The organism is Paenibacillus sp. QJM3NY_38, from assembly GCF_056173265.1.
In genome coordinates this window covers 6,905,858-7,136,543 of the sequence record NZ_CM149665.1, presented here as the reverse complement: position 1 = coordinate 7,136,543, position 230,686 = coordinate 6,905,858, and the positions used below count along the sequence as shown (strand labels likewise).

At 51.1% G+C, this 230,686-nt stretch carries 211 protein-coding genes, 1 pseudogene and 1 other annotated feature (2 of these 213 cut by a window edge); of the genes and pseudogenes, 130 read left to right on the top strand and 82 right to left on the bottom strand.

Translation table 11 applies throughout. The annotated features are described in order from the left end of the window. Positions 1-726, top strand: partial view of an ArsA family ATPase gene (locus AC0VZ8_RS33120; RefSeq protein ID WP_475485615.1) — the 3' portion only. The gene continues 474 nt to the left of window position 1, outside the view; the window shows 726 of its 1,200 coding nt (coding positions 475-1,200); the start codon falls outside the window, past its left edge; the stop codon is at positions 724-726. 29 nt (positions 727-755) lie between these two features. Further along, positions 756-944, top strand: coding sequence for a hypothetical protein (locus AC0VZ8_RS33115; RefSeq protein WP_475485614.1), 189 nt, complete (start codon positions 756-758; stop codon positions 942-944). A 104-nt stretch (positions 945-1,048) separates the two neighbouring features. Here AC0VZ8_RS33115 and AC0VZ8_RS33110 read toward each other — a convergent pair whose 3' ends face one another. Next, on the bottom strand, positions 1,049-2,122 hold the full coding sequence (locus tag AC0VZ8_RS33110; RefSeq protein WP_071219418.1) for a hypothetical protein: 1,074 nt from the start codon (positions 2,120-2,122) through the stop codon (positions 1,049-1,051). Positions 2,123-2,434: 312 nt separating this feature from the next. Between AC0VZ8_RS33110 and AC0VZ8_RS33105 the strand changes: the two genes are divergently transcribed. From AC0VZ8_RS33105 to AC0VZ8_RS33080, 6 genes are all read left to right on the top strand, one after another. Then, positions 2,435-4,336 carry a sensor histidine kinase gene (locus AC0VZ8_RS33105; protein WP_475485613.1) on the top strand — a complete coding sequence of 634 codons (1,902 nt, stop codon included), beginning with the start codon at positions 2,435-2,437 and terminating at the stop codon, positions 4,334-4,336. Continuing rightward, a complete protein-coding gene (locus AC0VZ8_RS33100; RefSeq protein ID WP_475485612.1) occupies positions 4,333-5,883 on the top strand; it encodes a response regulator in 1,551 nt (516 codons plus the stop codon). Before AC0VZ8_RS33105 ends, AC0VZ8_RS33100 begins: the two co-directional genes overlap by 4 nt. Positions 5,884-6,426: 543 nt before the next feature. After that, positions 6,427-7,356 (top strand): ABC transporter permease, encoded by a 930-nt coding sequence (locus tag AC0VZ8_RS33095; protein ID WP_071219420.1) that lies wholly within the window; start codon positions 6,427-6,429, stop codon positions 7,354-7,356. A 21-nt stretch (positions 7,357-7,377) separates the two neighbouring features. Continuing rightward, entirely contained in the window at positions 7,378-8,325 is a 948-nt protein-coding gene (locus AC0VZ8_RS33090) for a carbohydrate ABC transporter permease (protein WP_194540187.1), read from the top strand. A gap of 115 nt (positions 8,326-8,440) precedes the next feature. Continuing rightward, a complete protein-coding gene (locus tag AC0VZ8_RS33085; RefSeq protein ID WP_071219422.1) occupies positions 8,441-9,961 on the top strand; it encodes an ABC transporter substrate-binding protein in 1,521 nt (506 codons plus the stop codon). A 133-nt stretch (positions 9,962-10,094) separates the two neighbouring features. Continuing rightward, entirely contained in the window at positions 10,095-12,875 is a 2,781-nt protein-coding gene (locus AC0VZ8_RS33080; RefSeq protein WP_475485611.1) for an endo-beta-N-acetylglucosaminidase, read from the top strand. Between the two features lie 298 nt (positions 12,876-13,173). Here AC0VZ8_RS33080 and AC0VZ8_RS33075 read toward each other — a convergent pair whose 3' ends face one another. The 4 genes from AC0VZ8_RS33075 to AC0VZ8_RS33060 form a co-directional block, all read right to left on the bottom strand. Beyond that, complete coding sequence (locus AC0VZ8_RS33075; RefSeq protein WP_475485610.1) at positions 13,174-14,679, bottom strand: alpha/beta hydrolase; 1,506 nt, start codon at positions 14,677-14,679, stop codon at positions 13,174-13,176. Between the two features lie 104 nt (positions 14,680-14,783). Next, positions 14,784-15,389, bottom strand: a complete 606-nt coding sequence (locus tag AC0VZ8_RS33070) for a response regulator transcription factor (RefSeq protein ID WP_475485609.1) — start codon at positions 15,387-15,389, stop codon at positions 14,784-14,786. Then, a complete protein-coding gene (locus AC0VZ8_RS33065) occupies positions 15,386-16,507 on the bottom strand; it encodes a sensor histidine kinase (RefSeq protein WP_475485608.1) in 1,122 nt (373 codons plus the stop codon). The genes AC0VZ8_RS33070 and AC0VZ8_RS33065 overlap by 4 nt, the downstream gene beginning before the upstream one ends. A gap of 18 nt (positions 16,508-16,525) precedes the next feature. Continuing rightward, positions 16,526-17,662 carry a DUF418 domain-containing protein gene (locus AC0VZ8_RS33060; RefSeq protein ID WP_475485607.1) on the bottom strand — a complete coding sequence of 379 codons (1,137 nt, stop codon included), beginning with the start codon at positions 17,660-17,662 and terminating at the stop codon, positions 16,526-16,528. A gap of 393 nt (positions 17,663-18,055) precedes the next feature. Here AC0VZ8_RS33060 and AC0VZ8_RS33055 point away from each other — a divergent pair, with 393 nt between their 5' ends. Beyond that, positions 18,056-20,158, top strand: coding sequence for a TerD family protein (locus AC0VZ8_RS33055; protein ID WP_475485606.1), 2,103 nt, complete (start codon positions 18,056-18,058; stop codon positions 20,156-20,158). Between the two features lie 113 nt (positions 20,159-20,271). Here AC0VZ8_RS33055 and AC0VZ8_RS33050 read toward each other — a convergent pair whose 3' ends face one another. The 4 genes and pseudogenes from AC0VZ8_RS33050 to AC0VZ8_RS33035 form a co-directional block, all read right to left on the bottom strand. After that, on the bottom strand, positions 20,272-20,829 hold the full coding sequence (locus AC0VZ8_RS33050) for a YdeI/OmpD-associated family protein (protein WP_475485605.1): 558 nt from the start codon (positions 20,827-20,829) through the stop codon (positions 20,272-20,274). 9 nt (positions 20,830-20,838) lie between these two features. Continuing rightward, on the bottom strand, positions 20,839-21,273 hold the full coding sequence (locus tag AC0VZ8_RS33045; RefSeq protein ID WP_475485604.1) for a VOC family protein: 435 nt from the start codon (positions 21,271-21,273) through the stop codon (positions 20,839-20,841). A 93-nt stretch (positions 21,274-21,366) separates the two neighbouring features. Further along, a complete protein-coding gene (locus tag AC0VZ8_RS33040) occupies positions 21,367-22,812 on the bottom strand; it encodes a DEAD/DEAH box helicase (RefSeq protein ID WP_475485603.1) in 1,446 nt (481 codons plus the stop codon). A 507-nt stretch (positions 22,813-23,319) separates the two neighbouring features. Further along, positions 23,320-23,505 (bottom strand): annotated as a pseudogene (locus AC0VZ8_RS33035) (VOC family protein); the annotation flags it as partial. A gap of 156 nt (positions 23,506-23,661) precedes the next feature. On the opposite strand from AC0VZ8_RS33035, the gene AC0VZ8_RS33030 reads away from it, so the two are divergent. Together AC0VZ8_RS33030 and AC0VZ8_RS33025 are read left to right on the top strand one after the other, a co-directional pair. Then, positions 23,662-26,349, top strand: a complete 2,688-nt coding sequence (locus AC0VZ8_RS33030; RefSeq protein ID WP_475485602.1) for an Ig-like domain-containing protein — start codon at positions 23,662-23,664, stop codon at positions 26,347-26,349. Between the two features lie 185 nt (positions 26,350-26,534). Next, a complete protein-coding gene (locus AC0VZ8_RS33025; RefSeq protein WP_475485601.1) occupies positions 26,535-27,407 on the top strand; it encodes an SMI1/KNR4 family protein in 873 nt (290 codons plus the stop codon). A 75-nt stretch (positions 27,408-27,482) separates the two neighbouring features. On the opposite strand, the gene AC0VZ8_RS33020 is transcribed toward AC0VZ8_RS33025, so the two are convergent. Continuing rightward, on the bottom strand, positions 27,483-27,836 hold the full coding sequence (locus AC0VZ8_RS33020) for a helix-turn-helix domain-containing protein (protein WP_427493440.1): 354 nt from the start codon (positions 27,834-27,836) through the stop codon (positions 27,483-27,485). A gap of 271 nt (positions 27,837-28,107) precedes the next feature. Between AC0VZ8_RS33020 and AC0VZ8_RS33015 the strand changes: the two genes are divergently transcribed. The 3 genes from AC0VZ8_RS33015 (at position 28,108) to AC0VZ8_RS33005 (ending at position 31,718) form a co-directional block, all read left to right on the top strand. After that, the gene (locus AC0VZ8_RS33015; protein ID WP_475485600.1) at positions 28,108-28,848 is read left to right on the top strand and encodes a Bax inhibitor-1/YccA family protein; all 741 of its coding nucleotides are present in this window, start codon (positions 28,108-28,110) and stop codon (positions 28,846-28,848) included. Positions 28,849-29,039: 191 nt separating this feature from the next. Next, positions 29,040-30,518 (top strand): protein adenylyltransferase SelO, encoded by a 1,479-nt coding sequence (locus AC0VZ8_RS33010; protein WP_475485599.1) that lies wholly within the window; start codon positions 29,040-29,042, stop codon positions 30,516-30,518. 210 nt (positions 30,519-30,728) lie between these two features. Continuing rightward, positions 30,729-31,718 carry a phosphotransferase gene (locus tag AC0VZ8_RS33005; protein WP_475485598.1) on the top strand — a complete coding sequence of 330 codons (990 nt, stop codon included), beginning with the start codon at positions 30,729-30,731 and terminating at the stop codon, positions 31,716-31,718. A gap of 50 nt (positions 31,719-31,768) precedes the next feature. Here the strand turns inward: AC0VZ8_RS33005 and AC0VZ8_RS33000 are convergent, their stop codons facing one another. After that, a complete protein-coding gene (locus AC0VZ8_RS33000; RefSeq protein WP_475485597.1) occupies positions 31,769-32,617 on the bottom strand; it encodes an SDR family NAD(P)-dependent oxidoreductase in 849 nt (282 codons plus the stop codon). 17 nt (positions 32,618-32,634) lie between these two features. Beyond that, entirely contained in the window at positions 32,635-33,030 is a 396-nt protein-coding gene (locus tag AC0VZ8_RS32995) for a MerR family transcriptional regulator (protein ID WP_260064596.1), read from the bottom strand. Between the two features lie 208 nt (positions 33,031-33,238). On the opposite strand from AC0VZ8_RS32995, the gene AC0VZ8_RS32990 reads away from it, so the two are divergent. Together AC0VZ8_RS32990 and AC0VZ8_RS32985 are read left to right on the top strand one after the other, a co-directional pair. After that, a complete protein-coding gene (locus AC0VZ8_RS32990) occupies positions 33,239-34,375 on the top strand; it encodes a VanZ family protein (RefSeq protein WP_475485596.1) in 1,137 nt (378 codons plus the stop codon). 128 nt (positions 34,376-34,503) lie between these two features. Further along, complete coding sequence (locus tag AC0VZ8_RS32985) at positions 34,504-35,031, top strand: DinB family protein (RefSeq protein ID WP_475485595.1); 528 nt, start codon at positions 34,504-34,506, stop codon at positions 35,029-35,031. Between the two features lie 188 nt (positions 35,032-35,219). Here the strand turns inward: AC0VZ8_RS32985 and AC0VZ8_RS32980 are convergent, their stop codons facing one another. The 4 genes from AC0VZ8_RS32980 to AC0VZ8_RS32965 all read right to left on the bottom strand — a co-directional run bounded on the left by AC0VZ8_RS32980 (position 35,220) and on the right by AC0VZ8_RS32965 (position 40,151). After that, positions 35,220-36,383 (bottom strand): glycoside hydrolase family 18 protein, encoded by a 1,164-nt coding sequence (locus AC0VZ8_RS32980; protein ID WP_475485594.1) that lies wholly within the window; start codon positions 36,381-36,383, stop codon positions 35,220-35,222. A 6-nt stretch (positions 36,384-36,389) separates the two neighbouring features. Further along, complete coding sequence (locus AC0VZ8_RS32975; protein WP_475485593.1) at positions 36,390-37,481, bottom strand: acyltransferase; 1,092 nt, start codon at positions 37,479-37,481, stop codon at positions 36,390-36,392. Between the two features lie 30 nt (positions 37,482-37,511). After that, positions 37,512-38,864: a glycosyltransferase family 2 protein gene (locus AC0VZ8_RS32970; RefSeq protein WP_475485592.1), complete on the bottom strand. Its 1,353-nt coding sequence runs from the start codon at positions 38,862-38,864 to the stop codon at positions 37,512-37,514. 399 nt (positions 38,865-39,263) lie between these two features. Continuing rightward, positions 39,264-40,151: a LysR family transcriptional regulator gene (locus tag AC0VZ8_RS32965; protein ID WP_475485591.1), complete on the bottom strand. Its 888-nt coding sequence runs from the start codon at positions 40,149-40,151 to the stop codon at positions 39,264-39,266. Positions 40,152-40,269: 118 nt separating this feature from the next. Between AC0VZ8_RS32965 and AC0VZ8_RS32960 the strand changes: the two genes are divergently transcribed. Continuing rightward, a complete protein-coding gene (locus tag AC0VZ8_RS32960) occupies positions 40,270-41,010 on the top strand; it encodes an SDR family NAD(P)-dependent oxidoreductase (RefSeq protein WP_475485590.1) in 741 nt (246 codons plus the stop codon). A gap of 167 nt (positions 41,011-41,177) precedes the next feature. On the opposite strand, the gene AC0VZ8_RS32955 is transcribed toward AC0VZ8_RS32960, so the two are convergent. Then, positions 41,178-42,092, bottom strand: coding sequence for a phosphatidate cytidylyltransferase (locus AC0VZ8_RS32955; protein ID WP_071220583.1), 915 nt, complete (start codon positions 42,090-42,092; stop codon positions 41,178-41,180). Between the two features lie 106 nt (positions 42,093-42,198). Here AC0VZ8_RS32955 and AC0VZ8_RS32950 point away from each other — a divergent pair, with 106 nt between their 5' ends. The 6 genes from AC0VZ8_RS32950 (at position 42,199) to AC0VZ8_RS32925 (ending at position 46,512) form a co-directional block, all read left to right on the top strand. Then, positions 42,199-42,735, top strand: a complete 537-nt coding sequence (locus AC0VZ8_RS32950; RefSeq protein WP_071220582.1) for a hypothetical protein — start codon at positions 42,199-42,201, stop codon at positions 42,733-42,735. A gap of 302 nt (positions 42,736-43,037) precedes the next feature. Further along, the gene (locus tag AC0VZ8_RS32945; RefSeq protein ID WP_475485589.1) at positions 43,038-43,787 is read left to right on the top strand and encodes a class I SAM-dependent methyltransferase; all 750 of its coding nucleotides are present in this window, start codon (positions 43,038-43,040) and stop codon (positions 43,785-43,787) included. 79 nt (positions 43,788-43,866) lie between these two features. Continuing rightward, positions 43,867-44,814 (top strand): helix-turn-helix transcriptional regulator, encoded by a 948-nt coding sequence (locus AC0VZ8_RS32940; protein WP_071220579.1) that lies wholly within the window; start codon positions 43,867-43,869, stop codon positions 44,812-44,814. Between the two features lie 63 nt (positions 44,815-44,877). Continuing rightward, positions 44,878-45,417, top strand: a complete 540-nt coding sequence (locus AC0VZ8_RS32935) for a DinB family protein (protein WP_475485588.1) — start codon at positions 44,878-44,880, stop codon at positions 45,415-45,417. A 14-nt stretch (positions 45,418-45,431) separates the two neighbouring features. After that, a complete protein-coding gene (locus AC0VZ8_RS32930) occupies positions 45,432-45,908 on the top strand; it encodes an EVE domain-containing protein (protein ID WP_475485587.1) in 477 nt (158 codons plus the stop codon). Between the two features lie 103 nt (positions 45,909-46,011). Next, positions 46,012-46,512 (top strand): cupin domain-containing protein, encoded by a 501-nt coding sequence (locus tag AC0VZ8_RS32925; RefSeq protein ID WP_083397623.1) that lies wholly within the window; start codon positions 46,012-46,014, stop codon positions 46,510-46,512. 130 nt (positions 46,513-46,642) lie between these two features. Here the strand turns inward: AC0VZ8_RS32925 and AC0VZ8_RS32920 are convergent, their stop codons facing one another. Next, positions 46,643-46,987, bottom strand: a complete 345-nt coding sequence (locus tag AC0VZ8_RS32920; RefSeq protein ID WP_260064610.1) for a DoxX family protein — start codon at positions 46,985-46,987, stop codon at positions 46,643-46,645. A gap of 119 nt (positions 46,988-47,106) precedes the next feature. Here AC0VZ8_RS32920 and AC0VZ8_RS32915 point away from each other — a divergent pair, with 119 nt between their 5' ends. After that, positions 47,107-47,805 (top strand): Crp/Fnr family transcriptional regulator, encoded by a 699-nt coding sequence (locus AC0VZ8_RS32915; RefSeq protein ID WP_475485586.1) that lies wholly within the window; start codon positions 47,107-47,109, stop codon positions 47,803-47,805. A gap of 119 nt (positions 47,806-47,924) precedes the next feature. Continuing rightward, positions 47,925-48,941: an SDR family oxidoreductase gene (locus AC0VZ8_RS32910; protein WP_475485585.1), complete on the top strand. Its 1,017-nt coding sequence runs from the start codon at positions 47,925-47,927 to the stop codon at positions 48,939-48,941. Between the two features lie 766 nt (positions 48,942-49,707). On the opposite strand, the gene AC0VZ8_RS32905 is transcribed toward AC0VZ8_RS32910, so the two are convergent. From AC0VZ8_RS32905 to AC0VZ8_RS32895, 3 genes are all read right to left on the bottom strand, one after another. Further along, the gene (locus tag AC0VZ8_RS32905; RefSeq protein WP_475485584.1) at positions 49,708-51,003 is read right to left on the bottom strand and encodes a polysaccharide deacetylase family protein; all 1,296 of its coding nucleotides are present in this window, start codon (positions 51,001-51,003) and stop codon (positions 49,708-49,710) included. Positions 51,004-51,041: 38 nt separating this feature from the next. Next, entirely contained in the window at positions 51,042-51,782 is a 741-nt protein-coding gene (locus tag AC0VZ8_RS32900; protein ID WP_475485583.1) for a hypothetical protein, read from the bottom strand. 154 nt (positions 51,783-51,936) lie between these two features. Next, positions 51,937-52,923 carry a glycerophosphodiester phosphodiesterase family protein gene (locus AC0VZ8_RS32895; RefSeq protein ID WP_475485582.1) on the bottom strand — a complete coding sequence of 329 codons (987 nt, stop codon included), beginning with the start codon at positions 52,921-52,923 and terminating at the stop codon, positions 51,937-51,939. A 192-nt stretch (positions 52,924-53,115) separates the two neighbouring features. Here AC0VZ8_RS32895 and AC0VZ8_RS32890 point away from each other — a divergent pair, with 192 nt between their 5' ends. Further along, a complete protein-coding gene (locus AC0VZ8_RS32890; RefSeq protein ID WP_475485581.1) occupies positions 53,116-53,811 on the top strand; it encodes an FHA domain-containing protein in 696 nt (231 codons plus the stop codon). A gap of 177 nt (positions 53,812-53,988) precedes the next feature. Then, positions 53,989-55,614 (top strand): glycoside hydrolase family 9 protein, encoded by a 1,626-nt coding sequence (locus tag AC0VZ8_RS32885; RefSeq protein WP_475485580.1) that lies wholly within the window; start codon positions 53,989-53,991, stop codon positions 55,612-55,614. A gap of 78 nt (positions 55,615-55,692) precedes the next feature. Here AC0VZ8_RS32885 and AC0VZ8_RS32880 read toward each other — a convergent pair whose 3' ends face one another. After that, complete coding sequence (locus AC0VZ8_RS32880; RefSeq protein ID WP_475485579.1) at positions 55,693-56,151, bottom strand: hypothetical protein; 459 nt, start codon at positions 56,149-56,151, stop codon at positions 55,693-55,695. 371 nt (positions 56,152-56,522) lie between these two features. Between AC0VZ8_RS32880 and AC0VZ8_RS32875 the strand changes: the two genes are divergently transcribed. From AC0VZ8_RS32875 to greA, 5 genes are all read left to right on the top strand, one after another. Then, positions 56,523-57,956, top strand: a complete 1,434-nt coding sequence (locus AC0VZ8_RS32875) for a PTS mannitol transporter subunit IIBC (RefSeq protein WP_475485578.1) — start codon at positions 56,523-56,525, stop codon at positions 57,954-57,956. 74 nt (positions 57,957-58,030) lie between these two features. Continuing rightward, positions 58,031-60,100 carry a BglG family transcription antiterminator gene (locus AC0VZ8_RS32870; RefSeq protein ID WP_475487800.1) on the top strand — a complete coding sequence of 690 codons (2,070 nt, stop codon included), beginning with the start codon at positions 58,031-58,033 and terminating at the stop codon, positions 60,098-60,100. A gap of 16 nt (positions 60,101-60,116) precedes the next feature. Then, a complete protein-coding gene (locus tag AC0VZ8_RS32865; protein ID WP_071220559.1) occupies positions 60,117-60,557 on the top strand; it encodes a PTS mannitol transporter subunit IIA in 441 nt (146 codons plus the stop codon). Then, positions 60,554-61,723: a mannitol-1-phosphate 5-dehydrogenase gene (locus AC0VZ8_RS32860; RefSeq protein ID WP_260064626.1), complete on the top strand. Its 1,170-nt coding sequence runs from the start codon at positions 60,554-60,556 to the stop codon at positions 61,721-61,723. Before AC0VZ8_RS32865 ends, AC0VZ8_RS32860 begins: the two co-directional genes overlap by 4 nt. 315 nt (positions 61,724-62,038) lie before the next feature. Next, a complete protein-coding gene (greA, locus tag AC0VZ8_RS32855) occupies positions 62,039-62,515 on the top strand; it encodes a transcription elongation factor GreA (protein ID WP_071220557.1) in 477 nt (158 codons plus the stop codon). A 121-nt stretch (positions 62,516-62,636) separates the two neighbouring features. Here greA and AC0VZ8_RS32850 read toward each other — a convergent pair whose 3' ends face one another. From AC0VZ8_RS32850 to AC0VZ8_RS32840, 3 genes are all read right to left on the bottom strand, one after another. After that, complete coding sequence (locus tag AC0VZ8_RS32850) at positions 62,637-63,842, bottom strand: MFS transporter (RefSeq protein WP_475487799.1); 1,206 nt, start codon at positions 63,840-63,842, stop codon at positions 62,637-62,639. Positions 63,843-64,128: 286 nt separating this feature from the next. Continuing rightward, positions 64,129-64,419 (bottom strand): transporter, encoded by a 291-nt coding sequence (locus AC0VZ8_RS32845; RefSeq protein ID WP_071220555.1) that lies wholly within the window; start codon positions 64,417-64,419, stop codon positions 64,129-64,131. Between the two features lie 33 nt (positions 64,420-64,452). Further along, positions 64,453-64,764, bottom strand: coding sequence for a hypothetical protein (locus AC0VZ8_RS32840; protein ID WP_071220554.1), 312 nt, complete (start codon positions 64,762-64,764; stop codon positions 64,453-64,455). Positions 64,765-64,915: 151 nt separating this feature from the next. Between AC0VZ8_RS32840 and AC0VZ8_RS32835 the strand changes: the two genes are divergently transcribed. The 5 genes from AC0VZ8_RS32835 (at position 64,916) to AC0VZ8_RS32815 (ending at position 68,262) form a co-directional block, all read left to right on the top strand. Beyond that, positions 64,916-65,272 carry a nucleotide excision repair endonuclease gene (locus AC0VZ8_RS32835; protein ID WP_071220553.1) on the top strand — a complete coding sequence of 119 codons (357 nt, stop codon included), beginning with the start codon at positions 64,916-64,918 and terminating at the stop codon, positions 65,270-65,272. A gap of 264 nt (positions 65,273-65,536) precedes the next feature. Further along, on the top strand, positions 65,537-65,866 hold the full coding sequence (locus AC0VZ8_RS32830) for an ArsR/SmtB family transcription factor (protein WP_071220552.1): 330 nt from the start codon (positions 65,537-65,539) through the stop codon (positions 65,864-65,866). Between the two features lie 29 nt (positions 65,867-65,895). Beyond that, on the top strand, positions 65,896-66,405 hold the full coding sequence (locus AC0VZ8_RS32825) for an SRPBCC domain-containing protein (RefSeq protein ID WP_071220551.1): 510 nt from the start codon (positions 65,896-65,898) through the stop codon (positions 66,403-66,405). A gap of 264 nt (positions 66,406-66,669) precedes the next feature. Then, a complete protein-coding gene (locus AC0VZ8_RS32820; RefSeq protein WP_071220550.1) occupies positions 66,670-67,731 on the top strand; it encodes an LLM class flavin-dependent oxidoreductase in 1,062 nt (353 codons plus the stop codon). Between the two features lie 96 nt (positions 67,732-67,827). Further along, positions 67,828-68,262, top strand: coding sequence for a hypothetical protein (locus AC0VZ8_RS32815; protein WP_475485577.1), 435 nt, complete (start codon positions 67,828-67,830; stop codon positions 68,260-68,262). Positions 68,263-68,278: 16 nt separating this feature from the next. On the opposite strand, the gene AC0VZ8_RS32810 is transcribed toward AC0VZ8_RS32815, so the two are convergent. The 3 genes from AC0VZ8_RS32810 to AC0VZ8_RS32800 all read right to left on the bottom strand — a co-directional run bounded on the left by AC0VZ8_RS32810 (position 68,279) and on the right by AC0VZ8_RS32800 (position 70,286). Next, positions 68,279-69,022, bottom strand: a complete 744-nt coding sequence (locus tag AC0VZ8_RS32810) for a zf-HC2 domain-containing protein (RefSeq protein ID WP_475485576.1) — start codon at positions 69,020-69,022, stop codon at positions 68,279-68,281. After that, on the bottom strand, positions 69,019-69,507 hold the full coding sequence (locus AC0VZ8_RS32805; RefSeq protein WP_475485575.1) for an RNA polymerase sigma factor: 489 nt from the start codon (positions 69,505-69,507) through the stop codon (positions 69,019-69,021). The genes AC0VZ8_RS32810 and AC0VZ8_RS32805 overlap by 4 nt, the downstream gene beginning before the upstream one ends. Before the next feature lie 80 nt (positions 69,508-69,587). Next, the gene (locus AC0VZ8_RS32800) at positions 69,588-70,286 is read right to left on the bottom strand and encodes a Crp/Fnr family transcriptional regulator (protein ID WP_475485574.1); all 699 of its coding nucleotides are present in this window, start codon (positions 70,284-70,286) and stop codon (positions 69,588-69,590) included. 101 nt (positions 70,287-70,387) lie between these two features. Between AC0VZ8_RS32800 and AC0VZ8_RS32795 the strand changes: the two genes are divergently transcribed. The 6 genes from AC0VZ8_RS32795 to AC0VZ8_RS32770 all read left to right on the top strand — a co-directional run bounded on the left by AC0VZ8_RS32795 (position 70,388) and on the right by AC0VZ8_RS32770 (position 75,348). After that, positions 70,388-71,161: an HAD-IIB family hydrolase gene (locus AC0VZ8_RS32795; RefSeq protein WP_475485573.1), complete on the top strand. Its 774-nt coding sequence runs from the start codon at positions 70,388-70,390 to the stop codon at positions 71,159-71,161. A 137-nt stretch (positions 71,162-71,298) separates the two neighbouring features. Continuing rightward, entirely contained in the window at positions 71,299-71,889 is a 591-nt protein-coding gene (locus AC0VZ8_RS32790; protein WP_260064636.1) for a TetR/AcrR family transcriptional regulator, read from the top strand. Between the two features lie 94 nt (positions 71,890-71,983). Further along, a complete protein-coding gene (locus AC0VZ8_RS32785) occupies positions 71,984-73,348 on the top strand; it encodes an MFS transporter (RefSeq protein ID WP_475485572.1) in 1,365 nt (454 codons plus the stop codon). A gap of 42 nt (positions 73,349-73,390) precedes the next feature. Next, positions 73,391-74,005 (top strand): FMN-dependent NADH-azoreductase, encoded by a 615-nt coding sequence (locus tag AC0VZ8_RS32780; protein ID WP_475485571.1) that lies wholly within the window; start codon positions 73,391-73,393, stop codon positions 74,003-74,005. A gap of 321 nt (positions 74,006-74,326) precedes the next feature. Further along, entirely contained in the window at positions 74,327-74,725 is a 399-nt protein-coding gene (locus AC0VZ8_RS32775; RefSeq protein ID WP_475485570.1) for a hypothetical protein, read from the top strand. Positions 74,726-74,862: 137 nt separating this feature from the next. Then, positions 74,863-75,348 (top strand): DinB family protein, encoded by a 486-nt coding sequence (locus AC0VZ8_RS32770; RefSeq protein ID WP_260064640.1) that lies wholly within the window; start codon positions 74,863-74,865, stop codon positions 75,346-75,348. Between the two features lie 152 nt (positions 75,349-75,500). On the opposite strand, the gene AC0VZ8_RS32765 is transcribed toward AC0VZ8_RS32770, so the two are convergent. The 4 genes from AC0VZ8_RS32765 to AC0VZ8_RS32750 form a co-directional block, all read right to left on the bottom strand. Continuing rightward, a complete protein-coding gene (locus tag AC0VZ8_RS32765; protein WP_475485569.1) occupies positions 75,501-77,450 on the bottom strand; it encodes an FtsX-like permease family protein in 1,950 nt (649 codons plus the stop codon). Continuing rightward, on the bottom strand, positions 77,440-78,201 hold the full coding sequence (locus tag AC0VZ8_RS32760) for an ABC transporter ATP-binding protein (protein ID WP_009591195.1): 762 nt from the start codon (positions 78,199-78,201) through the stop codon (positions 77,440-77,442). Before AC0VZ8_RS32760 ends, AC0VZ8_RS32765 begins: the two co-directional genes overlap by 11 nt. Before the next feature lie 99 nt (positions 78,202-78,300). Continuing rightward, a complete protein-coding gene (locus tag AC0VZ8_RS32755) occupies positions 78,301-79,305 on the bottom strand; it encodes a sensor histidine kinase (RefSeq protein ID WP_475485568.1) in 1,005 nt (334 codons plus the stop codon). Next, positions 79,302-79,991, bottom strand: a complete 690-nt coding sequence (locus tag AC0VZ8_RS32750; protein WP_194544985.1) for a response regulator transcription factor — start codon at positions 79,989-79,991, stop codon at positions 79,302-79,304. Before AC0VZ8_RS32750 ends, AC0VZ8_RS32755 begins: the two co-directional genes overlap by 4 nt. A gap of 249 nt (positions 79,992-80,240) precedes the next feature. On the opposite strand from AC0VZ8_RS32750, the gene AC0VZ8_RS32745 reads away from it, so the two are divergent. The 8 genes from AC0VZ8_RS32745 (at position 80,241) to AC0VZ8_RS32710 (ending at position 87,590) form a co-directional block, all read left to right on the top strand. Beyond that, positions 80,241-81,752 (top strand): copper amine oxidase N-terminal domain-containing protein, encoded by a 1,512-nt coding sequence (locus AC0VZ8_RS32745; RefSeq protein WP_475485567.1) that lies wholly within the window; start codon positions 80,241-80,243, stop codon positions 81,750-81,752. A gap of 264 nt (positions 81,753-82,016) precedes the next feature. Continuing rightward, on the top strand, positions 82,017-82,970 hold the full coding sequence (locus AC0VZ8_RS32740; RefSeq protein WP_475485566.1) for a DMT family transporter: 954 nt from the start codon (positions 82,017-82,019) through the stop codon (positions 82,968-82,970). 120 nt (positions 82,971-83,090) lie between these two features. Then, a complete protein-coding gene (locus AC0VZ8_RS32735; RefSeq protein ID WP_071220536.1) occupies positions 83,091-83,333 on the top strand; it encodes a helix-turn-helix domain-containing protein in 243 nt (80 codons plus the stop codon). Positions 83,334-83,337: 4 nt separating this feature from the next. Beyond that, positions 83,338-83,856, top strand: coding sequence for a peptide deformylase (def, locus tag AC0VZ8_RS32730; protein ID WP_071220535.1), 519 nt, complete (start codon positions 83,338-83,340; stop codon positions 83,854-83,856). Positions 83,857-84,087: 231 nt separating this feature from the next. Continuing rightward, positions 84,088-85,065: a ring-cleaving dioxygenase gene (locus AC0VZ8_RS32725; protein WP_071220534.1), complete on the top strand. Its 978-nt coding sequence runs from the start codon at positions 84,088-84,090 to the stop codon at positions 85,063-85,065. A 201-nt stretch (positions 85,066-85,266) separates the two neighbouring features. Then, a complete protein-coding gene (locus AC0VZ8_RS32720) occupies positions 85,267-85,755 on the top strand; it encodes a GNAT family N-acetyltransferase (protein ID WP_475485565.1) in 489 nt (162 codons plus the stop codon). Further along, positions 85,755-86,252 carry a phage tail protein gene (locus tag AC0VZ8_RS32715; RefSeq protein WP_475485564.1) on the top strand — a complete coding sequence of 166 codons (498 nt, stop codon included), beginning with the start codon at positions 85,755-85,757 and terminating at the stop codon, positions 86,250-86,252. The genes AC0VZ8_RS32720 and AC0VZ8_RS32715 overlap by 1 nt, the downstream gene beginning before the upstream one ends. Positions 86,253-86,357: 105 nt before the next feature. Then, complete coding sequence (locus AC0VZ8_RS32710; RefSeq protein WP_475485563.1) at positions 86,358-87,590, top strand: hypothetical protein; 1,233 nt, start codon at positions 86,358-86,360, stop codon at positions 87,588-87,590. 67 nt (positions 87,591-87,657) lie between these two features. On the opposite strand, the gene AC0VZ8_RS32705 is transcribed toward AC0VZ8_RS32710, so the two are convergent. Continuing rightward, positions 87,658-88,062, bottom strand: coding sequence for a YybH family protein (locus tag AC0VZ8_RS32705; protein WP_475485562.1), 405 nt, complete (start codon positions 88,060-88,062; stop codon positions 87,658-87,660). Between AC0VZ8_RS32705 and AC0VZ8_RS32700 the strand changes: the two genes are divergently transcribed. Both AC0VZ8_RS32700 and AC0VZ8_RS32695 read left to right on the top strand, forming a co-directional pair. Next, positions 88,062-88,424 carry a winged helix-turn-helix transcriptional regulator gene (locus AC0VZ8_RS32700; protein WP_475485561.1) on the top strand — a complete coding sequence of 121 codons (363 nt, stop codon included), beginning with the start codon at positions 88,062-88,064 and terminating at the stop codon, positions 88,422-88,424. The two genes, AC0VZ8_RS32705 and AC0VZ8_RS32700, sit on opposite strands and share 1 nt — an antisense overlap. A 129-nt stretch (positions 88,425-88,553) precedes the next feature. Then, a complete protein-coding gene (locus AC0VZ8_RS32695; protein WP_194540115.1) occupies positions 88,554-90,104 on the top strand; it encodes a BCCT family transporter in 1,551 nt (516 codons plus the stop codon). A gap of 196 nt (positions 90,105-90,300) precedes the next feature. On the opposite strand, the gene AC0VZ8_RS32690 is transcribed toward AC0VZ8_RS32695, so the two are convergent. From AC0VZ8_RS32690 to AC0VZ8_RS32675, 4 genes are all read right to left on the bottom strand, one after another. Continuing rightward, on the bottom strand, positions 90,301-91,311 hold the full coding sequence (locus AC0VZ8_RS32690; RefSeq protein ID WP_475485560.1) for a FecCD family ABC transporter permease: 1,011 nt from the start codon (positions 91,309-91,311) through the stop codon (positions 90,301-90,303). Next, positions 91,308-92,318 carry a FecCD family ABC transporter permease gene (locus tag AC0VZ8_RS32685; RefSeq protein WP_260064666.1) on the bottom strand — a complete coding sequence of 337 codons (1,011 nt, stop codon included), beginning with the start codon at positions 92,316-92,318 and terminating at the stop codon, positions 91,308-91,310. Before AC0VZ8_RS32685 ends, AC0VZ8_RS32690 begins: the two co-directional genes overlap by 4 nt. A 69-nt stretch (positions 92,319-92,387) precedes the next feature. Beyond that, complete coding sequence (locus AC0VZ8_RS32680; RefSeq protein ID WP_475485559.1) at positions 92,388-93,365, bottom strand: iron-hydroxamate ABC transporter substrate-binding protein; 978 nt, start codon at positions 93,363-93,365, stop codon at positions 92,388-92,390. Beyond that, positions 93,289-94,161 (bottom strand): ABC transporter ATP-binding protein, encoded by an 873-nt coding sequence (locus AC0VZ8_RS32675; RefSeq protein WP_426200493.1) that lies wholly within the window; start codon positions 94,159-94,161, stop codon positions 93,289-93,291. Before AC0VZ8_RS32675 ends, AC0VZ8_RS32680 begins: the two co-directional genes overlap by 77 nt. A gap of 324 nt (positions 94,162-94,485) precedes the next feature. Here AC0VZ8_RS32675 and AC0VZ8_RS32670 point away from each other — a divergent pair, with 324 nt between their 5' ends. After that, positions 94,486-95,535: an NAD(P)/FAD-dependent oxidoreductase gene (locus AC0VZ8_RS32670; protein ID WP_071220523.1), complete on the top strand. Its 1,050-nt coding sequence runs from the start codon at positions 94,486-94,488 to the stop codon at positions 95,533-95,535. An 81-nt stretch (positions 95,536-95,616) separates the two neighbouring features. On the opposite strand, the gene AC0VZ8_RS32665 is transcribed toward AC0VZ8_RS32670, so the two are convergent. Beyond that, positions 95,617-96,228, bottom strand: a complete 612-nt coding sequence (locus AC0VZ8_RS32665; RefSeq protein WP_475485558.1) for a TetR/AcrR family transcriptional regulator — start codon at positions 96,226-96,228, stop codon at positions 95,617-95,619. Positions 96,229-96,400: 172 nt separating this feature from the next. Between AC0VZ8_RS32665 and AC0VZ8_RS32660 the strand changes: the two genes are divergently transcribed. From AC0VZ8_RS32660 to AC0VZ8_RS32635, 6 genes are all read left to right on the top strand, one after another. Beyond that, a complete protein-coding gene (locus AC0VZ8_RS32660) occupies positions 96,401-97,579 on the top strand; it encodes a YhgE/Pip domain-containing protein (RefSeq protein WP_475485557.1) in 1,179 nt (392 codons plus the stop codon). Between the two features lie 194 nt (positions 97,580-97,773). Then, a complete protein-coding gene (locus AC0VZ8_RS32655) occupies positions 97,774-98,427 on the top strand; it encodes a response regulator (protein ID WP_475485556.1) in 654 nt (217 codons plus the stop codon). A gap of 47 nt (positions 98,428-98,474) precedes the next feature. Beyond that, positions 98,475-99,548: a sensor histidine kinase gene (locus tag AC0VZ8_RS32650; RefSeq protein WP_475487798.1), complete on the top strand. Its 1,074-nt coding sequence runs from the start codon at positions 98,475-98,477 to the stop codon at positions 99,546-99,548. Between the two features lie 210 nt (positions 99,549-99,758). Further along, complete coding sequence (locus AC0VZ8_RS32645) at positions 99,759-100,694, top strand: ABC transporter ATP-binding protein (protein ID WP_475485555.1); 936 nt, start codon at positions 99,759-99,761, stop codon at positions 100,692-100,694. A gap of 29 nt (positions 100,695-100,723) precedes the next feature. Next, positions 100,724-101,842 (top strand): ABC transporter permease, encoded by a 1,119-nt coding sequence (locus AC0VZ8_RS32640; RefSeq protein WP_475485554.1) that lies wholly within the window; start codon positions 100,724-100,726, stop codon positions 101,840-101,842. Continuing rightward, positions 101,842-102,993 carry an ABC transporter permease gene (locus AC0VZ8_RS32635; protein WP_475485553.1) on the top strand — a complete coding sequence of 384 codons (1,152 nt, stop codon included), beginning with the start codon at positions 101,842-101,844 and terminating at the stop codon, positions 102,991-102,993. The genes AC0VZ8_RS32640 and AC0VZ8_RS32635 overlap by 1 nt, the downstream gene beginning before the upstream one ends. Before the next feature lie 75 nt (positions 102,994-103,068). Here AC0VZ8_RS32635 and trpS read toward each other — a convergent pair whose 3' ends face one another. Further along, positions 103,069-104,052, bottom strand: coding sequence for a tryptophan--tRNA ligase (gene trpS / locus AC0VZ8_RS32630; protein ID WP_475485552.1), 984 nt, complete (start codon positions 104,050-104,052; stop codon positions 103,069-103,071). A 50-nt stretch (positions 104,053-104,102) separates the two neighbouring features. Further along, positions 104,103-104,380 (bottom strand) — a binding site (T-box leader). Positions 104,381-104,645: 265 nt separating this feature from the next. On the opposite strand from trpS, the gene AC0VZ8_RS32625 reads away from it, so the two are divergent. After that, positions 104,646-106,220: a sigma-70 family RNA polymerase sigma factor gene (locus AC0VZ8_RS32625; protein ID WP_475487797.1), complete on the top strand. Its 1,575-nt coding sequence runs from the start codon at positions 104,646-104,648 to the stop codon at positions 106,218-106,220. Between the two features lie 162 nt (positions 106,221-106,382). Here AC0VZ8_RS32625 and AC0VZ8_RS32620 read toward each other — a convergent pair whose 3' ends face one another. Further along, complete coding sequence (locus tag AC0VZ8_RS32620) at positions 106,383-107,147, bottom strand: SDR family oxidoreductase (RefSeq protein ID WP_475485551.1); 765 nt, start codon at positions 107,145-107,147, stop codon at positions 106,383-106,385. 200 nt (positions 107,148-107,347) lie between these two features. After that, complete coding sequence (locus tag AC0VZ8_RS32615) at positions 107,348-108,217, bottom strand: MerR family transcriptional regulator (RefSeq protein WP_071220517.1); 870 nt, start codon at positions 108,215-108,217, stop codon at positions 107,348-107,350. Positions 108,218-108,501: 284 nt separating this feature from the next. On the opposite strand from AC0VZ8_RS32615, the gene AC0VZ8_RS32610 reads away from it, so the two are divergent. Then, positions 108,502-109,308 (top strand): phosphotransferase family protein, encoded by an 807-nt coding sequence (locus AC0VZ8_RS32610; RefSeq protein ID WP_475485550.1) that lies wholly within the window; start codon positions 108,502-108,504, stop codon positions 109,306-109,308. 138 nt (positions 109,309-109,446) lie between these two features. After that, the gene (locus AC0VZ8_RS32605; protein WP_475485549.1) at positions 109,447-110,133 is read left to right on the top strand and encodes a hypothetical protein; all 687 of its coding nucleotides are present in this window, start codon (positions 109,447-109,449) and stop codon (positions 110,131-110,133) included. On the opposite strand, the gene AC0VZ8_RS32600 is transcribed toward AC0VZ8_RS32605, so the two are convergent. The 5 genes from AC0VZ8_RS32600 to AC0VZ8_RS32580 all read right to left on the bottom strand — a co-directional run bounded on the left by AC0VZ8_RS32600 (position 110,128) and on the right by AC0VZ8_RS32580 (position 115,792). Then, a complete protein-coding gene (locus AC0VZ8_RS32600; protein WP_475485548.1) occupies positions 110,128-111,216 on the bottom strand; it encodes a DUF418 domain-containing protein in 1,089 nt (362 codons plus the stop codon). The two genes, AC0VZ8_RS32605 and AC0VZ8_RS32600, sit on opposite strands and share 6 nt — an antisense overlap. Before the next feature lie 3 nt (positions 111,217-111,219). Then, a complete protein-coding gene (locus tag AC0VZ8_RS32595; RefSeq protein ID WP_475485547.1) occupies positions 111,220-113,151 on the bottom strand; it encodes an ABC transporter permease in 1,932 nt (643 codons plus the stop codon). Next, positions 113,126-113,896 carry an ABC transporter ATP-binding protein gene (locus tag AC0VZ8_RS32590; protein ID WP_071220513.1) on the bottom strand — a complete coding sequence of 257 codons (771 nt, stop codon included), beginning with the start codon at positions 113,894-113,896 and terminating at the stop codon, positions 113,126-113,128. The genes AC0VZ8_RS32595 and AC0VZ8_RS32590 overlap by 26 nt, the downstream gene beginning before the upstream one ends. A gap of 190 nt (positions 113,897-114,086) precedes the next feature. After that, positions 114,087-115,094 carry a sensor histidine kinase gene (locus AC0VZ8_RS32585; protein ID WP_475485546.1) on the bottom strand — a complete coding sequence of 336 codons (1,008 nt, stop codon included), beginning with the start codon at positions 115,092-115,094 and terminating at the stop codon, positions 114,087-114,089. Continuing rightward, the gene (locus tag AC0VZ8_RS32580) at positions 115,091-115,792 is read right to left on the bottom strand and encodes a response regulator transcription factor (protein WP_260064691.1); all 702 of its coding nucleotides are present in this window, start codon (positions 115,790-115,792) and stop codon (positions 115,091-115,093) included. Before AC0VZ8_RS32580 ends, AC0VZ8_RS32585 begins: the two co-directional genes overlap by 4 nt. 196 nt (positions 115,793-115,988) lie before the next feature. On the opposite strand from AC0VZ8_RS32580, the gene AC0VZ8_RS32575 reads away from it, so the two are divergent. Then, positions 115,989-117,404 carry a hypothetical protein gene (locus AC0VZ8_RS32575; protein WP_071220510.1) on the top strand — a complete coding sequence of 472 codons (1,416 nt, stop codon included), beginning with the start codon at positions 115,989-115,991 and terminating at the stop codon, positions 117,402-117,404. 48 nt (positions 117,405-117,452) lie between these two features. On the opposite strand, the gene AC0VZ8_RS32570 is transcribed toward AC0VZ8_RS32575, so the two are convergent. From AC0VZ8_RS32570 to AC0VZ8_RS32550, 5 genes are all read right to left on the bottom strand, one after another. Further along, positions 117,453-118,658, bottom strand: coding sequence for a Ger(x)C family spore germination protein (locus AC0VZ8_RS32570; RefSeq protein ID WP_475485545.1), 1,206 nt, complete (start codon positions 118,656-118,658; stop codon positions 117,453-117,455). Next, on the bottom strand, positions 118,655-119,764 hold the full coding sequence (locus AC0VZ8_RS32565; protein ID WP_475485544.1) for a spore germination protein: 1,110 nt from the start codon (positions 119,762-119,764) through the stop codon (positions 118,655-118,657). Before AC0VZ8_RS32565 ends, AC0VZ8_RS32570 begins: the two co-directional genes overlap by 4 nt. Positions 119,765-119,794: 30 nt before the next feature. Beyond that, complete coding sequence (locus AC0VZ8_RS32560; RefSeq protein WP_475485543.1) at positions 119,795-121,462, bottom strand: spore germination protein; 1,668 nt, start codon at positions 121,460-121,462, stop codon at positions 119,795-119,797. Between the two features lie 224 nt (positions 121,463-121,686). Then, positions 121,687-123,879, bottom strand: a complete 2,193-nt coding sequence (locus AC0VZ8_RS32555; RefSeq protein ID WP_475485542.1) for a GH92 family glycosyl hydrolase — start codon at positions 123,877-123,879, stop codon at positions 121,687-121,689. Between the two features lie 35 nt (positions 123,880-123,914). Continuing rightward, positions 123,915-125,009, bottom strand: a complete 1,095-nt coding sequence (locus tag AC0VZ8_RS32550) for a GntR family transcriptional regulator (RefSeq protein WP_071220506.1) — start codon at positions 125,007-125,009, stop codon at positions 123,915-123,917. Positions 125,010-125,375: 366 nt separating this feature from the next. On the opposite strand from AC0VZ8_RS32550, the gene AC0VZ8_RS32545 reads away from it, so the two are divergent. Beyond that, the gene (locus AC0VZ8_RS32545; protein ID WP_071220505.1) at positions 125,376-125,855 is read left to right on the top strand and encodes a MarR family winged helix-turn-helix transcriptional regulator; all 480 of its coding nucleotides are present in this window, start codon (positions 125,376-125,378) and stop codon (positions 125,853-125,855) included. A gap of 206 nt (positions 125,856-126,061) precedes the next feature. Then, positions 126,062-126,592 carry a cysteine hydrolase family protein gene (locus tag AC0VZ8_RS32540; RefSeq protein WP_475485541.1) on the top strand — a complete coding sequence of 177 codons (531 nt, stop codon included), beginning with the start codon at positions 126,062-126,064 and terminating at the stop codon, positions 126,590-126,592. Positions 126,593-126,664: 72 nt separating this feature from the next. Here AC0VZ8_RS32540 and AC0VZ8_RS32535 read toward each other — a convergent pair whose 3' ends face one another. From AC0VZ8_RS32535 to AC0VZ8_RS32525, 3 genes are all read right to left on the bottom strand, one after another. Next, on the bottom strand, positions 126,665-127,468 hold the full coding sequence (locus AC0VZ8_RS32535; RefSeq protein WP_071218694.1) for an alkaline phosphatase family protein: 804 nt from the start codon (positions 127,466-127,468) through the stop codon (positions 126,665-126,667). A 95-nt stretch (positions 127,469-127,563) separates the two neighbouring features. Beyond that, complete coding sequence (locus AC0VZ8_RS32530; RefSeq protein WP_071218695.1) at positions 127,564-128,415, bottom strand: DMT family transporter; 852 nt, start codon at positions 128,413-128,415, stop codon at positions 127,564-127,566. Next, positions 128,415-129,188 carry a DeoR/GlpR family DNA-binding transcription regulator gene (locus tag AC0VZ8_RS32525; RefSeq protein ID WP_071218696.1) on the bottom strand — a complete coding sequence of 258 codons (774 nt, stop codon included), beginning with the start codon at positions 129,186-129,188 and terminating at the stop codon, positions 128,415-128,417. The genes AC0VZ8_RS32530 and AC0VZ8_RS32525 overlap by 1 nt, the downstream gene beginning before the upstream one ends. A gap of 191 nt (positions 129,189-129,379) precedes the next feature. Between AC0VZ8_RS32525 and AC0VZ8_RS32520 the strand changes: the two genes are divergently transcribed. After that, the gene (locus AC0VZ8_RS32520) at positions 129,380-130,339 is read left to right on the top strand and encodes a metallophosphoesterase family protein (protein ID WP_475487796.1); all 960 of its coding nucleotides are present in this window, start codon (positions 129,380-129,382) and stop codon (positions 130,337-130,339) included. Positions 130,340-130,431: 92 nt separating this feature from the next. On the opposite strand, the gene AC0VZ8_RS32515 is transcribed toward AC0VZ8_RS32520, so the two are convergent. After that, positions 130,432-131,028, bottom strand: coding sequence for a TetR/AcrR family transcriptional regulator (locus AC0VZ8_RS32515; protein ID WP_071218697.1), 597 nt, complete (start codon positions 131,026-131,028; stop codon positions 130,432-130,434). Positions 131,029-131,085: 57 nt separating this feature from the next. After that, complete coding sequence (locus AC0VZ8_RS32510) at positions 131,086-132,567, bottom strand: FAD-dependent oxidoreductase (RefSeq protein ID WP_071218698.1); 1,482 nt, start codon at positions 132,565-132,567, stop codon at positions 131,086-131,088. A 307-nt stretch (positions 132,568-132,874) separates the two neighbouring features. Here AC0VZ8_RS32510 and rlmN point away from each other — a divergent pair, with 307 nt between their 5' ends. The 6 genes from rlmN (at position 132,875) to AC0VZ8_RS32480 (ending at position 138,470) form a co-directional block, all read left to right on the top strand. Next, a complete protein-coding gene (rlmN, locus tag AC0VZ8_RS32505) occupies positions 132,875-133,936 on the top strand; it encodes a dual-specificity RNA methyltransferase RlmN (protein ID WP_475485540.1) in 1,062 nt (353 codons plus the stop codon). A gap of 145 nt (positions 133,937-134,081) precedes the next feature. Next, on the top strand, positions 134,082-134,552 hold the full coding sequence (locus tag AC0VZ8_RS32500) for a DUF3052 domain-containing protein (RefSeq protein ID WP_475485539.1): 471 nt from the start codon (positions 134,082-134,084) through the stop codon (positions 134,550-134,552). A 54-nt stretch (positions 134,553-134,606) separates the two neighbouring features. Further along, a complete protein-coding gene (locus AC0VZ8_RS32495; protein ID WP_220687194.1) occupies positions 134,607-134,897 on the top strand; it encodes a DUF6509 family protein in 291 nt (96 codons plus the stop codon). A gap of 507 nt (positions 134,898-135,404) precedes the next feature. Then, a complete protein-coding gene (gene mphI / locus AC0VZ8_RS32490) occupies positions 135,405-136,331 on the top strand; it encodes a macrolide 2'-phosphotransferase MphI (RefSeq protein WP_475485538.1) in 927 nt (308 codons plus the stop codon). A gap of 323 nt (positions 136,332-136,654) precedes the next feature. Beyond that, positions 136,655-137,191 carry a GNAT family N-acetyltransferase gene (locus tag AC0VZ8_RS32485; RefSeq protein ID WP_071218703.1) on the top strand — a complete coding sequence of 179 codons (537 nt, stop codon included), beginning with the start codon at positions 136,655-136,657 and terminating at the stop codon, positions 137,189-137,191. Between the two features lie 460 nt (positions 137,192-137,651). Beyond that, positions 137,652-138,470, top strand: a complete 819-nt coding sequence (locus AC0VZ8_RS32480; protein WP_475485537.1) for a GNAT family N-acetyltransferase — start codon at positions 137,652-137,654, stop codon at positions 138,468-138,470. Between the two features lie 69 nt (positions 138,471-138,539). Here the strand turns inward: AC0VZ8_RS32480 and AC0VZ8_RS32475 are convergent, their stop codons facing one another. Beyond that, complete coding sequence (locus tag AC0VZ8_RS32475) at positions 138,540-139,430, bottom strand: LysR family transcriptional regulator (protein WP_260064707.1); 891 nt, start codon at positions 139,428-139,430, stop codon at positions 138,540-138,542. Between the two features lie 122 nt (positions 139,431-139,552). Here AC0VZ8_RS32475 and AC0VZ8_RS32470 point away from each other — a divergent pair, with 122 nt between their 5' ends. The 6 genes from AC0VZ8_RS32470 (at position 139,553) to AC0VZ8_RS32445 (ending at position 146,637) form a co-directional block, all read left to right on the top strand. Beyond that, a complete protein-coding gene (locus AC0VZ8_RS32470) occupies positions 139,553-140,629 on the top strand; it encodes a branched-chain amino acid aminotransferase (RefSeq protein WP_220687197.1) in 1,077 nt (358 codons plus the stop codon). Between the two features lie 245 nt (positions 140,630-140,874). Further along, positions 140,875-141,771, top strand: a complete 897-nt coding sequence (locus AC0VZ8_RS32465; protein ID WP_475485536.1) for a helix-turn-helix domain-containing protein — start codon at positions 140,875-140,877, stop codon at positions 141,769-141,771. A 109-nt stretch (positions 141,772-141,880) separates the two neighbouring features. Continuing rightward, positions 141,881-142,864 carry an N-acetylglucosamine kinase gene (locus AC0VZ8_RS32460; RefSeq protein WP_475485535.1) on the top strand — a complete coding sequence of 328 codons (984 nt, stop codon included), beginning with the start codon at positions 141,881-141,883 and terminating at the stop codon, positions 142,862-142,864. A gap of 65 nt (positions 142,865-142,929) precedes the next feature. Beyond that, positions 142,930-144,246 carry a 6-phospho-beta-glucosidase gene (locus AC0VZ8_RS32455; protein ID WP_475485534.1) on the top strand — a complete coding sequence of 439 codons (1,317 nt, stop codon included), beginning with the start codon at positions 142,930-142,932 and terminating at the stop codon, positions 144,244-144,246. Positions 144,247-144,488: 242 nt separating this feature from the next. Continuing rightward, the gene (locus AC0VZ8_RS32450; protein ID WP_475485533.1) at positions 144,489-145,787 is read left to right on the top strand and encodes a phytoene desaturase family protein; all 1,299 of its coding nucleotides are present in this window, start codon (positions 144,489-144,491) and stop codon (positions 145,785-145,787) included. Beyond that, entirely contained in the window at positions 145,765-146,637 is an 873-nt protein-coding gene (locus AC0VZ8_RS32445) for an RNA polymerase sigma-70 factor (protein ID WP_475485532.1), read from the top strand. Before AC0VZ8_RS32450 ends, AC0VZ8_RS32445 begins: the two co-directional genes overlap by 23 nt. Before the next feature lie 65 nt (positions 146,638-146,702). Here AC0VZ8_RS32445 and AC0VZ8_RS32440 read toward each other — a convergent pair whose 3' ends face one another. The 3 genes from AC0VZ8_RS32440 to AC0VZ8_RS32430 form a co-directional block, all read right to left on the bottom strand. Then, complete coding sequence (locus tag AC0VZ8_RS32440; RefSeq protein WP_475485531.1) at positions 146,703-147,638, bottom strand: SDR family oxidoreductase; 936 nt, start codon at positions 147,636-147,638, stop codon at positions 146,703-146,705. Beyond that, entirely contained in the window at positions 147,635-148,732 is a 1,098-nt protein-coding gene (gene uxuA, locus AC0VZ8_RS32435) for a mannonate dehydratase (protein ID WP_475485530.1), read from the bottom strand. Before uxuA ends, AC0VZ8_RS32440 begins: the two co-directional genes overlap by 4 nt. A gap of 122 nt (positions 148,733-148,854) precedes the next feature. Next, entirely contained in the window at positions 148,855-149,532 is a 678-nt protein-coding gene (locus AC0VZ8_RS32430) for a GntR family transcriptional regulator (protein ID WP_475485529.1), read from the bottom strand. 87 nt (positions 149,533-149,619) lie between these two features. Between AC0VZ8_RS32430 and uxaC the strand changes: the two genes are divergently transcribed. The 16 genes from uxaC (at position 149,620) to AC0VZ8_RS32350 (ending at position 169,411) form a co-directional block, all read left to right on the top strand. Beyond that, on the top strand, positions 149,620-151,023 hold the full coding sequence (gene uxaC / locus AC0VZ8_RS32425) for a glucuronate isomerase (RefSeq protein ID WP_475485528.1): 1,404 nt from the start codon (positions 149,620-149,622) through the stop codon (positions 151,021-151,023). Positions 151,024-151,133: 110 nt separating this feature from the next. Further along, positions 151,134-152,744 carry a response regulator gene (locus AC0VZ8_RS32420; protein ID WP_475485527.1) on the top strand — a complete coding sequence of 537 codons (1,611 nt, stop codon included), beginning with the start codon at positions 151,134-151,136 and terminating at the stop codon, positions 152,742-152,744. After that, complete coding sequence (locus AC0VZ8_RS32415) at positions 152,741-154,483, top strand: sensor histidine kinase (protein WP_475485526.1); 1,743 nt, start codon at positions 152,741-152,743, stop codon at positions 154,481-154,483. The genes AC0VZ8_RS32420 and AC0VZ8_RS32415 overlap by 4 nt, the downstream gene beginning before the upstream one ends. 233 nt (positions 154,484-154,716) lie before the next feature. After that, entirely contained in the window at positions 154,717-156,402 is a 1,686-nt protein-coding gene (locus AC0VZ8_RS32410) for an ABC transporter substrate-binding protein (RefSeq protein ID WP_071218717.1), read from the top strand. 103 nt (positions 156,403-156,505) lie between these two features. Beyond that, positions 156,506-157,546, top strand: coding sequence for an ABC transporter permease (locus AC0VZ8_RS32405; protein ID WP_475485525.1), 1,041 nt, complete (start codon positions 156,506-156,508; stop codon positions 157,544-157,546). Positions 157,547-157,598: 52 nt separating this feature from the next. Continuing rightward, on the top strand, positions 157,599-158,534 hold the full coding sequence (locus AC0VZ8_RS32400) for a carbohydrate ABC transporter permease (RefSeq protein ID WP_071218718.1): 936 nt from the start codon (positions 157,599-157,601) through the stop codon (positions 158,532-158,534). Between the two features lie 167 nt (positions 158,535-158,701). Beyond that, positions 158,702-159,718 (top strand): endo-1,4-beta-xylanase, encoded by a 1,017-nt coding sequence (locus AC0VZ8_RS32395; protein ID WP_475485524.1) that lies wholly within the window; start codon positions 158,702-158,704, stop codon positions 159,716-159,718. Positions 159,719-159,916: 198 nt separating this feature from the next. Beyond that, positions 159,917-162,004, top strand: a complete 2,088-nt coding sequence (locus tag AC0VZ8_RS32390) for an alpha-glucuronidase family glycosyl hydrolase (RefSeq protein ID WP_475485523.1) — start codon at positions 159,917-159,919, stop codon at positions 162,002-162,004. Between the two features lie 215 nt (positions 162,005-162,219). Next, positions 162,220-162,765, top strand: coding sequence for a hypothetical protein (locus tag AC0VZ8_RS32385; RefSeq protein ID WP_475485522.1), 546 nt, complete (start codon positions 162,220-162,222; stop codon positions 162,763-162,765). Between the two features lie 168 nt (positions 162,766-162,933). Beyond that, positions 162,934-163,257: a metal-sensitive transcriptional regulator gene (locus AC0VZ8_RS32380; RefSeq protein ID WP_071218722.1), complete on the top strand. Its 324-nt coding sequence runs from the start codon at positions 162,934-162,936 to the stop codon at positions 163,255-163,257. Between the two features lie 288 nt (positions 163,258-163,545). After that, the gene (locus AC0VZ8_RS32375) at positions 163,546-163,746 is read left to right on the top strand and encodes a cation transporter (protein ID WP_071218723.1); all 201 of its coding nucleotides are present in this window, start codon (positions 163,546-163,548) and stop codon (positions 163,744-163,746) included. Between the two features lie 35 nt (positions 163,747-163,781). Beyond that, on the top strand, positions 163,782-166,211 hold the full coding sequence (locus AC0VZ8_RS32370; protein ID WP_475485521.1) for a heavy metal translocating P-type ATPase: 2,430 nt from the start codon (positions 163,782-163,784) through the stop codon (positions 166,209-166,211). A gap of 87 nt (positions 166,212-166,298) precedes the next feature. Further along, complete coding sequence (locus AC0VZ8_RS32365) at positions 166,299-166,940, top strand: nitrite reductase (protein WP_475485520.1); 642 nt, start codon at positions 166,299-166,301, stop codon at positions 166,938-166,940. Between the two features lie 366 nt (positions 166,941-167,306). Continuing rightward, positions 167,307-167,771 (top strand): MarR family winged helix-turn-helix transcriptional regulator, encoded by a 465-nt coding sequence (locus tag AC0VZ8_RS32360; RefSeq protein ID WP_235612988.1) that lies wholly within the window; start codon positions 167,307-167,309, stop codon positions 167,769-167,771. 19 nt (positions 167,772-167,790) lie between these two features. Next, entirely contained in the window at positions 167,791-168,543 is a 753-nt protein-coding gene (locus AC0VZ8_RS32355) for an SDR family NAD(P)-dependent oxidoreductase (RefSeq protein WP_475485519.1), read from the top strand. 109 nt (positions 168,544-168,652) lie between these two features. Next, positions 168,653-169,411 (top strand): SDR family NAD(P)-dependent oxidoreductase, encoded by a 759-nt coding sequence (locus AC0VZ8_RS32350; protein ID WP_475485518.1) that lies wholly within the window; start codon positions 168,653-168,655, stop codon positions 169,409-169,411. 63 nt (positions 169,412-169,474) lie between these two features. Here the strand turns inward: AC0VZ8_RS32350 and AC0VZ8_RS32345 are convergent, their stop codons facing one another. The 5 genes from AC0VZ8_RS32345 to AC0VZ8_RS32325 form a co-directional block, all read right to left on the bottom strand. Further along, positions 169,475-170,512, bottom strand: coding sequence for an LLM class flavin-dependent oxidoreductase (locus AC0VZ8_RS32345; protein WP_475485517.1), 1,038 nt, complete (start codon positions 170,510-170,512; stop codon positions 169,475-169,477). A 524-nt stretch (positions 170,513-171,036) separates the two neighbouring features. Next, entirely contained in the window at positions 171,037-172,344 is a 1,308-nt protein-coding gene (gene serS / locus AC0VZ8_RS32340) for a serine--tRNA ligase (RefSeq protein ID WP_475485516.1), read from the bottom strand. A gap of 333 nt (positions 172,345-172,677) precedes the next feature. Further along, complete coding sequence (locus AC0VZ8_RS32335) at positions 172,678-173,448, bottom strand: ABC transporter permease (RefSeq protein WP_475485515.1); 771 nt, start codon at positions 173,446-173,448, stop codon at positions 172,678-172,680. A 36-nt stretch (positions 173,449-173,484) separates the two neighbouring features. Further along, a complete protein-coding gene (locus tag AC0VZ8_RS32330) occupies positions 173,485-174,195 on the bottom strand; it encodes an ABC transporter ATP-binding protein (RefSeq protein ID WP_071218732.1) in 711 nt (236 codons plus the stop codon). Positions 174,196-174,281: 86 nt separating this feature from the next. Continuing rightward, positions 174,282-174,806 carry a PadR family transcriptional regulator gene (locus AC0VZ8_RS32325; RefSeq protein WP_113057815.1) on the bottom strand — a complete coding sequence of 175 codons (525 nt, stop codon included), beginning with the start codon at positions 174,804-174,806 and terminating at the stop codon, positions 174,282-174,284. Positions 174,807-175,026: 220 nt separating this feature from the next. Between AC0VZ8_RS32325 and AC0VZ8_RS32320 the strand changes: the two genes are divergently transcribed. The 8 genes from AC0VZ8_RS32320 to AC0VZ8_RS32285 all read left to right on the top strand — a co-directional run bounded on the left by AC0VZ8_RS32320 (position 175,027) and on the right by AC0VZ8_RS32285 (position 184,018). Further along, positions 175,027-176,010 (top strand): aldo/keto reductase, encoded by a 984-nt coding sequence (locus AC0VZ8_RS32320; protein WP_220687216.1) that lies wholly within the window; start codon positions 175,027-175,029, stop codon positions 176,008-176,010. Between the two features lie 197 nt (positions 176,011-176,207). Then, the gene (locus tag AC0VZ8_RS32315) at positions 176,208-176,963 is read left to right on the top strand and encodes a threonine/serine exporter family protein (protein ID WP_475485514.1); all 756 of its coding nucleotides are present in this window, start codon (positions 176,208-176,210) and stop codon (positions 176,961-176,963) included. 23 nt (positions 176,964-176,986) lie between these two features. Then, complete coding sequence (locus AC0VZ8_RS32310; protein ID WP_475485513.1) at positions 176,987-177,469, top strand: threonine/serine exporter family protein; 483 nt, start codon at positions 176,987-176,989, stop codon at positions 177,467-177,469. 321 nt (positions 177,470-177,790) lie between these two features. Then, positions 177,791-179,557, top strand: a complete 1,767-nt coding sequence (locus AC0VZ8_RS32305; RefSeq protein ID WP_475485512.1) for a LytS/YhcK type 5TM receptor domain-containing protein — start codon at positions 177,791-177,793, stop codon at positions 179,555-179,557. Beyond that, positions 179,544-180,341: a LytR/AlgR family response regulator transcription factor gene (locus AC0VZ8_RS32300; protein ID WP_475485511.1), complete on the top strand. Its 798-nt coding sequence runs from the start codon at positions 179,544-179,546 to the stop codon at positions 180,339-180,341. The genes AC0VZ8_RS32305 and AC0VZ8_RS32300 overlap by 14 nt, the downstream gene beginning before the upstream one ends. 186 nt (positions 180,342-180,527) lie before the next feature. Further along, the gene (locus AC0VZ8_RS32295; protein ID WP_009593006.1) at positions 180,528-180,827 is read left to right on the top strand and encodes a DUF485 domain-containing protein; all 300 of its coding nucleotides are present in this window, start codon (positions 180,528-180,530) and stop codon (positions 180,825-180,827) included. A 6-nt stretch (positions 180,828-180,833) separates the two neighbouring features. Continuing rightward, positions 180,834-182,345 (top strand): solute symporter family protein, encoded by a 1,512-nt coding sequence (locus tag AC0VZ8_RS32290; RefSeq protein ID WP_071218739.1) that lies wholly within the window; start codon positions 180,834-180,836, stop codon positions 182,343-182,345. 134 nt (positions 182,346-182,479) lie between these two features. Further along, a complete protein-coding gene (locus AC0VZ8_RS32285) occupies positions 182,480-184,018 on the top strand; it encodes a solute symporter family protein (RefSeq protein WP_071218740.1) in 1,539 nt (512 codons plus the stop codon). Between the two features lie 47 nt (positions 184,019-184,065). On the opposite strand, the gene AC0VZ8_RS32280 is transcribed toward AC0VZ8_RS32285, so the two are convergent. Continuing rightward, positions 184,066-184,950: a class I SAM-dependent methyltransferase gene (locus AC0VZ8_RS32280; RefSeq protein WP_475487795.1), complete on the bottom strand. Its 885-nt coding sequence runs from the start codon at positions 184,948-184,950 to the stop codon at positions 184,066-184,068. 203 nt (positions 184,951-185,153) lie between these two features. Between AC0VZ8_RS32280 and AC0VZ8_RS32275 the strand changes: the two genes are divergently transcribed. The 4 genes from AC0VZ8_RS32275 to AC0VZ8_RS32260 all read left to right on the top strand — a co-directional run bounded on the left by AC0VZ8_RS32275 (position 185,154) and on the right by AC0VZ8_RS32260 (position 187,417). Next, positions 185,154-185,894, top strand: coding sequence for an HAD family hydrolase (locus AC0VZ8_RS32275; protein WP_475485510.1), 741 nt, complete (start codon positions 185,154-185,156; stop codon positions 185,892-185,894). A gap of 155 nt (positions 185,895-186,049) precedes the next feature. Then, complete coding sequence (locus AC0VZ8_RS32270; RefSeq protein WP_260064750.1) at positions 186,050-186,394, top strand: ArsR/SmtB family transcription factor; 345 nt, start codon at positions 186,050-186,052, stop codon at positions 186,392-186,394. A gap of 93 nt (positions 186,395-186,487) precedes the next feature. Next, on the top strand, positions 186,488-186,985 hold the full coding sequence (locus tag AC0VZ8_RS32265; protein ID WP_260064751.1) for an SRPBCC family protein: 498 nt from the start codon (positions 186,488-186,490) through the stop codon (positions 186,983-186,985). Between the two features lie 30 nt (positions 186,986-187,015). After that, entirely contained in the window at positions 187,016-187,417 is a 402-nt protein-coding gene (locus AC0VZ8_RS32260) for a VOC family protein (RefSeq protein WP_260064753.1), read from the top strand. Between the two features lie 16 nt (positions 187,418-187,433). On the opposite strand, the gene AC0VZ8_RS32255 is transcribed toward AC0VZ8_RS32260, so the two are convergent. Together AC0VZ8_RS32255 and AC0VZ8_RS32250 are read right to left on the bottom strand one after the other, a co-directional pair. Continuing rightward, positions 187,434-187,592, bottom strand: a complete 159-nt coding sequence (locus tag AC0VZ8_RS32255) for a hypothetical protein (protein WP_475485509.1) — start codon at positions 187,590-187,592, stop codon at positions 187,434-187,436. Between the two features lie 8 nt (positions 187,593-187,600). Next, on the bottom strand, positions 187,601-188,425 hold the full coding sequence (locus AC0VZ8_RS32250; RefSeq protein WP_475485508.1) for a helix-turn-helix transcriptional regulator: 825 nt from the start codon (positions 188,423-188,425) through the stop codon (positions 187,601-187,603). Between the two features lie 136 nt (positions 188,426-188,561). Here AC0VZ8_RS32250 and AC0VZ8_RS32245 point away from each other — a divergent pair, with 136 nt between their 5' ends. Then, positions 188,562-190,535 (top strand): glycoside hydrolase family 127 protein, encoded by a 1,974-nt coding sequence (locus AC0VZ8_RS32245; RefSeq protein ID WP_475485507.1) that lies wholly within the window; start codon positions 188,562-188,564, stop codon positions 190,533-190,535. A 162-nt stretch (positions 190,536-190,697) separates the two neighbouring features. Here AC0VZ8_RS32245 and AC0VZ8_RS32240 read toward each other — a convergent pair whose 3' ends face one another. Further along, positions 190,698-191,174 (bottom strand): glutathione peroxidase, encoded by a 477-nt coding sequence (locus AC0VZ8_RS32240; RefSeq protein WP_475485506.1) that lies wholly within the window; start codon positions 191,172-191,174, stop codon positions 190,698-190,700. Between the two features lie 265 nt (positions 191,175-191,439). Between AC0VZ8_RS32240 and AC0VZ8_RS32235 the strand changes: the two genes are divergently transcribed. Together AC0VZ8_RS32235 and AC0VZ8_RS32230 are read left to right on the top strand one after the other, a co-directional pair. Further along, complete coding sequence (locus tag AC0VZ8_RS32235; protein WP_475485505.1) at positions 191,440-192,360, top strand: ABC transporter permease subunit; 921 nt, start codon at positions 191,440-191,442, stop codon at positions 192,358-192,360. Positions 192,361-192,366: 6 nt separating this feature from the next. After that, the gene (locus AC0VZ8_RS32230) at positions 192,367-193,266 is read left to right on the top strand and encodes an ABC transporter permease subunit (RefSeq protein WP_475485504.1); all 900 of its coding nucleotides are present in this window, start codon (positions 192,367-192,369) and stop codon (positions 193,264-193,266) included. Between the two features lie 126 nt (positions 193,267-193,392). On the opposite strand, the gene AC0VZ8_RS32225 is transcribed toward AC0VZ8_RS32230, so the two are convergent. Both AC0VZ8_RS32225 and AC0VZ8_RS32220 read right to left on the bottom strand, forming a co-directional pair. Next, positions 193,393-194,862, bottom strand: coding sequence for an alpha-amylase (locus tag AC0VZ8_RS32225; protein ID WP_475485503.1), 1,470 nt, complete (start codon positions 194,860-194,862; stop codon positions 193,393-193,395). Between the two features lie 306 nt (positions 194,863-195,168). Further along, positions 195,169-196,212, bottom strand: coding sequence for a YeiH family protein (locus AC0VZ8_RS32220; protein WP_475485502.1), 1,044 nt, complete (start codon positions 196,210-196,212; stop codon positions 195,169-195,171). Positions 196,213-196,371: 159 nt separating this feature from the next. On the opposite strand from AC0VZ8_RS32220, the gene AC0VZ8_RS32215 reads away from it, so the two are divergent. Both AC0VZ8_RS32215 and AC0VZ8_RS32210 read left to right on the top strand, forming a co-directional pair. Next, a complete protein-coding gene (locus AC0VZ8_RS32215) occupies positions 196,372-197,268 on the top strand; it encodes a LysR family transcriptional regulator (protein ID WP_475485501.1) in 897 nt (298 codons plus the stop codon). Positions 197,269-197,431: 163 nt separating this feature from the next. Continuing rightward, on the top strand, positions 197,432-197,650 hold the full coding sequence (locus AC0VZ8_RS32210) for a DUF378 domain-containing protein (RefSeq protein ID WP_071218753.1): 219 nt from the start codon (positions 197,432-197,434) through the stop codon (positions 197,648-197,650). A gap of 461 nt (positions 197,651-198,111) precedes the next feature. Here AC0VZ8_RS32210 and AC0VZ8_RS32205 read toward each other — a convergent pair whose 3' ends face one another. Next, positions 198,112-199,146, bottom strand: coding sequence for a glycoside hydrolase family 18 protein (locus AC0VZ8_RS32205; RefSeq protein WP_475485500.1), 1,035 nt, complete (start codon positions 199,144-199,146; stop codon positions 198,112-198,114). A 423-nt stretch (positions 199,147-199,569) separates the two neighbouring features. Between AC0VZ8_RS32205 and AC0VZ8_RS32200 the strand changes: the two genes are divergently transcribed. From AC0VZ8_RS32200 to AC0VZ8_RS32165, 8 genes are all read left to right on the top strand, one after another. After that, positions 199,570-200,541 carry an ABC transporter permease gene (locus AC0VZ8_RS32200; RefSeq protein ID WP_071218755.1) on the top strand — a complete coding sequence of 324 codons (972 nt, stop codon included), beginning with the start codon at positions 199,570-199,572 and terminating at the stop codon, positions 200,539-200,541. 15 nt (positions 200,542-200,556) lie between these two features. Further along, on the top strand, positions 200,557-201,465 hold the full coding sequence (locus tag AC0VZ8_RS32195) for a carbohydrate ABC transporter permease (RefSeq protein ID WP_475485499.1): 909 nt from the start codon (positions 200,557-200,559) through the stop codon (positions 201,463-201,465). Between the two features lie 42 nt (positions 201,466-201,507). Then, positions 201,508-203,118, top strand: coding sequence for an extracellular solute-binding protein (locus tag AC0VZ8_RS32190; RefSeq protein ID WP_015737871.1), 1,611 nt, complete (start codon positions 201,508-201,510; stop codon positions 203,116-203,118). A gap of 147 nt (positions 203,119-203,265) precedes the next feature. Continuing rightward, positions 203,266-204,651 carry an alpha-L-fucosidase gene (locus AC0VZ8_RS32185; RefSeq protein WP_475485498.1) on the top strand — a complete coding sequence of 462 codons (1,386 nt, stop codon included), beginning with the start codon at positions 203,266-203,268 and terminating at the stop codon, positions 204,649-204,651. A 246-nt stretch (positions 204,652-204,897) separates the two neighbouring features. After that, the gene (locus AC0VZ8_RS32180; RefSeq protein WP_475485497.1) at positions 204,898-206,184 is read left to right on the top strand and encodes an alpha-L-fucosidase; all 1,287 of its coding nucleotides are present in this window, start codon (positions 204,898-204,900) and stop codon (positions 206,182-206,184) included. 63 nt (positions 206,185-206,247) lie between these two features. After that, the gene (locus tag AC0VZ8_RS32175) at positions 206,248-207,270 is read left to right on the top strand and encodes a carbohydrate-binding family 9-like protein (RefSeq protein ID WP_475485496.1); all 1,023 of its coding nucleotides are present in this window, start codon (positions 206,248-206,250) and stop codon (positions 207,268-207,270) included. Positions 207,271-207,278: 8 nt separating this feature from the next. Beyond that, positions 207,279-209,897: a transglutaminase domain-containing protein gene (locus AC0VZ8_RS32170; protein ID WP_475485495.1), complete on the top strand. Its 2,619-nt coding sequence runs from the start codon at positions 207,279-207,281 to the stop codon at positions 209,895-209,897. A gap of 21 nt (positions 209,898-209,918) precedes the next feature. Continuing rightward, complete coding sequence (locus AC0VZ8_RS32165; RefSeq protein ID WP_071218762.1) at positions 209,919-210,965, top strand: glycoside hydrolase family 18 protein; 1,047 nt, start codon at positions 209,919-209,921, stop codon at positions 210,963-210,965. Between the two features lie 232 nt (positions 210,966-211,197). Here AC0VZ8_RS32165 and AC0VZ8_RS32160 read toward each other — a convergent pair whose 3' ends face one another. From AC0VZ8_RS32160 to AC0VZ8_RS32135, 6 genes are all read right to left on the bottom strand, one after another. After that, positions 211,198-213,498, bottom strand: coding sequence for a helix-turn-helix domain-containing protein (locus tag AC0VZ8_RS32160; RefSeq protein WP_475485494.1), 2,301 nt, complete (start codon positions 213,496-213,498; stop codon positions 211,198-211,200). A 440-nt stretch (positions 213,499-213,938) separates the two neighbouring features. Beyond that, positions 213,939-215,516, bottom strand: a complete 1,578-nt coding sequence (locus tag AC0VZ8_RS32155) for an amidase (protein ID WP_475485493.1) — start codon at positions 215,514-215,516, stop codon at positions 213,939-213,941. 361 nt (positions 215,517-215,877) lie between these two features. After that, positions 215,878-216,651 (bottom strand): twin-arginine translocase subunit TatC, encoded by a 774-nt coding sequence (gene tatC / locus AC0VZ8_RS32150; protein WP_074961809.1) that lies wholly within the window; start codon positions 216,649-216,651, stop codon positions 215,878-215,880. Further along, the gene (gene tatA, locus AC0VZ8_RS32145; RefSeq protein ID WP_071218765.1) at positions 216,608-216,829 is read right to left on the bottom strand and encodes a twin-arginine translocase TatA/TatE family subunit; all 222 of its coding nucleotides are present in this window, start codon (positions 216,827-216,829) and stop codon (positions 216,608-216,610) included. The genes tatC and tatA overlap by 44 nt, the downstream gene beginning before the upstream one ends. Positions 216,830-216,853: 24 nt before the next feature. Further along, positions 216,854-218,479 carry a PhoX family protein gene (locus AC0VZ8_RS32140; RefSeq protein WP_475487794.1) on the bottom strand — a complete coding sequence of 542 codons (1,626 nt, stop codon included), beginning with the start codon at positions 218,477-218,479 and terminating at the stop codon, positions 216,854-216,856. 732 nt (positions 218,480-219,211) lie between these two features. After that, positions 219,212-220,063: a lipoate--protein ligase family protein gene (locus AC0VZ8_RS32135; protein WP_475485492.1), complete on the bottom strand. Its 852-nt coding sequence runs from the start codon at positions 220,061-220,063 to the stop codon at positions 219,212-219,214. 526 nt (positions 220,064-220,589) lie between these two features. Here AC0VZ8_RS32135 and cysK point away from each other — a divergent pair. Beyond that, on the top strand, positions 220,590-221,477 hold the full coding sequence (gene cysK, locus AC0VZ8_RS32130; RefSeq protein ID WP_475487793.1) for a cysteine synthase A: 888 nt from the start codon (positions 220,590-220,592) through the stop codon (positions 221,475-221,477). Positions 221,478-221,494: 17 nt separating this feature from the next. Here cysK and AC0VZ8_RS32125 read toward each other — a convergent pair whose 3' ends face one another. Beyond that, on the bottom strand, positions 221,495-222,049 hold the full coding sequence (locus AC0VZ8_RS32125) for a P-loop NTPase family protein (protein WP_475485491.1): 555 nt from the start codon (positions 222,047-222,049) through the stop codon (positions 221,495-221,497). 49 nt (positions 222,050-222,098) lie between these two features. Here AC0VZ8_RS32125 and AC0VZ8_RS32120 point away from each other — a divergent pair, with 49 nt between their 5' ends. The 5 genes from AC0VZ8_RS32120 (at position 222,099) to AC0VZ8_RS32100 (ending at position 225,087) form a co-directional block, all read left to right on the top strand. Continuing rightward, a complete protein-coding gene (locus AC0VZ8_RS32120) occupies positions 222,099-222,236 on the top strand; it encodes a CGNR zinc finger domain-containing protein (protein WP_260068666.1) in 138 nt (45 codons plus the stop codon). Positions 222,237-222,494: 258 nt separating this feature from the next. Further along, positions 222,495-222,926: a YciI family protein gene (locus AC0VZ8_RS32115; protein ID WP_220687237.1), complete on the top strand. Its 432-nt coding sequence runs from the start codon at positions 222,495-222,497 to the stop codon at positions 222,924-222,926. Further along, positions 222,926-224,188, top strand: coding sequence for an RNA polymerase sigma factor (locus AC0VZ8_RS32110; protein WP_475485490.1), 1,263 nt, complete (start codon positions 222,926-222,928; stop codon positions 224,186-224,188). The genes AC0VZ8_RS32115 and AC0VZ8_RS32110 overlap by 1 nt, the downstream gene beginning before the upstream one ends. 116 nt (positions 224,189-224,304) lie before the next feature. Further along, a complete protein-coding gene (locus AC0VZ8_RS32105) occupies positions 224,305-224,703 on the top strand; it encodes a VOC family protein (RefSeq protein WP_071218771.1) in 399 nt (132 codons plus the stop codon). Positions 224,704-224,745: 42 nt separating this feature from the next. After that, complete coding sequence (locus AC0VZ8_RS32100; protein WP_260068660.1) at positions 224,746-225,087, top strand: DUF1801 domain-containing protein; 342 nt, start codon at positions 224,746-224,748, stop codon at positions 225,085-225,087. Positions 225,088-225,178: 91 nt separating this feature from the next. On the opposite strand, the gene AC0VZ8_RS32095 is transcribed toward AC0VZ8_RS32100, so the two are convergent. Next, positions 225,179-225,310, bottom strand: coding sequence for a DUF4023 domain-containing protein (locus tag AC0VZ8_RS32095; protein ID WP_009590359.1), 132 nt, complete (start codon positions 225,308-225,310; stop codon positions 225,179-225,181). Between the two features lie 136 nt (positions 225,311-225,446). On the opposite strand from AC0VZ8_RS32095, the gene AC0VZ8_RS32090 reads away from it, so the two are divergent. Then, a complete protein-coding gene (locus AC0VZ8_RS32090; protein WP_475485489.1) occupies positions 225,447-225,917 on the top strand; it encodes a hypothetical protein in 471 nt (156 codons plus the stop codon). A gap of 133 nt (positions 225,918-226,050) precedes the next feature. Here the strand turns inward: AC0VZ8_RS32090 and AC0VZ8_RS32085 are convergent, their stop codons facing one another. Next, positions 226,051-226,356 (bottom strand): antibiotic biosynthesis monooxygenase, encoded by a 306-nt coding sequence (locus tag AC0VZ8_RS32085; RefSeq protein ID WP_475485488.1) that lies wholly within the window; start codon positions 226,354-226,356, stop codon positions 226,051-226,053. 339 nt (positions 226,357-226,695) lie between these two features. Then, complete coding sequence (locus AC0VZ8_RS32080; RefSeq protein ID WP_475485487.1) at positions 226,696-227,925, bottom strand: DUF418 domain-containing protein; 1,230 nt, start codon at positions 227,923-227,925, stop codon at positions 226,696-226,698. Between the two features lie 141 nt (positions 227,926-228,066). Between AC0VZ8_RS32080 and AC0VZ8_RS32075 the strand changes: the two genes are divergently transcribed. The 3 genes from AC0VZ8_RS32075 to AC0VZ8_RS32065 form a co-directional block, all read left to right on the top strand. Further along, a complete protein-coding gene (locus AC0VZ8_RS32075) occupies positions 228,067-228,786 on the top strand; it encodes a response regulator transcription factor (protein ID WP_071218776.1) in 720 nt (239 codons plus the stop codon). Beyond that, the gene (locus AC0VZ8_RS32070) at positions 228,783-230,555 is read left to right on the top strand and encodes a sensor histidine kinase (protein WP_475485486.1); all 1,773 of its coding nucleotides are present in this window, start codon (positions 228,783-228,785) and stop codon (positions 230,553-230,555) included. Before AC0VZ8_RS32075 ends, AC0VZ8_RS32070 begins: the two co-directional genes overlap by 4 nt. Positions 230,556-230,679: 124 nt before the next feature. Continuing rightward, positions 230,680-230,686, top strand: partial view of an MFS transporter gene (locus AC0VZ8_RS32065; protein ID WP_071218778.1) — the 5' portion only. Its footprint extends 1,238 nt past the window's final position; 7 of the gene's 1,245 nt are visible here — the first part of the coding sequence; its start codon is at positions 230,680-230,682; its stop codon lies beyond the right edge, outside the window.

Sequence of the window (230,686 nt, the reverse complement as noted above, 5' to 3'; positions counted from 1 at the left end):
GAACGCAAATTGATCAAGATCGTGCGGCCTGTGGCCAAAATTGTAAAGGATATCGATCTTCCTTCGGATGACGTGCTGGACAGTATCGAGCGGTTAGCACGCGGCTTGGAGGAAATGCAGCGGCTCGTTCTGGATCCGGAGATCACGTCGGTCAGGATCGTGCTGAACCCGGAGAAGATGGTGCTTGCTGAAGCGAAGCGCTCCTTTACCTATTTGAATCTGTTCGGGTTCAATACGGATGCCATTATTGTTAATCGGGTGCTGCCGGATGAGGCAGGGGAAGGATTCTTCGCGCATTGGCGGGACATTCAAAAGAAATACGAGGAAGAAATCGTATTGAACTTTCAGCCGCTTCCGATTCTGAAGGCGCCTATGATGCAAAAGGAAGTTATCGGACTCCCTATTCTTGAAGAATTAGCGGATATCGTTTATGGAGAGCAGGTTCCTTCTGCCATGTTGTACCGTGGCAGAACGGAGACGATCCGGGAGGAGGACGGAGACATGCTGCTGGAGCTTTCCATTCCCTTTGTCGAGAAGGCGAATCTTGATTTAACGCAGACAGGTGACGAATTAACGGTAGATGCAGGCGCCTACAAACGCAAGGTTATCCTGCCAAGAACGCTGATGGGACGCGAAGTAATAGGTGCGAAGTATGCGAAGGACCGGCTTATCATCCGATTTGGCAAACGGGAATTGACTGCACAAGGAAAGGTTGAAGATCAATGAGAAGCGCAGAGCTTAGGAGGGAACGAGTGATGGGAAATCTGCTTCGAGTGGAGCGTCTGTTGGAAAGTCTGGAGCGACATCAAACCAAGGAGCATGTAAAAAACGCGGTCAAGGAATGGCTGCTTGCATCGCGATCCGTGATCGACAGTGTCATCGACACGATCGAGGAGGAAAAAGCCCCCCCTGTAGCCCGCAAAATTAATATCTCAAAAGAGTAGCAATGATTGGATGAGATGAAGTTGCTTCAAGTATGATCGGGCGATGGCGCTCCGATTCGTGCATAACCATTAGGCCATTCCTTGTGGAATGGCCATGCTTCGGCTTACAGGTAAATCCTCCGGGCCTCCTCATTGAAAAATTTGATCACGTTCGGATACTTGGTTATATCGATCCGGTTCTGCCTCATCATCTTCTGAATAAAGATGGCATCGGTAAAGATGTTATTGATAATCGCTTCGCACCATACCGGAGTATCTTTAAAGTAATCAACCAAATCATCAATTTCATCAAACTTAAAATAAAGGATATAACAAACGTAATTCTGAAGCAGCATACGGAAGCAATGATCGCGATAGGGGTTTGAGCGATTGTCCGAGAGAAAGTCCCTCATCATACCGAATAACGTTGTTTTATTCTCGACGTTCATATGAATCATATCATCAACGTTATTGATCAGCTGTAATAGTGCGTCTAAACCTTCTTCCAAAGGCATGGTTAGCTTTGGCGATTTACCCTCCATGGACCTTAACAGCTCCAGTGTAAGATTCTTGCAGGCATGAATTTCATGCGGAGCGATGAACAATTGATCTCTATGCTTGTCGAGAATCTCGCTATAGTAATCGTGATATACAATAAAATATTGCTCCATACGGATATTGGTTTTCGTATGAACCAAATCTTGCCCGATGAATGAAAAGGCGTAGAGTGTCTCCTCGTTGACCGGGTGAGCATATAGGTAGAAAAAGAAAAAGAAGTCCCTTAATTGCTGCCTTTGTTCCTCATTTAATCCTCTGGTCTCCCCCAATTGAGCTAACTGAAAGAAACAATAGTTCTTCATGAAATCATTCATGGCATTGATCGGATTGCTCCTTACGATGGACGTTGTCTTGTTGATCGTAAATAACAGATAAAAGAGTACCAGTTCATCATAGACGTCCAAATGGTTGAAAAAAGCCGAGAGCACAGGCTTCCAGTCCGGGTTCGCAACATAATGGGGATCTCGGGGTTGCAATTCGTACGCCCACTCAACAAAGGCCACATCTTTACGTTCGATAAAGAATAATGCTGCGCCATCTTCCTCAAGAATTCCATATTCAAAGTCGTCCAATGGAACGGACGGTAATCCTCTATTGAATTTTTGATTCAGATATTCATGATATAGTAATTGAAGATTCATCCTTCATAGCCTCGGTTTCATTTATGATTTAGTTCCATATACATATTCAACATATCGAAGGGCATTCCTCTGCTATTCGATACTAAATGCGTTGTGCTGACTTGTCCCGTTCCATTCCTTCGAAGTTGAATATTCCTATGCTGCGTTCGGTTTTAAAGAACGAATGCTGTTCCTGGTTTCCATCGCAATCCGCCAATTCTATACTAGAATACGTTTATGCCGCGTTCGGTGGCATGAAGCGGAGTGCCGCATTCGTGTTCCTCGAAAGCGCGTGATTTATTTCTTTAAGCTTCATAAAGATGCAAATTTCAATTGCCGGGTTTACGGAAAGGGTGTACACTGGGTGCCGAAGTGACCATTATAGAACAGGGTGTGTTTCATATTTTCAGACTGCGCCAATTCTATTTAAATCATCTGAAGCGAAAAATGTTCAATAAAATCGTTGTGCTGTATTCGACCGTCATGATCGTGCTGTTTGCGATTGCGGCAACCCTGGTTTATCAATACCAGACGCAGCGCATACTCCGTGAGCAGACCGATGCGAATCTTAAATCCGCGCATGTTCTGAATATTTATTTAAGCCGGCAGTATGAGGGCATACAGAATATATTTCAGCAGATTTACGGAGATGCCACGCTGAGCGATGAGCTGATCTACTTTTTGAACAACGAATATGAGAGTTACCTGAAATACCGCCTGGATTTGTACACCAGGACAGGAGAACAGCGTTTGCGCTCCTTCAATACCTTGCTGAAAAATTATCTGGAGCAGGAATCAAGCGCCAGAAGCGTGTCAATCTACAGCTATCCGAACAATTTTTACATGCATATCAGCCGGACCAACCAGCAGCTGAATAATGAAGCGGGCTCCAAGAACAAGTGGGAGACCTGGTTCGCCCGCCGGGAGCAGCACAGCTGGGATACCATGCCGCAGAACGAGTCCTCGCGTTCATCCGGAGGCTCCAGTCCAAGGTCGTATTCCTATTCGAGAGAGCTGAAGGACCCGTGGACCCTGAATCGGGTGGGGATGATGAATGTGGAGTTCGACGCCCGGCAAATTTCATCCTGGCTGGAGAGCCGCGCTTCGGTCAAAGGCCGGATCCTGGTGTTGAACGCACAGGGAACCGTGATTTACGATTCGGAGGATGAATACTACGGTCAAACCTACCCCTACAATTTGGAGCAGGAGAAAGCCGGGGACTGGGTGGAGCTGGACGAACCCTCCAAGGTGAACATCTTGAATGTCGGCAATGCGGGCCTGTCGGTGGTGGGCATTGTGTCGCAATCCCTGATCGAAGAGAGCACCGAGAGTTTAAGAACCGGACTGATTCTGGTCACCCTGGTGTTTATGGCGGCCAGTTTTGCGATTACGTTTACGATCGTGCGCAAGTTCTCCAAAAAAGTGCAGCGGATCATCCGCTCGATGAACCGGATCGGCGAAGGGGATCTGTCGACGCGCATTCAGATGTCCGGCGAAGACGAGCTTCAGCAGATTTCCCGCCGGTTTAACGACATGGGCGACCGTTTGGGGCAATATATCGATAAAATGTATACCTCGGAAATCAAGCAAAAAAACGCGGAGCTGGTTGCCCTGCAATCCCAGATCAACCCCCATTTTCTATACAATACGCTTGAATCCATTCGCATGAAGGCGTACTTTGTGGGGGCAAAGGAAGTGGGGCAAATGATATACAGCTTGTCGGTCATGTTCAAGAACATGGTGAAAAAAAGCACGGTGGTTACCGTTGAAGAGGAAATGGACATGTGTTCCGTTTATCTCGATTTGTTCCGCATTCGCTATGACGGCCGGCTGGAGACGGAGATCGAGGTGGATCCGGAAATCCAAAGTGCCAGCATTATCAAGCTGCTGGTCCAGCCGATCGTGGAAAACTATATCGTTCACGGATTTCGTCCGCTGGAAGACAACAATAAAATTTCAGTCCGAGCTTATGGGGCAGGGGACCGGGTCGTGATCGTCGTATCGGACAATGGAACGGGCATTCCGGAGGAAAAGCTGACCCAAATCCGCGGCACGCTGAACAAGGTTCTCCAGTCTCCCGAAAAGGGCCATCGTTCGATCGGGCTGATGAACGTGCATGAACGAATCGTGCTGAACTACGGGAATGATTACGGAGTGACTATAAACAGTACGGAAGGACAGGGAACCGAGGTCCGCATGGAAATACCGATGCTTCGCAAGGGGGAGACGACATGAGGAAGGTATTTTTTGTTGATGACGAGCCTTTGATCGCTCAGGGCTTGGCCACCATTGTGGATTGGCAGGACTACGACCTGCATGTGTCTGGTTCGGCCAACGATGGGTTACAGGCGCTTGAGAGGTTGAAAGAAGAGCCCGTGGATCTGCTGATCACGGACATTATGATGCCCAGAATGAACGGGCTCGAGCTGATCAAGAAGGTAAAGGAAATGCATCCCTGCACCAAATTCATAGTGCTGAGCGGGTACGAAGAATTTGAATATGTGAAGGTGGGGATCACGCTCGGCATTCAGAACTACATTTTGAAGCCGATCAACATTGAGGAACTGGAAGCCACCATTAAGCATATCCGAGGCGATTGGGAGCGCGAGGAATTGAAACGGTTTCGCTCCGAGGAGGATTGGAAGATCCTCCGCAGCAATATTTTGCAGCGTTGGGTCAACGGCGACATCAAAAGCTCGGAATTAAAACAAAGAGCCGAACTTCTCGGAATTCCGCTGAATTATGTGTCTTACCAGGTTTACGTATTGCGGCTCATATCTGACGAACGCCCGGTATCCCAGCTCTATCGCTTGACCAGCCTAGCCGATGAGTATTGCCGGGCTTTCTCGGAAGAGCTTGGGGGAGATCATGAGGTGATCTGCTTCCCCGATGCGGATGACGATATCGTCGTGATGTCGGTCGCGATGACTGAACGGAGGGATGCCGCGCGGGAGGGTATGAGAAATGCCATGGTCAAGCTGAGGGAGCTGACTGGCTTGCGCATGTGGTGCTCCGAAGGAAATGCGGGATTCAATGATTTCAAAGACATTCAGGAGAGCTACAGGAAGGCGAAGAGCCACTTCAACGCCTGCCTGATTGCCGGAGATGACATGACGCTGTACAGTCCGCCTGCGGAACCGGAGACCGTTCAGGCTTCTTCGCCGTCCGCTCGCCCCGACACGTTCGCGAAGCTGCTGATCGAGGGAGACGTTCCGTCCTTGCAGGCTTATATCGAGTCCGTTCTCGGCGGTGACAGCGGGGAGCCGACGGTACCCCGGGGAACCTGCTTGAATGCGGCAGTCCAGCTGATGATCGCGGCGAAGGATATGGAGAAGAACCCCGATTACAGCGAGGTGTTTACGCCAATGCACCGGATTAATACGCTCCAGGGACTCCGAAATCATGTGTGGCGTATCGTCGAGCGCAGCCTTGCGCGCCTGGAAGAAGCGGATCAGGGCTATAGCCTGCACGTCTCGTTCCTTGTAGAGCAGGTCCAGCACCATTATCCGGAAGAGCTTTCCCTGAAGACGCTGAGCCAGCGGCTGCAGATGCATCCGAATTATTTGGGGCAGCTTTTTCAGCAGGAGGTCGGAGCAAGCTTCTCGGATTATTTGAACCAGTACCGCATCGAGAAAGCTACGCAGCTCCTTTTACATACCGATCAAAAGACGGCGGATATTGCGTTCAGCGTAGGTTATACGGACAGCTCGTACTTTTACAGGCAGTTCAAAAAGTATACGGGCGTGTCTCCAACTGAAATGAGGTCCATGTATCGGATCTAAATAAACCGTAAACCGTCTAGTGACAGGCTCAGGGCAGATAAGCTTTGGCCTGTTTTTTGCTATTTTATTGAGGTTGTTCAAAAAGTCATCTTTTGATCACGAAGGGAGTCAAGGAGTAACTCGGCATCGAATCTTGAATTCAGCCGGGCCTAAGCAAATGCTCCCGAAGCATGTTTCCTGAGAAAACATTTCAGGTGCTCACGTACCCAAAACAGCGGATGCTTTCGAAGGCGTTTTCTGTGAAAACGTTTAGCTCCGCTCCTCAGTCCCTAGCTTCATCCAACCTAAAGCGTTTTGAAAAAACGCACTTCGGAAGCATAAGCCTCGGTGCTGAAAACCTGACTTTTTGAACACGCACTTATAAGGGATTCTTTAATTTATCCATCCCGTTCTAGTATTTTTCAACTTGAGCGCGATAGCGCTTACTTGGCACAATGATAGTAGTTAGGGTGAGTGATAGAATAGCCGCATTGACATAGATCATGGGGGATCTTCTAGAACAGTCGCATCACTTGTATTTAACGGGGAAGAGGAGGAGTGCTCATGTCGGGGTTCATCAAAAAGGTTATACGCAACCGGTTTATGCTGCTGATGATACTGCCCGGAACCATCTGGTTTCTTATCTTTGCTTACTTGCCCATGTTCGGCACCGTTCTCGCGTTTAAGGACTTCCGTATAAGCCCGGACGGATTTTTTGCCAGCGTGTTCAACAGCGAATGGGTAGGGTTCAAAAACTTCGAATATCTGTTTACAACCAATGATGCCTATATCATTACGAGGAATACGATTCTGTACAACCTGGCTTTTATTATCCTGGGCCTGATCATTGCGGTCGGCTTTGCGATCATGCTAAGCGAGCTTGTCAACAAGCGGACGGCCAAGGTATATCAGACCGGCATGTTTCTGCCGCATTTTTTGTCGTGGGTTATTATCAGTTATTTTGCGTTCACCTTCTTGAGCGTAGACAAAGGGACGCTCAATCAAATCATCACTTATTTCGGGGGAGAGCCGATCAGCTGGTACGCCGAAGCTAAATATTGGCCCTTCATTCTTGTTTTTGTCGGCATCTGGAAAGGCGTGGGCTACAACAGCGTTATTTACCTGGCAGCTATTACAGGGATCGACAAGTCTTATTATGAAGCGGCTGTTATCGATGGAGCCAACAAGTGGAAGCAAACGCGGTACATTACGATTCCGCTCTTGAAGCCGCTTATGATCATACTGACCATATTGGCCATCGGGGGCATCTTCCGTTCCGATTTCGGATTGTTCTATCAGCTTCCGAAGGACTCGGGCGCGCTCTACCCGGTAACGAATGTTATCGATACCTTCGTCTACCGCGGACTGATCAATATGGGGGACATCGGAATGAGTACGGCAGCAGGCTTGTATCAATCGCTTGTAGGGCTGGTTCTGATTCTAGTCGCCAACTATATCGTTCGACGAATTGAAAAAGATCATGCGATCTTCTAATCCGAGGGAGGTGTACCGTTCATGACGCAGCTATCCACGCAAACCGCGAATCAGCCGGCAAAGCGTTCAAAGAAGAGAGACTACAACGCCATCTCCCCATTGTGGAATACGATTTTTAATATCGTGATCGGCATCTTCTCGTTCTCCTGTATCTTTCCGTTTCTATTTGTTATTATTATTTCTTTGACTGACGAACAGACGCTGGTCTTGGAAGGCTTCAGGCTGCTGCCGAGTCAGTTCAGTACGGCGGCGTACGAATATATTTTTGAAACGGGAGGCGAGCTGCTGTCCTCATTCAGCTTAACGCTTCTGGTCACGGTACTGGGGACGCTGGTGAGTCTGGCTCTGGTTACGACTTATGCCTATGCATTGTCCCGGCGAAACTTTGAATTTCGAGGCTTTTTCAGCTTCCTTGCTTTCTTTACCATGCTGTTCTCGGGCGGTATGGTGCCTGGATATATCGTGATGACCCAGTTCCTGCATCTGCAAAACACGATCTGGGCGTTGATATTTCCTTTATCCCTGAGCGCGTTCTCCATCATCGTCATGCGAACCTTTTTCCAAACGACGATTCCGGATGAAATTATCGAGTCCGCCAAAATCGATGGCGCCGGCGAGTTTCTGACCTTTATCCGAATCGTGCTGCCGGTCTCGCTGCCGGGGATTGCAACGATTGGTTTGTTCAGCTCTCTGGGTTACTGGAACGACTGGTTTAATGCCTTGCTGTATTATAACAATCCACAGGCAACGCCACCGCTGCAGTTCATGCTGATGAAGATCGAGAAGAACATGGATTTCCTGACGCAGAATGCGCAGAATATCGGTTCATTCGATGCAGCTGCCGGCCTGCCGACAGAGACGGTAAGGATGGCGATGGTCGTATTGGCGACACTGCCGATTGTTATGGCGTATCCGTTCTTCCAGCGATATTTTGTCCAGGGCCTGACGGTAGGCTCGGTCAAAGGCTAATTTCATATGGTTGTACCCGCATCGCACACTGCCGGAGAAATCCGGCTTTGATGTTTCAGGTGTGTAAGCGGTGTCAATATAGCATTAACCATTAAGTGATACAGGGGGAAAACACATGTTTAAGAAAAAGGTTTCTATACTGTCCCTTGCTCTTGTGCTTCTGCTGACGGTTGTATTGTCGGCTTGCGGCAGCAAGGAAGGAGCTAAGTCCGGCGAGCCTGCGAAGGAAGAGGCAGCCGTTCAGAGCGACGGCACGGTCGATGCTTCCAAGCTGGATCCGGTCAAACTGAAAATGTACATGATCGGGCCTAACCAGAAGGATCTTCCCGTGGTACAAGAGGAAATCAATAAATATTTGACGGAAAAAATCAATGCAACGCTCGAGATCAGTATGATCGACTGGGGCGATTACAGCCAGCGGATGCAGGTTATTACAAGCTCCGGCGAGAATTACGACATCGCCTTCACTAGCTCATGGGCGTTCGATTATCTTCCAAATGCAGCGAAGGGCGCATTTAAGCCGCTGAATGATCTGCTGGATCAATATGGAAAAGGCATTAAGGAAGCGCTGGATCCTCGTTTCTTGGAAGGAACGAAGGTGAACGGCGTGAACTATGGCATCCCGGCCAACAAGGAATTGGCACAGCAGTTTGTATGGCGTTTCAATAAGAAGTATCTGGATAAGTACAACCTGGACATTTCCAAGGTGACAACACTTGAGGATCTGGAGCCGCTTCTGAAAACGATTAAAGAGAACGAGCCTGCGGATATTACACCGCTTGCCGTACCGAAAGGCTTTAAGCCTTACTTGCCGGTCGACTTCCCGCTTGGTGATGAAATTCCGATCGGTATGTACCTTGACACCAAAGACTTTAAATTTGAGAATCTGCTGGATTCACCTGAACTGAAATCGGCTCTGACCACGATGCGCAAATATTATAAAGCGGGTTATGTGCGCGAGGACGTAGCGACGCTCGACGGCATTGATAACATCAAAACCGGTAAATGGCTCGTGGACCGCGAGATCACACAGCCATACGCGGAGCTTGGCTGGTCCAGAAACGCAGGATATGACATTGTGACAAGACCGATGCACGATCCAGTCATTTACACCAGCTCCGCTGCGGGCTCGATGATGGCGATTTCTTCTTACTCCAAAAACCCGGAGCGGGCGATGATGTTCTTGAACCTGCTGAATACGGATGAGAAACTGCGCAATATGATTCAATACGGTTTGGAAGGCACGCACTACAAGAAGCTTGAAGGGCCATACATCGAAGATATGCCTGCTATGCAGGAAAACTATGCCATGCCTGGATTTGCGCTCGGCAATATGTTCCTGACGTATCTTCATGAAGGCGAGCCTGAAGACAAGTGGGAAGCATTCGAGAAGTTTAACAGCTCGGCTGTGGTAGCTCCTACGTTCGGCTTTAACTTCGACACGGCTCCGGTAAAAACAGAGGTTGCGGCTATCACAAACGTAGCGAAGGAATTTATTCCTGCACTGTATACCGGATCCATTGATCCTGAGGAATACTTGCCAAAAGCAAAACAAAAATTCCAGGATGCCGGAATTGACAAAGTTATTGCTGAAGCTCAAAAGCAGTTTGATGAGTGGAAGGCTCAAAACAAGTAATCCATAAAAAAGTGTTTGAGGGGGTAGAAACGGCTGATCTAAAGCGGCCGTTTCTCTCTGTCATTCCTTCTTTTCGATGGAAAACGCATTCATTGTTTACCACGAAATCATTACATAAACAGGAGGTTTTCCCATGAAACGAATCAAACCGGATTATTTAACGAAAGCCCAGTGGAAACGCAGAATGACGGTATGGATGAGCACGGCAGTGCTGGCCGCGTCCCTGACGGGTTTTGCTGGAGAAGCCGAAGCGGCACAGCCTCACTCGTCATATTGGTATCCGAACACGCTGCTGGAATGGTCGCCGTCCACGGATAAGGATGCGCTATTTAATCGGGGAACGGTTAAGCTGGAGGATCAGCGTCTCCAGGGTCATAAGGTAAACAGCAATGCCAAGGAGGAAGTGAAGGTTTTATCGATCGCTTCCATGTATCCAAGCACAAGCGGAGCTCCTTCCCAAGGCTCGGAGAAATTCCATACCTATACGTTCAGTAATTGGCAGTATATTGACAAGCTGGTGATGTGGGGCGGCTCGGCAGGCGAAGGATTGATCGTTCCGCCAAGCGCCGACGTGATCGATGCGGCTCACAAGAATGGCGTACCTGTTTTTGGAACCGTTTTCTTGCCGCAAACCGAGCATGGAGGAAAAATCCAGTGGATGCATGATCTGTTAAAGCAGCGGGAGGATGGATCCTTTCCAGTTGCAGACAAACTGATTGAGGTTGCCACGTATTACGGATTTGACGGCTGGTTCATCAATCAGGAGACACAGGGCGGAACGCCTGAGGATGCCGCCAAAATGGCTGAGTTCCTAACTTATCTGCAGCAGAAAAAGGCACCGGGCATGGAAGTGATCTGGTACGATTCCATGATCAAGGAAGGACCGGTGAAGTGGCAGGGGGCTTTGACGGACAAGAACGAGATGTTCTTCCAGGCGGGAAATCAGCGCGTTTCCGACCATATGTTTATCGATTTCCGCTGGCAGTTCAAAGACGAGAAGAATGGCCAATACGATTACATTACTCCGTTCCTGAATTCCCCGGCCAAAGCGGCGGAGCTTGGCCGCAGTCCGTATGATCTATACGCCGGCATCGATGTGGAGGCGAAAGGCTACGAAGGCAAGTTCAATTGGCCGGTTGTGTTCCCGGACGGCAAGAAAGCTACGACTTCCCTCGGCATTTACCGTCCCGATTGGGCGTTCAACAGCTCCGAAACCCATGAGGAGTATATGAAAAAGGAGCAGATCTTCTGGGCGGGACCGGGCATGAATCCGGCTAATACCTCGTTGCCTGAAGGGACCGATCCGCTGGCCTGGAGAGGGATTGCGAATGATGTGGTTGCCAAAACCGTGCTCACCGATTCCGAATTTGTCACCCATTTCAATACCGGCAACGGCCATATGTTCGCGGTGGACGGCAAAGTGATGCGGAGCAGAGACTGGAGCAATCGGAGCCTGCAGGATATTTTGCCGACCTGGCGCTGGATCACAGAAACTAACGGCAAGGGTGAAGCCCTTAAGCCTGGATTTGACTTCAGCAAATCCTACTACGGAGGCAGCTCGCTTCAGGTGGCGGGTGCGGTAAGCAAAGGCTCCTCTACCCATGTCAAGCTGTATAAGGCGAATATCCCGGTAGAACCGACGACGGAAGTATCGCTCGTCTATGCGGACAATGCGAAGGACGCCAAGGTGAAGATTGGTTTGGCATTCTCCGATGCACCGGATCGGTATGAATTTTTCGAGCCTGGCAAGTGGACTGCCACGGGCGCCGATCAGGACTGGAAGCAGGGCAGCGTTAAGCTGAACAAGTATAAAGGCCGCACGATCGTGGGAATCACGCTGCAATTCGAATCTGCCGCGGATATAGCGGATTATCGGGCCAATATTGGAAAACTGGCTGTTACTCAGGTGAATGATAAGGCGAAGAAACCGCACCAGGTGACCGATCTTCAGGTCATCGATAATGATTTCCGCGACGGAATTTATGGAGATGCGCGATTGTCTTGGAAGGCACCGAAACAGGCTGAGGACGTAATGTACTACCAGGTGTACCGGGTTCATCCGGACGGCAAGTATGAGCTGATGGGCATGACGGGGAATACGGTATATTACGTGCCGGAAATGAAGCGACTGCTGAAGGAGCAGGCAACCAAGATGGTCGTGATTCCGGTGAACCGCCATTACGAACAAGGAAAAGCATCGTCGGTAAGCTTTGACTGGCCGGAATATCCGAAGCCGGTTGCAGCCTTCAAAGCGGATAAAACGCTGATCGCACCGGGAGAAACCGTACAATTCACGGATCTTTCCTCGGAAGTGACGGAGTCTTGGAGCTGGAGCTTCCCGGGCGGACAGCCAGCATCCAGCACGGAGCAGAATCCTAAAGTGACGTATCCGGAGGAAGGAACGTACGAAGTGACGCTAACCGCTACCAATAGCGTTGGCGAGGACTTGGTTCGGAAGAAGCTCATCACGGTTACACGGGAAGCGGAGAATGGCGTGGGAAACCTTGCCCTTGGCAAGGAAACATCAGCATCCAGCTTCGTGAATGAGAAGGAAGCACCTGCATTTGCGGTGGACGGCAATGCCGCTACCAAATGGTGTGCTGTTGGAGACGGGCCTCACTGGCTGACGGTGGACCTGGGAGCCGAGCATAAGCTCAGCGAATTCGTGATCAAGCATGCGGAGGCCGGAGGCGAGCCGGCCGCGTTCAATACGCGGGCATTTACCATTCAGGTAAGCTCGGACGGCAAGGAATGGAAGGATGCGGTATCGGTCAAAGACAATACGAAAGAGGTCAGCAGCCATGCCATCGAACTTACCTCCGCACGGTACGTGCGTCTTCAGATAGAGAAGGCGACGCAAGGCGGGGACACGGCTACGCGGATTTATGATTTTGAAGTACTGGGCTTGAAATAATTCGGAGAACTAGAAAGAGCGTTTCCCATAAGGGGGACGCTCTTTTTTTGGGGTTGTTGATAACGTCCGGGCTCCTCATAGCGGCCGTTAAGGCCCTAAGCCGGCGCGTATAGTCGATAAATAATGGAGTCATTTATAATGAGAATCGATTTATTAATTATTGATGAGGTATATTATGAGCGAATATACAAAAAATGGACACAGAGCGGGAGGGTGTTTGATTCTTGAACAAAAATGACCCGAAAAGATCACTTATTCCAAAGTGCCTCATGCGGGTCATTGACTCATACTTATGGATTTATTTACCTTGAAAAACCGAGCTCGGATATTTCACTTCCGGATAGTCCTCAGTGGGACCGGCCAGAAGCTTACTCTCGATTCCGCGTAAATGCTGGTTGAAAAACTCCAAAAGATAGCGATTGACGATTTCTGCGCCCCTTGCTCCATTCATGCTTCCGGTCATGCCAGTCAGTCCGATAAGCGGAGAGTACAACTGGAGATCAGTGAAGTTATAATGCCCGGCTCCTTCAATATAAACGGTCCTTCCATACCCTTGCTGCGATAAACGGTCCATCAGCTTCAGTTCCGTTTCCCGATTCGCCAGAATGGTGTCAAATTGTTCTCGCGTTAATCGGAGCTCCTTGAGCTCAGCATCCGTGGCCGGTGTTTTGCGGTACTTCGCCTGCTGCTCGTTCACATTCATAAAATCTTCGGATTCCATGAACATAAACGGTTTCTTCATGTCGTCCCGATCCTTCGTGATGAACAACGTGCCATCCATATTCACGCCGGCCTTGATTCGCGGGTTGGAATAAACGGCTTCAAAAGCTGCTGCCCCACCGAAGGAATGACCCAACATGCCGATGTTGTCTATATCCAGCATTCCTTCGAATTTGCTGGTAATGGCGCCTGAATGCAGCTTCTCTAACTGATTCACAATAAATGCTGTATCCTTGTTCCACACATCTAAAATGGCGCGGCTGTCTTCAAATAATCGCTCTTGAGACTGCTCCGTAAGGAATCCGGTCTTGCGCCCGTCCGGAAATGCAGTCATAACGGTACTGTAAGTATGATCGACTGCGAATACGATATAGCCGTGGCTGGCAAGATGTTCAGCCTGCGAGGTATGCAAAATTCTGCCGACCCCCATGCCGTGTGACAGCAGCACCACTGGATACGGATTGTCCGCGGGATGCAAATCGGCATGGATAGATGTATTGGCCTTGCTGTATTTCCAGTAGTCGAGGGCGGGAGCGGGAAGGCCCAGATATCCGGAATAAGCTTGCATATAGGCATGGAAGAGCCCTCTATCCTTAGGGAACACCGAATTTTTCTCTGCGCTCCGTCCAGATTCCAAAGCTGGGTACCATACCTGAAAGACCAGCTCTCGCTTGTCGCTCTTCTGCTCGGTAAACGATTCTTCCCGGTCGTCATCGATAAAATGGAACGTTTCTGTTCCCACACTGAACTCGCCTAAAGGCTTGGGTAAATGAAAGACCGGCAGCAATACCGATAAGGCAACCGATACGCCCAGCAAAACAATGGATAGAGCCAATATCGTGTAACGCAGCAGTTTTCCGACTTTTCTGCGTCTAAATAAGACGAAGGCGAGGAGCAAAGCGGCGACGATATAGGCCGGAATCATCTGCCACCTATAGCCCTCAAACAGCAGTTGCACGGCCAACAGTGAGCCACAAGCGACGCCGGCTATAGCCTCTGTCGTCCGGTTGATTGTGTTACGGAACAGTAAGACCATCAGCACCAAAACGCTGGATGCCACCAACACCATTTCCAATACTCGCATACGTTCTCTCCCTTGTTGCTCCAATTTCCTATTATCGTAACGGATCAAGGTTAAAACGAGCGGACGGTTCTGGTTAAAAATGGTTTAAATTTGGGTTGCGTGTTTTACAGCCACCCTTTATCTTCGGCGATCGCCACGGCCTGCTGCCGGGAATCGGCCTCCAGCTTCTGTATGGCGGAGGAGAGGTAGTTGCGAACGGTGCCTCTCGTCAGGAACAGGGCTTTGCTGATGTCGCCGGTGGTCATGCCTTCCTTGGTTAAGCGAAGCATTTCGATTTCCCGTTCGCTGAGCGGATTCTCCTCCTTCATGAAGAGCGCGGCCGCCAGATCGGTGCTCACAACCCGCTCGCCCTTCATGACCCGCCGAATGGCTTCGATCAAGAAATCGATCGGCTCATCCTTTAACAGATATCCCTCTACTTGAGTGTCCATTGCTTTTTGCAAATAACCCGGGCGCGCAAAGGTCGTAACGATCATGATTTTGCAGGGCAGACCTGCTTGTCGTATGGATTCGGCCAATTCCAGGCCGCTGATATGAGGCATCTCGATGTCGAGCAGGCACACGTCCGGCTGATGCTGCCGGATCGCGTCCCAGGCTCGCTGCCCGTCCGGCACCTCGGCAACGACCTCGATGTCATCTTCGAAATTAAGCAATGAGGCGAATGCACCGCGAAGCATTTTCTGATCTTCCGCAATAACGATTCGAATCATGAAGCGTCCTCCTTTTCATGCCGGCGAAGCGGGAGATTCAAGGATACCCTGGTGCCTCCCTCAGGCGATGGGGCGATGGCGAAAGAGCCGCCCAGCGTCTTCATCCGCTCCATGATCGACGGGATGCCGTTTCCGTCGCCGTTCCCCGCCAGCCCTACGCCGTCATCCGCGATATGGATTCCGAAGGCATGGTCCTTCGTTTCCAGTCTGATCGTGCACCGCTTGGCCCGGCTATGCTTGATAATATTGGTCATGGCTTCCCGGATGCAGAGCGCAAGCATCGTTTCTTCCACGCTGGATAACAGCGGGAGCTTCTCCGGATTCTCGATGCTCAGCGATATTCCTGCTGTATGCAGCAGCTTGGCTGAATGCTCCAGCTCGCTTGGCAGAGAGATGAACTTCATATCGGATACCAGCTCCCTCACTTGCTTCAGGGCGGTTCTGGTGGTATCCAGAATCTCGCTTAGCTCTCGCTTGGCTTGGGCAGAATCCTTATCCACCCATTTCGTTGCCAGCTCGCTCTTCATTTTGATCATCATGAGGGTCTGTCCCAAGGTATCGTGGAGATCCCTTGCGATCCGCTGCCGCTCCTCCTGCTGGATATACTTTGCGATCTGCTCGTTGGCTTCGTCCAGCTCCCCCTGCAGGCTTTTTGCTTTCTCCTTGATGTAGATGACGATGGGGTATACCGTCTGGATGATCATGAACGGAAGGTAAATGGCGTTGGACGTTTCGAGCAACGGTTCCTGACGGATAACAAACACGAGCAGGTACGATAGAGCAATGGCCCCGCTGCCGATGGCGATGTGCCCCTTCGACTTTGACCGGCCCAGCAAGTCGGCAAAAATAATCCCGAACATCAGGGTGCTCGGCCCCGTATATACCCCGAGTACGCTGACGGCGAACAAGCCCGTCAGCACGGCAGCCAGCAGCCAGCCGCCCCTGCGCCATAGTGCGATATAGAACGAAACAAGGAACAGCAGGAGCAGCAAGAGGCTGCCCCACAGTCCCAGCGCCGTATCCGAGCGAAACACCCGGTAGCATAAGAATACGGTCAGTACGACATCGATGAGCAAATAATTTTTGATCTGTTCCCTCGGGTACAACTTATAGAACATATCTAGCCCCCAATCCGGCTATTTTGATTCGAATAAGCCTACTGCCTGTTTGCGGACGGTCTCCATGGGCCCCAGCTTGAAGCCGCGAAGCCACAAGGACGCCATGCCGAGCTGAAGTGCGGAGATCAGCAGCCAGACGGCGATAATCGCGGCCGAATTCAGCTTGCCGGCAAGCCCTAAGCCCCAGCCGTAGAAGACGGCGGATGCGATGATGTTCTGAAGCACGTAGCAGCTCAGCGACATTTTTCCGACGTTTTCCAGACGGCGCCACAGCCATTCCCATTTCCCATATTGTATCATTCTCGCGATGATTGCTATATACCCCATGGACATCAGCGGGGCGAATAAATAGCGTACCGGTAAATCGAAAGCGCCGCCGGGAACAAATATGAGCAGGTTGAGCGGCACGCCGACATATATGCCCAGCTTGAATAGCCTTTTCCGCAGCCTTTTTCCGTTCTCGTCCGGGGAGAATACGCCTGAGCGCATGAAGCGAATCCCGAGCAGGAACAGAAACACGTTAGTCGGTATCACGAGGATGGCTTCCATTCGCAGCGGAAGGAAGTTCGCCAGCCGATATTGGACTTGCTCTATCCAGGTGCCTTCCTGATAAAGGGCAACAACATCGTCAAAGCTGCCCAACGATACGCTTGCGCCGCTAGCCAGCATAAGTCCCGCGAGGGCCAGAATCGTAATAGCGAAGACGCTGCCGATTACGTTCATCGTACGCGCGATGAGCCGGTCGCCGCCCTTTACGATGAAGGCTGCAATGATGGCGGTTACTCCATAACTCATTAAGATGTCATACTCCATGACCAATATAAAATGCAGCAGGCCTTCGAGGACCAGGAACAGGACGGCCCACAAATAAACGCCAGGCCACGGTTTTCCCTTGCGCTTGGCCTGCCGATACTTCATTTCCAGACCGACGCCGAACATGATGGTCAGCAGTCCGAGCAGTTTCCCGTTCACCAGGAATAAAACAATCATGCGAAGTAAGTCATTCGCTCCCCACCAACCGGAATGATCAAAGGTAGTAATGTACCTGAGGTCCCCCGCATGCGCGAAAATCCAAATATTCGTCCCGAGCGTTCCCAGGATCGCGAAGCCCCGCAAAATGTCCAGCAGGCGGATTCTGTCCTTTCGTTGTTCCATCTCCCATTCCTTCTTTCTCCTAAGTTCTCTTGTCACTATTGTAGGAACGATCCGACCGGCGCAACATTCACACCTGTAAAGAGATCCGTATGACACGTGTCATAAATGTTGGGAAAGCGAACGGTGGTCATTTTCCAAAGTCGTAATACTTTCGCCCTGTTGGCCGACTATCGGGTATGGGATGATGGGTTCATCAAAGATTTTGAGGTCATGGACTTTGAAACTTTGGCCTTCAGGCTATTGCGATCCTTCCTTCTATTTCAATTGGCGAACCTAGGGTCGCAGCTTTCCTGAAGGAGTTTTATTCAAGAGAGGAGGCGTCCAGGCTATCATATTCCTTCCTTCTATTATTCCTTTAATGACATTAGGGATATGGCTCTCCTGGACTCTTTTATGATGATGAATACCATTTATTTGCGAAGAGCGAACAAATTGATTGTAAATGAAGGGCAAGGGCCGGGGCGGCTATCGAAAGCTTATTTGGCAACGGCAATAAAAAACATCGAACATCTTGGATTTGCGTTCTCATATCCACTATTACACGCGATTCGTACCTTATCCGAGGAGCAGTTTGAAGCGTTTTATCAACCACTAATTGACGATTTAAGGGTGCTGGTAGGTGCGCATGTGAAATATGAGCCGATGTATCCTGCTTTTCCGATGCAGGTGATGGAGGAGGATGACGCGGAGCTCTATCTGAATGCCATCTATCATTACCTTACTTGGGATCTGCCTGAGTATGAGCTTGAGGAGAGACCTCCGCTGCAGGACGAAGTCAAACGGAAAGTCATTGAACTGGGGAGCAAAACGGATTTTTATGCCATGATACGTCAGCTTATCCAGGCTAAAGGCTCCATCTCCCAAACAGATAAAGAGGATATTGAGGCCGTTATCAAGTTAGCAGATGCGGATGAACTGGATGCCATTCTCCCTCCCGAGATTCCGTTCAAGGAGAATGCGGGATTCGTGGCAGCCTCATTAATGAAGCATGACAAGGGGGATGTCGAGCTGATCGGGCGTTATTTCAAAACCGCAACCGATGTCCTTCGTCTGGCGGTGGCGTGGTCAGACGGAGATGTCAGTCTGGCGGAAGCCACGCGGTTTCGCAAATTTAAGCGGCGTGAAAGACGACTGCTTCTGGGATTGCTGGAACGCTGCCATCCGATAACGGAGGATATGCTCAGATTTAAGGACCGCTGGATTCGTTTGGGCGAAATTCTGCATCCATCCGAATATAAGCATCGGTATATACGCTGCGAGGAAGCTTTTGATATTTTACGCAATCATAAGCCCTTTACCACGTATAACGGGAGTGTGGAGCTTGCTTTTCAGTACAACCAGGTCTGGAATTTGATTGATCTGTTGATGCAGCGTCCGGGGGAATTTGCCCGCAGATTGGATCAGTTATTGCGATCCACCGAACATACGGAGTATGTTGTACTGGCCTTTGGCGAAGTCGCGAGTCAAGTATCGACGCCGGTATTGCTGCAAGTGAAGAACCATTTTGCCCGCCGCCGTGAGCCTCAAGAGCTGCGCGTCTTTTTTCCAAAAGGAAATGTGGCCAAAGCCTTTGCCGTGCCCCATACGCTCCCGGAGATTGATGAAGCGGCATGCCGGGACATCGTGCAGGTATGCGAGCAGGCGTTAATCCAGCGGTTTGCCGCACTGCCGCCCTTAGGAAAGGCCTATGTCGACGAGCGTTTGAAGGACTATCATGTGCCGTTCTCCCAGAGATCGGCAAGCAAAGCCCTGCATACGTTGGTTCGGGGAAGCCGCGTGCCGATGACGGAAGGGGATACCATCCGTTTCTTCAGCTGGTGGAAGGAGGGACGGGTTGACGGGGAGCCTACGGGCCGCGTGGATATTGACCTGTCCGCCGTCATGTATGATCACGACTGGCAGTATGTCGAGCATATCTCTTATACGAATCTGCGGTCATCCAATTACAAGGCTGTCCACAGCGGAGACATCGTGTCGGCCCCTCAAGGAGCATGCGAATTCATTGATTTGCATATTCCATCCATCGTCCAGTACGGCGGACGTTATATTGTGGCGACTCTTCATTCGTTTACGAATCAACCGTACTGCAACCTGCCGGAGTGCTTCATGGGCTGGATGATGCGCAAGAAACCCGGTTCCGGTGAAATATTCGAGCCATCGACGGTGGCCAATAAAATCGATGTCGCAGCAGATACGCAGATCGCTATTCCTGTTATTTTGGATTTGGCGGAACGTACGGTTATCTGGACCGATCTGTCCCTGACGAGACATCCACATTACTACAACAATGTAGAAGGGAATCAGAAGGGGATGGTCTTGATGGGGAAAGCCATGACAACCTTACGGAAAGCTGACCTGTATGATCTTTTCATGCTGCATGCGAAGGCAAGAGGAGAGTGGGTAGATACAGCGGATCAGGCGGAAACGATCTTTTCGGTGGAAAATGGGGTTACTCCATTCGATATTGAGCAGATTATGGCGGAGTATGTGGTGTAAAAGTGGATGCAAATGGAGGTCATGATGAATGTGGAGCAGCTTACGCTGCTCCTTTTGGGGCCTGGAGCGTGAAGTAACATAGAAGGTGAAGCATAGTTTCGGCTTTGAGGGGTTTACTTCCCTAAAAGACGACCATCATCATTCCATTTTCCATACATTTTATTTATACGAGTATGTTCGATGAATTTATCCAATCGTGTATGATACAGACTTGCGTCGCTTTGCACGGACTGGATGTTGTCGATCCTGACTCTAACATATAGCTCTGGCAGGGCTTTGAAGTTGTGGTATAGCACTTCGTCCTGCTGTAACTCCATCCATATAGATTCCTGAATTACAAAAGCTTCGGTCCTCATATCGGGCAGTACTTTCTTTCCTGCTTCAGTCATTAATCCTAATCGCTCTAACCGTCGGACGCGCTCTTTATTGAGCTCTGACCAGTTGCTGTTTTTCTTCCTGGGCGAGAAACGTTGTGCTGTATGCGTGGCATCCATTTTTTTGCGTGTGCTGTCAATCCAGCCAAAACATAAGGCTTCCTCAACCAAATCCAAATAATTTACGGAAGGATCCGTAATGATCGACCAGCAATAATCTTCAGCATGGTGATTATCGCTTAACCACTTCCGCCAATCCTGCCGAGTCTGCACATGTACCGTCTTATCGATTTCCATGTTTTTGGGTCACCCCTGGCTTCGTGAATTCAGCATCTCTAGATAGTGAGCATTGTACATAATGCCCAGCACGTTGCCGAATGGATCTGTAACAGATGCCGTGATAAAGCCTTCCCCCCGATGCACGAGCGGCTCGTACTCTTTAGCACCCATGGATTTCAATTGGCTCAGGGTGGCCGCTATATCATCGACATGCCAGTACATGATCGCTCCGCCGGGGCCGGAAGTTGGTTGTGCAGGGGCAAAACGGCGATCGATGAGACCCAGCTCATGCTGGTAGTCTCCAACTCGAAATTCGGCATAGGCCAGTTGACCGTCGGGTCCCGAACGTTCGAAATAAGGTGTTATACCCAGCAGATCCGAATACCAAGCCTTTGCCGCTTCCATATCGTCCGACCAGTAACTGATGGTCGCAAATCCTCGCAATGTTTGGTTTGTGCTCATTATTTATTCCTCCTATAACCCGCTATGGTTGGTGTTATAGCTATTATGAGCTGCGATGACTGACGGCGTTATGTCAGTGTTCTTATTAAGTTTTTATTTATTCCCTTGGCGCACTTTTAACAGTTTGCCTTTTACCGTCGTGTTTTTCATCATTTCAAGCACAAGAGGTCCCTTACCATTCAGAATCTCAACATCCGTCACAAAATCGTGGATCGTAATAATCCCAATATCGTCGGCGGTTACCCCTTCAAGCTTGGCAATTGTTCCGACAAAGTCAACGGCTCTAAGCTTCTTTTTCTTGCCGCCATTGAAGTTAAGCTTCATAATTTGTTTGTTTAATTGCTCACGCTTATCTTTTTTCAGCTCGGGTTGGATTCTTAGTTTGTGCCCGAAAGCTTCTCGCCGGTGATCGACTTCTTCTTTGGAGGGAGCTTTCACTACGGGTATGGGAAACCCAATATACTCTTCAATGTCGGCTAATCTTCTATCGTCCCTTGGTGTGACGAAAGTAATCGCTTTACCCGTTTTGCCTGCGCGTCCCGTACGTCCCGTGCGATGAACATAGCTTTCCTTCTCAAGCGGGATATCGTAATTAATCACATGGGTGATATTCGTGATATCGATACCTCTCGCGGCTACATCCGTCGCAATCAAGTAACGGAATTGCCCTCTTCTGAACGCATTCATGACCTCGAAACGCTCTTCCTGCTCCATTCCACCGTGAATACGATCACATGGGTAGCCAAGATCAGCCAATGATCTGAATAGATTATCCACATGCTCTTGCGTACGGCAGAACACGATACAGCTCTCCGGACTCTCAACAATGAGCAGATCTTGAAGAAGGGCGAGCTTCCTCGTCTCCATCACCTGAATGAGCTCGTGTTCTATCGTGGCAGTTGTTATACCGCTTGCTTGAATCTCAATGTGGGCAGGATGGTTCATATATTTGTGGGCCAAATTGGCCACATCCTCAGGAAACGTCGCGGAGAATAACATGGTGACCCTGTCATGAGGCAGCCGTTGAATAATCGACTGAACCTGCTCAATAAAGCCCATATTCAGCATCTCATCCGCTTCGTCAATGACGAGATAAGCAATCCGCTCCAGTGAGAGCGATCCGCGTTCCATATGGTCCAGCACACGTCCCGGCGTACCCACAACCATGTGCGTTCTTTGCTTTAACTCGGCTTTTTGTATGTGAAAAGGATGTTTCCCAAAAAGAGGAGTTGCTTTGATTCGCTTAAAACGCCCAATATTCGTGATATCTTCGTTGACCTGTAACGCCAGTTCGCGGGTTGGTGTCAGGATTAATGCCTGCGGCTTATTCTCATTCCAATCCACTAGCTCGCAGAGCGGGATCCCATAAGCAGCTGTTTTGCCGCTACCTGTTTGCGATTTGACCACCAGGTCCCTTTTCTCAAGCGCAACCGGAATGACTTCCTGTTGTACCTCCGTCGGTGTCTCATAGCCCAAGCTATTCAGCGCTTTCACAATCGATTCGCTTAATTGATAATCCGTAAAGTGTTTCGTACTCATCTTCAACCTCTTCTACGCTATATTCGAATACCTATATACAGGCTCTCACCGTACATCTATCATATACTCATCCATTATAATCTGAATCCAATGATATGGATCGGTACATTTATGAACGAAAAAAGCCCTTAGATAACTATAACCGTAAATCAGTTGAGGAATACACAATGTATAAAAGATTCGGTCCTTATATCGGGCAATACTTTCTTTCCTGCTTTCGTTATAAAGCCTACTCGATCTAACCGTCGGACGCGCTCTTTATTAAGCTCTGACCAGTTGCCTTCCTGGGCGAGAAACGTTGTGCTGTATGCGTGGCATCCATTTTTTTACGTGTGCTGTCCATCCAGCCAAAAAATAAGGCTTCCTCAAACAAATCCAGATGATTTACGGAAGGATTCGTTTGATCGACTAACAATAATCTTCAGCACGGTGATAATCGCTTAACCACTTCCGCCAATCCTTCCGAGTCTGCACGTGTACCGTCTTATCGATTTCCATGTTTTTGGGTCACCCCCGGCTTCGTGAATTCACTATCTCTAAATAATGAGTATTGTACATAATACCGAGCACGTTGCCGAATGGATCCGTGACGGATGCCGTGATGAATCCTACTCCCCTGTATACGAGAGGTTCGTACTCTACAGCAACCATGGATTTTAATTGGCTGAGTGTGGCTTCTATATCATCGACATGTCACGATTTTGAAAGAAATGGACGATATACAATTAGAAGGACGGTTAGATTTTGTCGATACTGGTGGTTCACATCCTATGGAATATGGCGTGAACCGCGATACGTACATCATTTGATAGATCAAGGAATAAAACCACACATTAGGGGAGGAATATTATGTATATTGGCAAGAAAATAGGGCTGTTATCTCTAATCGTATCTATTGTAGCGGGGCTGTTGTTTCTCAAGCCGACCGGTGTAGTCTATGCATCGTCTCCGACATCCACGATCGTGGTTGCCGATAGTGCGCTATCGATTGGCGAAACCTCACATGTGACGATCACGTTCTCGGAAGCGGTGACAGGCTTTACGCTAGCAGATCTGACAGTAGCGAATGGCACATTGAGCGGTTTGAGCACGTCCGACAATATTACGTATACGGTGACGTTGACGCCAGCCTCCGGCATCACAGATGCAACCAATGTCATTACGCTCGACAACACGGGCGTACAGAATGCGGCAGGTAATACGGGAGCGGGTACCACCGATTCAAACAATTACGCAATCGATACACTGAGGCCAACAGCTACTATTGTAATTGCCGACACGGCACTAAAGGATGGCGAAACTTCATTGGTGATAATCACGTTCTCGGAAGCGGTATTAGGCTTATCTAATGCAGATCTAACGGTGGCAAACGGCACGCTAAGTGCCGTGAGCACGTCCGATGGCGGGATCACCTGGACGGCGACGTTGACGCCAACTCCTGGCATCAGAGATGCAACCAATGTCATCACGCTCGATAATGCGGGCGTGGCCGATATGGCAGGCAATGCGGGAGCCGGCACCACCAGTTCCAACAATTACGCGATCGATACAACCCGGCTGACATCCACGATCGTGGTTGCAGACACGGTGCTATCGATTGGCGAAACCTCACTGGTAACGATCGCGTTCTCGGAAGCGGTAAGTGGCTTCACTAATGCAGATCTGACGGTGGCAAACGGTACGCTGAGTGCCGTGAGCTCGTCCGATGGCGGGGTCACATGGACGGCGACGTTGACGCCAGTCATCGGCATCACAGCTGCAACCAATGTCATTACGCTCGACAACACGGGCGTGCAGAATGCGGCAGGAAATGTGGGAGCGGGTACCACCGATTCGAACAATTACGCAATCGATACAATGAGGCCGACAGCTACTATTGTAGTTGCCGACACTACGTTATCGATAGGCGAAACTTCATTGGTGACCATTACATTCTCGGAAGCGGTGAGCGGCTTCACTAATGGGGACCTGACGGTGTTAAACGGTACGTTGAGCAGCGTAAGCTCATCTGACAACATGACATGGACAGCAACGCTCACGCCGAATTCCAATGTAAACGCGGCGACGAATACCATCACGCTTGATAACTCGGGGGTGACCGATTACGCAGGCAATGCGGGAGCGGGCACGACGGAATCCAATTCGTATTCAGTCTTCACGGTGCCGGCGTCTGTGGATTTAAGCAGCGTGACATTATCGAACGGGACCCTAAGCCCTGTCTTTGCTTCTGGAACTGAAGTGTACGCGTCAAGCGTGTCTAACTCCGTTTCCGCACTGACCGTAACGGCGACGGCACTCGATAGTCATGCCACGATTACGGTTAACGGTACTTTAGTAACAAGCGGGCAAGCAAGCTCCAATATACTGCTGAACGTAGGATCGAATACGATCACGATTGTTGTAACGGCAAGCGATCAATCGACGAGAACCTATACGATCACTGTAACTCGAGAGAATAGTTCCCCTACCGGTGGTGGGTCTTCTAATGGGGGAGTTGCATCCACCGATGGCGGTTCGTCTACGCCAACGGCTCCCATGAACAATACAGTTACCTCATCCGATGGAAAAATCACGCTGCCAACAGGAAGACCTGGGTTGGTGAGCCTGGGGAAAGAGATCATCATCTCCATTCCGGCAGGAGCCACACCTCAGGAGCTGAAATTATCGATAGAGAAAATACGAAATACCGAAGCTCTCTTAAAGAATAACGAGGTTTTGGCAAGCCCGGTGTTTGAAGTTCTAACAAACGTCTCGGGGAATTTTAACAAACCCGTGAAATTGACTTTAGCTTACGACGCTGCTAGCTTAAAGAACGATCAAACAGCGGCCGTCTTTTACTTTGATGAAGTGAAAAAGGCATGGGTGAAAGTCGAGGGCGGCATGATACAGGCGAATTATATATCCGTAGAGGTCAATCACTTTACGAAGTATGCAGCACTCGTAGTAAATAAAGCCAACGGAATGCCCGTAGTCGACAAAACAACAGACCCGACAACGGAAATTTCCTTTACTGATATTTCGGGACACTGGGCCGAAATAAGCATTAAGGAAGCGGTACGTGAGCGTATCGTGACGGGATATCCGGATGAAACGTTCAAGCCGGGCAACACCGTGACGCGTGCAGAATTTTCCGTCATGCTGATGAATGCGCTGAAGTCAACAGATGCTGGAGCGGAGTTAATATTCACAGATACAGCATCGATCGGGGATTGGGCTAAGAAGGCAGTTTCGCAGGCGGTCCAGGCTGGCATTATTCGAGGCTATCAGGATGGCTCTTTCCGTCCAAATGCAAAAATGACGCGCGCAGAGATGGCAGCAATGATTGCGAATGCGCTCGAGCTATCCGCCAACGACATCCCCACAACCTCTTTTTCAGATGACAAGGCTATTCCTGCTTGGGCGAAAAGCTCTGTTGAAGCGCTGAAGAAACTTGGTATTGTTAAGGGAATAGGCGCAGGCGAATTTAATCCAAGCGCTCAAACCACGAGAGCGGAGGCCGTAAACGTTCTTATGAACATGTTAGGTCAATCCAAATAAAATTAGCGGTGAATACAGAGGACACCGATAAGGTGTGTCCTCTGTATTTGCATTGAACGTAAGAAACCGCAGGTATGCTTGCTTGTTATCATATACTCGATCAGTTCTTTGGCTTCCATGCTGGAGAGGGCCAAGCCGGAATGGTATAATCTCAGAAAGGATGAATAGAGTGGGAGGCATGAACGATGAGTGAGGAGCTTTTGGAGCAGCTGGAAGAGTGGCATGAAGAGGACGAGTTTGAAGAAATCGTAGATGCGATTTCGGAGATCCCGGAGGAAGAGCGGGATTATGCGCTGATCAGCCATTTGGGCCGAGCGCTGAACAATCTCGAACGTTATGAAGAGGCGGTTGAGCAATTTCTGTCCATTCAGGAAGAGGGCAAGGACGATCCCTTGTGGCATTACCGCATTGGCCTTGCTTATTACTATTTGGAGCGATATGAAGATGCTCGGAGAGCGTTTGAAGTGGCCGATCACCTGGATCCCGGCGATGAGGATACGCTGGAGTTTCTGGAATGGATTCGGAACAAAACGGCTCCGCAGCCAGTTAAGGAGCCCACTGCGGTGTCTTATACAGACCCGGATGTGCTGAATTTCTGGGATGATGGCGCGCTTGAGGCAGATCAATACGTGTCGGCTCCGCCTACGGATGAATTGATTGAATCCGTGGAGGAAGCACTGGTCTTCAAGCTGCCAGCATCTTATATTCAAGCAATGAAATTACATAACGGCGGGATTCCCCGGAACCGGAAGTTCCCTATCGGGGATGGAGCGCAGGATTATATTGAAATCACAGGTATTTTGGGCATTGGACGAGAGAAGAAAAAATCATTGTGCGGAAGCTTGGGCAGTCGCTATATGATAGAGAATGGCGGGTACCCTGAGATTGGCGTGGTGATCTGCGATTGTCCCTCCCAGTCCGAGGTCGTGATGCTGGATTACCGTTCATCCGGAAATGACGGGGAGCCCGAAGTCATCCATGTGGACAAGGCCAATGATTACAAGATAACCCGTCTTGCTTCGAACTTTGAGGCTTTCGTTGGCGGCTTGGAACAATAACATAAGCATAAAATGAATGAAGCATCTCCTGAGTGGGAGATGCTTTTTCTTTGTATATGTAAAGATGGTGTTATATTAGTTCTCCCGATGATCCATTGTATCCACGATGTCTTTAAGTACACGAAAGAGCAGCTTGCTTTCAGACAATGTACGAGAATAAAGCAGCGAGCTGATGGATTCTAGGACCTCTGCCTTCTCACTTGCGATATCCAGACTATCTGTCTCGTGGAACTGGAACATAGCTGCTGACGATACTCCTAGTCCCTCGATGATCTTTTCCAGTGTTTCAATGGATATATTTCGTTCCCCGCGTTCTACCGTTCCTATGTAAGAGGCGTTTATCCCAGCCTTTTCTGCTAGTTCCTCCTGTGTCATTCCCTGTTTTTTTCTGAGCTGCTTGATTCGTTCGCCTATCATTTTTAGGAGCATCTTTAACCACCTCTATTCCAGATTAAAGAAGTAGTATGGGAACAAACAGAATATAATATTCAACATTTAATTGTAAATAGTGCTTATATACACTAAAATAACCTTATTAATCCAAGTGTCTCCAACTTTAACTTTTGCTAAAGGATCAGGTGGACAAAGAATGCAGTATCTGAATGTATTATTAGAATCATTGGATGATAAGAATGAGGCATACTTCTATGGGGAGCGCTTAGTAATCGATTATGTATTGCTTCAAGCTAGAGGCATTTAATTGATAGGGCGCAGTGGAAATCCGACACTAAACGAAGAAACATTTGAGAAGAGTGGGTATTACAACGGCCAGGAAACGATGACGATTGGCGGAACGGTGAACAAATCGTTCATGCTGCTCGCGCTGCTGATCGGGGCAGCGGTCATTTCATGGGCTATGTATTTTAACGGGTATGATGTATTCCCGTTCATGATCGGGGGAGCCATAGGCGGCTTTGTTCTGGCGCTGATCATCAGCTTTGTGCCGAAGGCAGCCCCTTACTTGGCGCCCATCTATGCGATTGTGGAGGGATTTTTCCTCGGGGCATTATCCGCTCATTACGAAAATCTGTATTACGGAATCACATTGCAAGCGGCTTTACTGACGATGTGCACATTCCTCGGGATGCTGCTCGCTTATAAAACAGGTCTGATCCGGGCAACCGCAGGCTTCAAAAAGGGGATCATTGCAGCAACCATCGGCGTTGCACTTGTATACCTGTTTAGCTTCGTTCTGGGCATGTTCGGTGTGGCGGTGCCTTACCTGCATGACAGCACCCCGATCGGCATCGGAATTTCGGTTGTCATCATCATAATTGCAGCCCTTAATTTCATACTCGATTTTAACTTTATCGAAGAGGGAGCACAGCAAGGTACACCCAAATATATGGAATGGTACGGCTCTTTCGGTTTGTTGGTTACGCTCGTGTGGTTGTATATCGAAATTATCCGGTTGCTGGCGAAGCTGGCGAATCGGGATTAATATCTGGATGGGTACGGTCAACATCGCTGTCGGGGCATTCTCGACAGCGATTTTTTTAAGATATCAGAAAGGATATGGCCTTTGAAACAGTCGAATAATAAATTTCCTTCAGTAAACCCTACAAAGAGCGACTTGTGTTTAAATAATAAGTAGATACTGTCATCATCATACTGCTTGAAGAAGGAGATCCCATGACCCATAAGAAAGCCATGATCGATATAGGTTGGAACTTTGAGAACAGTTATGCCAAGCTGCCGGAGTCCTTTTTTACCAAACAAGATCCCACGCCTGTGCGCTCACCGGAGCTGATAATCCTTAATGAGCCGTTGGCGGCATCCCTGGGTTTAAACGCTGAGGGGCTGAAGAGCCCAGAGGGTGCAGCGATGCTCGGGGGTAACGAGATACCCGAGGGGGCATCACCGCTCGCACAGGCTTATGCCGGGCACCAATTCGGTTATTTTACGATGCTGGGCGACGGTCGTGCGATCCTGTTGGGTGAACAAATCACGCCGCAGGATGAGCGTATGGATATTCAGCTTAAAGGCTCGGGCCGGACCCCGTACTCCCGTGGAGGAGATGGTCGGGCGGCTCTGGGTCCGATGCTGCGCGAATATATTATCAGCGAGGCCATGCATGCGCTGGGGATACCGACTACCCGCAGCCTCGCGGTGGTGGCCACCGGCCAGCCTGTCACTCGTGAGAGGGAGCTGCCGGGTGCGATTCTGACCCGTGTGGCCTCGAGTCATGTGAGAGTGGGGACTTTTCAATACGTAAGGGGAGCGGGTACAACCGAGGATCTGCGGATTCTGGCAGACTACACCCTGCAGCGGCATTACCCGGAGGCTGACCATGGTGACGGCGCCAACCGTTATCTGGTCTTGCTTCAGGAGGTCATCAAGCGTCAGGCCGCTCTAATCGCCAAGTGGCAGCTCGTTGGTTTTATCCATGGGGTGATGAATACCGATAATATGACCCTCAGCGGCGAAACGATTGATTATGGCCCTTGTGCCTTCATGGATACCTTTGACCCGAATACGGTATTCAGCTCCATCGATTCACAAGGCCGCTATGCCTATGTGAACCAGCCGTATATTGCGGCATGGAATCTCGCAAGATTGGCCGAATCCCTGCTGCCACTGCTGCATGAAGATGAGGAACAGGCCGTCAAGCTGGCCGAGGGTGCGATCGGGACCTTTACCGATCTGTATCACGAGCTGTGGCTTGCAGGCATGAGAGCCAAACTGGGGATCTTCCATGAAGAGGAGGATGACGAATCCCTGATCGAAGGTCTCCTCAAGATGATGAAAAATCACCAGGCGGATTATACCAATACCTTTCGTGCGTTAACGTTTGACAAGCTGGAGGATACGCCTCTAAACGGCACATCCGAATTGGCTTCCTGGTATGAGCGCTGGCAGGCGAGAATTGGCAGCCAGCAGGAATCGAAGGAACAATCCCATCAATTAATGCGCAGCAGCAATCCTGCGGTCATTCCCCGGAACCATCGGGTGGAGGAAGCGCTGGAAGCAGCGGAGCAGGAGGGGGACTACAGCGTGATGGAGCAGCTGCTCCATGCGCTGTCCGATCCATATGCGCATTCCCCGGAACAAGCGGAGTATGCTATCGTGCCTGAGCTGTCGCGTCCTTACCGAACCTTCTGCGGCACGTAAGGATAGCGGAACGTTCCCATAGTGAGCATGAATCGGGTGCTATCAAAAAAGCCCTTGGACTGGTGTCCAAGGGCTATTCATCGTATGACTATTTTATTCGAGACCTTATTCAACATCATAGCAGAGCCGAAAGAAACAGTCTATTTTTTTGCCCGGAAATGCCATAGAGTAGGGAAGCCGGCAAAACCAAATGAAATGGAGCGTGGTCTCATGAGTTGGACTTGTCACCTCGATGAAACAGATGTACAGGAGTATGTCGGAAAGGTTTTGGGTACCGGTTATGTTGTGGCGGATGTCACGAGGATGCATGGCGGGGCGCAAAAGGTCGTCTATAAGATCCAGTGTCAAAATGGATTCTCATGCGTGTTGTATGTGTGGGACTTGACGAAGAATTATTTTCAGGAAGAAATAGCGAACGAAAGTGTGCATGAACGATCCTTTGGCGGCCATTCGTTCGAAATCAATAACAGATGGTTAAAGGAGCATGGTATTTCTACGCCTGCTCTATATGATCTGCACACGGAACGGGAGCGATACCCGTTTGACTATGCATTAGTCGAATATATGGAGGGACAGAAGGCGGAAGTCTACTTTCAGCATCCGGATCAACGGTTTCGGGATGAGGTCTTTGAACGGGTGGGCACCATGGTCGCACGCATGCATGCAAACCACAGACAAAACTATGGAAAGCCCGATCAAAGAGGGAATCAACGGGAGCGATGCCATCTTGTACAGCTGGAAAATGCCAAGGAACAGCTGTCCTATACCGTGCTGCATAACGAGAGTATCCGGAAGAATCACGACAGGCTGCTCGCTGTGTTGCATGAACTGGAATCCAGGATAGATTCACGCAAGCGATATGGCTTTATCCACGGCGAGTTGGGACCCGACCATGTCCTGGTCACAGACCGTTTAGAGCCCTATCTCATTGATATTGAAGGTGCGCAATTCTTCGACATCGAGCATGAACATACATTTCTTGAGCTGCGATTCGGGAAGCATTATCGGTATTTCCAACAAAACGGGCTTGATCCGAATCGGATGCTATTTTACCGTCTGCATCACTATATCTCATTAACCTCGGGCGGCTTGAAGCTGCTTCACCGTGGATTTCCGGATCAGGTCTTTGCTTCGAATTTGGCTGATTATCATGCGCGCAACACCCTACGATTCATGGAGGAATGGCAGCTCGATAACTAGTCTTCATGAGAAAAGGCTGAAAACATCACGAATTCTCCGCTGCATAGGTTCTAAGATTTGGCTGCAAACTCCTGCTTATAGATTAGCTCGATCGTGCTAAGCAGCGCTGCACCTTGGCTTGAGAATTTCAAAGGCGTTATCTTGCCCTTGTTGAGAAAGACGCCCGTCGATTGTCGGGAACGGCCTAGCGCTGCTTCATACAGACGTGAAGCTCCTTCACTGGGATGGGAGAAGAACAGGTTACGGATCGGGATCATGAATTTTGGCATCCCGGCGTTTTTGGTCATAGTTGTTTTATTCCCTCCCGGACAAACACTTCGGATCGTAATGCCATCTGCCTGCATGGAAGGGGCGATCTCCTGAGTCCACAACGATAAGGCTAATTTACTCGCCGCATAAGGCCCAATCAGCTTCTTGAACCCGACAGGGGACGCCAAGGTACTTTGATCGAACTCTTTGAGATACAACAACGCATTCGAAGACGTATTGATTACCGTCTTGAAGCTGCCCTTCCCAAGAAGCTCCTTCAGCTCCATCAAGATGATATAAGGGACGATAGAGTTTACTTCAAAATGCATCTCGCGCCCTTGTTGGGAGTAGGATAATTCGCCGAAGGAGACTCCTGCGTTATTGAACAGCAAGTCAATATGACCCTCGTGTTTCTTGATCTGATCCAGCGAGGCTTGGAGATCCTTGAAATCCGATAAATCAGCCTTGTACGTTATGAGCTGGCGCAATCGCAGTGCATCTTGAATCCGTGCATCGTCCGTTGGAAAGGCAGAACGGATCAAAGCTAGGACTTGCCAGCCTTCGGATAACAATCGCTTGGTTAGCTCCAAGCCAATGCCGGAGCTTGCGCCCGAGATCAAGGCGACTCGATTATTTCTTTTATGTGTCATGTGTCATTCTCCTATACTTAAGATTCTTCACTGGTCGCCCTATCGGGTTTTAACAGGGACTGATTATGGATCAACTTGTCATCGATGAACCGCAGAATGCGCTGCAGGTCCGAAATTTGATCGGTAATTTTCTGACGGTAATTCTGGAGCATAGCGTTCAGCTCCGGAACGGATTGAATATTTTCCTTAAAGGGAAGATGCACATAGGCTTTCATATCCTCCAGTGACATTCCTGTCTTCTTTAGGCATGTGATGAGTTCCATCATTTCGGCATCCTCTATGTGATATACACGATGGCCATTATCTTTCCTTGCGGGAGGAGGAAGGAGACCGATCTTCTCGTAATAGCGAATGGCATCCTCAGTCAAACCGGTTCGTTTAGATACTTGTTTGATGGAAAATGTGTCTCCCATGTTGGCACCTCTTTCTGCAGCAGCGCTTGGTTTGCCCTATTATCGTACAACTTGGTGTTAACACCAAGTCAATATCGATTTTTATTCACAGATCATTTACGTCTATGTGCCCTTTGATGAACTGGATCATAAAGTATTGCCTGATCAATCTTTTGGAAACACTTATATAAACACTAAAGAGTAGCTGCTTCTAGAAAGGGAGAATGAAATGCAAGCCTATGTAATGCCTGTTTTCATTGCTTTATCCATTTGTTTTGTATTAGCTTCCTTTCTGACGCTCCCTTGGGCCGTTTATCAGTATCGTAAACATGGGTACTTTAGCTTTTGGAGAACATTACTTATCTTAAGTTTTATCTTCTATGGATTAAGTGCTTTCTTCTTAGTGATTTTTCCACTCCCCAGCGCCCGGAATAATTGTGCTTCAATGGATCCCGGCACGATTTTTACTCAATATCATCCTTTTCAATTTATACGGGATATTCAACGCGAAAGCGGATTTCATTGGACGGCCCCTTCGAGTTATATCCATGTGTTAACAACGCGGGCCTTTTATCAAATGTTTTTTAATGTTTTGCTTTTGTTTCCATTAGGTGTTTTTCTGAGATATTTTTTTAGGGGGAAAGCGAAATGGTTTCATGCTGCTCTTATTGGCTTTGGTGTTTCGTTTTTCTTTGAAATAACCCAACGAACCGCTTTGTTTGGCTTTTATGAATGCCCCTATCGTATATTTGATGTAGATGATTTGTTAACGAATACGGTTGGGACTGTACTTGGCTTTATACTCGCCCCCATGTTTTTGGTGTTAATACCATCGCGGGAAACCCTTAGTGAACAAAGCCACTTCTTTCACAATCAGAGAAAAGCAACCTTTGGTGCCCAGCTCATGGAGGTTCTTCTAAATATTATGATTGCCAGAGTGATAACCGGCTTTATATTCGGGTTGCTGAAGAGTCCAGGATTACTTGTTGACGAGATCATCTTTGCCATTGTTTTCTTTGTGTTGATGGTCGTTATCCCTGTGATTTGGAAAGGAAATACGGTGGGTTCTAAGATCGTTCGCATGAGATTACTTCCGGAAAAGGGGAATTGGATAGGAAGTTTGAGTCGACGTTACGCCATTGTCTATTTGCCTTTATTGTGTTCAGCCTTATCGGAGATATTTTCTAATCATATGGGTGAAGATCTTCTAGCCAACCTTTTTGCAATTGGGGTGGTTTTCCTTACAGGTCTGTTATGGTTCTTTATCTTCTGCCATATCGTGATTAGATGGATCAAAAAGGACAAAGTTCTTTACTTTAATCGATACAGTCACATAGAGGCTGTTAGAATCACAGGTGAAAAGTGATCAATGTAAAAATAGGATACGAATTCATGTGGAACTAAGAATAAGTCGATTGCGTTATTAAATCGAGACGATTCCGGTTTCTATAGGAAGTGGCATGGTGAATACGGAACGAATGGGAGCTGAGGGTTATGAATTTTGATATCAAGGAAGCCGTTGAGATTCTGGAGCGAACCCCCGCCACCTTGGAGCACATGTTATCCGGTTTATCGGATGGATGGCTTAGGAGCCATGAAGGGGAAGGCACCTGGAATGCCATGGAAGTGATTGAGCACCTAATCGAAGGTGAGCGGACCAATTGGATACCGCGGCTGGAGTTTATGCTGCAGGAAGGCGAGGGCAAGCCGTTTCCGCCCTTTGACCGTTACGCTCACTTAAACGAACCTGGCGGGGGATCTATCGATCAAAAGCTGCATGCATTTAAGGTTATCCGTGCTCAAAACCTGGCTAAACTAAAGGATCTAATGGAATCCGAGCCTAATCTCGAACGGACCGGCCTGCACCCGGCATTCGGTGTGGTGAAGTTGAGAGAGCTGCTGTCGACGTGGGTGGTGCACGATTTAACGCACACGTCTCAAATCGTTCGGGTGTTGGCTGAGCGTTACCGGAATGACGTGGGGCCTTGGATCGAGTATTTGGGAATCCTAAAGAGACGATAAAATGGTTAGCAGGCAAGCTCTTTAAACGGCCGCACTAGGCACTCACGAGAGTCTGACAGATTAAAAAAGCCGATGATCTGCATTCGACTGCGATGATCATCGGCTTTTTTGTGGTAGGGGCGTGGTGACGCCAGGCATATACCCCAGTAAAGATGCTGTCAAGGATAGCTTAGAAAAGGTATTGAATGTTACCGCTTGTCGTCTTGCTGTCTCTCATTCAAATGCTCCGTCAGATACTTCACGATGCCATCCTCCGCGTCCTGGGAGTACTGCCAGACCATCGCCCCTCCGAGATTCTTACTCTGGATGTACGCCACCTTCTCCTTTAAGGCTTCTTGATCCTCGTAACTGATGAAGGTGTTGCCGTCATAGAGGTAGGCGGCCTTCGCTTTGTTGTCGTAATAACGTATGAAGCCGTTTTTGTTCAGGTAGGCTTTCTCGATCTGCTTATAATTGAGGTTCACCTTGTCGATGTCGATGGGCGTACCGGGAGCGAAGAGTCCGTCTTTGGCACCCTTGGCCACTTTCACGTTTTTCCAGCCGTACGAATAAGCAGGGACGCCAAGCAGCAGCTTCTGACTGTCGATATCATGGTCCAGGTACATCGAGATAATGCCATCAATGGAGTGCTTGGATTTCCCCTGGCTGTCCACATACAGATTGGAGTTAAAGCCAGTGGTGTCGGACCACTTGCCTGTCAGGTCGTAGGTCATGACGTTGATGTAATCCACGTATTTCTCCACTTTTTTGACCTCGACGTTTTGGAAATACCAGTCCTGGGTTCCGGAGGCAAACGTCAGCAGATATTTCTTGTTCTTGTGAGGCAGCCTGTACAGCTTCTCGCGCAGCTCCTTCATCAGACTGGTGAAATTCTTCGTATCCTCCGGGCGCGCTTTCTGCGTATTCCAGGCATGGAACGCCGGATACTCCCAGTCGATATCCACGCCGTCCAGATCCAGCTCCTTGACCAGGTTGATGATGCTCTCGGTGAAAAGGTACCGGTTGCCTTCCAGCGAAGCGTCGGAAAATCCATCCGCACCATAGCCACCTACGGCCAGCACCATTTGGGTCTTCGGATTCGCCGCTTTCAACTGCTTGATGTTTTCTTTGATCTGGTTGTTGGTCGTGCTGTCTTCATGGAAGTAGAGATCCGTTCCATTGATCTTCGCAAAAGCGATAAACGCGATATCCACGCCTTTCTCCGATAGCTTGATGTTTCGGTAATCCTGCCAGGCCTCCACGTAGACTGCCGTGATTTTCCGGTCCTCTGCCGCGGAGATCTTATAGAAATAGAGACCCATGCCCGCAAGCAGCACCACAATGAATATTTTCGTATATATCGTTATTCGCATCGTCCTTTAACCCCGCCCGCCGAATAGAATGTAGGTTGCCGTCTTGCTTAGGTTCAGCACCTTGACGGTGATGTAGCTGATGGCGAAGATGATGGAGATATTCACGATCAGACTGAGGGAGGCTTCCAAAAACGTGGCCTCAACCTCGGTTCGGCCGGATAACATCATCTCGACCAGCAGGTGAATCAGATAGATGCTGAAGCTCGCCCGGGAGACCGAGCTGATCAATTTCTGGATTTTATGGTTCACTTGATCGCTGATTCGTGCCTCCTTTTCCTTAAAGAAGATAAACAGTCCGACAGCCATGAAGAACGTGGTGATCGAATAGTTGCCGTAGAACATTTCATCCAGAACACCGCTGCGCAGCGAGACAAAATAGGTGGCTACCGGCGTGATAAAAAACGAGATGATGCCCAGATTGTATAGGATGTTTTTGGCTTTGAGCGGCAGCTCGAAATGAAAGAGATAGTACCCCAGTATAAAATAGCCGAGGAAGCCCATAAAGAACGGGATGTTCATGATCGGGATGTTGATGTATTGATCCGTTGCACGAAATACGGCATCCGAGATGAAGCGATAGGCGATACTGACGATGAACCAGAGGAGCAGATAATACCGGAGATCCTTCTCGCTGCAGGATTTGATAAATTTGCTCATCAGCGGCACCGTCATGTATATGGCAATAATGGCGTACAGGAACCACAGATGCACATAATTCCGGTCGGTCAGCAGCCGATACCCGAAGTCAACAACGAACTCATAGGCATTCAGCTTGCTTCGCATCTGATAGTATTGATTGTACAAGCCATAGATGAGCGACCAGGTCAGAAGGGGAATGAGCAGCGGTACGACGCGCTTTGTATAAAACTCCCGGTAGGATGTAATCTTCGTGCGCAGGATCATCGCTCCGCTGATCATGAAGAAAACCGGTACAGCGAAGCGGGATATGGAGTTGAAGCCGTTGCTGATCCACCAGGAGGAGGAATGGAAATCATTCGTGCTGGTCAGCACCTCCGCCGTGTAGTGCAGGATAATGACGGCAACAATGGATAGAATTCGTAGGATATCGACATAGATAATTCTTTTATTGGGAACCATGCTGTTTCAGGCAGCCTCCTTCACCATAAGTTAATTCGATCCTGCGGCGATGTTCTGGCTGATGGCGGCCACGCCTTTGCGCTCCACGAAGCCCCAGCCTTCATCATTGTCAAAATATTTGAATGTCCCCGCAATGTTAATGTACAGCAGCAAATTTCGGTAGGTTAACAGCTCCGCTTGGCTGAACAAGAACATCTTCATATAATCGGAAAATGTATACGTACTGCCATATTTACGGCATAAGTACAGGGCGATCATGATCTGTGCCGCATTCAGCAGCACGCTCATCAGCAGGAAGATGATGGCATGCAGGAGGTTTCCGCCAACGATCAGGGTCTGCCCCAGATAAAAAATAGTAGTAAACGCGGAGAGTGTCCCCAGCATAAATCCGTCAATCGCAAAGAACAGGCTCACGCTGACGCTGAATTTCCGGGACAGCCTGGACCAATAGATGAGGATGCAGTCAATAAAGGCCTTTTGCCAACGAATGCGCTGCTTATAGAAGTTGGGTAGATTCTCCGGACATTCGGTGTAGCACACCGCTTCGGGGGCGTAGACGAGTTTTTTCTTCAGGCTATTGGCCTTAATGTACTCGTGGATTTTCAGCGTAATGTCGATATCCTCCCCGACCGTGCTGCGGAAGCCGTCAACATGAATGAGAACGTCTTTATAGAAAGCGCCAAACGCGCCTGAAATCACAACGATGGAATTAAAATACGATTGCGTGAGTTTGCGAACGTAGAAGCCGTGCGTATAATTGATGATCTGGCTCTTGATGAGCCCTCTTCCGCGAAACTTCTCAACGATGGCCCCGTTCTTGTCCCGCACGGCGCCCTGTACAATTTTGACGGTACCGCCCAGCGCAATGATGTCGTTATCGTGAAAATATTGATTCACATACTTGAGCGAGTCGGCTTCCAGCATGCTGTCCGCATCCAGTGTGATGACGATATCGGAGGCGGCATGATCGATTCCAGCATTTAGCGAATCCGCTTTTCCGCCATTCACCTTATCGATAACATAAATATGGCGGTATCGATTGGAGCGATAGAATCCTTTTATCGGCTTGTAGTTCAGCTTGCTGTCGGCCGATCTGGTACACGGCTCCAAATCCAGAAGCTCGTCTAGGGCGGATAAGGTTCCGTCCTTGGAGCCGTCGTTGATGATCATGATCTCATAGTTGCTGTAGCGCAAGCCCGCCATGGCATCGATGCAATTTCGAATCGTCAGCTCCTCGTTGTATGCGGGGACGAGCACAGCGATTGATTTTTCGGCGAGATCGGGATTTAGCTTCTTCACCTTGCTGCACAGCAGCGGGATGAAGGTATACAGGGTTTGAAACACGAGAAATACGCCGGCTAATCCATAAAAAAAGTACTGCAAACTCCTCACTCCTCTCTTCTCTGTCTCTCTTTGTAATGAAGACCAGTATGGTGCGCCTACTCTATTGGACTTTAGATTAGGTATGCGCTTTTTCTATAACAAGCAATGTCAAGGGGGAAAATCCAGGTGTTAAGGGATAATATCATCCAATTAAAACCTTTCATTCCATATAAACCCATATAACACTCTATGTAATAAACTATCGTAACTGGCTCATAAATGTAAAACCGCTCTATGGAGCAAGAAAACGAATACATAGATGCTTTTCGAGAGCAGTCTCTGTTTTGGTTCGACTTTCTATATTTTAGGCGGCTAAAGCGACTTGGCAAGGGGTGCCCATGGATTCTGGAAGATTTCGTGCAACTTCTAAGCCATCCATTAAAACCATCTAGAGCAGGTTCATAGAATGTTTCTCCTTAATTCATCCTTCAAATATTTATAAAGCTTTCGAACCGCCATGTGTTGAGGATCCGATTCTTTACACAACATCCCGAAATTCATATGTATCAGACTCCCGCTGGGGATCCTGGCAATTGTCCCTGTCGCTTCCGGTTCCACCATAATTTTCGGAACAAGGGCAATTCCCAACCCGTTCTCTACATAAAACTTCAACGCCGTCATACTCCCGATCTCCATGGTTTCAAGCACTACGTTCCCCGTTTCCTGTAGAACCATTTCCAGCTTTCTGCGATATGGACAAATCGCTGATGTAATGAGCAGGCGATACCCTTGAAAGTCATCTGGCATAATCACCGCTTTTTGCGCAAGTGGATGGTTTTCGGGCATCAATGCCACAAACTGTTCTTCGAACAGAGGTTCGTAAAATAACCCCGAACGCAGCTCAGGTGCCGTACAAAGCGCAAAGTCGATTTCTCCTTTTTGAACCCGTTCACTAAGGGTTGAAGTGTTCGAGATATCTACGGAAATACGGATGTTGGGATGCATGGACATAAACTTTCCAAGGATCGCTGGTAAACGGTAGCTGGCTGTTGGTTCGGTTACACCCAACCGTATATGTCCTGATTCACCTGATTTCAGATCCGATAGGCTGGTCTGCAGGTGCTCTATATTTTTTATGATTTGTAAGCTCTGGTCGTAAAAAAGCCTACCGGCTTCCGTCAGACTGATTTCTTTACCACGTTGTATTAGCTGGGTGCCCAGTTCAGATTCAAGCTTTTGAATTTGCATTGTGACTGTTGATTGAGCATAGTTCATTTCTTGCGCAGCTCGGATAAAGCTTCCGTATTTCACGATCAATTGAAATGTTTTTAATGCTTTAAGGTCCATATCCAAGATCCTCCAGGGTTCAATATAATTGAATTGTTTATTCAAATAATTCAATTATACAAATTTCAGGGTGGGAATTACAATGAAACTATCATTAGATACTGGAGGAGTGAGCTTCATGGAACTTAAAAATAAAGTGGCGCTGGTTACGGGCGGTGGTACGGGGATTGGCAGAGCAACCAGTTTCGAGTTGGCAAAACGGGGGGCAACCGTGATCGTAAACTATTCAAGCTCCCGTTCCGATGCGGATGAAGCTGCTCAATGGATAAACAGCTATGGAGGTCGGGCTATAGCCATACAAGCTGACGTTTCCATAGACGAGCAAGTACGCTCTATGATCCAGACTGTCGTTCAGCATTTTGGCACGGTCGATTTGCTTGTGAATAATGCCAGCATCACCAAGCATATTCCGATGGACGATCTGGAGGCAGCAGCGGAGGAGGTATGGGACGAGTTATTCGATGTGAATGTGAAGGGTATGTTTTACTGTGCGCGGGCTGTGGCCCCTTTCATGAAAAAGAAACTTAATGGAGCTATTGTTAATATTGGCAGTATAGCCGGACAAACAGGGTTAGGTTCCTCGCTTCCATATGCCGTATCCAAAGCAGCCGTTCACGGCCTTACGAAATCGTTGGCACGGGCTCTTGCTCCTGACATAAGGGTGAATTGTATCGTGCCCGGTGCCGTGGCGACAAGATGGTGGGCAGGAAGGGAACAAGAAATGAGCCGTCTCGCTCCCCATCTTCCTTTACAGCGCATATCAACACCCAAGGATATTGCCGCTATGATTTGCACAGCCTTGGAGCAGGAAGCGATGACCGGTCAAGTCATCACCGTGGATAGCGGACAGACCTTGTAACTATGTACCCTACCCCAAGGGAAAACGGGTCTGAGTGTGTAATATTTTTCGTCCACGACCCAAAATGCATTGTAAAAAGCCATAACCAAGTTGAGCCTAGCTCGCATGGTTATGGCTTCTAAAGGTTGCATCGCCCCGTGCTGTACCTGAGGGGTTGTCTGGCACTTCTACATAAAGTCGTAAAAGTAACGGATGAAATGAAAAAAGATTGGTGAGGTATAGGTCAGGCTGTCGACCCGGCTCAGATAGCTTTTCTTCAAGGCATCGAACCGTCCGTCATCCCCGATTAACAAATCGCGCTTCAGCACAGAAACCGTCAAGCTGCCGAAGAAGCCGGCGAGGCTGATCAGCATGCCGGACAGAAGGCCAAACGTCGGGCTGAGCGGCGTCAGATAGGGATAGATGAGATAGGAGCTTGCGGTGGTTACGATAAATGCGCAGGCAAAGCCTTCCCAAGTCAGATTCGGGTTCGAGGTGGGCACGATTCTTCGTTTGCCAAAATAGAGGGAGGCGATCGTGTGCACCACATCGTTCAGCTGCGTTAAGACGACTAGAAACAGCACCAGCCCTGCTCCATACTGAGGCGTGGCAAATTGGAAATAGGCCAGGTGGCTGAGACCGAAAACCATGAGCATCAGACCCCACTGAGTGGAGCTGACGCTGCGCATAAAGCCGACGGTGCCTTTGTTAATCAACCGCGGAAGCGGCAGCACCAGGAATACATAAATCGGAATAAACACGATAAACATCCCGTACCATTCGATGTAGATCCAATAGAATTGGACCGGTATGGTTAAATATGCCCATAGAAACAAACGACGATCGGCTTTTCGTGTTTTGATCATCGAGAAATATTCTTTGAGCGTAAAGAAGGTTAACACCATAAGGGATAGCAGGGAAACCACGGGATTCAGAAGCGTGGCCAAGCAGAAGATGACCAGCATGCCCCACCAGGTTTTGATGCGAAATCCGACTTCCGTATAGTCGATATTCGGCTGCGTCTTGCTCATCACATAATAGAGCAGCTGGATGACCGATAAGACGGAGAATATTAGAATTAAGGTTAAAAGCGAGCTGTCCATATGCCTATCATCACCAACTTATCACGGGTATCATTCTTGTTCTACTAAAGGAATCATATGTTATTATGAAGGAATAATTCAATACGGATAAGGGGAAATTTCGTAAATGGTAGAGGATCAATCGGTCTTTATATTGCTTACCAATACCGGAACGCTCTTTACGAAAGTCATTCAGGGCTACACGAGGGCGCCTTACAACCATGCTTCGATCTCCTTTAATCGGGAGCTGTCGGAGTTATATAGCTTCGGGAGAAAGAATCCGAACAATCCTCTGAACGGCGGGTTCGTGAAGGAGGATTTGAAGACGGGAACGTTCAGTAAATATCCCAACACGACGTGCGTCATCTATGAGCTTCAGGTATCGGAACGCGACATCGCGAAGATGAAGCGGGTCCTGCAGGCTTTTATCCGAAAGGACAAAAAGTATTTTTATAATATATTGGGCGTCCTGGGCATCGCCCTAAAGGAACCGATCGAATTCAGCAACTCCTACTTCTGTTCGCAATTCGTGGCGGAGATTCTGCAGCGGTCCGGAGTCAGGTTATGGGATAAGCTGCCGGCCTTGGTGACGCCGGACGATTTTCGCCAAAGCGAGCGCCTGCAACTGATCTATGAAGGGAAACTGAGCGAGTATGAGCCTTAGATACAACTGCGCCGGCAGGTTTTGGGCAACGACAATTCCGACTCAGCTCGACAGACGTCCGTTCCCGTCTGCAATTCCAGATAACCCCGGTTGCCTGCTCAGGCGAATGCGGGGTTATCTGTATTGCAAGTGTTTCGCACGAGAGTTTCGCCGATCTGGTTAGGCGTTAGGTAACAAAAGCTGGCTAATAAGCAAGTGTTGCTATAAAATGGAGTTGAAAATGAAATTAGGTTTCATCTAATGAAACCGTGATCGTCGTTGTCTGGATTTCGCTTATATCTTGGATGGGAGCGTGGTTTAGGATGAACAGCAAGGAACGGTTTTCGAATCGCGTCGATTCGTATACGAAGTATCGCCCGAGTTATCCGCAAGAGGTCATGGATTATTTGTATGGTACGGTAGGATTGGACGGCGAGATAGCTGATATTGGCGCCGGGACGGGGATCTTCACGAAGCTGCTGCTGAAGCGGGGGAGCCGCGTAACGGCCGTAGAGCCCAATCAGGCGATGCGGGAAGCTGCCGAGTCGGACCTTGGAGGCGAGCCCGGCTTTCGAATGGTCTCGGGTTCAGCCGAAGTGACGGGACTGCCTGATCAATCGGTGGATCATATCGTGAGCGCCCAGGCTTTTCATTGGTTTGACCGTGATGCCGCCCAATCGGAGTTCCGGCGGATCCTGAGACCGGGCGGAAGGGTTGCCCTGATATGGAATTCCAGGCTCACGCAGGGAACGCCGTTCCTGGAAGCGTATGAGCAGTTGCTCCTTACCTATGGCACCGATTATCAGGAAGTGGATCAGAAGAACATTTCGCGTGAAACGCTGGCTGCTTTTTTTCGGGGAGGGGACATGAGAGAGGCGAAGTTCTGCAATCGGCAGACATTTGATTACGAGGGATTATGCGGCCGCTTGCACTCGTCATCTTACGCTCCGCTGCCGGGACATCCGAACTACGATCCAATGATGAACGAACTGCGCACGATATTTGAACGGAATGAGCAGGCTGGCTGCGTGTTTTTTGATTATGAGACGAAGGTGTACTGGGGAGAGGTGTGAGCTGTCCTTCTTTCTCGGTTTCGCTGTTTGCAGAATAATAGAGCACCGGCATTAATAATGGAACGGGAGGTACAGCAGCATGAACAAGACAGACCGGATGCTGGCTATCGTGCTTGAGCTGCAGCAGCGAAAGGTTGTTCGGGCTGAAGATCTGGCATCCATATTCGAGACGAGTGTCCGGACCATCTACCGGGATATTCAGGCCCTTAGCGAATCGGGCGTACCCGTGATGGGAGCTCCCGGGCAAGGATACTCACTAATGGAGGGGTATTTTCTTCCACCTGTCATGTTCACGGTGGAAGAGGCTGTGACCCTGCTCATTGGAACGGATTTCGTCGAACAACGCTTTGACCCGGAATATGGTCTGAAGGCTCGGACTTCGAGTAAGAAGATAGAGTCCATTCTGCCGGAGCCTGTCCGCGCAGATGCTTCGCGGGTTCGGAAGACCATGCGGCTGCTCTCACCCGGCAACAGGGTAAGTTTAGAGGAAGAGAAGGATTATGTTGAAATCGTTCGCCGAGCCATCCTGCAGGAGCGTAAGGTCGAATTCAAATATGTGAAAAAAATGCCCGATTCTAACGGCAACAGGAAGAGTTTTCGCTCGGCAGCTCCTTATGGTCTAGCGTTTCTCCAAGGCGCATGGACACTAATCGCATGGTGTGACCTGCGGCAGGGAATCCGCCATTTTAGGCTATCCCGCATGAAGGAATTGAAGGTCCTTGAGGAGCGTTTTGAGATGCCGCCGAATTTTGACTTGGAAGACTATCGACCTCCGGATGACCGTAACCTGCGGGTGCGGGTTCTGGCAAATCCCGATATTGCGGATCGAGTTAAGGAATCCGGCAACTATTACATGGAGACATTAGAAGAATGCGAGGACGGATTGCTTGTGAGCTTCCGCGTTCGCCGGCTGGAGGAGATCCTGCAGTGGGTGCTCGGCTGGGGATCGAATGTCGTCGTCCTTGAGCCGGAATCCTTCCGTGACCGGATCCGCGATGAAGCGGAAAAGATGTTAAAACGCTACTGACATGACGTTGTCAGTAGCGTTTTTGTATATTCGGTACAAAGACGATTTAAGGGAGTGGTTGATATGAATACAACGGAAGCATTGCAGCGGTTTGAAGAGACGGTGCAGGTCTATCTGCAGGAACTGGATGGCTTCAGCATGGAGGAATTAAAGTACAGACAGGCAGAGGACGAGTGGTCGATCGGGCAAATGTATCAGCACTTGATTCAATCCGCGTTATCCATGCATCTGCGAAATATTGAGTTATGTTTAAACCCGATTGAGGATGCAGCAGTCTTTTCAGCGGGAAAAACGGAACAAGGTATGGCGATATTCGAACAGGGCAGTTTCCCGCCGATCCGTATTCAGGTTCCGCCGTCTCCTCAATATACGCCGGAGCAGCCTGCAACCAAAGAGCAGTTGATGCAAGGTCTGGATACCGTCATCCAACGAATGAGACAAACCGAGCCGATGCTTGGAGAGGCACTCCTGCATACCGTCCCCCATCCGAGGTTTGGAGGATTGCATGCACAAGAGTGGTTTTTGCTTATCGAAATGCACTATCGGCATCATCTCCGGCAGCTGCACCGATTGAAACAGACTTTAGAGCAGCAGCGTGGATGATGGGATATCAGGACGTGGTTACACGATTAGGAGAGCGAACCCGTTATTGGATTGGAGTAGTATCCGAATCGCATGTGAAATGGGGGGTGGAAGGGGGATTTGCCCAGCTATGTCACGGTAAATCGGCTCCACTGCGGCGTATGCGCAAAGGAGATTGGCTGATCTATTATTCTCCGCGCACCGAGATGAAGTCTGGGGAGGCGCTTCAAGCATTCACCGCAGTCGGCCAGGTTGTGAATGATCAAGTCTATGAGTATCCAATGACGGCATCATTCGTCCCTTACCGCCGGGATATCCGGTATGTTCCAGGTCAGCAAGTGAAAATAGCCTGCCTATTGGACCAGCTTAGCTTTACGCGAGGGAATCGAAATTGGGGGTATGCCTTTCGTTATGGGCATTTCGAGATCAAACGAGAGGATTTTCTGATGATTGCGGAGGCAATGTTGGGCGGCTCGGACATGATACAAAAAAGAACGATAAAATCGCTTTGACCCTTCTTCATCGTGCCTATTTTTGAACAACTCGGTTTGAAAACGGCTCGCCCCGGGTACTGGTACTACGAGTGCATCAATGAGTAGAAAGGAGCGGATGACCGTGGAGGTACATGTCAGATCATTTTTCGTAAAAGACGATGGAGAGGTTCCCAATAATCCCGATCTGCCGGTCATTGTGTACAATGGAGTATTCGCGGATGACCCGAGCGGCCTGGAGGCTGCCTTTAACCGGCATCATTGGAGCGGGAGCTGGGCAGGCGGCGTATACGATTACCATCATTATCACAGCAACACGCACGAAGTCCTGGGTGTGCGGTCCGGAAGCGCGACCGTCCTGGTGGGCGGTGATGCGGGAGAACGGCTGGAGCTTGCCACAGGCGATGTGATTGTCTTGCCGGCAGGCACTGCACATATGAAACTCACCAGCACCCCTGATTTTGAAGTGATTGGTGCTTATCCCGAAGGGAATACCCCGAATATGAGGGAGCGGAACCCGACGGATCGGGCGCAGGCGATCAACGAAATCCGAAGCGTGCCTGTTCCGGATATGGATCCTGTCTTTGGAGAGGAAGGGCCACTGCTGCATAAATGGGTGAAATAAAAGAATGAATCGCCATATAGGGAAAAGAGGAAGAGGCTTGCACACGTCTGTTTGCAGACAGCATGTGTAGCCTCTTTTTATGGTGCAGATTACAGAAAGTCTTATACGGCTGCTTTCTAATTCGGAGCGACTACCGAAGAAGAAGGGTAACCGACAATACAAGCATGAGCAGAGCATTCAGGGCCATGAAGGGTTTATGCCTGGCTCGAATGAGATGGGCATGAATGGCTCCCACCATTAGAACCGCAAATAGAAAAGCAGCGTAGATCTTGTTCTCTGGAATCCAGAATGCTGATATCATAAAGACAATCCCCGCTGACTCCAGACCGGCAACAACGAACATCCCCCAGAGGGGGTATCTGTATTCACTCCAGTGCTGCACCATCGAGCGGGTGCGGAGAAATTTGAACGACGCGGAAAGTGCAAACATACCAATCAATACACATTGAAATAAAATTACCCAAAGTGGTTCCATGTGATTCTCACTCCTTTGTTTTCTCTGGCGGCTCATCCTGTCGAGGATTAGTTTACACGCTACAAAACATTGGAGTATGTAGTCCAGGATACATAGATAGCGAAAGGGCGAAACATGGCATGGAGATGATTAAATATCTGTCACGACTGGATCTGTTTCATGGACTTAGCGAAGAAGAGCTGCTGCAATTGAACCATGTGACGCCACTTGAAATCTGTAACAAAGGAACCGTGGTGGCCTCTCCTCATATGGAGCCGAAGGTACTGTACATCGTAAAATCCGGAAAGGTGCGGCTCTATAAGCTGACGGCAGGAGGGAAGGAGCTGACGCTAGATATTTTGGGCGCGGGGCATCTGTTTGGGGAAATGACATCCTTTCATACGGAAGCTGCCATGTTTGCCGTCACGATGGAAGACTCAGTCATTTGTGAAATCGAGAGCCGTCAATTCCGAAGGTTGATCAGCGAACAGCCGGATCTGGCATTCAAGTACATTGAACTCGTAACTGGCAGGCTCAAAGAGATGGAAGAACTGCTGGAGTATATGGCTTACGGGAGCGTGCGACAACGTCTGCTATTCTTGCTGCAGAAGCTGGCGGCCAAATTCTCACCAGATTCGAAGGCTGCAGGGGAATGGGCCCCGCTAGAGATCGAGCTTACCCATCAGGAGCTGGCAACCATGACAGGCAGCATACGAGAAACCGTAACGCCGATACTCAATCAGCTGGTATCTGAAGGCGTATTGCGTAAAGAAGGGGCACGTAAACCTTACTCGATACATAGGAGTCGTTTGGAGGCTGCGTTGGCGGTGTGCAAATAACTAACTTGCTGATGGCCAACCCTTTTTGGAAATTGTAATGGCAACCGTGCCCATGCTATCGTAAAGGTTAGAAGGTCAAGTTGCAGGTCTTCTCATTATTGCTAGCGGAGGTGCAGTTTATGAAAGCGTTGTTTATTGGAGGAACCGGAACGATCAGCTCGGCGATTACGAAGCAGCTGCTGGAACAGGGATGCGAGTTATACCTGCTCAACCGAGGGAACCGAAACGACACATTGCCCGAGGGCGCACATATTTTGCAGGCCGACATTCATGACGAAGACCAAGTGGCGAAACTTATTGAGCCTCTCGATTTTGATATTGTGGCCGACTTTATAGCATTCGAACCGGCCCATCTGGAGAGAGATTATCGTCTATTCAACGGAAAAACCAAGCAGTTTATATTCATCAGCTCCGCTTCCGCCTATCAGACGCCATTATCCGATTATCGCATTACGGAAGGCACGCCTTTATCCAATCCATACTGGGCCTATTCCAGAAACAAAATCGCTTGTGAAGACTATCTGATGAAGCAGTATCGGGAATATGGCTTCCCTGTGACCATCGTAAGGCCTAGCCATACGTATGATGAGCGGTCCATTCCACTCGGCGTGCACGGCAGCCAAGGAAGCTGGCAGGTCGTGAAGCGGATGCTGGACAATAAACCGGTCATTATTCACGGGGATGGGACGTCTCTGTGGACGTTGACGCACAACAGCGATTTTGCAAAAGGATTCATCGGTCTGATGGGCAACATTCATGCCATCGGGGAGTCGGTGCATATTACCTCCGACGAGTCGCTCACTTGGAATCAGATCTACCAAATTATTGCGGATGCCCTGGGCGTACAGCTGAATGCGGTGCACGTTTCTTCGGAATTCTTGGATGCAACCAGCACGCAGGACTTTAGAGGTTCTTTGTTGGGGGACAAAGCGAATACGGTTGTGTTTGATAACGCCAAGCTCAAGCGGCTTGTCCCTGAATTCGTGGCAACCACCCGGGCGGATCAAGGAATCAAGCAAACGGTGAACTATATCCTATCCCATCCAGAGCATCAACGGGTAGATGAAGAGTTTGATGTGTGGTGTGACAAGGTTGTTTCAGCGTTGGAGAAGGCGAAGTCGATCATAACAGGGTAGGATGGGGTTGCCTCAAATAGGAGTCTCCCGCAATACGTGAAGGAAGCAGGTGCCGCGTGGATATTATACTGTTTGCGGTCATCTATTCCCTGAGTTTGATCATTTAGGTGATCGTGGCGGGAACTTTACCAGAGTATTCCAGATATTCACCTATATCATTTTAATCTTTACGGGGGTGTACATGCTCATCGAGAGTCTGTAAAGAGATCAAAGATTGGAGCGACGACGGATTATTTCACGGTTGGTCTAGCAGCGTCTCCGCGAGCAGAGGAAACAGGTTATCAAAAGCATGCGTATTCCCCTCAAACACATACCCTCCCGGATAAGCGGGATCTTGGCCTCGGAATTCGGATCATTCGATCATGCAGCTCCCGGGCCCAAGGGAGGTCATTCGTTTTTGACGCTAGGATAATAGCCAGTCCGTAGACGGCAGGTGACTCATATGCCGCGTCAGGCTTTCTTGTCCCCGGTTGTAGCGCCCTGCCAGCTGCTGATTCTTCTGGAAATCTCCCTAGTAGGCGATGAAAACGATGCCGATTAGAGCAAGAATGGCGATGATCGCAAGAATGGCCTTCTTGCGGGAAATCCGGGTTGTCATAGGCTCACCTCGAACATACTATTCTACGCTTGCGTTCCTAAAGCCTTTAAGAAGACCGAACGAATAAATGTAGCTTCTGAGGCCCCATCGTTCGTGTTTATCCATAAAAATGCCGTACCCGATGTTTGCAGAACAAAGGATACGGCATTCTCTTAAAGGATAGGTTCGCTATTGCAAACCGACGATCGTGAGTCCCTGATCCTGCAGGTGCTTAATAATCTTCGGCAAGGCGTCCACAACCGCCTGCGATTCATGCAGGAGGATGATGGAACCGGACGCTTCGATGTGCTGGACATACTCGAGGATTTTATCCTCGTCGCGGGTCAGCCAATCCTCGGGATCCCGGTTCCAGAGCACCATCTTACTGCCTTGCTGTTGGCTTAACGCCTCGGTCCGATCGTCAAAGGCACCGTAGGGCGGACGGAAGAGTATCAGCTTCTCGTCGGTAATATGCTCGATGAGGTCGGACACGCGGGTCAACTCTGCCTGCTGCTGTTCATAGGTAAGGCTTGTCAGCTGGCTATGAGTCATGGAATGGCTGCCGACAGAGTATCCGTTCGCATGGATGGACCTGACATAGTCGGGATGTTTTTTTACATTGGTGCCAACAAAGAAGAACGTTCCGCCAACCTCGTGTTTTTTTAAGACATTCATAATATCGATAGAGTGCTTGGATGGCCCATCATCAAATGTAAGGGCTACATACCCTTTGGGCAGGCTAAACGAGATGAACTCCTCCAGCTCCAGCTGTGGAATGGAAGCAGAGGGTTTGTTATCCTTCGGTTTACTCTCCTTCGGTCTGCTCTCCGCTGCTTCCTCCTTTGAGGCTGCCACGGGTTTCGCGATCATGGCGCTCCGGTTCTCGGCAAGCAATTGGATAACGGTCTCTGCTTCCGCAGTGGCCGTTACTGCAGGATAAGGCTTAATGTCACCGGGATACGAGTAATTAAATGAACTTAATAATACAACAAAAATCAAGCTCATTATGATGGCGCTTACCAGCTTAAGCGGAAGATGGCGCCGTTTCCTTGCGAAACGATTGGTTTTCAGGTCCCCTTCGGCGGCTGGTATCTCTTCGGGCTGATCCGCTTCGGATCGATGCGTGGAGAGAAAAGGCAGCGTATGCAAGTCATCTGCATGCCGGATCTCCTTGATTGACTCTAATTCGTTCCTGAACGGAACGGAGCAGGCAAATGAAAACCGCTCACTATGTTCACGATATGTACGCGTAATGGAACCTATGTATTGCTGTTTGTTTGCATCCCATGCGGTATGTAAGGATATTCGGTGTTTATGAACCCCGTCGAACTCCGTCACGGCCGCTATATTCACTATGGTCTCGTTATCGGTTAACCATAATGGCTCCGCCGATTCTATTAGGGATAGCTTGATTCGTAGACCGAATGTTTCGGTATCCCTCTCGATCGCCAGCAGCTCTATGATTCTGCCATAGGATTCTGACATGATGGCCCCCCTTTCTCTAGCTGTTCATGCGGGTAAGATTATTCCGATGGTGTATTGGAAGCCGTGGTTTTCGGTGAGAAGGAGAAGGACATCTTCTCGGTAAAATCATTGATGGTCTGCATCAGCTTGGCTTTATCATCGAGGATGTTCTGGTATTGCTCCGCGTACTTCTGGTTGGCAATCTCCAGCTCCCGGACCTTCTCTTCAAGCGAGTTGATCTTGAGCATGCTCTGATATTGGGTGTTGTTAGACTCCTCATAAAGCTTGTTGTACTTGGCGGTCTCGGTTTCGAGCTGATTGGAGAGCTTCTCATACGCCAGGTTCGACGTTAACTGGTATTCCTTGTAATCCTCCAGCAGCTGATCGTAGGCCATCTGTTTGTTCGTCAGCACGTTCTCGAGTTCGCGGATTTCCTTGTTCTTCTCCTGAACCAGCTGATCTCTCTTGATCTGCTCATGCTTATACCGGTTGATCGTCTCGTTCGCGGTAAAGAGCTGATCCTCCAGGCCTCTATTCTTATAGGCCAGCAGCTGCCGTTCCTTCAGCATGTTCTCGATCGAAACAATGACATCGAGGCCGATCTTGTCCTGATTATCCTTGGAGAATAGAAGTTTGTTTCCTTCTGCAGCGGGCAGTTCAGGCTCCGCGGAATAAGCCGCCTCTTCTTCTGCCGTTACAGCAATATCCTCTTGTTCGGTACTGTTCTTCTCGGGCTGGTTCTGGTTCGAGCGGGCACTCTTAAACCACACCATTCCTTTTTTCTCTGTTTCCCTGGCCAAAATATCAACTCCTATATATTCAATGATTCTAGTATGAAATTAGGCTAAAAGACCCCTATTAATAGTAATCGGTAAAAACGTCCCAAAAACTTTGCCCTACACCCCGTGAAAATAAAAAAAGCCCCGCAGCGGGGCGGAGGGGCTTTCCCTTCGATTATTCATTCTTCTTGATGGTCAGCTCCGGGGCGATAACGTCGACCCGATTCGTCCAAATGCCGCCGCTGTAGCCTTCCGGCAGTCGCTCCAAATCCGACAAGGAGTCGAACCCTTCCGACCAGCCGCCATCCCCGGCGACGAGGATGACCCGTGTATTGATGCTGTCCATCCGGTTCAGGAATTTATCCGGCCATCCCCACAAGTAACGGGCGTATTTCTCCGGGATATGCAGCTGGGTGTTGCGGCAGACCGATGGGAGGTAGCCGCTCCAGCCGGCTCCGGCGTAGGATGCGAGACAGCTCTTCAGCGTGCCCATCGACATGACGCGTAGGGATGGGAGCTGTGATTTTAATGCTCGGATCGGTTCGTCATCCCCATATACGGTCAGCTGGCTGAGACGCTTCATCGGCAGTCCGGACAGATACTCTGCCAGGAGTTTCCCCTCTTCAGGGTCGGTGCTTTTGATATGGATCAGGAATGAACCGTCAGGAAATGCCTCCAAGACCTCGTCTAACGACGGAATCAGCCCAACTCCTTTTCCCCGAAAAGGATATGTCGCTCCCTGATCGGCGGTGTAACCATACCCGATGTCTATGTTTTTTAGCTGCTCCATGGTATAATCCTTGACCGAGCCCTCCACGTTGGTGCGGCATTCCAGGGTCCAGTCGTGGAACACGGCGAACTGTCCGTCCTTGGTTGGCTTGATATCCAGCTCGACGATATCGGCACCTGCTTCGAATGCGGCTTTCATGGACGGGATGGTGTTCTCCAGGTAAGCATGCTCCGGCACATAGATGCGGGAGGCGGTGCAAGTGTCAGCTTGAATGCCTTCCATCGAGAAGGTTTGGCCAAGCCCCCGATGCGCCAGCAGCAGCGGCTCGGCGTCGCGGTCTTTGGTGAACAGGGATGTATTATTAACGAACAGAAATACAAACAACACGAGAAATAACAGTATGATTTTCTTCCATCTTTTTAGTTTTCGCATGATCCAATCCCCCAAAATCGTATACAATATGCAGTAGTAGATTTATATTTATCTCTATCTAAGTTCTCTATATTAAATCCTTCTTCCATAAATCTTAGTGATTTTGGGCGCATACTCAATAGCTGGATCATAACAATTGCATAATAGTGAACTGATAAACACAATGAGCAGCATATAAGAACGGGAGGGAGCATGATGGACAAATCCTCCTTTTTGATGGTGGAGCGGGGGAATCCCTACGAGCGTGGGGACGTTATAGCTTTGACCAAACCCATAACGGTGCTTGGCCGCAAGGGCCAGCATTTTGATCCGGATATCGCGTTTGATAATATCTTTGTGTCCCGGCGGCATGCAGCGCTGCTGTATCGAAACGGGAAGTTCAGCATTAAGGATCTGAACAGCAAGCATGGTACCTTCGTCAATCAGGAACGGTTGGCTCCCCATGATGAAATTCCCCTCCAGCATAGAGATACCATTGTACTCGCTGGAGATCTGATCGTGTTGTCCTTCTCCATCCTCAGCATGGATGAGACGATGGACATTACACCGCTCATTAAACAGCTGGCTGCAGTCGAGGCTTCAGGCGGGCTTAGGTTGAATCCGTTCAAGCAGGAGCTGGTATACGGCGAGGATGTGTATGCTTTTTCGGAAAAAGAGTACAAATGCATGGAGCTGCTGATCAACCACAAAGGACAGTTTGTATCCAAGGATCAACTCAAGGCCTACGTTTGGCCCGAGCGAAGCTACGGGACGGATGATGTGCCCGATGTGAGCTCGGAGGAGCTGAATGCGCTGATTTATCGGGTCCGTAAGAAGACGAGAGACGTTCTGGACATTGAGAGCATCCGGGGAAAAGGTTATATTTTGCAGACGCAAGCCGATGGCTAAACGTGATTGTGAGAACTCAAATGAAACAAAGACAAGCTCTTCCTCATGGGCAGGAAGGGCTTGCTTCATTTTGCATTGGATTTTATAGAGCGGATGAGAGGGGATTGGCCATCGTTATCGAAGTTGTAAAGCATGGAAGTTTCGAATCGACAATCGGAAAGGGATGAACAGGGGAACATGAATAATGAGCATGGACAGCATAACAGCATTGCGGTCAACCAGCTAGGCTATCGTAGCCAGGATGCCAAGGTTGCCGTCATTGCGGGTCAGGGTGGACGGTTTCATATCGTCCATGCGTTGAATGGCGAGGTCGTTTGGCAGGGCCATACATCACCCGCCATCGAGGATGTGGCCAGCGGGCAGACGGTAAGCCGGGGGGATTTCACCGCATGGGCAGTGCCCGGCACGTATCGGATCGAGACGGAGCATGGGCAAGCGTCGATGCCTTTCGTTATAGCTGACGAGGTGTATGAGGATGCGCACCGCGCATTGTTGAAAGCGTTTTATTATTTCCGCTGCGGGACGAAACTGGATGAGCTGCATGCCGGACCCTGGCAACACGGAGCCTGTCATCTTACGCCCGCCATCGTCCATGGAGACGAATCGCGGCAGGTGGATGCCTGGGGAGGATGGCATGATGCCGGCGACTATGGCAAGTATGTCGTTCCCGGTGCCAAAGCGGTAGTCGACCTGCTGCTGGCTTTCGAGTTTTACCCGGAGGCGTTCGCGCAGAAGCTGCCACTGCCGGAAAGCGACGGTCGCATGCCGGATGTGCTTCATGAATGCCGGTATGAGCTGGAATGGATGCTGCGCATGCAGGAGGAATCGGGAGGTGTGTTCCATAAACTCACGACCTTGCGGTTTCCTGCGGGAGACGTTATGCCGGAGGACGATACGGCTCCGCTGTATCTGTCACCGATCTCTGCAACGGCAACTGGTTGTTTTGCCGGAGTCATGGCAATGTCATGGCGAATCTATTCCCTCTATGACGAAGCCTTCGCCGCAAGCTGTTTGCAGGCAGCAGAACGTGCTTGGGCATGGCTGGAGGCGAATCCCGGCATGCCGGGATTCCGCAATCCGCCAGATATCGCTACAGGTGAATACGGTGACGGCCAGGATGCGGATGAACGGTACTGGGCCGCTGCAGAGTTATACCGCGCAACGGGTGAGGCGCGGTACCATGAGGCTTTTCAAGCATTAGCCAGGCAGGACTCATTCGGGAAATACGAATTGGGTTGGGCGGACATGGGCGGCTATGGAACCTTCGCCTATCTGATGTCGGAGCGGGAAGAGGAGCCCGCGCTGGCACGGGAACTGCTGGCGGGTCTGCTTCAGCGTGCGGATGAGCTTACCGCTGTCAGTGATCGGGACGGTTATGGGATCTCGCTGCTGCCGGATCAATATATTTGGGGCAGCAATATGGTGGTATTGAATCATGCGATGCTCCTGCTGGTGGCGGGAAGACTGTCTGGCTCTGAAGACTATGAGCGTCATGTGCACGAGCATATCCACTATGTGTTCGGGGCTAACGTTATGGGGATGAGTTATGTGACCGGGTTTGGGGATAAGCCAATCCTGCACCCGCATCATCGTCCTTCCGAAGGTGATGGCGTGGAGGAGCCGGTTCCGGGCCTCGTCTCCGGCGGACCGAACAAGGGGCTCCACGATGATTATGCGCGTGAGCACTTGGCCGGCAAGGCGCCCGCAGCATCTTTTGCCGATGTGATGGAGAGCTATTCTACCAACGAGGTGGCCATCTATTGGAACTCGCCGGCTGTGTTCGTGCTATCACATTTTGTATAGAAGAATAAAGGTTGCTGAAGCAAAAGAAGCGCTGAGAGAGATACTCGACGTTTCTTTTTTTGTATCGCCCGTTCATGGCTAGCGCCTTGATCGCCCCTTCACCAGCGGATGCAGCATCGTGGCAACAATGCCTGAGATGATGCCAACCACCGTACCTGTCACAACGCTGCTGATGAAGGCGAAGGCTCTGGTCAGAAAGCTGCCCGCTGCTGCGGGTAGATCCGCCAGATTCCCGCCCAGAGCCGGCGGCGTTTCGAATGTCATATTCCACAAGAGCTGATGGGTAATGCCCAAGAGCAATCCATAGACGGTGCCGATGGCCATTAAGGGAACAAAAGGATGTTTAACGCTATGCCGCTTACCAAGTACATAAAGAATCCAGACGATCGGGGGAATAAAGACAAGCAGCCGATTGATGAACCCGTGGGGATCGACCCATTGCAAATCGTGGGCAATGACACGGGGCACACCGAGCAAAGCCAACAGCATGATAGTGAACATCGATAGTTCGATGTGGTTTCTTGCTTGTGTGTTCATTTGGTGGGAAAACCTCCATCGTTTAAGTTCGGATTCACGATTTTATCCGTTATGAGGTTCAGTATACCGAAGGATTGTTGTGAACTTATGACGGAGATGTTCGTGACCCGTGAAATTACGACGCTTCGGCTTGAAAGTTTGGGAATATTGAGGATCAATGGACAGACTTCCCCTACGAATGAAACCGCGGTGCGGCGGTATTTTCATAAAAACGACATGATCCTTTTAAAAGTTGTCAACAATATTCTTGACGAAACCCGCTTTTCCTTTCGTTGAGCCTTTTGCCCGGCTGACTTAACATAGAGATGTCAGATGAAAGCGACACAACTACATTCCGTTTTATTTTCAAATATGACTAGGAGGTCTATACGATGTCCAACGAGACAAATACAAACGCTTCCAAAGGCATTCGCTTAAGGGTACAGCAGCTCGGCCGTCTCCTTAGCGGTATGGTGATGCCGAATATCGGTGCGTTTATTGCTTGGGGTCTGATTACAGCTCTGTTCATCCCGACCGGCTGGTTCCCGAATGAGAATCTGGGAGCGCTGGTTGACCCGATGATCAAGTACCTGCTCCCGCTCTTGATCGGTTACACGGGCGGGCAGATGATCCATGGCAAACGCGGTGCGGTGATCGGTGCGGTTACCACGGTCGGCGTTATCGTCGGGGCGGAAATTCCGATGTTCCTCGGCGCGATGATAGTCGGTCCGCTGGCCGCATGGGTATTAAAGCAGTTCGACAAGCTGATTGAAGGCAAAATCAAATCCGGCTTCGAAATGCTGGTCAATAACTTCTCGCTCGGGATCATTGGCGGCGCGTTGACATTGGTGGCTTACACCGGAATCGGGCCGCTTGTACAAGGGATTACCCAAGCGTTGTCAGCCGGTGTTGACGTACTGGTCAATGCGAACCTGCTGCCGCTGGTCAACATTATCGTTGAGCCTGCAAAAGTATTGTTCCTTAACAATGCGATCAACCACGGGATCTTCAGTCCGATCGCTACAGAGGAGTCGGCACGGATCGGTCAATCGGTTCTGTATATGCTGGAATCCAATCCGGGTCCGGGACTGGGCATTCTTCTCGCCTATTGGTTCTTCGGACGCGGATCTGCCAAGTCTTCCGCACCGGGGGCAGTTGTCATTCACTTCCTGGGCGGTATTCATGAGATTTACTTCCCGTATATTCTGATGAAGCCGGTTCTGATCTTGGCTGCCATCGCGGGTGGCGTCGCCGGAACATTCACCTTCCAGATTCTTGGAGCCGGTTTGGTGGGCCCAGCGTCGCCGGGCAGCATCATTGCTTACTTCGCCATGGCCCCTAAAGGCGGCTTGATAGCGGTCCTTGCCGGTGTTCTTGTTGCAACGATTGTCTCCTTTGCTGTAGCGGCATTACTGCTCAAAACAGGCAAAAAGACCGACGAAGAGCCGAATCTGGAAGAAGCATCCGCCAAGATGAGAGAAATGAAAACCGGCGGCATGAACGACCAAGTCGCTCCTGCTTCGGCGGCTGTAGCTAATCTGGACAAAGCGAATGTGAACAAAATCGTGTTTGCTTGCGATGCCGGCATGGGCTCCAGTGCGATGGGCGCTTCGGTATTGAGAAAGAAATTGCAGCAAGCGGGCGTCGATATTACGGTTGTGAACTCGGCGGTAAGCGAAATACCGGATGACGCGGATATCGTCATTACCCAGAAGACACTCACCGAGCGGGCCATCGCGAAGAATCCGAATGCGGAGCATATCTCCATCGACAACTTCTTGAAGAGTCCGAGATATGATGAGCTGGTGGAACGACTCAAAGACTAACATAAGCCTAAAACCATATGACACGCTGGCGTAGCAACGCCGGCGTTGTCTTTCATTTCATGAAGAAGGGGGCCATGCGTCTGGGACACATCACTGCCCGCCAACGACAAATCCTTCTGCTCCTGATGAGCAGGAACGAGGGCATGACGGCTGCAGAAATAGCCGCTGAGGTCGGGGTCAGCGTCAGGACGGTTCACCGGGAAATGGAGGAGATTGAGAAGGAACTGCAGGGCACGGGCGTTCTGCTTCATAAAAAGTCGGGAACGGGCATCCGGCTGGAAGAGGAGACGCCTGAGGATATGGCTCAGCTGCGGAAGCGCCTGCTTACAGGGAAGCCGGCCGATTATTCCATGGAGGAGCGCAAAATCCTCATGCTATGCGCCCTGCTTGAGGCGAATGAGCCCGTCAAACTGTTTGCTTTGGCCCATAGCTTAAAGGTCACCGTGCCAACGATCAGTAATGACCTGGATGAGCTGGAGCCATGGATGAAGCGGTTTAACCTTACCCTAATTCGCCGCAGAGGCTATGGTATCGAGATTGAAGGCTCGGAAGGCGTAAGGCGGTCGGCGATTTGTCGGCTTGTCGAGGAATATTTGGATTACTCCGATCTTGTCGGGGATGGATATCGTGATCATAACGAGCCGGTGACTGCACGTCTGCTCTCCATGATTGATAAACCGGTGCTGCTGGATGTAGAGAAATGTTTATGGGATATGAACTGGGATTGGACGGAGGGGCTTAGCGAAGGTGCATATACCGCGATGCTCATAGCGTTATCGGTTTCCGTAAACAGGATCAAGCAGGGCCGGAGCATAGAGTCGACGGATATTACGACATATGGTAAATCCTCCTCGTCGGTGGAGGAGGCACAGGATTTTGCGGGTCGTCTAGGCCAAGTCTTGAAGATAGATATTCACGATCCTGAAATGAAATATATTGCTCATTTGTTCGAATCAGCGAAGGACAAGTCCGAGATCAGCGAACTGGCTCACACGGATGTAGAGATGGTGGAAATCGCCCAGCGTCTTATCGAACGGGTTCAGGGGCGCACCGGCATTCCGTTCCAGGAGGACCGCACGCTGCGGGCCGGTCTGGTGGAGCACATCGGGGCTGCCATGAAACGGATTCGGGAAGGGACCCGGATCCGGAATCCCTTGCTGAGCCCGATTCGGAAGGATTATGAGGAGCTGTTCGGAATCGTCCGTCGTTCGGTCGATGACATGAAGCTGGACATGATCGTCCCGGATGAAGAAATCGGGTTTCTGGTTATGCATTTCGGTGCTTCCAGCGAACGGCTGAACCAGCTGGGACATCATCTGAAGGCCATCCTGGTATGTTCCAGCGGTCTTAGCTCCTCAAGGCTTCTCGGAACCCGGCTGAATAAGGAGATGCCGCAGATTGAGGTGCTCGGCAACGTCTCGTGGTATGAAGCGGCCCGGATACCGAAGGAGCAATATGACCTTATTATTTCGACTATTGATCTTCCGCTGCCGAAGGATCGGTATGTCAGATTAAGTCCGCTGCTCACGGCGGATGATAAAGAGGCGCTGCTGCAATTTATTCAGAGCACATCCCTGAAACCGGCCGCGGGCATGGCTGCCAGTAAGGGCATCGAGGAAGAGCGTAAGGTTGCATCATTCGAGCGTCTGCGCATGCAGGCAGCCCTGATGAACGAGATTGTATCGCTACTGGATGGCTTTCATGTGTACCACCTGGATAATCGGCAGGATGATTTGCAGGGCACCTTGAGCGAAGCTTTGACTAAGGTGGTTGAGCGCGGGGCTGTTCGTGATGCGGAGAAGGTGAAGGAGCGTTTGCTTGAGCGCGAACGGATGGGCACCCAGCTCATTCCGGATACGACGCTGGCCTTGTTCCATACGCGCAGCCGCCATATTACCTGGCCGTCGCTAACCTTGTTCCGGCTGACGCATCGAGCGCCGCTGGAGGACGGGGCGGAGGCGGGTGTCATACTGCTGATGCTGGCACCGAAGCAGCTTCCGAAGGAGAGCTTGGAGGTGCTCAGTGAAATTAGCGCCATGCTGCTTCACTCCGAGCTGATTGAGCTGATGGAGCGGGGCAGCGAGGAAGAAATCCGATCCTATTTAGCGGAAGAGCTTCAGCATTTTTTCAATCACAGACCATAGAAAGAAGGAGACCAACATGAGTAACATACTGTCCAAAGATAAAGTCGTACTGAACGCAAAGGCTGATAGCAAGAGCGAAGCCATCCGCATGGCGGGGAATCTGCTTGTGCAGGCAGGCCATGTATCCGAAGATTACGTAGATAAAATGCTGGAACGCGAAGAGATTGCCTCCACTTATATGGGCGGAGGACTCGCGATTCCCCACGGCACCAAAGAGGCTAAAGGCATGGTAATCTCGACGGGATTATCCATCGTCCGCTTCCCGGAAGGCGTAGATTTCGGAGGAGATGAGCCGGCGTTTATTGTCATTGGTATCGCGGCTGCCGGTGGTGACCACATGGAGATTCTGACGAATGTGGCCATGATCTTCACGGACGATGAGAGCATTGAGAAGGTGATGAACGCTTCCAGCGAAGAGGAGATTCTGGCCATCTTCGAAGGAGGAATGGGCGCATGAAAGCAGTCCATTTCGGAGCAGGGAACATCGGTCGCGGTTTCATAGGGCTCTTGCTGTCACAAGCCGGTTACGAGGTTTGTTTTATCGATGTGAATGAAGAGTTGGTGTCGGAGCTGAAAGCGCGCGGGGAGTATCCCGTAACCTTGGCCAGCGAAGGACAGGAGACCACGATCGTTAAAGGCATCACGGCACTTAATAGCGCCTCGGAGCCGGAAGCTGCTGCACGTGCAGTAGCGGAAGCGGATCTCGTGACAACAGCGGTAGGCGTGAACATTCTGAAGTTCATCGCCGGTACCATTGCCGAGGGGATGAAGCTCCGGCTGCAAGCGGAGTCGGCTGCACCCCTTCATATTATTGCATGCGAGAATGCCATCGGCGGCAGCACGCAGCTGAAAGAGCACGTCTACGGGAAGCTTGATGACGAGACGAAGCAGAAGGCTGATCAGCGGGTTGCTTTTCCGGATGCGGCCGTAGACCGGATTGTGCCGCTGCAGCAGCATGAGGACCGTCTGAAGGTCGTGGTGGAGCCGTTTTATGAGTGGGCGGTGGACCGCTCGCAGATGTTTAACGACTATGTCCCTGTGGAAGGCATTCACTATGTGGATCGCCTGGAGCCGTATATTGAACGCAAGCTGTTTACGGTGAACACAGGACATTGCTCGGCTGCTTATGTAGGCTTTCTTAAGGGCTACGAGACGATCCAGGACGCCATGAAGGATGAAGAGGTGGCGGGTCATGTCCGTGCGGTGCTCGAGGAGACGGGAGCTGCGCTCGTGCATAAACACGGCTTCAATCCTTCCGAGCATGGAGCCTATATTGACACCATCCTGGAGCGGTTTCGCAATCCGGCGCTGACCGACGAGGTGTCCCGCGTCGGCCGCTCCCCGATCCGGAAGCTGTCCCCGGGCGACCGCCTGGTGTCGCCAGCCATGCTGGCTTTCGAAAGCGGGCTTGCTTACAAGAGCTTGGCGAAATCCATGGCAGCTGCTCTGATGTTCGATGTACCGGAAGATCCGGAGAGTGTGGAGCTGCAAGCATCGGTCCGGGATATCGGTGCAAGCGACACGGCTTCCCAATATACCGGCATTGCCGGTGAGCATCCGATCATGGGTGAGCTGATGGAGCAGTATGATGCGTTGAAGGCTGATATCGAAGCGGGTTCGTAAGGTATTGGCGGTGAATCTCATAGCAGGCGGATGCATGCGCCGATAGGCTACAGCATCTCTCTACCTTGCATAGCCCCTGGTTCTCCTTACGGAGAAATCAGGGGCTATTATGGTTCTCTTGAGGGTATACAACGATCCTGATTTGTTCAAAATAATCCATCATATATAACTGTCCAAGTGGTTCAATTCGGGTAGCGGCCCGCCATTAATTTTAACTACCAATTATTCCATCCATCGATTTTCAGAAAGTTTTCGCTTATTTTCGAAATAAAGAGTACACTAGAAGTAAGAAATTAAAAAGTGGATGTGATGAACATGGCAGAAGAACTGATCTTGACCCAGGAGGGCTATGATAAACTCCAGGAAGAACTTGATGACCTCAAGTATGTAAAACGCAAAGAGTTAGCGGAACGGATCAAGCTCGCGATCAGCTATGGTGACTTGAAGGAGAACAGCGAGTACCATTCGGCCAAGAACGACCAGGCGTTTATGGAAACGCGCATCATCATCCTGGAAAAAACACTCAACAACGCCCGGATTGTCGACGCCAATCAAGTGAGCTCGAAAACGGTGAATGTTGGTTCGAATGTCGTTCTGAACGACATCGAGTTTGCGGAGAAGCTTGAATATCAGGTCGTAGGACCGGCAGAAGCCGACGTATTGAACAATAAAGTCTCCTATGAAAGTCCACTTGGTAAAGCGCTAATGGGCAAAGCAGTAGGCGATCAGGTGAACGTGGATGCGCCGATGGGTATCGTTAAGTACGAGCTGCTGGAGATCAAAGCTCTGTAATCGCAGAAGAATCAACGAATATATAAATAAAAGGCGTAACCGGGTGCAATGGCCGGTTACGCCTTTTCAACATGGTTCGTGCTTCGTGTGGTAACGAGCGTTTTGTAGCTATGGGAACAGATTAAGCATTAACCGTTATGGTCTTGCGCTCATACATATAACAAGCTGCTCCCAGAATGAAGGCAAGTCCCACCAAACCAGCCCCCACCCAAGGCAGGGCCGTTAAGCTTAGATGGGTAATGACCAACCCTCCGATAAAGGCCCCTGCTGCATTTCCGAGATTGCCCGCAGAGTGGGTTGCCGTAGAGGCGAGAGCGGGAGCGGACTGGGCCAGACTCATGACTCGCACCTGCATTCCCGGCATAACGGCGAAAGAGGCAGCTCCCCACAACACGATGGTCAGCACAGAGGTGACCGGGTTATGGATCGTCACGGTGAGGATGGTCAGAATGACGGCTGTCGCAAAGTAAACACCCAGAATGGAGGGCAGCAGCTTCCAGTCGGCCAGCCTGCCGCCCACGATATTACCGACGGTTACGCCGATACCGAACAGGATCAGAATCCAGGTGACGCTCGGTTCGGCAAAGCCGGTGATCTCAATCAGCAGCGGCGCGATATAAGTGAAGACGGCGAACAGGCCGGCGTTGCCAAGCGCCCCGATGAGAAGGAAGAGAAGGAGTTGTGGTCTGATAAGGGCTGTAATTTGCTGCGCGATGCTTGACGCTTGTTCCTGCCGTAGCTTCGGAATGAAGATCAGGATGCCGATCAATGCCAATACCCCCATAACGGCAATTGCGGCGAATGAAGCGCGCCAGCCCATCGTCTGGCCGATGAAGGTGCCGATCGGAACCCCGATGATATTGGCTATCGTTAATCCGGCCATCATGATGGATACCGCCCCGGCACGCTTGTCCGGCCGCACGAGGTTCGAAGCAATGACGGCTCCCACACCGAAGAAAGTACCGTGCGTCAGCGCGGTCAGCATTCGGGCACCCATAAGAACGGCATAGCTCGGAGCAAAGACCGAAATGCCGTTACCCAGTATAAATAGGCCCATGAGCAGCAGGAGCAGTTTTTTTTGCGGTATTTGGTGGGTTAGAACCGTTAGAATAGGGGCTCCTACGGCTACCCCAAGGGCGTACATTGTAATCAGCTGCCCGGCCGATGCAATGCTGACATTCAGGTCATCTGCAACATTCGGGAGTATTCCCATGATGACAAATTCCGTCATGCCAATGGCAAAAGCGCCAACGGTTAAAGACAGTATAGAGATGGGAAAGGGCTCTTTGGCGCCTTTTTTCCCAGTGGCGTGCTGCGATAGTTCCATGGTGTTCAAGTCAACCTTTCTGCTGAGTTTGTTAATGGTATGATCCCAATCTCCATTATCGGTTTTAAAGAGGGACTGTTACATATTATTTAATGTTGTCGGAGGATAATCAAGAACTTTATTTTTTGGGGAAAATGGATACCCTGAAGAGGAAGCCTCTGTTAAGGGAAGCTTGTCCATGATGTAAGAGCTCGAGAGCGCCGCAGGGGCACTCTCTTGATGAGCGGGTGGATCACCGGGGCCATTGATCGTACCTGCTGACTTCAGCCCTTGATGATGATAAGGGTTAGTAACAGGTAAACGACTCGATCCTTCTTAAATCGAACCCCGAGAAGACCCATCTTCTTCCCGTCCATCGGAAACCGGCGACCGAGGTGCGGCCGACGAAGGTCGGAAAAAACCAGAAGCCAGGCCCAAATCTCGGCCATATATAGGTGATGCGAAACAAACATCCTGTGATCGCTCCCGGGTCAACGGCAAAGGTACTGGCCAAAGGTTGTTGGGGGATCGTGGTTGGAGGCGGGGATAAGGGCCCTTGCTGTGGTCCCTGAGGTCCTTGCGGCGGCATAAATGCCATATTGGGTTCACTCCTTAATCGGGTTATATGGGTTTAGGTATACAGCAGCGTAATGACAAGCAATTCGAAGAGAACTAGGGGGAGAATGACATTATTATAGTAACCGGGGCCGAAGCCGCGCTGGTTTTCGTACCCGGACAGACTCAAGTACAGAATCCCCTTCTCGCAATGCATGATCGTTCCTTCAAAAACATCACCGTCGAGCGTTTCGACACGAACCAGCTGATTCGCATGCTGCCCGCATAGATGGTGAATATGATCGCGAACCGATTTGATGTTGTGCGTCATGTTGGGTTCAGCTTGATATAAGGTTTGTTCCTGGTGTCCGGAATGTTGAATGCTCATATAAAAAAGACCCCCATCGTTATTAGTCATACCTAGTTTCATCCTATGCGGATGCCTAGAGAAGGGTGATTTTGAATTTCCCGCATGGGCAAGTAAGCAGATTAGTGATACGATTTAGATCAATATATGATTGAGGAAGTGAGCGTTAGTCGTGATCAATATAACCATTCCCAAGGTGGACGTTACCATTACCAAGCAGGCTGCTCCGGAGTTGAGCCACATTTACGGATTTACAGATTTTCACCTGATTCCAAGAGATCGGGGCGGGATCTTCATGTTCTACAACAGCAAGGAGGAGCTCCTGTTTGTTGGCAAAGCAAGAAAGCTCAGACCGCGGATCAAGAAGCATTTCGAAGATAGCGTCTCTCCGATCAAGGAGCATCGGGATGAGGTTACAAGAATCGAGGTTTGCGTCATTGAAGACGCCGTTCATAGAGAGATCTATGAGACCTATATCATTAATGAATTCAAGGCCAAATATAATGTAGACAAGGTGTTCTTTAAGTAAGGAAGACGAAGTAAATGACAAGAAGCAATAGACGTGGTCCAGTAAAAGACCACTGTTTATTGCTTTTTTGTGATATGAAAAAAATCAAAAATTCATTTAAATATTCCTTTACAGGAATATTCCTATTGTGGTATATTGTTATCAGGAAATACGGCACACCATTAAATCAGCAAAAAAAGAGGTGATGATGGTGACGTGGACAGAGAGAACTGACAATCACCGTACACGCTATAGCAGCGGGTCTGTACCCGTCATCACTATAAGATGGAACTGAACACATTTAACGCTTTAGCCGAACCGAACCGTTTTCGTATTGTGAATCTCCTGTTGAAGGGTTCTTTAACGGTAGGAGAAATCGCTGAACGTCTTGACATTCGGCAGCCACAAGCCTCCAAGCATCTGAAGGTGCTGCTGGAAGCCGGTTTGGTAGAGGTAAGGGCGGAGGCGAACCGGCGGAGCTACAAGCTGCGGTCGGAGCCGTTTCAGGAATTGGACCGTTGGCTTGATAATTACCGGAGTATATGGAACGAACGGTTTGACAACTTGGATGACTACTTGGAGAAGCTGCAATCGGAGATGAAGAAACGGGATTAAACACCATCTAATTCGAGGAGGAATATATAATGACAAATAAAATGATTACACGGGTAGAAGGTCAAGTGATCGTACTGGAGCGCGTATTTAATGCACCAAGAGAGCTGGTATTCAAGGTGCTCACCGATGGAGAGCATCTGAAGCAGTGGTGGGGACCTCGCGGATGGGAAGTTACCGTATCCGACATGGATTTCCGTCCTGGCGGCCAATGGCATTACTGCATGAAGTGTTTGGATCAGAATCAAGGGGATTTCTACGGCATGGAATCCTGGGGCAAATCGGTTTACCAGGAAATTGATGAGCCCGAGAAAATCGTCTACATCGACTATTTCTCGGATGCGGAAGGTAATATTGCGGAGGGGATGCCCGCAACCACGGTGACGATGACGTTTGAGGAATTGGATGGCAAGACCAAGCTGGTCAATCGAGGGGTATATGAATCAGCGGAAGCTCTTCAATCCGTAATAGATATGGGAATGGAAGAAGGCATTACCCAAACCTGGGATCGCCTGGAGGAATACTTGGCATCGAAACAATAAACCAATTTCAAATGTATCGCTAAAAGGGTAGAATGAATGGCCGGAATCCGCGTGGATCCCGGCCATTGTTGTATTTTTTATGTGTGGAATCCGCTGAATTCCAGTTATCAGTTAACTTGTAACTTGAAAAACCCGAGCTAAAAGTTCAATATAAAGATAATTGAATGATAGATAACGATGTTGACTGCCCGATGGCATGAAACAACGATAACCTTTTTTGCCACGGTTCTGCCTCGCGGCAAAGCATAATAGGAGGAAATTATGATGGAAATTGGGGTTAGCTCGTTCGTAGAGACTTGGCCGGATGTGAAGACAGGCGAAGTGATAAGCCACGCGCAGCGGCTGCGCGAGGTTGTTGAGGAAATCGTCCTGGCTGATCAGGTGGGATTGGATGTGTATGGGGTAGGTGAGCATCATCGTAAGGATTATGCGGCATCATCGCCTGCGGTTGTGCTCGCCGCGGCTGCGTCCCAGACGAAGTGGATTCGGCTGACGAGTGCGGTTACGGTGCTGTCCTCCGCTGATCCGGTGCGGGTGTTTCAGGATTTTGCCACCTTGGATGCCATCTCGAACGGACGTGCCGAGATTATGGCGGGGAGAGGTTCATTCATCGAATCATTCCCGTTATTCGGCTACGATCTGAGCCATTATGATGAGCTGTTCGAGGAGAAGCTGGAGCTGCTGCTCAAAATCCGCGAGTCGGAAAAAGTAACCTGGCAGGGCGGGCATCGCCCTGCGATTCATAACTTAGGCGTCTATCCGCGCCCGGTTCAGAATCCGCTGCCGGTATGGATTGGCAGCGGAGGCAATTCGGAATCGGTTGTGCGCGCTGGCCTGCTCGGTCTGCCGCTGGTACTGGCGATTATCGGCGGAAGTCCCCTGCAGTTCGCGCCGCTGGTTAAGCTGTATAAAGAGGCGGCCGCTCACGCGGGACATGATGTATCAAAGCTGCCGATCGGCTCGCATTCCCATGGATTTATTGCGGAAGATACGGAGATGGCAGCGGACAAGTTCTTCCCATCCACCCAAGCCAGCATGAATGTATTGGGACGGGAGCGGGGCTGGGGATTCTATGACCGCGCAAGATTCGATGCGGCTCGAAGCTTCGAAGGTGCGCTCTATGTCGGAGACCCGGAGACGGTCGCCCAAAAAATTATTCATCTGCGCAAGCATGTGGGCATTACCCGCTTCATGCTTCACGTGCCTGTGGGAACAATGCCTCACGACGAAGTCATGAGAGCCATTGAACTGCTGGGAACCGAAGTCGCCCCTCGGGTGCGCAAGGAAATCGACCGCTGGGAAGCCGCGGGTGAACCTGCGGAGTAAGCTAGCAGCGCTTTTATTCATATGGAATGGAATTACACACGCAACTTTTTTCGGCCCGCATCGTTTATGACGTAAACGGACAAGGCGGTGTACACCTTGCGGGTTGCTAGATATTTTGTGCTGTGGTTCGTCTTTATATTTCTGTTTACCGGTGCGATCGTAGGCATGGAGTATATCGAAGGGTATAAGATTGCAACGACGGAATATTACGGCCTTCGTAATTTGGGTTTCGTGTTGGTGATCATCCCGATCTTACTGTCATCGCTCGTATATCCGGTGATCGTGCTCCCGTTATCGTGGCTAATCGGCAGCATGCGATGGGTTAGAGATTCACTTCTCCTGTATGCTCTGCTGTATGCCGTGATGTGGGCTGGGGTAGGGGGGGGGCTGTTCTACGAATGCTATGATGCTCGATTCATACAGGAATATGAACTCCATGTCAGTACCGCCGTTATTCTGTTCGGTACGGTCGGCTTGGTCTATGCTGGGATCGAGTGGAGATTATTGCGTAGATCCGTTACGACGGTTTAAAGGTCAAGAGACCGCTTCAGGGCCCAGATGGCTGCCCTGGCGGTCTCTTGTTTTCATTCTCATCACTCTTAAACTGTAACTCGACGGACTCGCTTGCCGGAGGCAGCTCCATGCCTTGTTCCCAGATCAGAATTCGGTCATCGGGCGTTCCCAGATAAAGGGCCCTGATCTGAACACCATCGCCAAAGCTCTTCTCATAGGCATTCCGCTCTTCAAGATCATGGGAATAGTACATGTTGGATAGCCCCATACCCGCGAACCTCTTGGATTTGATGATGGGGCGCTTGGGTGTTACATAGAAGTTTCCTTCCGCATCCGTGTCGTAGCTAGCCTGATTGACGTTGAAACCGTCGGTCATCTTCACATGATAGACAATGCGCCCATCCTTCAGCTGGCTAATATCGGATACTTGCATAACACGGGTAGGCACGTTGGTTATGTTCCATTTGAACAGGCCAGCATACACCAGGAACAGTAGTCCAACGGCTAGACAAGTGAGCAACAAACCTTTGGTAAACGCGATCCACTTGGTGCGCGACCATTGGGCGGCAACTTGCCGCAATCCGGCTCCCTCATCATGGTTTTGATCAATCGTTTGGGCTGGCAGCGGCATAGGGGAGCTCATATGGCTTAGCACCTCCCGGCAATCCGGGCAATCGGCTAGATGCTCTTCTACCAAGGCCTTGGTGTCTGCGCTGCACACATGATCATAGTACAAGGGCAGCAAATCCTGAATAATATCACATGAAACTCGGCTCACGGTCGATTCTCCTCCTTGTACAGGCTTTGAATTTTTTGCTTGGCTCGAAAGAAGGTGACTCTTGCCCAGCTCTCGGTTTTTTCGAACAGCTGGCTGATTTCGCCAAAAGACAACTCTCCGAACACCCGCAGCGTGAACACCTCTTTATACGGCTCGTCCATCAAGTGCAGAATCTGGTGGATTCGGAAAGCCTCTGCTTTATCGACGGTTTGCCATTCGATATCCAGACCGCTGCTGTGCTCGACCTGCGAGGCCGGCTCATACCGCTTTTGTTTATCAAGATAGGAGAAGTATGTATGTTTAGCGATTTGGCAGAGCCAAACGCTTAGTTTGCACGTACCTTGAAACGAATCGATATGCTTCAGCGCTTTGAAAAACGTCTCCTGTGCGAGTTCTTCCGCAACATGCTCATCTCTGCTAAGCGACAGCAGGAACCGATACACGTCTTGAAAGTGCTGATGATAGATCTGGTGCAAATCCGTCACATATTCACCTCCTTGCCTATATGACCAGGTCAGGGCCGATTCGTTACAAGAACTTGAGAAAAAAGTTTCGGCCGGGCGATCTACTCATAGCGGATCCCATTCGATGCCGTCTCCATCGCGTTCCAGTCCAGAATGCGGATGGTCTGTCCGTTTCGCTCCAGAATCCCTTTTTGTGCAAAAGCATGCATGACCCGGTTCAAATGTCGGTGCGTGGTACCAAGCAAGCTGGCGATCTCCCCGATATGGTCGGTCTTCAGCTCCATTCCGAAGGAAGGGCTGGATCCCGGCGACATGGTGGACATAAGATAGCTGGCAAACCGGTTCTCGACCGATGCCAATAGATTGACGCGGGAAGCGGTCGTGCACGTCTGGAGTTTGTAGCTCAGGTGATCCAGCAAGGTGGATGTAAAGCGGGCGTTTGTCATTTCATGCAGCTTAATATAGTCAAAGGGCAGCCCGATAAAGAGGCATTCGTTAACGGCTTCAATCTGCGATTGGACCGGAACGTTTCGAATCAATTCAATATCCCCGATGATGGAAAAAGGATGGCCAAAGCGCAGAAGAAGCGATTTGCCGGTTTCGATGCTGGAGGTCACCTTAATCTTCCCTTGCACGAGGAACAGAAGGGAATTTATGGCGAAGCCTTCATACAGAATGATCTCGCCGGGCTCGTATTGCTGCAATGTAAAAGGCACAGGCCTGCTCAGGTCTAGCATGTTCTCGAATTGAAATTGTTCCAGCTTGGCTTTCAGCAATGGTGCGTCATGAAGTAGTTTCATGGGTCTTGGGGTTACTCCTTTCTCTCCTGGACAAATGTCCTTCTCATTATACGATCAACTGCTATGATAAGAGCAATGAGAAGATACAGGAGGGCAAGGGCATGAAATTTGTATTCGATCTGGACGGAACGATCTGTTTTAAAGGGCAGCCGGTTTCGGACGAGTTGTTGAAGGCATTGGAGGAGCTGGTGGCGCAAGGGCATGAGGTTATTTTTGCTTCCGCCCGGCCGATTCGCGACTTGCTTCCCGTCCTTCATGAGCGCGTTCATCACTACCCGATGATCGGAGGCAACGGTTCGATGGTGGCGGCAGGGGGAAAGCGGGTCTCCACGACGGGCTTTGACAGCGAGGTGCTTCCGAGCCTTCTTCATCTGTTAACAATGTATAGCGTGAGCTATTTGATCGATGGAGAATGGGACTATGCCTATACGGGTCCTGCAGATCATCCGATTCTGCTGAACTTAGACCCGCACAAGCTGGCCAAGAACGTGGCGCTCCAGGAGCTGAATTCGGTTGTGAAAATATTGATGCTGACCTCGGACCATATGGCGGAAGTCGAGGAGAGGCTGAGACAACTGGATGTCGTTGTTCACGTGCATGGAGGGGAAAATGTGCTGGATATCAGCCCTAAGGGGATACATAAATGGAGCGGGCTTCAGCAGCTGGGTGTGAAGGAGGGCGAGTATGTTGCCTTCGGCAACGATGCCAACGATATTACGATGTTCCAGCATGCGCTGCACGCGGTAATGATCGGTGATCATCCGCTGCTGGCACCGTATTCCTCGGAACACCTTCCGCTGGATCGCGATATCGAGCATGCGATTGCGGAACGGCTGCAGGCGCTCGGGCGTCAATATGCTGCGACAAGTGTGTAGGTCCTGTAAGCTCCTTCGAGAAATAGGATTGGCCTATTTTTTGTTAAATGCTTGACAGAGCATAGCCGAGTGGAATATGATGGGTTCAATAAATGACGGTAAGTACTGACATTCCTAAGGGAAGAGGGAGAGCCTTCATGGAGCATAGTGACAACCTGAGCACGGATGATAAGCTGCTGCTGGCCGCGATCGACCTCATCTCTCGGAAGGGCTACAACGGGGTAACCACGCTGGAAATCGCTACGGCTGCCGGTTTAAGCGAGAAAACCTTGTTTCGTAAATTCGGGAGCAAGCAGAACCTCTTGGAAACAGCCTTTGAGCGCTATCATTATGGTGAAGAAATGACAAAGCTGTTTGAAGAGAAGCTGATAGGAGATTTAAGCGAAGACTTGCTTCTTATCAGCCGGACGTACCATGAGCTGATGATTCGGAATCGGAAGCTGATCACGATCAGCGTGAAGGAGAACGATAACTTACCGGGCCTGCGGGAGATCACCAGTAAACATCCCAAGCAATACATGGATGTATTGACGAAGTATTTTACCGTGATGACCGAGAAGGGCAAAGTGATCGCAGGCGATCCGGAGGTGCGGGCCATTTCGTTCATGATGATGAACTTCGGGGCGTTTATGAATGAGCTGGACTCGGAGGAACTCTTCTCTTCGGTGACGCTTGATGCCTTTATCGAGGAAAGCGTGCGGATTTTTGCTAGGGCATTAACCCCCTAGTATTTTTTTCAAACAAAATGTCAGTAAGTACTGACGGTCATAACTGCTGTATACAGAATTTTACAAAAGAAGCCAATGAGAGGTGGTTCAGGAGATGGAAACACAGAGATTAATGCGCGTTGTGATGTTCACCTTATGTCTGTCCGCGATGAGCGGCTTGATGTTTAACTTCGTGCTGCCGGACATGCGGGAGGAATTCGGCCTGACGACGGCTCAAGTCAGCTGGGTCAGTTCTTCATATTCCTTGATCTACGGCGTCGGAACAATCCTCTATGGGAAGCTCACGGAACGGATTCAACTTCGAAATCTGATTACGATCGGACTGCTCCTGTTCGCGGTCGGATCGCTCGTCGGCCTGTTCTCGCAGGTGTTCTGGATGGTGCTGGTCAGCAGATGTCTGCAGGCCGTCGGAGCAGCGGCGATTCCGGCAACAGCGATGTTAATTCCGATACGCTACATTGCACCCGAGCGAAGGGGATCGGCTATGGCCACGGCATTCGTGGGATTGTCCATCGGCAGTGCGATCGGTCCCATCGTGTCTTCACTTGTAGCCAGTATTGCGGATTGGCGCTGGTTATTCTGTATTCCGCTGCTGATCTTAATCACGATTCCTTTATATCGAAAATACTTGAAGGAAGAAGAACTTCAGTCCTCCGGCCAATTCGATTGGTTGGGAGGCGGACTGTTAGCGGCTGCAGTCACCTTTCTCCTGCTCGGCGTCACGAACGGATCCTGGTGGCAGCCTCTTCTTGGGCTGTTGGCTATGGGGCTGCTTATCATACGTATTCGTACGGCTTCCGTACCGTTTGTAGATCCGGGATTATTCCGGAACAAAAGCTATACCCTCCGATTAATCGTGATGTTTATCGTTAGCGGCATCGGGTTCTCTCTGCATTTTCTAAGTCCGTTGTTGTTGTCGGAGGTACAGGGGCTCTCGCCAGGGTGGGTTGGTTTTGTCATGGTACCGGCCGCAATCGCGTCGGCCTTGCTGGGTAAAGCAGGCGGAAGGCTTGCGGATGGGAGGGGGAATACGTATCTCTTCCTTGTGGCTGTCGGATTATTGCTGGCATGCTTTGCGCTGTTATCTACTTTCATTGGCACATCGCCTGTTCTGATCGCGATCTTCTTGATTCTCGGACATGTGGGGCAGACGTTTGTCATGATTGCGTTATCCAATTCCGTTTCCCTTAGCCTGCACAAGGAACAAGCGGGAGTCGGAATGGGACTGATGCAGATGCTGAATTTTATATCGGCGGGCATGGCCTCGGGTGTGTACGGCAAGATGCTGGATATCCAGTCCGGCATCCACTGGAATCCGGTCCACTTCTATACGGAGGGGAACCTCTATAGCAATATCTACCTAGCTTTGGCTGTGCTGCTGATAGCCATCATGCTGTTCTATTATGTTCAGTTCGGTCAAAGAGAGTCCAAGGGGATTGTGTTGGAAAGCCCAAATTAAGCATTTCATGCAACATCATCATACATTATGGAGGAGATTTATATGACAACAACCTTATTTATCAAAGCCAATAACCGCCAAGGGTCTGTAACGGGAAGACTATATGACGCGTTTCTGGAGAGCTATCGGGTGGCCCATCCGAAGGATACCGTAATTGAAGTGGATCTGTATAAGGAGCAGATTCCTTATCTGGATGAAGTGATGATTAACGGGAATTTTAAGTCTGCTATGGGCATGGAACTCACACCGGAAGAAAAGGCTATGAGTGATATAGTCACCAAACATCTGGAGCAGTTCATAGCCGCAGACAAGGTGGTGTTTGCGTTCCCGCTATGGAACCTGACCGTCCCGGCTGTTTTGCATTCGTACCTGGACTACATGCACCATCCGCGCAAAACCTTCCAGTACACGGAGCAAGGATTGGTGGGGCTCTTATCCGACAAAAAGGCGGCCTTATTGAATGCCAGAGGCGGCGTATATGCGGAAGGAGACACGTCGGAGATGGCGGTAAGCTTCGTTAAGAATCACCTGAACGTATTCGGCATTACGAATGTGACAACCCTTGTGATTGAAGGGCATAATCAATTCCGCGACCGGAGTGAGGAGATCATTGAGCAGGGATTGCGGCAAGCTGCAGAGGCAGCTCAAGGATTTTGAGATAGGGTGTTGCAGAAGGAGGGTCCAGCCAACCATCGGCTGGGCTTTTTTTATTTGCGTGGATGGTGGTGTGCAGAAGGATAATCCGTCACCTTCGAGAATATCAAGTGGCATAAATGTGAGGGGAAACGGGAAGGTGTTGATAGTGGGATGTCGACATACGAGTACTATAAAGAGATTATCGCGGAGATTCCAGGCCGTTCGGAGGAAAGACTGCTTTTGGGGCAGGCTTTTTTTGAATAGTGACGAACCCATATATATGGCGGACTAAATATGTTGAGAAAGGAAATCCTAAGTAGAAAACGAAAAAGGTGAACTCGCATGAAGTCACGATTCTTCTTCTGCCTGCTGCTCGCAGGCGGGCTCCTTCTATCAGCCCCTGGAAGCTCAGCGTATGCAGGACCGGAAGGAAAGCCTAGAGAGCAGCAGCTCGAGAAGGCCATGCTGCAGCAGTTATACCCGGCTATCCGATCGTCCCTTCAGGACATATATAGGGAGACGTATCCTGCTTTTGGCTGCGAACGAATTGTATCAATCAATGAGCGGACGACGATGGCGAAGGATAACCAACAGGCCCGTCCGGTTGACGCGATGCATGGGGCAAGCTATTTTGAGATTACGGTGGGCCTGTGCAAGGAAAGCGGGGAGAAGATCGAGCTGCGTTTCAAGAATGATACGCCAACAGCGCAGTATTATTTGGACTTGTTCCATGTGAGGTAGACGCCTTCTGCCGACAGGCTAGTCGAGAAAGAATGATTTTAATCATTTTCTGCGAATCACAGGACTTCATCTATAGTAAAATTAGTCATGATTTGTGATGCTGCTTATTACAAGACTCATGAAGGAGTGAATGACCCATGGCGCATGCAAATGATGTTCTAATGAATCAGCTGTTAGCGAACGCAAATGATCCCAGCTGGCATATTCCGTTCCAGCAATCCGTGGAGCATCTGACCGAGGATGAAGCGTTCTGGACACCTGCCAACGATAGTCACAGCATTGTCGAGATCATACAGCATCTGCTGTATTGGAATGAAACGTGGCAGACGCGGTACCGCGAATCGCGGGTCGACGCCGTTCCTTCTATTGGCGACAACCATAAAAGCTTTATCATTCCGGATAACGCAACCTTTGCCGAGCTAAGAGACCGATTGCTGCAGGTCCTATTGCGTTGGCAGGACCTGCTGTCAGCGACCAAGCTGGAGCAGGAAGTGAATGGATTCCCGGTACCGGCCAAGTGGTGGGAGATTGTGAGCAATGCTGCTACGCATAATGCCTATCATATCGGTCAGATTGCGTATATTCGCAAGCTGCAGAAGAGCTGTACCCCCTTAGAATGGTAATCCGCGGTTTTTTCACCCTGAAGGTGTTCCACGGTTGAAATCTCGTACAGCTTCGTTACTCCCAGGTTGCTAATGACATCTCCCTGCATACGAAACACAAAAAATGCATGGATGGTACCCGAATTTTCCCTGGGCCCACCCATGCACCTCGTTTATAACGCTTCTTTAATTACCCGTTTATAGAACATGACCGATAACAACCCGAATATGGAATACAGTGCCGTATACAGCAGCATAACCATGACCATGGGCAGCCAGAGCTCGGTTCCGAAGAAGAACCAGCCGGATTTAACGGCGAAGTAACTGTGGGACAACCCGACAACCAGCGGAATGCCGAAGTTGAACAGCTGCTTGATCTGAATCCCCTTCAGCAGGTTTCCTTGCGTGAAGCCCAGCTTCCGGAGAATGGTATAATTCGGCTTCTCCTCTTCACCTTCATCCATCTGCTTAAAGTACAGGATACATCCTGAAGTAATCAGGAAGGTAAGTCCCAGGAATCCTACGATGAACATCATCAAGCCCATGTTGCTCTTCTGGTTGAAGGCCATTTCCGTCTGAGATAGGTTCCCTGTTCCCTCGCTAATGTCGAGTCTCTTAAAGATTTGATTGGCCTGATCCACAGCGTTTGGATCCACAATATCGATGCCGTGATAGACATTGGACTTCTTCTGGATCTTCGGATCCAGGTCTTGAACCAGCTTATCAAATACGGTCTGGTCCACAATCGCCGTAGGCAGTCCGCCGCTTGCATAATAATAGGATACGTAGGCTTCCTTGTCCAAGCCGATCAGCTTTTGCTTAAGGCTGTGTTTAGGGCTTATGAACTCAATTTCCCCTGTGGTCCGAATTGCCATAAATTGCTGGATTGCGTCACTGTATCCCGTGAACAGCGTCTCCCCGGGGGAAACATCCTTGCCTTCGACGCCGGCATCACTGATTACCGGGATGATCATGGAACTGGAATCGACTTGCCCGGAGACTTCCAGGCTGGCCCCGATAATGTCGGATAGGTCCGCTTTCACCTGAATTACGTCCCGTACGGTCTTCGTAAATTCGATATCCTCATCCGTAAGTGTCTGGATGAAGGCGGCATAATCCTTCTGATCCGCTACCGCAAAATGGTTGGGCACACTCTGCTCGGCCGATTTCTCCGCAGAATAATATGAGATATAGCTGAGTGACAATAGTCCGATTGCAAGCGCGGATACGGTCGTAATGATGGTCAGCAGCAGCGCATTCGATTTCATGCGGAACATGATGGAGGAGAGGGACAGCACATCGTTCAGGGACAAGTAACCGCCCTTGCTCTTCCGGATTGCGTTGAATAGAAAGCTGACCGACCCTTTATAGAACAGATAAGTCCCGATGATAACCGATCCCAAGATCAGGATCATGGCCATGAACAGCTCGTTCATGGTGGTGAAATCTCCGCTGAACAGCTTGGTCGATACATAATAACCGAGAAGGATGAGTCCAATGCCGAGCAGTCCGAATAACATTTCGGCGAAGGACATTTTCTTAATTTGGTTCTCGGTTGTGGATACGGCGCGGAAGAGGGACAGAATGCTCTGTCTTTTGATGAATGTATAATTCATGATCATGATTAGCACATAAATGACGGCAAACACAATCACGGTCTGGATCATCGCCTCGGTGGAGAAGGATAAAGCCGCTTCGGTATCTACGCCAGTCACCTTGAACAGAATCATCAGGATTAAGCGCGAAGCCGCGAAGCCGGCAAAAATACCGATGACCATGGAGCCGAAATACAGGATCAGGTTCTCTGCGCTTAGGATCCGGAATATCTTGCCTTTGGTCAATCCGATGAGCTGAAACAGCCCGATTTCTTTGCTGCGCCGTTTAATAAAAATCGTGTTGGCATACAGCAGGAATATCGCTACGATTGCCACGAGCAGCACGGAGGCAGCGCCAAGCGCTGCCGCTCCCTTCACAGAGCCTTTCGCTTCATCCATCGCCGGATCATATTGCAGCGTGACAAACGCGAAGTACAGACCCACGCTGAAGATGAGCGCAAATACGTACAGATAATAATTCTTGATATTCTTCTTCAAATTCCGGTAGATCAGATAATTAATGTTCATTCTGAACACCGCCTAGCACGCCCTGAGTTTTGATGATGTCATTGAAGAAGGCCTGCCGGGACTGCTCACCCTTGTTCAGCTGGGTATAGATCTGTCCATCCTTAATGAAGACGACCCGGGTGCAATAGCTGGCGGCCACGGGATCATGGGTAACCATGATGATCGTGGAATCGATCTTCTGATTTAATTCGCTTAGCTTGTTCAACAGATCGGAAGCGGACTTCGAGTCCAGCGCGCCCGTCGGCTCATCGGCAAAAATAATGCTGGGATCATGGATAAATGCGCGAGCCGCGGAGGTTCGCTGCTTCTGTCCCCCGGAGATTTGGTTCGGATATTTATCTTTGAGTTCGTAGATGCCAAGCTCGGTTGCTATGCGTTGGAATTTCTGATCCGCTTCTTTCTTCGAGACTTTCTTAATGGAGAGCGGCAGCAGCACGTTTTCCTTGACGGTTAATGTATCCAGCAGGTTGTACTCCTGAAAAATAAAACCCAGATGGTGCTTCCGGAACTCCGCCAGCTCCTTCTCCTTCAGGCCCGTAAACTCTTTACCCTCGATCTTGATGCTGCCGAGGCTCACTTTATCGATCGAGGAGAGCACGTTCAGCAGCGTGGTTTTACCTGAGCCCGATGCGCCCATGATGCTGACGAACTCGCCTTTATCCACGCGGATATCGATACCCTTCAGCACTTCCTGTTTATTGAATTTGTTGCCGTAGCTTTTATGAATTTGGTTTGCTTCAAGAATTGCCAATTTCACTCACTCCTTCGTTATCTGTCCTTATCATAAAGGAGTCGCAGCGCCTTTTCCTTCGATTCGCCGAACAAAGTGCAAAAGCATGTGACATTGTTGTCACATGCCGGTCATGCTAACAAAATCATTCCGTCTCGGAAAGATCAAGGTAAAGGTGGTGCCGATGCCGAGCCTTGATTCCACCTGAATGCGAATCAGCAGGGCATCGGCTACTTTTTGCGTCAAATAGAGCCCCATGCCGGTTGCGGCACTGTCCTGATGTGAGGTGGTCGAGGTGAAGCCTTTGTCGAAAATACGAGGCATGTCCTTCGGATCAATGCCGCGTCCGGTATCCTGAATGGTAAGTCTGACATGGTCATCCGTGAGATCGCTCTCGACGATGATGTCCGATGCGTTGCTGTATTTGACCGCGTTGGTCAGCAGCTGGCGGATGATAAAGCCCAGCCACTTGGCATCGCTGAGCACTTCCGTTACCTCAAGGGAAACGTCAAATCCGATCCCTTTCTGCATGCACCAGGACTTGAGCGCACGTATTTCCTGGAAGATGATCGGCTCAAGCGCGAATTCCTCGATCAGCAGATCATTCCGGATAAAGGGGATGCGCTTCTGGTGCAGCTGCTGATCAAGCAGCAGGTGGATGCGAAGCCACTCATACTGGAGTTGAGCCTTTAACGTCTCATCTTCCATGCGCTCGATCATCAATTGCATCGTGGTGAGCGGGGTTTTCACTTCGTGAATCCAGGATAACAAATCGTCCTTCTCCCCTTGTATCTCCATTAGCCGCATGGAGGATTCCTTCTTGAAGCGCTCGGTTTGAAGGGAGAGGATGTCCATGGCAATCGCCTCAAAGGGGTGCTCCGGCTCGCTGATGGCAGCTAAATCGTAGGTGTCATCCCACGTCTGGAGGCTTTTGTAGAACTTGGTTTCCCGGTTGTACCTCACGAACAGAAACACCAGGAAGAACAGCATCGACAGAAACACGATATAAAGGATGGGCAAGAACGGGATCTGGGAGTCCACGGCGGCTATGAACAGAAACAGCAGCTGCAGAAACACGAAGAACAGAATCCAGCTTAGTCGTTCCCGGATGTAGGCGATCATCATGCATGGGCCTCTTCCGTGGCGATATAACCTTGTCCCACCTTGGTTTCGATGTAGGGATCAAGCCCGAGGGGCTCCAGCTTCTTGCGCAGCCGGTTGACGTTGACCGTTAACGTATTATCGCTGACAAAATGCTCGTTGTCCCATAAACTCTTGATTAGATCCTCACGGCTGACGATTTGATTCTTTCGCTCCATGAGGATTTTCAGAATGAACATCTCATTCTTTGTTAGTTCAGCGGTGCCCTGAGGGCTGCTAATCGTATTTTTACCGAATTCGACGGTGGCCCCGCGCCAAGTTCTCAGCTCGGTCCGTTCGGTATTGTAATTGTATACCCGGCGCAGAGTGGCCTGGATTTTGGCAATCAGGACATCAAAGTGGAACGGCTTCTGAATGAAATCGTCGGCTCCAAGCTGCATGGACATCACCATATCGGTCGGATGATCGCGGGAAGACAGGAAGATAATCGGCACGTTCGAGTGGGAGCGAATCATTCGGCACCAATGGAACCCGTCAAACTTCGGCAGCTGGATGTCGATGATGACCAGATCGGGTTGAACCGCTGTAAACTCCTGAAGTACGGCGCTGAAATCCTGTACGCCATAAACGTTATACGACCATTGAGACAGTCGCTCCTGCACTTCATGGAATAGGGTCACATCGTCTTCGATTAACATAATTTTAAACAAGAGATTCACCACGCTTTATAAGGTTGTTCAAAGCCCTTCAGCAAGCTTTCCCGGTGCTAAAAAAGCTGACTATTGCTTGCAAATTACTACAGTTTTCATTCCCAGTGTATAGCAAAATGTCGATATGTGCTATCTGTGGGACCCATCCGCGTGTGCGTATATGACGAGGCTTAAATACCTATTTACAAACATTTCCTACCTTCCCATAATAGAAATGAGCCTATGACCTGGGAGGGGACAAATATCGTTATGTATAAGAAGTTCAAGTGGTTGACTGTACTCATTGCAGCTGTGCTGGTTGTTATGACAGGATGTCAGGCCGTCGGGGGACTGGATATCAACAAGGCGTTGCTTACCAGTCTCGATGTTAAATCCAGCGAATCCAAGGCAAGTATTCGATTCGAGGTGGTGCTATCGGACAAGGCCCTATCGACTGAAGATAAAGAAGCGATTGATCTCATTAATTCGTTATCTCTGAATATGGACCATGCCATCGTGCAGGATAGCAAAACGGTGTCCATTCAGGGCAGTATCCAATATTCGGACAAGAAGATTCCGCTTCATGTGTCCATGGATTCCAAAGGAATGGCGATTCAATTAGAAGGCGCCAAGCAGCCGTTCTATTTATCGATGGATACGACCGTTCCCGGATTGCCTGATACCAGCCAATACGAACAGGCGATTCAGGATGTCGTGAAGAAGGCTGCAGGACTTGTGCTGAAGCATTTTCCAAATCCATCAACAATTGCGGTGAAGTCCGCTCAGGAGAAGGTGAACGGGGAAAGCCTGAACCTGACGCATCTCCACATGGAGCTGACCGGTGAAGAGATCTTGAACATGGTTAAGCCTTTCGCCGAAAGTCTGCTTAAGGATGAAGCCGGCTTGAAGCAAGTGATCGGCGATGCGTATGATGCCATTTATCCGATGATAACCAGCATCGGCGAGGCCTATGGCGAAGACGTAGAACTCCTGCCACAGGAATCCAAGGAGGAGGTCGTCGCATCGCTCTACGAGATCGTGCATGGCGCACTGATCGAATTCACGGAGAACTATGATGAACAGAAGGAACAGTTATTGGAGGAGCTACCGGGATCCGAAACCGTCTTTGGTAAGGATACGATCCTCAAGCTGGACTACTACTTCGATGAGCAGCTGAATACACGCAAGAATGCGCTGGAGCTGACTGTCGCGCTACCGGCTTCCGAGGACCTGCCATTGAAAGCATTCAAGGTGTATTCCGAAGGTGAGGTCTGGAATATCGGCGGCGCAGTGAAGGCCAATCAGGTGGACACGTCCAAAGGCGTGCTGGACGTTCTGAACGATTCGGTGACACCGGGTCAAGTGCTGCGGAACTTTGAGAAGGACTCCCTCATCTATAATGTGTTGAAGGATGATCTGAAGATCACACACAAAACGATGTTTCTTAGTCCCGTAAGCGATGATTATGGATATGGTGTAATCAAGAAGAACAATCAGAGCTTCGTTCCGCTTCGATACTTGACAGACCAATTGGATGCCGAAGTGAAGTGGAGCAAAGGCTCCAAGAAAATTACAGTCATTAATGATCTGACAGGGGAAGAAATCGTATTGACCGTGGGCTCCAAAACAGCCAGCGTCGGCGGTAAAAACGTGACGCTGCAGGAGGCTCCATTCGTTCATACCAACGGATCTACCTTCGTTCCGCTCCGGTTTATGGCAGAAGCGCTCGGTGCGACGCTTCACCTGGAGGGTGATGGCTGGATTTCGATTAAACGTGATTAGCGCTGATTGTTATGGATAACGGGCTGGCCTGGGTATGCCTGTTATGAAACGTATACAAGTTAAAGTATAGCGGGGCTGTTTCCTATCATCTTGGAATGGTGGGAAACAGCCTTTTTGTCATTCCTTCCTTCATCGTATAAACTGTACCGGTACAGTTGCAGTTATTTCAAATCGTAAGAGGGTTCTCCCTGCCGTAAGATAAGTAGCAAATGCATCAACCTTCTGGTTGTCCTGCAAAAGAGAAGATGAAGGAGAACACATATTATGAATATACCGCATACAAGCCGTGCCTATGCCGCCGCGTTAGGATATACGGCCATCATTGGTTTTTCGTTTATGTTTGTAAAGCTGGCGCTGATCCATGCTAACCCGCTGGACACGCTGGCACACCGATTCACCATTTCGTTCATTGCCGCATCGCTCGCGCTACTCATAGCCCGTAGAAAGGTCCCGCTGGATCTGAAAAGGCTGCTGACCATCGTGCCGCTGGCGATATTCTATCCGTTCCTGTTCTTTACGCTGCAAACCTTCGGATTGGTCTACACCTCTTCGGCCGAGGCCGGAATCATTCACGCTACGGTACCGATCTTTACGATGCTCTTGGCATCGCTGCTATTAAAGGAACGCTCCGGCTGGGCACAGAAGCTGTTTACCGTGTTGTCGGTGACAGGGATCATCTCTATCTTCGTGCTGAAGGGCGTTTCCTTCGAGAGCTCGAGTACACTCGGGATTGTCCTAATTCTGCTGTCGGCGCTATCCAACGCCGTTTACAGCGTGATGGCCCGCAAGCTGACGCAGAAGCAGCCGGTACTGGATATAACATTCATCATGTCGATGATCGGATTCGTGCTGTTTAACCTGATGTCGGCTGTTCAACATGCTGCGGAGGGGACGCTTGTACATTATTTTGACCCGTTCATGCATCCGTCCTTCGTATGGGCCGTTCTGTATCTCGGCATTCTGTCTTCTCTCGGAACATCGCTACTGTCGAATTATTCCTTGTCCAAGATGGAGGCATCCCGTATGGGCATCTTTAACAATCTGGCTACCGTCGTCACGATTTTCGGAGGTGTCGCCTTTTTGAATGAAGAGCTGGCTTATTATCATGTCATCGGCGCAGCACTCGTCATTATCGGGGTGATCGGGACCAGCCTTGCCGGGAGATCCAAGAGCGCTAGTCGTAAAGCGCTTGGGCGGAATGAATCCAAACCTGCTTAACCCGGTTTGTTGTAGAGAACGACTCTCGTTAGCTCCTAAAAATTAGGCTTGAGATATTAGGTAGTACCTAATAAAATAAGGTGTGAGCTAATATTTTTCATGGAACGGGAGGGGGACCCTTTGCTCGAATGGATGCTACGTAATGTGATGGCGGAGAGAGGGATATGGTCGGGAGCGGCTTTGGCGCGGCTGATGAAAGAGAAGGCGAATTACAGCTTATCAGCTGCTTCCATTAGTGCCTTGCTGACGAACCAGCCCAGGCAGATGAAGGCAGAGACGTTAGATGCCCTTTGCACAACTTTAGAGTGTACTCCAGGTGACTTATGGGTGCATACACCTCCTTCTAGAACTAAGGGGGCTTAAGTGAATGACGGTTAAAGCTATTGTGCCATTCGGTGATCCGATCTTACGAAAGATCGCCCGGCCAGTCGATTCCGTAAACGCCAGAGCATTGAAGATTCTGGATGATATGGCGGAGACGCTGTATGACAGTGAAGGGCGCGCTGGTCTTGCCGCACCCCAAATCGGTATATTACGAAGGCTTATTGTCATGGACTGCGGAGAAGGGTTGATCGAGCTGATTAATCCGGAAATCGTAGAGATGGACGGGGAACAGATGGGCCCCGAAGCTTGTCTGTCTTATCCGGGGTATTACGGATATGTGAAGAGGGCCAATAAGGTTAAAGTAAAGACATTGAATCGTCAAGGCCAGACGGTGATCCTGGAAGGCGAAGATTATCTGGCCAGATGTATGCAGCACGAGATTGATCACCTGAACGGCATATTGTTTGTGGACCATGTTCGGGATGGATGGTTGTATCACGAGGAGACCCATCAACGCATCGAGCTGTTTCCTGTCATTGGATTATCCAATACTGGCGTATAACGGACATGAGGAGACTCTTATAAGGAAAGAAATAGAACGGCCGGATGTTCTTATGTCCGACCGTTTTTTTAATATCATTCACGACCAAAATAAGATATTGCATTTAGAAGGTTGACGGCACAGAATTATCATGATACTATTATCTTAAATTAAAGATGTTTTAAATCAAAATAATAATTTTTGAAGGTCGGGCAAACACTTTCTAAATAGAAGAGACGGAGGAATTTAACCATGAACGGATTAAAAGGAATTCACCACGTAACAGCCATTACGAGCAGTGCCGAGAAGAACTACGAGTTTTTCACCTATGTGCTCGGCATGCGACTTGTGAAGAAAACCGTTAATCAGGACGATATTCAGACATACCACCTGTTTTTTGCGGATGACAAGGGCAGTGCCGGGACCGATATGACCTTCTTCGATTTTCCGGGTATCCCGCAGGGCAGACACGGTACAGACGAGATTTACAAAACCTCGTTCCGTGTTCCTAACGATGCAGCGCTCGAATATTGGGTCAAGCGATTTGACCGGCTGGATGTAAAGCATCAAGGCATTCAAGAGTTGTTTGGCAAAAAAACACTCGCCTTTGTTGATTTTGACGATCAGCAGTATCAGCTCATCTCGGATGAGAACAATGAGGGTGTGGCTTCAGGAACTCCTTGGCAGAAGGGACCGATTCCGCTGGAGCATGCGATTACAGGACTTGGTCCGGTGTTTGTACGGGTATCCAACTTCGATTATTTCAAGGAAATGATGGAGAAAGTGCTCGAATTCAAGGAGATCGGCAAGGAAGGCTCGCTCCATCTGTTTGAGGTTGGTGAAGGCGGCAATGGCGCCCAGGTGGTTGTCGAATACAACGCCGTGCTTCCAAGAGCTCAGCAGGGCTTCGGCACTGTTCACCACGCGGCTTTCCGTGTCGAGGACCGCTCGGTGCTGGAACATTGGATCAAGCGTCTTGACGACTTCCAATTCCATACGTCGGGCTTTGTAGACCGCTATTTCTTCCAGTCCTTGTATGCGCGAGTTGCACCGCAAATTCTGTTTGAGTTTGCAACCGACGGTCCAGGCTTCATGGGTGATGAGCCATATGAAACACTGGGCGAGAAATTGTCCCTGCCTCCATTCCTGGAGCCAAAGCGCGAACAGATTGAGAGTATGGTTCGTCCAATCGATACCGTGCGCAGCACGAAGGAATTCGTTAAGGAATAATGCAATGAATCTGAAGAAGCAATTCGGCTGTTTAGGACACAGCTGGATTGCTTTTTTCGTTCCGTAGTAAAGGTGTGTGACAGGCAGGGCACGACATATTCTGGATTATTGTACCTTCCTTTCTTTATCCGCATAAACTGAAGTACCGCGATAACCTAAGGGTTATCGACTTTTAGGCAGGGGCAGGTATCGTATAATCCCATGATCATTATGATGGATGCCACCGAGGAAGATACAGCGTTTTTATATGAGCTGTACCGCAGCACACGCCTTAGTGAAGTTTCCTCCTGGGGATGGGGAGACCAGGAAATGGAGGTGTTTCTGCGCATGCAGTTTGATCTCCAGCAGCGCTCCTATGCACTGCAGTTCCCTCAAGCATCGCACCTGATTCTTATGAATAACCAGCTACAGGCTGGGCGAGTCATTGTACATGAGACACCTGCCGAAATTCGCCTGGTCGACATCTCGATTTTGCCTGAATTCGGGAATCAAGGTATAGGAACGGCAGCCCTGGTTCATTTACAGGATATGGCCAGGACAGACTCTAAGCCCATCCGTCTCCATGTTATCCGCTCAAATCCTGCTATAACATTCTATGAACGCATAAGATTCCGGATAAGAGGGGGAGATGATGTTTATGTACACATGGAGTGGAGCGCTTCGACAGAGAGGACAGGAGGTAACATATAATGGCAGATCCGTTCTTAGGTGAAATTCGCTTATTCGCTTTTAATTTTGCTCCCGATGGGTGGGCGTTTTGTGACGGGCAGTTATTGCCGATTGCTCAGAATACAGCCTTGTTTTCTCTGCTGGGGACAACATACGGGGGGAACGGCACGACCCATTTTGCGCTCCCGGATTTAAGGGGGAGAGTTGCTGTTCATCGAGGCACCGACTTCCCGATAGGAGAGAATGGTGGAGAGGAGTTCCATACCCTAACGGACGCGGAGCTTCCCAGCCATACGCATCAAGCAATGGGAAGCGCCAATCCAGCTAATAGCGTGTTACCTGTGGATCGAACATGGGCGCTCTCTGACAGCTTGACGTATCACGAAGTCACTAATTCATTCATGAGCCCGGGCGCTATTGCTGCTGCTGGAGGAAATCAACCGCATAATAACATGCAGCCTTATCTTGTTTTAAATTACTGCATTGCTATAGAAGGGATATTCCCTCCGATTCCATGAAGAACATCCACAAGTAAAATAGGCCGCTTGTTAGTCACCTGACCACCTCTTGTCTGGTCTTGAGTGCATACACTGTGTTGAACGACGGAGGGAGGTAGTGGTCATTTGTTAAGATGTAAAGTTAAACCTGTTTATTCAAGAGGTGTACCCTTACCAAGGGAATATAGTCATAACCGTAATCATTTAAAGAAACGATATTTTCAGTGCAAGAAATCCAAGGTAAGGGTAATCCGGCAACGTGGTCTCCGGGGATTTCGGGGAAGGCCAGGAGCGGTCGGGCCGATTGGTCCCGTAGGGCCTGTTGGCCCTCAGGGTCCTCAAGGTCCTCAAGGGATTCAGGGTATATCGGAAACAGCGGTAGGTTTGATTGGCCCGGCAGGACCACAAGGGCCGCTTGGGCCGCAGGGGATAGATGGTTCGCTTGCTGTTTATGGGGATGGCTCAGCGGGTGAATTGCTCATAAACAGCGGCCAGGTTGTGGATTTAAGTGTTCCAGGCTCTCTTGCAGCATTGCCTTCTGGAACCAATCTGCAGTTCTCCAGAGTGGAAATTGCGGGGACACTTATCATTCCAAGCGGCATCACGATCCAATCATCGGGGGATCTCATGATAAGTGGTGTAGTTACGGTTCTTCCCGGTGCGGCAGACTCTGGCAATGGCTCACCAAACGAGGGAATATCCGCTGCTGCTGCAGGACCATATAACGGCGGAATTGGACTCGGTTCACTGCAAGCAGCACAGGTCATTCCTACAGCAGCTGGTGGTGGGGCTGGAAGCCGACCTTTGTTAGGCAGTGGCGGAGAAGGCGGAGGTAGTTTGATTTTGGCTGCCCAGGGCCAAGTCGTAATTGCGAATGGGGCTCTGATTACTGCTAACGGAAATCATGGAGTAAACCCACTCTCTGCGGGTAGCGGTATAGTCGGTAGCGGGGGCGGTGCTGGGGGCTTTATATTGATTGCTGCTAAGAATAGCATAACCATTGCGGGAACCCTTGCGGCGGCTGGAGGGAATGGGGCTATCGGTTGGGATGGTAATGGCGGAGATGGCGAAGGTGGCGGCGGAGGCGGAAGTGGTGGTGTTATCCACCTTATATCAACCGTTTCTCCTACAGTTACGGGGACACTCCAGCTAAATGGTGGTATAGGCGGAGTGAATGTAATGGGTGTAACAGGCATTGTTACCGTTGGCGGTGGAGGTGGGGCCAACGGCGGAAACGGTGGTAACGGGGGAGGAACTCCTGTTGCCGGACAACCTGCGGTTGATCCGCAGCCAGGCCAAGTTGGCCAAGTGCTTGTGACCATAACACCTGAGCCAGAAAATTGGTTTGTAGCTAGATAGCATAACATGGCTGGTGATCCCTTGATGAATTACCAGCCCGGTTACTAAGGTAATTGTATAATTACCTTCATTCCATAACATCCGAACCAAACGGATGGTCCACAATGTACATCCAGCTTCCATCAGGCTGCTGCCTCACGATCTCGGAGGTATAACCTTGCAGCACCAGAGGTTGGCCTTCCGGGTCCACGGTATGCAAGATGAAATGGGCACGCAGCATAGCGATATTTTCAAAGGGGATGCAGTATAGATTGGTGGAGACCATCTTGCCTTGAAGCAGCAGCAGTTCCTCCAGCGTATGGCGGAAGGAATGAATTCCGATCTCCAAGCTTCCATTGCTGTGGACATGAATACTGTTCGGTTCATACAACGCCAGCACTTGATCGATGTCCCCTGAGTTATACGCATCAGCAAATGCGGCATTCATCTCCTCCGGCTTCCAGACTCGGCTTGCGGGAATGGATGGTTTCATTGAATCTCCTCTTTCTGTATGATGATAGCAATAGCCTATCTGAAAATAAAAGCTGTGGTAAGTACGCAGAATTTTATGACATAGTCATCTGGAAGCCTCGAGTACTGTATGAACTGTTTCAGGAAACGCTGCGATTTGGTGAGCTGCATCGGAGAATACCGGAAGTATCAAGGCATGTGCTTACCGTTCAATTGCGGGAGTTAGAGGAGAACGGCATCGTGAAACGGACGGTGTATCAAGAGGTACCCCCCAAGGTGGAATACTCCATAACGGAGTTCGGTATCCATTTCAAAGCAGTGCTCGAGCAAATGGTCATTCTGGGACAACAGTATATCAATACGAAACAGGTTCCTAACGAATAGCACTTCAAGTTGGCCTTGATCTGAAGAATACCCCCTTGCTGCACACATTTACCGATTAAGTACATCAATTCTGGTTTAAATACAGATACTGTATAGGAATGGATGACTTAATAGCCTGAGGTGGAGCATATGAAAGGGAGTTTATTGAAGAACATCGTGTTTACGGTTTCGGCCGTTATCATTGCCATTCTTGCTATTCTAGGGGCTGCTATGCCTGGAGCATTCGGTGAAGTGGCAGGGTATTTGTACAGATTTACGACGAATACGTTCGGCTGGTTCTATCTGCTCTCGATCTTTGTGATTATTATCTTTTTGATCTGGGTGGCAGCCAGTAAATACGGAACGATTCGCCTTGGCGGAGATAAGGAGAAGCCCGAGTATCCGTTCTTCACCTGGATCGGAATGCTGTTCTCTGCGGGGTTTGGTGTAGGGCTGGTGTTTTGGGGCGTGGCTGAACCCATGAGCCATTTTTTTAAGACGCCGTTCGGAGGCGTCGAAGCACAAGGTGTGGACGCGGCGCGTGTGGCTATGGGCTATTCTTTTTTTCATTGGGGGATTAGTCAGTGGTCGGTGTTTGCCCTTGTCGGACTTGTGATCGCGTTTCTTCAGTACCGTAAGCAGAAGGATGGGCTAGTGTCGACAGCGCTGGAGCCTGTCACCGGCTCGAAGCCCGCAGTGAAGAATACAATTGATATCCTTGCGGTGATTGCAACGGTCATGGGCATCGCGACTTCCATTGGACTTGGCGTTCTGCAGATGAGCGGTGGTTTGAACACGATTATGGGAGTGAACAATGGTGTCGGGTTGCAGTTAATGATGCTGGGGCTTATTTTTGTCGCTTATATGATCTCATCCACAACGGGATTGGATAAAGGGATTAAATACTTAAGCAACCTGAACCTCGCGTTGGCGCTCATTTTTTTATTGTTTGTGTTTGTTAGTGGTCCCACTGTTTTCATCTTGGAGACCTTTACATTGGCGCTGGGCGATTACATTACGAATTTCGTATCGTACAGCCTGAGGCTTCAACCCTACGCTGAAGGCACGTGGGTACGGGAATGGACGATCTTTTACTGGGCCTGGGCGATTGCTTGGTCTCCGTATGTGGGAGCTTTCGTGGCGAGGGTGTCCAAGGGAAGAACGATTCGTGAATTCATTGTGGGTGTGATGGTTGTGCCGCCGGTCATTGCCTGTCTATGGATCGCGGTATTCGGCGGGACGGCGATCTGGTTTGATCTGCACGAGAGCACCGGGATTGCTGCAGCCGTTAATGCTGATGTGACATCTGCTCTGTTTCAGCTCTTTAACCAATTACCCTTCTCCATGGTCATGAATGTGCTGGCGATTTTACTTATTCTGACGTTCCTGGTAACATCAGCGGACTCAGCAACCTACATCTTATCCAGCATGACCACCTATGGCAGCCTGAACCCTCCGCACATTGCAAAAATCGTGTGGGGCACGCTTATGGCAGCGATAGCCGGTGTACTGCTGTATGCGGGCGGGCTGGAAGCCTTACAGACGGCTTCATTGATTGCGGCATTGCCGTTTACGGTGCTGCTGCTGTTGTTAGTCATTGCCGTAGTGAAGCTGCTGAGCCGAGAGCCGATTCCGATTCGGAAGGCTGATCTGAAACGGTTCCGGCGTCTGGAAGAGGCGGCCAACCGGGGGAAGAAGTGACGGCAAACGCATAGCGGAACCAGGTTTTTTCACTCCCTGCTCGATAAAGAGGGCATCCATAAGGTGCCCTCTTTATTTTGTGAGGAGATAAGCTCGGAAAAGGCGGCAACCATAGCCGAACCAGTCAAAAAAGCCCCTATTACACCTGAAAGAGTGCAATAGGGGCTTGGGCATTCAGTTAAAAAGAGAATAACGGTTATTTTTTCTTCAGCAGCAAATATACAAAATACGGCGCGCCGATGATGGCGACCATTATGCCTGCGGCGATGCCGTCGGGATCCACGATGTTGCGTCCGATCGTGTCCGCGAGCAGCAGCAGCCAGCCCCCGATCAATACGGCAATCGGAATGTACATCTGATTCCGCGGGCCGACCAGCGCTTTGGCAATGTGTGGGCCCATGAGTCCGATGAATGTAATCCCGCCCGTAACGGATACCGCGGATGCTGCAAGCGCTACGGCAGCCAGAAGCAGGACGATGCGCTCCTTCTCAATGGATACGCCGACGCCGATGCCCACGGGATCGCTTAATCCCAGCAGATTCATGCGCTGCGCTTTGTACAGGGTGAACGGAATCAGGATGATCAGCCAGGGCAGCAGCGCAACAATGAAGGGCCAATCGGTTCCCCATATCCCACCCGCCAGCCACTTGGCGATAAAATCGACCTTGGTCCGCTCGGCAGACGACGTGAGCACAATCATGACGCCCGAGAGTGCCATGGAGAACCCGACACCGGTAAGCACCAATTTAACGGGCTGCAGGCCTTCGCCTTTTCGGAAAGAGAACAGGTAGATGCCCAAGGCCGTTAGCACAGCTCCGATAAATGCCGCCAAGGGCAGCATGTAAATAAATGAGCCGGCTTCGATCGGGAAGAACAGGAAAAATACGGCTACGCCGACCCCGGCCCCCGAGTTAATGCCGATAATACCGGGATCCGCGAGATCATTTCGGGTAATGCTCTGCAGAATGGCACCCGATAAGGCAAGCGCCATTCCGGCCAGCAAAGTAATAAGCATGCGCGGCAGGCGCACATCGAAGATAATGAATTTCTCCTTGAAGCTGCCTTGGCCCAGCAGGGTTGGAATAATTCGGTCATAGCTAACGGACGAATAACCGAGACCCAGACCAACGAGGACAGTAACCACTGTAAGGATCAACAAGACCAGAAATGTAATGCGTTGTTTTCTTATTAACGATGGATGAATCATGACAGTCCCCGCCCTCCTTTGCGTACGATAAACAGGAAGAAGGGCAATCCCATGATGGCGATCAGAGCAGCTACGGGTGTTTCGTAAGGAGCATGCAGCGTTCGTCCAACCGTGTCGGCAAACAGCATGAAGATGGCTCCGACGAGGGCGGACATCGGAATGACATGGCGGTAGTCGGTTCCGACGATCCCGCGGACAATATGGGGAATCATCAGGCCGAGGAAGGCCAGATTTCCCACCAAGGCCACAGAGGTTCCAGCCAGGAGGACAATCACGACAAACAGGATGCCTTTGATAGCAGCAATGTTCTGTCCCAAACCGACGGCGACTTCTTCACTTAGGCTAAGGATGGTCAATTGTCTTGATAACACGATGGCAATTATAATTCCAATGAGAATAAACGGAAATATCGTCTGTAGCTGTCCCCATGATGTGCCGATCACACCGCCTGCCGTCCACATGGACACATCCTTGGATATTTTAAAATAAATGCCGATTCCTTCAGCGATGGCGTACAGGAATGCGGATACGGCTGAGCCAGCCAGCACCATCTGCAAGGGAGAGAAGCCGCCTTTTCGCATGGCTCCGATGCCAAAGACCATCACGGCGCCGATCGCCGCTCCGATGAAGCAGGCCACCATAATGCCAAAATAATTGGCAGCCGGCATGAAAGCCAGCGTGAAGGCAAGCGCCGCATTCGCCCCGCTGGTAAGGCCGAGCAGGCCGGGATCCGCCAGCGGATTGCGGGTAATGCCCTGCATGATGGCGCCGGAGACCGCAAGCGCGGCTCCGACCAGAATAGCTGCAACCTCACGGGGCAGGCGGATTTCGCGAAGGAGGGATAATTTTTCGCCCTCCATCGAGGTGGTAAGGGCAAACCATACATCCTTGATGCTGGTTTCAGCCGCACCGAACACCATCGCAACAACAAACATGCCCATAAATACGATGATGCCTGCAATCAATTTGATGGAAATAGGAATGGATCGTTTCGTAGGCATTGTCATGGAATCATCTTCTCATCTTAAAGTTGGAATATGCAATCGAAATAAGTCTGAGCAAAGGCAGCCTAAATGCTAGTTGCCCAAAAAGTGTTCCGTAATGAACTCTAGCTGGTACTCCAGCGTGGTGGCATCATTAAAATAAATCCGGTTTCCGTCTGCTTCGTATACGCGGCCATTCTTCACCGCCGGGATTTGCTTATACGTCTCGGTTTGCTGGAAGGACGTATCGGCATCGGCAAATTTGCTTAGAATAACATAGTCGCCGGCATACTCCGGCAGCACTTCCGCGGAAAGGGCATAGTAACCGTCCTTCAATGCCATTTCTTTCACTTTCTCCGGCATTTTCAGCTTCATTTCCTGATACAGGATTTCAGTGCCGCGGCCCCAGTTATCGCCGTATACATAAAGCTGTTTATCAAAGCTCTCAATAACGGATACGGTGGCGTCTTCTCCAATTTTGGCACGGATGTCCTCGCCGGCTTTTTGCGCCCGTTGCTTGAAATCATCGATCCAGGCCTGGGCTTCCTTTTCTTTGTTCACAAGCTTGCCGATTTCAAGATGCTGCGTCAAATAATCGACTTTTCCGTAGGTGAAGGTCACGGTTGGGGCAATCTCTTTCAGCTTATCCACGTTCTTGATAGTGGACAGGCCGATGATGAGGTCGGGGTCCAACTCGATGATTTTCTCCAGGCTTTCATCCGTGACTTCTTCGGCATCCTTGATTTTGTCCGCAAATGCGGGGTTGGCCTTGGACCAGGAATCAACGCCCACCATGTTGACGCCGAGTGCAAGCAGGTCGCCTACATAGGAAGACAGCACAATCACGCGCTGCGGTGTGGCAGGCACTTCGACGGGTCCGTTCTCGGACTCATATGTAATGGTCCCGGATGGAGTTTCGCTTTGTTCCGTTTTAGGTGATTCGGCCGTTCCTGTATTATTGCTGTTTGTCTCCGCAGGCTTGCTGCTGCAAGCGCTAAGAATGAGCAGCAGCGCTATAAACGGGATGAGTAGTTTCTTCGTAGTTGTCGTTTTGCTCCGTTTTGAGTACATCCTCTTTTTCCCCTTTTAATAGATTGTATGTGATACAGATCGGTTTCGCCGTGCGCGGATCGCGGCCGATCTCGGCGTCGATATGGAATACTTTCTTTAATACGTCGTGTGAAATGACGGCTTCCGGATCACCGGCCTGAATGATATCTCCATCCTTCATCGCGATAATGTAATCAGCGAATCTGGCGGCTTGGTTTAAATCATGCAGGACCATAACAATGGTACGCTCCTGCTCGATGTTAAGCCTCTCCAGCAGTTCCAGGATCTCAAGCTGATGCGCCATGTCCAGATACGTTGTCGGTTCGTCGAGGAAGATCATTTCGGTCTCCTGAGCAAGTGCCATCGCAATCCACACCCGCTGTCTTTGTCCCCCGGATAGAGCATCCACCGAGCGATATTTGTACTCCTGGGTCCCGGTAACCTCCAGCGCCCAGTCAATCACTTCCATATCCTGCTTGGTCAAGCGGCCAAAACCGCGTTGATGAGGATATCGGCCATAGGAGACAAGCTCGCCAACCGTCAATCCGCCCGGTCCTTCCGGAGTTTGGGGCAGAATGGCCAGCTTTTTCGCCAGCAGCTTGGTGTTCATCTTGGCGATTTCTTCTCCATCGAGAATGGCAGCACCGGACTGGTAAGGAATAATGCGGGTAACAGCCTTCAAAAGAGTGGATTTGCCGCAGCCGTTCGGCCCAATGATGGTTGTGATTCTTTTATCGGGAATATCTACGTTAAGACGATTCAATATCAGATTCTCGCCGTAACCGACGCTTATTCGATCTGTACTTAGGCGAATCATCATTTCACCTCCAGAGTAGTTAGCTATCAAACGATAATGATTCTCAATTTCATCCATAAATATAATGTGGGGCCGCGTCGTTGTCAATAAATATCTTAATGGAAATTTTAAATAATATTCATGTTTCAGCCGAATAATATCCATATATAGATTGGCAGGGTGATACATGCCTATATATAGGCGAAATTGTGACAATATGAATTTTTTCTAAATGATTGATTGTAAAACGGTGGAAGGCAACGTATACTAATTGATAATGATAATCATTTACGTTACAAGGTAATCACAAACAGCCTTTTAATTTATAGACCGGGAGTGAAATGCATGAGTGGGAAAGAGATATTTGATGTAACGGTTATTGGTGGAGGACCAGCAGGATTATATTCTGCTTTTTATAGTGGACTGCGCGGCATGAAAACCAAGATTATAGAATATCAACCCATGCTTGGCGGAAAGGTTCACGTCTATCCGGAAAAAATGATATGGGACGTTGGCGGACTGACACCCGTTCCGGGCGCGAAGCTGATCGAGCAGATGGTTCAGCAAGGTCTGACGTTTAATCCCGAAGTGCTGTTAAACGAGAAGGTTGAATCGATCGCCCGCAATGAGGAAGGGCTGTTCGAATTACATACGGCGAATTCCGGCGTGCATCTGTCCAAAACGGTCATCGTGGCGGTTGGCGGAGGCATCCTGAATCCGCAGAAGCTGGATATTGAAGGAGCCGAGCGGTTTGAGGTGTCGAACCTGAACTACACGGTGAAATCCCTGCAGCATTTCAAGGGCAAAACGGTGATTGTGTCCGGCGGAGGAAACTCGGCCGTGGATTGGGCGAACGAGCTGGAGCCTGTGGCGAAGAAAGTGTACCTGGCCTATCGCAAAGGCGAATTGTCAGGCCATGAAGCCCAAGTCGATCAGTTGATGAACAGCAAGGCCACTTGCCATCTCAATACATCGATCACGAAGCTTATTGCTTCGGATAATCATGAGGTGATCGAGCGGGTGGAATTGACCAATAATGAGACGGGGGAAGTTTCCTATCTGGCCGTAGACGAAGTGATCATTAACCATGGCTATGAACGGGATATGTCCCTCTTGGAGAACAGCAAGCTCGATATTCATCGGGTGGATGATTACTATATCGCGGGCAACGCAAGCTGCAACTCTTCCATACCGGGGTTGTATGCCGCGGGCGACATCCTGCATTTTGACGGGAAGCTGCACCTGATTGCGGGCGCCTTCCAGGATGCCGCGAACGCGGTGAACAGCGCGAAGCAGTTCATTGAGCCGGATGCCAAAAAGTACGCGATGGTCTCCTCGCATAACGAGGTATTCAAAGAGCGAAACCGCGAATTAGTAAAGCAATTGATCAATTAACGAAGCAGGCAAAGTGCTTATATGCCATTAAGCATAAAAGAGAAGCGAGGGAATTCCCCGCTTCTCTTTTTTTGCATTACCTTAATGTTTTGGGATGATGCCTGAAGTAATCAACGGGCCGTAGTTGATCAGCTGGGTCATCATGATCGCCATTTCTCTTGCGGACTTATTCATGCCGGACTCGATCCAGTGTATGACCAGGCCGATATTGGCGGAGGTCATATACGCAATCAAATAATCGCTCGGAATGATTTGATTCTCTCCTGCGGGCATTCTGAACGCATGCTTAGCAAACATATGCTCCTTCATGAATTCCCTGAATTGCCGCACGAAGGATATGTCCCCATTCGGGCCGACAATGGCTCGGAAGAAGGAAGCATGACGGATGAGCTCCTCGAATATTTGCTCTGACGCCGGATAAGGCTCGCCCTTTTCCGCATAGTCTCTGGAATCCCTGGGGTCAATATGAACGACGATGTCCTTAATCTTCTGGAGCACCTCTTCTTTGAGCTTATCCAGCATATCCGGCACATCCCGATAATGCAGATAGAAGGTACCTCGGTTGATATTGGCGCGATTGGCGATATCGGTGACGGTAATCGCGTTTATGCTTTTTTCGTCCATGAGCTCAAACAAGGTCTGCCGCAACAGCTGATTCGTCCGAATTTGCCGGCGATCCGTCTTTTTGATCAAGGAATTCCCCTCCAGTATAATTTTGAACACTTAATCAACAGAATGCTTGAACACTGATGAGTAATGAACACTCCGCCGAAAGCTGATGATTGAACAAAAATCTCTCTTCATTATAATTAACGCTGTGATCTTTAATCAACAGTATGTTCATTAATGACGAGGAGTGGTAGATATGGGTTTCTTAAAACAAAACATGCTGTGGATCGGCGCATTGGTTGTCATTCTGGCCCTGTCGGTCTTCGGCGTGGCCATGATGGGATCGATCGCGGGAGCGAAGCCGAAGTCGCTGCCCGTTGCATTGGTCGTCTTGGATCAGCCGGCGGAGTTACCGAACGGCGAACCCCTTGCTGTTGGCGATATGATGAAGGGGATGCTGCAGGGCAACTCACAGCTGCCCATTCAGTGGAAGATCGTGAATTCGGAAGCGGAGGCACGGGAAGGGCTTGACAGCCAGAAGTATTATGGAGCCCTTGTGCTGCCTGAGGACTTAAGCGCGAGCATCTTGTCGCTGCAATCGCCTGATCCCAAGCCGGCTGTGGTGCAGGTGCTGGTGAACGAGGGGATGAGCACGCAGGCATCCACAGCGGTGAAACAGATGCTCGGGCAAGCGATGAAGATGGCGGGAGGGCAGCTCTCCAACCAGGCATTGACGATGATCAGCACGCAGACGGATATGCTGCCTGTAACAACCGCACAGGCTCTCCTTACCCCGTTTGAGGTTCAGGAGGAGGTTGTACATCCTGTCGGGATTAATCACGCAAGCGGCAATGCGCCGGGCATGCTGGTACAGATTTTATGGATTGGATGTCTGATCATTAGCGTGTTCATGTTCCAGGCGCTGCAGAAAGCCGTAGCTGACGGCAGCGGCAGGGGAACCTCAATTGTGCTGCAAGGCGCTGCCGGTTTGCTGCTGGCGGGTCTGGCTTCCGGTTTCCTAGTATGGATGGCATCCTCCTGGTATGGCATGGAGTTTACCAACGGGGGCCGCGTTTGGCTGATGCTGTGGCTGGCAGGTTCCGCTTTTTTCCTCCTTCAGTCGACCCTGCTCAACTGGATGGGAATCCCGGCTATGGGCATCTTGGTGCTCCTGATGTTCTTCTCGATGCCGCTTCTTAATATGGCGCCGGAGTTTCTGCCGCAGGCAACACAGGATTGGCTGTACTCGTGGACGCCGCTCCGCTTCGCTGCTTCGGCTCTCCGGGATGTGATGTATTTTGACGGATACGCTCCATCTTCTTCGCATTCAGCGGTAATGTGGTTCATAGCCGGAGGTTTTCTTGTTCTGCTGCTGGCCTCGACATTCAAGAAAGGGAGACGTTCAGACCCAAGAAAATCGATGGCCGCTTCTTAATTGAATAGGTTGACGCCTAAGCAGTGCGGGGTTCATCCCTGCACTGCTTTTTATAGTTGGCTCAAGCCGACCGGGATCATGCCAGAGTCGCTGCATCGGGGAACGTATCTCCCCTTAATTCCGGTGAATAAAAATACTGTCGTTCTTCAAGATGACAGCCTGTATAATCCTGAATAAGGGAGTGTGAGCGTAAGTTGAAGATTAAAGTGATCATAGCGGACGATAATTCGTTTATCAGGGAAGGTATGAAAATCATTCTGACTACGTTTGATGAGTTCGACGTCGTGGCGACCGTTGAAGACGGCCAGGAAGCGGTAGCCTATTGCGAAGCGCATGAAGTGGATGTGGCGCTGATGGACGTCCGGATGCCGAATCTGAACGGCGTTGAGGCCGCGAAGCAGCTCACGGAGCGTACCAGGACCAAGACGCTGATCTTAACGACATTCGACGACGATGAATATATTACCGATGCGATCCTGAATGGCGCCAAGGGTTATCTGCTAAAGAATAACGATCCGGAACGGATTCGCGATGCAATCAAAACCGTGTACCACGGCCATCATGTGCTGCAGGACGTCGTACTGGATAGAATCAAATCCGGGCTGTCTCCCGGAAAGCCTGACAAGGAAGATAAGGCAGACAAGTTCGACCGGAGTCTATTCACCGAAAGGGAGCTGGACATTATGGCGCTCATCGCCAAAGGGCTGGCCAACAAGGAAATTTCGAAGAAGCTGTTTATTTCCGAAGGCACGATTGCCAATCACATCACTTCGGTTCTTAGCAAGACAGGTCTTGAGCATCGAACCCAGATTGCGATTTTTTATCTGACGGGGGAAGTGAATAAGTGAGCGAACGCCGAAATTATGCCGAACTGTGGGTCATCGGTTTCAAAAGCATGCTGCTCCTGTATGTGATCAGTAAGTCGTATGCCTCTGATCTTGCGATAACGTCATGGTATATACTGGTCATCCTTCTCTACCTGTCCGTGAATGTATCCGTCTATATTTTCAAGAGTCCCACTACACAGCCATACTTCATGGCACTGGCTATTCTTGTTGTCCTGGCGTCCTCATTCTACATCCATCCGCTGTTCTTCATGCTGCTTCCCGCGAATCTGTATGAGCTGTTGTCTTTATATCTTCGCAGGAGCTGGATGACCCTGATCCCCCTGCTGGTTCCAGCGCTTATAGTGCCTCACGAGCTTGGCATGACCTATGTCTTTATATCCGTTCTATCCTATATTTATCTCACGATGCTGAGGACTTTTATAAGCCGAGTCACATCCTATCAGGAGCAGAACGAGCAGATGCATCGTGAACTGGATCGGTTGACCCAGCGGCTGAGCGAAAATAATGAGTACATCCGGCAGTTTGAATATATGTTCAAGCTGGAAGAGCGAAATCGGCTGTCCCAGGAAATTCATGATAAGATCGGACATTCCATGACGGGCGCATTGATTCAGATGGAAGCGGCCAAGCGCTTGATGACAACGAATCCGGACAAGTCCGCCGAGCTGCTGCAGAATGCCATATCGATATCGAAAGAAGGTATTGAGAGCATCAGGCTGGTTCTGAAGAACGTAAAGCCTCCGACGGAGCAGCTCGGCATTAACCGAATGCGTTTATTCCTTGAGGAGTTTTCCGCCCAGCACCCGATCAAGACCGTATTAACGCATGAGGGCAATATGGATGTGATTACACCGCTTCAGTGGAAAATCATTCAGGATAACACCCAGGAAGCGTTAACCAATACGATGAAGTATGCGAATGCAACGGCAGTCTCGTTGCATATCGAAGTTCTGGGCACCATGATCAAAGCCAAGGTCAGCGACAACGGCAAGGGCATGCAGAAGGTCATCAAGGGTCTTGGGATCATAGGCATGGAGGAGCGCGCCGCGGTCGTGAATGGTACCGTGATCGTGGATGGCTCCGCCGGCTTCTCGGTGACCACTTTAATTCCTTATAGCTAAAACACCGGTAAGCGCATTTGGCGGATTAGGGATATCGGGTCAAAAATGACATTCCCCGCAAGGGTGAAGATTTGGATCGTCAACAACATGAAGATTCTCATGGGTAAGGATGAACTTGTGCACTATCGCAAGGGCATCCTTTTTTCGTACGATAAATGCAGATCAAGTCCACCGGTTGAAGCGTGGATGGAATATGGAGGCGAAAAACGTATGAACGTGCTGGAGATCAAAGGGCTCACGAAGAAGTTTGGGGATTTCATAGCGGTAGACCAGTTGTCGTTGAACATACGGGAAGGCGAGATTTTCGGCTTCCTGGGCGCGAACGGAGCAGGCAAAAGCACAACCATTAATATCATATCGTCGCTCATGCCCATGACCAAGGGAGAGGTCCATGTCCTGGGCAAGAATCTGATGAAGCATCGAAAGTTCGCGAAGCAGCAGATCGGCATGGTTCCGCAAGAGGTCGCGATATATGAGGATCTGACCGCCTATGAGAATGTTCATTTTTTTGCCGGATTGTATGGACTGAGAGGATCGGAGCTTAGGAGCAGGGCCGAAGAGGCGCTTGCCTTCGTCGGACTTAGCGACAAACACAAGATGTACCCGAAAAGCTTCTCCGGAGGCATGAAGAGAAGACTGAATATCGCTTGCGCGATTGCCCACAGACCGAAGCTGATCATCATGGATGAGCCGACCGTCGGCATCGATCCCCAATCGAGGAACTATATCCTGGACTCGGTCAGGAAGCTGAATGAGATGGGCAGCACGATCCTGTACACGAGCCATTATATGGAGGAAGTGGAGGAGCTCTGCACCCGGATTGCCATTATCGACCACGGCAAGATCATAGCGGAGGGCACGAAGGCACAGCTGAAGGCCATTATTACGGACCAGAAGGATATCGGGATCGAAGTGCAAACGGCCGCCCATCTTGAATCGAGCAAGCTGAAGGAGATTGCAGGCGTCAAATCGGTTGAAGTGAAGGAGAATACCGTGCACATCAGCTCCGACGCAGGGGTCAATAACCTGAATAAAATCATTCAGCAATTCATGGCGCAAGGCATTGAAATTCGTTCCGTTCAAGCGTCCGAACCGAATTTGGAAACGGTGTTCCTGACGTTGACCGGCCGGAGCCTTCGGGATTAGCGGACCTAGGAAGAGAGAGGTGGAAGTACATGAACGTACTGAGAATCGCGCTGAAGGAGATGAAGATCGCCCGGGAGCCGCAGATGCTGGTATTCATGCTGGCAACCCCGGTGCTGCTCATTCTGATCCTGGGGACGGCGCTTTCGAATGCTTTTAACGGCAGTACCACGATTGGAGACATTCGGGTGTTATACCATAACGACGGAGCAGAACCCGCGCTTACGGAGCAATGGCAGGAATTCATGGAGGAGGCGGAACGCTCATCGGGCATCGTCTTTGAGCAAGTCGGGGAAGGCATGGACGGAGGGCATGAAGTGAGAAACAACCGTTACACCGGTTACGTGGAAATGGACGGCCAAGGTATCCGTTATGATGGAAACAGCCGCAGCAGTATGGAGAACGGGATTGTGCAAGGGATGCTGTCCGCATTTGCCGACCGGTACCGGCTGTCAGCCGAAGCCGCGAAGATCGATCCGGCATATGAGAGCAAGCCGCTTATTGATGATGGAGGGAGCTATGTGCTGGAGTCTTCCATTCAAGGAGCGAGGCAGCCGGGTTCGCTTGATTATTTTTCGATTGCAGTCACGACGATGATCATTCTGTATAGCGCCTTGAAGGCAGGCGGGCTCATCGATAGCGAGCGAAAGCGAAACACCGCACAGCGCCTATTGGCCTCACCGGTGACGAAAGCCGAGATTTTTGCCGGAAAAATAACGGGCACGCTCGCAATCAATGCCGTATTTGTCATCGTCGTTGTGCTGATCAGCAAATATATGTTCAATGCCTATTGGGGGGAGAACCCCATCATGGTATTCCTGGTTTTGTTCACCGAGATCCTGTTTGCGCTCAGCCTCGGGCTCGGCATCAGCTACGTGCTGAAGGGAAATGCAGCCGGAGCTGTCATCATGGTCATTATTCAACTGGCTGCGTTCTTTGGCGGGGGATATATGCCGGTTGCAAGCACAACGGGATTCATGAGGGAGGCTGCAACGTATTCTCCCTTGCATTGGACCAATGAAGCTCTGCTGCAGCTCATCTATTCAGGCGATGGGACTGCAGCCGTGCATGCGATGATGCTGAATATCGGTTTTTCCATCCTGCTGCTGGCCGTAGCCATGATTTCGATGCGAAGAAGGGAGGGGCTGTAATGTTGAAGGATATGCTCTGGCTCATTCGAAAGACGATATTAACCTCGTTGAAGGATTATAAAAATCTGCTGCTCGTTATCGCGCTTCCCATTGTCGGCATTCTTCTATCCACCTTAATCTATAAGGGCTCCGGAGATACCTCTGTTACCCTTGGCATCGTGAACCACGATATCGAACAGAAGGTCACGCAAGATACGATCGATTTTGTCGCTCATTTGGAGCATACCGAGGCATCGGTCATTAGGGAATCGGAAGCGGATGACTTGGTTGTGTCGGGTGAGCTGGATGCGGTGCTGATCTTCCCCGAGGGGTTTGCGAAAGGCGTAATTCAGGGGACACCCGAGCCGGTCCGGATCGAATCGATTAAGGGCGCTCAAGTTACGGGGTATGTCAAATCGTATCTAAACGCGTACGTCCAGAATATTTCATCCATGGGGGTTATAGCGGGTGGCGATGCCGCCGCGTTTAACGAATTATACAGCGGTTATCGGAGTTCTACGTTTCAATTGTCCACGACCACGGTTGCGGACCAATCGGCCAATCATGATATGACCAACCGGACGATCGGTTACTTGGTTGTGTTCATGTTATTCTCCGCCGTGAATTTATCGGCATTGACGATCCGGGATCGCGAGAATCGTACGTACTATAGACTCTTATCGTCGCCTATTACGGCCCGCAGCTACGTCTTCTCGAATGCCATCGTGAATATCGTTCTGATGATGATCCAGATTGCGGCCACCTTGTTTGTCATGACCCGGTTCTTTCATATCGAGCCTGGCATTCCGCTCTGGCAGATGTTCCTGATTCTGTCGCTGTTCGCTCTGGTCGCGGTCAGTTTATCACAGGTCATTGTCGCGTTCTCGGACAGCACCATGATGGCGAACGGAATCCAGACGATGGTGATCATGCCGACTTCGCTGCTGGCGGGGTGCGTATTCCCGCTTACCGTGATGCCCGAAGCGATTCAGCGAATCGCCGATTTCCTGCCGCAGTATTGGCTGCTCGATACGTTCGGCAAGCTTCAGCAAGGAAGCCCGTTGACCGACATTATTTTGAATGTGGCGATTCTACTCGCTTTTGCCTTGGCCTTATCGCTGATTGCAACCTACAAGTTTGGGCGGAACCGGGATACACAGAGTTATGTATAAAAAATAAGCAGGGCGCCCCTTGACCTGATTCCTGAAGCAGGATGCAGATATTAAGGGGACGCCCTCTCGGTTCTTTCAGAACGTGACCAATCCCATCGCTTTCTTGGCGGCAAGCAGTGTTGGGCCTGCGGTTTCGGAAGCCCGCTTCGCTCCGTCCATCAAGATGCGATCAAGCTCGGAGGAATTCACGATTTGATGGAACCTCTCCTGGATCGGTTGTAGTTTCTCGATGACCACTTCGGCCAATTCCTTCTTGAACGTGCCGTATCCCTGGCCTTCATACCGTTTCTCGATGACGGAGATGGCTTCCTCGGAGAATACCGAGTAAATCTCGATCAGATTGCTGACCGCCGGCTTCTGCTCCCAGTCATGCCGGACCTCGCCGTCTGAGTCGGTAACGGCCTTCGAGAATTTCTTGCGGATATCCTCCGGCGAATCCATCATGTGGACGCAGCTGTTTTTGTTCGGATTGCTCTTGCTCATCTTCTTGGACGGATCGTCAAGGCCCATGATGCGGGAGCCAATATCCTGAATGATCGGCTCAGGCACCGTAAACGTGCGGCCATACCGGTTGTTGAAGCGTTCGGCCACATCGCGGGTCAGTTCCAGATGCTGCTTCTGGTCGTCGCCGACAGGCACATGTGTTGCCTGATAGAGCAGCACATCGGCAGCCATCAGGACGGGATACGTGAAGAGCGCCGAGCTTACCGTTTCTTGACCTTCGGATTTCTCCTTGAATTGGGTCATCCGCTTTAATTCACCAAAATGCGCCTGCGTCTCCAGCAACCACCCGAGCTCTACATGCGCGGGGACCTGGGATTGCAGAAAGATCGTCGCTTTATCGGGGTCAATGCCCGACGCAATGTACAGAGCGGCAATGTCCCGCGTGCGCTGGTGCAGCTCTATGGGATCCTGATAGACCGTTATCGCATGCAGATCCGGCACGAAGAAATAGGACTCATACTCATGCTGCAGCTTCACATATTGACGGAGAGCACCTCCATATCCGCCAATATTCAAATCCCCGCTCGGTTTGATGCCTGACAATAATCGTTGCATAAAAAACACCTCCTGATGGTTTGCGAACAACACAAAAACACCTCATCCCTCTATGGGACGAAGTGTAACTCCGCGGTACCACCCGAATTCGACTATACTGTCGCTCTTTAGCATGACGTGGAAATGGGGGAAACACCATTATTATTCCTGCCATATCTCCCAAAGTAACGGTGGAGAGCCGTCAAGGCCTACTGCTCCGGCACAGCCGAAAGGTTCGGGTTGAAGCGAGAAGATCCATTCACTCATTCCGGGGTACCGGGCCTCGCACCATTCGCCGGTTCGCTTGGACCTCAAGAGATAAGCTACTATTTCTTCTCATAGCCGTGTTGTATGTTGTTCTTAAATTCATCTGCGCAGCTCTTTTCGGATGTAAAGAGAGAACAAGATGATTTGAAGAGTATCATCACACAGGTGTTAGGTGAATGTCAAGAGGAATCGGGTGTCTGAACCGTGCCTGGGAGGCGCCGACGAAGGCAATGGGGAATTTTTGATATATCATCCATCCGGTGCAGAATTCCTGAAGAGAGGTAACCTTTTTCGTTCAGATCGGCACTTAAGGAATAGAGACACCATGAAGGGAGGTTTTAGTGAACGTGTTCCAGTGGATTGAGGAAGCCCGGCGGGGCAGTGCGGAGGCACAGGGAAGCTTGGTTCGACATTTTACCGGCATGGCGCTGGCCGTGGCTTACGATAAATTGCAGGATCCTTATTTGGCGGAAGATGCCGTGCAGGAGGCCTTTACGGAGGCCTTTGCGAATCTGCACAAGCTGCAGGATCCCCGGCGCTTTCCCGGATGGTTCAAAGTGATCGTTGAGCGGCAGTGCTACAGAGATCTGCGCCGCAAGCAATTTCAAACGTTACCGCTGCATGCGATGGAATTGCCGGCTGGCGACCAGCGGAGCTTGGAGTTTGTCGTGGAAAAGAGAGAGATGATCCGCCAGCTGCATGCCACGATCGCGGATTTGCCGCCCGGCATGCGGATTGCGGTCCAGCTCTATTATTTTCAAGGCTACAGCCTGCGGGAGATCTCGCAATATTTGGATATATCCTTGCCGGCTTTGAAGAAGAGACTCTTTGATGCCCGGCGGAAGCTGAAGAACACGCTGCACGTAGCCGACTTTGTATCGGTGTTCACTGATCTGTATGAGGGAGGAAAACGTATGCTGCATATCGTTAACGGGGATTCGGTAGGGGATAAGCTGAAGCAAGGAAACATTCAAGGAGATATTCTGGTGTGGAGGGAGCTCTATACGTTTGGCCCGGTCTTCACGAAGATGGACGAGCCGGATCATCGGAGAACAAGAGCTCGGTATTTGGAGCAAACGCTCGGGATTCCGGAGAAGGAATATATCGAGACCTGCGAGTTGCAGGAGAGGAAGCTACAGGATTTTCGAAAATATGATGAAATCGTGCTCTGGTTTGAGCATGATCTGTTTGACCAGACCATGCTGGCCTACTTGCTGCGTTGGTTTAAGGAACAGTCACTGGGAAATACGAAGCTGAGTCTGCTGTGCATTGGCGCCTACCCGGGCATCGAGCTTTTTCGCGGGCTGGGGCAGCTTAGCAGGGAGCAGCTCGAGACTTTATCGGGCACATGGCACACGATTGGAGAAGAAGAGCTTAGGCTGGGCAGCATGTTGTGGGAAGGCTATACCTCGGATCGGCCGGAGAAACACCAGCGCATGCTGGAGGTGGATTCCTCGGCACTGCCTTTTGCGAAGGATGCGTTCGAAGCCCATCTGGCGCGGCTGCCCTCTGTGAACCAAGGACTCGGGATCATCGAGCAGACCACGTTAGAGGCTGTAGCGGGCGGAGTCCGTAAGCCGTATGAGTTGTTCCGAAAGGTAGGTGATAAGCTCCATTCGCTCGGAATGGGAGATCTGGAGTTCTGGTATTACCTGGCGAAGATGACGGAGGGCCCGGATTCGTTGCTGGTTATCGATGGTACAGCACCGTTTCCCGACTTCAAACGGGCTGTACCCCATTTCCAAGATCGGCTGCTGCAAGTGACGAGCCTGGGGCGTGAGGTATTAGCCGGGAAGACCGACGATGCCTGCTCCGGAACGATCGATAAATGGGTAGGAGGCCTGCATGTGCGGGGCAAGGCTCCGTCATGGCGCTGGGATCCGGAGCGGAAGTCGGTTGTGCGGATAGCTGAATCCGATTAAACAGCAGATATAGGAAAAAGCGATCTTGAGCAGATTGGCGAATCAGATTAACAGCAGATAGAACATAAGAGCGATCCTTGCCGGCGTTAATGCCAGGCACGGATCGCTTCTTTTTAACATATCAGAAAGTATAAACTTCGGAGGATCTGCTGCCTGATATCGTTACAGATGAGAGCCGCCGGTTGCGTCAATCATTTGTCCCGTGACCCAGCGCCCGTCGTTTGAAGACAGGAAGGCTACGATATCCGCAATATCCGACGGCTGACCGACTCGGCCAAGCGCGGACATCTCTGCGGCATGCTGCTGCCCTTCCGGTGTATGCAACCATGGAGCGTTCACATCCGTATCCACGATGCCAGGGAGAACCGCATTCACCGTGATCCCGCGTGGACCAAGCAGCTTGGCAAGATGCAAGGTGAACGTATTGACGGCTCCCTTGGTGATGTTGTAGGCCATAATATGCGGGTAAGCGATCCGCGTAACGCCGGAGGAAATGTTGACGATGCGCCCGTCATCACGCAGGAGCGGCAGGGCCTGTTGCACCAGGAAGAACGGTGCTTTTACATTTACGGCAAACAGCTCATCGAAGCTTTCCTCGGTCGTCTCTTCAAAGCTCTGGGACGTTCCGATGCCTGCGTTATTCACCAGAATATCGAAACGGTTGTCCCCCGTTACGCGAAGAAGTTCCTCCTTCAGCGAATGAATCAGCCCTTTTGTGCCGTCTACCGATTCCAGTTTGGCACCTAAAGCGATAGCTCGCCCACCCTGATCTTGTATGGTCTGGACAACCTGATCCGCCGCATTCCGGCGGGTTCCGTAATGGACAATGACCAGAGCCCCTTCTTCCGCTAACCGAAGCGCGATTCCTTTGCCAATGCCTCGGCTTCCGCCTGTAACCAATGCGATTTTGTTTTCCAATCGTTTCATGAAATCCCACTCCTCTTGTTCGATTTAACGCTACTGTACACTCTCCTGTTAAGGGGAGAGTCAAGAGGGTGGTTTAGAATTATTCTAGCGTTTTTCATGAACATAAAGGACATCCGGGGTTACTGCTTCTGCAAGTACGAGTGGAGACGGGGCCGAGGTTCGTTTCCACATCCTATCACGGCAAGGAAAAGTTACTCCGCTTAAGCTTGCAAGGGGATAATTAATTCCGCAGGGCGCTTCTTGCCGTAGATATCTTTATCCGAGGTGAGATAGATCTCGCGGATCGGCTCCGATTCCGCCTGAACGAGGCCTTGGGACGAAATCCATGCCCTGAGCTCGGGTACGACGGGGCAGGTATAGGTGTACGGATCACAACGATGTACAAGAGATGCGGCAGATTTCAGCTGCGGCAGAAAGTCCACGCGAATGCGCCCATTAGCAGGTATGTCCCTGGTTATGGGGACTGCGACTTCGATGTCGGCAATGTCGGCATTCCCGCTGCCGTGGTCATGCCAAAGAATGGTTAGCTGCCTGGCTTCCTCTTCTCCATTAGAGGCAGCGTATTTCGTAATCTCATCCAGCAAGAGACATAACTGGCTGCGGGGAACTTGGTCACGAATGAAAACGGCACGCTGGGAGGGGACTTCCCGGATAATGGGGCCACTTGGATTCCCTGCTTCGGTTCGTTCCAAGCGCGTTATCCTGCTGTTGACCTCATCCAGCTGCAGCTGGAGGCTCCGCATCGCATGCTGAAGCTCCGTCATTTTATCCGCAAGTTTGTACTTTACGGCATCGGTTCCTATATCCTCTTCAAAAAAAGGCTTGAGCTGTTCCAAGGTGAACCCCTGTTCCTTGTAAGCGGCAATTCGCTTTACGGTCAGAAGCTGCTCCTCGGAATAGTAACGGTATCCGCTTTGTTCATCAATATGGGCCGGCTTTAATAGGCCCAGCTCATCATAATATCGCAATGTTTTGATGGAAATGCCGCTGACCTTGGCAAAAGCGCTGATCTTCATCATGCCGGCTGCAACCTCCTTTACGATTCGGTCTCTCGTGGATAACGATATCATATCTCGCGCTCCTGCTTACGTAAAGAACGCAACCTGCCGGATCTGAAGGAAGCACTCGGTCCCAAGACCGAGTCGGTTTTCAGCCCTTGGCGGGAATTCAGCTCGGCCGGATTATCGTACAATGTGTTCAAAGAAGATTCAGTGATCCTTGCTGATCAAGGTGAACGGGGAATGGAAGATATCCGCATTTCATAACTGCCGGATTCAGAAGCCAGGCTGGATCCAGCGGTTGATGATGCGTTCGAAATCAAAATCCAGCTGACACAGGAAGTGGAGGATGTACTTTGAAAAAGGGTACACGGATAGGAAAAGGCAGGAGCGCAGAGGTGTATGAATGGGGAGAGTCTCAGGCATTAAAGCTGTATTATGAAGGGTATCGCCCGGAATGGGTGACATATGAGGCGGAGATGGGCCGCATCGTTGCCGAAGCGGGCGTGCCTGCTCCTGCCGTCTTTGACATGGTGGATATCGAGGGACGAACAGGGCTGGTGTATGAACGGGTTACAGGACCGTCGATGCTGCATCAGGTTCAATCGTCACCGCTTCAGCTATTGAAGTGCGCCCGTGAGATGGCACGGCTCCAGCATGCGATGCATGGCTGCACAACAACCTTGCTGCCGTTGCAAAAAGAAAGGCTGGAGCATGCAATTCTTGATGCAAGCGGCATCCTGCAAGGAAAGGCGCAGGCTATATGCAAGGTACTGGACTCTTTTCCTGAGGGGGAATCCATCTGTCATGGCGACTTCCACCCGGATAATGTGATCGTGGCGGAGAGCGGATGCCGGGCGATCGATTGGAATAACGCCACGATTGGTGACCCATTATGCGACATCGCCAGAACATCGCTGATGTTTCAATCGCCTTTTCATCCGCTGGAACAGTCAGGCCTTATGATGATTCCGCTCCGGATGGCCCGTGTCCTGTGGAATAAAGTATATCTGAATGAATATTGCCGCTTATCTCTTGCGAAGCTGGAGGATATCGACCGCTGGATGCTGCCTGTAGCGGCAGCCAGGCTGAGAGAGGATGTCCCTGGAGAAAGAGAATGGCTGCTGGGTCTAATTGATGATCGGCTGCGTGCATATGCTTGATGGAGATCAGGGCTTCTAAGAACCCATCAGGCTCCCCGAAACGGGGAAAGTCGCCGGACAATCTCAAACTTCTAGTTTCAATACGGAACGGGAAGTATAAGGATAGATAGACGACGAAGCAGAAGGTGGGAATCCCTCATGAGCAAATGGAAGGCAAATAGCAGAGTTAGCCGTTATGCAGGCATCAGTATTTTATTAGGCGGAGCGCTGTTTGTTACAGCTACACTTATGCACCCTCCAGCTACGGATCCCTGGACGGGTCATCATGTCATTTCGATGATTCCGGACATGCTGACCTATTGGCAATGGGATCACAGCCTGATGCTGGCAGCAATATTATTATGGCTTGGAGGACTGTCTCTCGGGGAGATCATGGCCGGTAGACGCCCGGCTGCGATGATGGCTGCCCGCTTGTTCAATGCGGCAATTACGATATGGGTGCTCGTGCTCGCGATGGAATTAACCGTTCTCCCGGTGCTGGCCAAGGAGTGGGGTTCGGTGCAAGACCCGGGGACGGCCGCCTTGGGTGTCGGGTTATTTGCTTTCGGTATTATGGCCGGGGATTTTGCCATGATGCTGGCCTGGATCGGAATAAGCCTGCTTAGCATTGCGCTGCTCTCTGAAGAAACTGTGAAACCGGTCATAGCATGGATAGGCATAGCAGCAGGGTTGTGGGGAGCGATTGGCATACCTGCAGCACTGCTGCTTCCGAAACTCAGCGTTATCATCTATCCGATCACCTCAGGCCCGGTGTTTATATGGACACTGATATTTGGCGTTTACATGGTAATGGGGCGAAAAGCAAAAAAAGCAGGAGACCTATAGGTTTCCTGCTTTTTTGCGAATCGGCACGATCGTCCAATAGGTGCCGCATCTCCACAACCATTCTAGGGGTCCGTATTGGAACCAACGCATCCACAGATTGCTGGCTATGATCTGACAGACTACAATCCCAAGGGAAACGAGTGTAGATACGACATAAGTCGTCGGTGTGGTGTTCAGTATGAAGCGCTGAATACCTACCAGAAAGACGGTTTGTCCGATGTAGTTGGTAAGCGCCATCCGGCCGTATGCCTGTAACGGATACAGCATCTTCGCACCTGCGCGGGTACGCCCAAGCATTAAGAGAGAGCTTAGATAAAATACAGATACGATAGGACCCGTTGCCACCCCGATATGTGCCAGAGTTAAGGCTGCCTGCATGGTCGATGACGGCGATTCGCCTTCTATCATGAATAGAAACGGGGGCATCGGCTCGGGAGGTGCTGCCCACCACATGGCCCCGATCGCAATGACGGTTCCGAGCAATGACAGCAGCCACACCATGTGCAGCTTACTCCATCGTATTCCCTTGCTGATCGCTTCGTGTAATCGGTATTGGCCCGCGGCTAGCCCTAACAGGATCAGAAACGGAATGGTAAGCAGCTTGACTCCTATGACGGCCGCAATCGTAAACCCGACCACTCCAATACCTAGATTAACTCTCCTTGGCGCCCAATAGAGGGGAAGCGCTAGCAGGCCGACAATCGCATAATGAAATAATGCCTCCCCCGATTGATACTGCTGATGGATGACGCCGATCAGCACCAGAATGGCTAACCGGCGGATATACAGCCGAAGTCTTGGCTTTCCACCCGTTGCAGCGCTTCGTGATAGAAACATGTAGAATCCTAGTCCGAACAGGAACGTGAAGATTGTATAGAATCGGGCTTCCACAAAAAAGTTAAGCCCGCGCTGCATCCAAAAATCCGCTGAGGTTTTCGGCGTGGCGATGAGCCAAAGCGCCAATACGTTAACAAACGGCAGACCAAGCAGCGCAAAACCCCTGAACTGGTCTAAAAAGTGCAATCGCCCCTTTCCAGTGGCAGGCTGGCGTTTCATCACGGTCTCATTTTTTACAGTAGCCATTAGTTACACCATCATCCTATTCACAGACTTGATATAACGGGCTCTGGCGATCAGGAAATAAATCATTTGAGCGGCCAAGAATGCCGATGAAGCCGCCAATACAGGGCCACTTACATAAGGAGAATCCAGGTATGCAAGAACCGGACCGAGCACGACTAAGGACTGCAGGGCTGCAACCAGAATGGGGATAAAGAACAGCACAGCAATCTGAATCGTCGCGGAGATGTTCATCTCACGGGCGCTGAGTCCGATCTTGGACAGGGAACGGTACATCGTTTGGTCTGTTGAAAGCTCTGTATGCAGTTTAAAGTACAGGAAGCTGGCGGATGAGATCGAGAAGATTAAGGCGACAAACACCCCGATAAAGCTGAATAACGAAAAGCCCTGTTTATTGGTGTAATAGTTCTCCGCTCTGGATTCTATATAACCTTCACTGATTGCACTTCCGTTCCATTCCGACAGCTCAAGGCCGAGCTTGGTTTCAGGATCACCCTTCTGGGGGAGTCCTTGGGAATCGGGAAGAATAAACGGATACGTATGATTCACACTGATTCCATCTGCTTTGTTCCCGCCCCTTAGCTCTTCAAACATGGTGTCCGTAACGACCAGCAATCTGCCGCTATATACCACAGCCGCAATCCGGTCTGTGCGGTTCTCCAAGCTGAAAGAGTAGGGTTGACCGGATAATTCGATATCCGCTTCCGTTAGCTTCCCTTTACTCTTCTTCGCTGCATTCGGGGTTTCTGCCAGTAAGGCTTCATTCTCGCCGAATGTCCCGGTCGGCTTGGTATTCATCAAAGCAGCCAAACGGTCGTAATGGGATTGCGGCATGATGTGTAAGGAGTCCTCTCCATTCGCTGACAAGCGATAATAGATGGTTTCGACCTCCGCCCGTTTATACTCCAGCCCTTCTGTCTGCAGACGATTTTCAATCAGGGCCAGCTCATCCTGCACCTTAGTATCGTCGGCATTGCTATAGTAGGTGTAGCTAAGCGCGTAGGGGTTATCCAAATATACCGATCGAATCGATTGCTGCATGGCCAGCACGAAGCCGGTGCTCATGGAAGCCAGAGCTACGACAACCGTGACCAGAAACAGCATGCGGGCATTATCCTTAATCTTGTAACTCATTTCGGAAATCCACAGCAGGTTTGTTCCTTTCCAGGTGGTTCTGCGATTTCGCTGCAGCATGCGGACAATCCACACGGATAGTTGGGAGTAGAAGAAATACGTGCCCATAATTCCGGTTACCGCAGCGATTATCAATCCAGTCGGGTCTAACTCTTTGACACGAAGGACGGTAAAGCCGATGGTAAGGAGCACCACGCCTAAGAGGGCCAGGAACAGATTGGCTTTTGGCTCGGTTTTTGGTTTGCTGGTTCCTTTGAGAAGCTCCAGAACTTGATTCTTTCGGATAAATAACAAGGTAAAGAGCGAAATGACGAGAAACAGCGCAGCGAACGCACCGGCGGTCAGCAGCATCGCTTTGACCGGCCAATAGAACGGCAGCTCGTCCATATCGATTACTTTGGTGCTGATGAGCAGGAACACCTTAGAAAGCAGCATTCCGCTGGCGATGCCCGTTACGATGGCAATGGCGCCAATCAGAATGTTCTCCAGGAAGATCAGCCAATTGATCTGTTTGGCCTCAGCTCCGAGGATGGTCAGAATACCGAACTCCCGGTTCCGCGACTTCAGAAAGACGCTGATCGAATACAGCACGAATAAGAACGCAAACACGTAGACGATGACCGTGGCGATTGTCATTCCCGTACGCGTCATCGTGCCCATAGGCGAATTCTCAATGGCCGGATGATAGATGAATACCGCATACGTAAAAAAGATCATGACCATGAACGAGCTGCTGAGCAGGTAAGCGAAATATTGACGTGCGTTACGCCGGACGTTGTTAAACGCGAATTGAGGAAAGCTCACTTGTATTCCCTCCCCAGAACGATAGCGTATCGATGATTTTTTGGAAAAAGGCCTGCCGGTTCTCTCCGCGGTGAATTTCGGCGGCCAGCTTGCCGTCTTTAATAAAAACGATGCGGTTGCAATAGCTTGCGGCGAGAGGATCATGCGTAACCAGCATTAATGTGGTACGATCCCGCTCGTTAATCTCGGCTAACGACTCCATCACGATCCGTGAGGAGTTGGAATCGAGTGCGCCTGTAGGCTCATCCGCAAGCAGTAACAGCGGCGCGCTGATGATAGCCCTGGCAATCGCGGTGCGCTGTCGTTGACCTCCCGAAATCTCGTACACGCGTTTATTCAGAATTTCGCGGATGCCAAGCCGTGAAGCGGTTTGCTGCAGCAGCGACTCCATGTCCTTGAGCGGACGGCGGTCCAGCGTAAGCGGAAGCACGATATTCTCGGCAACGGTTAACGTATCGAGCAGGTTGAAATCTTGAAACACAAAGCCGAGCTGTCTGCGGCGGAAGTGGGCAAGCTCGCTTTTTTTCATGGTGTAAGGATTTTTGCCCCCGATCTTGACCTCGCCCGAGCTTGGACGATCGATGGTGGATACCATGTTCAGCAGGGTGGTTTTGCCGCTGCCTGAAGGGCCCATGATGCCGACGAATTCTCCTTCTTTGATGGTGAGATGAATATCGGTAAGAGCTTGTGTCGCCACTTTGCCCGCATATACTTTGTTTAATGCTTTTACTTCAAGAATATCCATAATCCAGAAGCTCCTTTCTGTATACCTTATTAGTGTAGCCTAACTCTATCGTATACTGACCTGACCCTGCTATGGATTTAGGTGAAACGAAGCTTACATCTGCCATAAGGTTATGTTCGCATTTTTTGTTCGTATCTTAAGATTATCGGCGTGAGGTTTGGGGTCATCTCCCGATACAAAGAAGACACACCTAAGGTCCAGATGTGTCTTGGTTTTCGGCTCGGCGCAGCGTCAAGGTAACGGTGGTTCCTTCACCGAGCGTGGATTCCAGTTCTACGGAATGATCAAGCTTATTGGCGATTTCACGCACAAGATACAGGCCCATGCCGGTGGATTCATGATATTGCCGACCGCGCTCTCCGGTAAAGTAGGGATGGAACACCCGGTTGATGTCCTCCGGTGCAATGCCGATCCCCTCGTCGCCGATATAGAGTTTGATGTGTTTCCCCGCTGCTTCTGCGGTTAATTGAATCTTCTTGCCGGGGCTGCCGGAGTAGTTCACGGCGTTCGTCAAAATCTGACCCAGCATAAATCGAAACCATTTGGCATCCGTATAGACGGAGATCCGATCATCGATTTGGAACACCGGCGTAATCCCCTTACGAATGAACAGCTTGCGGTTCTCGACCACGGATTCGCTTACCGCAGCACGGAGCAGGGTGGCTTCTACAGCAAAATCCTGCTCAAACCGGTCCAGGCGCGCGGTGTACAGCACCATTTCGAGACCTTTGCGAATACGATCAAGCTCTTCCCGAATATGCTCGGCGGGTGCCTCTTCGACTTCATCGAGCGTTAGCTGAATAACCGACAGCGGGGTCTTCATCTGATGTACCCAGCGGTTGACGAAAGCCAGATGCTGGTCGGTTTGGCTTTGATGCCGATGCAGCTGTTCGCGGTATAAGCGCTCGTAATGGCCAATCCGCTCGTAGATCGCTTCCGGCAGTGGCGCTTCGCCCAGGGGAGGATTGGAGAACTCCTCGGAAAGTTCCTGGCTGGAAAGCTCTTGATACATCGTGCGATGGGAAAGATACCGGTAAGCAAGATAGAGGAGCAGCACGACACTGCTTAACAGCACACCGTATAGTACGACAGTAAAGGGCCTGCCTTCACCGGTAAGCCAGTACAGCAGGGGGACAAGCAGCATTTGAACGGTAAAAAACAGCATGAGCGGGAGATGCTCCCGCAAGAAAAGTTTCATGGGGTCTCCCTGCCCGTCATGAACCGATAGCCTGCTCCCCGGACGGTTTCGATAAGATCTCCGGCGCCCAGCTCACGAAGCTTGCGACGAACCCTTGTAATATAAACATTTAACGTATTGTCATCAATGAAGTGCTGATCCTCCCACATCAGGTCCAGCAGCCGCTCGCGGCTGACCACACGGCCCTCTTTTTCCATCAGCATCGTCAGCAGGGCTGCTTCCTTTTGGGTAAGCTCGGCTGATTCGTCTCCATAGGTCACAACGTATCGCTCGGGATAGATGATAAGACCGGCGCTTTCGATGGTATGCTCATCCTCCTGACCGGAGGCATAGGCACCGACCGCACGGCGCAGGTGGCTGCGGATTTTCGCCAGAACAAGCTCCATGTCAAACGGCTTCGTAATATAATCGTCCGCCCCGTTTTCCAAGGCCATAATCTGATCCATGCCGCTGTCTCGCGCCGAGATGAAGATGATCGGGCAGTGCGATTGGGTACGGATTTGCCTACACCAATAGAATCCGTCGAATTTCGGCAGATTGACGTCCAGCAGAACCAGATCCGGCTTCGTATCCGCAAAAATGTCTATCACGCGGCTGAAGTCTTCGGTGATCCGTACGTTAAAATCATATTTGGAAATAGCCGATCTTAATTTATCCGCGATTCGTTCATCGTCTTCCACAATCAGGATGGTATACACGGTTCCAGCTCCTTTGAACTCCTAAACTACATTATGTTCTTACTATACCCGAATTGGAGAGGGCGTTGGAAATCCAGAGATTCATGTTTCTGAACGGAAGGTAACCCATTGTACGATCCCAAATTAACCTTTGCCCAGGCCCATGCATAAGATGTAGTCACATCAAACCTGCTGCCTGGGAAGGGGCGTGATTCATATGGGGATTCATTTAACCGCGATTCACTGGGTGTATCTGGCGTTTATCGTCTTGATCATGACGCTGTTGATCCGGCGGCGCGATACGGCGCTTGTTTGTATTACCGGAATATTTGCGCTTGGCCTTTTGGCAACGGAAACGCTGAGCGGCTCGGTCTCCGGTGTGTTTGATTCATTCATCTATGCGACCAAAGAGCTGATGGGCACCATCATGATTATATCCATCATCGTGGCGATGAGCCGGGTCTTGATCAAGACGGGGATCAACGAGACGATGGTGGCTCCGTTAACCCGTTTTCTGCGTACTCCCGCGATGGCTTACTGGGGCATCGGAATCATTATGATGGTAACGTCCTTTTTCTTCTGGCCGTCACCGGCAGTTGCGTTAATTGGTGCGGTCCTGCTCCCTGTGGCTATTCGTGTCGGTTTGCCGGCCCTCGGTGCAGCGGTGGCAATGAATCTGTTCGGGCACGGCATTGCGTTATCGGGAGACTATATCATCCAGGGTGCGCCCAAATTAACCGCGGATGCGGCTGGATTGCCTGTATCCAGTGTCATGGCTGCCAGTGTGCCGCTCGTGATCGTAATGGGACTTGTAACAACCGTGGCGGCATTCTGGATGATGCGTAGAGATCAGCGGAACGGCAGCTGGAGAGATGGACTGGTAACTATTAAAAGCACGGGAGACACGCTCACCACGCGTACCGAAGAGGATGAGGCTGTTGCGGCCATATCCCCGGCTATGAAAAAATGGTTGGCTATCGTCATTCTGCTGTTGTTCGCAGCAGATGTTGTCGCCATGTTCATCCTAAAGCTGCAGGGCGGCGATGCAACAGCCTTGGTCGGCGGCACAGCCGTCCTGATCCTCAGTGTCATTGCCCTGGTAGCACATCGTAATCGGGGATTGGAGAAGGTCACCTCTTATTTGATCGAGGGATTCATGTTTGGATTCAAGGTGTTCGGTCCCGTCATTCCTATCGCGGCGTTCTTCTATTTGGGGGATGCGGCATTTACCGATTTGTTCGGTAAAGTGCTTCCCGAAGCATCCCATGGTATCGTGAACGACCTGGGGGTTGCCCTCGCGAATGCGGTGCCGCTGAACGGCGCGGTAGGTTCGGTGACGTTGACGATCACCGGTGCCATTACGGGTCTGGACGGTTCGGGTTTCTCCGGTATCTCGTTAGCCGGATCGATCGCGCAGCTGTTTGCTACGGCTATCGGCTCAGGTGCGGCTACCCTGACTGCGCTTGGGCAGGTTGCCGCTATCTGGGTAGGCGGCGGCACGCTCATTCCGTGGGCGTTGATTCCGGCTGCAGCCATCTGCGGAGTCAGCCCATTCGAGCTGGCAAGACGAAATTTGAAGCCGGTGCTGCTGGGTCTGACCGCTACTACAGTCGTAGCGATGTTTCTGGTGTAATCAACAGCGAGAACTTAAAGAGCGCTGACCGTCATTGTCAGCGCTCGTTTAATCTGTTGAGGAACCGAAGTCCGTAATGTTCATGTTGATTTCATACGTAATCGGGACTTGGCTGAAGGTTTCATCCCAATTCTCCTGCACTTTTTTCCACACCTTCGGATGTTTGATGCGGAGCTCAGTGCCAAAACCCCCAACGTCCACATGATAGACATGCTGCATTTTGTTCAGGACCTGTTTGATCTGTTTATGGGCCTCTTCTTCAAACTGCTGCTCCATTTCTGAGATGTATCCACCCGATGAGGGGATCTCCGGAAAGCTCCAATCCTCGATTAATCTGCCTTCGGCATTAACCTTGATATGAAATGAAATTTCGTCTCCCTGAATCTTAGGCACGATGGTGCTGTGGGATTTCTTGGGTTCAAAGGTTACGGTATGGCCGGTCTTCGGCGCATACGTCTTCAGCGCGCCCCCCTTCACGTCTGCCGTAATCCAAGACAAGCCTTCCAGATCATATTGGCTTAATTCCCCGATCCATTTCTTGGTTTTCCCTTTGAAAATGGCGGCTCCCGAGAATTTATGCTCGCTTTGAGCGGTAACGACATTTTGCAACAGGAAGCTTTCCCCGGATTGCATGGCGCTGTCAAGCTTAATGAGTGTCACGGGCGGGATGATTTTGTTGGAACGATAGCGGTTATCCACGAGTCCCGTTAAGTAGAGAGCGGGGATTTCCCCGGGTTCGGTGGAGCTCAACGCTTCAAGCGCGCTTCGGTGGCTAACCACCACCAGACAGCTGGGGCGGATATCGTTATCGCGGAGAATAAAGTCAAATATCTGTTCCAAGCTATACCTTTTGGCTAGATCGCTTGAAACCACGATAACCTTCAGATGGTGGGCAACAATCGGACGGTCTCTGCGTAAAGAAAATTGACGGAAGATTTGGAAGACGGAATCTCCCGTTAATTGTTCATTCAGGTAGGCCTTGCTTGGCGATGAAGAACCGGACCCTCCTTGCTTCTCGTTCTTTCCCGCGATTGGTGGTACAATCTGGACCGTTGCCGTAACCACTTTATTTTTGGGGTAGGCTGCTCCCTGTCGATTGATCTCCCGTTCAAACTTGGACTCATTCGCAGTATCCAGTCCCAAACCTACAATGACACAGACATCCTCAATCTCGTTGCTGCTCCAGCAGCCGGTAGTCAGGAGCAGCAGGATGCTCGCCGCCAATAGTGACGTATATCTTATATACCTGTTCATTTCGGCTTCACACCTTTCTTACGGGCGATGCTGATCAGAAGCAAGAGTAATGGTAAAGCGCCAAATAGATAGATAGAGGCATTGCCTACAAGATCCCCCAGCTTGAATGTTTCCGATACGTCCTTCGGAATCATCGCGATGAGGAAGATGACAGGAAGCAGGATAAAGAGAAAGGGCCGTATTTTCGTCTTAAGCAGCTGGGACCATCCTAGCGAGGCTGCATAATGCGTTATCGCAAAGGTCGAGAATATTTGCATGATCCAGATGACAAGCAGCAGGGACTCAAAACGCTCGAATATCAGTCCCTGCATTTCAAAACTCCGCATTAAGTCCAGTGTCGGCCATGTTCTTGTCTCAACTCCGTTTATGGACAGCCCGCCAATAACCATAATGACGGTGATTAAATAGATCACCAGGGGCACCGTAATGCCGACGAGCATGGCTTTGGTGCCTTTTTTGGGAGTCTTCATAAACGCCATGGCAACAAACATGATCTCGTAACCGGTAAAAGATAGCAGAGATGGCTTTAACCCTCGAATCACGGGCATAAACCCTGAGCCGAGTACCGGCCTTAAATTTTTGATGTCAAAAATGTTGCTGCTCAACAGGATCGCTATGAGGAAAAAAACCAGCGTAATCGGCAGAATGATCTCGCAGATTCTGGCAATGCTGTTGATCCCCCCGGTGGTCAAATACAGACCGATCCACATAAAGGTCATCACGATGGCCCAAACGGGCGTGCCTTCCAGCAGATATAACCCCGTTACCTCCGCCATAATCCGGATCTCAAAAGCGGCAATGGTAATGAAAAAACCAATAAACAGCAGGCCTAGAACAAAAGCCAGCCATTTCCCGGTGATCTCAGGTACAAATTGAAACCATGTTTTCCCTTGAAATCTTTGGCATAACGCCACAACGATCATTCCTGCCAACAGGATGATCAAACCGGAGATGAGAATCGAGATCCACACATCCGGCGTTTTGGCAGCCTCCACCGTCGTTCTGGGGAGTGTCAGGATACCGGCACCCAGCATGTAGTTAATGATCATGACGGCAGCTTGAGACGTGGTGATCTGGTCATGGGTGCTGTTATTTGCACTGCTCATGGTCATAGCCTCATTTCGTGCTTAGGATGATTAATTTCTGCGGTCAGGGTCGTTCGGTTTTAACATTTGAGGTCGTTTCTTCATCACTTTCAGCGGGAACCGAATGAGGAAGTCCTTCAAGTCATTGATGCCGTAAGGCACCATTGGACTTGCATAAGGTACGCCGAAGCTCTTCAGTATGACCAAATGACTGCAGAGAAGAAGGAAGAACATCACGACGCCAAACAGTCCAAGCACTGCCGCAAAGAACATCGCGGAAAACCGAAGAACGCGCAGTGTAATTCCGGCACTGTAGACCGGGATCGTGAAGGAAGAGATGGCGGTTACGGCCACGACAATAACGAGAAACGGACTGACAATACCGGCTTGTACGGCAGCATCACCAATAATCAGACCACCGACGATGCCCATCGCAGGCCCGAGGGGTTTCGGGAGCCGGATCCCGGCCTCCCGCAATATTTCAATGGCGATTTCCATGATGAGCGCTTCGATGATCGAGGGAAAGGGCACGCCTTGTCTGGTTTCAATGATCGTTAGCGCCAGCTTGGTTGGAATCAGCCCGGGATGAAATGAAATAAACGAAATGTAGAGTGCCGGAGCCAGAAGCGCCAGCAGGGCGGAGAGAAAACGCAATAAGCGGACAAAGGATCCCGAGATCCATCTCTCGTAGTAATCTTCCGGCGACTGCAGCAGCATGCTGAACGTGACAGGGACGATTAGAGCATACGGCGTGCCGTCAAGCAGGATAGCCACCCGCCCTTCCAGTAAGGCCCCGATCACCCTGTCGGGTCTTTCCGTGTTCTGCACTTGCTGAAAAGGACTCATGACATTTTCCTCAATCAATTGCTCGATGTATCCTGATTCGAGAGGGTCATCAATTTCGAGTTTCTGAATTCGCGTAACGACCTCATCGACTAGCTTCGGGTCGGCAATATCCTTCATATAGGCAATGATCAGATCCTTTTTCACGCGGTTCCCAACCTCAAATCTGGTGAGCAGAAGGCTTTCGTTTTTTCCGTGAAGCCGCAGTAATCCTGTATTGTCTGCCAATCTCTCGGTAAACCCGACACGCGGGCCTCGAAGAAGTGCTTCGGATAGAGGTTCCTCCAGATTTCGGCTCTTCCCCTTGGCAGAACCAACCAGGAAGGCGCCTTGCATTCCATCTACCAATAGACCGGTTGTTCCCGCAAGAACAGATTGTACGAGTTCCAGTAATCTATCGGTATGTTTAATTTCGCTTACAGGGAGCATCTGGCTGCTGATATAGGCTTTGATCGTATCGCTTGAACGATTGAACTGTTCCTGCTCCGTTTCTGGAATTCCGACCATCATGAGGGGGCGTATAAGATGGGTGTCCATAAGATCGTTGTCCATCAATCCGTCAACAAAAACGATGACTGCCCGCGTTCCCGTCCCCCGGATCGTAAATTCCCTGAATTCCACGTCCCCATTGTTACCGATTGCTTTACGGACGGATGTTAAATCCGCATCGTAAAGCCCCGTCATGAGAGCCTGTGGCGGAACGCTATCCTCTCTCTCGGGGGGAGAGGGCTTGTTCGGTTTGAGGGCGTAACTCGAATTAATAGATTTCCGAAACCAATTGGTTAACGCCAGCATGAGGAAAGGCACCAGTACGAGTAGTAAAGCTTGAACCCAAATCGTCCACTTCGGAATATAGGATACAATTACTGACCACAATGAAGTCACCCCGCCATTTCTTAGCAATAGATCATAATGTGAATCAAGTGTATTGTTTCCCGAGGTGATCTTGAAAATTCCTGTTATTTCAATATCAGGAAGAATACCCTGCGCCGTTGAACTTATATAACCAATTGCTGAAAAACGGGATAACAAAAAGGGGCATCCCCAGCCCGCTGTCCTGATGGGGATACCCCTTACATATATGAACTAAGCTGTAATCGTTACTTCTTCGATATCGAGAACGGGAGCTCATCAGAGCTGTAAGCACGGTAGCTTGGAGCCAGGCCGAGACGGAAATCGAGGGACTTGCCTGCCAGAATATCCTCATGCGTAATATACAGCTTGGTGTAATCCTGTCCTTCCAATTGAACGCTGGTCACGAAGTTGGACTGCGGATTGTTGTTGTCGGTATGAATCAACATCTGTTTACCGTTTGGCAGCTCAATGCTCACACTGTCGAATAGCGGGATACCGAGCACATATTCATTACTGCCCGGACATACCGGATAGAAGCCCATGGAGCTAAACACATACCATCCGGACATGCTGCCGTTATCCTCGTCCCCCGGGAAACCGTCAAAGCCGCTGTTGAACAGGTTCGACATCAGCTGTTTGAGGACGACCTGGGACGATGCGGGCTGCCCGACATAGTTGAACAGATACGGAATATGGAAGCTTGGCTGATTGGATATCGCCAGCTGGCCATAGTCGATGGCAGCCATCTCACTCATCTCATGAATTTCAAAGCCGTAGCCCCGTACGTCGAAGTCCGGTGCTTTATTGCACAATTCGGTGATTTTATCGAAAAAACGTTCCTTAGAACCATACGCCTCGATCAAGCCTTGGAAATCCTGGAATACGGCAAAGCTGGTCTGCCAGGCGCTTCCCTCGGCATAATCAAGCCCCCAGCTCGTATCGTTGAAATCCGGACGGAATTGGCCGTCCTGATCCTTGGCCCGCATAAACCCGGTTTCTGCATCGAAAATATTTCTGTAGTTGAGCGCGCTTTGTCTGTATTGGTCTGCTACATCCGATCGGCCCAAGACATCGGCCACACGGCTGATGCAGTAGTCGCTGTATGCGTAATCCAGCGTGTGATTCACGCTCTCGTGATAGCTGCTTGGAACATAACCGTACTTGATGTAGTCCAGCGTCCCTTGCCGACCATAACAATTCTGTCCGCTCTGCGTAGTGGCTGCGGTCAGCATGGCTTCCAGCAGTTCCGGCAGCAGGTGCTGAGCCAGTCCCTTGGCCGCCGCATCCGCAATGACGGCGTCAATAAGCGTGCCCGGCATCAGCCCGCGCTCATCCGGGGACAACCATTTTGGCAGGAAGCCGGTTTCGCGGTAGGAATTCAGGAAACCTTCCAGCATTTCCTCATATTCCTTGGGCGCGATGATGGAATAGAGCGGATATACGGTTTTGTAAGTATCCCAGAAGCCGTTATTGGTATAGAGAAAGCCCTTCTTGACGGATCGGGCCGTTGTATCGTAATGTACCGGCTCCATGTTGGCATCCAGCTCATAGAACTTCTGCGGGAACAGGAACATGCGGTACAGGCAAGTATAGAAGGTGCGCATATATTCTTCGTTCGAGTGAGTGACCCGGATTTTGTTCAGGTAATGATTCCAGGCTTGTCCAGCCAGTTCCTTCTGCTCATCCAGACATATGTTCAGCTCACGCTCAAGGTTAAGCTCCGCTTGCTCCAGGCTAATAAACGACGTCGCCAGTTTAACATCCAGCACGTCTCTTTCACAGTCTTTGAAACGAATGACGACATGCTGGTCGACTCCGCCAAAAGCAACCTCCGGGAAGAACTTGCCTTCTTCGTTGTAATAACCTGTTGTTGCGAGATCTATGTCCTTGCTAAAGCTCATGGCTACGTACATACGGAACCCGTCATCGTGACAGCCTGCGAAGTTGCTGACATAGCCAGTTAAATTGCGCTGGGCTGCATCCAGTCGGAACTCGCTTATGTTATTAACATTCAGGACAAAGCCTGCCTGCTGCCCGGAATTGTACTTCATGCGCATTGCCGCACCATAGGTGCTGGGAACCAGCTCCGTGGTGATGTTATAACGCTGCTGCTTCACTCTGAGATAGTGGGGCTTGAATGTCGCTTCTTCAGGCCGGTAGGAGCTTTGACAGGTGAAGACGGACCCTCTGATTTTGTCGTCCGCAATCGGAGTCATCAGGAAGTGGGCGAAATCGCCCATCCATGGACTTGGCTGGTGTGTCAGGCGAATGCCTTGGAAGACGCGGTCATTAGGGTTGAAGAACCAGCTTCCTTCGTTTTTGGTCTGGACGACATAATGGTTCATACCGAAAGGTACACCCGTATAAGGAAGCGCATTCCCGTTGGAATAGGTGTATTGGTTGTTGGTGCCTTGCCTTGTATCGATATAGTTCAGCATGTAAAAGTCTCCTTTGGTTTTTAGAAATAGGCGTGTTACAGCTTCTTCACGGTCTGTCGTTCAATGAGACGAACGGGAACCACGGTATTCTCATGCGGGTGATCCTGGGGATTCTCGATCAGGGTGATAAGGCTTTGTGCAGCCTGATACCCCATCTGTCCGAAATCCTGGGAGATGGTGGTCAGCTTGGGTTCAACGAAGCCTGCGAGATGAATGTTGTCAAAGCCCACGATGGAGAAATCATCCGGTACGGACAGGCCCAGCTCTTTGGCAATCTGAATGATTTCGATCGCGATGAGGTCATTCTCGGCAACAATACCCGTAATTCCTTGCGTCACAACGGCTTGAATAAACTGAATATAGTATTCTCTGCCGTTGTCGTTGTCATGGGTTAAGTACCGGTCGGTCAAGTCATTGACGCTGTAATCGATCAGTTTGTAATCATACAAAGCTTTTAAATAGCCAAAATACCGCTCCCGGATCGAGGAAGAGTTCTCTACCTTCAAGGAGGAGATAAAGGCGATCTTCTTATGATTATTCTCGATCAGATGTTTGGAGGCCTGATATCCGCCGCCGAAGTTGTCGGAGACAACCGAACGGAACGGAATCCCTTCAATGCATTTATCCATCGTCACCAGCGGGTACTGTGCCAGGTGATACTGATACAGAATGCCAAGATCCGAGATGCTGCTTATCGGGTAAAGAATCAGCCCCGAATTGGCGCTTTGAAGCGCGGCCTCCAGCAGCTTTCGCTGTCCGACAATCGTATTGGACTGAATGTTCAAAGTGTAGTCGGTCGTTGCGAGATATTCGTTGATGCCTTTTTCGTAATCACCAAGTCCCGGGTTATGAGCGAATGGCAGAATTAGCAGGATCTCCTTATTCGTCTTGCTCAGGGGCCTTTGAGGGTCCCTGTCTGTGCTCACGAAGCTTCCCTTACCTTGGATCCGGTAGATCAGCTTGGCATTCTCCAGCTCGGTCAGCGCCCTCTTCGAGGTGATCCGGCTGACGTTGTATTCCTTCGAAATCTCGGCTTCGGTCGGAAGCTGATCTCCAGCCTGGAGCTCCCCGGATTCAATCTTGGCCATTAAAGCATTTACGATATGTTGATATAGTGGAATTTGTTCCATAGCGGACCTACTCCCTGAATTTGATATATCATTTTGAGGCGTTTATGTCAAAGTCTAATGATACATTTAATAAAAAGTTACAGTTGTTATGTTTGAATACGCAAAAGGAATATACTGCTCGGGTGCATATAATTCAAAGATTCTATGTCCATAGTATCGTGTCCATGGATATATTTCAAGATTAGACGCTCTCAACAACAATAAATTGGAGAGAATAAATGGGTATATATAATAAACGGATAAAGGCATTAATTGATATATCAAATATTCAGGGCTGGTTGTCGCTTTCCTGCGGGCGTTGATTTGACAGTTTGTCACTTGAGTGATAAATTGACTGTGATTAGGGTAGGGAGGTGAATGGAGTCAATGAAACAATTGGGATTTCATCAGGAGAACCGATTAGCTATGCTGTCCTGGATTCGGATCACCCGTTTTCAACAGATCGGCAATCACCTCTCGAATGAGTTCTTACAGCCGTTCTGCATCACGGTTGCCCAATTCGACGTCTTGATCCAGGTCTTCGCGCACCAACCTTTATCACAGCAGGAGCTGGCCGAATATCTTTCCATTAGCGGCGGTGGTGTCTCCCATATGGTAAAGCGGCTGGAGAAGCTGGATCTGATTGTCCGCAAGCAGGATTGGAAGATAAAGTATATCTCGCTAACGGATAAGGGACAGGCCCTGCTGGAAGAAATTATTCCGCTGCTGTCGGATTTCCAAACCTCTATGTTCGACGTTCTGGATGAACAGGAGTTACAGCAGCTTTACAAGACGATGAGGAAGCTTCATCAGCATAATGTACAGAAAAAGTCGGCACACCCGAGCGTTATCGTCGAGGAGGAGTAGCTGAAGGTTGCCTTGGCTGCTTGTTATCGGCTTTACGAAGGGAGCTAAAAAAGACGCAGGGGAGTCCTAAGTGAGAGAGGGATTCCTTTTTTTGTGCGAAATGAGTTCATTTTTTAATGAGAGATCTAAATTTTCATATACATCATAGGAACGTTCGTTCTATAATGAAATCGATGAGTACATGAATCGCACAGGAGGGTGTTGTAGTGAAAAAGAGTGCGCTTTTGGTCATTGATGTACAGAATGAGATGTTTCAAGTGAATGATCCGGTGTTTGAAGGGGATCGATTGCTCCACAATCTCAAGCAGCTGATCGCAAAAGCCAGAAACGGCGGCATTCCTATCCTCTACATACAACATAATGACGAGGGTTTGAGGGCAGGGTCGGAGGCGTGGAAGATTAACCCCGAGATAGCGCCTGCGATGTCGGATACCATCATTCAGAAGACCCGACCGGATTCATTCTATAACACCTCACTTGAAGAGGAACTGAAGCGGCAAGGCATAGAACATGTGATTCTTGCAGGTATGCAGAGTGAGTTATGCGTAGACACCACGTGCAGGAGAGCGTCCAGTCTGGGCTATGATGTCACACTGGTATCCGATGCACACAGCACCTGGAACAATTCGGTGTTAACCGCTCAGCAGATCATAGATCATGTGAACGCTACCCTGAGATGGTTTGCGGACGTGAAGACAACAGAAGAGATCCTCGTTACGAAAGAAGCCGGCGTGTAATCGCCGGCTTTTTATATATGGATAAATGATCATTAATTAGGACGGGCTTCCGCCATAATACGAATTTCTGGATTAGAATATTCCTTCAGGCACCTTGCCTTCCCAGCAATCCGGTGTGTGCAGCCCCAGCACATGACCGATGACGGCGGCCGTGTCCATGATGCTGATCGGAGCGTCGAGAAGGCCGGGTTTTACGCCCGGACCCGTAATCCCCCAGGTGATGGTCATATCCATCGGGTGGTCACTGCCATGGTCATTAGGATGAGCGCCTCCGCCGCCATGGTCCGTAACCGTGATGATCCAAGTGTCTTCCAGCAGCTGCTGATCATCCAGTGCCTTGATTATCATGCCTACGTACTTATCCGTAACGGCAATCTGTAACAGCTGCTTATCGGTACCGAATCCGTACTTGTGGCCCGCGCCGTCGGGGTGATCCAACTGAATGAACATCAGTTTGAAATCGGGCTGCTCATGAATATAATCGACGATGGCTTCCGTCAGCTCGGGGTCCGGTTTGGATTCCATATGAACATTAATGGTATTCTCAATGATTCCTGTGTTGATCGGTTCCCAGCAGCTGAACGCGGACAGAGGAGCATCCGGCCATTGCTGGCGGGCCAGCTTGAATAGTGATGCATAGGGAAAGCTCTCCGGAATTTGCCCGTGGATCGCCCGGTCATTATCAAGACCGTGTTGGTCCGGGCTTACGCCATATAACAACGAGCCCCAACATTCAGCACTGATGCTGGGAAATACGGTCTGCGCATCGTACGAGTAGGCTCCTGCTTGCAGCAGGGCGTGAAGATGCGGTGCATCCGCTTCTTGAACGAACCTGCCTGCCCCATCAATTCCAAGAATAATGACACGTTTAGCCATCGATAGATCCTCCTCGGTAAGACCAATTTGAACTTTAAGCATAGAAGAGACATTATGCAAAATGTGTACAGGATTGCTTGCAGCAATGGCGGTTGCTACCCCCATGAGGCAATGGTGATGATACCCAGCGTGATGAGTACGGACGTAATGATTCGCCGCCAGCCTTGCTGCTCACGCAGAACGATGATGCCGAGCAGAGTGCCGAATACCGTGCTGATTTCACGGACCGGTGCGATGTGCGCAAGCGGCGTAAGCCGCATGGCGAACAGGAATAACAAGTAAGAACCCGGTGCCAGGATCGAGCCCAGCAGAATTGTGCGCCAGTTCAACGACCATTCCTGTTTCAGCCCTCTGGACATTATCACGGGAACGATGAGAGCGACGAAATAACTGATATTGGATAACTGGATTAGCGCGATCGGGGAGACCCCCGCATCCAGAACCGCCTTATCGGTCAGGGTATAACCGGAAATGCAGAGCCCGACCAGGCAAGCATAGATTAAGGCCTTGGGGTTCAGGCTGGAAGGACCTCTGAATCTTAAACCTGACAAAGCAAACAACGAAAAGATAATGATGCTAAGGCCCATATAACCCGCTGCACTTAGATGCTCATGGAACAACACGAGGCTGCACAGCGAGGTCAGCATGGCCCCAAGCCCTCGCATAAACGGGTATACCTGGGACATATCGCCATGGGTATAGGCTTTGGAGAGGAGCGTAATATAGAAGCCCTGAATGGTCATGGACAGCAGCATAAGTCCGTAAATGTGCGGTTCCAGCTTCAGCCCTGACATCTCCATGAGAAAAGAAGGCATCAGGAGGATTAAGGTGACCGAATGGATGCACCACAGAAACACCGATTTATGAATGCTTCGCTTCGTGAACAGATTCCAAAGGGCATGGGTAAGACCGGAAGACAGCACCAACAGCAGGGATAGCAGCTCCATCAGAAATGTCCGATAAGGACTTCAATGCTGCGGGCGGACAGATTATCCACCCATTCCTGCGAACAGCCCGGATCCGTGATAACCATGGAGATGTCCTCCAGTTTGGCGAGCTTCGAGAACGTGGTTACCCCGAGCTTGGTGTGATCGGCAAGAACGATGCCTTCCTCCGAACGCTCCAGCATTTTTCGCGATATGTAGGCTTCATCCAGATCATAATCGGTAATGCCATCGGTTAAAGAAATACCACCGACCGAGATGAACGCTTTATTCACCTTGAACTGTTCCAGCAGCATTTCGGTCAGAGGACCTGTTGCCGCCTGCTTGGTCCGGTTCATATCCCCGCCGATATAAATAATCTTTCCCTGAAAAATCTCCATCGCCAGATTCAGGACAGGCAGCGAATGGGTGATGACCGTCACATCAGACCGGTCTTTAAGATAACGCATGACTTCGATCGTGGTTGTTCCGTTATCCAGCAGAATGGTCTCCCCATCCTTAACTAGGGAGGCGGCGAGTTTACCGATCGCAGCCTTTTCCTCTGCGCATGTCTGGGAACGGCTGGTGAAGGACGGCTCAATCTGCCCGGAACGTGATTTGACGGCGCCGCCGTAAACTTTGCGCAGCTGGCCTTCTTTCTCTAACCGGTCCAAATCCCGGCGGATCGTTTCCGCGGATACCTCCAGCTGCTCTGCAAGGGCGTGAACTCTCACCTTGCCCTCAAGCTCCAATTGATTTAAGATCTTCCCCCTGCGTTCCTCATAGGTTACAGACATAAATTCATTCACCTCAATATTGTGTATGACTGATGTTGACCGAAGATGTGGATTTGATCTTATATTAGGCTGATTAAACGGTGTTGTCAACGAAAAATCATTGACTTTTCGTCGTTTCCTCCACTAATATACACATAAAACCACAAAAATTCATTAAAAAACCACATGCCCATGTAAAGGAGACGGTTATGTTGAAGCCAACTCTTCGATTCGGAGACGATCATACCTTCAAGATTGTGCAATTCACAGATATTCATTGGAAGAATGGGGAGCCGGAGGATCAGATGAGCCGACGCTGCATGGAAACGGTACTGGACCTGGAGCAGCCGGATCTGGTGGTATTTACGGGCGATCTCATTTATTCGGGTGAAGCCGATCCCGGCTGGAAAAAGTGCCAGGATCCAGTGCAGGCCTTCAAGGATGTTGTAAAGACGGTGGAGTTACGTGGAATTCGCTGGGCCTTCGTATTCGGGAATCACGATACGGAAGGAGATGTCACACGTGAAGAGCTTATGGATGCAGCCCTGCAGCACACCTACAACTGTGCAGAGCACGGCTCGCCGGAAATTCATGGCGTGGGGAATTATACGCTTCCTTTATACGGCAACAATGGGGAAGAGACAGCGGCCGTTTTGTACTTCTTCGATTCTGGGAGAGAGTCCGAACATCCTGCTGTTTCGGGGTACGATTGGATTCGGCGCGATCAGATCCGCTGGTATGAGATGGCGTCCTTGGCTTACAGCGCCAAGCGTCAAGGGAATCCGCTGCCGTCATTGGCTTTTTTTCATATCCCTCTGCCGGAGTATCGTGAGGTGTGGGAGCGGAAGCCGTGTTATGGCAGCAAGTTTGAAAGGGTATGCTGTCCAGAGGTGAATACCGGTCTGTTCGCGGCCATGCTGGAGCGGGGCGATGTGATGGGCACGTTCGCCGGACATGATCATATCAATGATTACTGGGGGGAGCTGCACGGCATCCGTCTTTGTTACGGCAGAGCTACCGGTTATGGTACGTATGGCCGGGAAGGCATGCTCCGTGGTGCGAGGGTTATTCGCCTGCATGAAGGACAGCGGCAGTTCGACACTTGGATTACGCTAAGCGACGGCTCGCAGATACGGGAACAGGAGAAGCATGAACCCGAGACGTCCCTCTGATATACGACAATAGTAAAAACACACCTCTTATGAAATGTACGGAAAAGATCCGGATGTTTCATGGGAGGTGTGTTTGGTTTGCGTTATTATCCTTATCCGTTCCTAAGCAGTCGCAGCAGCAGCTCCGCCTTTGGGGGCGTATAGCTCGGGTCCTCTTGGGACTTCAGCGTCATTAATCCCGATAGCACGGATAAATAACAGGCTACGAGCTCTCTCAGATCGCCAGCCGCAATCTCCCCGGCATCCTGCCCTGCTTCGAACAGCGGCATCAACTGGTCAACAAAGGCATGGATGGAATAGCTCTCGATAATCCGCTTGGCCTCTTCGGGCACGCCATCCGAGGTACGTGCTTGCTGAATCAGCATAAAATGCGTATTATCATCCTCTTGGAGAATTATGGAGGTTAGCAATGTAATTTTCTCAAGAGGGGTACCGGGCACGTTATAGATTTCGGAGAGCGCTAGCCGTGCCTCCTCCATCGACCATTGAACGAGCGTGATGAACAACTCGTCTTTGGATTTAAAATAATGATAGAGAAGACCGTGGCTGACCCCGGCTTCACTGGCGATCATGCTCATCTTGGTTCCGAAAATACCTCTTCTGGAAAATACTTTGATAGCTGCTCGCATGATTTGTTCTTTTCGTTCGTCGCGTATTTGATGCAGTTGTTCTTCGTTTAACGGGGCCATTGCGTCCATCCCTCATCATGGTATTCTCTTGCTGATATCAACAATAACGCATTTGATTTATTCGGGCAATCCCATGGATAAGGGCAGAAATTCATTATTAAAGACCGGAATGATCCGGGCGAGTAGTTCTTCCAGCGGCAGGTTTGTCTCCTGTAATACTTGATGGAGCCAAGCTTTACCTTTACCCGTTGGGTCTGCATTCACGAGTGCGGTGATATATTCGGCATTAAACAAATCCTGAGGTGAGGTGAAGAGACCCGTTACCATCATATACTGTTCGAATACGGCCATATCGTTATGATCATAAGCCAGCTCCTGGCATATATCGAACAGACTCTGGGCAAAAGAGAAGCCTTGGGCGGACAGGTGGCCCTCGTATGTCACGCCCGGCCATCTGAGATCCGCGGCTGCGCTAAGCCACCATGCAGGCTCCATGGCGGATTGAATCTTTAGAAGGGCGAAGCGTTCGAATCCCTCCTCAGGCAGTGCTCCATTCTGCATCGATTGCAAGCATTGGTCCAGTGTATCTGCCTGGATGGCGGCCACCGTCATGCCCTGGCCGAATATCGGATCGAAGCTGCATAAAGCATCACCGAGCACCAGCAGACCGGAAGGCCAATCCTCCATCTGCTCGAAATGCTGTCTCAGGCATTCCTCGATCCGGTAGCCGCGCGGGTTTGAGACGGGTTCAAGCTGCTGAAACAAATCTCCGATGGTAGCGCCGAACAGATTTTGTGCCTCCTGGTCGTACAGCTGATGGTTGGTTGTCGGATAAGAGTCTCCTCCCGCGCGGTACAGAACAACCTCCGCAATCTGGTTCTCTATCGGATTAAATACGGCCGTGCCGATACCACGGGAGGGATCTCCTTCGTTCACAATGGTGCTCCACGCCGCGTGGATGTCTTCTGGCACCTTATAATGCCGCGTGCTATAACCAAGGGATATGTGCAGCCTTTCGGCCTCGGGTGGCGCATAACCGAGGTTCTGGAGCCAATCCGATAGCTTGGAACCGCGCCCGCTTGCATCCACGACGATATCTGCATTCATATGAAGGAGTGCCGGCTCTTCGACGCTTCTGTCCCGGAACACCGCGCCGGTAACGGTATTCTTGTCTGCGTCAAACAGCAATTGTTGGGCCGTCAGTTTCGGTAGGAGGGTGACGTTGGGCAGTTTGGCCACTCTGCTGCGCAGCGTCCACTCCAGCAGGGATCGGCTGCATCCCGCATTGCGCTCATCGGGCATTTCCAGCGTGCCGAAGCGGTTGGTCATTTTAACGGACTTATGCGCCCGGGGGTGGGCCCCGTGCTGAACCAGCTCCTCGGTTATGCCGGGGAACCATCGTTCAACGATCATCTTGCCGCGCTCAAGGAAACGGTGCGGATGATAGGCCTGCGGCGTACCCGCCCGAGTCTCCGGTCCTGCCGGAAACTCATCCCGATCCGTGATGATCACCTCTTCGTAATGCTTGGATAACACGGTTGCAGCGAATAGTCCGGCTATGCCTCCACCTAGAATGAGCGCTTTGCCTTTTGTTTTCATTCGAAGACCTCCTGTATAGATTGATTTAGTCAGTCAATGATAAACGGAAAACATCCTCTGAATTTCAAATTTGGATAAAGAAGCAGGACAAATAGCGGTGAATGTCCTTAACGAATGGAGCGATGTCTCCTTTCTACTCTATATTTATGATTGATTGGGTCAGTCAATCATAAGATAAAGGTATTTATTGGATATGTCAATCCTGATTTACGTATAAGAAGCGTGAATTGCCTATAACTCCCCTTGTGTTCGCTTCGGAATTTTGGGACAATAAGGAGTGGACTATGAATAGAAAGAGGACCAATCAATGAACAAACCATCCATTTATGGATTAACATTAGATCAGTTGACGGCTTGGCTAGGCGAGCGTGGACATAAAAAGTTTCGGGCAACACAGGTATGGGAGTGGCTGTATCGGAAGCGGGTCACCGCTTTTTCCGATATGACGGATGTGCATCCGGAATGCTTGCAGCTGCTCGCGGAGCATTATACGATTCTGACCTTGGAGGAGCACACCAAGCAGGAGTCTCTGGACGGAACGGTTAAGTTCCTGTTCAAGCTGGTGGATGGCAATCTGATTGAGACCGTATTAATGCGGCATAAATTCGGTTTGTCGGTCTGTGTGACTACCCAGGTCGGCTGCAACATTGGCTGCAGCTTCTGCGCCAGCGGTTTGCTGAAGAAGAGCCGGGATTTGTCCGCAGCGGAAATTGTGGAGCAGGTCATGCAGGTACAGCTTCACTTGGATCAACAAGGCAACAGCGAGCGGGTCAGCCATCTCGTGGTGATGGGGATCGGGGAGCCGTTTGATAATTATGAGAACATGTCGGATTTCATTCGCGTGATCAAGGATCATAAGGGGCTTGCCATCGGTCCCCGTCATATTACGGTATCGACCAGCGGGCTGGCAAACAAAATCGTCGAGTTCGCGGACAGCGATCTGGGCGTGAATCTCGCCATCTCGCTGCATGCGCCGAATGATGAGATTCGAACCCGCATTATGAAGATTAACAAAGCGATTCCGATCGAGGAGCTGATGGCGGCGATTGATTATTATCTGGAAAAAACGAATCGCCGTATCACGCTGGAGTACATTCTGCTGAAGGATGTGAACGATCAGCGGGAGCATGCGCTTGAGCTGGCAGAGCTTATTGGCGAGCGACGCAATCTGGCAAATGTGAACCTCATTCCGTACAACCCGGTGGATGAGCACAGCCAATATCAGCGCAGCACAAAAGAATCGATTACCTCTTTTTACGATACTTTGAAAAAACAAGGCATCAGCTGCAGCGTTCGTCTGGAGCATGGAACCGACATCGATGCAGCCTGCGGGCAGCTGCGAAGCAAGCAGATCAAGAAAGCGCAGTAACAAGAATAACGCGCAATCCCAGGGGAATTTAACCGCCATGTGGATTGACCAGCTGTAAGGGCGTACCCATTCATTTGGGTATGCTCTTCTTAATAAAATCCGAAGCGTTATATAAAAATTGAATCGAGAGGAAGGATGCTTTAACATGCTGGAGACACATCCAACCGTCAAAAAGCTGCAATTCAAGGACCTCGGCCAACCGATTCTGATGCTAAACGCACCACAGGCCTATCAAGAGGTCATCAATTCCCTGCAAGGGGAAGTTCATACGGAGCCTAAGCAAGTGCCTTACGATTTTGTGCAAGTCTTCGGGACAAGCAATGAGGAATTGCAGCGCTTAGCCAAGATCGCGGCCAGCTCTGTGACTGACAACGGCCTGCTGTGGCTGTGTTACCCCAAGAAATCGTCCAAAACCTACAAGAACTCCGATTGCAGCCGGGAGAGCATTACGGGCATTCTTGCTGACGAAGGCTATGAGCCCGTCCGGCAAATCGCTATCGATGAGGATTGGTCCGCCTTGCGTTACCGTAAAGTGGAGTTGATCAAGTCCATGACCAGATCGTTCGCAGCAACCGCGAAGGGGAAGGAACGGACCGGTCAAGAAGACGATAAATAATTACAAGCTCGATAGGCATACGGGAGATATCAGAGCGATAGAAAGGATGGGAATATGCTGACAATCAAAGAATATAGCGTTGAACTGGTGAAGGATCCATTTGGAATCCTGGCAGGCAAACGCTTTGAGTTTGTATGCGATTTGGACGTGCCGGAGGACGACGAGCTCTATTCGGAGCATGGCGTCTATCTGAGAGTGATTTATCTGGATGACGAAGAGTCTTCGCGCATTGTAAAATACGACTTCTATGAGCGGACAACGGACCAGTACCTGGACTTCGATATGGAGCCCGAGGAAGAGGAAGAACTCTTGACGTTTTGCAAAGAGCATTTGCAGGAAGCGTAAATAGAGCCGGAAGATGAGAACAGGCACGTGCGGAGTGACTTGGTCATTTCTGTGCTGATCTAAACCGATGGAATCTTATTCCAATGAAATGGGAAACATTGACCAAATAGGCCTTGCAAACTACGAATGGTTTTGGTAAAGTTATACACAACTTATAAACGAACGGAGGGTTACGTATGTTGGATTATTCCCGATTGAGATCTTTTCGCGGCTAATGATATAGCGCTAAAGAGACCTGCACAGATGCAGGGTAATCGGGATGAGTCCGTCTTTTTTACGTAACCCATTTTTATGATATGTCTATAAAAATACACTTTTTTTCATTTGCGGGATAACGGTGTTCTCACCTTCCTGTTTTATTTGAATGTGTATTTCGAGTAGGCATTTCAGGAACGGTGGACAGCTTAGACCCGTTCCGGTTACCCAGCACAGGCAGCTCGTTGCCTGTGCTTTTTTGTTGTAATGACGGCCATGATGCAATGTAAAATGGAAGGGGATTGATTCCTTATGACAATAGCAAAACCAAATGATGATTATACACAAGTGATCCAAGAGATGCTGGAGATTGCCGGAAAACACGGGGTGAATTTGATTCCGGAGGGAATAGAGATGAATGAATCCGGCATGGATTTCCTTGTTGGATTCGCAGAGGAGGCAGGGACTGGAGCACGGTGGATTCTGCGGAAACCGAGACGACCGGATGTGCTGGACAGAGCAGATAACGAAGCTCGGGTCCTGAAGCTGATTCAATCCCATCTTTCGGTTGATGTACCGGATTGGCGGATTTACACGCCGGAGCTCATCGCCTATCCGCTGCTTAGCGGGCAGCCTGCCGCTTCCGTCAGCATGGAAGGATATGCATGGAATATGGATCATGAGAATCCGGGAGACGGGTTTATCCGCTCACTGGCTGAAGCGCTGGTTGCCTTGCATGGCGTCGATCATGACGCAGCCCGAGCAGCAGGTCTGCGGGTAAAGAGTCCCCAAGAGGTTCGTGAGGAGACGGCGCGAAATATGGAAGACATCAAGAGCCGTCTGGGCGTTTCCGATGCTCTGTGGGAGAGATGGCAAAAATGGCTGGATGAGGATTCCTATTGGCCGACGCATTCTGCCCTCATCCATGGCGATCTTCACCCCCCGCATATCCTGATTGATGAGCGCGTGCAGGTGACCGGACTTTTGGATTGGACGGAGTCCGAGGTAGCAAGTCCCGCCAAAGACTTCGTGTTATACTACGCTATTTATGGCGAGCATAATCTCCGTGTCCTGTTGGACCGGTATGAACAAGCCGGAGGGAAGGTATGGCCGCGCATGTTCGATCATATTGTCGAACAGCATGCCGCGTATCCCGTGCTGATCGCCCAGTTCGCTCTCCTGACAGGTCAGGAAGAGTATATGACGATGGCGCGGAATGCCTTGGGTTTGACAGAGTAAGCCTCGCAGGAGGATGCGCCAAGGGGTTTATCCCCGTTTGATAAGACTACAAACGCACTGAATACAGCGCTGAGAAAACAAAGAGCCAACCGATGTATACATTCGGTTGGCTCTTTGCATGATATAAATTAACAGAATTCAACATTATTTTGGATGAGCTGTAGGACATATAATAAAATCATGGTGAAATAAGGAGTAGGGTTAACGGATTTTTATTACATTCGTAACGCAATTTACATACCTGTAAACCTCTTGGTAGAGTAAATATGTTATCCTAGACATACTAAACTTACATACATCATTCATTAGGGAGGGGATTGACCGTGAATATTGAGGTACGTTTATGCCCGAAGGAACAGTCATTTATTCTGCATAACATATATCCGCTGTACTTGCATGACATTGCTGAGATATGGGGGGTCCGTCCTAACCGGTTCGGTGTATTTGAAAAAGAGGATGTGCCGACCTTAAGCGAGCAGAGCAAGCAGCTCGATGTGTGGTGGGAGCAGCCATCGGTTCTTTTTCCTTATCTGATCTCCGTAGATGGTATTGCGGCAGGGCTGGCCCTGGTGGCGACCACGCCATACATTCCATCGCCGAATATCCAGTACTACTTGAATGATTTTTTTGTGCTTCGGACTTTTCGAAGACAAGGTGTAGCCCAACGAGCGGCTGAGCTTGTGTTCGATCATTTCCAAGGTGCATGGGAGCTGCAAACGAATCCGACCGAGCGCAATATGAGTACCCAGATTTTTTGGCGAAAAACGTTGAACACGTACACGGGCGGACGATATACGGAGCATGATGGCGTCCATCCGGAGAAGGGGGATATGCTGGTCTTCCGTTTTAATAACAAATGAGATGGAGTCTCCAGCATTTCTTCATAGGTGAAATCGGGCTTGACAGCTGGATGCCGCCGGGAGTAAACTGAGTTAAATTTTTCAAACATGCCAGGATGAGGACGCCAGAGTCGCAAAGGAAGCTGAGCCAGAGAACTGCTGGGTGGTGCGAAGCAGTCAGCGGCGATGCATGGCCATCACCTCGGAGCAGATCCGTTGATCGTTTATAACTTGAGGCGTATCCGGGTATTCCCAGCCGTTATCATGGGGCATCATTGATGGATGATGACAAGAGTGCGTGCACGGCTTGCCGGCGCGAATCAGGGTGGTAACGCGGAGACAAGGCTCCGTCCCTATAGGGGACGGGGCTTTTTTGTGTTTTTTGGGCTGACGGAGACGCTGAAGGCGGCGGGTCCGTGCGATCGGTCCACCACTTGGGCCGGGCAGGGAAAGATCATGTTAGAGAGAGGGAGGCTGAATCATGTTAACGAAGTTGATGCCTCAGGACGAGGTGCTGTACCAGGAAGATTTTATTCAGGATGAGGTGTCATACAATCTGATTCATCTCCTTGCCGGGTCGCCGCAGAACTTGGGGCTGAAATCGCCGGATGGACGCATGATCTTTGCGCAGTCTCCTCGTGGGAATGCATGGTTATGGATTTCCCGGAAGGTTTCCGAAGATAGGCGGCAGCACCTGCTCCAAGCGCTGGTTAGCGAGCTTAAGGAGGTGACCCTGCCTGGGGTGACCGGGGAGCCGGATGTGGCAGAGCAGTTTGCAAGCTGTTACGCAGAGGAACGTCGTGAGACCTACCGTCATCATATGACGATGGAGTCTTATCATGCCCCTGCCGTGAAGCCCCCTCACTTCGTCGAGGGCACCATCAGACAGGCCGCTGCTGAAGATACGCAGCAGGTGGCCCAGTTTCTGGTCGGATTCTCGGAGGATGCTTATGGGGTCCGCGCGAATGCGGCAAGCAAGGTCGAGACGGCGCAGCGACTCATTCAGCAGGGTGGGTTATATTTATGGATAGCCGGCGGCAAAGCGGTCTCGATGGCTAATGTTGCACACCGGTCACCACGGCACGGTCGCATCAACGCTGTATACACGCCGAGGGCTGAACGGAAAAAAGGCTACGCCGGCGCCCTGGTTGCAGACCTCGGACTTCGCTTGCTGCAGGACGGTTTGGTACCCATGCTGTATGCCGATCAGGCCAACCCGGTCTCCAATCGATTGTATCAACATATCGGGTTTAGCCGCTGCGGGACGATTAGCGACTTCAAGTTTGTTAACAATGAATAAGGAATAATGAATCCGCTAAAGCGGCACGGCTTGGACAAAGCCGGGGAAGACGAAGGGCATCAACAAATGTTATTCTATAAAGGTAGCTAAAAAATGCATAGCCCGATTGGATAGTACATGATCCCGGAGCCAGACAATACCCACATCCGACTGGAAATCAGCGCTCGTAATGGACAGTGTCCGAATGTTGGGAATCGTAAATGAGGACATCACTGACTCGGGTAAAATGGTGGCGCCGATGCCTTCCGCTACCAATGCAACGATAATGGCAACGCTGGAGCATTCGCATATGACACGCGGTTCAAGCTCGCCGCGCTTAAATTCTTGTATTACCCGCTCGTGCATGCCGATTGTCTGATCGGTTTTTAAGGACAAGAACGGATATTCCGCGAGCTCGCGCATCGAGATTTCCGTATGGGAGGATACACTTTCCCAGCTGCTTGGAAGGACCGCGACGAACGGGTCGGAGGGCAAAGGCTGAACGGCATAACGCTCCGGCCCGAAGCTGGATTCGAAAGGGAGCCGGGTCACCGCAAGCTCGATATTGCGCTTGTCGAGCTGATCCGCCAACAGGGAGTGATCGCCTTCCCGGATCTTGAAGGTGACCTCAGGATATTGCTGCCGAAAGATATGGATGCGCTGCGGCAGGAGCGAAATACAGGAGACGACGGCACCGATGGAGAGCATGCCGCGGATTCCCGCGTGGATCTCCTTTACCTCGGTTAGCGTTTCATTGAACTGGTTCAGCAGGGACGCGGCTCTGTTCTGAAGCAGCTCGCCTGCGTGGGTGAGCTGAAGCTGCTTGCCGCTGCGTTCAAACAGCAGAACCCCGAGCTCTTCCTCCATCAGTTTCAGCTGACGGCTTAATGGAGGCTGCTCCATATTGAGCTGTTTCGCTGCACGCGTGATCTGCCCTTCCTGTGCAATCGTCAGGAAATATCGCAGCTGTCGAATATCCATGTTCATACCCCCTGTCCATACCTTTAAGGTATGGTATCCCTATAAATCAGATATTTTTAATATAGGGTATCCATTGATATGATTCAACTAATAACGTTTGCAAAATAAGGAGATGTGTGCACATGACTTACACGATACCCGTGGAATTAACGACGACCCCGAAGACAAAGCCGAGCCACCATAAACAGGCTTTCGGCACGGTATTTACGGACCACATGTTTATTCTCGATTATGACGCAAGTCAAGGCTGGCACGATCCGCGCGTCGTTCCGTATCAGCCGATCGAACTGGACCCTGCCGCCAAGGTATTTCACTATGGGCAGACCGTATTTGAAGGCTTGAAGGCTTACTTGACGGAAGATGAGCGAATCCTCATGTTCCGCCCGAACAAAAATATTCAGCGGCTTAACCTGTCCAACCAGCGACTGAGCATTCCGGCATTGGACGAGGAGCTCGTTATGGAAGCGCTCAAGCAGCTCGTGCTCGTGGATCGTGACTGGATTCCTTCCGAGCCGGGCACATCGCTCTATATCCGTCCATTTGTGATCGCAACCGAGCCTGTGCTTGGCGTAGCGCCATCGCTGCAATACAAGTTCATGATTATCCTATCGGTGGTCGGTTCGTATTATGCGGAAGGCATCAATCCGGTCAGCATTTACGTGGAGCCTAAATACGTGCGTGCCGTAGCCGGCGGCGTAGGCAATGCCAAGACAGCTGGCAACTATGCGGCAGGTTTGAAGGCACAGGATGAAGCAACGCTGAAGGGATACTCGCAGGTGCTGTGGCTCGATGGCGTACATCGCAAATATATTGAGGAAGTCGGCAGCATGAACGTGTTCTTCAAGCTGGGTGATACGGTCGTTACCCCAGCACTGAATGGCAGCATCCTGGATGGAGTTACCCGGAACTCCGTCATCCAGCTGCTTCAGCACTGGAATATCCCGGTAGAAGAGCGGGCCATCTCCATTGATGAGATCGTGGAGGCCCATCGCAGCGGATTGCTGACCGAAGCTTTTGGCACCGGCACTGCAGCGGTTATTTCGCCGATTGGTTCCCTGGAATGGCAGGATGAGCAATTGAAGATTGGTGAGGGAGCAACGGGCGAACTCTCCAAACGCGTATATGACGCCATCACGGGCATCCAGCTCGGAACGGTTGAGGATCCGTTCGGCTGGACGGTGGAGCTTGCATTATCTTAATGAACCTTCCTATAAAGACTCTGTCTCAGGCATACTGAGGCAGGTCTTTTTTTAGTAATAGGAAGTATACCCTTCAAGTGACTTACCCTGCCTATTTTCGCAGGAGAACATCCGGGTGGGTGGAGTGCGGCCTGTGTTCTGAGGAAATACGTCGATAAACGTTTTAAGTATAATAAGCGCTCATGTTACGATAAGGGTAAATTGTTGATACGTTGATGTCTGAAGGCATGGAGGTGCTTTTTTTAGTGAATCGTCCGCAGAGTGTCGTTCCTGATGCTATAGATTTTACGAACGCTGCTTTTCCTTTTACAGCGTCGACCACGCACGGCATATTTGCCGGAGCCCAGCGCCTGCATTGGCATCATGCTTTGGAGCTCAATTATATTCAGAGCGGGACCGGATTTATTCTGATCAACGGGATGAAACTCCAGTTTCAGCAGGGGGATATTATTTTCATCAACAGCAATGATCTTCACCGGGCGTATGAGACTGAGAACCTGGTGATGGATGTCATTATGTTCGAGCCTTCGTTATTATCCATTGACCTCAAGTTCGATCCGGATCTGATGGCTCCCTTCCGTTCGCTCGGAAACATAGAGAGGCAGTCCCCCGTGCACGATGAATTGGCTCACCTGCTGGGGCGCATGATGGAGGAGTATCAAGCCCGAGGTACAGCATATATGAGCCTGATCCGCTCGGATCTTATTCGTTTCCTGAGTTTGGCAAACCGCCATCTCTCGATTCCGGCTCAAGCGAACAGGCCGATCAAGGGCAGGGGAATGCATGCGTTAAAAGAAGTCCTGCGCACGATGGAGTTTCAGCTGGACTACAGCTGGACGCTGCAGGAGCTGTCGGACTTAACGCATCTGAGCCCTTCCCGGTTCAGCGCTCTGTTCCAGCAGGCGGTCGGCACTTCACCGCACCATTATCTGATTCAGCTGCGTTTGACGCATGCCGTGCACTTGCTAGAGACGACGGACCAGAAAATTATCGAGATTGCGGAATCCTGCGGGTTTCGGAATCTGTCTAATTTCAATCGTCTGTTCAAGCAGCATGTCGGCGCATCGCCAAGCGAAATTCGGGAGCGTGCTTATGCCGGCACTCCTATAATCCCCTCCACTTCAAAAACCAAGAAACAGTAAGATAGTATCACTCCTTGATCGTATAACAGTAGATGGATGCCAGTGGAAGCGGTATCTTAAATATATACCACCACATGACGCCGCTGGATGGCGGGTAGGAGTGAAATGCATGAGTTTGTATCTGGGTGTAGATGCCGGCGGTAGTAAGACACACGCCGTGATCTGCGATGAACAAGGGAACATTCTTGGCAAGGGAGCGTCTGGGAACGGCAATCACCAGATTCACCGTGAACATGCGGCCCGTAATATTGAGGAAGCCTGCAATGCGGCTCTTCAAGAGGCTGGAGCTGCCAAAGAAGATATCAGTTATGCTTATTTCGGCTTGGCCGGAGCAGATCGGGAAGCCGATTATGAGATCCTGCGTCCGATGATCGGGGCTCTCGGTTATCCTAAGCATGATATCGCATGCGATACCATGATCGGGATGAGGGCTGGAACGAGCCGTCCGTATGGCGCTGCATTGATCTGCGGTACGGGCTTCAACAGCGCGGCCCGAAATCGTGCGGGAGAAGAGCTGCAGTATGGAGGCTTTGGCTTCTTGTATGGAGACGGCTACGCAGGCGGTTCCGGATTTGCCACGCTGGCTTTTCGGGCAGTCATTCGGGCCTGGGATGAGCGGGGACCGGCAACCTTATTGACATCGCTCGTACTGGGGCAATTGGGATATACGTCTGTAGAACCGATGTATGAGGATGTCCTCTACGGCAAGACGAAGGTTCCGCCAAGCCTCGTGAAGACCCTGTTCCAGGCAGCTGAAGCAGGTGACGAGGTAGCCACCCGAATTCTTGAGAATGAAGGCGAAGAGCTGGCCAATGCGGTATGTACGCTGATCCGGCGGCTGGACATGACGGATGAAGCCTTTGACATTGTCTATATCGGCAGCGTGCTGAACAGGCCGAACAGCTCGATCCTGACGGATGCGATCGAGCGGATCGTTGCGGTCCGGGCACCGCATGCAACCTGTGTAAGACTGACATCCGATCCGGTTTCCGGCGCGCTTCTCTGCGCGATGGACGCTGACGGTCATGCCATTGATGCACAGACGGAGGCCAAACTGAAAGCATTTACGTTTGAGCAGGCAACCACAGCCTGATCAGTTTATCGTTGGATAAAAACCTGATAAATACGGATTGATACCATACCTTGGAGGCGATTAACGTGGCAGCAGGATTAAAGATAGCGGTCATCGGGGGAGGTTCCTCCTATACCCCGGAAATTGTTGAAGGTTTCATTCGCAATTATGAGCAAATGCCGATTCGCGAACTATGGTTCGTTGACATTGAAGAAGGCAAGCATAAGCTGGAGATTGTAGGCAATCTGGCCAAACGCATGGTGAAAGAGTCGGGCCTGCCGATCGAGGTTCACCTGACGTTGGATCGCAGACAAGCGATTGCGGGTGCCGATTTTGTGACAACCCAGATGCGTGTCGGCCTGCTCGCGGCACGTAAACAGGATGAGCATATTCCGATTAAACACGGCGTCATCGGGCAGGAGACGACGGGCCCGGGCGGCATGCTGAAGGCGCTGCGCACGGTTCCGGTGATTCTGGACATTTGCCGTGATATCGAGGAGCTGGCACCGAATGCATGGATGCTGAATTTCACGAATCCGGCGGGTATCGTCACGGAGGCGGTTGCTAAGCACAGTAAGGTGAAATCGGTCGGTCTGTGCAACTCGCCGATTAACTTTCAGAAGTTCCTGGCGGCGGAGTATGGCGTGTCGGAGAAGGACGTACTGGCCGAGTTTGTCGGGATCAACCATCTGCACTGGGTGACGTCCGCTATCGTTAACGGGGAAGAGAAGATGCCGGAGCTGCTGGACGGCGGCAAATCGTATACGGCAAAGAACGTGCCGACCTTCGGCTGGGATGCGGACTTTATCCGCTCGCTTGGAGCGATCCCGACGTATTATCTTAAATATTTCTACATGACCGATACGATGTTTGCGGATATGAAGGCATCGCTGGAGAAGGACGGAACCCGAGCGGACGTGGTCAGCCGCGTTGAACAGGAGCTGTTTGAGCTTTACAAGGATGAGAATTTGGCCGTGAAACCGAAGCAGCTGGAGCAGCGGGGCGGCGCTTATTACTCTGAAGCGGCAGTCAACCTGATGACGTCCATCTACAATGACCGCCATGATATCCAGACATTGAATGTCGCAAACGGCAATATCTATGATTTCCTGCCTGCGGATGCCAGCATCGAGATCAACTGCGTGGTTACGGGCCAAGGGCCAATACCGCTGGCTCCGCAAAAGGTTCCTTCCCATGTGAAGGGACTGATGCATGCGGTGAAAGTGTACGAACAATTGACGATCGAAGCGGCCATTACCGGTGATCGTGGTATTGCGCTGCAAGCACTGGTTCACCATCCGCTGGTGCCTTCCGTAAGTATAGCGAAGCAGCTGCTGGGTGAAATGCTGGAGGCGAACAAAAAGTACTTGCCGGCTTTTTTTAAGCCGGAGGCTGTGCTGTAAGGCGGAATGAAGCCCAAACGTGCGATTATGATATAGAGCCATGCAAAACCCCTCTTCGAAATTGAAGAGGGGTTTTATTGAAATCATCAGAAAGTATAACTTCGAAGCTTGTGGCTTCCTGATATATTATAGGAGTCCTGAAATCATGAATGACATTACTTTTCGGTTTGGACCTTCATTTCTGTCACATCTCGATGCCCTCGCCCGTCATACCCGTATAAAACCGAAAGGGATGATGACGGATGCTAAAATATGATGTAGCCGTTGTAGGTGGAGGCGTAGCCGGTTTAACAGCTGCAATCTATGCGGCAAGAGCCGGGAAGCAAACGATACTCGTTGAAAAGCAGGAGCGTTTAGGTGGTCGGGCTATGACCCATAAGAAGAAGGGAGCCTACTTCAATCTGGGCGGGCATGCCTTATATCATGGAGATGCCCTTTCAACCTTTCGCGAATTAGGGCTCCAATTGCCGGGAGGCCAACCTTCGATTGACGGGTACGGGATTTGGAAAGGGAAATTAAGTCCGTTGCCCATGGGCGTGAAATCCCTATTCACCACCCCTCTATTATCCTGGAAGGGCAAGATGGAGCTCGGCGCCTGGCTTGCGAAATTAGGTAAACTGGATACGCAGCTGTACGACAACATGAGTCTGCGCGAATGGATTGAAGATAACGTGCAGGATCCGATGGTACGAAATTTATTCTATTCGCTACTACGTACAGCGAGTTATGTGGTAGCCCCTGACCTGCAGGCTGCCGGTCCTGTACTGCAGCAGCTTAAGCATGCGCTTAAGGGAGTGCTGTATCTGGATCGGGGCTGGGGGGCCATGGTCGATGAATTAAAACAAAAGGCTCTGGAGCAGGGAGTTCAAATCATAACGAAGAATAAAGTCATTTCGGTTGAGCATCACGAGGGAAAGGTACGGCACGTCCTTTGCGGCGATGGCATGAAAATAGAAGCAAACCATATTATTCTTACCACACCGCCAGCTGTCGCTCATGAACTGGTGCCCCATGCAGAAGAAACCGCCCTTCATACTTGGAAGGAGCAGGCGGTCGAAGTGACAGCGGCTTGCTTGGATGTAGCCCTGCGTCGTCTTCCGGAACCGAAGCAGCAGTTTGTGTACGGCCTCGATCAAACCGTCTTTCTCTCGAATCAATCCCGAGCGGCTTACCTTAGTGATGATGGCGCACAAGTCATAACCTTGCTTAAGTATCAAGGCAAGGAGAAGGATGCAAGAAGGGATCTGCAGGAATTAGAAGAAACCTTAGACTTGGTGCAGCCCGGTTGGCGCAACGAGCTCGTGGAGAAACAATACCTTCCTAACATCACGGTTTGCCACGATTTTATGCATGTGAAACGCCAGGAGAACCCGGGTCCAGCCGTTCCTGAAATCATCGGGTTGTATGTAGCGGGAGAATGGGCAGCGCACGGCGAACTCTTGGTAGATGCTGCAACTGCAAGCGCCAAGCGGGCTGTACAGCATATACTCTCGCTTGAAAGTGAGGAAAGGACCCCGAATGAGCACAGAGTTATTGTATAAAAGCTATCGATCCGCTCTGTTCTCGTTAGCTTACCGGATGCTGGGAAGTGTGATGGATGCGGAAGATATCGTACAGGAGGCCTTCATCAGCTATAACCAATTGCCCCATCCGGAGGACATTCGCAATGAGAGAGCGTTTCTGTACAAAATCGTAACGAATCGCTGCTTGGATTTGCTGCGCTCTTCTGCCAAAAAGCGCGAGCTGTACGTCGGTCCCTGGCTGCCGGAACCCTTGATCGAGAATATGGCATCAGAGACGGACCCTTCGCTTATCGTAGAACAGCAAGAGTCTATTTCTACAGCATACCTGCTGCTCCTTCAGCAGCTGAACGCGGTGGAAAGAGCTGTTTTTCTTCTCCGTGAGATTTTCCATTATTCCTATGACGAAATTGCTGAAATTCTGGGAAAAAGCAGTGCCAATTGCCGTCAAATCTTCCGCCGCGCTAAGAGCAGCATTCATTTTGAACCTGATCAGAGACCCTCGATATCGGTGGCGGAGGTGCAAATCAAGGAATTTGTGGATTCCCTCTTGCAGGGGAACACGAATAAGCTGCTGGAGCTGTTAAGCGAAAATGTCGTGCTCTACTCGGATGGCGGCGGTAAAGTCAGAGCGGCGCAAATTCCTGTGGTTGGAGTTCATAAAGTGATCCAATTGCATCTGAACCTGCTTAAAATGTATGAAGGACAATATGCGTACTCTTATCTTACCGTCAATGGTCTGCCGGGAATGCGGATCTGGTTGGATAATGGTGTCCAATTTATTTATTCTTTTGCTTTTAAGAACCATCGGATCGAAACGATTTATACCGTGGCAAATCCGGATAAACTCAGGCATATACAGTTGCCGTGATGCAAAAAAACAGGGCCGGTTTAAGATCAAAGGATCTTAAGTCGGCCCTGCTGCATAGTAATCCGTTATACGCCGGAATAAGCCATGAAGCCGCCGTCAACGGGAATCACCGTTCCGGTGACGAACCCGGAGGTCTGATCATCCACAAGCCAGAGCAGGGTGCCGAGCAGATCCTCCGGCACGCCGAACCGTCTCATAGGGGTATGGGAGATGATTTTATGAGAGCGCTCGGTTAACGAACCATCGCTATGGGTCAGCAGATTGCGGTTCTGCTCGGTCAGGAAGAAGCCTGGCGCGATCGCATTCACGCGAATGCCGGATTCCGCGAGATGCACGGACAGCCACTGCGTGAAGTTGTTGATGGCCGCTTTGGCTGCACTGTAAGCCGGGACCTTGGTCATCGGGCTGGGTGCGCTCATGGACGAGATATTCAGCACGACGGCCCCGGGACGTCCCAGCATCCCTTCCGCAAAGACTTGCGTCGGTATCAGCGTGCCGATGAAGTTCAAATCGAATACGCTGCGGAAGCCAGGTACGCTTAACCCGAAAAAGGTTGTCAGATCCGGCTGCCCCACATCCTCCGGACGGAAAATTTCGTTGGTTGTATTCGCGTCTTTCCGGTTACCGCCGGCTCCGTTAATGAGGATATCGCAGGGGCCGAAAGACTCGCGCACAGCCTTCTCCGCTTGCCGGACGCTTTCCACATCCGTTACATCGCAGGAAACGGCAATCGCTGTACCGCCGGCGGCCGTAATTTCATCCGCCACCTGCTGCCCTTTCTCGGCCGTACGATTCAAGACGGCGACCTTGGCACCTTGCCGGCCCAGCTCCAAAGCCATCGCCCGGCACAATACGCCGGAGCCGCCCGTAATGACAACCGTCTTCCCGTTTAATGACGGATGAATGGGAAGGGATGGCGTCGCTTGCGATGCGGACTCAACAGAAGCTTTGCTTGATCCGGGTTCGGCTGTACCCGCTGCATGGATATTTGCCTCACTCATTGTACGGCCTCCTTCAGCTCGGCTGGACTTCCCGCGCGCTCCCGGCTGTAAGCGTCCCACAGCCCCCAGAGATACATAATGCCCAAGGCGCGGTCATACAGGCCGTAACCCGGACGGCACTGCTCGCCCCAGATATGCCGACCGTGATCGGGCCTTACGTATCCGGTGAAACCGTTGTCATGATAGGCCTGCACAATGCCGGAAATATCAACGGTACCGTCCTCGGTACGGTGGGACGTTTCAATGAAGTCGCCGTTATCAAAGACGCGTACATTCCGGATGTGCGCAAACGGAATCCGGTCGTGGAACTCATGGATCATGGAGACGATGTCATTGTCCGGATTGGCGCCAAGCGATCCGCTGCACAGGGTCAAGCTGTTCGCCGGGCTATCATATAGCTTGAGAAATCTCCGCAGATTCTCCTGGCTGGTGATGACCCGCGGCAGACCGAAGATCGGCCAAGGCGGATCATCCGGGTGAATGGCCATTCGAATGCCGTTCTTCTCGGCAGCCGGGATGACGGCGCTTAGGAAATATTCGAGGTTACGCCACAGATCGTCCTCGGTAACGCCGCGGTATGCTTCGAACAGGGAGGTCAGATGCGCCAAACGCTCCGGTTCCCAACCTGGCATCGTAAGCTTGCTGTTTCGGTTGATCGTCTGTACCAGCTCCATCGGATCAATGCCGTGGATCTTGGCCTTCTCAAAGAAGAGAGCCGTCGATCCATCGGCAGTCTGCTTATGGAGATCGGTTCTAGCCCAGTCAAACACCGGCATGAAATTGTAGCAGATGACTTTGACGCCGACCTGGCCCAATTTCTCAATTGTCCGAATGTAGTTGGCTATATACTGATCCCGCGAGGGCAGCCCAAGCTTGATATCCTCATGCACATTCACGCTTTCCACGACATCAATATGAAGGCCGTACGCTTTTGCCTGGTCTGCGATTTCTTCAATTCGCTCCATCGGCCATTCCTCGCCGACAGAAATATCGTGAAGTGCCCATACGATGCCCTCCACGCCGGGGATTTGTCTAATCTGATCAAGCGAGACCGTATCGTTGCCCTCGCCAAACCACCTGAATACCATGCGCATTTCTTCACCGCCTTTACAAGTTTAAGGAGTTAACGCAAAGCTGCTGGGAATTTTGCAAGTTACGAGTGCACCGCCAAGATGGAGAGTAGCGAGTCGGTTAAAGTCTCTCCACTGCCATAGGCTTATTTAAAATAATCGGGATGCTTCTCTTTCAGCACGGCCAGATTGGAGATGATCAGGCTGAGATGCGCCTGCATTTCCCGTTCGGCATGATCGGCGTCATGACGTGAAATCGCGTCCACGATCTCCCGATGCTGCTCGTACAGGTTGGTCCAATTCGGATCGGCGGACAACCATAACATCCGGCTCCGGTTCAGATGAGCGTTCATCTGCTGCAGCACGTTCCATGTGCCGACCTTGCGGCAGCCTTCGAACAAAATACGATGAAAGGCCTCATCCAGTTCAAACATGTGCTTGCCGTCATTCTTCTCGATGCTCTCGCGCTGCTCGGACAGATTGTGCTCCAGCTCGGCCAATTTATCCTCAGGAAAGCTTTCGCAGGCAAGCCGGACGACGGCTTTCTCCAGCTGTTCACGCATGAAGCGCGCTTCCTCAACCAGCTCCGAATCAATGAGCGAGACACGCGTGCCGCGCTGGGGAAGCACAACAACCAGGTCCTCCTGGGCCAAACGGACAAAGCTTTCCCGTACCGGCGTCCGGCTGACCTCGAAGGATAGGGAAACCTCCTTCTCGGATAAAGCCGTTCCCGGCGGCAGCTCCAGACTGACAATTTGCTGTTTAAGCCGGGAGTACACGATATTTCCGGCCGATCCTGGCTGTAATCGCAAAGATTCTACCACTGCATCACCTCCTAATGTATTCCATACTACCATACTTGTATGGTAGTATGGAACTGAAAATCGAAATAAGAATCGGAGGGCGATCACATGAGTCGTTTGGACACGGAAAACCTGCTCCTAAACAGCAACAGCGCGAAGAAACTCTTTTATGATTATGCGGAAGGGATGCCGATATTCGATTACCACAATCATTTAAACCCGAAGGATATCGCCACCAACCGGCAGTTCGATAACCTGACGGAGCTATGGCTGGAGGGTGACCATTATAAATGGAGGGCGATGCGCTGGCTTGGCGTCGACGAAGAGCTGATTACAGGCAGTGCCAGCGCCGAAGCTAAGTTCATGGCCTGGGCGGAATGCGTTCCGCGCTTGGTGGGCAATCCGCTCTATCACTGGACCCATCTGGAGTTGACCCGTTATTTCGGGATTCAAGAGCGGTTGACCGCTGATAATGCTAAGGAGATCTGGGAAGCTTGCAATGAGCAGCTGAGGGCTCCTGCCTTGCGGGCAGGCGGAATTCTGGAGAAATTCAAGGTCAAAGTGGCCTGCACGACAGATGATCCCGTTGATTCGCTGGAGTATCATCGGGCCATTCGGGATCATGGGGAATTGTCGACCGTCGTTGCCCCGGCATTCCGGCCGGATCGGGTGCTGGATATCACGAACCCGGATTTCACCACCTATGCACAGAACCTGGGAACAACGGCCGGTATAGCCGTGGATACCTATCAGGGATTGCTGGATGCCCTGCAGGAGCGGATTCAATATTTCCATGATCATGGCTGTCGCCTGTCGGATCACGGCTTTGGCGCGTTTCCTTTCGAACAAGCCGATGAACAAGAGGTTGCGGGCATTTACGGCAAAGCGATCAGCGGGGGAAGCCTCACACCGCTTGAGGATCGGAAATATCGCACTTATACCCTGCTCAAGCTCGGAGAAATGTATCACGCCAAGGGCTGGACCATGCAGCTGCACATTGGGGCGATCCGGAACAATAATGCGCGCATGTTCGCGAAGATCGGCAAGGACAGCGGGTATGACTCGATTCTCGATTTCTTTCTGGCGGAAAGCCTGAACGGTTTTCTAAGCAGGCTCGACAGGAACGATCAGCTGCCGAAAACCATAGTGTACAGCCTGTATTCCTCGCATTACGAAATGATCGCTACTACGATCGGGAATTTCCAGTCGGCTGGCGTCGAGGGCAAGCTTCAGCTCGGTTCCGCTTGGTGGTTCCACGATCAGAAGGAAGGGATGCTGAAGCAGCTCACCGCGTTGTCTTCCATGGGGCTGATCAGCACCTTTGTCGGCATGCTGACCGATTCCAGGAGTTTTATGTCGTTCCCGAGGCATGAATATTTCCGCAGAGTGCTGTGCCGCCTGTTCGGCGACTGGATCAAGGAAGGGGAACTGCCCGCGGATTATGAATTTATCGGTGCCATTATCCAGGATATTTGCTACCACAATGCCGAGCGTTATTTTCAAATTCATTGACAATTGCATGCGGAGCATGAACAATAGACTTACTATATGAAAGCGTTTGCTGATAGTCGGTAGAAGATATGTGACAGCAGATGTGTTTGAACAGGCGAGGGGGACATACCGTGCAATGGAACCGGGCGATATTGGTGGATGACGAGGTGTTTACGCGCAAAGGGCTCCTGAAGTTGATTGATTGGGAAGCCTGCGGCTTTCAAATCGTAGATGAGGCGGATAACGGGGAAGATGCGCTGGAACTGATTGAACGGCTTCAACCGGATGTGGTCATCACCGATATCCGCATGCCGGTGCTGGATGGACTCGAGCTGATCAGGCATGTCGTCACGAAGGACATCGTCAAGCCGTATTTCATTATTGTAAGCGGATACGATGATTTCAATTATGCCCAGCAGGCTGTCCGTTATGGCGTGCATGATTTCATTCTGAAACCGATTGACGAGACGGAATTCAGCCATGCACTGGTTCGGCTCAGCGAACGGCTAAAGTTAGACCGCGAGGCTCGCTTGAGAGAAGAGAGGCTGTTGTCCGGGGCCTTGATGGAATCACTCATTATAGGGGAAGCCGATGAGGCGCTGCTGCACGAATGGGAGCAACGCCTCGAGCTTCAGCCGGAGAGTCGCCTGTTCTACGTCTTTGTCGAACGGAATGACTACCAGCAGGCTTCGGCGGCGAACAGCAATGACGATGGCAGAGCAGAATTCAAGGACAGGGTGGAGGCGGCTCTCCTTGCGATCTCGAATGGAGAACAGCCCTTCTACTTGCATGAGCATCGCAATCGAATCGGCATTATCGTTCCGGGAAGCATCCTGCACTCGTTCCAGGGGTGTCAGCGGGGATTTGCCAGACGCCTTCAGCAATCGCTCGCTGGTCACGATGGCGAAAGAATCTTCGTTTACTTCGGTCAACAGGCTCCGCAGTTATCTCTCATTCAGGAAGCCTATGAAACGGCGAAGGAAGCACTATTATACAAGTACGTTTACGATGAGAGCGGCATTGTGCTCCATGAGGAAGCCGCGCTGCAAACCCTGCAATATATCGGACTTGAGGATAGCCTGTACGAGCAGCTTCTGGAACAGATCGAGGAGCTGCATTTCGAGAAGCTGGAGGAGACAATTCATTACCTGTTCGAATCCTTCCGGGAGAAGTTGTATGCACCCGAAGCGGTGAAGACGGCAATCAACCACTGCGTGCTGGGCGTGGTCCGGGTGCTCGGCAGCATGGACGGGGATCAGAGCCGGCTATCCAGTTTGGAGCCGATGACCGAATGGCATGACCGCAACTTGTCGCTTCAGGGGCTGAAGCGGTTGTTCACGGAATTCGCCATTGAGAGCGCGAACTATATCGCGCAGCTTCGCAAGGAGCAGCACAAGGGCGGAATCCAGAAGATCCGGGCTTATATCGAGGCCCATTATCATGAGAATATCAGCCTGAAGGGCATCGCAGGGAAGTTCTATATGAACCCGGTGTATTTGGGACAGCTCTTCAAAAAAGCGTATGGCATATACTTTAATGATTTCCTGCTGCAGCTGCGCGTGAACGAAGCGAAGCGATTGCTGCGCCAGACGGATCTGCGCATCTATGAGGTGGCGGAGCGGGTCGGCTTCGGCAACCCGGACTATTTTGTCACGCAATTCGAGAAGCTGGAGCGAATGACGCCAAGCGAGTACCGGAGCCGCTTGATGAAGGAGGCCGCGTCCGAAGGGGCGAATCGATGAAGCCAAGCTTGAATAATGTCCGTCTGCGGGACAAGATGCTGCTGATGTATTTCCTGGCCGTATTTTTGCCAATTCTGGTCACCAACCTCATCTTCTACAACGTGACATCCGGCAGCGTGAGGGAGCAGCGGATCCAGGATATAACCGTGGCGCTTGAGCAGATGAAGAATGAGTTCCGTCGTGAAGTCGAGGATGCGCTGGAGATCTCCTCCGTCTTCTACACGGACATTCAATTGAACGAGATTATGGAGACGGTGTACGATCATCCGGCCGATTATATCGAGGCTTATGATACCTATCTCCGCCGCATTTTGAATTCGGGCAGCGCCGTATACAATTCGGTCAGCGAGATTACGGTGTATGTGGACAATCCGACCCTGCTGTATTCCGGCGGCATTAATTATATCAGCGACCAGGTGAAGGAAGAGGCCTGGTACAAGGCAATTGCGGGCAAAAACGTAACCCAGCCGATTGTGATGCGTACGGGCAAGAACGGCCAATTGGACAGCTTCAGCATCATCCGAAGCATGAATTATTTCAGTTCCCAGGATGATCATACCAAGTATCTCAAGATTGATATGCGGATGCCCTCGATTCGGCAGATCATGAGCAATCTGAATGTGCAGGGCAAAGTGTACCTGCTGAGCGGTGCCGGCAATATCGAATACACTACGGATCCGAAGGTTGATATTATGCAGGGTTCCGTGCCGTACAGCAGCATCGCGCATGGCGACAGGTTTCTGGAGTTTCACACCGATACGTTCACGACCAACAATCTGAACACCTGGACGATCATGGCGGTGACGCCGGAGGATGTGGTGCTGCGCGACGTGCATCAGTCCTTGCGGTTCGTCATTGTGCTGACCTGCCTGAACTTTCTGCTTCCGACCTTGGTGATTGTCTGGATCAGCCGTTCCCTGAACGTGCGTCTGGTACGGATACTCAAGCATATGAAGAAGGTCAAGAACCAGAATTACGACACGATCCAAGAGGCTGAGGCATATGACGAGATCGGTCAGCTGACGGGTGAATTCAACCGGATGACCCTGCAGCTTAAGAGCTTGATCAATGACGTGTACGTGGCGGATATTCAGAAGAAGAATTTGGAGCTTCAGCGGCGGCATGCGCAATTGAACGCTTTGCAGAGCCAGATTAATCCGCACTTTCTCTTTAACGCCTTGGAGACCATCCGCATGCGCAGTCTGATGAAGGATGAGGATGAGACGGCAAAAATCATTCATAATATGGCCAAGATCTTCCGCAATTCCCTAGTTTGGAAAAAAGACATGGTGACGCTCAAGGAAGAGGTGGAGTTTATTCACTGTTTCCTTGAAATCCAGAAATACCGGTTTGGCGACAAAATCGATTACTCGGTTCACGCCCCTGCAGAGGAAGGACATTTGCAAATACCGAAGATGGCCATCGTTACTTTTGTGGAGAATGCCAGCATTCATGGCATTGAGCCGCTCAAGCACGGGGGTCGCATTGAAGTTCAGGTTGTGCGCGAGGGCCAAAGCCTTATCTGCAGCATTCAGGATAACGGGGCAGGCATGTCCGCTGAGCAGGTGGAACGCATCTACCGCTACCTGGATACCGAGGACGAGATGGGCGAGCGGATCGGCATTCAGAACGTGATTTACCGGCTGAAGCTGTATTACGGAAGCCGGTTCCAGTATGAAATCGACAGCTCGCCTGGACAAGGCACCCGGATAAGACTGTCCATCCCCATCGAAACCTAACAGGGCAAATCCTGCTTGGCACTCCGGTTCGGAGTGACTACAGCAGGATTTGTTCGTTAATCAGGAGGAGAGGTGCGGCGAAGGCCGCAGAGCTGCCATTTTTCACGACCAGGGATACGGTTCTATAGTTTTCAAAGTATCACCTAAAGATTGACGGGTGAAAATCGCTCCAGAGCTCTCTTATAATGAAAGTGCTTACAAATTAACGAGACCGAAAGGGGTAGGTCAAGAGCATGAACAAGAAATTTTGGGTAAGCTGTCTGACCGTGGTTATGATGGTATCGCTTCTGGCGGCTTGCGGCGGAGGTAAAGAGGCGGCGGATAACGCACCGGCTGCCGGCGGCGAAGGCGAGAAGAAAGAAGAGAAGGTCACCTTCACCTATTTCAACTCCGCAGCAGGTAAAGACAAAAATACGAACGAAACCACCATCGGTAAAATTTTCGAAGACCAAACCGGCGTGAATTTTAAAATGGAGCATTTGGTAGGAGACGAGAACACCAAGGTGGGAACATTCATTGCCAGCAACGATTATCCCGATGTGATTGTGCCGGGGAGCTCGATCGATAAGCTGGTCGGGGCGGGCGCCTTCATTCCGCTCAATGACCTGATCGATAAGTACGGCCCTAACATCAAGCGTGTGTACGAGCCGTATTACAATCTGATGAAAGCCGATGACGGCAACATTTACTTCCTCCCGTTAAGTGCGGTTGTAGGAGAGTATACGTCGGCTCCCAATATCGAGCAAGGAGCATTCTGGATTCAACGCCGCGTCCTGAAGGAAGCGGGTTACCCGAAAATCAAGACTTTCGACGAGTACCTGAACCTGATTCGCGATTACGTGAAGAAGCATCCGGAGGAAGGCTTGACCGGATATCTGGCACTGACGACGCAGGATAAATTTTTTGCCCTGACCAATGCCCCGATGCACTTGGCCGGTTATCCGAACGATGGCGGCATCATCATCGACATGGAGACTCACGTAGCGAATGATTACGCTGACGACGACATTACGAAGCGTTACCTGCAGGAGCTGAACAAGCTGAATGCGGAAGGCCTGTTCGATAAATCCTCTTTCGTGGACAACTATGATCAATACCTTGCCAAGCTGACTTCCGGTAAGGTGCTCGGCTTCTTCGACTATAGATGGCAGGTAGGCCAGGCGATGAACAACTTGCGCGAAACAGCCAATAAATCGGGTAACGACGATCTCGAATATATGGCGCTGCCGATCGTATACGACGAGAATACCAAGGATCAATATCTGGATCCGCCATCCTTTGTGAACAACCGCGGCGTAGGGATCTCCGTCAGCGCGAAGGATCCGGAACGCATCGTGAAGTATTTCAACAACCTGCTGACGGACGAGAACCAAATTCTGTCGAACTGGGGCATCAAGGACGAGACGTATTCCGTAGATGAGAACGGCCGCTTCTACCGTACGGAAGAGCAGATTGCACAGACGAATACGGAAGCCTTCCGCGAGTCCTTCGGCTTCAAATACTTTGAATACAACTGGCCTCGTTACGGCAACGGTTCTACGCTTTCTGACGGTAATTCCGTGGGTGCGGGACGCCAGCCTGAGGTTGCGAAAATGTCTTACTCCGAACCGGACAAGAAATTGCTTGAAGCATACGACATCGATTCCTTCTCGCAGCTGTTTGCGGCACCGGACGATCGTCCATGGTATCCGGCTTGGAGCATTCCGATCGATCAGGGCTCACCGGCCCAAATCTTCACGCAGAAGAAAAGCGATTTGCAGCGTAAATACTTCCCGAAACTGGTTCTTGCCAACCCTGCGGAGTTTGACGGCATATGGAACGAATACGTGGGCGAGTTCAGCAAGCTGGACGTGAAGGGATATGAGGATCTGATCACTGAGGAAGTAGCCAAGAAAATCGCAAATGCCCAAGGACAATAATAGATGAAGAAGAGGAGATCAGGGGCGGACCACTCGATAAGTTTGTATTCGTCCCTCCTCCTCTATAACCATTGTATGGGCTGGATAGGAAGGAGAAGAAACCGTGGATAAGGCGAACCCGATTGGACCTGCAGAGACGACGGCGCTACGTGAAACGCCGGCGGTATCGAAAGGTTTCTTCAATAAACAACGGAAAAACAATACTGATTTGAACAATAAACCGCCATCAGGCGAAAAAAGCTTCTTCCAGAAGCTGCTGCAGCAGAAGGCGCTGGTCTTCATGTCGATCCCTTTTTTGATATGGTTGTTTGTCTTTAAGTACCTGCCGTTATGGGGCTGGACCATCGCGTTTCAGGATTTTAAACCGGCCAAGAAGATATTCGATCAGGAATGGGTAGGCTTGCAGCATTTTACCTTTCTGTTTCAGGACGAACACTTCCTCCGGGTCATGCGCAACACGCTCGCTATGAGTTTTATCAACCTTGTCTTAGGTTTTGTTACGGCGATTGTGTTAGCGATCCTGCTCAATGAGCTGCGTAATTTGATGTTCAAACGGGTCGTGCAGACGATCAGTTATTTGCCCCACTTCATCTCTTGGGTTGTGGCTGCGAGCATTATTTCGACGGCTCTGTCCGCAGACGGCGGGATTATCAATGAACTCCTCATGTGGTTCGGGATTATTAAGGAACCGATCTTATGGCTTGGGGAAGGGGAATATTTCTGGGGAATACTCGGTGTTTCGGAAGTATGGAAGAATGTCGGCTGGAACACCATTATATATTTGGCAGCCATGACGATGATCGATCCCTCGCAGTACGAGGCGGCGGAAATCGATGGCGCCGGACGCTTTCAACGGATCTGGAACATTACCTTGCCGGGTCTAAAGCCAGTATTCATCATCTTGCTGATCATGAATATCGGCAACCTGCTCGAATCCGGCTTTGAACCGCAATATTTGCTTGGTAACGGCATGAACGTGGATTATTCCGAGAACCTGGATATTTTCGTGCTGAAATACGGTATTCAGATGGGCAACTTCTCGCTCTCGATTGCAGCCGGCATGTTCAAGACGGTCGTCAGCTTCATACTCTTGTTCACGGCCAACCATATCGCGAAGAGACTGGGCGAAGATCGATTGTTCTAAGCGAAAGCTTGCGAGGACCGTTCTCTATCAGAAAACGTACAGGAGGATTCATATGGCGAAGATTTCAGATTCACCACGGGCCCACGCCCGGTTCAAGTCTCCCGCGGACCGGTTATTCGATACCTTTAACATTGTGTTCATGATCTGTCTCATGATTGTCACGTTGTACCCGTTCATTAATACGCTCGCGGTTTCCTTCAACAATGCGACGGATTCGGTAAAAGGCGGCATTTATTTATGGCCGCGGGATTTCACGTGGGAGAATTATAAATATGTATTTAACGAGGCCACGATATTCCACGCTACCTTCATCTCGGTTTTGCGTACGTTGATCGGTACGATCACTTCCGTATTCTGCTGTGCTATGGTGGCCTATACCATCAGCCGTCCGGAATATGTGCTCCGCAAATTTGTATCGATTGCCTTCATCTTGACGATGTATTTCAGCGGCGGTTTGATTCCGAACTTTCTGTTGATTCGCGAATTGGGCATGCTGGGCACCTTCTCGGTATACATCATTCCGGGTCTGATCGGCGTGTTTAACGTCATCGTCATCCGTTCCTTCATTGAAGGACTGCCGGAGGGAATTCTGGAATCGGCCCGGATCGACGGCGCCGGTGAATTCACGACTTTCATGAAAATCGTGCTTCCGCTATGCGTGCCCGTACTTGCTACGGTATCGCTGTTTACGGCGGTATCCCAGTGGAACTCCTGGTTTGACGTATTCTTGTATAACTCTTCATACAGTGAGCTTAGCACTCTGCAGTATGAGTTGATGAAAATACTCCAGAATTCGAACTCCTCGCTGAATTCGGGCAACGACTATGCAAGCCAGTTTGCAAGCTCGGAAAGCGGCGCGAATCAGGTCACCCCGACCTCTATTCGGGCTACGATGACCATTGTGGCCAGCGTGCCGATCATTCTGGTGTATCCGTTCCTGCAAAAATACTTCGTGCAAGGGATGACCCTTGGCGGGGTGAAAGGGTAAGCCTGCGGGAGCAGCCAAATAAGTACATCGTGTGCACGGCTCCTTGTACGCACGGTGCATGGTATGTAGCATATTTGGATGGCTGCTATCGACCAACCGATGTCGTTGCATCATGATCATAAACCATCAATCTTGCTATGATCTCTAAATTCAAGGAGGGATTGCGTATGTCTAACACGCAACGAAGTGAAGCCAGGCTGAAGGAAATGTTCGCGGATGACTTTCTCATTGGAGCAGCCGTGAACCCGCGGACGATCGAAACGCAGGAGGAATTGCTATCCTATCATTTCAACAGCATCACGGCGGAAAATGAAATGAAGTTTGTCAGCGTGCATCCGGCGGAGGATACGTATACGTTCGAGGATGCGGACCGGCTTGCCGCTTTCGCCCGCAAGCATGGAATGAAGATGCGCGGCCATACACTGGTATGGCATAACCAAACAACCGATTGGCTGTTCGAAGACAAGAACGGGAACCTGGTGGATAAAGCCACGCTGTACGAACGGCTAAAGTCGCATACCGACACGGTCGTAAAGCGGTACAAGGGCGATATTTACGCCTGGGACGTTGTCAACGAGGTAATTGCGGATGAAGGCGCCGAACTTCTCCGTCCGTCCAAGTGGCTGGACATTGCGGGTCCGGAGTTCATCTCCAAGGCATTCGAGTATGCTCATGAAGCCGACCCGGCGGCGTTGTTGTTCTATAACGATTACAATGAGTCCCACCCGCACAAGCGGGACAAAATCCATACGCTGGTCAAGTCGCTGCTGGATCAAGGAACGCCGATCCATGGCATAGGATTGCAGGCACACTGGAATCTGTACGATCCGGCTCTTGATGATATCCGCTCCGCGATCGAGAAATATGCATCGCTCGGCCTGCAGCTTCAACTCACCGAGCTCGATGTGTCGATGTTCCGGTTTGAAGACAAGCGGAAGGATCTGACCGAAGCGCCGGAAGAACTTCTGGAAGCTCAAGCCAAGCGGTATGAGGCGATGTTTGGCATTCTGAAGGAGTACCGGGATCATATTACGTCCGTTACCTTCTGGGGAGCTGCCGACGATTACACTTGGCTGGACAATTTCCCGGTACGGGGGCGGAAGAATTGGCCCTTCCTGTTCGATGAGCGGCATCAGCCGAAACCGGCATTTCATCGCTTGGTGGAGCGTACGGTCAAGGTGTAATCTGTCTTGGCGCGGAGCAAGCCTTCATCCTAATCCAATAAGAAGCAATATAAGCGATTAAGGCTCCCATCAGCTTGTCCTGTTGCCGGTCCTTGTGGCCGGCATCTGTATTTTGGCTTTGACGGAAAGCGGGGGTTTAAGACAACGGCAATCCGAAGAGATGGCACTGACTATTAGCCTGAGAAGGAGGAACTGATATTGAACAGCACTTTATATAAAGCGTGGTTGCAGTATGCGCCCATAAAGGACCGGGAGCTTGCCTCCGGATACAGCAGGCTGCTCGGCACGATTGTAGCGGATCTGCAGCAGTCGCGGGTTGCGAACGCCGCCATTGAGGAACTGAAGAGGGCGTGCCAATCCATGCTGGGTATTGTCCCGGTCATCACGTCCGAGGCCCCGTCTTCATCTTACTTCGAGGTGCGCATCCCCACATCAGCCGAACCCGGCATGGGAGAACTAGATGGGGTCGGATCAGGTGAGCATATGAGCCGGATGGCAGACCAGCTAGGCGCAGAAGGCTTTCAGCTGGAGCATTCAATCCAAGGGCAGCAGGAAAAGCTGGTACTGACCGGTGGATCGGGCAAAGGCGTATTATATGGGGTGTTTCATTTATTGAGATTGCTGGCCTCCCACCAACCGTTAACCGGTTTGAAGGTGACCCAGCAGCCAGTGAACGGACTGCGGATGATCAATCAATGGGACAATGCCGACGGCTCGGTGGAACGCGGGTACTCGGGCCACTCGATTTTTTACGAAAACGGACGGTTCACCGAAAATCTGGATCGCGTAAGAGACTACGCCCGCTTATTGGCTTCCGTGGGACTGAATGCCATCTCCATTAATAACGTCAATGTGCATGAGATCGAGACGAAGTTCATTACCGCGGAATATTTGCCGACGATTGCGAAGGTCGCGGATATCTTCCGGGAATATGGCATTTCATTGTACTTGAGCATTAACTTTGCGGCTCCGCTGCATATCGGCGGCGTATCGACCTCCGATCCGCTGAGCGATGAGGTTCGGCAGTGGTGGAAGGATACGGCGGATGAGATTTATGATCATATCCCGGACTTCGGCGGCTTCCTGGTGAAGGCGGATTCGGAGCATCGCCCCGGCCCGTTTGCCTATGGAAGGGACCATGCCGATGGCGCCAATATGCTCGCTGAGGCCTTGGAGCCGCATGGCGGGCTCGTCATCTGGCGCTGCTTCGTATACAACTGCATGCAGGATTGGCGCGATCGCAGCACAGACCGAGCGCGGGCGGCCTATGATCATTTTACCCCGCTGGACGGCAGGTTTAAGGACAATGTGCTGCTGCAGATTAAGAACGGGCCCATGGACTTTCAAGTGCGGGAACCGGTGTCGCCGCTGTTCGGCAGCATGAAAGAGACCAATCAAGTGCTGGAGTTTCAGGTCGCCCAGGAATATACGGGGCAGCAGCGTCACGTATGCTATTTGGTGCCGCAGTGGAAAGAGGTACTGGATTTCGATACCTATGCGAATGGGTCGGGGTCCGAGGTGAAGAAGATCGTGAACGGTTCCCTGCACGGTATGAAATACAGCGGGATCGCCGCCGTTTCCAACATCGGAAATGATGAGAACTGGACGGGGCACACCTTGGCACAGGCGAATCTGTATGGCTTCGGACGTCTGATCTGGGATCCGGAATTGTCCTCCGAGGGGATCGCGGAAGAATGGACGAGGCTGACCTTCGGCAATGACGACACGGTGGTCAACACGGTATGCGACATGCTGATGCAATCGTGGCCGATCTATGAAAGCTATACCGCCCCGCTCGGGGTGGGCTGGATGATTACGCCGCATACGCATTACGGTCCGGATGTGGACGGCTATGAATATTCAAGGTGGGGCACGTACCATTTCGCCGATCGGGACGGGATGGGCGTCGATCGCACGGTGACATCGGGCACAGGCTATACCGCGCAGTATTTCGGGCCGAATAGGGCCCGATATGATTCGCTGGCGGATTGTCCTGACGAGCTGCTGCTGTTCTTCCATCATGTGCCGTATTCCCATGTGCTGAAATCCGGCAAAACGGTGATTCAGCATATCTATGACTCACATTTTGGCGGGGCGGAAGCAGCGGCAGGACTGCTTGAGGCGTGGACCTCATTGGAAGGAAAGGTCGATCCGGAGCGCTTCGCTCAAGTGACGGAGCGGCTCACGGATCAAGCCGAGCATGCGAAGCATTGGCGGGATGTGATCAACACGTATTTCTTCCGTAAATCCGGCGTGCCGGATGAACAGGGGCGGACGATTTATTAAGTTTATTTAATAACTGAATACGAAAATATAGGGGGGTGCCCCATCAGATTTCGGATCTGATGGGGCATCTTTTTTTCATGGCTGAATACTGTTCGAATGCTGAACCTTTTGTGAGCATGTACTTTTGATGACATACTTCCCAGGTAAAAAATAATGCCCTGTGCAAAGTTTTATATGGTAAAATCTTGTAAAAAACTTCAAAGGAGGAGGAGTACATGATTAGATACTTCTGCTTGTTGATATTGTTGATCCTGGTCTTGGGAGGCTGCAGTGGCAGCGATGAGCCCAAGGAGAAGTTTACTGCAGAAGATATGGGAATCGTGCGTTTAGACAATGGCCAGAAGGTATACTACGGCATGAATCGTGCGGAAGCTGAAGAAGTGCTTGGGAAAGGCGAAGAGCATGCCAGGGGCGTATTTAATTACGATTCCGGCATCGCGGTGTTCTACAGAGATGATGCCGTTGTCGCGATCAGGATGGAGGAAGAATCGAAAGGTCATTATCAAACAACGCGCGGTGCTGAAATAGGAATGCAAATAGACGAGATCAAGCAACGATATGGGGAGCAATATGAGCCATCACAGTCCGATGATATCCTGGATTACTTCTATGACTATAAAAAAGGAAAGTTCCTCGAGAAAAATTCGCCCGAAACAGAAGAAGAGGCGCGGAATATTTTTATCTTTTCATCCATGTTTCATGATGGGTACGCGGACACCCTGTTGTTTATGGATAGTTATTACGCGTCCTCTGGCAAGTGATTCAGGACAGGGCCATAATCTTTGTGTGCAAAATCCGGGATTTACAGAACGGCATGTTAAAGAGATGAACTTCATTTCAGAAGCTGGGCTTTATAGGGTGGGGGGCTATATGATATACTGAGAATAGGGTTAGAATAAGATGAAGTAGTGATCAAGGGGGGAATGGGTATGACAGTCGAGAAACATGTACATGATGCATGCGCAGTAACCAGTGAACGGAAGAGCCATCATTCCGATAAAACGAAAAGCAACCTCGTCAGCCGGCTGAACCGAATTGAAGGACAGATTCGCGGCGTGAAAGGCTTAATTGAGAAGGATACGTACTGTGACGATGTATTAAACCAGATCTCCTCGATTCAGTCGGCTTTGAACGGCGTCAGCAAATTGCTGCTTGAGCATCATATGAAGAGCTGTGTGGTGGAGCGCCTGCAGGAAGGCGACGACGAGGTTATAACCGAGTTGTTAACAACCATGAACAAGTTAATGAAATAATGGAATTCCTGGCTGGAGACGATCTGGTTATGATGAGTTTCCGTGGAGCTGCCACCTTCTAAAGGTGGCAGTAAGTGTTTATTCAGGGTGAAGAATACCGCACGGTTATGCGGTTAAATCATAGCGACAAGATATTTTTTCAAAAAAAATGAGAAAACCCATTGACTATATATAGGGTAGGGGGGTATACTAACACCAAGAAACGAGAACAACCGTTCAAAACTAATTCCGGGCACGCTTTTAGAAGGGCTGCTCAAAATAATTCATAACCCAAAGGAGAGATTGAACATGGAACAGGTAACAATAAAAGTTGAAGGTATGTCTTGCATGCATTGCGTGAATTCCATTGAGGGAGCTTTAAAGAATGAGAACATCGAGGGACATGTGGATTTGAAGGCAGGCACGGTCTCCGTGAAATATGACGCAGGCAAAGTCAATTTGGATAAAATCAAAGAAATTATCGAGGAACAAGGATACAACGTAGTTTAATCAAACGGCACGAGGATGAAGAGGGGTGAGGGAAGATGGGAGCAGGAACGATGGAACAGAAGAAAACGTCGCTGCAGTTAACAGGTATGACATGTGCCGCCTGTGCGAATCGGATTGAGAAGGGTCTAAGTAAAATGGAGGGCGTCCAGGAAGCGAATGTGAATTTTGCGCTGGAAAAAGCGTCGGTTACATTTGATCCGAACGTGGTTTCCGTCCAGCAGATGGAAGAAAAAATTGAAAAGCTGGGTTACGGAACGGCAAAGGAAACCGTGGACCTGCAGCTGATTGGCATGTACTGCGCCGCCTGTGCTACGAAAATCGAGAAAGTGGTAAGCAAGATGCCAGGTGTTAATCAGGCCAACGTCAATTTTGCGCTGGAGACGGCCCGGGTGGAATTCAATCCCGCAGAGGTAAGCCTTAGCGATATTCAACAGCGTGTGGAGAAGCTTGGGTACCAGGCGGTTTCCAAACAGGAGACGCTTGATCAGGAAGGTCACCGCAAGGAGGCCATCACCAAGCAAAAGCGGAAGCTGCTCCTGTCGGCGATTCTGTCGCTGCCGCTGCTCTGGGCCATGGTGAGCCATTTCTCCTTCACCTCCTGGATCTGGATGCCGGACCTGTTCATGAACCCTTGGTTCCAGCTGATCCTGGCCACACCGGTACAGTTTTTTATCGGAAAACAGTTCTATGTGGGAGCCTATAAGGCTCTCCGCAACAAAAGCGCCAATATGGACGTTCTGGTCGCACTCGGTACCTCAGCAGCCTATTTCTACAGTTTGTATTTAACGATCGATTGGGCCGCTGCCGGAGCAAATGCACACCATGGGCCTGAAATGTACTATGAAACGAGTGCCGTGCTGATCACGCTGGTCATTATGGGGAAACTGTTTGAATCCCTGGCCAAAGGCCGTACCTCGGAGGCCATCAAAACCCTGATGGGGCTTCAAGCCAAAACGGCGCTGGTCGTTCGTGACGGTCAGGAGATGACCATCCCGGTGGAACAGGTCCTGGTGGGTGATCTTGTATTGGTGAAGCCGGGTGAAAAAATCCCGGTGGACGGTAAAGTGGTGGAGGGCACGTCGGCGGTAGATGAGTCGATGCTGACAGGTGAAAGCATTCCGGTTGAGAAAAAAGCGGGCGATGCCGTCATCGGTGCCACGATTAACAAGAACGGACGCTTGACGCTTGAAGCGACGAAAGTGGGTAAAGAGACCGCTCTAGCCCAAATTATCAAGGTGGTTGAGGAAGCACAAGGCTCCAAAGCTCCGATTCAGCGGGTCGCTGACGTCATCTCCGGCATCTTCGTTCCGATCGTGGTGGGCATTGCGATTGTTGCCTTCCTCGTATGGTACTTCTGGGTAACGCCTGGTGATTTCGCGCAATCGTTAGAAATTGCCATCGCGATTCTGGTTATTGCTTGTCCGTGTGCGTTGGGTCTGGCTACACCGACCTCGATCATGGCCGGGTCGGGCCGCGCTGCAGAACTTGGCGTTCTGTTTAAGGGCGGGGAGCATCTGGAGTCTACCCATAAAATCAACACGATTATTCTGGATAAAACAGGAACGGTCACGAAAGGGAAACCTGAGTTAACCGATGTGGAGGTTCATAACTTTGATCAAGAGCTGTTCCTTCGTCTGGTCGGATCAGCTGAGAAGAGCTCCGAGCATCCGCTTGCCGAAGCGATTGTGGCCGGGATTGAAGCAAAAGGAACGCGGCTTCCGGCTGCGGAGCATTTTGAAGCCATTCCAGGCTACGGCATCCGTGCCAGCGTGGAAGGACATGAGGTGCTGGTCGGCACACGCAAGCTGATGGCACAGCATAACGTGCCGATTGATTCGATCCTCGGCAGAATGTCGGAGCTTGAAACCGAGGGCAAGACTGCTATGCTGACGGCTGTCGACGGTCAATATGCAGGACTTGTGGCTGTGGCAGATACGATCAAGGAGACGTCCCGTGCTGCCGTAGCGAGATTGAAAGAAATGGGCATCGAGGTCATTATGATTACCGGGGACAATGAACGCACGGCACAGGCCATCGCGAAGCAGGTTGGCATCGACCATGTGCGTGCCGAGGTTCTGCCGGAAGGCAAAGCGGATGAAGTGAAAAAGCTCCAGCAGCAGGGCAAGAAGGTCGCCATGGTCGGCGACGGCATTAACGATGCGCCGGCCCTTGCGGTTGCCGATATCGGCATGGCCATCGGCACAGGTACGGATGTGGCAATGGAAGCCGCTGACGTTACGCTGATGAAGGGCGACCTGAACAGCATTCCGGATGCCATCTACATGAGCCGCAAGACGATGAGCAACATCCGTCAGAACCTGTTCTGGGCGCTGGGCTATAACTCGCTTGGCATTCCGATTGCCGCCATCGGACTTCTGGCACCTTGGGTGGCCGGGGCCGCCATGGCACTGAGCTCTGTATCGGTCGTGCTGAATGCCCTTCGCCTGCAGCGGATGAAGGTATAACGAAAGCTGGAAGACCTTTTATATAGAGTATGATTGGTAACCGAGCAAGAGAACGATATTTGGGTAACTTGATGGGAGTGTAGACATTTGGCCATGCAAAAATTTGCAGTGACACCCGGCTTTGAAGTGGGCGGAACGCTGTTCCGCCCGGATCAGCTGGCCGCATTGGGCTCCATCGTGGGCGAGGACGCCCGCATTGAGATGACTACCTTTAAGCAGCTCTACGTGGAGATGGATGCAGAGCGGGTGGAAGAAGCCAAGGTGAAGCTGGAAGCTGCCGGACTTCAGGTTCATCCCGCCGGCTTTGTCTCCAAGAGCCTGATCACCTGCAACTTTTGCCGGGGGGCGGAGGATTCGGGACTGGATGTTGCAAAGATGCTGGATGAAGCGATCGCCGATCATCCTGTACCCAATCCGCTAAAGATCGGTTACGCAGGATGCGCGCTTGGCACCAGCGAACCGCTGCTGAAAGATATTGCCGTGATGAAGATGAGGAATACCTATGATATCTATGTTGGTGGAGAGCCGAGAGGGTTGAAGGCTGCTCTGGCGAAGCCGCTGCACACGGATTTAGCGCCGGATCAGCTGGCTCCGATCATCCTGAAGCTGATCGCCGTCTATCAGGAGAACGGCAAGAAGAAAGAGAAGTTCTCCCGCTTCGTGGATCGCATGACGCTCGAGCAGCTGCGTCAACTCACGCTGGATGCGCGGATGGATACGGCAGGATAAACGAAAGGCTTAACAGGCATCACCTTTTGGGTGAATAGGATACGCCGAAACGAGGATGGATATACTTTCAAGAGCACCTGAGGGTGCTCTTTTTTTCTATAGAATAGAACACGCTATCCACTGGAATCCTTGCGTGGATCGAACAAGCGAGATCAACTCCGAAGGTATTTTGTCTTCTCTAATTGCGACATGGGAGCTTTTTTATGTTGTTCTTTTATGGATGAGGACAGTGGGAATAACAACCATATTGGGCATTTTATCGTGGTTGACGATCGATGTGAAAGGGTATACAATTTATATTGTTAAAAGCTTTTAACTATTTAAATTTGTAATATATTTGTAAGGACTTCGTTGTGCATCGAGGTGATGAAACTGGATAAGAGGGAACAATTATCTAACATGGTTGCCCGTCAGATGATGACGCTTGTGGCGAACTATGCCAAGATTCTGGACAATGATTTGACCGGCCCGCAGTACTACGTGCTTCAGACCTTGGCGTATGAGGGGCAGCAGACCAGCTCATATTTTGCCAATGCCTTGAATGTTACGCTTTCGGCTGTGACCAACTTGAGCAACAAGCTGGTCAGTAAGGGTTATATCGAACGGGTGGCGTCAAGCGAGGACAGGCGTCAGGTCTATCTTAAGATTACGGAGCAGGGCCGTGAAGTTGAAGCCCGGATGATTACGAAGTACCGTGAATTAAATGAAGGCTTATGGTCGGATTTCTCGGATCAGGAGATGGATGTGTTAATCGCTTCATACGAGAAGATGATTGAACATTTGCAGCTTAAGATCGGGCAGTCCAAAGAAGATAGCCGAACCAACGACTAAATATTCAGGAGGGTTTCCCATGGGGAGATTAGACAATAAAGTAGCCATCATTACAGGTGCAGCAGGTGGGATGGGTAAAGCTGACGCTCTTTTGTTTGTGCAGGAGGGAGCCAAGGTTGCGATTACGGACCTACAGGAAGACAAGATCAAAGACGTCGTAGCCGAGATTGAAGCCCTTGGCGGCGAAGCGATTGGATTCAAGCACAATGTAGCTTCCGAGGAAGACTGGGTTCGTGTCGTGGACGAGACCGTTCAAAAATTCGGCAAGATCGACATTCTGGTCAACAATGCCGGTGTCTCCAATGCAACGCCGTTCATGGATTTGACGGTAGAGGGCTGGGAGAAGACGATGTCGATTAACGTTACGAGCATATTCCTCGGTCAAAAATATGTCATTCCGTACATGATCGAAGCCGGCGGCGGTTCCATCGTCAACATCTCCTCCATTGCCGGCCTGACAGGGGGCAGCGGCGCCGGTCCTTACACGGCAAGCAAAGGCGCGGTACGCATGCTGACCAAAGCCACGGCCGTGGACTTTGCGAAGCATAACATCCGCTGCAATTCGGTTCACCCCGGCTACATCGAAACGCCAATGACGGTGGATCTGTTCAAGGATGAGCAAATGATGCAGTGGTTCCAATCCCAGACTCCGCTTCCACGTCTGGGCAAAGCGGAAGATATCGCACGCGGCGTATTGTTCCTTGCTTCGGATGAGTCTTCCTATATTACAGGCGTTGAGCTGCCGATTGACGGCGGATATTTCGCGAAGTAAGTCATGGTTTCCATTGACCTGTATTTATGAGCTATAGACAACAGAAACGATAGGGATACAAACTCGGTTAGAACTCATTTTATATTTTCATCAAGGGGAGTGTTGTTTCATGTCCGATAACAAACAGATCGCTGTCATTACCGGCGCAGCCAGCGGGATCGGCAGAGCCAGCAGCTTGAAACTGGCAGAGAACGGTGCAGCGGTAGTACTCGTTGATTTCAACAAGGAAGCCGGCGAAGAAACGCTGCGTTTGATCAAGGAGCAGGGCGGAGAGGGCATCTTCGTGCAAGCGGACGTGACGAAGACTGAAGATGTCCAGAACTACGTGAACAGGGCGGTCGAAGTTTACGGCCGAATCGATTTCTTCTTCAACAATGCAGGCATCGTGCAGAAGTTTTCGATGCTGGATGATATCGACGAGGACGAATTTGACCGTCAAATGTCCGTGAACGTCAAGGGTGCTTTCCTCGGCATGAAGTATGTGTTGAAAGTCATGAAGGAGCAGGGCAGCGGACATATCGTGAACACCGCTTCCACGGCGGGTATCCGCAGCGAGCACAGTGCAGCCGCTTATTCGGCAAGCAAGCATGCGGTGGTGGGCTTGACGAAGGGAGCAGCGCTGGAATACGTGAAGCAGGGCATTCGCGTGAACGCGATTTGTCCGGGCGGCGTTCAGACGCCGCTTACGGCAGCGGTAGCCAAGTCCTTCATGGAAGGGGGCTACGTGCCTGAGGAAGTGGGCAACATGCGGATGGGACGCCCGGCTGAGGCGGATGAAATCGCGAACGTGGTGGCTTTCCTGGCTTCCCCAGGCTCCAGCTACATGACAGGTTCGCTGGTTACGATTGATGGCGGATTGACGCTGTAATATATATAAAAGACCAGTCAAGCACCGGAATACCGGGTTTGACTGGTCTTTTTGGTATAGCATTTATTTGATGCCGACGACATCCGCCAGCAGCTCATAAGAACGCAGGCGCGCCTCATGATCATAGATGGCGGCCGCGACAATGATTTCGTCCGCATTCGTTGACTGCTGGAACTGCTCCAGCTGCGCGCGGACGGTTGCGGGACTGCCGATGGCAGAGAAGCTCAGCTGGCGCTTCACGATGGCCTGCTCCTGCAGGTTCCATAGATCATCCATGCTGTCCACCGGCGGACTCAGCTGGCCGGTGCGGCCGCGGATGATATTCAGGAACTGCTGGTACGCCGAGGTAGCCAGGCGCTGTGCTTCCTCATCGGTATCGGCACAGATCACGTTCACGCCGATCATGGCATAAGGCTTGCTCAGCTCGGATGAAGGACGGAAGCTGGTGCGGTACAGGTCGAGCGCGGCCATCAGGTAATCGGGGGCAAAGTGGCTCGCAAAAGAGAACGGAAGCCCCAGCTGTCCTGCCAGCTGTGCGCTGAAACCGCTGGAGCCGAGCAGCCAGACCGGTACATGCAGACCTTCGCCGGGAATTGCCCTGACGCGCATGGACGAGCCCGAAGTGGGCTGGAAGTAATTCCGCAGCTCGCCGAGGCGGTCCGGGAAGTCCTGGCCGTCGCTGCCGGGACCGCGGCGAAGCGCCCGGGATGTAAGCTGATCCGATCCCGGCGCACGACCTAAGCCGAGATCGATCCGGCCGGGATAGAGCGATTCCAGGGTGCCGAACTGCTCGGCTATGACCAAGGGAGCGTGGTTCGGCAGCATAATGCCCCCGGCTCCGACGCGGATCTTGCTCGTGCCCCCGGCGACATGGCCAATGACGACCGAAGTGGCCGAACTGGCGATTCCCGGCATATTGTGGTGTTCGGCAAGCCAGTAGCGGTTATACCCCCACTTCTCGGCATGCTGGGCCAGATCGAGCGTATTTCGCAGCGACTGTGCAGCGGTGCTGCCCGCTGTAATCGGGGCGAGATCCAGAATGGAAATAGGGATATCGCGAAGCGTTTTGGGCGCTGTATGATCAAGATGGGGTTCTGTCATATGGAATGACCTCCTTATTCGTGCACTGCACGGTAAGTTGTTATATAGGGAGAAGACAACCGTCTGATTGGATGCCGAAAAATATGAAACCTATTTATCGATAGTTGGTATCCCTATATAACGAACATTATATACCTACTTAATCCATAAGAAAAATATACATCGCTGAACCTCCACAGAAGCCAGACCGCACTAAGAGGAAATTTTTCTTGCGATTATCGAATGGTTCAGCTTCGCTGAAAACATATGGGCATCGATAATCTAAAGAAAAATATACATCGAAGAACCTTCAGAGAAGCCGGACACACCTCCGTCTAATATATGCTTTCCGAGCCTATCTAAGTAAAAAAAGATTGCCATCATCGTTCGGGTATTCTTAATAGTGCGAGGACAGCATAACGGGCCATAGAACCTAACCAAGAGAAAAGGCAGCCGGATCACCGGCTGCCTTTATGCATCGCTACGAATGGATGGTCTCGGATGACAGGCTTATGAATCGCACCCTATTCCTACTGCGACTTTCTTCACTCCATGACTACATCGGCTGGTGGCTCTATCCGCTCCATCCCGTTCATGTAAGGTCGGAGCGCCTTCGGTATGAGAATCGAGCCATCGGCCTGCTGGTGGTTCTCCAGCAGCGGGATAAGAATTCGCGGCGAAGCCACAGCCGTATTGTTCAGGGTGTGGCAGTAGCGCAGCTTGCCTTCCGCGTCCCGGTAGCGGATGTTCGAGCGACGCGCCTGAAAGTCGAGCAGATTCGACGACGAGTGGGTCTCCCCATAAGCCCCGCGGCTTGGCATCCACGTCTCGATGTCATATTGCTTGTACGTTTTCTGCGACATATCTCCGGTACAGACGGCAACGACACGGTAAGGCAATTCGAGCTTCTGCAGCAGCTGCTCGGCATTGGCCGTGATTTCTTGTAGAAGCTGTTCCGAGGTTTCCGCGCTGGCTTCGCAGAGAACGACCTGTTCCACCTTGGCGAACTGATGCACCCGATACAGGCCGTGGACGTCCCGGCCGCCCGAGCCGACCTCGCTCCGGAAGCACAGCGATGCTGCTGCCAGGCGAATCGGCTGCGCCACATCGACGATTTCACCGCTATAGAACGATACGAGCGGCACCTCCGAGGTACCGACGAGCCACTTATCTTGCTCCGTAATTTGAAAAGCCTGATCCTGACCAAGAGGGAAAAAGGCGGTATTCTCCATGGCCTCCGTCCGTACGGTTAACGGTACGTCCATAAGGGTGAAACCCTTGGCGACCAGCATATCCACCGCAAGCTGTTGAACGGCCCGATGCAGCATTGCGCCGATGCCCGTCAGATAGTAGCTGCGCGTGCCGGCGGTTTTGACGCCGCGGGGGATGTCGATCATCCGGTGTTGCTCGCCGAGCGTGACATGATCCTTGTATTCATAATCAAACACGGGGGGCTCGCCAACACGTCTGATCTCTACATTGTCCTCATCCGAAGCTCCGACCGGCGTATCCGGCGAAACGATATTGGGCACAAGGATGAGCAGCTGGGCGTAATCCGCATCGACCTTCCGGTATAACGCTTCCTGCTCGTCAAGCTCCATATTGATGTCCTTGACTTGCTGTTTCGTCCGCTCGGCCTCTTCCTGTTTGCCTTGCCTCACGAGCGTGCTGATCTCCTGCGAGATGGCATTGCGCCGCTGCCGCAACCCCTCCACGGTCAGCAGCAGCGTCCGACGCTGGTCATCCAGCCGGACAAGTTCGGCAACCGACAGGGCAATGCCTTTCTGGTCAGCTACTCGCTGCAGTTCTTCCTGATTCTTTGTGCTCTCCCGGATCCATTTCATATCTAGCATGATCACCGCGCTCCTTTTTCTGAAAAAAATAAAAAAGCGTCCTAGTCCATATGGGACGAGGGACGCTTATGCGCTCGCGGTGCCACCCAAATTGATTGAACCGTAACCTTATCACGAAACAGGCGGGTCCCGTGTTCAATCCACTTTGATTCCGCGGTAACGGGCGGGTCCGGTTAACTTAGGGGGATGGCTGATCGGTTGAAGGATCGGATCCCCTTGACGAGAACGCCTCGGAGTTGGAAGCTCTTCATCGGCCTGATGTTGATATTGTTGTTCAGTATACCGCATGAGATGTCTTTTATACAAGGGGCTCTTCGGATTTTTGTGCTTCTGTTACATCGAGGCCGCTTTGTTCGCACTTCCCTGCTTCCATCCGGCAGGATGCTCCGCATCCCAGCGGAAGGTCCATGCGGCTGCGCCGAGGATAAGGATCGTGAAGCCCGCGAGGGTCAGCAGGGGCATCCAGATGCCGGAGATACTGCCTTGCGGAGAAACGGCAGTGGACATGGCATCGACCAGGTAGTGGAACGGCTGCAGTTTCCCCAGGATGACCACCCATGCAGGCGCATGTTCTAAAGAATAGAAAGCTTCACTTGTCAGCAGCATGGGAAAACTCATCAGGTTCGAGATCATGTTGACATTGCCCTCATCCCTGGACAGGTTGGCTGCCAGAAAACCGAGTGCGGTAAAACAAACGGTGCCGATCAGAAGGACAAGCAGCATCAGCGTAAGCCCAGTCAGGCTTAGCCTCACTCCAAGCATAAATAGACTCATGAGAATTACACACACGCTGACGAGCAGTGCCAGCACGGTTCGCGCCCCCGTCATTGCGGTAATGAATGAGACGGTGCGAAAAGGTGTCACCCGCAGCAGCTTATAGATGCCGCGGTTGCGCTGGGCCATGACATTAAACGCGGTAACCATCGTGGCCCCAAACAAAATGTTGGTTGTCAGCACGCCCGCGAGGAGTCGGTGAGAATAGGCGTCGTCGTTGAAATATAGTCCCAATCCGATCAGCATGGCAATGGGAAACACGATGTTCCAGACCAGGGTATGGGTGTCGCGGAACATGCTCTGCAGCATGGTGGTCATAATGATTCGCATAGATCTTCCTCCTAAGGTTTTGATTCCAATCGGTCGTTATTCCTGTTCATCAGTCAGTTGGATATACAGTTGTTCGAGGCTATCTGTTTGATAATAGCTGAGGAGCTCATCCGGCGTGCCGGAAGCTTTGACCCGCCCATCACAGATGAGCACCAGCCGGGAAGCGAGTTTATGAACCTCCTCCATGTCATGCGAAGTGAAGACAATCGAGGTGCCCTTGTCTGCCAGGGAACGGATCAGCTCCCGGATATCCCGGCGTGCCCGCGGATCCAGTGCAGCGGTGGGCTCATCAAGGAACAGCAGCTTGGGTGTATGGACTAGCGCGATGGCAATGGCGAGTCGTTTCTGTTGGCCTCCCGAGAGCCGAAGCGCATCGGTTTTGGCAGCATCTGCAAGCCCGCAGCTGCTAAGGTGCTCGATGAGCACCGCATCCTTGAGCCGTTTTCCATAGAAAGCAGCGAACATTCGCAGATTCTCAAGGGCCGTAAATCCTGGAAAGAAGGGAGTGGATTGCAGCTGAAGCCCGATATGCGGGGCGGGATCTTTGGTCCAGTAGGTGACCGTGCCGATATCGGGTCGGCGCAAGCCCAGCACCAAATCCAGTGTCGTTGATTTCCCCGCGCCGTTCGGCCCGATGATCGCAAGCACTTCACCTTCCCGTATATCCAGAGCCACATCATGTACGACCGTTCGCTGACCATAGGTTTTTCTTAAACCTTTCGCTTGAATGAGAGTGGGTAACATCATCTCGTGTTCACGCTCCTTATTAACCAATATTATATATCCAACGTTGGATATTGATCGGAAATGAAAGCCGCAGCTGATGCTGAGGCTTATTCCTGAACGAGTGTTATGATTTTGTTGAGAAAAGCGATGTCCTGTTCCAGGATCGAGATCGCATTGTCGAAGGTGGCCAGGGCGATTTTGGATAAGCCGTACTGTCCCTTGATTTCTTTACCTGAACGCCATTGTGCCAGCGATTCTTCCACCTGCTTGAGGTTCTGCTGCAGCAGTTCAACCGCTTCCTGCTTCGGAACGCTCTCGATCCAGACCAAACCGAGAGAGAAGTCGGATTTGACGGTGTGGGGAGGAAGCGTCAAGGTTTCACGGATCATCTTCTGGAATAACTTCTCGCCATCATCCGTAATACTGTAAATTTTACGAAGTCTCGCACCGGTCCGCTCTTCAGCAGTGGCTGCAATCAGACCGTCGCTTTCCATCTTGTTAAGTGCATAATAGATGGAGCCGGACAGTATATTCGTCCATATGTCCATACGGCTGGCCTGAATAAGCTGCTGAATTTCGTAGCCGTGCATCGGGCGCTGGCGCAGGAATGAGAGCAGGATGAGGTTGGTCATGTTGGGTCACTTCCTTAGGATGTGTATGTGAAGAAGAACTTCATAACTGGATATCCAACGTTGGATATATATTGATAGTTATTATAGATTCGATGGAATGAATTGTCAATAACCTTCGGAAAAATAGGTAAATGTCCCAAATGGATTGAATGAAAGCGATTTAACGTTTAGTCTAGTAGTGTGAACTAGTATGGCAGTTGATGAGGAGGCTATAACGTCGATGAATTACAGACAATTGGGAAATACGGAGCTTCACATTAGCGAGGTCAGCTTCGGCACATGGGCGATCGGAGGCTCATGGGGGCAGACCGATGATCAGGAAGCCTTGAAGGGATTGGACCGCGCCATCGGCGAGGGCGTGAACTTCTTCGATACCGCCGACGTTTATGGCGATGGGCATGCCGAGGATTTGCTCGCGCGCGCAACCAAAGGGAAGGAAGATTCCGTGCATGTCGCCACCAAGTTTTGCCGAGCGGGTGATATTCACGATCTTCAGACCTATTCCGAAGCGTCGATCCGCCGTTATTGCGAGAACAGCCTGAAGCGGCTGCAGCGTGAACGGATTGATCTCTATCAGGTTCACTGCCCTCCCTTCGAGGTGTTGAAGGACGGGCGAGTGTTTGAAGTGTTGGACAAGCTGCAGGCCGAGGGGAAAATTCGGCATTACGGCGTCAGCGTGGAGACGGTAGAGGAAGGTTTGTTTTGCCTGGGGGTACCTGGCGTAAGGTCGCTGCAGGTTATCTTCAATCTGTTCCGCCAAAAACCGCTGGCCCAGCTGCTCCCGAAAGCCAAAGCGTCGGGCGTCGGCATTTTGGTGCGCTTGCCGCTTGCCAGCGGTCTGTTAACCGGGAAATTTACGGAGACCACCACCTTCAGCGAAGGGGATCACCGGAATTTCAATGCGAACGGGGAGCAGTTTAACGTGGGCGAGACCTTTGCCGGCCTGCGGTTCGAAAAAGGGGTTGAGCTCGCCAGAGAGCTCGCTTGGATTGCCGAGGGCCGAGGCGACATGGCCCGTGCATCCATGCGATGGATTCTGGACTGTCCCGAGGTCACCGCCGTGATTCCCGGCTTCCGCAACGTCCGCCAGATCGAAGACAATCTGGGCACGCTGGACGTGCCTTCGTTCAGTATGGAGGAGAAAGAGCGCCTTGCGCTTTTTTATCAGGAGCAGGTAGCGATGCACATCCGCGGTGCCTATTAAGCCGAAATACGAAGTACATCGTAGAGAAGCTCCCCGTCATTCGGGGAGCTTTTTGTGTAGGAGGAAGGCTTTGTACAGAACGAATGCAGCTGCCGCAGTGCTGCTTTAAAGCATATCCTATGCTTGATCATGGTAATGATACTATAATATAGGCAAAGATTCTGAATCGGAATGTGTTCAGCAGGAGGATTGCCGTTTTGAATGACTTGTTGAAGCGGGAGCATGACATCATCAAGGTTTGCTTGTTAGCAGGAAAAATTATGTTGCAAAGCGGTGCGGAAACCTATCGGGTCGAGGATACGATGATGCGGATCGCTGCGGCTTTCGGCGTAGAGAACAGCCACAGCTATATGACTCCGACCGGGATTATCTTCTCGGTGGAGGAGCCTCAGCATATTACGCGGCTCATTCGTATTTCGGATCGGACAACCAATCTCGATAAGATCCATCAGGTCAACAGCGTGTCCCGGAGCATAAGCCTCGGTGAGCTGACGATTGAAGAGGCACACAGGGCGCTTGAGAAAATCGAGCATGAACAGGCGATTTATCCGACATGGCTGTTGATTCTCCTGTCCGCGATCGCAAGCGGCTGCTTTCTCATTATGTTTCGCGGCATTTGGCCGGATTTCGTACCGGCGGCCATAGCGGGCGGTCTTGGCTTCTCCTGCTTTGTATTCATGCATCGGGTCATACCGGTGCGATTCTTCGCCGAATTCTCGGGAGCGCTGGTCATCGGCATAACCTCCGTATGGATGGTCAGATACGGATTCGGCCAGCAGCTGGATACGATCATTATCAGTTCCGTGATGCCGCTCGTACCGGGCTTGTTGATCACGAATGCCATCCGCGATCTGATGGCGGGGCATTTGATATCCGGCTTGTCCAAAGGCGCGGAGGCATTTGTTACGTCCTTTGCCATCGGTGCAGGCATTGCGTTTACGTTGTCATTCTAAGAGATGAGTGAGTGGAGGTGAAGATGGTGGCAACCTTTTATATACAGCAGCTCATCACGAGTTTTGTTGCTTCGTCGGCCTTCGGGATCCTATTTAACGTACCCAAAAAAGCACTGCTGCAGTGCGGGTTTGCCGGCATGGTGGGCTGGCTGCTCTACATCCTGCTGCAGAACATGATGGTTGAGCCGGTGACGGCTACCGTGTTTGCGGCTTTTTGCGTGACGATGATCAGCCATTTTTTCGCCAAAAAATACAAGACTCCCATTATCGTGTTCAGCGTGTCTGGGATTATTCCGCTTGTACCGGGCGGTGTTGCCTATAATGCCCTTCGCCATGTGGCCCAGAATCAATTCGATCAGGCCGTCCAGCTGGGGGCGCAAGCGTTCATGATTTCAGGCGCCATCGCGCTGGGTTTGCTGCTGTCTGAGGTGACCAATCAGGTCATCCGGAAGTGGTCGATAACCCGGAGAAGAGCCGGAAAACCCAATTCGACCGGCTCATCGTAGGATCTTGCGATTTAGAGAGACCTAACTAACACATCAGGATGCTGAACATGTTCGGATGTTTTGGCTTGCAGCTGCTTACTGACCGTATCTTTCGCTTAACTGCGAGGGATATGGTTTTTTTTGAGTGCATTGAAGGGTATGTCCCCTGCGTGAAAATTTTACATAAGTTTCATGTTATTCCTTTTTATTGTCCAAATCCTCGCTGTGCTATATAATCTTTACTGCATGAAATGAAACCGCATTCAATTCTATCCAATCTATCGATATCGTACACTGACCGTCAGATGAAGATTCCTAGTCCATCAAAGAAGAGGGATGTCCATGCAGGAGTTGACGCTGCATCTGTTCGAACGGATGGGCATGCTGCTCATCCTGACGTTTATACTGACGAGAATTCCGCTGTTCCGCCAATTGCTGGACCGCAAAGAGATGTCCGGCACGCGGATGTTCATCTATTCCTGTCTGTTTGGCCTCTTCGGCATCCTTGGGGTGTATGCAGGCGTTGTCGTGGAGAATGGCGAATCGAGCTCCTCCTTCTGGCTGATGCGGCTGACGGAGGAGCAGGCTCTGGCCCATTCCGCCCTGGTCGGCGTTGTCATTGGCGGGCTGATCGGCGGGCCCCGCGTTGGCATCGGGGGCGGGCTTCTGGCAGGAGCCCATCTGCTGTATATCGGCGGCTACACGGGGCTGGCAGGAGCGATCGCCGTACCGCTTACGGGCGCCCTGGCCGGGGGCGTGGCCCGATTCTTCTCGCAGGAGCGGGTGATCTCGCCGGCAAAAGCGTTATTCGTCGGCATGTTCGCCCCGATCCTGCACATGGGAGTTATTTTGATCTGTGCGAATGAGCCGGACCGCGCGGTGGAGCTGGTCAACCTGATCGGTCTGCCGATGGTGCTGACCAACAGCATATCCATTGCGATCTTCACGACGATGCTGCGCGTTGCGCTCACCGAGGAGGAGCGGGCAGCCGCGTACGAGACGGAGAAGGCATTCCATATCGCGGAAGCGGCGCTGCCGCATCTGAAGCAGGGCTTAACGTACCGAACGGCTCAGGCCGTGGCCACCTTGCTGCTGCGCGAGCTGAAAACAACGGCCGTCGCCATTACGGATACGGAGCGGTTCCTGGCCCATGCCGGTGCCGCCAGCCGTACCATTGATCCCGGAGAAGAGATCACATCCGACTTGACCAAGAATGTCATTGCGACCGGCGAGCTTCGGATCATAGAGAATGCGGAAGATATTCAGCCTCGTCATCCGGCGCTCGGCGCCGCCATTCTTGTCCCGATGATCGAGGGTCACGAGATCGTGGGCGTCATTCAGTTCTATTTCAAGCGGCCCCAGGATATTCGGCGCGTCGAGCTGGTGATGGCCCAAGGCCTTGGACAGCTCATTTCCTATCAGCTCGGGGCCACGGCCCACGAGAAGATGAGCCATTTAATGAAAGAGGCGGAGCTGAAGCTTCTGCAGGCGCAGATAAATCCCCATTTTCTGTTCAATACGCTCAACGCGATCCATTCGTTGATCCGGAGCGATCCGCTGCTGGCAAGGCATGCCACGATGCAACTGGGGGCGTTCATGCGCTTGAACGTCAAGGTCATGGCCTCCCGCAGAACGACCATTCGTGAGGAAATGGAGCTGTTGAATGCTTATCTGGACATTATCCAAATCCGGTTTGAGGATCAGTTCACGTTTGAATGCCAGCTGGATCCGGTGCTTGGCGAGCTTATGATTCCGCCTGCAACGCTGCAAATGCTGGTGGAGAACAGCATTAAGCACGGCTTGCGCGATAAGGCGAGCGGGGGCATCATCCAGCTGACCCTAAAGCGTGCGGGCGATCTGGCGGTTGTACAACTGCGGGACAACGGGGCAGGTATCTCGCCTGAGGTGCTGGACACTCTCGGCGAACAGCCGATCATCGGCAGCGAGGGGACGGGAAACGGCATTTACAATATCAATCAGCGTTTAATCAGCATGTTTGGCAAGGAGGCCAGACTCATCGTAGAAAATCTTGCAGAGGGCGGATGCAGCATATCCTTCAGCATCCCCTGCAGTCTATCGGAAGGGAGCCGGTACCGTGAAGCGAATTAAAGCGATGATAGCCGAAGACGAACGATTGGCAAGGGAGGAGCTGGCTTACCTGCTGGAACAGGAGCCTGATATCGAGCTGCTTCCTCATGCCGCGAACGGCCGGGAACTGCTTGAGCTGGTTCCCTTACGGCAGCCGGATGTCGTCTTTCTCGACGTTCATATGCCGGAGCTTGAAGGGTTGCAGGCTGCGCGAATGCTGAAAGCCTCCCCGATCTCGCCACTAATTGTGTTTACGACAGCTTATGACGAGTATGCTGTCGAGGCGTTTGGTCTGAATGCGATTGATTATCTGCTGAAGCCTTACAGCCACATGCGATTAAAGGAAACCCTGCAGCGAATACGCAGCAGGGTTCATGAAGGGCAAGCCCCCCAAAAGCAGGAAGCTTATGATGTCGCCCCACAGGCAGCCTCGTATCCTTCCACAGAGGCTGCCCCCCGCAGTATGCGCGGCAAGCTGCTATTCGATGATGGGGACAAGCATGTGCTCGTCGATCCCGAGGCGATCCTGTACGCGGTGCGCGAGGAGCGGGTCATCCGCATATGGACGGCGGAAGGCCAGCGGATTACGAGCAAGAGCACGCTGCAGGAGTTGGAGGAGAAGCTGGCAGGTTACTCGTTCTTTCGTCCTCATCGCAGTTACCTGGTTAACGTGAACCGGATTGCAGAGCTGTCCCCTTGGCAGAACGGCGCTTACAATATTGTGCTAAAGGATGAGCAGCGGACGATGATTCCCTTGTCGCGGGAAGCCGCCCGGGATTTGTTCCGGTTGCTTAGGGAGGCATAGGGGGAAGCGGGGAAGGACGGTGATGGTCTCCCGGTTCAGGCGGCATATCCGTCCTTTCGCACACCCTATCGGACGTTTCGCGCAGGAGCTGTGGTCGCGGGCAATCCTCCTGTATATAATCATTCTAAAGCGCTTTCATTCATGGGAGACGCCATAGAATCCTGATCGTTAATGGAGGGAAAGGCAATGGAAGAAAAAAGCTATACCGAAGTATGGCATTCTGAAAAATTCAAAACGCTGCTCTCCCGCAAGAAACGGTTCATTATTCCGATGACCGTCTTTTTTCTTCTGTTTTACTTTGCGCTGCCGATTCTCACTTCGTACACCGACGTGTTGAACCACCCTGCGATCGGCCCGATCACGTGGGCATGGGTATTTGCATTCGCGCAGTTTGTCATGACATGGGTCTTGTGCATCCTGTACTCCCGCAAGGCGGCCCAGTTTGACCGTATGGTAGACGATATTAAAAAGGATATGGGGGCGTAATCGACTATGGCTATCGCGTTGTTTTGCGGAATTGTATTGCTCACGCTGATCATAACGTATTACGCTGCCAAGAAAACAACCAACACCAGCGATTTCTATACGGCAGGCGGAGGGCTCAAGGGCTGGCAGAATGGGACAGCCATTGCCGGCGACTATATGTCTGCTGCCTCCTTCCTTGGCATCGCAGGCTCGATCGCATTAGTCGGCTTTGACGGCTTCTTTTATAGCATCGGTTTCCTTGTAGCTTACCTGGTGGTGCTGTACCTTGTCGCCGAGCCGCTTCGGAACCTCGGAAAGTATACAGTGGCGGATATGATTGCCGCTCGTTTCTCCGACAAGAAAGTGCGCGGCGTGGCAGCACTCAATACGATTTCCATCTCCATCTTCTACATGATCGCGCAGCTGGTTGGGGCAGGCGCACTGATTAAGCTTTTGCTGGGACTGGACTATGTCACGTCCGTGCTGATTGTCGGCGTGCTCATGACGATCTATGTTGTCTTCGGCGGCATGCATGCCACGAGTTGGGTTCAAATCTCGAAGGCCGTGCTGCTCATGGCCGGCACGTTCATCATCTCGCTGATCGTATTCGCCAAATTCGATTTCAGCCTGACCCAGATGTTCCATCATATGAAGACGGCTACGCCGCTGCAGGAGGCATTCCTGAACCCGGGGAATAAATACAAAATCCCGCTGGAGACGCTGTCGCTCAACCTTGCGCTCGTACTCGGCACGGCAGGTCTGCCGCATATTTTGACCCGTTTCTTTACCGTTAAGGACGCCAAGACGGCACGCAGCTCCGTGGTATACGCTACCTGGATTATCGGCATCTTCTATGTCATGACGATCTTTCTCGGTTTTGGGGCTGCCGCCTTTGTAGGCGCGGCGGATATTACCGAGGTCGATAAAGCGGGTAACATGGCTGCCCCGCTCCTGGCCAAGGCGATTGGCGGCGATTTCCTGTTCGCGCTCATCTCGGCGGTTGCGTTCGCGACAATCCTCGCCGTGGTGACGGGCCTTGTGCTGTCCGCGGCATCCGCCTTCGCCCATGATTTCTACGGCCAAATCGTGCGCCGCGGCGAATCGTCGGAGAAGGAGCAGCTGAAGATGGCACGGTACGCATCGATTGGCGTATCCATAGTCTCCATTCTGCTCGCGCTGTTCGCTCAGAAGATGAACGTAGCATTCCTTGTCTCGCTCGCTTTCGCTGTTGCGGCCAGCGCGAATTTACCGGTCATCCTGTTCACGGTGTTCTGGAAGAGGTTTAATACGACAGGCGCCGTGACCGGGATGCTGACCGGGCTGATCAGCACGGTGATTCTTGTGGCGCTTAGTCCGAATATATGGGATCCGGCCGGAAAAGCGATTTTGATTGGCGATCCGATCTTTCCGATGAGCAACCCGGGCATCATCTCTATTCCGCTCGGCTTTCTGGCAGCTTATATCGGCACACTGTTATCCTCTTCCAAGGATGAAGCGAAGTATGCCGAAGTGCTGGTCAAGGCCAATACGGGTGCGTAATCCGGATTCGATTCTTTGACCAAAAAGGGTGTATCCAGCTGCTTGGCAGCATGGGAGATCGCCCTTTTTTTGTCATTGTATCGTAAAATAAGATATAACATGATTTTCAGGCTGAAGTGGAAGGAGGCATGCAAATGAACATATCCGGCATCGTTTTTTTTCTGGCGATTGTGGTCGGCACGTTAATGATTACGTATTATGCTGCCAGGCGGACAACGAGCACGAATGATTTCTATGCAGCGGGCAATCGACTGAGCGGGCTGCAAAACGGCTTGGCCATTTCCGGTGACTATATGAGCGCGGCGTCCTTCCTTGGCATCGCGGGCTCCATTGCGGTGTACGGCTTCGACGGCTTTTTCTATTCGATCGGCTTTCTTGCCTCCTATGTGATCGTGCAGTACATCATAGCCGAGCCGCTTCATAACCTGGGCAGGTATACGATGGCGGATGCGGTGGCGGTCCGGTTCAGCGAGAAACGGCTGCGCGGATGTATCGCCGTCAACAACATGATGATTACGGTATTCTACATGATTGCCCAGCTGGTCGGTGCCGGGTGGCTCGTGCATTTGCTGTTCGGGCTGGAAACGTCGCTCGCCATCGTGCTGGTCGGAGGCTTAATGACCATTTACGTCACGTTCGGCGGCATGCTCGCGACTTCCTGGGTGCAGATCGTCAAGTCCATATTGCTGGTGAGCAGCACTTTTATCGTGAGTCTCATCGTGCTGGCAAGATTCGATTGGGATCTGCTTGGTTTATTCGAATCCATGAAGCGGGCGACCCCGTTGCAGGAGCGGTTTCTGATGGCGGGTAATATGTTCGACCACCCGCTCGACATGCTGTCGTTTAATATGGCGCTGGTGTTAGGGACAGCGGGACTTCCGCATATTATTGCGCGCTTCTACACGGTAAAAGACCCGCGTACGGTCCGTTCTTCGGTCAAAACGGCAACGTTTACGATCGGCATCTTTTATGCCATGACCATTTTTCTTGGATTTGGGGCGGCTGCCTTCGTCGATTGGTCCGTTTTGTCGGAGCGGGTTGAGCTGGCGGCGCCGCTCCTCGCAAGCGCATTGGGTGGCGAATTCTTAATGGCCTTTGTATCGGCTGTTGCTTTCGCAACCATATTGGCCGTGATCTCGGGGCTTGTGCTGACGGCATCCTCCGCATTTGCTCATGACGTCTATAGCAGCATTTTCCGCAGAGGACGGGCGACCGAGGCGCAGCAGATGAGAGTGGCCAAGCTTTCGGCCATTGGGGTTGGCACCGCTTCGATTGTGCTCGCCCTCGGCGCGCAGAAGCTGAATGTGGCATTTCTTGTTTCGTTTGCGTTCGCGGTTGCGGCCTCGGCTAATCTGCCGGTGCTGCTGTTCACGCTATTTTGGCGGAGATTTAATACGTATGGGGCCATGTCGAGCATTGCGGCCGGATTGGTATCCTCCTTGCTGCTTATGGCCGTGGGGCCTAACGTGATGGATCCCGGGGCCGGCTGGATCCGGGCGGAAGCGATTTTCCCGCTCAAGCATCCGGGTATCGTGTCCATTCCGATTGGTTTCGCTGGCGGTATTCTCGGTACCCTGCTATCCGGCAAAGTCGGCTCAAGCGGCCGATTCGAGACGATGCAGGCCATTGCCCATGTGGCCCCAGATGAGATTCGTACCCGCGAGCCGGGATGACGTTTCGCACATAAGAATGATGAAGGTTGAAAAAGGCGCTTCTTGCTTTATTTAATGCCAAGCCGCATGCGGTAGCTGAGCATAACGGGAAGTGTCCGCCCTTGGAAGTGCTCCTCGACCAGCGCATGGAATTGTGCGATTTTATCGTTCAATTCGGTTTGTTTCAGCTTGAACACGGTCTGGATACCGCCTTGACTGACGGCAAGGCCGGTATATCGTTCAGCGGTGAACGGCTCTATATGATGGAATACGATCTCCTTGGAAAACCGGAACACTCCGCTTTCTCGGATATGCTTCAGATGCTCGTTCTTATTCCCTTTATAGGCCTTTTCCTGTGCCTCCACATGGCGGTCGATGATGGTCTCTGCCCATTCGATCAGCTCATGGTAGGATTGCTCGACCTTCCAGGTCAGGCTCGGCGGCCAATCACAATCATATACCGCGAATATCCCTTCTTCACGCAGAACGCGGGAAACCTCCTTCAACGTGCTGGCGGGGTCCATCCAGTGAAAGGATTGGGAACAGGTAATGATATCCGCGGACTGATCCGGGAGCGCCAATTGGTTCGAATAGCCGGAGACAAACCTGATATCGGCAAGCTGCGCACCGTGGCTGCCGTTAGCCTCTTCCTGCAGCGACTGCAGTTTGGCGACCGCCTTGCCCCGCATATCGTCATTCGGCTCAACGCCGATGATCTGGTCCGCTGCGTCTTTCCATGCAAACGAGGATAGTCCCGTTCCGCATCCCAAGTCGACAACGAGAGAGGGCTTGCGCTCCAAATAGCCTGTCAGCAGGGCGACAACCTCCTGGGGAGCTTCGGGGCGATGCTGGTCATAGGTATCCTCAAAGCCGGTGAAACGGTCCACGTTGCTGGCACGGTTGCCCTCGGGAACGAAATCCTTACTCCACACTTCGGTCATATCCTTGGTCATCATTATTCATCTCCTTATCCGGGTACATAAATCGGGCCTTGCAATTGGAGGTCTTGGCTGCTGCGACTCAGGATTCATGCTCCAGTTGATGTATCCTGCCGCTCTAATTCCATCATATCATAGGAAAGGAACTTATTAACAGATAGGCTTGACCCGGGTAGTGCCGATGCGGGTACAATAGAAAGATCGAATGAGGAAGAGGGATGCGTATGAAGACACCAATATCACCGAAGGGAATCTTCTTCGATGTGGATGATACATTGTATGACCATCTGGCGCCTTTTCGCGATGCCGTTCAGAAGGTTGCCCGCCCTGATGGCATGTTTCCATATGAAGCCGCTTATCACCGGATGCGTTATTACAGCGACAAGCTGTCTGTAGAGCTCGGAGGGGCTGGCACGGCGGCATACGGGGAAGCGGTTGAGGATATGCGCAGACGCCGGTTCCAGTTAGCGCTGGCTGAATTCGGCGTAGGGCTGACCCTTGAGGAGGCGGGAACGGTACAGCAAACCTACCTGGACCGGCAGTATAACATCACGATGTTTGAAGGCGCCCGGGAGCTTCTTAAGAAATTGACGGATGCCGGGCATGTCGTTGGCTTGATCACCAATGGTCCGGCAGAACACCAGATGAACAAAATCGCGGCTATGCAGCTGGGTGACCTCATACCGGAGGAGCGGTTGTTCGTATCCGGAGCTGTGGGCTGGGACAAGCCTGATCCGCGGATATTCCATCATGTGAACCGGCTGACCGGCACGGAGCCGATGAGCTCCTATTACATCGGCGATTCGTGGCGCAATGATGTGGTTGGCGCACTGGCTGCAGGCTGGCATGTGATTTGGTTCAATCACCGGAGCGTTGGGCCGGAATCGGAGCATCAACCGCAGCATACCGTGGCGAGTTATGGCGAGCTGGAGCGGCTGCTGGATGAGGTTATCGGATAAAACATGCAGCGTAGAGCGTAAAGTGTTACCGGAGCAGGACTAAGTTACAGAATTATCGCGGCCAGGCCCTTTAAGTTGAGGGTTTGGCTTTTTTTATTGCTTAATATTCAACCGGTTGGTTGACTTTATAAGTTCCATCCATTATATTTAACCATATGGTTGAACATAATAACGAAGAACAACTGGATCACATCTTCCACGCATTGGCTGATCCGACCCGAAGAGAGATGGTGCGCATGATCGCGGCGCAAGAGATGACCGTATCCGAGCTGGCTGAGCCGTTTGACATGTCGCTTGCGGCAGCCTCCAAACATATCAAGGTGCTGGAGCGTTCTGGCCTTCTCGATCGATCCATTCAGGGGCGGACACATACCTGTCGTCTCAATCCGGGCGTCATGAGCAGGGCGCTGGAATGGCTGCAATTCTACGAGCGATTCTGGACCCGGCAATTTGATGCATTGGAACGCGAGCTGAACAAAGCGAAGAAGGAGGAGCATTAACAGGAATACGGCTGAACATACTGGATAACGATGAGAACGTAGGGAAACAGATCGAACCTAATACCAATTTCAATATGAGAAGGATGATTTACATTGGAGAATGCCTCTACAACCACGCTGGTCATGAAACGCTTGTTTGAGGTAGCGCCGGAACGAGTATTTGATGCCTGGTTAAACCCCGACATGATGCGCAAATGGTTGTTTACGCTGGAAACGACGAATAAGATCGCCCGTAATGATCCTCGCGTGGGCGGAACCTGGGAGATTGTTGACGTTCGGGAAGGCAAGGAGTACCGGGCCATTGGGGAGTACCTTGTAATAGACCGGCCCCACAAGCTGGTGCTTACCTTCAGGATGCCCCAGTTCAGCGAAACTGTGGACCAAATCACGGTGGAGTTCAAAGCCGTGGATGCGGGATGCGAAATGACATTCACGCAAGAGATCGTTGTCCCTCACGAGGAAGATTGGTCCGCAGAAGATATCGAGAAGGCGCTCACGGAGTATCATACCCAAACCGAACATGGATGGGGTTATATGTTTGAGGGCTTGAAGCAGCTGCTTGAGACAGGAAAGATGAAATATCCATCCTAATCCGATGAACAAGGGAGAGTGTATTTATCCATGAAGAGTGCAACCCCGTTTTTAATGTTCCAAGGTCATGCCGAAGAAGCCATGAACCATTACATTTCCATAATTGAGGATTCCGAAATAACCAGCATCACCCGTTATGGCCCCAATCAGCCGGGAGCCGAGGGAAGCGTCATGCATGCTACCTTTTCGTTGAAGGGGCAAACGTTCATGTGTATCGACAGCAATGTGAAGCATGATTTCACGTTCACGCCTTCCTTCTCTATCTACCTGACTTGCGAATCGGAAGCAGAGATCGAGAAGGTGTATGGGGCATTAATTGATGGCGGAGGTGCGATGATGCCGCTGGACAACTATGGGTTTAGTCAAAAATTCGGCTGGATCGCGGACAAGTTCGGCGTATCATGGCAGCTTAATCTGCCGAATGAAGCGTAATTACGCAATCGATTCATTAGAGACGGGCCCGTGAGCGGTCCGTCTCTTTTTGCGCGGACAACGCATCGTCAGCTCGATGCTCAGCGAACAGGGGCCCGCGGATTCCAACAGCTAATCTGAACGGCAGAATTTTGTGCTGCCCGGCGATTCTTATGATCCACAGCCATCCAAGCATACTACTTCTTACTCCGTGTACTGCTTTCGGAATTGCAGCGGCGATAGGCCGAAACGTGCGGAGAAGCGGCGAGAGAAATAGGGCGGATATTGAAACCCCACATGTTCCGCGATTCGAGCCATGGACCACTGGGTGGTCAGCAGCAGCCGCTTGGCCTGGTCCAGGCGGTATTGAAGCAGGTATTCCGTAGGCGTTACGCCGTGTGATTCCTTCATGCAGCGCGTCAGGTAGTTGTAGTGGAAATGCAAGTCGGACGATAAACGTGCGTTGCTGATGGGCTCACGATAATGCATTTTGATATAGGACTCCACCTGCTCCGCGACTTTGCGTACCCGCGATTGTTCCTGGTCCGATCTCGATGGGTCCAGCAGCTCCAGCAGCTCGATAAACAGCGTTTGTTCGCGCCAAAATGCCGTGGACCTCGGTTCCGTTGCCAGCAGGTGCAGAGAATCGAACAGCTGATAGGCTTGCTCCGGATAAGGGATCGGGCCATGCTTTGGCAGCTTTATGTTGTGTGAGATCGAATCATCGCCGGCTGCGCTTGATGCTGCAGTCTGAAAATGCAACCAATAAAAGGAGGTTTCCTCCTGGCACTCCTGTACGGCGTAATGGTATGCATCCGGTAATAATACAACGCAATCCCCTGCGCCAAGCGCCCACTGCATATCCTCCTCGCCCAGAAACAAGCAGCCGCATTGAACCAGGATGAGATCGTAGACGCCAAGGTTTCTCCGGTTGGGATGCGACTCGCCCGGCATATAATGCGTTTTTCCGGATTCAAGGAAGTAGGGGAGCGGCGGTGAAGGAATGGAAAGAACGCTCCGTTCTGTCATGGTAACACCTCCAGGGAAGTGTGAAATCGTATAAGAAATTAGGTCATTTCTGTTATCGTTTTCATCCTATCATAGAACGTAGAATGGGAAGTGTCGAGGCTTTATCATTCGAATCCTAAAGGAGTGTATATCCAAGATGATAACTCTTACTTCGCGTTCAGCTGCCGTCCCCCTTAAGCAAGTGAAACTGACGGACCCTTTCTGGTCCCGTTACATAGAGCTGGTAAGGGAAGTGGTGATCCCATACCAGTATGAAGCCCTCCATGATCGAATTCCGGGCGTGGAACCGAGTTATGGCGTGTCCAATTTTCGAATTGCTGCCGGCAGGGAAGAGGGGGAATATGGCGGTATGGTGTTTCAGGACAGCGATGTCGCCAAATGGCTTGAGGCTGCGGCTTATTCGCTTGCTATTCATCCGGATCCGAAGCTGGAGGAGCAGGTGGATGAGCTGATCGATCTTGTGGCCGCTGCCCAGCAGCCGGATGGCTATCTGAATACATATTTTACGGTAAAGGAGCCGGAGAAGCGCTGGACCAATCTGACGGATTGCCATGAGCTGTACTGCGCCGGCCATATGATCGAAGCCGGAGTTGCACATTACCGGGCGACGGGCAAGCGGAAACTGCTGGACGTGGTATGCCGTTTGGCGGATTACATCGATACCGTCTTTGGACCCGAGGATGGCAAAATCCATGGGTTCGACGGCCATCAGGAGATTGAGCTGGCACTGGTCAAATTGTACGAGGTAACCCAGGAGCCGAGATATTTGAGTCTGAGTCAGTATTTTATAGATGAGCGCGGGACGGAACCCCACTTTTTCCTTCAGGAGTGGGAACAGCGAGGGAAGAAGTCATTCTACCGCTCTGTACTGCATCCGCCGCATTTGGCTTATCATCAGAGCCATCTGCCGGTGAGGGAACAGAAGGAGGCGGTCGGGCATTCGGTCCGCGCGGTTTACATGTATACGGCGATGGCCGATTTAGCTGCCAGAACGAAAGACCCTGCTCTGCTTGAGGCTTGCGTTAATCTGTGGCATAACATGGTCCGTAAACAGATGTACATTACCGGGGGGATCGGCTCCACCCATCACGGCGAGGCGTTCACCACGGATTATGACTTGCCGAACGATACCGTATACTCGGAGACCTGCGCATCCATCGGGCTGATCTTTTTTGCCCAGCGCATGCTGCAGCTGTCACCCAAATCGGAGTATGCGGACGTGATGGAGCGCGCGCTGTTCAACACGGTCATTGGCAGCATGGCTCAGGACGGGCGTCATTTCTTCTATGTGAATCCGCTTGAGGTATGGCCTACGACCTGCCGTCATAATCCGGGCAAGTTCCATGTGAAGCCGGTTCGGCCGGGCTGGTTCGCCTGCGCATGCTGCCCGCCGAATGTGGCGAGACTGCTGTCGTCGCTGGGTGAATACGTATATACGATGAATGACGATACGCTGTATACCCATCTGTACATCGGAGGCGAAGCCGAGGTCCGTCTCGGGAACGTGCCGGTGAAGGTAACCCAGACCAGCGCGCTGCCATGGGATGGGAATGTTACGCTTACGATTCAGCCTGAGCAGGCAGCCGAGTGGACCGTAGCTCTTCGCATTCCGGACTGGTCGCGCGGCAAAGCCGTTATGCGGGTGAACGGGCAAGAGGTGACCGTGGAGGATATTACCCAAGACGGCTATGCCTACGTCAAGAGAGTGTGGGCACCGGGGGACACCGTGGAATTGGCATTCTCCATGGAGATCCATCAAGTAAGAGCCAATCCCAACATACGGGGGAATGCCGGCAAGGCCGCGATTCAGCGCGGGCCGTTGGTATACTGCTTGGAGAGCGTCGATCATGGAGCGCCGGTATCCTCGCTGTCGCTCGCAGGCTATCCGAAGCTTCATTCCCGATTCGATGCGGATCTTCTTGGCGGAGCCGTTGTCATTGAAGGGGAGGGATGGCTTGAGGAGTCTGATGATTGGGGCGATGAACTGTATCGTTCCTCTCCGAAGAAGAGGCTTCCCGCATCATTAAAGGCTATTCCGTACTATTTATGGGGCAACCGCGGCGAGAATGAAATGGCCGTTTGGGTGCGCGAGCTGCCGCACACGGTATAAGATCGTACTGTCCGCCTCTCCCGAAGGGAGTTGACCGGGGAGCCAGCATACAAAGGATGCAATGGCAAAGCATGGACGATGCCGGACCACATAACATAAAGGGCTTGCCCAAGGTCGATGGACCTCGGGCAAGTCCTTATTTTCGGAATCGGCTGCCTGCATTTATAACAGCTTCTTGATATCCTCTTCTATTTTTTCCGGAGTATCCGTTGGCGCAAAGCGCTTAACCACTTTGCCGCTGCGGTCCACAAGAAACTTGGTGAAGTTCCATTTAATCGCTTTAATGCCGAGTGCGCCGGGCGCTTCACTCGTCAGATGCCTGTAAAGCGGATGGGCACTCGAGCCGTTCACATCAATTTTGGAGAATAGGGGGAAGGTGACGCCATGATTGAGCTTGCAGGCCTCCTCGATCGCGGAGTCCTCCTCCAGCTCTTGATTCATGAACTGACTGCTGGGGAAGCCGAGAACGGCCAATCCTTGTTCGCTGTAGGTTTGGTGCAGCTTCTCCAGGCCGTCGAATTGAGGGGCAAAGCCGCATTTGGTTGCTGTATTGACAATGAGCATGACGTCGCCTTTATAAGACTCCAGCGTTTGGGACTCGCCGCGTATCGTTTTTACTTCATATTCATAGATGGACATCGCCGTAGAACCTCCTCCAATGAGATGTATATACAATCAGAGTATATTCTTTCGCTGTAGAATGCAATTTGCTAGAAACGGCAGCGGCAATTATATACTATTTGTATGACAAAAGATGGAATGCAATACATGATGCGGAAATATAAAAAGTAAAATTTTGTATTTTCATCTGGACTTATTTAGGAGATGTATGATAGTAGTAGAATAAGTGCTTAATCGAGTGAACCAAAAGGGGTACTACTGAAATCATGTGTGGGAGGACGGTATGAGATTAAAAACGCAAATGCTCAAAACGACGGTGACCAGCCTGCTGGCTTTTATGTTCATCGTCCTCATCGTCCTGGTGCCGAGGGATTTGAATCTGTCGGTGGACGGCTATTTAGTGGTGGCGAATTATTCCTTTGATATGGGTGAGTATGTCACGTATATCCGCGATTATTTTGCAACCGCCATTCAGAACGGGACGCTGGGAGAAACACGGTATATCGGCCAGTCCTCGGAAGCGGCCGCTTTTGGGGCCGTCGGCAAAAGCCTGCTGGTTATTGTATCCGCTTTAATCCTTGGATTTGTGTTTGGCATTCTGAAGGGAGTCCTCGACTATAAATTGTCCAAGACCAAATTCAGTGTGCTGGGGCACTGGACCACATGGCTGTTCCAATCCGTTCCGGATTTTTTCCTGATGCTGATTGCCCAGTGGGTGCTTATTAAGCATGTACCGGCTGTCCGTTATTTTGCGGTTGACGGCTGGGAGGCCTTCGTGCTGCCTTCGCTGCTCGTGTCGATTTACCCGATTTTCTTCATTGCCCGAATCACGTCGGCTTCTTTGCTCGCACAGGAAGGCAAGATGTACATACTGCTGGCAAAAGCCAAGGGATTGAGTGACCGAAAGATCGTATACAAACATATGCTGCGCAATGGCGTCGCGAGCATCCTGACCCATCTTCCGGGCCTGCTTGTCTTCATCTTGTCCAATCTGCTCGTGGTGGAATATTACCGCAACTATCCAGGGGCGGCGTGGAGGTTGTTTCTGGCACTGGATTTCAATACGTTTAGCGGCACCGGCGGCAATTATGAACCGGGAGTCATTATTTATATCGCATTTTCCTTCATGGTGCTGTTCATGATCGTTCAATGGATCAGTCAATCGGCACGCAAATACTTTGATCCACGATCAGAAATGAGGTGAGTCGATTTGAAGAATGTCCCTTTATGGATTGGCGGCACGCTGCTTGCCTTCTTTGTTTTTGTTATGCTGGCGGGGCCTTACATGCCCTTCATTGATAAGGATTTGAATAAGGAACCCTCCAGATGGGTGATGAAGGACGGGAAGCAGAAGCTGACGCTTCCGCCCTATAAGCCGTCCCCGAAGAACTGGCTCGGATCGGACAAGCGGGGTGTCGATAACCTGAGTAAACTGGTGGTAACCGCCAAAGATACGATTCTGCTCGTGCTCACGATCACGTCCGTCCGATATGCGATCGGGGTGTCCCTCGGATTGATCGCCCGTAAGAAAAAAGGCTTCATCCACCGGCTCATTACCTTCTGGAACCAGCTGTGCTCCTATTTGCCGCCGGTATTCGCTTCGGCTCTGCTGCTTGCGCTTCCATTCTTTCTCTTCTCCCAGCAGCGGATGGGCTGGGCCATTCTGATTCTGGCCGGCGTTGAGGCCGGCCGGGTTGCCATTACGATTCAGCAGCAGGCCCACAAGATGGCAAGCGAGCCTTACATGGAGGCCGGAACCGCGTTAGGACTTCGCACGAGGACATTGACGAAAAATTACTATATCCCGGTCATGTTCCCCGAGGTGATTGTCAACTTCTGTTTGGATATGGGAAAGGTCATGCTCCTGCTCGGCCAGCTTGCGATCGTGAACATTTTTCTTGGTCATGAGTGGAAGGAAGTTAACTATTATGTCATGGAATTCGTGGAGACCGGGTATAACTGGGCGACCATTCTGTCCAAGCATCGAGCGGATATATGGTTAGGAAAGTTCCAATTCGTTGTGTATCCCGCATTTGCCATGATGCTGTTAATCATCACCTTCAACCTGTTAGGCGAAGGTCTGCGCCGTCGTTTTCAGGTTAAAGGCTGATCGGTGCGTAGCCGTTAACGTGAATAACCGGAAGGATCAGGGTATGCGCCAAGTGCTTTCCTATCCAATAGGAGTGCCTGACGAAACCGATCCTTCCGGTTTTTTTGATGTGTAAAATGCTGCTGCTTACGTTTCTACGGGAATATCCGGGTGAGCCCAGACGGACACACTGCCGCCGTTCACCGGAAAAAGAGCGAAGCCATCCTCGCCGATTGTAATGCGATCCTTCCGGGTGCGTGTCAGATCTACCCATACCTCTCCGGCTCGATGCTCGCCGACAAACATCCGCTTATCCCCGGCTTCGCCATTGGAGATAACTACCGCGCAGCCGGAAAACTCGATTTCCGGGATGCCGCGGCGGACCCAGCCGATCGTATTCGGGTGGTCAAAATAATCGTCCTGCTGGCCATACGCCCGATTCGCTCTGGCATACAGAAGGGGGTCAATCGCTTCCTTTTTGCCGGGAATGGGTTTCTCGCCGCCGATTCCGTAATAATCGCCATAGAAGACAGAAGGATAACCGTCCTTTCGCAGCAGGATCAACGCATAAGCGCTCTGCTTGAACCAATCTTCCACCCAGGATTCCAGCGATTCCTGCGGCTGCGAGTCATGATTGTCCACAAACGTGACGGCATTCATCGGGTGCGACTGCACGAGCGTATCGTCGAAAATCGTACGGAGATCGAAGGATCGGCCGGCTTTGGAAGCCGTCTGGAGTTTATAATGAAGAGACACGTCAAACAGATCGATCCTGTAATCCACCGTATCCAGAAAGTTTCGACAGTCTTGAAGCTCGGGATTCCAAAACTCCCCCACGATGTAAAAATCATCTCCGCGCTTTTTCTTCATGGCAGTGGCAAATTCTTTAATGAAGTCATGGTTGATATGTTTGATCGCATCCAGCCGGAATCCGCTGCATTGCAGCGTATCCACCAGCCACTTGCCCCATGCGAGCATTTCCTTGCGAACATCCGGATGGCTGTAATCAATGTTGGCAAACATCAGGTAGTCGTAATTGCCGAATTCATTGTCAACGTTATCGCTCCATGATTTGTTCTCGCCGACGATCCGGAAAATGCCGGAACGTTTGCTGACTTCGTCGTAATCGGTACCGTTAAAATGAGTGAAATTCCACTGGAACGAAGAGTATTGATCTCCCCTGCCAGAGAAGGTGAATTTGGTCCAACCCTCAATCTCGAATGGCTTCGATATATCCTTGGTCCGATCCATCTCGTCGACCTGTACAACCCGAAACCGCTCGGTTTCATCTGCGCCCGCCTTATGGTTCATGACCAGATCCACATAGACGGCAATCCCGTTCTTGTGGCAGGCCGCGATGGCATCGATCAATTCCTGCTTGGTTCCATATTTCGTGCGAACCGTTCCTTTCTGATCGAACTCTCCCAGATCATAGAGATCGTATACGCCGTAGCCATTGTCCTCTGCGGACGTAGCTTTTGTCACCGGAGGAATCCATACCGCATCGATTCCCGCCTTGCTCAGCTCCGGGGCTGCGTTCTTGAGTCGGTTCCAGTGCGAGCCATCGGCTGCAACATGCCATTCGAAGAATTGCATAATCGTATGATTTCGTTGCATACTTCCATCTCCTCTATCATGATAGCTCTGCATGTTTACTGCATACTAAGCTCAAATACCCAAGAAAGCAGGGGAGCTAAACCTTCCACCCGAAATGGGCGGGATGCCTACATTTAGTTTTACCCTAAAATGGAAAGAAAAAGACGGGGGTTGTCGTATTGCGGCCATCCTAATATGGCTTGAATCCAGCATTATAGGATAGGAATGGAGTATGGGGCTATTCACCACAAAAAAACCATCCCCTGCCGGGAATCTGTCGCAGGGGATGGTTTTCCGTTTTGTACACATTGGCTGCCTTCCGCTTACTTATGCCATGGCATAAGTAAGCAGAATCAGCAGCACGGTGGTGATGGACATGGCCAGCAGCGGCCGCCAGGCGCCGCGCACATCCTTCAAGTGGACATTCAGGCCAAGTCCCACCATCGCCATGGCAAGAATGAAGGAGGCTGCCTGAGAAATCCAATCTTTGATCGGCAGGGGAATGATCGGTTGTCCGGTAAATTCCCAGCTTCCCAGTACACTCGCTGCCATGAAGCCCAGCAGAAACCAGGGAAACTCCATCCGTGTATGACTCTGCATACGCCCGGTGCGCTTCATCCAGACCATTAGCGCGATACTGAGCGGTACGAGCAAGAATACGCGTCCCAGCTTCGCGAGCAGGCTAATTGCAAGGGCGTCCTCACCTGCTGGAGCAGCTGCCAGTGCCACATGGGCGATTTCATGAAGACTGACACCCGACCACACGCCGTATTGGGTGTCTGTTAAGGGAAGCAGCGGCTGGACGAGGGTATAACCGATAGCAACAATGGTTCCAAGAAAGGCAATCAGCCCCGCACCTAGCGCAGTGTCCTTCTCCTTCGCCTTGAGGATCGGGGACACGGCGGCAATGGCCGCCGCACCGCATATACCGGTTCCAATGCCAAGCAGAAGGGACAAGGACATATCGGCCTTCAGCCATTTGGCGATCAGCAGGGTGAGCGCGATGGCAAATATGACGCTGATAACATCCCTCATCATTAAACCCAGGCCTTGCTGGAACACGATGCCGATATTCAACTTAAGGCCATATAGAATAATTGCTAGTCGCAGCAGCCGCTTGGCTGTGAATTGGATTCCTATGCGCAGTCTCTCCGGATAACCTCGCAGCTGTCGATATACTGCGGCGATGAGAATCGCCCAGGCGAGCTGGCCAAGGTAGCCAAGGCCCGGCATGCTTGCTAATACGTAACCGATGAGAGCGATGACAAAGGTAAACGCAATGCCGCCTGCTGCGGCGGGCAGCGTATGCTGTGTCCATCGAACCAGACGATGGGCGTGTTCTTGTGATTTGGAATAGGCTGGCTCTGTCATAAGATGTAACCTCCGATTCGTTCGGTTGGTCTGAACCCATCGTATCCCATTCCAATGGATAAGAAAAATAAATCATTATAATGATCATCATAAGTAATATGTTATGGTAATATAACTCATAACCATTCGTGGACATTGCGAACGAAGGAGGCCAAAAGCGTGGATCAACCATTGGAGGTATTCGTTACGGTGGTAGAGAAGGGGAATTTTACCCGTGCGGCGGAGGAGCTGCTGATGACACAGCCCGCGGTAAGCCAATATATCCAAGCGCTCGAGCGGTCTGTGGGCACCAAGCTGCTGGAGCGAACCAATAAATATGTCCGGCTAACCAAAGCCGGAGAGATCGTATACCATCATGCGAAGGACATTCTGGGCCTGTACACCCGCATGAACACGCTCGTGGACGATTTGATGCATCGGGCGAGCGGCAATCTGTCCATTGGCTCCAGCTATACCTTCGGGGAATATATGCTACCGCATTTGATCGCTTATATGAGGGAACATTATCCCTTGATCCGCCCATCGATTATGATCGGGAACACCACGGAGGTGGCGGAGATGATACTGCGCCATGAGGCGGATATCGGCATCGTGGAGGGAGATTATCAGGATGATAAGCTGCATATCGAGGCCTTTGCCGAGGATGAGATGCTGGTGATGGTTCCCCGGGACGGGCGGTATGATCATCTGCAGGAGCTATCGCTCTCCGAGCTTGCGGATGAGACCTGGATTGTCAGGGAAGCCGGATCGGGCACCCGCGAGGCGACGGAGCGGATGTTCTCACGGTATCATATTCGCCCTCAGCATATCGTGGAGTTCGGTAGCACCCAGCTGATCAAGGAATCCGTGGAGGCAGGCCTTGGCATCACGCTGCTGTCGCGATGGGCGGTACGCAAGGAGGTGCAGCTCGGAACGCTGCATATGCTGGTACCGAATGGCAGACCGGTGGCGCGGCAGTTCTCATGGATTACACAGAAGACACCTTATCATACCAAGGCCATAGAGGTGTTTCTCGAGCTTTTGCATCATAAACGCGGTTTCCCCAAGGGGGTCTAAAGGAAGAGTGTGATCCCAGTGCAAGAGCATCCCCGTTAAGGGGATGTTATTTTGTTCGGACATGATTACATACGCAATAATTGGTTAAAAATAGATACTAAAATCATAGATGAACAAACATGTATCGAATGATGTGAAAATCGGACGTAAGGAGGGTTAAACGATGAGAACATTTAATACAATAGCTTTGCTGTTATTGATTGTTGGAGGCATTAACTGGCTTCTGGTCGGCCTGTTTCAATACGACCTGGTAGCTGCATTGTTTGGTGGACAGAGCTCCATCGGCTCCCGCATCATCTATACGATTGTCGGTCTGTGTGCATTGTACTCGATCCGCTTCTTTGGTGATGTTACGAATGACGACCGAAATACAGCCAGATAAGTTAGATTTAATAACATAAAAATGACATATTATTTGAGAAATATCCATACCCTCATAGATAAAAAAAGCCTTTCCGTGTTAAGGAATGGCTTTTTTTCTGTCCAAAATCCAAGATTGTCAGTGAATTGCAATCTTCATGTCAGGTGCAAGATCAACATATGCAGTATGAAATTTCCAGTGTTTATGAGGCTTTGCATGCTCTATAGTTAAAGATAAAAACGACATATTTACGGAGTTCGGAAGGAACTCCTAGAATAAAGCCAAGACATTGCAGCGCAGCAATGCGGAGTTAGCAATATGATAGAAAACATAACGTGTTATCTGTCGACATCCTCCGGTTTGCGTAAGCAATGATATGAAAAGGACTCCTTCACCATTAGGAAAGAGTCCGAACGAATAGCGACATAAAGACACCTGGAGGGGAGTGAAACTGTTACAACTTAGGCGGTCCCCACTCTGTTCTATGAGTGGAATGCCTTATACATGGCATCCAGCAGGCTGTGTGTCGCATCACAGCTGTATTCCCAGAACATAATACCAGCCAAGCCTTGATCCTGTATGTATTTGCATTTATGAGTCAGAGATTCAGCATCATCGTAAGTAATGAAGCTGCTGCCATCGAATAAATAAGGCGCTTTGGCTTCGTCGTCCCAGTACCTTTTATAGGAAGGATTATTAAAATATTCGGCTGCGAGCTGGGTATAGGTCGGACCATAACCACCGGAGGATGGAGCGACCTGGAGGTATCCGTTGTTTACGTCCGGCACATCGTTCCACTTCCTAGAGTAGAATCCGGCGCCGATCACGATTTTTTCGCGCGGTACACCAGCCTGGGTAAACAGACGAACGGATGCATCAACGCTGATTCGGAACAGATCGCCAGTTGAGGTGTACAGGTTGGTGTGATGGCCCGTCAGCGTCTGGAATCCGCCGCGCATGTCGTACGTCATCAGCTGAATGAAGTCGAGATAGGGGTGGATATCACGGATATCGGTGCCATCTATATAATATTGATCGGCTCCGGCCGCGATCGTGAGCAGATAGTGTGTCTCGCCCCTCCCGAACTGATCCAGCGTTTCCCGAAGCTCCTTCAGGAGCAGCGTGAAGTTCTCCTTGTCACTTGGCGATGCGGCCGTCCCGGCAATCGAGTAGCATGGATACTCCCAGTCCAGGTCAATGCCGTCGAATGGAAATTCTTGCAGCAGCTTGATCGCCGATTCGCACACGTTTTGTCTTCCTTCGGGCGTGGCTGCAGCTTTCGAGAATCCATCGGAGCCCCAGCCGCCAACGGACAGCAGAACGGTTAACCGGGGATTGACAGCTTTCAGGCGCTGGATCTCGTGAATGGTGTTTGTATCGGTATACGTAATCTTGTTTTCTTGGATATGGGCGAATGCGATATTCAAGTGAGTGAGCCGCTTGGCATCTTCGGTCGTGATCATGGATAAGACCTTGCGCCCTGCGTAACCGGCTAAAATCCAGGAGGATGGCTGCATGCGTAATCCCTCATTTCTTTTAGAATATGTCAGTTTTGCTTTTGCGGTTTATTTTTCCAACTTACGGTCAGATATGACATCTGTCAAGGCTCATCCCGTTAGCCTGGATGACTATTTACCGGAGGGGAAGGGGTCAAAAACCACATGTTTTCCTGCTTGAAAACGACAATGACAGAAGTGGGTGGGACGTGAAATGCCCGTCATACCAGCACATTGAGCTGTTTTGAACAGACAATAGAAATGACATATTTACGGATCATGCGGCAGTCCATACACTTGGGATGTAAGCGTTAACAATTTCTGAAGCGGGCAAAGCCGCACGCTAAGGATGTGTGGTCAGGAAGGCTCTTTCTTTTACATTGAACAGGGGTGCTTTTCCGAAAAAAATGGCCGGATTTTCATTAGAAAAGGAGGGGGCAACCTATGCAGCAAGATGGTCAATCCGCCCTGACGCAAAGCTTATCGGTTAACACGATGCCGAATCGTAAGAAAAATACATTATGGAGGAGGATGATTCGAAACTGGGAGCTGTATTTGTTTATCGCTCCGGCATTTCTGTATTTTGTCATTTTCCATTATGGCCCGATGTACGGGATCCAAATCGCCTTCAAAAATTTCATTCCGACGTTGGGAATAACGGGAAGCCCGTGGGTCGGATTCGACCATTTCGAACGCTTCTTTAACTCTTATTACTTCTGGGACTTGCTCTGGAATACCTTGAGCATCAGCTTGTATGAGCTGGCCATCGGGTTTCCGCTGCCCATCATTCTGGCATTGGCTTTCAATGAAGTGAAGGATTCATTCTTCAAGCGTACGGTACAGACCGTCACGTATGCGCCGCATTTTATTTCAGTCGTTGTTATGTCCGGTATGATCATTACCTTCCTGTCGCCTTCGTCCGGCATGATCGTAAATTTTGTGGAAATGCTGGGCTTTCAGCCGCCGCAATTCCTGACAGATCCCGCTTGGTTTAAGACTGTGTACGTGCTGTCTGGCGTCTGGCAGAGCGCAGGCTGGGGTACCATTATCTATCTGGCTGCATTGTCGGGTGTCGATCCGCAGCTGCATGAAGCTGCCGTCGTGGACGGTGCGAGCCGATTCAAACGCATTCTGCATATTAACATTCCGGCGATTGTACCTACGATCACCATCCTGTTGATCCTGAACATGGGCAGCATTTTGGGCGTCGGATTCGAGAAAATCCTGCTGCTGCAGAACCCGCTGAATATGAGCTCTTCCGATGTCATCTCGACTTTTGTTTATCGTTCCGGTCTGGTTGACGCACAGTACAGCTTCTCTACCGCCGTCGGATTGTTCAATTCGGTCATTAATGCGATTCTGCTGATTGCGGTGAACCAAATCGCTCGTCGCACCAGCGAAAACAGCCTGTGGTAGAAGGGGGAATAACATATGTCATCCACGGTAAGGGAAAGCAAAGGGGATAAATTATTCCTGCTATGCAACTACATCTATCTGACGATTGCACTGATCATCGTACTGTACCCGTTGCTGTACATTATCAGCGCCTCCATCAGTGATCCGAAGTACGTAAGTTCAGGTGAAATGTGGTTGATTCCGAAAGGGATAACGTTTGATGGATATGCCCGGGTGTTTGAGAATGCCAACATTTGGATTGGCTACAAGAACACGATTATTTATACAGTGATAGGTACGATTGTGAATCTGATTGTCACGCTGCCTGCAGCCTATGCGCTAAGCCGCTCAGATTTTGTGGGCAGAGGATTTTTCATGGCGGTGTTCCTGGTTACGATGTTTTTCGGCGGGGGACTGATTCCGAGTTACCTGCTCGTGAAAGATCTTGGCATGGTCAACAGCATGTGGGCACTTATTCTGCCGGGAGCTGCGTCCATATGGAATATCATTGTGTCCCGGACGTTCTTCCAATCGACCATTCCGAAGGAGCTTCAGGAAGCGGCCCATATCGACGGCTGTACGAACTTCCGGTTATTCATCAAAATCGTATTGCCGCTCTCGATGCCGATTATTGCCGTCATGGCACTTTTCTACGGCGTCGGACATTGGAACAGTTACTTCAGTGCCATGATTTATCTGAATGATGCCGCGAAGTACCCGCTGCAGCTCTTCCTGCGTCAAATCCTGGTTCTCCAGGAGATGGCGGCACAGGGCGGCGGGGCGATTGACGCCTCATCCGCAGCAGCGATGAATTCCAAAGCGGAAATTGCCGCACTGGTCAAATATGCGGTCATTATCGTTGCGACACTTCCGGTTATTGCTGTTTACCCGTTCCTTCAACGTTATTTTGTGCAGGGTGTTATGATTGGTTCCGTTAAGGGCTGATCTTAAACCATACAATCCACACCAAAAAGGGGAGTTGTTGTCATGAAAAAGCTTCGCAAGGCATCATCTATTTTACTCTGCCTCACCCTCTCAGCAACAATGCTTGCAGCCTGTGGTTCACCTAAAGGAGATGGCGCTGCTACAGCACCGTCCGGGACGGCCAGCACGGAAGGGGTAAAGAAGGAAGGTTTCCCGATTGTGGATGAGCCGATCACGCTGACGGTCATGTCGCAGGATGCCGGTGTAGCCGATTGGAATACGATGCCCGTACTACAAGAGATGGAGAAATTGTCAGGCATCAAGCTGGAATATCAGCTTTCTCCGATTGACAGCTTTGAAACGAAGAAAAATCTGGTGTTTGCGAGCGGCGATTTGCCCGATATGTTCTATGCGGCGGATCTGAAGCCGGCTGAACAGGTGACTTATGGCAGCCAAGGCATCCTCATTCCGCTGGAGAAGTACATTGACGAAGGTTATGCACCGAACATCAAAAAGATATTTGACGAGAACCCGGATGTCCGCAAATCCTTCACAACCCCGGACGGACATATCTATGCCCTGCCGTTCGTTGACAAGGCTGCCGTATGGTACAGAGGCCCGATGTGGTACAACGGCAAGTTCCTAAAAGCGCTAAACGTGTCCGAACCAAAGACTACTGAGGAATTATATACATTCTTGAAACGCGTCAAGGAAGAAGATCCTAACGGAAACGGAAAGAAAGACGAGATTCCGCTGACTTCCGTCAAGCTGGATGACCTGCGCATGTACTTCTTCGGCTTCTGGGGCATGTACAACGAAGGCATCTATTCCGACAAGGATGGGAAAGTACACTACCCTTATCAGGAAGAAGGTTACAAAGGCTATCTGACGTTCATGAACCGTCTGTGGAAGGAAGAACTGCTGGATCATGAGACCTTCTCGCAAACAGGCGATCAGAAAAAAGCCAAGGGAGAAAACAATCAGCTGGCTCTGTTTAACGACTACCATGCGTACTTCACGCTCGGCGGCGAGCCTAGCAGCGAGCATCCGCTCATGACGCCGGTGAAGAGTGAAATCGCCGACTCTCCGGTATACGGCATGCATCCTGGTATGTCGGCAAGAGGCACATTCGCCATTTCGAGCAGCAACCCGGCTCCGGAAGCGACCATGCGCTGGATCGATTACCTGTACAGCTATGAAGGCGCTACGCTGTTTAACCAAGGACCGGAAGGCACCCTGTGGAAATTCAAGGATGAGGCTAACCGCGTAAAAGAATGGCTCCCAGTGCCAGGCGGTGGTGATCGTGAGGAGTATCGCGGCAAAATCACGCCGAACTACGGCATTTTGACACCTGGCGTCAATGATCCGGATGTTGCGAAAGGTCTTCGCACCGAATTCGATGAGTGGATCGATCAGCAGAATCAAGAGAAACTGGTGCCGATCGGTAAATCGCCATTCCCTAACGTGTATTTGACGAATGAAGAGCAGAGCGAGGCAACTGCGCTGTTGTCCGATTTGGAAACGTACGTGAAACAGATGGAAGCCAAATTCGTAACAGGTCAAGAGCCGCTTGAGAATTGGGATAAATATGTCGCGCAAGTCAAGAAAATGGGCAGCGACCGTCTCGTCGAGCTTTACCAAGGCGCATATGATCGCTGGAATGCCGAGCAATAATCAGATGCATATATGAAAAACAAAGAGCCAACGTATCCCGGTCGCTTCATGACCGGGGGTTGGCTATTGTTTTTAAGGGGCAGGCGAAGCCCGTTCCAATGAACTACAAAGATATCGTTATCAACAAATGACTATTGGAGGTACACCATGTCGGAGAACAAGCTGGTTGAGGAAGAGCAAGCGGTAGTGGAGCAGGGCGTGCATAATTTCAGCAGTGAGGACAAATGGGTCAAGCCGGAGGATCCGCTGCTTCTGGAACGCTTGGAATGGTTTAAGGACCAGAAGCTGGGCTTGATGATGCACTGGGGGCCGTATTCCCAGCTGGGCCTAGTTGAATCGTGGGCGCTGAGCGATAAAGACGCGGACTGGTCGCGTGACGGTATTGACTGGGACATCGATGCGGAGGAGCTTAAACGGCAGTATTTTGATCTGAACAAGACCTTCAACCCGCTTCGCTTTCAGCCTGATCTGTGGGCTGACCTTGCAGCCGATAACGGCTTCAAATATTTGAACTTTACCACCAAGCATCATGACGGATTCTGCATGTGGGATACGCATACGACCGATTACCGGGTTACGGGACAGGAATGTCCGTTCCATAGGCATAAACATGCCGATATCACGAAGGAGCTGTTCGATGCATTCCGCGCCAAGGGGCTCGGCATCTCCGCCTATTTCTCCAAGGCCGATTGGCATACTCCGTACTACTGGGCGCCGGGAATGGAAGCGGGGAGCTTCACTTCTCGCGGTCCTAGCTACGATCCGAAGAAATATCCTTGGCTGTGGGAACAGTTTGTCCAGTTTACCCATGAGCAGATCATGGAGCTGATGACCCGTTATGGCCGCATCGATGTGCTGTGGCTGGATGCAGGCTGGGTGAACGATTACCGGGACCAGAATATCCGATTGGGCGAAGTGGTAGAGAAGGCGCGTGAGATTCAGCCTTGGCTCCTCTCGGCGGACCGCACGGTGGGCGGGCCTTACGAGAATCTGATCACGCCGGAGCAGACCCTTCCTGAGCGTGCCCTTCATGTGCCTTGGGAGAGCTGCATCACGATGGGAACTTCCTTCTCCTTCCGGTACGAGGATCGTTACAAAACGGTGCGTCAGCTCATTCACCTGCTGGCCGAGATCGTGGCCAAAGGCGGAAATCTAGCGCTCAATGTGGGCCCGCAACCGGACGGAAGGCTGCCCGAGACGGCCATTTCACGAATGAAGGGCATGGGAGAGTGGCTGAAAGTCTATGGGGAGGCCATCTATGGGACCCGTGTCTGTGAGCCGTATTCCTCCGGCGCGGTCCAGTTTACCCAAAAAGGCGATACGACCTACGCCATCTATCTGTATCGAAATGAGCAAGAAGCTGTTCCTGAGGAGCTGCACATTCCGATTCAGACGGCGTTCAGCCGCATAGATCTGGTCGGGGGTCAGGAAGCGCTGGATTATCGCCGCACGGACGATGGCGTCGCGGTCCGACTTCCGGATCAGGAGCGTCAGGGGCTGGCGCCGATCGCGCATGTATTGCGGTTTCGTTAAGAGGCGGGTTATATAAAGTGTGTGTTCAAAAAGGTTGATTTTCAGCACCGAGAAGGTTGGATGAAGCTAGGGGGTGAGGAGCGGAGCGTACGTTTTGGGTACGTGAGCACCGGAAGGCCCGGCTGAATTCAAGATTCGATGCCGAGTTGCTTCCTGATTCGCTTCGTGATCAAAAGCGGACTTTTTTGAACAACCTCATAAACGTGTTTTTCACGTACAAGGACTTAAGAAGAGGTGTGGACAGATATGCAGAAATGGTTCGAAGAAGCCAAGCTGGGCATCTTCATTCACTATGGCATTTATGCCGTGGACGGAGTCTCGGAATCTTGGTCCTTCTATAATGGGAGGATCACGTACGACGAGTACATGAAGCAACTGGACGGTTTTACGGCATCGAAATTCAATGCGGAGAAATGGGCGGATTTGATCGAGAAATCCGGCGCCCGGTATGCTGTGCTGACAACGAAGCACCATGATGGCGTTGCGCTGTGGGATACGCAGTACAGCGATCTCAACGTGGTCAAGCGGACGCCGGCCAATCGGGATATTGTGCGGGAGTATGCGGAAGCAATCAGGGAGAAGGGCATTCACCTGGGCATGTACTTCTCTCTAATCGATTGGTCGCATCCGGATTATCCAAGCGTGTTTGAAGGAGGCCGGGTACCGGAGGATCTCAGCAGCGTCAACCCGCACACCAGTCCCGTGGACGGTGTTCAGGATCAGGAGAAGTGGCAGAAATTCCTGGAGTTTAATAACAACCAGCTGCGGGAGATCCTGACGAATTACGGGAAGGTGGATCTTCTGTGGTTCGATGGCGACTGGGAACGGAGTGCCGAGCAGTGGAATCTGCCGGAATTCAAGCATTACCTTCAATCCTTTAATCCGGATATCATCATCAACTCGCGGCTTCAGGGCCACGGTGATTATAAAACGCCGGAGCAGGGCATCCCGATCACGAGACCGGAGGGACCTTGGGAATTCTGCACAACGATCAACAGTTCGTGGGGCTATGTGCCGACCGATCATAAATACAAATCATTGAACCAGATCATTCGGATGTTCTGCGACTGCATCTCGATGGGCGGCAATATGCTGCTGGATATCGGTCCGCGCGAGGACGGCACCATCGATCCAAGGCAGGAGGACATTCTGCTTGGACTGGGCGCGTGGATCCGGACCCACGAGGAGGCCGTATTCGGAACGGGCGAAGGCATTATGACCCGCTATTATCTGGGGGGAAGCACGATTTCCGAGGACAGAAAGACATTGTACCTGTTTGTCTATGACGATCCGAAAGAGAATGTGTGCATCAAGGGGCTGTGCAACCCGATTAAGAAAATTACCGTGCTGCATTCGGGCAAGGAGCTTGCCCACGAGATCCATGGGGGCGTGCCTTGGTTCAATATCCCGGGGACGACGTGGATTAAAATGACTCCTGAAGACGCGCATGAGCAGGTGACGGTTCTTAAGCTGGAGTTTGACGAAGAGTTGGAGATGTACGGCGGCTCGGGAGCCGTTGTCACGCATAACTAACCATCACGGGAAGGGACGCGCTTAATAGGTGCTAAGCCTCCCTCATGAAGCGGAGAGAATGACATGAACAGAAGTGGTGTGCCGGAGCCAAGGATAGAGTATGCTCCCAAGCATTATATATGCAAGCGTGCGGGGCAGCCGCTTGTGCTGGACGGCCGCGTGGATAAGGCGTTCTGGGATGCGGCGGAGTGGACCGATGATTTTGTTGATATCGAGGGGGATCTAAGGCCGAAGCCGGGGAAACGGACCCGGGTCAAAATGCTGTGGGACGACGAGTATTTTTATTTTGCCGCGGAGCTGATCGAGGATCAGATATGGGCGACGCTGACGGAACGCGATTCGGTTATTTTCTATGATAATGATTTTGAAATATTCATTGATCCGGACGGAGACAGCCATCAATATTATGAATTCGAGATCAATGCCTTGAACACGGTGTGGGACTTGCTGCTCGTGAAACCGTACCGGGATGGCGGACCTCCGGTCAACGGCTGGGACATCAGCGGTCTTAAGACGGCGGTGTTTATCGACGGGGAGCTGAACCGACCGGGCGCGGATAACCGGAAATGGAGCGTGGAGGTGGCAATTCCTTGGGCTAGTCTCAAGGAATGTGCCGAAGGCGGCCGCCGTCCTGCACCGGGTGAGTTCTGGCGCGTCAACTTCTCGCGCGTGGAATGGCAGACCGAGGTACAAGACGGCGAGTATCGTAAGATGCTGAATCCGGAGACAGGCAAGCCTTATCCGGAGGACAACTGGGTATGGTCGCCTATGGGCATCATCAATATGCATTACCCGGAGCTGTGGGGTTACGTCGTATTCGCCGATGGCGAGGAACGCCAGCCGTTCACGCTTCCGGAAGACGAACGGATCAAGTGGGAGCTGCGGAGACTCTATTACCGGCAGCGAAATTACTATGAAGCCCATGGTGAATTTACGAAGGATGCAAAGCAGCTCGTGGGCGAGGATTCATGGAGCATCCAGCCTGTGATCGAAACGACCCGCAGCCTGTTCCAGATTAGCGCCCCTTCGTCGGACGGCACGGCTCTAATCTGCATTCGGGAAGACGGAAAGCTATGGAAGGAGTGAGCTTAAGGATGACCAGCCAAACCGCGGTGTTTTCACTAGATTCGCAGACACAAGAGCGGATCGAGCAAAAGTTCCAGGAGAAGGTAGTCTTTGCTAAAGCCCGCAAAGATCAGTTGTTTCATGTTTTTGCGCAGGAGCTGACCGAAGAAGAAACTTGGGCCCTGAAATATTTGTTTGCCTACATGCCGGTGAACGATATGGCCGACTATGATGGGGAATTGTTCTTGAGTCATGTGCGTCAAGCATTGGACATCCGTAAGCGCGTGCCTTGGGGCGAGCGTGTGCCGGATCATCTGTTCCTGCATTTTGTGCTTCCTTACCGGGTCAATACGGAGAATATTGAAGATTTCCGTGGTATTCTCTACAACGAACTGGCAGAACGGACGGCGAAGTTATCGATGGCGGATGCCATATTGGAAACCAATTATTGGTGTCACGAGAAGGCGACCTACATCGGCAGCGATCTGCGGACGATTTCGCCGCTGACGATGATCCGGAACGCACGCGGACGCTGCGGCGAGGAGTCCACACTGGCGGTGGCCGCTCTTCGAAGCATCGGAATCCCCGCGCGTCAGGTCTATACGCCGCGCTGGGCACATTGCGACAGCAACCATGCCTGGGTGGAAGCATGGGCGGACGGCCAGTGGTATTACATCGGGGCATGCGAACCGGAAGCCCGCCTGAATCAAGGCTGGTTCAGTCCGCCGGCCCGCAGGGCGATGCTGATCAATACGCGGATTTTTGCCGATTATCCCGGACCGGAGGATATAACCCTCAATGAAAAGGGATTTACAGAGATTAATTTACTGGAGAACTATGCGCCGGCCCGCACCCTTTACGTCAGCGTGAAGGATAAGCAGGGAGAGCCCGTATCCGGCGCAAGCGTTCGATTTGAGCTGTATAATATGGCTGAATTTTATCCGATTGCCGAAATCAAGACTGATAAGGAAGGGAAGGCATCCTTTAAAACCGGTTATGGCGACCTCTTGGTTCGCGCGGTCAGCGGCGGCAAATGGAGTGAAGTCCTGTTCAAGACCCAGGACGGCGAACATATCGAATTTGTGCTTGATTCATCCGAACAGCCGTCAGGGATCGTGGATTTCGATATGGTTCCTCCGCCGGAGGGAGAAGGAGATGCCGCGTCGGCGCTGCCGGAAGAGAAGATCCAGGCTCATAACCGCCGTCTGGAAGAAGGGACGAAGGTCCGGACCGAATATGAGGGTACATTCCTGAGCGAAGAAGAGGCATTCACACTGGCCCAATCATCAGGACTGCCTCCAGAGCGGGTATGGGACGTTCTTCAAAAAGCCAGGGGCAACAGCAGGGAAATCGCCGCGTTCCTGGAGGAGCGTACCGGCGAATATGGCGAGTGGCCACTGCGGCTGCTGGAGTCGTTGAACGAAAAGGATTTGATTGATACCTTCCGGCAGACGCTGGATGATCATCTGATGGGTGCGCTCGCTCAGCGTGCAGAGTGGGATGAGGATACCTTCGTGAAGTACATTCTGTGTCCGCGAGTTTCTTATGAAATGCTGGTTCCGTATCGACGCGTATTCGGCGATGCCTTTACGGCTGAGGAGGCAGCGGCATTCAGGAAGGATCCTTCTGCGCTTGCCGGGCGTTTGGAGAAGGGGTATGCATATGCAGACGATCTTCCTAACCTGAAGGGTAAGGGAAATCCGGCAGGCACATACAGTCTCATGAAGGGAGACGAGCAGTCGCTGGACATCCTGTTTGTAGCGGTATGCCGCAGTCTGGGGATTCCTGCCCGACTGCACCCGAGCGAGCAGAAGCCGCAGTACTTATGTGCTGAAGGCTGGAAAGATGCAATCTTCCGTCTGAACTCGCCGCGGAATCGGGAGAGCTCAAGCTGGGGGATGCTGCAGCTCCTCAGGGACCCGAAAGGCTCGCAGGACACGCCGGCTGCATCCTATGCCGAGAACTTTTCCTTCGCCCGCCTGGAAGACGGTGTGTACAAAACACTGGTGTATCCTTATGGCAGCACCGATGTTTACGATGAGCCATATGAGGTTGAACCGGGTTCGTACCGCCTAACGTCGGGCATCCGGCTGAAGGACGGAACGGTAAGAGTGCGCTTCACGTACTTTACCGTGCGTGCCGGAGACACCGCGCGCGTGGCGCTGACCTATCGTGAGACGGCGGTCGATATTCCGGTGCTGGGCACACTGTCTCCGGGCAGTACGCTTACCCGATTGGACGGAACGGGAGCCAATCTTAAGGATCTTCTGGGATCCGAGGGTGCTCTTGCTGCCTGGATCGAACCGGAGCGGGAGCCGACCAAGCATCTGCTCCGCGAGCTCAGCGAGCTGGCCGAGCCGCTGGATAAGCTGGGCTTGCCAATTGTGCTGATGATCGGGAATGCGGAGTGGACGGCTTCCTTTGATCCGGCAAGCTATCCGAAGCTGCCGGCACGCACCGTTTTTGTACGGGATTCCAGTTATGCTTCCTTGTCGGGCTTCATCCCGAATCCAGCAACCCATGAAGCCGGTTATCCTCATCTGTTCGTCCTGGACAGTCAGGATCAAATCCGTTATTCGGCTTCCGGATATAAGATTGGCACCGGGAAGGAAGCCCTGCAGATTGCGACCGCGATATTACAACCCTAGAAGGGATCGGAGTGAAGAGTAATGACGAAGTATATTGTGGCGGGTTACGCCGTCGATTCGGTTCTTCCCGACATGACGCATGAGGATCTGCTGAAGTTAACGCATCTGAACGTAGCCTTCGGTCATGTCAAGAATGATGAGATCACCACCGAGCATTTGAAGAATGGCGAAGCTGTCCGGAACATCAAACGGGATCATCCGAATCTTACGGTGCTTCTGTCGGTTGGCGGCTGGAGCGCCGGTGGGTTCTCTGAAGCCGCCTCAACCGAAGGCGGAAGGGAGCACATGGCCGCATCCGCCGTACGGGTGCTGGAGGAATACCCTTTTGACGGGATCGATCTGGACTGGGAGTATCCTTGTTACGGTGAGGCCGGCATAGGGTCGAGTCCTGATGATAAACGGAATTTCACGCTGCTGCTGAAGACGATCCGGGAGGCGCTGGATGCCAAGGGCTCACGGGATGGCCGTCATTATCTGCTCACGATAGCGGCAGGGGCTGATCAGTACTATGTAGACGGAACAGAGATGGCTGAGGTGCAGCAGTACCTCGATTTCGTCCAGCTGATGACCTATGATATGCGCGGCGGGTTCCAGGTTCTGACCGGACATCATACGAATCTGTACACGCCAACCGGTGATCTGTTCCGCATCAGCACGGATGCTTCCGTGAACCTGTTCGTTCGCGCCGGTGTTCCGAAGGAGAAGATCGTCATCGGTGCCGCATTCTATTCCCGTGTATGGAACGAGGTACCTGACCGGAACCACGGCCTTCACCAAATGGCCGGCAGCACGGGCGGTTATGGTCCGGCCTTTGCCGAGCTGGCTGCGGATTATATCAACAAGAACGGCTACATTCGTTATTGGGATGAGGAAGCCTGTGCACCGTACCTCTTTAATGGCTCCAGCCTGATTTCATATGACGATGAGGAATCGATTCAGTGCAAATGCGATTATGTGAAGGAACAAGGCTTGGCTGGGATCATGTTCTGGGAATACGGGTGTGATTCGACCCATCGCCTGCTTGGTGCTATGCATCAAGGACTTCAAGACAATTTGGCTGGGAAATAAGCTGGCGCGGTGCGCGATGGATCGGATCGCTCGATAGTGGACTTACAAACTTAAAACATACGAAAATCTCCCCTGAACGATACCGCTCAGGGGAGATTTCTATTTATATGGCGAAACCGCTACCGAATGCACTCTTCTTGGCTATCGTCCTATATCATTTCCGATGCACTCTCGAGACTATCGTTCGAAACCGTTATCCAATGTACTCCTTCAGGCCAATCGTCCAAATCGGTTACCCGATGTACTCCTCGTCTTCGTCATCCGTGGAAACGGCGGCGCTGTCGGGGCTGTGCATTTTGCGGTATTGACCGGGCGTGTATCCCGTCTCTTTCTTGAATTTGCGGATGAAGTTCGGTGTGTCCAGGTAACCGACCCGGGTGATGATATCCTTTAATGGATCGGTGGTGTGCAGCAGCAGCCGGATCACCTCGTCCATCCGTTTCTGCCAGATGTACTGGGTAAAGTTCATGCCGATTTTCTCTTTGAAGGAGCGGCTGAAATACGATGAAGAGATGGAGAATTTAGACGAGATCGTACCCAGACTGAGGTCATAATCCGTGAAATTGGCGTCGATATAAGCGACGATTTCGTCCATCAGGGTACTCTCTTCCGTCTCGCTCTTCGCCTCGACATGGGCACAGATTTCCGCGGCCAAACCTGCCAGCTTCTTCTCCAAATCCTCCAGCGAGTCGTAGGAGGTGACACGCGGCAGCTGATTGACCACATGATGGATACCAAGCTCCGAGGCCGTCTTCAGCATCGTATTCAGAATATCGAAGCAGATGCAGCGCAGCAGCGGGACGGACGGCATTTCCGTCTTCAGGTTATTTAATGCGGTGGATACCATCTGAACCGCCACGTCGTAGCTGCCTTGCTTCAAGCTCTGAACCAGCTTCAGCAGTACATCCTTAGGGACCCAGAAGGATGAATCCTGTGCGCCGGAACCGGAAAGTGCGTTAAAAAAGGTGCTGCTGCCCTGTCCGTGCAGCATGGATGCCTCCAAAGCGGTTGATGCTTCAATGAAGGATTGATTGAGCTGCTCCGGATAACTGTAGCGGTTGCCTACCCCGATCGCAGGAGAGACGCCTGTGTGCTTTGCCGCCATCGATTGCAAGGCCAGAGCGATCGGCTCCATACGGACGTTAAGGCTCGCTTCATGCCCGGTTTCCGCATCGAATCCGACAATGAGGGCCAGCTGATCGGGCTGTGGGAGTTCAACTCCAAAGGCATAGGCGGAGAAGGCCGGCAGGTCCACATCGTTCATGAGCTGCATGACGGGCCGCCGCTCTGGATTGTCGCCGATGGGAAGGCCGTGCGACTCCCACCCCATCGTTACGACAAAATAATGGGATCGGCTGAAGCGGATACCAAGCTTCTCCGTGTACTCGGAGGGGAATTCTCCCGTATGACCGTGCTTAAGCAGCATGAGCAGAATATGATTGCGGGCGTAGGGCTCTTGAAGATCCACACGCTGGCTGTAATCATGCAGCGTTTTCTTGATCCATTCCAGCTCGTTGCTGGATGTGGACGGTTCCGGTTCATTTTTCAACCGGATGAACTCCATTAAATCTGAAATCGGATGGTATTGTCTGCGAGCCAGCATTATCGCCAGAATGGTGCCCATCACCACCACGAAGGAGAATACCAAAACGACAAAAGTACGAATATGAACGATGCGGCTGAAAAACTGGTTGCTTGGCATCGCGGTGACATAGGTCCAGCCTGCATCGGATTTGACGGATACAACCGAATGCGGCTCTTGGTTCAGGGATAGGCTGTGCGTTCCGGGCTCAAGCGCGAACAGTGCGCTGACTTCCTGCTCGGTAATGGTTTCGCCTTGGTAGTTGGCGGCCAGCACTTGCCCGTAATTATCGAATATATAAGTCATCCCATGGTAGTCGCTGAGGATGGAGTCGATCAATCCGGTCAGATTGGACTCATGAATCAGGTACATGACGGTTCCATGGGCAGGCGTGTTGTTGGGTGCGATCGGCACAAGGTATGCCAGCATGGAATTTTGGATTTTGGTTCCCTGAACCACTTGCTCCGCCGGACGCATGGTTGGAATCGGGACGGAGTTTAAATCACGCACCATCTCCGTTTCGTTCCAGCTGTTGAATTTGTAGCGGTCGGTGAAGACGTTCAGATTCTCAAAGCCCTGTGACGAATAAATGCTGTTATCTCCGCGGAAGAACAGGAACAGCTCATCAATAATGGAGCTGGTGGCTTTGTATTTGACCAAGGCCCCGATAGATTCGCGGCTGTAATAAGGATGGTGAGTCCAATAACGGGTCAACTGCTCATCGTAGGCGATTCGAAAGGCAATGTCCTGCAGTTCTTTCATGCGCTCATCAATGACCGTTTTAGCCTGGGTCAATTGATTGACGTTGGTCTGCTCGATCTCGGAACGGAGTGTATTCACGGCATTGTGATAAATAATGATAGTTAATATAACAAGAGGTATCAGAAAAATGGAAATGTAGGACAGTGTGTATTTAAGCAGAAGCTTGGACTTGAAGTGATTCCATTTCATATCTGCAACCTCCCGGTATTTTAAGATTATGGAATGATAAGTTTACAGCGACGCTGAACCATTCGATAATCGATAAGAAAATCTCCTCTGGGCATAAGTCTATCATCTGTGAAGGTACGCCGATAGACGTTTGACTATTTCCATCTTCTGATAGCGCTATCATAAATAAAGGCAAGGCTGTAGCTTTCATGAATAGCCGCCGGATGTTCCTAATGAAAATACTAGGAGAACTTGACTAATAAATCAATGGATCATTTCTAAAATTAATTGGGAACATGCCGATAATTCAAAATAGGAATGTAAATAACGTAGGGTAAAGGATCCTTATAGGCCGTTGCCGTGCTTCTATGGACGGGCTTGTCTTATCATTGCATACGTTGCTTGAAAAAACCGGAGCCGCTGCGGCTCCGGTTGATTTGGGTTAGCTGATCAGGCAGGTATTAAGGCTTGGCGACAAGCGTTGGGGCGACGCGATGTTTCGTCGACTGCTCGTAATCGTAGGCCATGCCGAGCAAGTCAGCTTCGCTCCACATTTTGCCGACAAAAGCGATGGAGAACGGAGAACCGCTTTTATAATATCCAGCCGGCACCGTGACGAGAGGAACGCCCGCGATGTTGATCTCGGGAACGGTAGTGTCAGCGATTTTGTCCTCGCTGTGAAGCAGCGGCGTTTCCTTATACATCTGAGGGAATACAAGTGCGTCCAGCTTGTGTTGATCCATCACGTCGTTAAAAATATGGAGATATTTCGTTCGGATTTCCGTGAATTTTGAGAGATCAGGGACGGAGCCAGGATTCTTCAGGGCTTCCGGATACCTAGCGAGCGCCGATGGAGTCTCGCCCGTCTTCTTGATCAGTTCATCCACCGACTGAATAGCTGCATTCGGACCCAGGCGCTTCAGATACTGCTCCATATCGTACACAATCGATTCAATACCGATGGAGCCTGACGACTTGGCGAAATCGGCAAATTCCGTATTGGCGAACGGATCGGTAACCACGATGGCTCCCTGGCTCTCCAGTTCCTTCACGGCTCGGTCATATAGCTTTTGGGTTTCCGCCGTCAGTTCTTCGCCAAGCCACCCCGGACCATAAAGACCGATGCGTTTGTTCTTGAGGGTCAACGGATTCAGCTTGGAGGTGTAGCCTTTTTTGGGAATGTTGCCGATCGATGCAACGGTCTTGGCATCCTCGGCCGTGTAGCCTGCGATGACGTCCAACATGACGGCGGCGTCGTGAACCGTACGGGCATGTGGGCCGACAACGTCTCTGGTGCTCCCGGCGAGAGGGACAACCCCGGCATTCGGAACCAATCCGAAGGTTGGCTTGATGCCGACCAGAGCCTGCGCTGCCGCCGGATTCTGGATCGATCCGCCGGTTTCTTCGGCAATGCCGAGCACGGCAAAATTGCCTGATATGGACATCGCCGTGCCGGAGCTGCTGGCGCCCGGGACTAGCTTCCGGTCGATGGCGTTATAGGTGTCGCCGGCCCAGCTGGAGCTGGCGCGCGTACCGTCGGAGCTGAATGCCGGGATATTGGTCTTGCCCAGTATAATGGCACCGGCCGCCTTCAAGCGGGCAACGACGGGGGCGTCCTTCTCCGGGATCAGCTCGATTCCGCCGAGCTCTTTGCTGAGCGGGGCCCAGCCGAAGGTGGACGGGAAGCCGGCGACGTCGACGGCTTCCTTGATGACAATCGGCACACCTGCAAGGGGGCCGAGTTTCTCGCCGGCCGCCCGACGCCGGTCAACCTCGGTGGCTTCCTGAAGTGCGCCCGCATTCATCATGGTGAACGCATTGTAATTGGATTCATAGATGCCGATCCGGTCGAGGTATGCCTTCACAACCTCTTCGGTCTTGAACGTTCCCTCCGCGTACCCCTTCTCAAGCTCCTTTAATGTAATTTCCTCATAGGCAAACCGTTCAGCTGCCGCAGCGGTTATGCTGTTCATGGCCAATGCAAGCAGGAGCGCCATGGACAATACGCGTTTGAACATCTTGGTTTGTTTTTTCATCATTCATCATCTCCCCCATTCGTTGTTTTTTCGCATCTCCCATGCGATCTTAGAGACTATCAAGGAACTGAACGCATCAATGTTAGTATTAATAACATTGATATGACAGTAACTGAGTGGTTTAGAATATTTCACCTCCTGGTTCATAATGTTTTAGTGACAAGATAGTGTTGGATTCTTTGTTATTTAGTAAAGTTAAGGTTTTTTTTGGAAGGTGTCAATCATTTTATGAGATTTTAATGAAAAACAATGTCAGATAATATAACATAAAAAAAGAACCCGCAGCCAGAACAACCTGCTTGCTTAGGTTGTCAGTCACGGGTTCTTCAAGGTTCCGTCCTACTTCGGGGGAAACGGACGTGTATTAGGTTGCGCTGCCCTCTGCTTGAGAGAGCTGCAGCTGCTTGCGATAGATGAATCTGGAGATCGAAACGCTGATTTCGTACAGCAGGAACAGCGGGACGATTACGATCAAATCGGACATGATATCCGGCGGCGTGATAGTGACGGCCACGATGCAGAGCAGGAAGTAGGCTGATTTGCGCATCTTCGCCAGCCGATGCGGATTCACGATGCCGAGCTTCGTCAGAAAAACGACGATGGCGGGCATTTCGAACAGGAATCCGAATGGAACGGTCATATGAATCATGAACGTGAAGTATTTTTGCGCGGTGTACATCGTTTGGAATGCCCCTTCGGCCATACGCTGCATGAACTGCAGCACCATCGGGAACAGCACGAAGTATCCAAAGCAGATGCCGGCAACGAATAACACGCTGATCACAGGAATGAGCAGCACGGCCGAGCGGTGAGTCCCATCCGGCAGCGCCGGCTGCACGAACCGCCATATTTGATAAGCGGCAATGGGAAGTGTGACGGTGACGGCCACAACGCCCGCAATGATCATATACACCCACATGACTTCAGAGGGACCGAGCAGAACGAGCTGCTTGTCCATGCCTCGTACCAGCCAGTGATAGATCTTCTCGACGTAGATGAAGGCAGCCACCATCGCGACGAGAAACGCAATCAGCGTGCGGATCAGGCGCTTCCGCATTTCTTCCAGATGCTCGATCGCGCTCTGGTCGTTCGGATTAGCTGTTCTGCTTATTGACCGCTGCAGCAGGTTGCGGAGCATCGTCTTTTTTTCCATTCTCGTCGTCTCCGTTCATCAAGCCACGGGTTGCGCCCTTGAATTCGCTTAAGGTCCGCCCGAATGCGCGACCGAGCTCAGGAAGCTTGGATGGACCGAATATGATGAGTGCGATAATCAAGATAAGAATTAAACCGCCAATTCCGATATTGCCAAACGGCATGATCCTCGCTCCTTTCGATTGGTATTATTCCAGTTTGAAGCCGCTAATTGCCACGACAGCGCAGCGCGCCATGTTTTCGCCGGAGCGGTGAGGCCATGTGCTGGTTGGTTTGCTGAGGTCCTCCGTATTCTCGCCCGGGTGTTGAACGGACAGGAAGAGCGTCTGCTCGTCGGGGGTGAAGAATGGGCCGGTAAGCTCGGACTCTACCGGACCGGAGGCGAATTGAAGCGCGACTCCTTGATCCGGCCCGCTTGTTGGAATTACAAACAGTCCGTTGTTCATAAAGGATTTGTGAACACCTTTGTTCTGGCTGCTGCTGGAGATGTCCGTTACGACCCACAGATCGCCGTTCGAGTCGAACGCCAGGTTGTCCGGCGAGCTGAAGCCGGATTGGCGTCCGCCGGCCGCAAAGATTTCAAAGTCGAACTCCATGGCGGCCAGATCGTTGCCGGCTTCAAAAATGCGTGTAATATGGCCATGAATGTTGCCATGATTGTCGTTGTTCGTATGGCAGACAAACACCGTGTTATCAAACGGCGAAATTTCGATGTCCTCCGGACGGTCCGTCGGTGTTCCGCCGACAAGACGTGCAGCTTCCTGACAGTAAGTGACCACATCGCCTTGGGATTTGAATTTAGCTTTGGCCTCTTTATCTTCTGCGGCGGCCTTGTTTACAGCTTCCAAGGTGACCGGCATCCATTTGCCTGACTTCAGGTTGGCAACGTAGAGGGTTCCGTCTTCCAGAAGCGCGGAATTGGCACGGCCTTTGCTCTTGTCATACTTGTTGTTGCTGATGAATTTATAGACGCAGGCATCCTTCTTGTCGTCGCCCATATAGACAACGACCCGGCCATCTGCGGCAAGCCCCATCGCGGTATTCTCATGATTGAATCTGCCGAGGGCGGTGTGCTTCTTCAGGAAGGATTTATCGAATGGATCGACTTCGACGACCCAGCCGTAATGCGTATCCGGCAGGTTCGAAACCGCCGCGGTGTCCTCGAAATTCTCTTCGCAGGACAAGACCGTGTTCCACAGCGTGACGCCGCCGGAGCAGTTGGCAAACGTGCCGGTAGCCGTCGTGGCGCCTTTCAGGGCAGGGATGCCTTTGGCCGGGCCGGTGATATCGAATTTGCTGAAGCCGTTGATGCGGCGGGCATGGGTGGAAGTGGTGTCCATTTTCCATACACCCTTCTCATCACGGTATACTTCGATGACCGACATGCCTTGGTAATACAGGTTTTTATGGATTTGATCTGCCGTCATCTTCCCGTCCTTCACAGGTCCGATCGAGAAGATGGTGGAGTACTCGTGATTGTTGACCAGGAGGCCGCGGACATTGGACCCCTTAATCGGGAAAAATGCGTTGTAATCACAGCCGGAGCCGAATTTTTCGCCAGCCGGATTGATCACGTCATCGAAAGCCGCAATGACATCATATTTGAAGTTTTTAGGCAGGACGAGCTGGTCTGCTTTGGTTGGTTCGATTGGCTCGAAGTAGCCGCTGACCCGATTCGTTTTGAATCCGAACAGATGATTTGCGGTTCCGGACATGGCGGAAGCCTTCCCTTCCAGTACACCTAAGCCTGCGGAAGCGGCTGCCAATGCGGTTGCGCCCGTACCCAGATAAGACAGAAACGTTTTGCGGTCCATCGTTTTATTCAAGCTTATCCACCCCTAATGTATAAATTGCCATCAGGACAAGTTTATAGGGGAAGTGTTAAGGGAATATCATCGGTGAATGGTGGAATTGTAAAAATAAAGTAATCTAGGTATGATACACGGTTCTAATTTTAATAACTTGGCCTAACTGTCAGGTGATGGTGCCAAAATGAAAGATTCGGTTATTTGGGTCCCAGGGTGAATTGATTATTGGATTGAAATTGATGGATGGATTGTGTGGATCGACCCGAACGGCTGATTCGTTACGATCAACCTGCTGTGTCGGACGGATAGAATGAATCGAAGGACGCGAATGGATTGATGGACGGATTGTATCAATAGGGCGAGGTTTGTTGACCCGCGGAATACCAGACACTGCATGAGTGTGTTAACTGTTGCGATGATTTGAGGACAGAGGTTCCGCTATTATGCCACGATTGGTGGGTTGGGGGTTAAATGAGGACACCTGATCCGTTATTACATAGAATATGGCTGATAATCGTGGTATTTATAGTAGATAGCGGATTCTGAGTCCGGAAGTACGGGGAAAGTTGCTGTTTTTTTTGAAATAACGGATCTAGTGTCCATTAGTTTGTTTATTCGTCTCTTGGATATCCGCAAGAACAGCAAGAACTGTTGCATGCTCCCGTCAGTACCGCAAAATGAAAGAATATAAAGAACCATATAGAACTGATTATCAGCCTCTATGGTTCTTTATGATGTTTAATTAAGGTTATACCGCTGCCGCATTTGCTCAGCCATATTACGAATCTCCTCCGAGCCTGGCATCGTAAACCTGGAAGCGGCCTCTGTCAGCTCCTTGCCTGACTGCCAGCTGCGGATGACCTCTTTTACCGCGGCTATAAACGCGTGCACGGCGTTCTGGCCGGTGCCGATGCTCGTAAGCTCTTCAAGACTGGCGGTGCTGTTAGCTTCTACCAGAGGATACCGCTTGGGGTCTGCTCCCGCAGCGGCAATATCATAGAAGGAACGAACCAGCCGGGCGCGCTCGCTGCCCGACCCTTCGGCGATGATAAAAGCTTGGATAATGAACGCTTTCCGTTGCCGCCGCTGGGCAATACCGCAGAATTTAAGGCCGCCTATGCTTAAATCGAACGTTCCCGGACAGAAGGCACCGGCAATTTCGCCGGTATCTACGTTCTGTCCGGTGCCGCGGAGGGCTTCCCGGATCAACTCCACCATGATTTCAAAGTCCTGATGAAAGTCAGGCGCCGGTCCCGCAGAGGAAAAGGGGAGGATGAGGGACAGGTTCACCACGCCAGCGTCCAAGGGTACGGCAGCACCGCCCGAATGGCGGACGGCAGTGTCATAGCCGAGAGAGCGAAGCATGGTTTCCCCTTGCGGCGCATAAGGGAGGCGGCTGTCGCGCACGCCCATCACAAAAGCGCGCGGATGCCGCCACAGATGACAGATGGCTGGCCCGCCATCTCCGGTCAGCCTGCATAGGAACTCGTCCAGCGCAAAATGGTACAGCACGTCCTGATGCGATAAATCATGGGTCCGGTCGAGCAGCAGAACGGGTTGATCTTCAGGTAGTGACAGCGGAATATTCACGCTTTCTTGCGCCTCCTCTAACATGCGGATCGTGCACAAGACCATGGAAGAATTTTGTCTTCCGAGGGGGAGCCCGACCGTTATTCTCTTTGGATAGCATACCATAAATTCATACGGAAGCGGCGAGCCTGGCCCGGCTTAACGCGGTCTGTCTTCTGAGAATGTACGTCGAATGGCGTTTTTGTTAAGATATCAGAAAGCATAAACTTCGAAGCTTGTAGCTTCCTGATATCGCAAGAAAAAAACTTCCTCTAAACGCGGTCTGTCATCTGGAAATGTGCGCCGAATGACGTTTTTGTTAAGATATCAGAAAGCATAAGCTTCCAAGCTTGTAACTTCCTGATATCGCAAGAAAAACTTCCTCTAACAGCGGTCTGTCATCTGAGAATGTACGCCGATCGACGTTTTTGTTATAATCCGAGTAAGCTTATTGTCTTTATAGTAATTCGGTTTGGTGGAGGATGATTTCACTTCATATATAAAGGAGAGTTTCAACATCGTGAAGATTTATAACAGTGTGGTGGATATGATCGGTCAGACGCCCATGGTGAAACTTCAGCGCCTAGTGCTTTCAGGCGCTGCCGATGTCTATGTAAAGCTTGAGAGATTCAATCCTTCCGGCAGCGTGAAGGACCGCGCGGCGTACAACCTGATTCATACCGCCGAGGAACAAGGACTCCTCCAGCCGGGCGGTACCATTATTGAGCCGACAAGCGGGAATACCGGCATTGGCCTGGCGATGATTGCGGCCGCCAAGGGTTACCGGGCTATCCTGATTATGCCGGACAATATGTCCAAGGAACGGATCAATATATTGAAGGCGTACGGCGCGGAGGTCGTGCTGACACCGAGCAGCGAACGCATGCCGGGTTCGATTGCCAAGGCGCTGGAGCTCAAGGAGCAGATTCCCGGAGGCTTCATTCCGCAGCAGTTCGAGAATGCGGCCAACCCGGATATTCATCGGGTGACTACGGCGCCGGAAATATTGGAGCAGATGGAAGGTCGGCTTGACGCCTTCGTGGCGACGGCGGGAACGGGCGGTACCGTAACCGGAACCGGGGAAGAGCTGAGGAAGTCCTTGCCGAACCTGCACATCGCGGTAGTCGAGCCGAAGGGCTCGCCCGTGCTCTCCGGCGGACAGCCTGGACCGCACAAGCTGGTGGGCACGAGCCCGGGCTTTGTACCGAAGATTCTGAATACGGGCGTATATGATGAGATCATCCAGATCGCCGACGAGGATGCTTTGCAGACGGTGCGGGACTTGGCCCGCAGGGAAGGCATTCTGGTAGGACCGTCCTCCGGCGCATCGGTATTCGCTGCTCTTCGCGTAGCGAAGCGGCTGGGGGAAGGGAATCGGGTAGTCTGCATTGCCCCGGATACGGGGGAGCGGTATTTGAGCATGGATATTTTCTAAGTGAGAAGGACCTCCGGTTAACCGGAGGTCCTTTCTTGATGTTCTATGGGCGACCTCCACTGTTCGAGCCGTTGTTTCAGCTGTTTGAGGTCTTTTACGACGACCACTTTGCCGGGATAATCTTCGAGCGTATTCTGAATCTGATATCTGCCTTCCCGTTGATAAGTGGCGCTCCATTCGAACATTTTTTTGAACATGTCCCAGGTGGGGGTGTAGTGCGCCTGTTCAAGTCGCAGTCGCTGCTTGATGAACCTTGTGATGATTCGGTAGGTTATTGTTGAATAGGACGGTTTCAGGAGTACGATAAGATCTGCACGGCGGAAGCTGGGGCTGACCCATTTGAGGTGAGCGCCTTCGATGATCCAGCATTTCTTGTTGACGATACTTAGTAACAGCGCATCCCTGTCTGCTTCACTCCTCCGAATATCGTTCGGCTCGGCTCGCTCCCACACCACATTGTCGAGCTCGTAATAAGGAATGTGGAACAGGGTGGACAGGGTCCTGGCGAGTGTCGTTTTACCGCTTCCGACGGAGCCGATAATATGGATCCGGTTCGGAATGTTAGTATCCATAAAAGATCACCGCATTCCTTAAAAATGGTAGCTAATCATTTCGGTGCCGATGTGGCGATCTCCTGTCCAACTTTTCGTAAAATTACACCGCTCGCGGCCGGGAACGGGAAAATGGTGCTCGATGAAAGCCTGCGGCAATCGGGCGAAGAATAAAACATATCGAGAGCGAGCCAAGTCCATGGGATAAACAGCCTGCCATAGGAACGGGTTTGGATCAGGATCATCGCCTTCTCATAGACCAATCAAGCGTTTTGCCTTGATTGGTCTTTTTTTCATGGAGCCGAATTTTTTTAACAGGAATACACGGCCCAGTAACGAAATGGTTGTAACCTATTATTTTTTTAAAAAATGTTGACGCCTTTGTCGATTAGGGGATTCTCTATTCGTTGGTTAAGCATAGAACGAAAATTTTAAGTTTAGTCTTGATAACCAGGAGGGAATAAGAATGAGATTTATGATGATTGTAAAGGCAACCGAGGATTCCGAGGCAGGCGTGCTGCCAAGCGCAGAGCAATTGGATGCCATGATGAGGTACAACATGGAGCTGGCCAGAGCGGGCGTGCTCCTTGCTGCCGACGGACTCCATCCAAGCTCAGGCGCCATTCGGATATCTTATCCAGAGCCGGGGGGCAAGCCGAAAATTACCGATGGCCCCTTTACGGAAGCGAAGGAACTGATCGCGGGGTATACCTTGATCGAAGTAAAGACGAGGGAAGAGGCGATCGAATGGGCTAAACGCATGCCGGATCCGCACGGCTTCGGTGGGGGGCAGATCGAGCTCCGCCAGGTCTTTGAACCGACAGAGTTGACGCAGGATCCGGAGGCGCAGGCTAAACAATACGAAATGCGTGAACACATTCAAAGGCAGAATCCATAATGTCAGCTGCAGATACCCATCGTACGATCGATGCCATCTGGAGGATCGAATCCTCCAAAATCATTGCCTACCTGACTCGAATGGTTCGTGACGTCGGGATCGCCGAGGATCTTGCTCAGGATGCGCTAATCGCTGCGCTGGAACACTGGCCGATAGACGGAATACCGGATAATCCGGGTGGATGGCTCATGACCGCTGCGAAGCGCAAAGCGCTGGATCTGCTGCGCAGGAATAAGGTGCGCGATCAGAAGTATGAGCTGCTCGGACGCGAAATGGATTCCCGGATGGATTCGGATATGGAGGTACCGGAGGCGGGGGAAGTGAACGATGATCTTCTGCGGCTGATCTTCATGACCTGCCATCCGGTTCTTTCCCCTGAGGCGCGCGTAGCTCTGACGCTGCGTTTGCTCGGCGGATTAACGACAGCGGAGATTGCTCACGCTTATCTTGTGCCTGAACCGACGATCGCGCAGCGAATCGTTCGTGCCAAACGGACGCTGTCGGCGACCCGGGTGGCATTCGAGATTCCTCAGGGAGCCGAGCTTAAACCGCGGTTGTCATCGGTTCTTGAGGTCATCTACCTCATGTTTAATGAGGGGTACGCGGCGTCTTCGGGCAACCAGTGGATTCGACCGCTGCTGTGCCAGGAAGCGCTTCGGATCGGGCGGGTGCTGGCAGAGATCGCGCCGACGGAGGCCGAGGTACATGGATTGGTTGCGTTAATGGAATTTCAATCCTCTAGGTTCAAGTCCCGGGTCAATGCGGAGGGGGAGCCTGTCCTGCTCATGGACCAGAATCGGGCCTTGTGGGATTATTTATTGATTCGGCGCGGTTTTGCCGCTCTGGAACGGATCGAGCGGTTGGGCGGAATGACGGGACCTTACGCCATACAAGCTGCCATCTCCGCTTGTCATGCCGGAGCGCCCACTGCAGCAGAGACCGACTGGATTCGCATCTCCGCGTTATATGAGGCCTTGGCCCAGGTTTCTCCTTCGCCCATCGTGGAATTGAACCGGGCCGTGGCTCTCTCCATGGCTTTCGGTCCGGAGATCGGGCTTGAGATCGTGGATGTTTTACGTGGCGAGCCGGCCTTGAAGGGATACCATCTCCTTCCGAGCGTAAGGGGAGACCTGCTCTTCAAGCTGGGGCGCCTGGATGAAGCCTGCGCGGAGTTCAAGCTGGCCGCATCGCTGACGGATAACCTGAGGGAACGTGCTTTGCTGCTTGACCGTGCGGCAGAATGCCTGTCAGCGAAGTCCTAAGACAAACTGAAGAAAATTTTTAGAGAAACTTTTTAAAAAATATGAAGATGTGTCGATTACATAAAATCTCGTTCGTCATTTAGATATAAAACAAAAAAACCGAGAGGAAGATGAACATGCAAGCACAAATGGTACCTTTTATTATTTCGGAGGATGCAAGAGGTCAGGCGAATTTTTACATGCAAGCGCTGGGTGGAGAGATCGATTTGTTGACTACCTTCAAGGACATGCCGGGCATACCGGAAGCCCATCAGGATAAGGTTATGCACATGTCGTTAACGCTGGCTGGCGGCAACAAGCTGATCCTCACCGATGCGTTTCAGGAAACCGGCAAGAGCACGAGCATGGGGATGGCCATCACGTTTGATCACGAGGAAGATGCGCGTGCCGCTTATGGCCATCTTAGCGCTGGGGGGACCGAGAAATATCCGTTTGCCCTGCAGCCTTGGGGAGCCTACTACGGTGAAGTGGTAGACCGGTACGGCATGACCTGGCAGATGGTTCATCAGGGTTGAGTTGGAAAAATACCATACTACGATTAAGAGGGAGCCAATAAGATGAATCAAGAAGTTACGGATTACATTGCAGCCATTAGTGATACCTGGAAGGTGGAGGTCGGCGAGCGGCTTCGGGAGCTTGTGCACGGCACGATCCCGGACGTTTCGGAACGGCTTCAATACAAAAAGCCCCATTTTCTGAAAAACGGAAAATATGCAGCTGTGATCAGCGTCGCGAAGAGCGCCGTGAGCTTTACGATTTTCAATGCGGATGGCCTGGATTGGCCTGAAGCGTTGTTTGAAGGACCGCCTGAACGAAAAACCATCAAAATTACGTCCGGACAGCAGGTCGATTATGATGCGCTCGGATCCTTGCTGAAGCAGGCATCCGACGGTCTGTAAATCATATGTAATAGGAAGCGCGGATAACCGGTGTTTGAACCGTTCCTGATATAATAGCCGCGATCCTGTGAGGATCGCGGTAAACGTCATTTTACTTCTTGGTGCCGTGCTGCTTGGTCGGCAGCTTGTCGCTTGGTGTTCCTTTGCCGTGATTTTCCTTGTTGCGACGGGCCTTCTCCGCATTCTCGTTCATTTTTTCCACAAAATCGTGCGTGCTTTCCATATGACGTAAGCTCCTTTTGCTCAGAATGTATGGCTTTGCCTGATCGTGCTTAATATAACCATTTCGCCCTGATCATATTTGGTGACTTTGGAATGGAGACACAGATGGTGAGATTTTCGTTTGGAGGGATGAAGGAATGTCCAGTAAGCTCGCGTTCATCTTGATGATTGGAATTATCGTTGTTCTGGGTCTGGTCGGCTGCAGCGGATTTGACGAGGATGCGGGGTCTGCAGACGAGAGACTGTACTCCGTCAAGAAGCTGATGAAGCTGGATGCAGCGAAGGTGAAGGCCATTCATGTGATCTATGGGGATGGGACACGGATGGTGCTGGATCAGAAGCAGGACATAGAACCGGTCATGGAGCGAGTGGACAGTCTTCAAGCCAAGCGGATCACAGATAACGAGTCACCGGGATTTCTGTTCTTTATGGACGTTGTGCAGGGCGAGCAGGAGGTTCGCGTAGCGAACGAGTTTGAGGTGGATGGACAATCGTATGTGCTGGCGGGTCCCGCGTTGAACGATCTGAACACGTATATGGTCGAGCTGGGTCGATCCCACAACCCTGAATTGCTGCCGGGATACACGATAAACGATCAGGAGCCTTGAGGTATGTCTCTTACGGTTTCACAGGGATCGTGAACGAATGAATGGAGAAGGCAATTGTCTTATCACTGCAAAAAAATACCCTGCCACAGGCAATCGCCCGGGCGGGGTATTTATGGTGAAAACCCGTTCCATATTACTTCTTATGACTGATCAACAGCTCATATTTATTCAAGGAAGCGCCCAAAATATTCTCATTCCGGCCCTGACCGTGGGATTGCCTGAACGATTCACTGGAAGTCCAGCGTTTGAACGCCTCCTCGTTTTCCCATACCGTAGAGACCTTCAGTTCCTCTGCCTCTGCGCCTTCTTTGGCTTCGTGCCATACTTCCATCCGCACGAATCCCTCAATCTCCTGGACACCCTTCGCTTCAGCGAATCGCTGCGCAATTTCTTGTCCGAAGCCCGGTTTAACCTTAATCGAGTTTGTAACAACCAGCATGCAAGATTCCTCCTTCGATAACGACCGGATAAATTCCAAAAATGTCTAACCCCTTGCCTGTATGTCCATTATACCTGAACGGAAGGGCCGATTTCATCTTGGGAGCTAGGGAGCCTCAAAAGCCACAAGCGCCACAAAAGCCACAAAAGCCACAAAAGCCACAAAAGCCACAAAAGCCACAAAAGCCTCGTAGCCAGGGCTCCCCGGCAAGCCAAAGTTGCGGCATGCTTAAGTCACAAGCGCCACAAAAGCCACAAAAGCCACAAAAGCCACAAAAGCCACAAAAGCCACAAAAGCCTCGTAGCCAGGGCTCCCCGGCAAGCCAAAGTTGCGGCATGCTTAAGTCACCGGAGGACCTTCTGCCGGAAACTCTGCCGCAGGTACGGCGGCAGCCGGCGTCATGACTTTGGGTTTCGCCCTGCCGCTCCATGACCAATAGGTGCCGATGCGCAGCAGCCGTTCAACGGGTCCGCTGCGGAACCGTTTCAACCAGAGCAGGCTGCCCGTTGCCAGTACAGCATAGATCAGGACGGCCAGCAGCGCTCCTTGCAGCACGCCGAGCTTGCCGAACATACCCAGTCCGAATCCGTAGAATATCAGTACGCACACAACGCTTTGCGTCAGATAGTTGGTTAGCGACGTCCGCCCAACCGCTTCAAACGCCCGGATGATGACCGATTGTTTAGACGAGAAGGCATATAGGGAAGCGAACAGATGTATATAACCCAGCGCGAGCAGAGGTCCGCCAAGCATCGTAAGTACGCCGCTCCAGCCGTGGGTGGATCCGAGCATAACTCCTGCGGTCTTTAGTCCAAGCCCGACCGGTATGAGCAGAGACCATCTTAGATACAGCTTGATCTCCATGGAGGGATGGAGGAAGCGCCCGCGTTTGGCGGCGACCATACCAAACAGGAACATTGGCGCGCTCATCAGCGGAGCAATCAGAATGACCAGCAGCATCAACCAATCCGGAAGGTCGATGGGCATTTCCTCAGTTGAACGAAAGTTCAGAATCTCGCTGTACGTGCCATTGCCGTACACCTCAATAGACTGCTTCACATAATTCTCCATACGCTCGGCTTCACCTGCCGTAGGCTCCATAGAGCCATATCCGAGGAGGGACATCAGCGCGAGTAAGAGGATCCCCCAGATCAGGATTGTTTTGGCCTTCCGTTTCACAAACAGCACCAGGAAGAGTCCGATCGCTCCGTAAAACAGAAGAATATCGCCTTCCCAGATGAATGTCGAATGGAGCAAACCGAGAACGATCAGCAGCACGGACCTGCGGAAAAAGCTGCGTCCGTATTTGAGCCCTTTGCCGATCAGGCTTTCCCGCATCTTGATCATGCTGTAACCGAACAGGAACGTGAAGATCGGCATGAAGCTGCCCTCTACGAATACTTTCAGCATGTCATGGCTAATCAGATCCAGCGTGGATGGCTGGAAGAAATGCAGCTCGTCTTTGCCGAACATGCCGTATTGAAAAATAAGCATATTGGCCATCAGGATACCGAGCAAGCTCAAGCCGCGAATCGCATCCACGGCCGTGGAACGTTTATTTGAATTCATGTCAATCACCTCTGACACCAAGTATAAAGCTCGAAACGAAATAACTCGGAAACGGCAACCTAACTTTTTCTTAACTCTTCCCGCATTTGTTTAACTCCTGTTAAGGTTGTTGTGCTAGCATAAATGTCGGGTGAGGATAAAATGGATCAAACACGAATTTTAATTGTAGATGACGAACCTTCCATTGTGAAAATGCTGCAGATGGTGCTGCGCAAGGAAGGCTTTAACCGCATATACACGGCTTCCAGCTGTAAGGAGGCGCTCAGTGAAATCGCGGCACACGGAGCGGATATCGTGCTGCTGGATGTCATGCTGCCGGACGGCACAGGATTTGATCTCTGTCCGCAGATCCGTTCCTACGGCAGTCCGCACATCCTGTTTCTGACGGCCAAAGCGTCGGATCTGGATGTGCTGACCGGTTTTGCGATGGGCGGGGACGATTATGTCACCAAGCCCTTTAATCCGTTGGAGATTGCCGCAAGGATCAAGGCGCGTCTGCGCCGTGGCGGCATCGGGGCGAACGTGTCGGCTGAGCAGCCGGTAATACAGCGTGCATGGGACTTCGGCCGGTTTAAGGTCGATGAATCCGCAGGCGAGCTTACGGTGCTGGGAGAGCCTGTGCCTTGTCCCGCGCAGGTCTTTCAGCTGCTGCTTTATTTTTGCAAGCATCCGGGGGTCGTATTCTCCAAGTCGCAGCTGTACGAAGCCGTGTGGGGCATCGACGGCATGGGCGAGGACAACACCGTCATGGTACATATCCGCCGCATCCGTGAACGCATCGAGGAGGATCCGAGCAACCCGCAATATTTGCTGACGGTCCGGGGGCTCGGCTACAAGCTGGTTAAGGAGAAAGCCCGATGAGACTGCGCAGAAGGCTGGCCTTTCATTTTACGTACCAATTGATTGCGTTCTCGGCGTTTATGTTTTGCTTCCTGATCGTGCTCTTATTCTTCCTGATCAAACATATCAGCGAGGATGAGATCAAACGGAACTTTCCGACAGGTGTCCTGAACAGCATCGTGACCGAGACGGTGACGGAGAATGGGGAGGTCCTGCTGCAGGAACAGTGGAAGCTCCTGCTTCAAGAGAAGGATATGTGGCTGCAAGTGGTGGATATGGACGGAAACGTGATTCTTTCCACCAATACGACTACGGATGTTCCATCGGAGTACTCGGTAAGCACCTTGCTTGAGATCAAGGAGGAGCGCCGTCTCGGCGAGTACACAATGGATTGGCAGATGGATCTGACCTATGAAGAACCGCTGCTGTATCTGATCGGACGTATCGATGAGGGTTCGGACCATCTTCGGGAATGGTATGCCCATTATCAGAACGGCGGCAGGGTGAGGCCGGAGGATGAAGCGGAGCTCGAACGGGAATTAGCCGGTCTAGGCGGTTATTTGCATGTCATTGACCGGGAGGGCCGCGTTGTCCAAGCGATTGGAACCGATTCAGACAATAAGGTAAGCTACCACCCGCTGGAGATCATTACGATGCAGGAGCAGCCGGGCACGTATTCCACGCATATCGCGGTTTATCGCGATGCGGACAGCGGCAACACCTGGGTATATCATACGCCGCAGGACGGGGCGCTGGAGAAAAGACCGATGATGAACGAGCTGATCCGTGTGGCGTTATGGACGATGGTCTGCGTGCTTGTGCTGTCACTAGGGGTCGCCATATGGCATGGATATCGGTACAGCCGGCCGCTGCTGCTGTTTACCGGGTGGTTTGAGCGGATGGGGAGCGGAGCCTACGAGGAAGTGCTGACGCCGAAGGACCGGAAGCGGGTATTCCGTAAGAACGGAAAGCTGCGCACGCGCTTCAAGCTGTACAAGGAAGTGATTCATTCGTTTTACAAGATGGCGGAGCAGCTTGCCGAGACCGAGAGGGAACGGGAGCGGCTCGATCGTAACCGGGAAGAATGGATGTCCGGGATATCGCATGATTTGCGTACTCCGTTGTCCTCCATCCAGGGTTACGGCTATATGCTTGAGAATGCACCGCAGGATTGGAGTCAGGAGGAACTGCGGGAGATGGGAACGGTGATTCGGGAAAAAGGGGACTACATGCTGGAGCTGATCAATGATTTCTCGCTCGTCTTCCGTCTGAGAAGCGAGATCCGTCCCCAGGAGTTGACCCGGCTTGACCTGAATGAGCTGGTGCGCCGCTGCGTGCTCAAATACGTCAATGATGCCACGCTGGATGCGAATTTCAACTATATCGGCGGCGAAGAGGCGCTGCTCGTCGACGGCAATGCCAAGTGGCTGCAGCGGTTGATGGATAACCTGATCACGAATGCCGTGAAGCATAATCCGGATGGGGTAAACGTTGAGGTCCGGGTGGAGAGACGTCCCGGAGGTGCGGCGATCGTGGTTGCGGATCAAGGCGTGGGGATGGACGAAGAGACCCGCTGCAATCTGTTCGAGCGTTACTACCGGGGAACGAATACTGAAGAGAGCATGGACGGCTCGGGACTCGGGATGAGTATCGCCAAGGCGATTGTCGAAGCACATCGGGGCCGGGTAAAGGTGTGGTCTGAAGTGGGCCGAGGAACCACCATCACCGTGCTATTGCCTGAGGCTGGCTTACAAGAAGGTGAGGGGGCTGCTGAGCGCGGCAAGGAGTAACCTTGCTGATTGGATCGGCATTTCCCGAGTCGCCTCAAAAATCCTTCAACATTGCTATCCTGCTGCAGGCCCGGTTGCGCTATAATGGCTAAGCAACGACTACACTTCAGGTCCGGAGGATATTATGGGTT

Coding starts and splice junctions, on each gene's coding strand:
- AC0VZ8_RS32825 (WP_071220551.1), top strand. CDS start 65,896: ATGACAAATAAAATGATTACACGGGTAGAAGGTCAAGTGATCGTACTG.
- AC0VZ8_RS32765 (WP_475485569.1), bottom strand. CDS start 77,450: ATGAACATTAATTATCTGATCTACCGGAATTTGAAGAAGAATATCAAG.
- serS (WP_475485516.1), bottom strand. CDS start 172,344: ATGCTAGATATGAAATGGATCCGGGAGAGCACAAAGAATCAGGAAGAA.
- AC0VZ8_RS32080 (WP_475485487.1), bottom strand. CDS start 227,925: ATGAATTCAAATAAACGTTCCACGGCCGTGGATGCGATTCGCGGCTTG.
- AC0VZ8_RS32100 (WP_260068660.1), top strand. CDS start 224,746: ATGAATCAAGAAGTTACGGATTACATTGCAGCCATTAGTGATACCTGG.
- AC0VZ8_RS32985 (WP_475485595.1), top strand. CDS start 34,504: ATGAATTTTGATATCAAGGAAGCCGTTGAGATTCTGGAGCGAACCCCC.
- AC0VZ8_RS32105 (WP_071218771.1), top strand. CDS start 224,305: ATGCAAGCACAAATGGTACCTTTTATTATTTCGGAGGATGCAAGAGGT.
- AC0VZ8_RS32305 (WP_475485512.1), top strand. CDS start 177,791: ATGCAGGAGTTGACGCTGCATCTGTTCGAACGGATGGGCATGCTGCTC.
- tatC (WP_074961809.1), bottom strand. CDS start 216,651: ATGCTCCGCAACCTGCTGCAGCGGTCAATAAGCAGAACAGCTAATCCG.
- AC0VZ8_RS32255 (WP_475485509.1), bottom strand. CDS start 187,592: ATGCTTGGATGGCTGTGGATCATAAGAATCGCCGGGCAGCACAAAATT.
- AC0VZ8_RS32875 (WP_475485578.1), top strand. CDS start 56,523: ATGTCCAACGAGACAAATACAAACGCTTCCAAAGGCATTCGCTTAAGG.
- AC0VZ8_RS33040 (WP_475485603.1), bottom strand. CDS start 22,812: ATGAGTACGAAACACTTTACGGATTATCAATTAAGCGAATCGATTGTG.
- tatA (WP_071218765.1), bottom strand. CDS start 216,829: ATGCCGTTTGGCAATATCGGAATTGGCGGTTTAATTCTTATCTTGATT.
- AC0VZ8_RS32850 (WP_475487799.1), bottom strand. CDS start 63,842: ATGGAACTATCGCAGCACGCCACTGGGAAAAAAGGCGCCAAAGAGCCC.
- AC0VZ8_RS32120 (WP_260068666.1), top strand. CDS start 222,099: ATGTGGCGATCTCCTGTCCAACTTTTCGTAAAATTACACCGCTCGCGG.
- AC0VZ8_RS32450 (WP_475485533.1), top strand. CDS start 144,489: ATGCTAAAATATGATGTAGCCGTTGTAGGTGGAGGCGTAGCCGGTTTA.
- AC0VZ8_RS33095 (WP_071219420.1), top strand. CDS start 6,427: ATGTCGGGGTTCATCAAAAAGGTTATACGCAACCGGTTTATGCTGCTG.
- AC0VZ8_RS32905 (WP_475485584.1), bottom strand. CDS start 51,003: ATGTCAGAATCCTATGGCAGAATCATAGAGCTGCTGGCGATCGAGAGG.
- AC0VZ8_RS32285 (WP_071218740.1), top strand. CDS start 182,480: ATGAACATATCCGGCATCGTTTTTTTTCTGGCGATTGTGGTCGGCACG.
- AC0VZ8_RS32515 (WP_071218697.1), bottom strand. CDS start 131,028: ATGGCCCCGTTAAACGAAGAACAACTGCATCAAATACGCGACGAACGA.
- AC0VZ8_RS32290 (WP_071218739.1), top strand. CDS start 180,834: ATGGCTATCGCGTTGTTTTGCGGAATTGTATTGCTCACGCTGATCATA.
- AC0VZ8_RS32085 (WP_475485488.1), bottom strand. CDS start 226,356: ATGCTGGTTGTTACAAACTCGATTAAGGTTAAACCGGGCTTCGGACAA.
- AC0VZ8_RS33065 (WP_475485608.1), bottom strand. CDS start 16,507: ATGTTCTATAAGTTGTACCCGAGGGAACAGATCAAAAATTATTTGCTC.
- AC0VZ8_RS32800 (WP_475485574.1), bottom strand. CDS start 70,286: ATGAAACTACTTCATGACGCACCATTGCTGAAAGCCAAGCTGGAACAA.
- AC0VZ8_RS33080 (WP_475485611.1), top strand. CDS start 10,095: ATGAAACGAATCAAACCGGATTATTTAACGAAAGCCCAGTGGAAACGC.
- AC0VZ8_RS32645 (WP_475485555.1), top strand. CDS start 99,759: ATGAACGTGCTGGAGATCAAAGGGCTCACGAAGAAGTTTGGGGATTTC.
- AC0VZ8_RS32115 (WP_220687237.1), top strand. CDS start 222,495: ATGAGATTTATGATGATTGTAAAGGCAACCGAGGATTCCGAGGCAGGC.
- AC0VZ8_RS32795 (WP_475485573.1), top strand. CDS start 70,388: ATGAAATTTGTATTCGATCTGGACGGAACGATCTGTTTTAAAGGGCAG.
- AC0VZ8_RS33055 (WP_475485606.1), top strand. CDS start 18,056: ATGATGATGAATACCATTTATTTGCGAAGAGCGAACAAATTGATTGTA.
- AC0VZ8_RS32195 (WP_475485499.1), top strand. CDS start 200,557: ATGTCATCCACGGTAAGGGAAAGCAAAGGGGATAAATTATTCCTGCTA.
- AC0VZ8_RS32935 (WP_475485588.1), top strand. CDS start 44,878: ATGAATACAACGGAAGCATTGCAGCGGTTTGAAGAGACGGTGCAGGTC.
- AC0VZ8_RS32500 (WP_475485539.1), top strand. CDS start 134,082: ATGCTGGAGACACATCCAACCGTCAAAAAGCTGCAATTCAAGGACCTC.
- AC0VZ8_RS33005 (WP_475485598.1), top strand. CDS start 30,729: ATGAGTTGGACTTGTCACCTCGATGAAACAGATGTACAGGAGTATGTC.
- AC0VZ8_RS32180 (WP_475485497.1), top strand. CDS start 204,898: ATGCAGAAATGGTTCGAAGAAGCCAAGCTGGGCATCTTCATTCACTAT.
- AC0VZ8_RS32090 (WP_475485489.1), top strand. CDS start 225,447: ATGTCCAGTAAGCTCGCGTTCATCTTGATGATTGGAATTATCGTTGTT.
- AC0VZ8_RS33090 (WP_194540187.1), top strand. CDS start 7,378: ATGACGCAGCTATCCACGCAAACCGCGAATCAGCCGGCAAAGCGTTCA.
- AC0VZ8_RS32525 (WP_071218696.1), bottom strand. CDS start 129,188: ATGTCTGTAACCTATGAGGAACGCAGGGGGAAGATCTTAAATCAATTG.
- AC0VZ8_RS32345 (WP_475485517.1), bottom strand. CDS start 170,512: ATGACAGAACCCCATCTTGATCATACAGCGCCCAAAACGCTTCGCGAT.
- AC0VZ8_RS33050 (WP_475485605.1), bottom strand. CDS start 20,829: ATGGAAATCGATAAGACGGTACATGTGCAGACTCGGCAGGATTGGCGG.
- AC0VZ8_RS33025 (WP_475485601.1), top strand. CDS start 26,535: ATGAGTGAGGAGCTTTTGGAGCAGCTGGAAGAGTGGCATGAAGAGGAC.
- AC0VZ8_RS32590 (WP_071220513.1), bottom strand. CDS start 113,896: ATGGATATTCTTGAAGTAAAAGCATTAAACAAAGTATATGCGGGCAAA.
- AC0VZ8_RS32530 (WP_071218695.1), bottom strand. CDS start 128,415: ATGGAGCTGCTATCCCTGCTGTTGGTGCTGTCTTCCGGTCTTACCCAT.
- AC0VZ8_RS32075 (WP_071218776.1), top strand. CDS start 228,067: ATGGATCAAACACGAATTTTAATTGTAGATGACGAACCTTCCATTGTG.
- AC0VZ8_RS32475 (WP_260064707.1), bottom strand. CDS start 139,430: ATGGATATTCGACAGCTGCGATATTTCCTGACGATTGCACAGGAAGGG.
- AC0VZ8_RS32380 (WP_071218722.1), top strand. CDS start 162,934: ATGACAGTCGAGAAACATGTACATGATGCATGCGCAGTAACCAGTGAA.
- AC0VZ8_RS32330 (WP_071218732.1), bottom strand. CDS start 174,195: ATGATGTTACCCACTCTCATTCAAGCGAAAGGTTTAAGAAAAACCTAT.
- AC0VZ8_RS32920 (WP_260064610.1), bottom strand. CDS start 46,987: ATGGAACCACTTTGGGTAATTTTATTTCAATGTGTATTGATTGGTATG.
- AC0VZ8_RS32770 (WP_260064640.1), top strand. CDS start 74,863: ATGGCGCATGCAAATGATGTTCTAATGAATCAGCTGTTAGCGAACGCA.
- AC0VZ8_RS32660 (WP_475485557.1), top strand. CDS start 96,401: ATGGGTTTCTTAAAACAAAACATGCTGTGGATCGGCGCATTGGTTGTC.
- AC0VZ8_RS32830 (WP_071220552.1), top strand. CDS start 65,537: ATGGAACTGAACACATTTAACGCTTTAGCCGAACCGAACCGTTTTCGT.
- AC0VZ8_RS32775 (WP_475485570.1), top strand. CDS start 74,327: ATGAAGTCACGATTCTTCTTCTGCCTGCTGCTCGCAGGCGGGCTCCTT.
- AC0VZ8_RS32350 (WP_475485518.1), top strand. CDS start 168,653: ATGTCCGATAACAAACAGATCGCTGTCATTACCGGCGCAGCCAGCGGG.
- AC0VZ8_RS32945 (WP_475485589.1), top strand. CDS start 43,038: ATGAACAGCAAGGAACGGTTTTCGAATCGCGTCGATTCGTATACGAAG.
- AC0VZ8_RS32225 (WP_475485503.1), bottom strand. CDS start 194,862: ATGCAACGAAATCATACGATTATGCAATTCTTCGAATGGCATGTTGCA.
- AC0VZ8_RS32410 (WP_071218717.1), top strand. CDS start 154,717: ATGAACAAGAAATTTTGGGTAAGCTGTCTGACCGTGGTTATGATGGTA.
- AC0VZ8_RS32295 (WP_009593006.1), top strand. CDS start 180,528: ATGGAAGAAAAAAGCTATACCGAAGTATGGCATTCTGAAAAATTCAAA.
- AC0VZ8_RS33110 (WP_071219418.1), bottom strand. CDS start 2,122: ATGAATCTTCAATTACTATATCATGAATATCTGAATCAAAAATTCAAT.
- AC0VZ8_RS32910 (WP_475485585.1), top strand. CDS start 47,925: ATGAAAGCGTTGTTTATTGGAGGAACCGGAACGATCAGCTCGGCGATT.
- AC0VZ8_RS32860 (WP_260064626.1), top strand. CDS start 60,554: ATGAAAGCAGTCCATTTCGGAGCAGGGAACATCGGTCGCGGTTTCATA.
- AC0VZ8_RS32640 (WP_475485554.1), top strand. CDS start 100,724: ATGAACGTACTGAGAATCGCGCTGAAGGAGATGAAGATCGCCCGGGAG.
- AC0VZ8_RS32250 (WP_475485508.1), bottom strand. CDS start 188,425: ATGACAGAACGGAGCGTTCTTTCCATTCCTTCACCGCCGCTCCCCTAC.
- AC0VZ8_RS32865 (WP_071220559.1), top strand. CDS start 60,117: ATGAGTAACATACTGTCCAAAGATAAAGTCGTACTGAACGCAAAGGCT.
- AC0VZ8_RS32740 (WP_475485566.1), top strand. CDS start 82,017: ATGAATATACCGCATACAAGCCGTGCCTATGCCGCCGCGTTAGGATAT.
- AC0VZ8_RS32370 (WP_475485521.1), top strand. CDS start 163,782: ATGGGAGCAGGAACGATGGAACAGAAGAAAACGTCGCTGCAGTTAACA.
- AC0VZ8_RS32070 (WP_475485486.1), top strand. CDS start 228,783: ATGAGACTGCGCAGAAGGCTGGCCTTTCATTTTACGTACCAATTGATT.
- AC0VZ8_RS32685 (WP_260064666.1), bottom strand. CDS start 92,318: ATGACAATGCCTACGAAACGATCCATTCCTATTTCCATCAAATTGATT.
- AC0VZ8_RS32320 (WP_220687216.1), top strand. CDS start 175,027: ATGAATTACAGACAATTGGGAAATACGGAGCTTCACATTAGCGAGGTC.
- AC0VZ8_RS32820 (WP_071220550.1), top strand. CDS start 66,670: ATGGAAATTGGGGTTAGCTCGTTCGTAGAGACTTGGCCGGATGTGAAG.
- AC0VZ8_RS32840 (WP_071220554.1), bottom strand. CDS start 64,764: ATGAGCATTCAACATTCCGGACACCAGGAACAAACCTTATATCAAGCT.
- AC0VZ8_RS32495 (WP_220687194.1), top strand. CDS start 134,607: ATGCTGACAATCAAAGAATATAGCGTTGAACTGGTGAAGGATCCATTT.
- AC0VZ8_RS32745 (WP_475485567.1), top strand. CDS start 80,241: ATGTATAAGAAGTTCAAGTGGTTGACTGTACTCATTGCAGCTGTGCTG.
- AC0VZ8_RS32955 (WP_071220583.1), bottom strand. CDS start 42,092: ATGGACAGCTCGCTTTTAACCTTAATTCTAATATTCTCCGTCTTATCG.
- AC0VZ8_RS32600 (WP_475485548.1), bottom strand. CDS start 111,216: ATGGCTACTGTAAAAAATGAGACCGTGATGAAACGCCAGCCTGCCACT.
- AC0VZ8_RS32470 (WP_220687197.1), top strand. CDS start 139,553: ATGACTTACACGATACCCGTGGAATTAACGACGACCCCGAAGACAAAG.
- AC0VZ8_RS32695 (WP_194540115.1), top strand. CDS start 88,554: ATGAAAGGGAGTTTATTGAAGAACATCGTGTTTACGGTTTCGGCCGTT.
- AC0VZ8_RS33020 (WP_427493440.1), bottom strand. CDS start 27,836: ATGCTCCTAAAAATGATAGGCGAACGAATCAAGCAGCTCAGAAAAAAA.
- AC0VZ8_RS32415 (WP_475485526.1), top strand. CDS start 152,741: ATGAAGCCAAGCTTGAATAATGTCCGTCTGCGGGACAAGATGCTGCTG.
- AC0VZ8_RS32715 (WP_475485564.1), top strand. CDS start 85,755: ATGGCAGATCCGTTCTTAGGTGAAATTCGCTTATTCGCTTTTAATTTT.
- AC0VZ8_RS32125 (WP_475485491.1), bottom strand. CDS start 222,049: ATGGATACTAACATTCCGAACCGGATCCATATTATCGGCTCCGTCGGA.
- AC0VZ8_RS32235 (WP_475485505.1), top strand. CDS start 191,440: ATGAGATTAAAAACGCAAATGCTCAAAACGACGGTGACCAGCCTGCTG.
- AC0VZ8_RS32385 (WP_475485522.1), top strand. CDS start 162,220: ATGATTAGATACTTCTGCTTGTTGATATTGTTGATCCTGGTCTTGGGA.
- AC0VZ8_RS32975 (WP_475485593.1), bottom strand. CDS start 37,481: ATGGTTCCCAATAAAAGAATTATCTATGTCGATATCCTACGAATTCTA.
- AC0VZ8_RS32190 (WP_015737871.1), top strand. CDS start 201,508: ATGAAAAAGCTTCGCAAGGCATCATCTATTTTACTCTGCCTCACCCTC.
- AC0VZ8_RS32395 (WP_475485524.1), top strand. CDS start 158,702: ATGTCTAACACGCAACGAAGTGAAGCCAGGCTGAAGGAAATGTTCGCG.
- AC0VZ8_RS32555 (WP_475485542.1), bottom strand. CDS start 123,879: ATGCTGAACTATATCGATACAAGGCAAGGCACCAACAACCAATACACC.
- rlmN (WP_475485540.1), top strand. CDS start 132,875: ATGAACAAACCATCCATTTATGGATTAACATTAGATCAGTTGACGGCT.
- AC0VZ8_RS32200 (WP_071218755.1), top strand. CDS start 199,570: ATGCAGCAAGATGGTCAATCCGCCCTGACGCAAAGCTTATCGGTTAAC.
- AC0VZ8_RS32110 (WP_475485490.1), top strand. CDS start 222,926: ATGTCAGCTGCAGATACCCATCGTACGATCGATGCCATCTGGAGGATC.
- AC0VZ8_RS32895 (WP_475485582.1), bottom strand. CDS start 52,923: ATGCGAAAACTAAAAAGATGGAAGAAAATCATACTGTTATTTCTCGTG.
- AC0VZ8_RS32705 (WP_475485562.1), bottom strand. CDS start 88,062: ATGAAACCATCCATTCCCGCAAGCCGAGTCTGGAAGCCGGAGGAGATG.
- AC0VZ8_RS32680 (WP_475485559.1), bottom strand. CDS start 93,365: ATGTACTCAAAACGGAGCAAAACGACAACTACGAAGAAACTACTCATC.
- AC0VZ8_RS32780 (WP_475485571.1), top strand. CDS start 73,391: ATGACAACAACCTTATTTATCAAAGCCAATAACCGCCAAGGGTCTGTA.
- AC0VZ8_RS33045 (WP_475485604.1), bottom strand. CDS start 21,273: ATGAGCACAAACCAAACATTGCGAGGATTTGCGACCATCAGTTACTGG.
- AC0VZ8_RS33085 (WP_071219422.1), top strand. CDS start 8,441: ATGTTTAAGAAAAAGGTTTCTATACTGTCCCTTGCTCTTGTGCTTCTG.
- AC0VZ8_RS32545 (WP_071220505.1), top strand. CDS start 125,376: ATGAAACAATTGGGATTTCATCAGGAGAACCGATTAGCTATGCTGTCC.
- AC0VZ8_RS32170 (WP_475485495.1), top strand. CDS start 207,279: ATGACCAGCCAAACCGCGGTGTTTTCACTAGATTCGCAGACACAAGAG.
- AC0VZ8_RS32550 (WP_071220506.1), bottom strand. CDS start 125,009: ATGGAACAAATTCCACTATATCAACATATCGTAAATGCTTTAATGGCC.
- AC0VZ8_RS32565 (WP_475485544.1), bottom strand. CDS start 119,764: ATGAGCAGTGCAAATAACAGCACCCATGACCAGATCACCACGTCTCAA.
- AC0VZ8_RS32725 (WP_071220534.1), top strand. CDS start 84,088: ATGAACGGATTAAAAGGAATTCACCACGTAACAGCCATTACGAGCAGT.
- AC0VZ8_RS32670 (WP_071220523.1), top strand. CDS start 94,486: ATGAGTGGGAAAGAGATATTTGATGTAACGGTTATTGGTGGAGGACCA.
- AC0VZ8_RS32220 (WP_475485502.1), bottom strand. CDS start 196,212: ATGACAGAGCCAGCCTATTCCAAATCACAAGAACACGCCCATCGTCTG.
- AC0VZ8_RS32175 (WP_475485496.1), top strand. CDS start 206,248: ATGAACAGAAGTGGTGTGCCGGAGCCAAGGATAGAGTATGCTCCCAAG.
- AC0VZ8_RS32355 (WP_475485519.1), top strand. CDS start 167,791: ATGGGGAGATTAGACAATAAAGTAGCCATCATTACAGGTGCAGCAGGT.
- AC0VZ8_RS32375 (WP_071218723.1), top strand. CDS start 163,546: ATGGAACAGGTAACAATAAAAGTTGAAGGTATGTCTTGCATGCATTGC.
- AC0VZ8_RS32675 (WP_426200493.1), bottom strand. CDS start 94,161: ATGATTCGCCTAAGTACAGATCGAATAAGCGTCGGTTACGGCGAGAAT.
- AC0VZ8_RS32755 (WP_475485568.1), bottom strand. CDS start 79,305: ATGATGATCGCCTACATCCGGGAACGACTAAGCTGGATTCTGTTCTTC.
- AC0VZ8_RS32990 (WP_475485596.1), top strand. CDS start 33,239: ATGCAAGCCTATGTAATGCCTGTTTTCATTGCTTTATCCATTTGTTTT.
- AC0VZ8_RS32510 (WP_071218698.1), bottom strand. CDS start 132,567: ATGAAAACAAAAGGCAAAGCGCTCATTCTAGGTGGAGGCATAGCCGGA.
- AC0VZ8_RS32965 (WP_475485591.1), bottom strand. CDS start 40,151: ATGGACCTTAAAGCATTAAAAACATTTCAATTGATCGTGAAATACGGA.
- AC0VZ8_RS32335 (WP_475485515.1), bottom strand. CDS start 173,448: ATGCGAATCATTATGACCACCATGCTGCAGAGCATGTTCCGCGACACC.
- AC0VZ8_RS32480 (WP_475485537.1), top strand. CDS start 137,652: ATGTTAACGAAGTTGATGCCTCAGGACGAGGTGCTGTACCAGGAAGAT.
- AC0VZ8_RS32240 (WP_475485506.1), bottom strand. CDS start 191,174: ATGTCCATCTATGAATATGAAGTAAAAACGATACGCGGCGAGTCCCAA.
- AC0VZ8_RS32570 (WP_475485545.1), bottom strand. CDS start 118,658: ATGAACAGGTATATAAGATATACGTCACTATTGGCGGCGAGCATCCTG.
- AC0VZ8_RS32445 (WP_475485532.1), top strand. CDS start 145,765: ATGAGCACAGAGTTATTGTATAAAAGCTATCGATCCGCTCTGTTCTCG.
- AC0VZ8_RS32940 (WP_071220579.1), top strand. CDS start 43,867: ATGAACAAGACAGACCGGATGCTGGCTATCGTGCTTGAGCTGCAGCAG.
- AC0VZ8_RS32635 (WP_475485553.1), top strand. CDS start 101,842: ATGTTGAAGGATATGCTCTGGCTCATTCGAAAGACGATATTAACCTCG.
- AC0VZ8_RS32400 (WP_071218718.1), top strand. CDS start 157,599: ATGGCGAAGATTTCAGATTCACCACGGGCCCACGCCCGGTTCAAGTCT.
- AC0VZ8_RS32460 (WP_475485535.1), top strand. CDS start 141,881: ATGAGTTTGTATCTGGGTGTAGATGCCGGCGGTAGTAAGACACACGCC.
- AC0VZ8_RS32095 (WP_009590359.1), bottom strand. CDS start 225,310: ATGGAAAGCACGCACGATTTTGTGGAAAAAATGAACGAGAATGCGGAG.
- AC0VZ8_RS32310 (WP_475485513.1), top strand. CDS start 176,987: ATGGTGGCAACCTTTTATATACAGCAGCTCATCACGAGTTTTGTTGCT.
- AC0VZ8_RS33075 (WP_475485610.1), bottom strand. CDS start 14,679: ATGCGAGTATTGGAAATGGTGTTGGTGGCATCCAGCGTTTTGGTGCTG.
- AC0VZ8_RS32205 (WP_475485500.1), bottom strand. CDS start 199,146: ATGCAGCCATCCTCCTGGATTTTAGCCGGTTACGCAGGGCGCAAGGTC.
- AC0VZ8_RS32140 (WP_475487794.1), bottom strand. CDS start 218,479: ATGGACCGCAAAACGTTTCTGTCTTATCTGGGTACGGGCGCAACCGCA.
- mphI (WP_475485538.1), top strand. CDS start 135,405: ATGACAATAGCAAAACCAAATGATGATTATACACAAGTGATCCAAGAG.
- AC0VZ8_RS32870 (WP_475487800.1), top strand. CDS start 58,031: ATGCGTCTGGGACACATCACTGCCCGCCAACGACAAATCCTTCTGCTC.
- AC0VZ8_RS32880 (WP_475485579.1), bottom strand. CDS start 56,151: ATGAACACACAAGCAAGAAACCACATCGAACTATCGATGTTCACTATC.
- AC0VZ8_RS33010 (WP_475485599.1), top strand. CDS start 29,040: ATGACCCATAAGAAAGCCATGATCGATATAGGTTGGAACTTTGAGAAC.
- AC0VZ8_RS32650 (WP_475487798.1), top strand. CDS start 98,475: ATGCTGCTCCTGTATGTGATCAGTAAGTCGTATGCCTCTGATCTTGCG.
- AC0VZ8_RS32790 (WP_260064636.1), top strand. CDS start 71,299: ATGGAGCATAGTGACAACCTGAGCACGGATGATAAGCTGCTGCTGGCC.
- AC0VZ8_RS32270 (WP_260064750.1), top strand. CDS start 186,050: ATGGTTGAACATAATAACGAAGAACAACTGGATCACATCTTCCACGCA.
- AC0VZ8_RS32890 (WP_475485581.1), top strand. CDS start 53,116: ATGATGGACAAATCCTCCTTTTTGATGGTGGAGCGGGGGAATCCCTAC.
- AC0VZ8_RS33030 (WP_475485602.1), top strand. CDS start 23,662: ATGTATATTGGCAAGAAAATAGGGCTGTTATCTCTAATCGTATCTATT.
- AC0VZ8_RS32980 (WP_475485594.1), bottom strand. CDS start 36,383: ATGCGAATAACGATATATACGAAAATATTCATTGTGGTGCTGCTTGCG.
- AC0VZ8_RS32690 (WP_475485560.1), bottom strand. CDS start 91,311: ATGATTCATCCATCGTTAATAAGAAAACAACGCATTACATTTCTGGTC.
- AC0VZ8_RS33115 (WP_475485614.1), top strand. CDS start 756: ATGGGAAATCTGCTTCGAGTGGAGCGTCTGTTGGAAAGTCTGGAGCGA.
- def (WP_071220535.1), top strand. CDS start 83,338: ATGACGGTTAAAGCTATTGTGCCATTCGGTGATCCGATCTTACGAAAG.
- AC0VZ8_RS32165 (WP_071218762.1), top strand. CDS start 209,919: ATGACGAAGTATATTGTGGCGGGTTACGCCGTCGATTCGGTTCTTCCC.
- AC0VZ8_RS32155 (WP_475485493.1), bottom strand. CDS start 215,516: ATGATGAAAAAACAAACCAAGATGTTCAAACGCGTATTGTCCATGGCG.
- AC0VZ8_RS32325 (WP_113057815.1), bottom strand. CDS start 174,806: ATGACCAACCTCATCCTGCTCTCATTCCTGCGCCAGCGCCCGATGCAC.
- AC0VZ8_RS32280 (WP_475487795.1), bottom strand. CDS start 184,950: ATGACCAAGGATATGACCGAAGTGTGGAGTAAGGATTTCGTTCCCGAG.
- AC0VZ8_RS32440 (WP_475485531.1), bottom strand. CDS start 147,638: ATGAGTGAGGCAAATATCCATGCAGCGGGTACAGCCGAACCCGGATCA.
- AC0VZ8_RS32995 (WP_260064596.1), bottom strand. CDS start 33,030: ATGGGAGACACATTTTCCATCAAACAAGTATCTAAACGAACCGGTTTG.
- AC0VZ8_RS32615 (WP_071220517.1), bottom strand. CDS start 108,217: ATGATATCGTTATCCACGAGAGACCGAATCGTAAAGGAGGTTGCAGCC.
- AC0VZ8_RS32620 (WP_475485551.1), bottom strand. CDS start 107,147: ATGAAACGATTGGAAAACAAAATCGCATTGGTTACAGGCGGAAGCCGA.
- AC0VZ8_RS32360 (WP_235612988.1), top strand. CDS start 167,307: ATGAAACTGGATAAGAGGGAACAATTATCTAACATGGTTGCCCGTCAG.
- AC0VZ8_RS32605 (WP_475485549.1), top strand. CDS start 109,447: ATGAGCAAATGGAAGGCAAATAGCAGAGTTAGCCGTTATGCAGGCATC.
- AC0VZ8_RS32160 (WP_475485494.1), bottom strand. CDS start 213,498: ATGAAATGGAATCACTTCAAGTCCAAGCTTCTGCTTAAATACACACTG.
- AC0VZ8_RS33070 (WP_475485609.1), bottom strand. CDS start 15,389: ATGATTCGAATCGTTATTGCGGAAGATCAGAAAATGCTTCGCGGTGCA.
- AC0VZ8_RS33000 (WP_475485597.1), bottom strand. CDS start 32,617: ATGACACATAAAAGAAATAATCGAGTCGCCTTGATCTCGGGCGCAAGC.
- uxaC (WP_475485528.1), top strand. CDS start 149,620: ATGAGTCGTTTGGACACGGAAAACCTGCTCCTAAACAGCAACAGCGCG.
- greA (WP_071220557.1), top strand. CDS start 62,039: ATGGCAGAAGAACTGATCTTGACCCAGGAGGGCTATGATAAACTCCAG.
- AC0VZ8_RS32885 (WP_475485580.1), top strand. CDS start 53,989: ATGAATAATGAGCATGGACAGCATAACAGCATTGCGGTCAACCAGCTA.
- AC0VZ8_RS32245 (WP_475485507.1), top strand. CDS start 188,562: ATGATAACTCTTACTTCGCGTTCAGCTGCCGTCCCCCTTAAGCAAGTG.
- AC0VZ8_RS32785 (WP_475485572.1), top strand. CDS start 71,984: ATGGAAACACAGAGATTAATGCGCGTTGTGATGTTCACCTTATGTCTG.
- AC0VZ8_RS32720 (WP_475485565.1), top strand. CDS start 85,267: ATGATCATTATGATGGATGCCACCGAGGAAGATACAGCGTTTTTATAT.
- AC0VZ8_RS32915 (WP_475485586.1), top strand. CDS start 47,107: ATGGAGATGATTAAATATCTGTCACGACTGGATCTGTTTCATGGACTT.
- AC0VZ8_RS32950 (WP_071220582.1), top strand. CDS start 42,199: ATGGTAGAGGATCAATCGGTCTTTATATTGCTTACCAATACCGGAACG.
- AC0VZ8_RS32260 (WP_260064753.1), top strand. CDS start 187,016: ATGAAGAGTGCAACCCCGTTTTTAATGTTCCAAGGTCATGCCGAAGAA.
- uxuA (WP_475485530.1), bottom strand. CDS start 148,732: ATGCGCATGGTATTCAGGTGGTTTGGCGAGGGCAACGATACGGTCTCG.
- AC0VZ8_RS33100 (WP_475485612.1), top strand. CDS start 4,333: ATGAGGAAGGTATTTTTTGTTGATGACGAGCCTTTGATCGCTCAGGGC.
- cysK (WP_475487793.1), top strand. CDS start 220,590: ATGATCGGTCAGACGCCCATGGTGAAACTTCAGCGCCTAGTGCTTTCA.
- AC0VZ8_RS32185 (WP_475485498.1), top strand. CDS start 203,266: ATGTCGGAGAACAAGCTGGTTGAGGAAGAGCAAGCGGTAGTGGAGCAG.
- AC0VZ8_RS32210 (WP_071218753.1), top strand. CDS start 197,432: ATGAGAACATTTAATACAATAGCTTTGCTGTTATTGATTGTTGGAGGC.
- AC0VZ8_RS33060 (WP_475485607.1), bottom strand. CDS start 17,662: ATGGAACAACGAAAGGACAGAATCCGCCTGCTGGACATTTTGCGGGGC.
- AC0VZ8_RS32585 (WP_475485546.1), bottom strand. CDS start 115,094: ATGAAACTTTTCTTGCGGGAGCATCTCCCGCTCATGCTGTTTTTTACC.
- trpS (WP_475485552.1), bottom strand. CDS start 104,052: ATGCAACGATTATTGTCAGGCATCAAACCGAGCGGGGATTTGAATATT.
- AC0VZ8_RS32960 (WP_475485590.1), top strand. CDS start 40,270: ATGGAACTTAAAAATAAAGTGGCGCTGGTTACGGGCGGTGGTACGGGG.
- AC0VZ8_RS32845 (WP_071220555.1), bottom strand. CDS start 64,419: ATGGCATTTATGCCGCCGCAAGGACCTCAGGGACCACAGCAAGGGCCC.
- AC0VZ8_RS32275 (WP_475485510.1), top strand. CDS start 185,154: ATGCGTATGAAGACACCAATATCACCGAAGGGAATCTTCTTCGATGTG.
- AC0VZ8_RS32575 (WP_071220510.1), top strand. CDS start 115,989: ATGGGGATTCATTTAACCGCGATTCACTGGGTGTATCTGGCGTTTATC.
- AC0VZ8_RS32535 (WP_071218694.1), bottom strand. CDS start 127,468: ATGGCTAAACGTGTCATTATTCTTGGAATTGATGGGGCAGGCAGGTTC.